This is a genomic window from Citrobacter sp. RHB35-C17 (assembly GCF_013816795.1).
GTDB classification, from domain to species: domain Bacteria; phylum Pseudomonadota; class Gammaproteobacteria; order Enterobacterales; family Enterobacteriaceae; genus Citrobacter_A; species Citrobacter_A amalonaticus.
This window is the reverse complement of record NZ_CP057150.1, coordinates 1153432-1384117: the sequence shown is the minus strand read 5'-3', so window position 1 is coordinate 1384117 and position 230686 is coordinate 1153432. Positions and strand designations below refer to the sequence as shown.

The following is a 230686-nucleotide window of genomic DNA, read 5'->3' as shown; positions in this document are numbered from 1 at the left end:
AAAGAGACCGGCGAACGCCTGTCGATTATTCCGGAGTACACGCTGAACTCAACGCTGAGCTGGCAGGTACATCAGGATGTTTCTCTGCAATCCACCTTTACCTGGTACGGCAAACAGGAGCCGAAGAAATACGATTATCAGGGCAAACCGGTGACCGGTTCAGATAAACAGTCTGTCAGCCCCTACAGCATTGTGGGTCTGAGCGCGACCTGGGACGTGACCAAAAATGTCAGCCTGACCGGCGGCGTGGATAACGTCTTCGACAAACGTTTGTGGCGTGAAGGTAATGCGCAAACGGTGAGTGATACGAAAACGGGCGCCTACATGGCAGGCGCTGGCGCGCACACCTATAACGAACCGGGTCGTACGTGGTACATGAGCGTTAACACCCACTTCTGATACCCACTCCCCTCCTCCATCCATATGGAGGAGGGTTTCTGGTTTTAATGACACGATGCAGACAACGCACTCCTCTCTCATTCTGGCTCACCACACCTTGCATGGTGTGGCGTTTGAACCAGACACCTTCCACGAACACGATCTGCTGTGGCTGCCTCATCATGCGCAACTGGCACGTGCCGGACGTAAACGTAAAGCCGAACACCTGGCCGGTCGTATTGCCGCCGTTCAGGCGCTACGTGAGTGGGGTCATAAAAACGTGCCGGGAATGGGTGAACAACGACAACCGTTATGGCCGGAAGGTCTGTCTGGCAGCATCAGCCACTGCGCCACTACCGCGCTGGCGGTGGTTTCCCACCAGCCAGTGGGAGTTGATATAGAAGCGATATTCACAGCGCAAACGGCGGCTGAGCTGGCAGGTAGTATCGTCACAGAAGCAGAAAAAGTTCGGCTGGCAGGGAGCGGATTACCCTTTGAACAGGCGCTCACGCTGGCATTTTCCGCCAAAGAGAGCGCCTTTAAGGCAACCCCAAAACGCTCGCAGGCAGGCTGCGGATTCATGCATTATCACATTCTCGACGTTCAGCATGACCAGATGAGGTTACAGGCCATCGACCAGATCTGGCATGTGCAGTGGCTCGTAAAAAATAGCCATGTCATTACCGTGGCAACGGGTTAACCCTCACAGCATTTCCCGTGCCTGGGTTGCAATCGACTGGGCATCGAAACCGTGGTGCTGGCGCATCCAGTTGCGATCTGCTGCCGCAGCGTATTCACCATCCGGGATCCCTAAGCGCTTCAGAACCGCCCCTGTGCCGCCTTCCGCCAGGACTTCCGCCACCAGGCTTCCCAGTCCACCGTTGATATTATGTTCTTCAACGGTAATCACCGCTTTACAGTCTTTCACTGCTGCTAACAAAGCTTTGGTATCGCACGGACGAATGGACGGTACACTCACCACCGTCGCCTGAATACCGGAGTCGGCTAACAGCGCGGCCGCATCAACAATTTCGTGGACCGTAGAGCCTGTCGCCACCAGCGCCAACGCGTCGCCTTCACGTAACGTCACCACGGCACCCGGCACAAACTGATAGCTCTCGTCATGCAGTTCCGGGAGCGCCTTTCCGTCCATGCGAATATACACCGGCCCCTGATAGCCAATGGCATAGTCGATAATCTGCCGACATTCTCGTGGTGAAGAGGGGGCGAAAATCTGAATATTGCCAAATCCACGCATAATAGCGATGTCGTCGATCGCGTGGTGCGTACTCGCCAGCGGACCGTAGCTGGCCCCCGCGTTCAGACCAAACAGCTTCACGTTGGTATTGTTGTAGCAAACGTCAACTTTGATTTGCTCATTAGCGCGAGAAATCAGGAAAGGCGCCGCGTTACAGGTGACCGCAACCTTGCCGCCGAGCGCAAGCCCTGCCGCTGTCCCGACCATACTTTGTTCGGCAATCCCCACGTTGACCAGTCTGTCCGGGAACTGCTTAATGAAGGGGCCAATTTTCGCGGTGGAGGTTGAGTCAGCCACAACCGGCACCAGATCAACACCCTTTTCCACCGCATCGATAAACGCCTGAACCATGACGTTCGCGAGATGTTCTGCATTACTCATCTTTCAACTCCTCCAGCGCCAGTTCAATCTCTTCGCCTTTCGGCACCCGGTGGTGCCACTCTGGACGCCCCTGGATAAACGAAATACCCGCGCCTTTTATGGTATTGGCAATCACCACATTAGGTTTCCCTTCCTGTTTCAGTCCTTCCAGCGTACTGACGACCGACGCCATATCATTTCCCTGACATTCGGTTACCTGCATACCGAAGGCACGCCATTTATCCGCGAGCGGATCGGTATTCATGATTTCACGCGTGGGTCCGGCCAACTGGAGATTATTCTTGTCATTAATGATCACAAGGTTATCGAGTCCATAATGCGCAGCCGCGAGCGCAGCCTCCCAGTTGCTGCCTTCCGCCAGTTCACCATCGCCGGTAATTAAAAAGATACGGCGTGCACTGTTGCTTTTCTTCGCGGCCAGCGCCAGTCCCACCGCAACAGGCAAACCGTGGCCCAGCGCGCCGGTGTTCAGTTCAATACCCGGCGTTTTCTGCCGTACCGGGTGGCCCGGAAGATGAGAGTTGGCGTGCTGGTAGGTGCTCAGCCAGTCAACAGGGAAAAAACCGGCCTCAGCCAGAACACAGTAGTAGCAACCTACCGCATGACCTTTGGACTGGATGTAAATGTCCCGTTCCGCATCGTCGATACGATCCGGCGCGACATTCAAAATTCGGAAATAGAGCGCGGTGAGCAATTCAACCTGGGAGAGGTCCGCACCGGTATGCCCTCCTGCAGGGCTGTAGGCGTTTAATTTGACGATGTGACGGCGCACCGCTCGCGCAGTGCGCTCAAGAGTCTGGATATCATAGTGCCAGGGATTCATTTAACACCTCTGAATTTATTTTCAATATGGAATATTTATTCCACCAGGGACTAAAAAAACCAGAAATCCCTTTGCTTCGCATCACACGGCTTACGCCACGGCATCTTACTCAGGAACATTCTGCCTCCTCACCGCGACCACATTGACGTCGGGAACAATCAGTTGACCTGAAATCACCATGAATATATATTCACAAATGATTCTTTATTCAATTATGCAACCACATTCTCGTATTTGTCCATCCCTGTTTTTGAGGATTGACTAAAGTTAGAGCTTTATCACACTTACCTGCCTTTTGTTTTCGCGTATGATAAAAGTCTCTAAGATAATGGCTGTACGTAAATGATTTTCGGGGAAATATATGGCTAAGCAGGACGAACAACGGCTATTGGTTAAAATCGCCACCCTTTACTATCTTGAAGGACGCAAACAGTCCGATATTGCTCAACTTCTCTCGCTTTCTCAGTCGTTTATCTCCCGAGCCATCACCCGCTGTCAGAAAGAAGGGGTGGTAAAAATCAGCGTCGTACAGCCCTCAAATATCTTTCTGAACCTTGAGAAAGGGATCGAAGATCGTTACGGACTCAAACAGGCAATCGTGGTGGATACCGAAGACGATGCTACGGACCACAGCATCAAACGCGCCATTGGTTCCGCCGCCGCCCACTATCTTGAAACCCGCCTGCGGCCCAAAGATCTGGTGGGCGTCTCCTCATGGAGTTCAACCATCCGGGCGATGGTTGACGAAGTGCATACCCAGAATCTGAAAGCGGGTGGCGTGATCCAACTCCTCGGTGGCGTCGGGCCAAACGGCAATGTGCAGGCGACTATTTTAACCCAGACGCTGGCACAACATCTTAACTGCGAGGCCTGGCTGCTCCCTTCACAAAGTATTGAGGGATCGGTTGAGGAGAAAAATAGGCTGATCGCCAGCAAGGATGTCGCCGAGGTGATCTCGCGTTTCGATAATGTCGATATCGCCATTGTGGGGGTGGGAATTCTGGAACCATCCCAGTTGCTTAAGACGTCGGGTAACTACTACCACGAAGATATGCTCCAGGTATTGGCCGATCGCGGTGCCGTGGGAGATATCTGCCTGCACTACTACGACAAAAACGGTGAGCCGGTCTTACAGGATGATGAAGATCCGGTCATTGGCATGGCGCTCGAGAAAGTCAAAAAATGCCCCAACGTCGTGGCGCTGGCGGGGGGAACGGACAAAGTTGCCGCCATCAAAGGGGCGCTTAACGGCGGTTATATCGACGTGTTGATCACGGATTATCCTACCGCGCGCATGCTAGTCACAGCCTGAACTCTCTTCCTCTTCGGTCTTTGCGTAAAACGGACTCAACGCAAAGACCGTGTAAAAATCCCTATATTTCAATAAACTGAAAGGATTCACCTCTGCGTTAATTTCGTACAAACCTGATATTCTTCCCGTTGTGTAAGTGTGATTCCCAGCACAATTGATGATTTTTTCTATAGCCCAACTGAAAGATTCTGGCTAAGGTATTAAATAAATAGTCAGCATCGAATATATATTCAAGACATTAAAAATACACGATGTCACAAACAAGCCTGATTAAGTAAAGACGCGACAGCAAGGGAGTCCCTCTTCCCTTCAACGCCGGGACGCAATGTGACTCAGGAGATAATCAATCTATGTGTGCAGCAACGAAAGAGTTCATCATTGCGCTGGATGAAGGGACTACCAACGCGAAAGCCATAGCACTGGACGCACAGGGTCAGGTGGTCGCCAAATTTTCTCAACCACTGGCCATTCAGACGCCGCGTGAAGGTTGGGTTGAGCAATCCGGCGAGGTATTGATTGATGCATCACTCGATGTGATTGCGAAAGCGATCAATCATGTTGGCGCCGATAACGTCGCGGCTCTGGCAATCAGTAATCAGCGTGAAACCGCCATTGGCTGGTATCGCCAGACGGGCAAACCGCTGAATTCCGCCATCACCTGGCAGTGCACGCGCAGTGCGGCGTACTGTGAAGAACTACGCCACGCCGACAAAGAACACCTGATTAAAACAACGACTGGCCTGCCGATTGCACCGCTTTTTTCCGCCTCTAAAATGCGCTGGCTGCTGGAGTCGGTAGCCGATGGCCCGCGGCTCGCGGCCCAGGGAAAAATCTGTCTGGGGACCATCGACAGTTGGCTGCTGTGGAATTTAACCGGCGGCGAGGCTTTCTGCTGCGACTACTCTAACGCGGCCCGCACCCAGTTGCTCAATCTGCACACCGGGCAGTGGGATGACACCATGCTGGAACTGTTCCACATCCCCCGCGCCGCCTTACCGGAAATTAAACCCTCCAGCGGATTATTTGGCTATACCCGCGGCCTGAACGGTATTGCGGATGGTATCCCGGTGATGTCGATGGTTGGTGACTCGCACGCCGCGCTGTTTGGTCACGCCCTCGGCGAGATGGGGTGTGTCAAAGCCACTTACGGCACCGGATCCTCCGTGATGGCGCCGGTGACCTCAGCCCAGTGCGATAGTGGCGCGCTGGCGACGACCATTGCCTGGCACGATGGTGAGAAGATTATTTACGGCCTGGAAGGCAACATTCCACACACGGGCGATGCGGTGGCGTGGATGGCTGATAGTACCGGGCTGAGCGAACTGTCTGACGCCGAACTGGCTCATGAACTGAATACGCTTCCCGCTTCCGTTGAGTCCACCCTGGGCGTGTACTTTGTCCCGGCATTAACCGGGCTCGGCGCCCCCTGGTGGGATGACAGCGCGCGCGGCGTGATCTGCGGGCTGAGTCGCGGCGTTAAGCGTGCCCATCTGATCCGCGCCGCCCTGGAGTCGATTACCTATCAAATCGCCGATGTCGTGGTCGCCATGCAACAGCATGAGGACTTTAGCGTGTCGGCACTGATGGTCGACGGCGGCCCGACAAAGAATGACTGGTTAATGCAATACCAGGCAGACCTGCTGGGCTGTCCGGTGATGCGCAGCGATGTGCCTGAGTTGTCGGCTATTGGCGCCGCGTTACTGGCACGCAAAGCGCTCCATCCCGGCTCGCTCACTGATTTAAAAGCCTTTTTAACCGTACACAGCGCATTTCAGCCCGACATGGCTCGCCATCATCGCCTGCAAAAAAGATGGCAGGAGTGGCGCAATGCGGTGAACAGAACACGATGGAAACCGGCCCCGTCCGCCTGACGCCTCACCAGGGAAGATGCGTGACACCCCTATTCATTAACAGAAGGAGAACCCCGGACCATTAGCCCTGTTTTACAAGAATTCATGCTTTACGTTGTTTCACCGTACCCGACAATAACAACACAGAGAGAACATTGTCATGAAATTACGTTTAACGCTGTTAACCGCTGCAACCCTGACTGCTTTGTCTTTTTCTGCCCATGCGGCAGAAAAAGGGACAATTATGATTATGGTGAATTCACTGGATAATCCGTATTACGCGTCAGAAGCCAAAGGCGCCAGTGAAAAAGCCCAGGAGTTAGGCTACAAAACCACCATTTTGTCGCACAGTGAAGATGTCAAAAAACAGAATGAATTGATTGATACCGCTATCGGCAAAAAAGTTCAGGGCATCATTCTGGATAATGCGGATTCAACGGCCAGCGTCGCCGCCATTGAAAAAGCGAAAAAAGCCGGTATTCCCGTCATATTAATCAACCGCGAAATTCCCGTAGATGATGTGGCGCTGGTGCAAATTACCCATAATAACTTCCAGGCAGGTTCTGAAGTTGCCAACGTTTTTGTTGAGAAAATGGGGGAAAAAGGGAAATACGCCGAGCTGACTTGTAACCTCGCCGATAATAACTGCGTTACCCGTTCTAAATCTTTCCACCAGGTGATTGACCAGTTCCCGGATATGGTCAGCGTCGCCAGACAAGATGCTAAAGGGACGCTTATCGACGGTAAGCGAATTATGGACAGTATTCTGCAAGCCCACCCGGATGTGAAAGGCGTCATCTGCGGTAACGGTCCTGTTGCGCTGGGTGCTATCGCCGCGTTGAAAGCCGCAAACCGCAATGACGTTGTGGTCGTCGGTATCGATGGTAGCAACGATGAACGCGATGCGGTGAAAGCCGGTACCTTACAGGCTACTGTCATGCTGCAGGCACAGGCGATCGCCGCACAGGGCGTGACCGATCTGGATAACTACCTGCAAAAAGGCGTGAAACCAGAGAAACAACGCGTCATGTTCCGCGGCATTCTCATCACCAAAGATAACGCAGATAAAGTACAGGATTTCAATATCAAGTCCTGATCTCGGGTAGTTGCGCCTCTGCGGAGGCGCAGAGGAGAACATTATGTCTAAAAAAGCCTGGCTGGCGCTGGTGGTATTGACCGTGGGCGGATGCCGCATTGTCTCGCAGCAGGAGCTTGCGGATCTGAAATCTCCGCCAAATCCCCATATGGCCAATATAGACCAGACGTGGCAAAACAAAATTGTGCCGCAAATTGTTGGGCAGGCTCGTCCGGTGGCAGATTTAATGGCTGCGTTACAGGCCGAGAAAGACTTCGATAGCGCCTGTAAAAAACTGGGCTATCGTTCTCAGGAAGAGAACCCCTGCATCTTTTACGTAAAGGTTGAAGGCAATATTGGCACGATCGATACCGCTTCCCGGAGTGGAAAAATGACCATCGCGGACAAAAGCGGCAGCAATATTATTGTTCAGATTGGTCCAACATTACGCGGTACGCAATTACGTGATGCTTATAAGGGCGCGACTTACGGCGATTTTAACGACCAGGTGTTATTTGGCGAGTATGGTCGTGCCATTAACGACCAGGCGATAAAAATGATTCAGACGGCCCAACTTAAAACCGGCGAATCGGCGCAAGTGTATGGTGTATTTTCCGCCTGGGATCTTCCTCAGACGATCCCTGATATTACGCCCGCAAAAATTGAACCTGCAGGAGGACAATAACATGCAACAGCAAGATATCGTCACTCCCCAACCCGTCGAATCGGAAGTCATTATCGAAACCCGCAGCCTGTCTCGTGTCTATCCTGGCGTGGTGGCATTAGATAACGTCAATTATCGGGTATATCGGAATAAAGTGAATGTTCTGATCGGAGAAAATGGTGCGGGTAAATCCACCATGATGAAAATGCTTGCTGGTGTCGAAACTCCATCCTCCGGTGAAATTTTTCTGGATGGTACGCCTGTTTCTATGAATTCGACGCATCAGGCTGAAAAATTGGGTATCAGTATTATTTTTCAGGAGTTGAATTTATTCCCGAATATGAATGTCATGGATAATATTTTCATGGCTAACGAGTTTTTTCAGAAAGGGAAAATTAACGAAAAATACCAGTACGCGTTGGCACAAAGCCTTCTAAAGCGACTGGAACTGGATGTTGATCCATACACGCCCTTAGAAGAACTGGGGATCGGCCACCAGCAACTGGTCGAGATTGCCCGCGCGCTCTCAAAAGATACGCGCGTCTTAATCATGGATGAACCCACCTCTGCGCTGAGTCAGTCTGAAGTCAAAATCCTGTTCAACGTGATTGAGCAACTCAAACGACGCGGCGTCACCATTATCTATATTTCCCATCGGCTGGAAGAGCTCATGGAAATTGGCGACTACATCACCATTTTCCGCGACGGTCGCTTTATCAGCGAGCGTCCGGTCAGTGATGCCAGCATTCCGTGGATCATCGAACAGATGGTGGGCGATAAGAAAAAACACTTCGATTATCAACCGGCTCCGCAAGGCAATACGGTTCTCGACGTGCGAGGGCTGACCGCGCTTCACTCCAGCGGCGGCTATAAGCTCAATGACGTGTCGTTCAGCCTGAATAAAGGCGAGGTGATTGGGATCTACGGTCTGCTGGGTGCCGGACGCACCGAGTTGTTCAAAGGACTGGTAGGTCTGATGCCCTGCCAGAGCGGTAGCATTCAACTCAACGGTGAGTGTATCGATAAAGCCCACTTTCAGTCTCGACTTAAGAAAGGGCTTGCGCTGGTGCCGGAAGATAGACAGGGCGAAGGCGTCGTTCAGATGATGTCGATTCAATCCAATATGACGCTCTCTGACCTCAGTCTGCAGGGTTTTCGTCGGGCCTGGAAATGGCTGAATCCGCATAAAGAGCAGACCAGCGTGAAGGAGATGATTCAGCAACTTGCCATCAAAGTCAGCGATCCTGCATTGCCCATCACCTCACTCAGCGGTGGAAACCAGCAAAAAGTGGTACTGGGTAAAGCATTGATGACACAGCCGCAGGTAGTGTTCCTCGATGAACCGACCCGCGGCATCGACGTAGGGGCGAAAACCGACGTGTATCACCTTATCGGCAAAATGGCGCAACAGGGGCTGGCAGTGATGTTTTCTTCATCAGAGCTGGACGAAGTGATGGCGCTGGCGGACCGTATTCTGGTGATGGCTGATGGCCGGATCACCGCTGATGTCCCCCGTCATGCAGTCACCCGCGAGAAGTTGATCGCGGCTTCTACACCGCAAGATTAATCAGGCTGGAATCCATCATGAACCAGAAATATATGATTTACATGTACCTGCTGAAGGCCAGAACGTTTATCGCGCTGCTGCTGGTCATCGCATTCTTCAGCGTGATGGTACCGAATTTCCTGACCACATCTAACCTGCTGATTATGACCCAGCACGTTGCGATTACCGGCTTACTGGCAATTGGAATGACGCTGGTGATCCTCACCGGGGGCATTGACCTGTCGGTCGGCGCCGTTGCAGGGATCTGCGGCATGGTGGCGGGAGCATTACTCACCAATGGCTTGCCCATCTGGGGCGGTAACATCATCTTCTTCAACGTAGCGGAAGTGATCCTCTGTGTCGCCATCTTCGGCGTTCTCGTCGGGTTCGTAAATGGCGCCGTCATCACCCGCTTTGGTGTGGCTCCTTTCATTTGTACTCTCGGCATGATGTACGTTGCCAGGGGATCTGCCCTGCTGTTTAACGACGGTAGCACCTACCCCAACCTTAACGGTATGGAAGCGCTGGGAAATACCGGTTTTGCTACGCTGGGTTCCGGCACGCTGCTCGGGATTTACCTGCCAATCTGGCTAATGATTGCCTTCCTGGTGTTGGGCTACTGGATCACCACCAAAACCCCGCTTGGCCGCTATATCTACGCGATCGGCGGTAACGAATCCGCAGCGCGTCTGGCCGGTGTGCCGATCGTCAAAGCGAAAATTTTCGTGTACGCCTTCTCCGGGTTGTGCGCTGCCTTTGTTGGGTTGATTGTCGCGTCTCAGCTACAAACAGCGCACCCGATGACCGGCAACATGTTTGAGATGGACGCCATCGGCGCCACCGTCCTGGGCGGAACCGCGCTCGCTGGCGGTCGCGGACGGGTATCCGGTTCTATCATCGGGGCCTTCGTCATCGTCTTTCTGGCCGATGGCATGGTGATGATGGGCGTCAGCGATTTCTGGCAAATGGTCATTAAAGGTGTCGTTATCGTCACCGCCGTGGTTGTCGACCAGTTCCAGCAAAAGCTACAGAACAAAGTCATTCTGATGCGTCGCCATGAAGAAAAACAGACGACAGCACCCTCAGCGAATACCGTATCCAGTTAAGTAGCATCACTCCGCCGGACATCACCTGTCCGGCTTATACAGGGGAAAGAAATATGCAACGTGATTTTCATGGTAAGACGGTCGTCATCACCGGGGCATGCCGGGGAATTGGCGCAGGTATCGCCGAACGTTTCGCCCGGGACGGCGCAAACCTGGTGATGGTCTCCAACGCGGAGCGCGTTCACGAAACGACAGAGCAACTGCGCCAGCGCTACCAGGCTGATATTTTATCTTTGCAGGTTGATGTCACTAACGAAGAGCAGGTACAGGCGCTGTATGAGCAAGCCGCTGCGCGCTTTGGCACGATTGACGTCTCCATCCAGAACGCTGGTGTGATCACCATCGATTACTTTGACCGGATGCCAAAAGCTGATTTTGAAAAAACCCTTGCCGTCAATACCACAGGGGTGTGGCTCTGTTGCCGGGAAGCGGCGAAATATATGGTGAAACAGAACCATGGCTGTCTGATTAACACCTCTTCCGGTCAGGGACGTCAGGGCTTCATTTACACCCCGCACTATGCCGCCAGCAAAATGGGGGTGATTGGTATCACGCAGAGCCTGGCGCATGAACTGGCCCCGTGGAACATCACCGTTAACGCCTTCTGTCCAGGGATCATCGAAAGCGAAATGTGGGATTACAACGACCGCGTATGGGGCGAGATCCTCAGTACCGATGAAAAACGCTATGGCAAAGGTGAACTGATGGCGGAGTGGGTTAAGGGCATCCCCATGAAACGCGCCGGTAAACCCGAGGACGTCGCCGGACTGGTCGCCTTCCTGGCCTCTGACGATGCGCGCTATCTTACCGGACAAACCATCAATATTGATGGTGGCCTGATTATGTCGTAATACCCGCCAGGGTATTGATGAAGAGAGTTATCACTATGATCGCAAAAGATTTTGCTCAACAACTGTTTAACCTGCAAGGACGCGTCGCTTTCGTCACGGGCGCAGGTAGCGGCATCGGTCAAACCATTGCCTGGGCGCTGGCCAGCGCGGGTGCACGGGTCGTCTGTTTTGATCTGCGTGAAGACGGCGGATTGAAAGAGACCGCTAATCATATCGACGCGATGGGGGGGCAGTCGGCACTCTATACGGGAGATGTTCGTCAGCTTAGCGACCTTCGCGCCGCCGTTGCCCTGACCAAAGAACGGTTTGGTCGTCTGGATATCGCGGTGAACGCCGCCGGTATTGCCAACGCTAACCCGGCCCTGGAAATGGAAAGCGAACAGTGGCAGCGCGTTATCGACATCAACCTCACGGGCGTCTGGAACTCCTGCAAAGCGGAAGCGGAACTGATGCTCGAATCCGGCGGCGGATCTATCATCAACATCGCCTCCATGTCCGGGATCATCGTCAACCGAGGCCTTGAACAGGCGCATTACAATAGTTCTAAAGCGGGGGTTATTCACCTCTCGAAGAGCCTGGCAATGGAATGGATTGAAAAAGGCATTCGTGTGAACTCCATCAGCCCGGGATACACCGCCACGCCGATGAACACCCGTCCAGAGATGGTTCATCAGACACGTGAATTTGAAAGTCAGACACCAATACAGCGCATGGCAAAAGTGGAGGAGATGGCAGGTCCGGCGCTGTTCCTCGCCAGCGATGCGGCTTCGTTCTGTACTGGCGTCGATCTCGTTGTGGATGGCGGATTTATCTGCTGGTAGACAGATAATCGCCCGCAGCCAGGACGGACTGCGGGCGAGGTGCTTAAGCGGGTGCCGTCTCATCCAGACCTGACTCGCGGATATGCGGGGATAACTCCCCGCATAACGGCTACTTCTTCGTTTAGCTCGTCCTACATGCCCGGGAACAACACGCCATTTCCTGGCGCTTCGCGATCCAGATGAATGAAGTTCAGATGACGTTCGTACTGGTCGAGGATATCGGTAATCACCTGCTCTTTGCTGTAGTCCATCAGGTCATTGCCCTGGCTGCCTTCCAGCAGGAAGGTCTCCAGCCGGTAATAGGTCGATTTCCCGCTGCGCGCACGGTAGGTGAAACCAGGCACGGCATACTGCTGAGGCCAGATCTGGTAGATAAAGTTACGTTCATCGCCCATATGCACCAGCAGGTCGAGGTGACCAAGATTGTCCCCTTCTTCTGGCGGCATACTTTGCAGTTCCACCCTCGCGCCACGCAACCGCAGCTCCTGCGCGACCTCTTCCATCGCCGGATAACAGACTGTTTTCATCATCTCGCGGGTGTAGCGTGTGCCGGGATAGTTCATCAGGCGTGACAGACGTTTTTTCCAGCTCAACCGATCCTGCACGCCCATGGGGCGCGGCGCGGTATGGCGGCTGGCGCTCTCGCGGCGATAATCTTCTACCTTGAGCGATTTATACAACCCGGTCATCACAAAGAAAATCACAAAGCTGAACGGCAGGCCCATGATCACCGTGGTGTTCTGCAGGGCTGAAATTCCGTTCGTCATCAGCATTCCCAGGGTCAGCAGCCCGATGGCCACCGACCAGAAGATACGGATCCAGTTTGGCGCATCGCTGTTGATATCCTTCAGCTTCGAGGTGAAGTTTCCCAGCACCAGCGCGCCGGAATCGGCTGACGTCACATAAAACAGCAGACCGGTGATGGTAGCGACGGAAGCGCTAAACGTGAATGCCGGATATTGTGCCAGCAGGCTATAGAATCCGCGCTCCGGATGCACCATCGCTTCCTGGGCAAAGCCCGCATCGCCGTGGATAATTTCATACAACGCGCTGTTGCCGAACACCGACAGCCACAGCAGAGTAAAGGTGAACGGAATAATCAACGTACCGAAGACAAACTGACGGATGGTACGCCCACGTGAGATTCGCGCGAGGAACAGACCGACAAACGGCGACCATGCCACCCACCACGCCCAGAAAAATAGCGTCCAGTTATTCATCCACTCAACCGGACGATCAAAGGCAAAGCTGTTGAGCGTCATCCCCATAAAGCGATTCACATAGTCGCCCACATTGAGCACCAGCGCGTTGAGCAGGAACGAGGTGTCGCCCATAAACAGCACAAACAGGATCAGCCCCAACGCCAACAGAACATTAAGCTCTGAAAGTACGCGGATGCCCTTATCTACCCCGGAAGTGACCGAAATCGTGGCGATCACCACCGACAAGACAATCAGCGCTGCTTTCGCCGCCATCGAATCCGGGATATCAAACAACACGCTCAGACCGTAGTTGAGCTGAACCACACCAATACCCAGCGTCGTGGCGATACCAAAAATAGTTCCGATGACAGCGGCGATATCGACACTGTGTCCAATCGGTCCGTTGATGCGTTTACCGAAGATCGGATACAGCGCAGAACGGATGGTCAGCGGCAGGTTATAGCGATAGCTAAAGTAACCCAGCGCCATGCCCATCAGAGCATACATCGACCAGCCGGTCAGGCCGTAGTGGAACAACGTCCAGACCATCGACTGGCGCGCCGCTTCAATGGTCTGCCCTGCCCCTTCTGGTGGCTGCATATATTGCGTCACCGGCTCCGCCACAGAGAAGAACATCAGGTCGATACCAATCCCGGCGGCGAAGAGCATGGCCGCCCAACTGAGCAGACTGAACTCCGGTTTCGACTGCTCCGGGCCGAGCTTTACCGAGCCAAAACGCGAACAGGCAATGAAAACAACAAAGACGATGTACAGCGTGGCCGCCAGCAAATAGTACCAGCCAAAGGTTTGTGAGACCCAGTTCAGGGTCCGGCCAATCCAGACGGCGGAGAAATCACTAAAAAAGAGGGTGGTCAGGGAAAACAACAAAATCAGCCCGGCGGAGGTGTAAAACACCACCGGATTGATTTTGTCCTTTTCTCTGCTCTGCGGAAGGTCTGACATCAATTATCCTCACTTTTCTTGTAACTATTTGAAATCAAATTCGCAACAATTAAGACACATTTATATTGAACGTTCAATCAATAAAAGGTTAAATACATAAACATTACTGATGAATGGAGCCGCAACATGCCCAAACTGGGGATGCAAACCCTTCGGCGCAGACAGCTGATCGACGCTACGCTGGAAGCGATTAATGAAGTCGGGATGCACGATGCAACGATTGCGCAAATCGCCCGTCGTGCCGGTGTTTCAACCGGGATCATTAGCCATTACTTTAAGGATAAGAATGGATTGCTGGAGGCAACGATGCGCGACATCACCAGCCAGCTGCGTCATGCCGTTTTGCATCGACTCCATGCATTACAGGGAGCACGCGCCGAGTTGCGATTGCGCGCCATCGTGGCGGGAAACTTTGACGAGACCCAGATAAGCCACGCCGCAATGAAGGCCTGGCTGGCATTCTGGGCCAGCAGCATGCACCAGCCGATGCTGTATCGCCTGCAACAGGTCGCCAGTAAACGTCTGTTGTCGAACATTGTGTACGAATTTATGCGCGAACTGCCGCGTGAACAGGCGCAGCAGGCAGGCTATGGCCTCGCGGCGCTGATCGACGGGCTGTGGCTACGCGCCGCACTAAGCGGTAAGCCGTTTAATCTCAGTCTTGCGCAGGCGCTGACCACCCATTTCATCAGTCAGCACTTACCCAAAAGCCACTGACTCACCGAGGAGAATGCATGTCCCGAATGGCAGAACAACAACTTTACATTGATGGTGGCTATACCGCCGCCACCAGCGGTCGGACTTTCGAGACGATCAACCCTGCCAGTGGCGAGATTCTGGCCACCGTACAGGCCGCAGGGCGTGAGGATGTCGACCGCGCGGTAAAAAGCGCTCAGCGCGGACAAAAAATCTGGGCGGCGATGACCGCCATGGAACGCTCGCGCATTCTGCGCCGGGCAGTGGAGATTCTGCGCGAACGCAATGATGAACTGGCGAGACTGGAAACGCTGGATACCGGCAAACCGTTCAGCGAAACCGCCAGCGTCGATATCGTCACCGGCGCAGACGTACTGGAATACTACGCCGGGTTGATTCCCGCGCTGGAAGGGAGCCAACTCCCGCTGCGCGAGACCGCGTTCGTCTACACCCGCCGCGAGCCGCTGGGCGTTGTCGCCGGGATTGGCGCATGGAACTACCCGATTCAAATCGCGCTGTGGAAATCCGCACCGGCGCTGGCGGCGGGTAATGCGATGATCTTCAAACCCAGCGAAGTCACCCCGCTGTCTGCCCTGAAGCTGGCAGAAATCTACAGCGAAGCCGGCCTGCCGGACGGCGTCTTTAATGTCCTGCCGGGCGAAGGCGCAGAAACGGGCCACTATCTGACTGACCATCCGGGCATCGCCAAAGTGTCCTTCACCGGCGGCGTCGCCAGCGGTAAAAAAGTGATGGCAAACGCGGCCGCCTCGTCGCTGAAAGCGGTGACGATGGAGCTGGGCGGCAAATCGCCGCTGATCGTTTTCGAGGATGCTAACGTTAATCTCGCCGCAGACATCGCGATGATGGCAAATTTCTATAGCTCCGGTCAGGTCTGCACCAACGGAACCCGCGTGTTCATTCCGGCGCGGATGAAAAGTGCGTTTGAGCAGACCATTTTGTCCCGCGTGGCGCGGATCCGCGCAGGCGATCTGTTTGATCCCACCACCAATTTTGGCCCGCTGGTCAGCTTTGCGCATCGCGAAAACGTCCTGCGCTATATCGAAAGCGGTAAAAAAGAAGGTGCAACGCTGCTGTGCGGCGGAGAGGTACTGACGGGAAACGCGTTCGATGAGGGAGCCTGGGTCGCGCCAACGGTGTTTACCGACTGCCGCGACGACATGACCATCGTGCGCGAGGAAATCTTCGGACCGGTGATGTCCATTCTGACTTACGAGAGTGAAGACGAGGTTATTCGTCGCGCCAACGACACTGATTACGGTCTGGCGGCGGGTGTGGTCACTCAGGATCTCAACCGCGCCCATCGCGTCATCCACCAGCTTGAAGCAGGGATCTGCTGGATCAACACATGGGGGGAATCCCCTGCCGAAATGCCGGTTGGCGGCTACAAACATTCCGGTATTGGCCGCGAAAATGGCCTGATGACGCTTCAAAGCTACACCCAGGTGAAGTCCATCCAGCTCGAGATGGCCCCCTTCCAGTCCGTATTTTAACCAGGAGGTTTCATTGCATTTTGACTACATCATTATTGGTGCCGGCTCTGCCGGTAACGTACTGGCTACACGACTGACAGAAGACAGCAATACCACCCTCCTGCTGCTGGAAGCGGGTGGCCCGGATTACCGTGCGGATTTCCGTACCCAGATGCCGGCGGCACTCGCCTTTCCGCTACAGGGAAAACGCTACAACTGGGCCTACGAAACCGAACCCGAACCGCATATGAACTACCGCCGGATGGAATGCGGACGCGGAAAAGGGCTCGGTGGCTCGTCTTTGATTAACGGCATGTGCTACGTGCGTGGCAATGCGATGGATCTCGACAACTGGGCGCAAGCACCCGGGCTCGAACGCTGGAGTTACCTCAACTGCCTGCCCTATTACCGTAAAGCAGAAGCGCGCGATATTGGTGCCAATGACTATCACGGCGGCGACGGCCCGGTCAGCGTGACCACCTCAAAACCGGGCGTGAATCCGCTCTTTGAAGCGATGATCGAGGCGGGCGTTCAGGCAGGCTATCCGCGGACAGACGACCTGAACGGCTATCAGCAGGAAGGTTTTGGCCCAATGGATCGTACCGTCACGCCTCAGGGACGGCGCGCCAGCACCGCGCGAGGCTACCTGGATCAGGCGAGAAAACGCCCTAACCTCACCATTGTGACCCATGCGCTGACTGACCACATCGTCTTTGACGGCAAAAAAGCCGTCGGCGTGGAGTGGCTGGAAGGCGACAGCACGATCCCGACCCGCGCCAGGGCAAACAAAGAAGTGCTGCTGTGCGCAGGGGCGATTGCTTCGCCGCAGATCCTGCAACGCTCCGGCGTGGGTGATGCTGCGTTACTAAAGGCTTTTGCGATCCCGCTGGTTCACCACCTGCCCGGCGTCGGGGAAAATCTGCAGGATCATCTTGAAATGTACCTGCAATATGAGTGTAAAGAGCCCGTGTCGCTTTACCCCGCTCTGCAATGGTGGAATCAGCCGAAGATTGGCGCTGAATGGCTGTTTGGTGGAACCGGTATCGGCGCGAGTAATCACTTCGAAGCCGGAGGATTCATCCGCAGCCGTGAAGCCTTTGCCTGGCCGAACATTCAGTACCATTTCCTGCCGGTGGCGATCAATTACAACGGTTCTAACGCAGTGAAAGAACATGGTTTCCAGTGCCACGTCGGGTCAATGCGCTCGCCGAGCCGCGGTCACGTCCATCTGAAATCCCGCGACCCACGCGAACATCCGGCAATTCTGTTTAACTACATGTCAACAGAACAAGACTGGCAGGAGTTCCGCGATGCGATTCGTATCACGCGGGAAATCATCAACCAGCCGGCGCTGGATAAATTCCGTGGACGAGAGATCAGTCCCGGCATCGCGTGTCAGACTGACGAACAGCTGGACGCATTTGTGCGCGAACATGCGGAGACGGCGTTTCACCCCTGCGGCACCTGTAAAATGGGCTTTGACGAGATGGCAGTGGTCGACGGTGAAGGGAAAGTGCATGGCGTTGAGAATCTGCGCGTCGTGGATGCGTCGATCATGCCGCAAATTATCACCGGCAATCTGAATGCAACGACCATTATGATTGGCGAGAAAATTGCCGATGCCATTCGCGGACGCGCTCCGCTGGCGAAAAGTACAGCGCGTTATTACATGGCAGGCGACGCGCCGGTACGCAAACCGGCGCGACGGTACGCAAACCGGCGCGACGGTAAGCGTATTACTGTCGACACTGGGCCAGCGTTTTAATCTGCTGGCCCTGCGCGTCAAAATTCTCCGCCGCTAACCAGCGCTGCAATGCGCGGTCACACTCAGGCCACTCGCCATCAATCATCGATAGCCAGTCACTGTCCCGGTTGCGGCCTTTGCGGACAATTTTCTGGCGAAAGCGGCCTTCAAAGACAAATCCCAGGCGCTCTGCCGCGCGACGCGACGCCAGGTTGAGAGAATCACATTTCCACTCCACCCGGCGATATCCCTGTGCGAAGGCGTAGCGCAACAGCAGCCAGACGGCTTCTGTGCCCAGTACGCTATTTTTCATCCGCGGCGACCAGGTGACATGGCCGATTTCAACGCTGCCGTGCTCGCGTTCGATCGCCATAAAGCAGACTAACCCCACCGCACGTTCTGCGCGGATATCCACCACGGTGAAAGGTACCAGCGCGTCATCATTCGCTTTTCCACTGAGCCAGTGGAACGTCGCCGCAACGCTATCGGGTCGACGGCTTGCCAGCCACGTCCAGTCTCGCTCGTCGTCTGCCTGCGCATAAGCGTCGAACAAATCAGCGGCATGACGTTCAGGATCGAGCGGCTCAAGGCGACACCAGCGACCTTCCAGCACGGTCCGTTGCAGAACGGACGCGCCATGCCAGTCCGGTAGCGCATCGCCCACCATCTGGCCGTATTCATTGATTTCCGGCACCGATTACTCCTTACACAAGGATAAAATTTGGTTATAGCAGTTCCCGATGCGCCTTCAAAGCACCGGATTCAGATTTCTTCCACCACGCCGAAACCCGCACTCACTTCTATACTCATCTGACAAATCAAAGGAGAAGCGAACACTATGCCACTACCCGATTTTCACGTCTCTGAACCGTACACCCTCGGCATTGAACTGGAAATGCAAGTGGTTAATCCGCCGGGATATGATCTGAGCCAGGACTCTTCGACGCTGATTGCCGCAGTGAAAGACCGGGTACACGCCGGCGAAGTGAAGCACGATATCACCGAAAGCATGCTGGAGATGGCGACTGACGTTTGCCACAGTATCGATCAGGCGGCGGCGCAGTTTTCCGCGATGCAACAGGTGATCCTGCAAGCGGCGGCTAACCATCACCTCGAAATTTGCGGCGGTGGTACGCATCCGTTTCAGAAATGGCAGCGCCAGGAAGTATGCGATAACGAACGCTATCAACGCACGCTGGAAAACTTTGGCTATCTCATTCAGCAGGCCACCGTATTTGGCCAGCATGTTCACGTCGGCTGCGCCAGCGGAGATGATGCAATTTACCTGCTGCACGGGCTGTCGCACTTTGTCCCGCATTTTATTGCGCTCTCGGCGGCTTCACCTTATATGCAGGGCTCCGATACCCGCTTTGCCTCGTCGCGGTTGAATATCTTCTCTGGTTTCCCGGATAACGGCCCCATGCCGTGGGTGAGCAACTGGCAGGAGTTTGAAGGGTTATTCCGTCGTCTCAGCTATACAAACATGATCGACAGCATTAAAGATTTGCACTGGGATATTCGCCCCAGCCCGCATTTTGGCACGGTCGAAGTGCGGGTGATGGATACGCCGCTCACCCTCAGCCATGCGATCAATATGGCCGGTTTAATTCAGGCTACCGCGCACTGGCTACTGACGGAACGACCGTTTAAACATCAGGAGCGTGACTATCTGCTGTATAAATTCAACCGTTTTCAGGCCTGTCGCTACGGACTGGAGGGGATTCTGACCGACGTGCATACCGGCGACCATCATTCGCTTTCAGAGGACACGCTGCGCCTGCTGGAAAAAGTTGCGCCGTCCGCTGATAAAGTCGGTGCCGCAAGTGCGATTGAAGCCCTGACCCGGCAGGTTAAACAGGGGGCCAGCGAAGCGCAAAAAATGCGTGAGTTTGTCAGCGATGGCGGATCGCTCATCGGGCTGGTGAAAAAACATTGTGAGATTTGGGCCGGGTAAGCGGCGCCGGTTTGCGTTAACGGTGAAGATCCCGGACAATGGCTTTTTTAACTCACGTTTAACATTGCCATGAAACACCCGCTTGAATCACTAATGACCGTCGCCGGTATTCTGCTGATGGCCTTTCTCTCCTGCCTGCTGCTTCCCGCGCCTTCGCTGGGGCTGGTGCTGGCACAAAAGCTGGTTGCGACCTTCCATCTGATGGATCTCAACCAGTTCTACACGCTGCTGTTCTGCCTGTGGTTCTTAGCGCTTGGCGCTGTTGAATATTTCGTGATTCGCTACGTGTGGCGTCGTTGGTTTTCGCTGGCTCACTAAGCCGGTGAACCAACCGGGCGCCACTTCTTTTGGCGCTCACTAACAGGAACCCGAGAGACTCACCACATTACCAATCAGGCGTGATTTGTTAATTTAAATATTAAAACAATAAATATTCTTATCTATGCGCCTTCCACACATTCCATCTTTCCGGCGCAGAGATCATTTACTAATAAACCCGAAAGCAAGATACGCCTGCGGGCACCGTCCTGAAAGCCCATTATCTGACGTTCCCGGAAGTGAGCGCGTATTGTGATAACGGCATGATAATGAGCTGAGCAGTGGGCGATGGTCCCGGCTCTGCCTATACCATGCCGGTATCAAAATGGAATCTCGTCAACGGCAGCGTCACTGTGCTCGCCTGCACCATACCGTCCGGTACTAATCTCGCGTTCCCCATTGGGGATGTGCAGGCCGACCAGTTTACCCAGTTGGGTACCCATTCACAGCAAAGCAGCACGGCTGACCTGAAACGCGACTGTGACGCGAACGCCGATATCAATGTGACGTTAACCGGCGCACAAAACCCTGATACCACGGACGACAGCGTTCCCGAGCTCAGTAACCAGGGTGACGAAAGGGTTGCCGCGGGGATCGGCGTGCAGTTACTGTACAACGATACGCCACTGGAACTGAATAAGATGCTTAATCTTAAACGCTCGGCAGGCGGCCAGGAGTCGTTCCCCATTACCGCCCGATATATACAGACCAAAGATAAAGTACGGGCCGGACAAGCAAATGCGACGGCGACACTCAATCTGACGTATCAATAAAACCCCACAGGCTATATATAGTAAATCGCCCATTATTGGCAAAAATCCTTCATACCCCTCACCTATGTTTTTTAATCCACAGTGAGGAGATGTTTTGCCAAAGAAAGCGTTTTTCCGGGAGATCAGTGTGCCCGACTGTGATTTTCTTTGCGGTAGGCGCCCGGCGGCTGGTTAAACGTGCGGGTGAAAATGCGAGTAAAGGTCTGTTGAGAGTCAAACCCGTAGCGCAGACAAATGTCATACACTTTTTCGTCGGACTCGCGCAGATCCCGCGCCGCGAGCAGCAGTTTACGCTCACGAATATAACGTCCCAGACTCTCCCCTTTGTACTGTAAAAACAGACGCTGCAGATGCCATTTGGAATACCCCGCGTGGCGCGCAATGTCGTCAATGCGCAGCGGCTGATTCAAATTATCATCTATCCACTCGACAATCGTGTCGATAACCTGAGCAGAAATGGTCATTCGGAACTCCTCTCCTGCAAATGTGAGGTCTGCTCCCACCAGATGGTGAACGGCTGCGCCAGATCGTCCAGTTTTACCGGTTCACCCTGCATTGGCGTGAGCAGACGGTACGCTTTATGTCGACTGGCCAGCGCCAGCCGTTTGTAAGGGTCATCCCAGGTATGTTTAGCCAGCACAAAGCGTCCGGCATGACCGGGCAATATCGCTTTTGCCCGCAAATCCTGAGCGGCCTGAGCGGTCTCTTCTGGCATCATATGGATGTACTTCCAGTCCTGGTCATATTGACCGTTCTCCATAATGGCAAGATCGATGCCACCAAACTGCTCGCCGATGGCCCGGAAATGAGGCCCGTAGCCGGAGTCACCGCTGTAATAAATTTTCTGTTCCGGCGTTTCGAACAGAAAACTGGCCCACAGCGTCTGGTTGCGCTTAATGCCGCGGCCAGAAAAATGCCGCGCAGGCAGAACGTGAATCATCAGCGAATCGTCAATTCGCACGGACTGATTCCAGTCGCGCTCTTCAATGATGTCGCTATTCATTCCCCAATAACGCAGATGCGAACCGACACCCAGCGGTGTAAGCACGCGCTTCACTTTGGGCATTAACGCCTTGATGGTGGCGTAGTCCAGATGGTCATAGTGGTCGTGCGAAATGATCAGCAGATCGATCGCCGGCATCGCCTGCGCCGTCCACGGATAATCGCCTGCGAAAGCCTTATTGAGGAAGGAAAACGGCGCGGCATAACTGCTGAGCACAGGGTCAATCAGAATACGTTTGCCGTCCAGTTGCAGATACCACGACGAATGCCCGAGCCAGATTAGGATGTCTTCAGTGACCGGCAGACTGGCAAGATCGGTCGCAACCAACGGCAGGGGCTGATCGGGGCGCGCATTCTCACGCTTCGCGACCAGAAACTCCCACCACGCCGCGAGCATACTTTTGTTTCCGGTATAGCCCGGCGTCGGTATCTGATTATGGAATTGCCCGTCCCGGTAGTTTGCAGATTGTTCAACCTGGCTAAGCTGAGCGCCCTGTGGCGCCTGGCCGAAGCCAGCATTGAGGACAAACGGTAACGTTGCTGCACTGGTAATGAGCATAATAACAACCACGCAAACTGTGAGACGCTTCATATCCTGACCTGAAAACGCGCGCCTGTCCGATGGTTTGCGCGACGCACCCTTGATTATGAGTGAGTAAGCACTCATTATAGAAATCAGACGTTTCTCGTCAAGATGATTTTCAATCTTTGACATTCACCGTTGCGGCGCTGCATACGCCGTGTTTCAATCACATTTTTAGACCACATTAAGGGTAAAGTGTAGTGGCTCGTCCGAAGAGTGAAGACAAAAAAAAGGCATTACTGGAGGCAGCAACCACGGCGATTGCGCAGTCCGGGATCGCGGCGTCAACCGCAGTGATTGCCCGCAATGCTGGCGTGGCGGAAGGGACATTGTTTCGCTATTTCGCGACCAAAGACGAGTTAATCAACGAACTGTATCTTCATCTTAAACAGAGTCTCTGCCAGTCGATGATCGCCAATCTGGATCGTTCACTGACCGATGCCAAAGCGCTGACCTTTTATATCTGGCGCAGCTATATCAGTTGGGGGATAAACCACACGCAGGGGCATCGCGCGATACGCCAACTGGCCGTCAGCGAAAAAATCACCAAAGAGACGGAACAAAAAGCCGACGATATGTTTCCTGAACTGCGCGATCTCTGTCACCGCTCAGTGCTACCGGTCTTTATGTCCGATGAATATCGCGCCTTCGGCGATGCGCTGTTTTTAACGCTGGCAGAAACGACAATGGAATTTGCCGCCCGTGAACCGGCTCGCGCTGAAGAGTTTATTTCTCTGGGTTTTGAAGCCATGTGGCGCGCCCTCACCCGCGAGGAAAAGTAATGGACGAAAAAACGCTGCACGAGTGCGCAAAACGCCTGGCATTAGCCTTCCCCTTTACTGAGCACTGCTGGCCGTTCGGCCCGGAGTACGACGTGTTTAAGGTCGAAGGAAAGATTTTTATGATCGTCACCGAATTTAACCGCCGTGCGGTAATAAACTTGAAAGCCGACCCGGAAAAATCCCTGTTAAATCAGCAGATTTACCCCAGCATAACCCCCGGTTATCACATGAACAAAAAGCACTGGATTTCCGTCGCGCCCGGTGACGATATTACCGAGTCGTTACTGGAAGAGCTGGTGAACGACTCGTGGAATTTAGTGGTCGATGGCCTGCCTAAACGCAGCCAGAAACGAATCCGTCCGGTCTGATTAGTCTCAAATAACGAAAACTGTGTTCGCCATTTCTCTCTTATCATCTCCGGTAGAACCCTGTAACCTGCGAAGATTAAAACCAACCGGGAGTCGTTATGGATATCGTTTCAGTTGCCTTAAAACGTCATTCAACCAAGGCATTCGACCCAGCTAAAAAGCTGACCGCTGAAGAAGCCGAAAAAATCAAAACACTGCTGCAGTTCAGCCCGTCCAGTACTAACTCTCAGCCGTGGCACTTTATCGTCGCCAGCACAGAGGAAGGCAAAGCGCGCGTGGCGAAATCTGCCGCCGGTAACTTTGTCTTCAACGAGCGAAAAATGCTTGATGCCTCGCATGTCGTGGTGTTCTGCGCCAAAACGGCAATGGATGATGCATGGCTGGAACGCGTGGTTGATCAGGAAGAGGCCGATGGGCGTTTTGCTTCCGCGGAGGCGAAAGCCGCTAATCACAAAGGTCGCACGTTTTTTGCCGACATGCACCGTAAGGAGCTGAAAGACGATGCACACTGGATGGCAAAGCAGGTGTATCTGAACGTGGGTAACTTCCTGTTAGGCGTCGCCGCACTGGGTCTGGACGCGGTGCCAATCGAAGGTTTCGACGCCGCCATTCTTGATGCAGAATTTGGCCTGAAAGAAAAGGGCTTCACCAGCGTGGTGGTGGTGCCTGTCGGTCATCACAGCGTGGAAGATTTTAATGCCTCGCTGCCAAAATCTCGCCTGCCGCTGAGCACGATTATTACTGAGTGCTAATGTCTTCAGGCACGTTGCTTCGCGACGTGCCTGTTCTCATTACCCTTCCACTCGTTAAGGTTTTTTCAAGTTTCTTACACATTGTGTAACACCTCAGAAATATCTTGAACAGAAATTATCCATATCATTTATCAATCGATTTTCCCATTTTCGACGACGCCTCTCTTTCATATTAATGAATTACCTAATAAACACATTTTTATAATAAATAATTGCGATATTTTTTTGTGCAATTATCAATGTGTTACTTTTCGCACCCAGCCAACAATTGCTGTTAAAAAAAAACGAATCGTTACAAGTCCTTTTCTGGATTAAAGGGATTGCATGGTTTCATATCCCCCCCATTTTTCACCAATGAAATGGGGAATTTATATTCAAGGAAATACAAGGATCAGTAAATGAAAAGCAAAAATATTAATATCGTGCGCAATAATCGTCAGGTTTTACACGCAAAGCTGGCTCCAACCTGCTTTGCAACGATGCTTGCGCTTGGAATGATTATGCCAGCTCACGCTGCGGTTGTAGCAGGTAATACTAACCAACCGGGTATTCATACCAACGCAAATGGCACTACCGTTGTTGATATTAATAAAGCCAGTGCGGGTGGCGTTTCACATAACGTTTATTCTGAGTTCAACGTAGACAGTAACGGCGTTATTCTGAACAACAGTAGCAGCAATTCGAACACTCAGTTAGCCGGCCAGATTAATGGCAACGCTAATATGGCGAGCGGCAGTGCAAAAGTGATTCTTAACGAAGTGCGCTCCTCCGATCCGAGCCAGCTTAACGGCATGATCGAAGTCGCCGGTCAGTCCGCTCAGGTCATTATTGCTAACCCATCAGGCATTACCTGCGACGGTTGCGGTTTTATTAACACCAACCACGCAACGCTAACCACGGGGACCGCCACCTACGATAATCAGGGCAACGTAACCGGACTGGACGTCAGCAAAGGCCAGGTGTCTATTACCGGTAAAGGTATGGACACCCGCTCCACTCAGTACACCGACATTATCGCTCGCTCCGTGAAGGTCAATGCGAAACTGCAGGCGAATGAGCTGAACATCATTACCGGTAATAACCGTATTGATAAGAATGGTCGCGTACAGAAAAAATATGACGACAGCACCAGCCCGGAAGTCGCGCTGGATGTATCTGCGCTGGGTTCCATGTATGCCAATAAAATTTACATGGAAGGGACAGACAGTGGCGTCGGCGTGCGTATTGATCACGCAGACCTGACCGCGACGGATACCTTGTCTCTCAATGTTGATGGCGTGATTGAAAACAACGGCGGCCATATTAGCGGTAAAAACTCCACTGCTGTAATGGGATCATCTGTTCTGAACCATAATGGCCAGATCACGTCTGATGGGATGGTCTCCGTTTCTGCCGACGAATTACTGGACAACAGCAATGGTCAAATCAAAGGCAATTATGTTGATTTGTCTGGCAAAAACACAGTAAACACCCATGGCAAGATTCAGGGAAACCAGCAGACCACCATCATGGCGGATTCGCTGAATAACACCCAAGGTGAAATCACCAGCGAAGGCGCCCTGAGCATCGCTCGCTCTTCTAACAGCTATAACTCCTGGGGAGCGACCGGCGTCAATAATACAAACGGTCGTATCAATGCTAAAGGCTCGCTGACCGTGGACTCAGCAAATCTGGACAACACGTCTGGCAGCCTGACAAGCAACGGCTCGATGAGTGTTAACGTCGATACGCTGACCAACAATAACGGGGTTATTTCTGCAGGTAATGGCTGGAATATGATTAACGCCTCCATGTTGAATAATGATAACGGCGTTATTCAGACTCAGGGACGTGACAGCCAGTTGCAGGTAAGCGGCAATAACATGCTCTCTAACCATAACGGCACAATTCATAGCGACGGTTCCGTTTCTATCAATGGCGCACTGGATAACATGTCCGGCACGATTTCAGCCGGCAATGATATCTTCATGTATGGTTCGTCTTATTATTCTGATCTTGCCAGCAAGCTGGAAGCGGGTCACAACATTGATATGACGGTGACAAATACTTTCCAGAACGCAGGGACTCTCGCTGCGGGACAGGATATGTCTTTAACCATCGGTTCCAATGGTTGGGGCAGCTACGGTGGCCCAGCCCAGAACAGTGGTTCTATTACCGCCGACGGTAATCTGAATCTGCAGATGAATAGCAGCGTATTTAATAACAGCGGTGCAATCCACGCTAATCAAATGAATCTGCAACTGTCCGATCTTGCTAACAGCGGTACGATCTCCAGTAACAATGACATCAACGTTAACGCCAACAATGTCTATAACCTGATGTATGGCAACATGAATGCTGGCCATAACATCTACATCACAACCTCTTCTCTGATGACTGACGCAGGAAGCGCTATTCAGGCAGGGGAAGATGCTAGCTTGTCTGTGATGAGCAACCTGAACAATACCGGTGATATCCGTGCCGCGCATGATATCAACCTCAATGTGATGGGAAGTTACGGTTATTCACAGAGCACCTCTTATAACAACGGTACCATTGCCGCTGGTAATAAATTGAATGCCCAGATGGATCGCGTAACGTTGATGAATAGCGGTACGCTGAGCGCGGAAAACGGTATTACGCTGACCACTAATTACCTGAACAACAGCGGCAACATCTCCAGCACCGGTGATGTTAAGCTGAATACGTCTAACGGTATGTTCAACGAAAGCACTGGTACGATTACGGGCGATCACGTTTATACCACGGGTTATGTCACTAACATGGGCGTTATTAATGAAACGGGTTCGGCTAATCAGGATGATGGCGCGAATACCCCTGACAACAATAATACCGATAATGGTGGTTCGACCAATAACGATGATAACACCGTGGTACAGCCTAATGGAACACCTGCAGGTAATGGTGTTTGGGAAAATGGCGTCGTTTATAAACCAGGTGACATGTATTACGGCTACGTCGTGGTAGATATCATCTATTATCCTGGCGGTTATGTTATCTGTACTGGGATTTAATATATTTTAGTTCCAAAGCCCCATGAAGTTATGGGGCTTTATTAATTTATTTTAGAAATGCTTCTGAGGTTCAGTACCTACAGGGAAGAGTTAAATATCATGATTGTTTATCGTACCAGCCTCAGTCTCATTCTTTTCTCACTGTTCGCGATACGCCCTGGCATCGTGGAAGCTGAGCCCGTCTCAGGCCAAGGTGCCACCAGTCAACAACAGGATCAGGCAAGGCATAATCAGCTTGCTCCTCAAAGTAAGACATTGCTCACGGCAGAAAATGTACAGGATAGCGATACGCTGATCCTGCCCAAAGAATCCGTCTGCTATGACATGAAACACGTAGTTATCGATAAAACGGTCGCCCTCCCCCACTGGCTGACCTTTAACGATCTTATTCGCCAGGTTGAAAAGCATTGTATCGGAATACAGGGGATCACGGCTCTACATAAAGCCGTCCAGAATCGGTTAATCTCCCATGGATATATTACCAGTCGGGTGTTAGTTCCAGACCAAAATTTAAAAGAGGGAACATTAACCCTGCGAATTTTGCCCGGTCGTATCAGTGAATGGCTGTTACAAAATCAGGAAGGCCGCACCGTTCATCGCTGGAATAACTTCCCGGAAGCTGAAGGCGACGTTCTTGATTTACGCGGTCTGGAACAGGGACTGGAAAATTTGCAGCGTATTCCCGGATCGCAGGCAAGTATTCATCTTGTTCCCGGTGAACATCCTGGCGATACTCGCGTAGAAGTCAGTCGCAGCCAGAATAAAGCATGGCGTCTGGGGACGTGGATGGATGACGCCGGAAGTAAAAAAACGGGGCGTTATGAAGGCGGTCTGGCCTTTTACCTTAATAACCCCACAACGCTGAATGACATTTTTTATGTTGCTTATGGCGGCGGTTTTAAAAATGAGTATGGACGTCGCAACGACAACACTTCCGCCTTCTACTCCGTCCCGTGGGGCTACTGGCTGCTTGAACTCTATGGCAGTAAATATCGCACGGTTCAGACAATCCATAGCGGTGATTACCACTATCAGTACAGCAGCAGTGAAAAATTACTGACTGCAGAAATCAAACGCGTTATCTACCGCAGCGCCAGTCAAAAAACAACGCTGGGTTTTAAAGGCATTAAACGTGATTCACACTATGACCTCAACGATGTTGAAGTGGAAGTACAGCGCCGGGCCACCAGCAGCTGGCAACTCAACCTGGAACATTTAGCTTATCTGCCCTTTGGGCAACTCACCTCCCGACTGAGCTATCAACATGCCGCGCACTGGTTTGGCGAACAAGCCGATGCCGAAGAAATGGTAGGTAGTGCCGATCCCCTGGCACGCATTATTACCCTGAGCGTCGACGGCACATTTCCGTTTAAGGCAGGCGATCTGTCGATGAGCTATGAGCCGCATTTCATGCAGCAAACGTCACCGGATAAACTGACGCAGCCGGATAAATTTACTATCGGTAACCGCTGGACGGTACGTGGCTTCGACGGTGAATCTTCCATTTATGCTGATAAGGGTTGGTATCTGCGTAACGACATTAACCTGAATCTCCCCAGGTGGGGAATGCAGCCCTATCTTGGCTTTGATTACGGGGAAGTCAGCGGTTCGAAAAATGATTACTGGAGCGGCACACGCATCGCCGGTGCGGTTGCCGGTGTGCGAGGTGTTAAAGGCAACGTTGGCTATGATCTTTTCGCCGGTGTTCCGGTGATGAAACCTGATGATATGCAGACCAGTCCGTTTACACTTGGTTTTTCAGTGCAATGGCAATATTAAATCGATGCCTGAATGGATCAGTCTTAGAATGGACAGGACTTAAATAGCGCCATCTTGAGTGGGTAAATACAATATCGATTTACCCACTCAAGAATATTATGCCCGCCCGAATGCTCGCGTTTTGCAAATCTGGGGAAACCTTCACGTCTTCCCGCCTTGTGCAGCTTTTTTTATACTTCCTGCTCAGTTTTTACTGGTTAGTGCTGATTCATATTCCCTGGCCAAACAGCGGCGATTACGGCATGAATTTACCGATGAACCTGCTGTCGTGGGCTGCGATTTTGCTTCAGGCGCTGATCGTCTGGCTATCGCTGCAAGCGGATAAAATACGTCTGACACCCACGTTTTTATGCCTGCTGCTCAGTGCGATAGCATTTACGTTACCCGTCTTCTGGTCGCCTGACCAGGGACTCGCCATCGCTCTTCCTCGACTAACAGGGATCTGGGGAGGCGTGTTTACCTATCTCACCTTACTTCAGTACCCACCGCGTGAAAAAGAAATTGTTGCTCTGAGCTATATGATCGCTGCGGCAGCTTGCATTGAAACCGTTTATTCTCTGATGGGTTTCTGGTGCCCACAATGGCTTCCCTTCCCACTTAACGCACTGGCTGAAAATTATTCCGGTGGCGCACCGGGTATTTTTCAACAGCGTAATGTCACCGCCACATTTCTGGCGACAGGTTTATCTCTTCTGCTGGTGTTGATGGCGGACAGGCAGCGAACGCTTAAATCGTTTCGTGCGGAAACTGCGCGGAGGTTCGCAATCTGTTTTGCAATTATCCTCATCTCTGCGACGCTAGTATTATGTCGTTCCCGAATTGGCTGGCTGGGCGGTCTGTGTGGAATTGCCTGCGCGTCGCTTCTTTTCTGTCAACAATGTTGGCGAGATAGAACCACGGCTTGCCAACGCCTTGCGATTATTTTCTTACCGTTCATCGGTGGTCTGTTGGGTTCGGTTTTGCTCCAGGGTTCCGTATTAAATTCGTTGGCTCATGAAGGGTCAAATCAACAACGACTCCTGACGCTGGAATACACCGTGCGCCTTATCATGACGCATCCCTGGAGAGGGATTGGTTTAGGCATGTTTGAATCGGTGTATCAAAATTTTATGGCCGATCTTCCTTTCGCGAATCCTGGCCGGGAAATGATGCAGCATCCACATAATGAGACGTTATTTATTCAGGCGGAAGGCGGAATTGTCGCCTTCCTGGGCGGGCTGATTCTTTTATGGGGTTGGATTATTTTATTTCGCCGCCCAAAAAGCTTGTGGCAGTGGGTGACGCTGTTAACCACCCTACCGATTTTGTTACACACTCAGGTCGAGTTTCCTCTTTATTACTCAGTTGCGCACTTTTTTCTCATCCTGCTACTGATGAGTGCAACTGAAAGCCGTAAATCCACGTTCACCTTGCCGGTAAAATATCTGCGTCCAGCCCTGGCCGCGACCGCACTGTACGGTATTGTGCTGTCAATGCAGCTCTTTCGCGCCAGTGTGACACTGGGAGAATTCGAAACGGGCCGACTTGAACCACCGGAAAGTATTCGTCAATTATCCGTTCCCTGGCTGATGCAAATACGCTGGCAGCGGGATCTCTCCCGCTTACATCTGATGCATTTTAATCAAAGCGGTAATATTAATGAGCTAGATTTATTTGCTCAGGAGAATGCCGAGTGGATCACAATGCATATGGAAGAAGATGCCTGGAGCGACCAGATTAATATTCTGATGTTTCTGCAAAAGCGGGAAGAGGCACTGGCGCTAAGGCTGCGGGCTCATCGCTTAATGCCATGGGATGAGCGCTTTAATCCGGGTGAGTAAAAATAAAAGAAGCTGGCATCATAGTCGGCTTCCTGCATCATTTCACTGATAAGTCAGGTTTAGCATTGCCGTGGCGTTGGCAGTAGCGGCTTTCACTTTATCTTTAGTCTGAATATCACTGACCGCAACTGTCGCCATCATCGTCGTTGATACAGTTTGATTAAGAGTGACAATCTACGCTGGATTCATACACTGTCAGCGCCTGTCAGATAGGTTGATCGCGCTGTACAATTATCTGGGAGCGTTTATCTGTAACGAAGAATGGAATAAGTGCAGGTTATCGATATGGTCGCATAACAGTTTGTGGCACCCAAAAAGAGCATGTCCAACAGAAGGTTCATTCTTCGCCCCCAAACTGATTTTAAAATTGTGTACACACCGAACCTATCTACACACAGTTTTTATCAGGCATAGTTCACCACAAAGGTCACAGAAACATTTGCCCTTCCTGGCGTCACATCATCAACTACAGACTGATAGCTCGCTGAAAATTTAAGTTCAACGGAGTCCTCACCTCCTTTTAAAGGGATGCCTTCAGAAGGTTTATCGGGGGGGAGTAAATTCCCCTTACTGTCATAAATTGTATTAGCTCAGACCTGATCTGACAGTTACCGGTTATTTATACAGGTATCTGTCAGATTACATCTGGTTTAAGTTTTTCTCAGCCCAGATGCGTTTTCCATCAAGTAATGTTTCCACTGGCGTCCGGCCACAGCACATTTTCCCTGATGAGTTCGCTCATTATTATAGTGAGCCAGCCATTCATCAAGATCCGATTGTAATGAAGCAAGATCACCATATAACTTTTTGCGGAACGTTACCTGATAAAACTCGTTCAGGATCGTTTTATGGAACCGCTCGCAGATACCATTGGTTTGCGGTGACATTGCCTTCGTTTTCGTATGCTCAATGTCATTTATCGCCAGATAAAGCTGGTAATCGTGCTGCTCCACTTTACCGCAGTATTCGGTGCCTCTGTCAGTATCCTCAGCATCGGCAGGCCATGAGACTCATAAAACGGGCAGTACACGATCATTCAGTAAATCAGCCGCTGTAATCGGCGTTTTAGTGACATAGAGCTTGCAGTGGGCCACTTTCGAGTACGTATCAACGGACGTCTGCTTATAGATACGCCCGACGCCTTTCAGATTGCCCACATAGAACGTGTCCTGTGACCCCAAATAACCCGGATGAGCGGTTTCAATCTCACCACAGGCCTCGTCATCGCTGGCTTTACGTTCCAGCGCGGCGATCTGGCTGTCGGTCAGTTCAATACCATGGCGGGCCATTTTCTCTTCCAGCGCATGCAGGCGTTTTTTGAAGTTCTCAAGGTTATGGCGTAACCAGACGGAACGGACACCACTGCCGGAGATAAAACACCCTGTTTACGTAACTCGTTACTGGTCCGGTGCTGACCGTGAGCCAGGAATTCGACAGCATAATCAACAACGCTCGCTCAGTGGCATCATCGGTACGGTTCTTTAGGTTAGGAGCACGACGGCTACGATTTAGCAGTGCATCCACGCCACCTTCATCGGCCAGTTCGCGATAACGGTAAAATGTATCGCGCGAGACGCCCATGATTTTGCAGGCTTTCGACACGTTACTGAGTTCTTCAGCCAGATTGAGCAAACCGGCTTTGTGTTTGATGACGGGATTGGTAGTATGAAGCATGAGAGTTACCTCGTGTTTTGTATCAGGATTCGACACCCATATCAAAACCGGTAACTCTCAACCTTTCAAGGCCATGTGTCAGATCAAGTCGCGACTAATACAACTTACTTTTGTGAGAACTGATACTATTGAGTCAGCGCTGTCGGTTGCTTAACTCTGCAGCATGAATGCTGAGGTCAGTTATTTGCGACCTTTTAGACTCATAATCCGTACGTACAGCACGTACTACGATCTGTGCAACTTTATCAATTTTAATTAGTTTCATGAATTATTCGCAGTCGTAAACTTTAACGCCAAATAAGCTCTTACACTTTCCTCATATAATATTCACCTTATAATATAATATAATCTTCAGATACCTTAATTAGAATTGCTATGCCATTATGAAGCCAGACACTCATGTCATCAATATAATCAATGCCGTTTCCGACACTTCTCGCATTTTGCATGCCCGGGAGCGGCAAATCATATCTCTCGGACACCATGCCGAATCGATGACTTTTGTATTACATAAAGGCACGGTAAGTGTTTACCGTAGCCACGACCAACTACTACTTAAGCATCTTAAAGCACCTATGATTGTTGGCATGAACTCGTTAATGAATACGAATGCTGATTTCTTCTACAAAGCCAACGGGGAAATCCTTTTCGAAATCATTCCGACATTACACGTAATGAGTGTCATTGCGGAGAAAAACCTTTGGCAGGACGCATCCTATACCTATATGTATGCCATAGATAAACTTCTTGAAGCACATCGTACCTCTGCTGGCCTCTCAACCTACGAACTGATCCGCACCAATCTTATTGCATTGTTGGCAGAGAAAGAAGAACTGCGTCTTGCGGTTAACGCGAGTGACTACATCCAGGAAAAAACGCATCTTTCGCGTAGCCGCGTGATGAAGATTTTGAGCGACTTGCGGCTGGGTGGCCATATCGAGATGGCGCGCGGTATTCTTACTAAGATCAATCGTCTTCCCGAACAGTACTGACCTGGCTCATTTGCATAATTTCCTTACAGCAGTCATCATAGGTCACTGTTTTGTAAAGGAGAGGTTATGCAGGAATTAATTACTCAGGTCGAGGATTTAGCGGGTATTGAAATGAATCACACCACCTCGCTGGTGATGATTTTCGGTATTATTTTTCTCACAGCCATCATTGTGCATATTATTTTGCACTGGGTGGTATTGCGCACCTTTGAAAGGCGCGCCGTTGCCAGCTCCCGTCTATGGCTACAAATTATTACGCAGAATAAGTTATTTCACCGTCTGGCATTCACCCTGCAGGGTATTATCGTCAATATTCAGTCCGCACTGTGGTTACAAAAAGGCAGCGAAGCCGCAGAGATTCTTACTGTCTGCGCACAATTGTGGATCATGATATATGCCCTGCTTTCATTATTTTCGTTACTCGATGTCATATTAAATCTGGCGCAAAAGTTCCCCTCTGCCTCTCAGCTTCCTCTCAAGGGGATATTTCAGGGTATAAAACTCATTGGCGCGATTATTGTCGGTATATTAATGATATCGCTATTAATCGGCCAATCGCCCGCGATTCTGATTAGCGGCCTGGGCGCAATGGCCGCCGTGCTGATGTTGGTATTTAAAGACCCGATTCTGGGGCTGGTTGCGGGCATTCAGCTTTCTGCTAACGACATGCTGAAACTGGGTGACTGGCTGGAGATGCCGAAATACGGTGCTGATGGCGCGGTCATTGATATTGGTCTGACGACGGTGAAAGTCCGCAACTGGGACAATACTATCACTACGATTCCGACCTGGTCGCTGGTCTCTGATTCGTTTAAAAACTGGAGCGGCATGTCGGCATCAGGTGGTCGGCGCATTAAACGCAGTATCAATATTGACGCCACCAGTATTCATTTTCTGGATGATGATGAAAAGCAGCAACTGTATAAAGCGCGCCTGCTGAAACCTTATCTGGAGACGCGCCATCAGGAGATAGATGAATGGAATCAACAACTGGATGCGCCGGAATCGGTATTGAACCATCGGCGGATGACCAATATTGGGACTTTTCGCGCCTACCTGAATGAATATCTGCGCAACCATCCACGCATTCGCAAAGATATGACCTTAATGGTACGTCAGCTGGCGCCAGACGATCACGGTCTCCCCCTCGAAATTTATGCTTTTACCAACACCGTCGTCTGGCTGGAATATGAAAGCATTCAGGCCGATATTTTCGACCATATTTTTGCTGTCGTAGACGAGTTTGGATTGCGCATTCACCAGTCACCTACGGGCAACGATATTCGCTCGCTGGCGGGAGTATTTCAACGATAACGCAAAAGCGCCGATCTCATTACGCGAATGAGATCGGCTTCCTCTCAGCGTACTTTGCGAGAAAGTTTAAACGCAACAAACAGGAAGATGACCCATACCGGCAGCAACATGGCTGACAAACGCATGTCGTCGATGGTGCACATCAGCACAAGGATCATCGCCAGGAAGGCGATGCAGATATAGTTTCCTGCCGGGTAGAGCAACGCTTTGAACTGGGTATCACGCCCTTTGCGACGCATCGCGGCACGAAAACGCAGATGCGCCAGACAAATCATGATCCAGTTCAACAGCAGCGTCGCCACCACCAATGCCATCAGCAGACCGAAGGCCTCTTTCGGCAGCAGGTAGTTGATGAGCACCACCAGCGAAGTGATCGCACCAGAGAGCAGTAATGAATTCACCGGAACGCCACGACGGCTGACACGGGTCAGAAACTTCGGTGCATTGCCCTGGACTGATAGACCAAACAGCATACGGCTGTTGGAGTAAACGCCGCTGTTATAAACCGACAAGGATGCCACCAGAATCACGAAGTTCAGCGCTGAAGCCACGACGTTACTGTTCAGATCGTGGAAAATCATCACGAACGGGCTGCTGTCGGATTTCACTTCCACCCACGGGTAGAGCGCCAGCAAAACCACCAGCGAACCGATGTAGAACAGCAGGATACGGTACACCACCTGATTAACCGCTTTCGGAATGCTTTTGTGCGGGTCACGCGCTTCCGCTGCGGTGATGCCGATAAGTTCCAGCCCACCGAAGGAAAACATGATCACCGCCAGCGACAGAATCAGCCCTTTCCAGCCCGTCGCCAGAAAACCACCATGCTGCCACAGGTTATCGATAGTCGCCCGCTCACCGCCGTTCCCCGAGAACAGCAGCCATAAACCAAAGCCGATCATGCCGATGATCGCCAGCACTTTGATGAGCGCAAACCAGAATTCGGTTTCACCGTACAGACGGACGTTCACCAGGTTGACGGCGTTAATGATGATAAAGAAGGACGCGGCCCAGACCCAGGTAGGAACCTCGGGTAACCAGTACTGCATGTAGATACCGGCGGCCGTCAGTTCAGCCATCCCGACCAGCACAAACATGACCCAGTAGTTCCAGCCTGACAGGAAGCCCGCAAACGGTCCCCAGTATTTATAGGCAAAGTGAGCGAAGGAACCCGATACCGGCTCTTCGACAACCATTTCGCCGAGCTGGCGCATGATCAGAAAGGCAATAACCCCGGCGATGCCGTAACCCAGCAGCACCGCTGGACCCGCCATCTGAATCGCGGGCCCGATGCCGAGAAACAGCCCGGTACCAATCGCGCCACCCAGGGCGATTAATTGAATATGTCGATTTTGCAAACCACGTTGCAGCGTCGGACTCTGTTCCGACGACGCTTCAAAACGGCCGTTGTCTGAAGCGGATGACGCGTCTTTCACGCCCTACCCCTGTCTCTTTTTTAGAAGGGGCACGTTTTAACACTTCATGCTGGAGGTAGCAAGTTAAAGGCACTGGAATGGAGGGGGCATCCTTGCCCCTGATTACGAGGTGGAACTCAGAACTCGTAACCAACGGACACTTTAAAGCTCCGCGCTTCCCCCTGGGTGACGTACGTGCCGGAATCATCAACACTGGCCCAGTAGTTTTCGTTGGTAACGTTGTCGATGCCCGCGCGAACGGTCATCTGATTTTGGTTCTGGTTAAGCGCGAAGCGATAGCGCATACCCAGATCCAGAGTAGTGTAGCTGTCGAGCTTTTTGCTATTAGCCAGATCCGCATACTGAGAACCGGAATGGTTCACGCACGCGGTAGCGGTCAGACCCTCAATCGGCTTGATGTCATACTCGGCACCCAGCACGGCGTAAAAATTCGGCACGCCGATCGCATCATTGCCCTGGTTCAAACCGTTGTTGGTTTTGGTCATCTCGGCTTGCAGCCAGGTGGCGCTGGCGTTCAGACGCATGCCCAGCATCGGTTCGCCGAAGATGTTCAGCTCAACGCCACGGTTACGCTGCTCGGCATCCAGACCATAATGTTTGGTTTCACTGTCAAGAATTGCCGATGGCATCTTGATCTCAAACAGCGCCAGCGAGCCGCCAACACGCCCGAAGTCCGCCTTCACGCCCACTTCATTCTGCTTAGAATGGACGATACCGGTGCTCTGACCATAGTTGGTTGCCGTGTTGGGCGCTGCTTTACCCGGCTGTAACGCTTCGGTGTGGTTGGCGTAGAAAGATATCTCTTCCCAAGGCTTGTAGACGACGCCGTAAGTCGGCATCCAGCGGCTACCGTCAAAACCGTCGGCGGCGTTTTCCGCGCCGGTAATTTTGTCATAACCCCGAATCACCACTTTCTGATGGCGTGCCCCGACGGTAAATAGCAGTTTGTCATCCAGCACGCCCAACGTATCGCTTAGCAACCAGCCCTGAGTCCGGGTGCGCCCGCTGGTCAACGGATCGCTGTAGTTACCGCCTTTACCGTTCGAGTTAGTACTGGCCGGCGCGTCAACGCCGCGGTTGTGATAGATGTTGGTATACGGGTTATCCGCCGCTTTAGACATTTTCCACGCGATTTTTTCGTTTTTGCTTTGTGCCGAGTAGCCAACGTTCACCTTGTGCGAGACAAAGCCCGTAGCGAAATTGCCGCGAATTCCCGCCATGCCGCTGACCGTGTCGCTGATACGGTTGGTATCAAGACGACTGGCGGTGGCCGTCCCGCTCTTATCCAGCAGTTTCGGTGCGCTGTAGAGGCCTTCCTCGTGCGCGTGCTGAGCGCCAAGTGCTGTGTAGGCAGTCCAGTTGTCAGTGATGTCGTATTCGCTACGCCACATGCCGAACTCGTTTTCAATGTCGCTATACGCCCATTTCTGCGAGAAGTTACGGTCATTTTTTGGCGGCGCGGGAACGAAATCGACCAGAGAAATGTTGACGCTGGTTGGGCTGCCGTGGAAGGTTTTTTTCTGATAACCCACGTCCAGTGAGGTGCGGAAGTTATCGCCTCTGTAGTCCAGACCGGTGGAGAGCAGCGTAGTACGACGGCGATCGTCCTGAATCCGGGTTTCGCCTTCACGGTGGACCAGATTCACCCGCGCACCAAACTGATCGTTGTCGCCAAAGCGACGACCGGCATCCAGCGTGGTGCCAATCTGTGAATCCGACGTGTAGTCCACGCCGACTTTAGCCTGCGGGATGTCGCCTGCATGTTTCGGTTCAAGGTTGATCATCCCGCCGACGGCAGAACTCGCGGCGCCGTTCATCAGGGCGTTTGCCCCTTTGAAGATTTCGATGCGATCCACCATCTGCGCATCCACCACCTGACGCGGCAGAACACCAGACAGCCCGCCAAAGGTCATATCATCGCCATCAAATTTCAAACCACGAATGCGAAAGCTTTCCGCGCTGTTGCCGTAGCCCTAGACATACTGCACGCCCGCATCGTTTGCCACGACGTCGGCGATGGTTTTCGCCTGTTGATCTTCAACCAGTTTAGAGGTGTAGCTGATGACGTTGAACGGTACGTCCATCGCACTTTGTTGACCGAGCATGCCGAGTCTGCCGCCGTTGGCGACTTGTCCATCAAGAAACGCCGGCAGCGGCGTGTCGCCACCCGGTTTGAAATCATTTTGGGTTGTCGCCTGGACCACAATGGTGTCCTCCGCTTTTTTCGCGGTGTCTACCGCCCAGGCCGAGCCAGAGATTGCGCCCATCGTCAGCGCCAGAATAGTTTTGGTGTTGTTCATGTGAATGCCATCAAAAAGAGTCAATGTGGCGGGGGACAACATCCGTCCCCCGACTGATTTTTATTATTTATTCAGCTCAATACGTACAACGCTGTCCGGCACATCGGTTGAGTGGTCTTTATTAAATTTCTGTTTCACAGTGACATACAGCGTCTGGCCGTCAGCAGAGAGCAACAGGCTGTTTGGATTCGGCGGCAGGTCCCAGCTTTTTTTCACGCTGTAATCGCTCGCGTTGAGACTGAGCAGCTTCCCGGAATCACGCTGGGTGATGTAAATTTCGTTGCGTTTGGCGTTGAATGTCACCGCCAGAGAATCCCCAACGTCCAGTTGCTTCAGCACCTTGCCGGTGTGGATATCGAGCACCAGCGTGGTTTTCGCTTTGGCGTTATCGGTCACGAACAGACGTCCGGTTTGTGGGTCTTCCGCCATATTCAGCAACAGCGCCGGCTTGTCGCCCAGCGGCTTCCAGCGTTTCTCAACGTGCTGATTACGCGGGTTGATTACCAGGATTTCACCACCGCCATTCGCGGCGTAGATGCGCTGGGTCGTTTCGGAGTAGTGCAGACCGGTCATCCATTTGCCCGTATTTTTAATGCGCGTTTTCAGCTTCAGCGTTTCGGCATCAACCACCCAGATCACCGCAGGATCGGCGACCGCGCCGATATACAGCAGGCCGTTATGCAGCAACACCTGACGAGCGCCATACGGGAAACCTTCCGCGTTCCGCTCAGGAAACAGGACGCGATTTTTAACTTTGCCATCCGCAGTGTTCAACGCGCTCAGGCCACCGTCCAGCGAGTTGGTGACGTACACCGTTTTGCCATCAGGCGAAATCGCCATACCAAAGTTTTTCAGATCCGTGTGGCTGCGACCGATCGTCTTAAGGGTTTTGGCATCCAGTTTGTAGATCACTCCGCCCTGAACATCTTTAAAGCCTTCGGCACTGGCGACATACAACGCGTCCCCGGCAGGATTTAATGCCATCTCATACAGGCCATCCGCCAGATCGCGTTTTAACGTATCGGTCGCCACCGCGGGCGTCGCCGCTTTTTCAACGGTATTTGACGGCGTAGTGGTCGCGCAACCGCTTAATGCCGCCGCGATCAGCACGGCCAGCGCCGTAATATTTTTTTTCATCCTGGGTTCCTTACCAAAAAAGACACGCATTAAATAATAAAGAGAATGAGAACTATACTTATTCTCTTTTTCGAAGCAAGTGTATTTCGCGCAAAAAATACCCTTAATGAAACAGAGGTTCGAATTGTGAGAGCTCAAACGAAAATGGCGAGTGAACGATAATTTCTGCGAATTATTCTGGACGAACAGGCCCCGCAGGCCACAGAATGCGATTTGCACTTTTTTTATATTTTTCAAACGAATGACTTAACCTAAATATCGTCATTCATGTGTCGGTCACGCCAGGCAACGGTGTCATGAATAAAATCATCAAACGACTCGAAATCATTAAAAGCGCCATCGAACTTGAGGATGAGGAGATCATCCAGCAGCAGCTTGTGCATCTGCAGCGGGAATCTGGCGATCCTGTAATAACGGCAATTGCCCAGGCTATCGAGACGCGCCGCTTCAGTGATGCAATGCGTGAAATTGCTACCTGGCTACAAAATCAGCGCGCCATAACCAACTGGCAGGATCCGGCGATTGCCGCCAGCAAGCTGGAACTTAAGGCGCTGGAAAATCAGTTGCGTGAGCTGATTGACACCCGTAATACCCGCATTCAGATTCTGGATGAGTTTAACGACCAGTATCATCTGCGCCTCGGGCCATTAATGAGCCGTATTCTCGAGCTCCGTAAACAGCTCGCAGCCAGCGCCCTGCGTCGGCAGGAAGCGGAACGCAGACGCCGCGAGAAAGATTACCTCTCCTGTCAGCAGTACATCTCACTGGCGGTCGATCGGTTAGCCCAGCTTAAACAGCAATGGATGGGCATGGATTCAGCCTCTCGTGCCGCAGTCGACATCCGTCAGCGCATCCAACAGCAAACGGAGCTGATTACCGACCTGCTCGCCGAGATCCGTGAACTGGAAGCAGATTTTTCCCGTCAGGATGACAGCGACACGCGGCAGGCGCAGGAAGAGGCAGCGCATGAATATGAGGAGTATCAGGAACAGCAGCAGGATGCTCAGCACCGTTTCGCACGCGATCAGCGCCTTTCACCGGATGAGCGTAATGAGCTTAAGCGCCTGTGGCGTCAGGCCAGCCGTTTGTGTCACCCGGACGTTGTCGCTGATGAACTGAAAGAGAAAGCGCACCAGATGATGGTGCAGCTCAATCTGGCGCGGCAAAACGCCGATCTGGCGGCCATTCGCGCCCTGCTCACTCAGTTGCAAAGCGGTCTGGAGCCAATGATGGCCAGCGACCGGTTGAACAATCTCGACCATCTGCGGCAGAAAATCCAGCAGTTGCGGATCCAGATTGACGCGCTGATGAAAGAGATCGCCGGGCTGGAAGCAGAAAATGCCTGGCGTCTGGCGACCTCGGTTCGCGATAAAGAAGCGTACTTTGCAGAACAAGAACGCGCGCTGGCTGAGCTTCGCGATACGCTGGAGACCCAGGTTAAACACGTTGAACAGGATCTGCTGGCAGGTTAAGTTTTTTTGTAACAAAAGGGTGGCGAAGGAGTGCTGGCCAGTTGCCCGGTCCACAAACAGCACAAAAAACCAAAAACAACACTTAATCATTTTAATTTAACAAATCATGGAGCTTAGTTCTGCGAAACCATAAATAAACCAGTTTTATTCACTTAAATCACGTTAACATAAAGAGCATTACGCAGAGGGAGTTTTTTTACGGTGACATTACCCAGGAATATTCTTAACTCCCGATTCCGCACATCATCACGTTTATCCCCTACCTCCATACTGCACGCCTTTACCTCCGATTGTCTCCGCTATTTTTTAAGACTTTCCCGCAAACGTTCCATTATTTTCCTACCTGTTTTCATCAATCCATAAGTGAAATCTATCAATCATTCTTCAGAAGGTGAAATAAACGATTTATCTTAAATTTTAACAAAGCGTAATATTTCAATTGAGAATAATCCCAATACAGGTTGTGGATTTAAACAGATTCCCAGGCTGGGAAAGAACCCTTTTTTACAATGTTAAAGAGGGGCAGGACGCTATTGCCGACTCAAGGAGAATTTAATGTCAAAAGCTATTTTTATGGGTGATGATTATTACACCTGGCTTGGCATGAAAAATATTCTGCGCGGCACATCACTCTATTATGGTATGCAATATTATGCAGCCAGTTCACCGCCCTCTTCCCTCCCGATTGTTCAGAATAATGATTACCTCATTATTCATCCCGAAGAGACGGATATTCTGAAATACGCCAGCATCATTCGCCGTCTCTCCTCGCGTGCGTCATTGATGCTTTTTGTGCTGACGAATGCCGAAACCTTTGCGGTATTCCAGACCATTTGCGGCATGCAGATGCACTTTCTTGACCGCACATTGAGCCTTGACGCACTGCACCGCCGGGTGACTCAACTCATTAACTGCAAGAACACAAGTGTGAACCGACCGCTGGATAATGCCATGAGCGTGAATGAATTTAACGTCATGATGATGTATTCCCGTGGCTGGTCACTGTCCAGAATTGCCACTATTGCGCATAAAAGCGAAAAAACTATCGGTACCTATAAAAGCAATATTGCCAAAAAACTGGGGCACAACAATACCCATCTGAAATATATATTCTCCCATTATCGCTAACAACCACTAAGGAAATACAACACGGACGACTGAGCATTAATTAAGACGTTATAAATCACTAAAAATTATTCCGCCCTGCGGAAGGGACTCCTGTTTTCGAAATTTGACAACCCAGGCCAACTCATCGTGAGCCACCCCTAACCACAAACGCAACGTGTCAACCAACTAAAAACAGAAATGCAGACGAGGTTATTATGAATAAGGTTTACAACATCATATGGAATGCGACACTCGGGCTTTGGGTTGTCGCCTCCGAATTATCAAAAGGGAAGAAAAAAAGCAGCTCGCGTAAAACAGGACTGCGTGTTGTTTCCGGTTTAGTTGCTGGCGTTTCTTTCACGGCCGCCGCCATACCGATCGTGACCGATGGCACACGCGATATTACCGTGGATTACCCGAATGTCATCTCCGCCGGCGTTCATCAGGACGTATTCAACTACGGTTTTTTATATGAAAACAAAAACAACGCCAGTGAACTGAATATCACCGGCGCGATCCCCAACATCGCCTACGGACAGACCGGCATTGTGGAATCGTCTACCATCCGGGATCTGTTGGAAAACGGCAAAATTATTATTACCGCGACCAACCTCGACCACGAACCAAAACCTATCACCACAATTGAAGAACTGGCGGAATACCTGAGCCATACACAGTCGTCTACGCCGCAGCAAAGCGTGGAATTTCAGGTGATTGACCCGGCCGATCCCGAAACAACCTCCACACTGAAGGTGTTTGATACCACAAGCCTGGCAAACTTTATTAGCGTTTCGCAGATTGGCGATGCAGTGCTTAACACGTTTGATGCCAATGTGTCGCAAATCTATAAGCAGTTTGGCTTTGCCCTTGCCAAAGATGGCGCAACCGCCAATCTCAATATTGGCGATCATTCACTGAACGTAAGAGAAAATGCTGTTCGTCTGCTGGCAAAAGACTCTTCTCTGCTCAAAGCGCAAGACCTGAACAGCAAGGTTAACTGGCAATCCGATAACTATATCCAGTTTGGTGCTGCACCAGTCGTTCCGAGCAAAACCTTTGCGGGTTCGAAACAGACCACCGTATTTGGCAAAGACATTACCTTAATGACCTACGGCTACGACGAAGAGGGGAATGTCGTTGAAACGGGTAACCGCACCTTTTCCATCAAAAACACGGCGGATCTGGCGAATTTCAACAACTGGCTGATTGGCGCCGGCAGTGAGAGCGCCAAAACACCCGACGGGCAAGATATCAGCCAGATCCAGCTATGGCTGGATTCTGGCGCTATCAGTAAAGTTTCTGACGCACAGACCTACTACGCGAGCCTGATCAACCAACTGCTGACCTCCAGCACCAATGCCGACCTGCTGACCTGGGATTACGATGTCTGGACTGACGGACAGGCGCACACCAATAACACCACAGCGGCCACTGGGGAACTGCATGCCATCTATGCTAACGGACTAGGCACCACCGGTACATTGGTTGCGGGCGCGACTCTGGCTGTCGATGGCAGTATCAATGGGGCAATGAAGGCCGATGGCGGTGGTTCTGTCGTTAATGAAGGCGCCCTGAACGTGCTGCGAACGTCTACCGGACAGGGGCTGGCGATTGGCATGTTGGCCAGTGATGCCAGCGCCATTAACCACGGCACGATCAACTCCGGTTTGTTTATCGATAAGGATGGGAATCGGAAGGTCAACAGTTACGGTGCCTACGGTATGCAGGGGCTGGGAAACAGCACCGTCGTGAACGAAGGGACCATTAACCAGGCCATCACGACCAACAACTACGGTACGGCGGCGGCGGCCGATCCGTGGTCAACGGATAAACCGGACAGTTCTCTGACGCTCGCTATCGGTATGCAGTTGTCCGATCAAACCAGCGGGACCAACAGGGGTGAGATTAACGTCGTGGACGGGCGCAGTAACGGCGGCTCATTTGGTAAGGGAACGGCTTACGGCGTTGAAGTGTCCGGTGAGGCCACCTTCACAAACACCCTTGATGCCGCCATCTCTCTTGGGCGTAACGCTAACGATCTCACACAGGATGTCGATATGGCAGGTGGCGCCAGCCCCAGCGCCGGGATCCTGACCCGAAGTTCAGGCGATGTCACCAATGACGGGACAATCACCCTTGGAACAGGCGTACGTAACGCGGCGGGGATCCTGGTCGGCAACGCCACCGGGAATGTGACCAACACCGGTAAAATCACCCTCAATGGCGACTCGTCATCCGGCACCAGCCATAACTTCGGTATTTCCGTGCGCGACAGCGGCAGCGAAAACGGCCAGCAGATCCGTAACGACGGCGAGATTAACGTCAACGGCCACAACAACATCGGTATCCATCTTACCGCCAGTTCGAAGAACGCGCATGTGACGTCCAGCAATACAGGGGCAATCACGGTCGCGGGCGACGGTGGCACGTCGAACCGTAACTATGCAATCTGGGCAGAAGGGAGTAACACTGCTCAGGCCTCCGTTGACGTGTCTTCTTCGATCACACTCAAAGAAGTCGGCAATATTGGCGTTCATGTCCGCGATAATGCGGTGGCTAACGTTAACAGTACCAGCAGTCCGCTATTCAAAAATAGCGATCAAATTGGCTACTATCTGTACGGCAAAGGTGCGACCGCCAATATCGGCGAAGCCGTGATGAACGATAACGGTCAGGCGCGCACCACGTTGTTCCGCATTGCTAATGGTGCAAACTTTGCCGGCAATACGTTCGACCCGTTGACGCTCCAGCCATCTAAACTCGAGATGACCTTAACGGGCGAAAAATCGATTGGCGTCTTTGCGACCGGTAAAGGCAGCACCGTGGATACGGGTGAAGCGACATTTACGGTAAGCGGCGACGGCGCGGCGGCGCTGCTGCTCGAAGGGGGCGCAGAAGGCACCATCAGCGATAAGACTCTTATTGAACTGACCGGATCAAATACCACCGCCGGGATTGTCGATGGTCAGGCGCACCAGTTGAACGGTAATAAACAGGGCACCCCTGTCGAAACCATTCTTAACTCCAGCGCCATTATTAAATCCCTGGATACCGGGCTGAACGTCATCGCCTATGTGGCGAAGAATCTAGGCAACATTGTTCTGCAACAGGACGCGGTTATCGATCTCGCCAGTAAAGACAGTATCGGTGTCGACGTGCAGGAAGGAGGACGGTTAACCAACAACGCATCCCAGGCATTGCATGTCAGCAATGGGATTGGCGTTCGCGCCTCTGGCAAAGATGCGCAGATCAAAAAGCTGGGCGCCATTGTGGTCGATGACGGTACCGCAGGCGTGCTGCTGACCAATGGCGCAACGCTGAATATCACGACGGGAACCGGTGGAGTAGCCGATACCATTACGACCAACGGCACGGCGGATGGAATTCGCCTTGCCGTTGGTGCGGGGTCGCTGACCGCCAAAGGCGTCACCATCAGCGCATTGGGCAGCGGCGCAGGGATTCAAAACCATGCCGAAAGTTCGGATATCACGCTGAACAACGTCACGATTAACGCCAACGACGGTCCGGGGATCCGCACCAGCGTGGCGCTGAACGTGAAAGACGGCGCCGATAATCTACTCAACGTCACCGGTGCGGGTTCAGGCTTTGCCTTCATGAAAGAGAACGGCGACAACGCGACCGGCGATCTGACTATCGGCACCGGTTATACGGTGCTGGTACACAACGATGCCGGAAACGCCACAGGGAACGGGATTGATGCCCGCACCAACGGCAGACTGACCACCCGCGCCGATATTACCATTCAGGACGCGACGGGCGGTTCAGCGATTCTGGCAAAAGACGTTTCCGCCATCACCAACAGTGGCAAAGTCACCTCCAATAGCGTGAACGGTCCGGTGGTGAATGCCAGTGGCGACAGCAGCAAAACCATCACCAACACCGGGACTGTCCTCGCGGCCACCGACAGGGATGTCGCGATTCAGTCCGGTAACGGCAGTGACACCATCAACATCAGCGGCGGCAATACGCGCGGCGTCATCAATACTGGCGCCGGTAGCGATCGTTTTATCTGGAACAGCGGAACGTTCTCCGGGGAGGTGAACTTCGCCGGGACAACCAACAACAAAGCCAACATCGGCAACGTATCGCTGGCGAACACGCGTCACATCACCACGCTCGCCGGTACGGGTAATGCCCTCACCTTCACAAACACACGGGGTAATATCGGTACGCTGCTGGCGGATGATCTCAGTCTGGGAACCCACATCGGCAGCGGCTGGAATACCTTAACGCTGACGGGCGCACAGGCAGATATGCGCATTGTGGATAGCCTGACGCTGGCTGACGGCACCCTGGCTGTTAACGATGGCGCGACGCTGCGCACAGGCGACCATCGCGATGCCAGTAATACCGGCGCGACCATTGGCAACTACAGCATTACCACCAGCGGTATAGCCAGCAACATCATCTTTGATACGCAGGGCAATGACGCTGACAGCCAGATTTATCAGGGCACCATCAGCGGTAGCGGCAACTTTGTCCGCGCAACGGGTGGCACGACGGTGTTCACCACTGACAATAGCTACAGCGGTTCTACGACGATCAAACAGGGCGGGATTTTACATCTTGGTCAGGGCGGTACAACGGGCGGTATCAACCCGGTTTCGCAGATCATTGATGACGGTATTCTGACCGTGAATCACAGCAATAACGTCCTGCTTAACGGGGTGATTTCCGGTATCGGCGCGCTGGAGCAAATCGGTAAAGGTATTACCCGTTTAACCGGCGCCAACAGTTATAAAGGAGTGACTACCGTCGACAACGGCACACTGCTGGTCAATGGCGATCAGTCTGCCGCGACGGGCATGACAACCGTGAACGGCATTGCAACCCTGGGCGGCACCGGCACCCTCGGCGGTGACGTCGTGATGAATGACGCCACCACTCTTAGCGCAGGCGACGGCGGCGCGGGGACGCTGAAGATCAACGGAAGTCTGCAACTGGGCAGCAAAACCACCTCCGCGTTTGAACTGGGAGAAGCCTTCGTGCCCGGTGGCGCACAAAACGATCTGGTCGATGTCACCGGCAATCTACTGCTCGATGGCACGCTGAACGTCAGCCAAAGCACAGGCGGCACGTTTGGCCCAGGCGTCTACCGTCTCTATAACTACGGCGGCACCCTCGACAACCAGACGCTGGAATTAGGCGACGTTCCGGCGGGTCAGGATAAGCGCAATATTTTCGTCCAGACGGTGCTGGATAAGCAGGTCAACCTGGTTAACGCCAACGGCGTCACGCTGCAGTTCTGGGACGGCGCGCAGACGGGTGAAAACCACGGTAAAACCGGGATTGAAGGCAACGGTAAAATCGATGGTGGCGATGGCAAATGGATGGCTATCGGCAGCCTGGGCGATAACAACTGGACGCAGCAGGACGGTATCGGCAACGCGCCGTGGGCGCAAAAAGCCTTCGCGGTTTTTACCGGCAACGCCGGTACGGTCGAGGTCGATCAGAGCGCAGGCAACGTTCAGTTTTCCGGCGCGCAGTTTGACGCGGACGGCTATGTCATCAAAGGCGATGCGCTGAACGCATGGGAGACCACCGCAGGCAGCAATGAGCTGATGCTCCGCGTCGGTGCTGGTGGCGCAGGCGAAAACTTCACCGCAACGATCGAATCGACGATCCGCGAAGGCGACAGTACGGATAGCCTGACGCTGGTCAAGACTGACCAGGGGCGTCTGATCCTGAGCGGTGATAATACCTATCATGGCGGCACGCGCATAGACGGCGGTACGCTGCAAATCTCGGCGGATAACAACCTGGGCCAGTCCGGAACCGGCGTCACTATCAACAACGGCTCAACGTTCCAGCTGGGCGCGGATTTCACCACTCAGCGCACCCTCACCCTGGGGACGTCTGGCGCGGATGCGGTGTTCGATCTGAATTCGCACCACTTCTCCCCTGTCGGCGATATCACGGGCGCGGGTAACCTGAAAGTCACCAGCAGTACCCATGATGCGGCCAGCACGCTGTCGCTCGATCGGGCAAACCGCTATCAGGGTACGACGCTGATTGAAGGTACCGGACAAGCTCACAACGTTACGGTCAATGCCAGCCAGACGGGAACATTTGGTAGCAATGCCAGCAGCACGGTGAGCGTAACGAAAGGCGCGGCGCTGAACGTCAGCGGCGCGGCAACCAGTCTGCAATCCCTGACGATGGAGATTACCGACAGCCTGTTAACGCTAAAAGACACGGTCACTGCCGCCGACGCGACGCTGAATCTGAACGGCACCGCAAAGGCGCTGATTGCAGGCAATGCAACAGCCGGACAATCCACGATTAACGTTTCAGAAACGAGCACACTGGCGCTGGAAGAGGATGCCAGCGGCGGCAGCGCAACGGTCACCAACAGCGGGCTGATGTCCTTTGCCGATCGCGCACTGGCGGAAATGACCACGGTGAAAAACCTCTCCACCGGTAGAGTGGATATCAGCCATGTCGACAGCGCGACATCCGTCGGTTCGCTGTCCGGCGCGGGTAACGTTGAGCTGGGCGATAAAACCCTCTCCCTCGGTAATCTGGGTCTCAACGACACCATCAGCGGCATCATCAGCGGTGACAGCGGCAATCTGGTGAAAATCGGCGACGGCATACTGACCTTAACCGGTGACAACACCTGGACCGGCACCACATCGGTCGATGAGGGCGTACTGCTGGTCAACGGCAATCAGGCGGCGGCGACCGGTGACGTAACGGTCAAGGCAGGCGCGACGCTGGGTGGCAACGGCATTATTGGCGGCGCGGTAAATGTTGCGGATAACGGCCATATTACCGCCGGTTCCACACTGAACAGCGTCGGCAAACTGACCACCGGCGCTCTGACGCTGAATGACCTGTCGCAACTGGATTATCAGTTTGGCCAGGCATATACCCCGGGCGGTGCCTTCAACGACCTGATTAACGTCAACGGCGATCTGGTACTCGACGGCAAGCTCAACATTGAAACCTCACCCGGCGGCAGCTTTGATGTTGGCGTCTATCGCGTCATTAACTACTCCGGCACGCTGACCAACAACGTGATGGACATTGCCAACGCCCCAACGGCGGCAGACAGTCTGTACGTGCAGACATCGGTTAACAATCAGGTCAATCTGGTGAACCACGGCGGTCTGACCCTGCGCTTCTGGGACGGCACCGGCGGTGAGAATGGTGAACTGAAAAACAACGGCGTGATCAACGGCGGCGATGGTATCTGGCAATCCAGCCACGGCAACGATAACTGGACCACCGATGAATCCACGCCAGAAGGCGCGCTGAACGCCCCGTTCACCGATGCCGCGTTCGCCGTTTTCCAGGGGGTGGCAGGCAATGTCACCGTGGATAACAGTCTGGGCGATGTGATCATCAGCGGCGCGCAGTTTGCCACCGATGGCTACCGCGTAGCGGGCGATGCCATCACCACCAACACCGCCAATACGCTGATTCGCGTCGGCGACGGCACCATCGATGGCGCAGGGTATATCGCCACCATCGACAGTGAGATCCGCGGCTCCGGTGGCGTCAATAAGAGCGACCTCGGCACGCTGATCCTGACCGGCGAGAACAGCTACAGCGGCGGTACAACGATTACGGCAGGGACACTACAGGTTTCCGGCGATAAAAACCTCGGCGCAGCCAATACCGGGATCACCTTTAACGGCGGCACGCTGAAGTATGGCGATGCGTTTAATACCGCCCGCCAGGTGACGCTGGAATCCGGCGGCGGGACCTTCGACACCAACGGCTTCAACGTCGAACTATTGACCGACGTTGAAGGCAGCGGACAGTTAACGAAAACCGGTCAGGGTACGCTCATGCTCACGCTCGACACCTCCTACACTGGCGGCACCCACGTCGTGCAGGGCACGTTGCAGTTGGGTAATGGCGGTGAGATCGGCAGCGTACAGGGCGATATCATCGCTGACGGCATACTGGATGTGAAACGCTGCAACAGCTACACCCTGAGCGGCAATATCAGCGGCGAAGGACAGCTCCACCACACCGGTAGCGGCATCACCACGCTGGAAGGCGCGAACAGCTACAAAGGCGCAACGCTTGTCGCCAACGGGGTTCTGCAGGCCGGTGGCGCCAATACGTTGAGCGCAGCGTCCCATCACATTGTGGCGAGCGAAACCACGCTGAAAACGCAAGGCTACGACCAGACGATCGCCGGATTAACCAACGGCGGCAATGTGTCGCTGACGGGGGCGGCGATCGGTTCCGCGTTGACGGTGAAAGGCGATTACAGCGGCAAAAACGGGACGCTTGAATTAGCCGCAGCGCAGAACAGCGGCGGTCAGGGCATTGCGGACCGACTGGTGATCGATGGCGGTAAGGTCAGCGGTAGCACGCTGCTGAAAGTAGACGGTTCAGGGCTGGGTGCGCCGACGGTGGGAGACGGGATCGAAGTGGTGACGGCGAAAAACGGCGCCACCACCACGGCACAATCCACGCGTGACGGCTTCTATCTGGCGAATAACCGGATGTCTGCCGGGGCGTTTGAATACCAGTTGTATGCCGGCAACGCGAAAGGCCTGGGCGAAAACTGGTACCTGCGCAGTGAATACCGCCCGGAAACCATGCTCTACTCCGGTCTCGCCAGCGTAGTGCGTCAGGGCGACCTGAGCCTGTTAGGCAATATGCACCAGCGAATGGGGGACGACGTACGACCGGGTCTCGATGAAGACCATCGTGCATGGGCGAGAATGATTGGCTACTCCGCTAAAACCAAACTGGACGACATCACCGGCACGCAGACCACCAGCCACACGATGGGGATTCAGGCAGGGGTTGACCTTTACGCGGATACCAGCTGGAAAGCCGGTGTCTACACCAGCATTCTGGATATCGACAGCAGCGTCAAAGGCAGCCACGCGGGTAGCGCGGGTAAAGGCGGTAACATCGATGACAACGCGTTTTACCTGGGCGGTTATGCTACCTGGTTCTCCACCGATGGCATGTATGTGGATAACGTCCTGCAATACGGTAACCATGACGCTCGCCTGTCGGCATCCGGAAACAAGGGTTCCCATACCGTGAAAGGCCATACGCTGACCGCCTCGACGGAGATCGGCAAAGCGTTCCGCTTAGGAGCAAGCGCATGGAGTCTGGAACCCCAGGCACAGCTGATCTATCAGTACAGCGATTTTGATGACAGCACGCTGGGCGGCGCGACGAAGACGAAGGTCAGACTCGATACTGCCGATGCCTTTACCGTCCGTGTCGGGCTGCGACTGAAAGCTGACTATGACACCCGTCACGGTAAGATTCAGCCATATGGTCGCGTCAACCTGTGGCAGGGACTGGGGTCAAAAGACAAAACCCACTTCAGCAATGCGGTTGCCACCACAACGCTGGAATCTTCGCAGCAGTACTCCAGTACCGAAGTGGCCGCAGGTCTGAGCTGGAGCATCGACCGCGATCTGCAGGTGTACGGCGAACTGGGAACGCAGTTCAACAACGGCGGGCATAAATCGCAGGTGGAAGCGCCAGTGAATGCCTCCATTGGCTTTAAAAAGTCATTCTGACAACCGCTGAGGGGATCAGGCCGGGTGAAGGCAATGCCTCACCTGGCCTACGTTGTTCAGGACAGCTGTAGGCCTGATAAGCGAAGCGCCATCAGGCTGATGACAAACTCAGGATAAAAAAGAGAACGGATGGTTGAATCTGACAATCAGTTTATTCAGTTCAGTCGAATGGGCCAGACCCAGCTTCGTGATGATTCGCATTTTATGCGTCTGTATCGTTTTATAGCTCACACTGATCAGATCCGAGATTTCATTTGGTGAATATCCACTCACCAGCAAACTGAGGATTTGCTGTTCACGATCGCTCAGCCGTTTTTGTGAACGGAATAAGCGGGGATTCCAGCACTCCCCCGTCAGGGTCGTCAGTCGGCCAAAATCACGCAGCGGTGATTTATCGGTCAGCACAATCACTTTTTCGACATACAGTAACTCAATGCACAATTTCGCCAGACGGTCATCGGCAATCACCACCACGGCATTATCGTAAACTTTAAAGCGATTCTTATTTAAATAGCTGACAAAATCAGCGTAGGACTGTTCGTGGCTGATGATATTAAAAATCATCATCCGATGGCGATAGCGTGCAGAGTAATCTACCATCACCTGCCAGGGGACATCCGTCACCTCAGCATTTTTACTTTTTAAATACGTTGAGACACTGCTACCGACAAAATCTTCATTTCCACACATCAACATAAAGTTCACCTTCCTTTATAAACTTTTTAATTTATTACTCATCAAAAAATGAATAATGACCTTTTCGACATCCAACGCGTCGCGTGGATGTTTGAATTCGAATTTGCAGGAGATCTGCTGACAGGAATAAAGCTGATTGTTTTCATCAAATTCGTTGATAGCAACAACGTTGACGACCCGGAGATCGCAATGCAAACGACCAAACTGTTCAAAATCCAGAGATGCCCCTTTAATCAGCGCATTTTTATAAAGAAAGCGGGTGTTTATTTTCTGTGAGATCAGCGCGCAACCGCCGCGAGAGATATTCTTAATCTGCAGCAAGTAATTCTCACCATTTTTATAGCGTCCAGAACAGTAGAAATGATACCCCTTTAAAAAGGAGAAACGCTGATGCTGGCGGCGCTGAACCAATAAGATCACTTCAGGTATGCGATACGCCAGTCCGCACTCCAGTTTATCGGTCAGCGACTGACTGAACCGGGCATTGAACCGGATAATGCCGCTGTCGCTGTGCAAGATAAAAGACTGGATAGAAGAGTGTGGGATGTCGCTGTTGTTGGTAATCACGAAGTAGTCGAAGTCAACCTTTTCTAATTGAGTGACCACGCTGGCGTCTTTAAATTTCAGTTCTACCTTCGTTTTTCTGAGAAGCTCTTCGCGAATAATGGCCACGATCTCAAATTTATTGTCCTTTGCCATCCCAAATCCCATAGTAAAATCCTTATTTTATATTTCAGATACTTCTCATTCGTGTTTAATGATAAAAGGCTAAAACTGGCTCCCGCAGATGGTTTTTTGATTACCATAAGGGATTACCTTTCAGATATTTCGCATGATATTAAGTTTTTGACTATTTTTACTGATTAATTGATATGTAAAAACATTCAGTGAAGTGTAAAAGTGGCCCGCATTATGCGTAAAAGAGAATGAACTTAACGAAAACTTGATAACAAAAATGAATAAAATGCGATTAACTGCACGATTCTGAAATATAAAACTGATGTTTACACTATTTGCAACACAAGGATGCGGGCTGTGCTTTTTATGCACAACCCGCTGAGAGGTAACAGCAAAATTAAATATCAGAGGGAACGAATAGCAATAACGGGAGATTCATAAAGGGATAACGCTTATCATCAGAAAAAGCATTTTACAGTATTGCAGAATATGTCAGAAAGAATGAAAAATCACCGTTAAAATGATTTTTCCGGCCCGCTTCATTTCAGCAGGCCGGATGATGAAGATGTTAACGGGATATTTTACGGTGACGATGTATCCACATCAACTTATAAGCCGCAGGGATAATAAACAGTGACAGTAGCGGCGCCGTAATCATACCGCCGATCATGGGCGCAGCAATCCGACTCATCACTTCCGAACCGGCTCCTGTCCCCCACAAAATCGGCAGAAGACCGGCAATGATCACCGCTACGGTCATCGCTTTGGGTCGTACCCGTAGCACCGCCCCGTGATACAACGCGTCATCCAGTTTCTCTGTGCTGAACGTCTGTGAGTTGTCCAGTGAAGGATCGGCCTCAATGGCATGGCGCAGGTACATCAGCATGACCACGCCAAATTCCGCAGCAACCCCCGCCAGAGCGATAAACCCGGTTCCCGTCGCCACCGACAGATGAAATCCCATCCAGTACAGGAACCAAATCCCGCCCACCAGCGCAAACGGCACGCTGGTGATGATCAGCAGCGCTTCTCCGACCCGGCGGAACGCCAGATACAACAGGACGAAGATGATCATCAGCGTCATGGGCACCATCAGCTTCAGCTTATGGTTCGCCCGCTCCAGCAATTCAAACTGACCAGAAAACGCGACGCTGGTACCGGGCTTCAACTGAACGTTATCGGCAATTACCTGTTTCAGATCGTTAACCACAGAGACCATATCCCTGCCGCGCGCATCAATGTAGATCCAACTGGTGGGCCGTGCGTTCTCCGTTTTTAGCATCGAGGGCCCCGGCGTGATGTTGATTGTGGCGACATCCCCCAGCGTAATTTGTTGCTTCATCGGCGTCAGGATTGGTAACTGGCGCAGCGCCTGCGGGCTGTCCCGGAAGCTCTGCGGATAACGCAGATTGATCGGATAACGGGCAATCCCCTCAACGGTCTCCCCAACCATCGCCCCACCGACGGCAGAGGTAATAAACAACTGCACGTCCCCCACCGTCATGCCGTAGCGGGCAGCTTTCTCACGGTTGATATCGATGTTGAGATAGCGACCACCTTGCAGACGCTCAGCGAGCGCTGATGTTACGCCAGGGACGGTGCGGGCAACCTCTTCAATCTGCTCGGCCATCGCGTCGATATCGGCCAGTACGTTACCAGAGACTTTAATCCCAATCGGACTCTTAATCCCGGTAGAGAGCATATCAATACGGTTACGAATCGGCGGCACCCACAGGTTTGCCAGCCCTGGCAGACGAACGGTGTTGTCCAGTTCCTCGATGATTTTTTCCATCGTCATTCCCGGACGCCACTGATCCTGCGGTTTGAGCTGAATCGTGGTTTCCACCATCTCCAGCGGTGCCGAATCCGTGGCGGTTTCCGCTTTCCCGGTTTTGCCAAAGACCCTGGCGACTTCCGGTACGGTCATGATCAGCTTATCGGTTTTCTGTAACATGCTTGCCGCTTCTGCCGCCGAAATTCCCGGCAGCGTGGACGGCATGTACAACAGATCGCCTTCGTTAATCTGCGGTAAGAACTCGCCCCCCACTTTACTCAGCGGCCAGGCCACCGTCAGGATCGAGAGCCCCGCCACCAGCAGCGTGACTTTCGGCCAGTGCAATACTTTCAGCAGTAGCGGATGGTAAATACGGATCAAAAAGCGGTTAAGCGGGTTGCTGCTTTCCGCCGGAATTTTCCCGCGGATCCACAGCCCCATCAGGATCGGGATCACCACGATCGCCAGAAACGCCGCCCCCGCCATCGCATACGTTTTGGTGAACGCCAGCGGCCCGAACAGGCGTCCTTCCTGCCCTTCCAGAGTAAAGATGGGAATAAAAGAGAGCGTGATGATCAGCAAACTGATGAACAGCGCCGGACCAACCTCTACGGAGGCATTGGTGATCACCGTCCAGCGCGTTTCGTTATCCGGCACTTCGCCAGGATGCTGGTGTTCCCACTCTTCCAACCGTTTATGCGCATTTTCGATCATCACAATGGCGGCATCCACCATCGCCCCCACGGCGATAGCGATCCCGCCAAGCGACATAATGTTGGCGTTCAGCCCCTGAAAATGCATCACGATAAAGGCGATACACAATCCCAGCGGCAGCGAGATGATCGCCACCAGTGCGGAACGCACGTGCCAGAGAAACAGTGCGCAGACCAGCGCCACGACGATAAACTCTTCCAGTAGCTTATAGCTGAGGTTATCGATGGCGCGGTCAATCAACTGACTGCGATCGTAGGTGGTCACCACTTCCACGCCTTCCGGCAGACTACTTTTCAGCGTCTCGAGTTTATTTTTAACCGCCGAGATCACCTCACGCGCGTTTTTACCGGAGCGCAAGATAACCACCCCGCCGGCCACTTCTCCCTCGCCGTTAAGTTCGGCAATCCCCCGGCGCATTTCCGGGCCTGTCTGCACTCTCGCCACATCCCGCAGGTACACGGGTACCCCGTTTTCCCCTGACTTCAGAACGATATGATTGAAGTCATCCAGCGTTTGCAGATACCCGCTGGCGCGGACCATGTATTCTGCTTCCGACAGTTCCACCGATGAGCCGCCCGCCTCCTGGTTAGAGGCATCCAGCGCACCTTTCACCTCCGACAGGTTGATGCCGTACTGAGCGAGTTTCATTGGGTCGATCACCACCTGATACTCTTTCACCACACCACCCACGGAGGCCACTTCCGACACATTCGGGATAGTTTTTAACTCATATTTCAGAAACCAGTCCTGCAACGAACGCAGTTCCGCCAGGTCGTGCTTACCGCTGCGATCGACCAACGCATACTCGAAGATCCAGCCCACGCCGGTGGCGTCTGGCCCCATTTCCGCGCTGACGCCCGCCGGGAGCTTACCCTGTACCTGGTTGAGATATTCCAGCACGCGAGAACGCGCCCAGTACGGATCGGTGCCATCTTCAAAAATGACATAGACATACGAGTCGCCAAACTGCGAGAAACCGCGCACAGTTTTTGCGCCGGGTACGGACAGCATGGTGGTGGTCAGCGGATAGGTCACCTGATTCTCGACAATCTGCGGCGCCTGCCCCGGGTAGCTGGTTTTGACGATCACCTGCACGTCGGACAGGTCGGGCAGCGCATCCACCGGCGTGTTAACGATGGTCCAGGTCCCCCAGACGCTGAGAAAGAGCGCGCCAATGATCACCAGAAAACGGTTGGCGACCGAGCGGCGAATAATCCATTCAATCATCTGCGTTCTCCTCAGTGCGCATGGGCCGCAGGATCGGGCATCGCCGACGGTTGCTGCGTGCGCATCCGGTCTAACGCCCCCGAGATGTTGGCTTCTGAATCAATCAGGAACAGGCCGCTGGCAACCACCTTCTCGCCTTCAGCCAGCCCGGAACGGATCGCCGTTACCCCCTGCGAGGCCTGGAAGACAGAAACGGGTTTAGGGACAAAACGCCCTTCACCGTCCACCGTGATCACCCGCTGCTCGCTGCCGGTATCGATCAGCGCTTTAGACGGGATCAGCAACATCGGCTCACTTTCCGTTTTCAGATTAAGATAAGCGTTCATCCCCGGTTTCAGCGCTTCGTCGGGGTTATCGACTTCCAGGCGCAGTTGCAGCGTTCGGGTGGTGGCGTCGGCGCTGGGCAACAGCGTCCACTTGCGAACGGTGAAGGACTTGTCCGGACGCGCCGGAACGGTCAGCGAAAACGGCGACGCGTCTTTAATCAGCCACGCGATGGATTCAGGCACCGCAGCGGTTACCCACACTGGATCCATCCCCTGAATTTTCGCGACCACGTTATCTTTGGCGATGTTCATGCCAGCACGTAAATCAAAGGCGGTAATTACTCCGTCAATGGGTGCAGTAAGGATAAAGCGGGTCTGAATTTTGCGCGTTGCGGTCAAACGTCGAATATCCGTTTCCGGCATTCCGGCCAGGCGCAGCCGCTCCAGAATCCCCTCAACCTGGGTTGCCGTGCCGCCAGTTTCTTTCAGCAGCAGATATTCACTCTGCGCTTCCACCCAGTCAGGGATCGTGAGTTCAAGCAGCGGTGCGCCTTTTTTCACCTTATCACCCACGGTGAGCGGCCAGACTTTCTCGACAAATCCGGCGGCACGCGCCTGCATAATGACAAACTGATACTCGTTATAGCTGACGTTGGCCGGGAACGTCTGGGCAAAAGTGAGGGGTCCGCGACGCACAGCCTCAGTTTTCACACCGAGGTTTTGCGTTTGCGTCGGATCGATACGGACGCCCGGCGCAGTAGCGCTGGCAGACTCTTCATCGGCATATTTCGGCACCAGATCCATATCCATAAAGGGCGATTTGCCGGGTTTATCGAAGCGGGTATTCGGGTACATCGGGTCGTACCAGAACAGCACCTTGCGGGCTTCTTTTTCCGTGACTGGCGGTGTATTCGCCGACGGGTGCGCCGCGGCGAAATACGCGTAGCCGCCCACGGCGATAATGCCGCCCGCCATCATGCTGCCGATAATCAGCGCGATATTTTTCATGAGGTCATGCTCAACGTTAAAATAAGAGAGAATTACTGGCTTTTAATATCCTGCAATAAAGAGAGATTGCCCTGCTGGATAAATGTAAACGCCACGTTGTCACCGGGTTTAATATCGTTGAGCTGCGTTTGCGGTGTGATGGTAAAACGCATGGTCATTGCCGGCCAGTTCAGCGCGGGGATCGGCCCATGTTCAATGGTGACTTTTTTGCTTTGCGTATCAACGCTTTTTACTACGCCAGTGGCGCTGATCGCCGGGCTTTGTTCGGCGGCAGGCATGGCGCTCATCATATCGCCGTGATGGTGTTCATTGGCCTGAGCGTTAATTGCCAGCGTAGAGAAAATGGCGAATACCACCGCTTTACATACTGTGTTCATGTCAATCTCCTGTGATGTGTTTCGGTTTATTCCAGCCAACCACCGCCAAGCGCGGTATAGAGCGTAATTTCGTTAACCTGTCGGGCGTAATTAAGGTCAAGCAGGGTTTGTTGCGTCGCAAATAGCGAACGTTCAGCGTCCAGCACGTTGATATAGCTCACCGCTCCGTTGCGATAGAGCGCTCTCGCACGCTGAAGCGTGATTTGTAGCGAAGTCAGGTATCGCTGCTGACCGCGAATCTGATCGGTAAGGCTCTGGCGTAGCGCCAGCGCGTCGGCAACCTCTTTGAACGCGTTCTGGATCTTCTGCTCATAATTGACCACCGACTGCTGCTGGCGGATCTCAGCCAGATCGAGGTTGGCCTGATTACGTCCGGCATTGAAGATCGGTAACTCCACTTTCGGAATGAAATTCCACATCCCGCTTGCCGTCGAAAACAGACTCGAGAGATCGCTGCTGCTGCCGGAGATCCCGCTGGTCAGCGTGATGGAGGGGAAAAACGCCGCCCGTGCCGCGCCGATATTGGCGTTTGCCGCCATCAGCGCATGTTCGGCTTCCATGATGTCCGGACGCTGCAACAGGATTTGCGATGACAGCGATGGCGGTAACGTCACGCCGTTGATATCGCAGACATTCTGTCGCGCATCGTCCGGCAGCTTAGCGTAGCTCCCCAGTAACAGCTGCAACGCGTTATTCGCCTGCGCCAGTTCCCCCTGACGTTTCGCGATATCACTGCGGGTACTTTCAATCACGCCGCGCGCCTGTTCCAGCGCCAGCACGTTGGTACTGCCGGTGACCAGTTGTTTTTCCACCAGCGCATATGCACGCTCATAATTGCTCAGCGTTTCTTGTGCCACCTGAAGCTGCGCGAAGGCCAGACGCTGATTGAACCAGCTCTGTGCAACGTTGGACACCAACAGGATATGCACCGCACGGCGCGCCTCTTCGCTGGCGAAAAAGGTCTGTCGATCGGCTTCGCTCATGTTTTTCAGCCGACCAAAGAAATCCAGATCAACGCTCAGGTTCAGCCCGGCCTCATATTCACGCGTACTGCGGGTGTCGCCTTTCAGTTTCCCGCTCCAGTTTCCGCTGCTTTCCGCATTCAACTGCGGATAGCGATCGGCATCAGTCACTCGATATTGCGCCCTCGCCTCCTGTACTTTCAGCGTCGCCATACGTAAATCGCGATTGTTACGCAGCGCCTCGTCAATCAGCACTTTCACCTGCGGATCGACAAAAAACTGCCGCCAGCCGCTGTCCTGATAACCTGTCGGTGATGTCACCAGTTGGTTCTGACTGAGAGAAAACTGCTGCGGTACCGGAAGCGCCGGGCGCTGATAGTCCGGGGCGAGTGAACATCCTGCCAGCAGTAACGCCATTGAGAGCGTGAGACGCTTAAAATTACGCATAAGCCTGATTTTCATGTGGGTTGATATCAGCCACTTTACCTGGCGCTCTCTGTTCAACCCGTGACAGCAAAATGACAAAGCTGTCATTTTCCCAGAATGCGATTGCTATCCGATCTGGCTTCTCTAGAATTGAGAGGCCCCATGACCGTCGCGTGGCGAAGGAGAATGTGTTGAAAATTTTGATCGTCGAAGATGAGAACAAAACCGGTGAATACCTGACCAAAGGACTGACGGAAGCGGGCTTTGTTGTCGATCTTGCTGACAACGGTCTGAACGGCTATCACCTGGCGATGACCGGTGATTACGACCTGCTCGTTCTTGATATCATGCTGCCCGACGTCAACGGCTGGGATATCGTCCGGATGCTGCGTGCCGCGAATAAAGGCATGCCGATTCTGCTGCTTACCGCGTTGGGAACCATTGAACATCGGGTAAAAGGGCTGGAATTAGGGGCGGATGATTATCTGGTTAAGCCGTTTGCCTTTGCCGAACTGCTGGCGCGCGTCAGAACCCTGCTACGCCGGGGGGCGGCGGTAATCGTCGAAAGCCAGTTTCAGGTGGCCGATCTGATCGTTGACCTGGTGAGCCGCAAAGTGAGTCGTAGCGGTACCCGCATCACGCTCACCAGCAAAGAATTTACCCTGCTGGAGTTTTTCCTGCGCCACCAGGGAGAAGTATTACCCCGCTCGCTGATTGCCTCTCAGGTGTGGGACATGAATTTTGACAGCGATACCAACGCCATTGACGTGGCCGTGAAGCGCCTGCGCGGCAAAATTGATAACGACTTTGAGCCTAAGCTGATTCAGACCGTGCGTGGCGTGGGATATGTGCTTGAGGTGCCAGATGGTCAGTAAGCGGTTATCCCGCCCTTTTTCGCTGGCGACGCGCCTGACCTTTTTTATCAGCCTCGCGACCATTGCCTCCTTTTTTGCCTTTGCCTGGATCATGATTCAGTCGGTAAAAGTGCATTTTGCCGAACAGGACATCAACGACTTAAGCGAAATCAGCGCCACCCTCGAACGTATCCTTAGCCCCTCCGACGAGCCGGAATCCCGCCGTCTGGAGATTCTGAAAAACGTGGTAGCCGGTTACTCAAACGTCATTATTTCGCTGGAAGATGCTAACCAGCAGGCGCTCTTTCATTCCCCTCATATGCCGGATATCCGCCAGTTTCTTGCCCGCGCCACGGTGGATAAAACCGTTCCGGGCGGCAACGTCTATTTGATTAATGGTCCATCGATGCAGATGGCAAGCCACGGCACCCATTCCAGCTGGCGCATGATCCGCCTGCCGGTCGGACCGCTGATCGACGGAAAACCGGCCTATACCCTGTATCTGGCGCTGTCGATCGATTTTCACCTGCATTACATTAACGATTTGAAAAACAAGCTCATCATGACCGCCTCGATCATCAGCATGTTGATCATTTTTATCGTGCTGTTTGCCGTGTATAAAGGCCACGAACCGATCCGTAGCGTCAGCCGACAGATTCAGAACATCACCTCGAAAGATCTCGACGTCCGACTGGATCCCCGGTCGGTGCCTATTGAACTGGAACGGCTGGTGCTCTCGTTTAATCACATGATCGAGCGTATCGAAGACGTTTTTACCCGCCAGTCCAATTTTTCAGCTGATATTGCCCATGAGATCCGTACCCCTATCACCAACCTGGTGACGCAAACAGAAATTGTCCTCAGCCAGCCCCGTAGCCAGAAGGAGCTGGAAGAGGTGCTCTATTCCAACCTCGAAGAATTTAGCCATATGGCGAAAATGGTCAGCGATATGCTGTTTCTGGCGCAGGCCGATAACAACCAGCTGATCCCGGAGAAAAAAACGATCAATCTGGCGGATGAAGTCAGTAAAGTATTCGACTTTTTTGAGGCGCTGGCGGAAGAACGGGAAGTCGGGTTGCATTTTGAAGGGCGTCCATGCCTGGTATCCGGCGATTCAGGTATGCTGCGCCGGGCGATCAGCAATCTCCTCTCCAACGCGATGCGCTACACGCCATTGGGCCAGAGCATTACCGTCCGGCTGACAGAGGCGGACGAACAGGTGCACATCATCATTGAAAACCCGGGAACACCTATCCCTGCCGAACATTTACCACGGTTGTTTGATCGCTTTTATCGCGTGGATCCATCCCGCCAGCGTAAAGGCGAAGGCAGCGGCATCGGACTGGCGATCGTGAAATCGATTGTGACCGCACACCACGGAAAAGTGTCGGTGACGTCGGATGTAAACGTGACCCGGTTTACGTTGAGTTTACCGAAAGAGTGGGTCTGAGATCCTACCGGATTCGAATACAGGCCATATAACCATTGTTATTAGAGCATTTTTAGCAGTTCGAAAAACGCCGAAGCCCACAATCGTATTTCGCTAAAAACACCCGTGATTTCGAGCCCGGTTATGGTAACGATGAACTATCGCGCTACCAGTATCCCCGGATAATGCTTAGTGAAAATGTCATTCAGTTTTTCAACAAGTTCTGACCGCTTAAAGGTAATGTGCGCAGTCGTCATTCATTCGCGTTGCCCCCGCCAATGCTGTCGGTGAGTGCAAAAATATCACTGAGCTGATGAATAAGGATTTCTGTCAGGCTCAGCGCAGCATTACGTCCGGTGATGATGCGTTCAATGCTGGTGGAGCAAATCACGTCAGTGTAATCGGTTAACAGGGTCTATTCTGAGCTGATGGGATTAAGTGTGGTCACTAACTGTTCGGCGCCTCAGACGAATTGCTGCGGATCTTGTCGGCGTTCCCTTCGATGTCGTCGTGACTTCCGAACAGGCTGATTTTTACAAGCCGCATCCTGAGCCGTATCGTCTGGCGTTGCGTAATACAGGCCTTGTTCCTGTCGAGGCTTATTTGTCGCAGGCTCTGCTTATGACATGCTTGGGACGCAAAAAGTGGGGTTGCCCACGTACTGGCATAACAGGGTTGGGCTGACAGCACCTGCAGGCGTGCCAGAACCTTTCACAGAGCGCGCCACGCTCGACACGCTGTTGCAGGATATTGAATCCCTTGGCCGTTCTTAGGCTTCACCCTTTCTGGTTGCAATAGGGATTATCTCCCTCTCGCGCGGATTCGGACGTGTGCTGCTGGCCTGCAAAGAACGGGATCCGGTGAACCGCACCAGCTTTTTTGTCCGAGGTTTCTGACTTGATGATCCATCCATTTATCTAACGGGATGGAAATGTTCTGTGTTGCAGAGACACGAAACAATGAGAAACGCTTAATACACAAAAAAATGGGCATGGCATAAGTCTAATTTACTGATACGTCCCCCTTTATCAGGTTATTGTTCAGAAAGAAAAATCTGAATTTTATAAAATTTACCCGGTCAGATTACGAATTACGGCTGCCCCCCTCTCGTAACACTGTTTTTTTAACAAATTTTCACATCTAACGAAAAAACAAAAAAAGAATAATACAATCATAAAGTTGTGTTTTTTACATGATATAAAAATTGAGATTATTAATTCATAACAACAACTTAGAAAAATATCATTATATACAATCACTTAAATTAAAATTACAAACCACGACCATTACTTTTTAGCAAATTGTGCTCTCGGGTGACTACTTCCAGCCTCATCTAATGTTTGTAATATTCTTATTGTCAGATGCAAATATCTCAACCCCAAAAGAGCAAGTGAGTGATGTTTCCTGAAAAGACGCCCCTCATTTAAAACGACCACCAGGAATATATATAACAGGTTTATCCAGTAGCATTAATATTACATTTCTAACATTTTAGCTCTTCTTGACTCTCTTTTAGTACAGTGCAAAACTGGAATTGGGGAATTGCAAAGGGACGTTTTTTAAACCATTATTACTTATTCGAGTAATGGTATCATAATCTGTCAGAGAAAATATCTGTCGTATATATTCTTATTGATTCCTTTGTTGTTTTATTTTACAGAGGCCGTAGAAATGTAAACCATTCTTAAAAATGCAGTTTGCAAGCAAATTGCAATACTCAATGAGTAGTTATATTTGCCAGTCAGGCACTCATCAGGTGTCAGCCAGATAAAGTAATATCAATACATTACACCCTCATCAAAATCTTGAGGCTGGTAACAGGTGATATAACTACCCACGCTAAGATTTTTCTTTTCATGCTTCATAAATTATGGGGCTCGGGAGCCTTTTATCGCTCCTACGCAAAAAAGATAACTCACCTGTATAACAAATATAACAAATTAACCACGAGCATAGAGTATGGAACAACCGAAGATTCATAGTTTTAATAATTCTCGGGATCGGATTTTCGTACCTGAGAATTGCACTGGAAGAATTAAAAATCTCATCCGGACAGAAAAAAATACTGCGCCAGTCATGCGTGGGAGTACAGGGAAAGCTCAGGGCAGTGACAGAGCAGATACCTGTGTAGTCAGTTTTGGCACAGTATAAGAGGTGGCTGCAATGAACAAAATTTATCGTGTTATCTGGAACAGCACACTGCGGGTCTTTCAGGTCTGTTCTGAACTGGTGAGTGGAAAACAGCAGGTATCATCCGTAAGCCAGACAGCCCCCACTGTTATTTGTTTAAACAATATCTCCTTTGCCCACCGTCTTCCTTCACGATTCCGTGTGCTGCCTCTACTGGTATTGATGGCCCTGCCTGGTACCTCTTTTGCTGACCTGGTCGTGGACAGCAGTCTGGGTACCCCTACTCTGACCGTCACCCAGGCTAATCCTTATGCAGATGCCGGCAATATTATTGTGGGCAGTACCACTGGAGGGACGGGAGATCTCACCATCAGTAATGGCGGCACAGTCACGGGCGGCACGAGTACGGTTGGTTTTTCAGCCGGAAGCTCGGGAACCCTCACGGTAGACGGCACGGGCTCGGTGCTGAACACGGCGGACATGACAGTGGGAAATGCCGGCGAACTGGTGCATGTAGATGGCAACTCAGCCGGTGACTTTGCGTTAGAGAACGGTACCGTTGAAGCCGGGGCCTATGTCTATACGCTGGCGAAAGGTACCAATGCAACGGCGAAGAACTGGTATCTGACCAGCAAATGGAATGGCGCAGTACCCGCGCAGGAACCGCCGGTAGTCGATCCGACCGCCCCGGACGCGCTGCGCCCGGAAGCAGGTAGCTATATCAGCAACATCGCGGCGGCGAACACCCTGTTTAACCACCGTCTGCACGACCGTCTGGGTGAACCGCAGTACACCAACGCGCTGCGTAACGGTGATGACAGCGTCACCAGCCTGTGGATGCGCCACGTTGGCGGTCACGAACGTTCAAGTGCAGGTGACGGTCAACTGAAAACCCAGAGCAACCGCTATGTGCTGCAACTGGGTGGCGATATCGCGCAGTGGAGTTCTGACGGTCTGGACCGCTGGCACTTGGGCGTGATGGGAGGGTATCCGGTCTCTTTGTTGAACTTAGGCGCGCCATAGTCGTCGGTAGCCTGGGCAATGTGGTAAAGCTCATGCTCTACCAGTGCGCAGAATTCAAGGTCACTGCATTGTGAGCAGTAGTCGGCTGCCAGCGTGATGATGAACTTCGGGATTCGCCCGAACCATTCATACATCTGCTGTTCCATTCTGGCTTTCTGCCAACCACCGGTGCGTAGCATTACCTGCTCGGCCTGACCGAGAACGTAGCGCCCTTTCTTCGCAAATGAGTCAGACGCCCACATGAAGCAGAGGTCAGCCTCTAACAGGTGTTCGTGGTCAGGGTTATGGATGCTGCCGGTATCACTGAGGATTTGGCGATTTATCCACTCATGCACTTCGTTAGCGGGGATCAGCCTGGTGTATGGCTGCCAATTTCCGGAGTCGATGAAGTTAACTGGAGGATATGGTCTGTGCTCATCGTCGTTATCCATATCTTACTCCGTTCATTCGATCGCTATTTAAATGTGATTTGCTCCTCATGATTTACTCAAAATCACTCAATAATTCCTACTTTTAGTCGATTATTGAAGAGTTTTCATAAGGAGGAACTATGGGTATTGAAGAGAACTTGCTCGAAACACTGTTAAAGCATGATGTTTTCCATAATGAAGATGGCAAAGTATCAGGCATTGCTAAGCTTGCTATCGACAAAGGATATGCAACTTTATCGCCGGCACAAAAGAAAGTATTACAACCGTTTATGAGTCATGGTTGTGAGGGTTATACCGATCCTGGTGGACATCACAACGGTTGCGGAAAGGTTCTTGAAGGCGCAGAGCTTAATGAAGCTTATGAGCATACTTGGGAGCATGGCGGCTTAGTCTGCGAAGACTGTCGCGAACAAAGTGATTATGACGATTACCGTCGCGATAAGTTCATGAAAGACTGAGGTTTCGGCCTATCATACGGTAGGCCTTTCGCATTTCCTTCCTTTACTCATTTTCTTCTATGACTGGTTGTCCTGCTCTGCCGGTACTGGCGTGAACTGCACGCGCTTCACATCAGCAGGAGCGAAATACAGCCACTCGCCCGTCTCGGTAGCAAGCGGCACAAAGCCATTAACCAGCTCCGGCTGACTCCTGGTCATCTTTCCTGTGAAGGTTTCGCCTGTTTGGGTCGTGAGGGTGATTTGGTAGATGCCTGGCATGATTACCTCTTTACCTTGTCGCAGCTATTGCCCTGCTTCTCAGAAGTGCTTAGCCACTTACGGCTTACCCGTCAGCAAGATGCAGATCACCGCCTTATTGGGGTTGAGCATTCTTTCCTTGTCGGGAGGATTCGATTTTGCGTATGGCCGCTTTATCAAGATTGCACTGCCCCAGAGCCGTGTAGAGCTGAGCGTTTAACTCCAGACTTGCCTGCCACGTGAACGGGACCGCCATTCCGGGGATCGGTGTGTCTGCGGTCAGGTCAGCGCTTATCGGCGCCACTGGGGCCGGAACGTAAACTGTCTGCGTACTCCCGCAGGCTGTCAGCAGCGGCAGAAGGAACAAGCTGGTTAGCGCACGGATCGCCTTCAAGCGCCTGCCTGATGTAGACAATGCGCGTCTCGCCTTTTTTTGCCAGCTCGTTCTTTGCATTCTGGGTAGCCTGTGAGATGTCACGGATGAGGTTCATTGTGGTGATCACGTTGTTGGTGATCGCCTCCGATGTGTCGGCCCGAACCGTCGCTTTATCGCGCTGGTCCTTATAATCCAATGCGTTCTGTCTATAGTGGCGCACAATTAATGCCATCACAGCTATCAGCGCCACTACTGCTATTTGCACCCAGTAACGCCTTAGCAGCGAGCCAATCACGACAGGAACAGAGCGCGCTCCGCCTCACGCCGACGTGTCAGCCCATTCAATACCTTGCCGCCAGCCTTATTCCAGCGCAGAAACTCATCAGCAGCGCCTTTGATGTCGCCAGCGTTCAGCTTCTTCAACAGCGTGGATGTTGATAGTGCACGCGATCCGATGTTGTAAGCGAACGATACCAGCGCATCAAACTGGCCTTGTGTCAGTTTCACTCTTAGCAGCTTCAGTATGTCGTTTTCATAACTCACCAGCCCCGTTTTTAGCAGTCGGTCAGCAGTGTCCTGGTCAATCGTCATTCCTGGCTTTACTGGTTTGCCGTCTACCGGGTGAGTCCAGCCATAGCCTATCGTCCATGGCGCACCACCCGTCCCCGGGTCTGGATAGGCAGTCAGCCGACAACCTTCGAATTTTTTTATCAGTGCAATGCCGTCAGGACTGGTTTGCATCGTCAACTCCCGCCTTTTTGGCTGCGAATTTTTTAATCAGATTGCCGATCGAATCGGTGCCGATGTATCCAATAAAGACGCTGGCTATGTAGGCGAGGTTGCTGCTCAGGCCGATAAAGTCCAGAAGGTCACGAACGAACCAGGCAATCATCGCGCACATCAGCGCATCAATTAGCGTTTTGGTTACCGCGCCGCCGTTATAGCGACCACGCAGGTACGCCATGATAAAAGCCAGCATTGCGCCAATACCCTGCTCCTTGGCGGCAAGTAGCGCAGCGATGAAATCTTGTTTGTATGGCATTTTCATAGGCCTCACCTCCGTTAATGACGGATGGCGCTGTGTGTTATGAAAGAGTCAGGCCCTCGGGCTGGATTTAACAACGAGGCATGTCGATGATGATTCCCTGGGCCTGAAATAGAAAAAGGCCGCCGAAGCGACCTTAAGGAAGTAAAACTGTTATTGTCAGATGAAGTGGATCAAAGCCGATTAAGCGAAGCTATTGAGACTTTTTGAAGCACTTCTTTTTCTGTATTTGCCTCAATAATTTCTGAGAAGACACAATCCGGGTCATCAATCATATGTTTCGATCTTGCTAATTTCGCCTTATCTCGACATAAAAATTCATCTGACACATTCAAATGCTTACCTGTTGGCATGCTTTTCGGCTTGTATTGGTACACATAGTAGAAGCCCATATTACCCCCTGTAATTTTGGCACTCTACAAATATACCATCTAAATGCAAAAGCCCCGCACGATGGCGAGGCTCTTAATTCTTTGTCGACCTACGAGGCTATGGCGACGATATCAGATTTACATAAAATATATGCGTTTCAGTTCGGTTTTGCAAGACTTACATCTAAATTTGTCGTCTTTTGTTGTGAACGTGATCGCGTTACGGAGATTAGCGCACCACTATCAAGTCGCTTAAAGGTGTCACGCATTGCCAGCCAGTGAGGCAGATACGTTTCCGTCCAGGTCGATTTCGCTACGCCCGCCAGTTCTGCCAGTTTCTGGTATTCGTAGGTATCCCTCCCTGCCAGTTCCGCTTTCACGTCCTGCGCCGCCAGCCATATCAGCTTCTTCAGCCGCTCCATCGTTTTGCCGGACACCTTCTTCGCGCCGAGTTGCTCCCGGAACACTGCCCAGGACCATTGGGTGATCGCCACCTGGTACTCAAAGCGGATATTTTCGCTGTAGTTCCACAGCAGCCATGCTTTCTGGTGCTCATCAAGTGACATCAGGGCCCGGCGCCATGAAGCGGTACAGAACTCAACATGATTGACCAGAGGGATATGGGAGCCCTTTGCGCGTGACTGCTTGCCCGGGATAGGCGGGTTATCCAGGGTAACCATTTCGCCGGTCACCTCATCCATCACGCGCGGCTTTTTGCGCTTAAAGGTCTTTGTATCGAACTGGGCATTTTCCAGCCAGGCCAACAACTGACCTTTGGTGGCACCACTCAGATCGGCAGTTGCCACAATGAGCTGCTCACGGACGTATTGCAGATATTGAGTATTCATTAGGCGGCTTCCTTCTGTGGCTGATTGGTTTCGGTCTGGCTGTGCTTTGCTACTGGCGGCAGGTTTGCGCGCTGAACGCTTTCGACCTGGTATCTGACAATCTGGTCACGGGTCATTGTTGAATCCTCAGAGCGGCTTCTAGGTCAATCTGCGGGATTGCAAGAAGCGTCCTTCGCTGCTCGGCTGTGATGTTACGCGTCCCCATGAAGACAATTCCTGCGGGAGTCTTTACCGCGGCAACATGCTTTGAGCGATACCAGTTGAGTAAAGCGAGAGTGTTATGGGTGCTCATGATGCCTCCTGTCGATGAGCCCGGCGTTTTTCCAGCGAACGAGCTTTACGGGTGAAAATGGATTTGATGCGCTGCAGGTATGGGATGTCGAACCGGCGGACAGAGTTATCGTTGTTTATCGCCTCGACTTTTTCGGCACCGATGCGCTCAATAAGGCCCTGTTCAAATGCCTTTTGCGCGCCGTCCCGATCCCGGTTGCAATAGACACACTGGGCAGCGGTGTTGTGAAGGTTGAAAGCCAGGTGCGCCGCTGCGCCGCGGGTGCGGTAGTGGCCGCAGTCCATGGTTCCGCCAAACTTCTGCTCCGGCAGCCTGCCGCAGCTGATGCACGGCTTACCAGCATCCCTCAGACGGACGTACCGATTGAAAGCCGTCTGCGCTTCAGCTCTCCACTGCGGTTTCGTTTTTAGCGCCACTTTTCTTGCTTTCAGATCCCGGCGCTCCGCGCGCTCTTTCTCTTTACGTTCCTTAATGCGTTTAGCCGCAGCTTTCACCTTCTCCTTTTCGCGCTCCTCCATCGCGAGGATTGCGCCATGCTCCGGGCTGCACCACCGGATCCGGATGTCGTGGAATTTCGGCACGAAGTATTCACCGCATACTTTGCACTTACGGCGGGATGGTTTACGCATGGGCACCACCTTGAACCTGTACCAGCGTGAGATTTCCGCAGAACACGGCACCGGTATCGATGTACATCTGATTTGCATACTTCAGGGACTGGCTCGCTGGGGTGTGTCCGAAGATAAACATATCGGCGCCTTTGATTTCTCTTGCCAGGCCGTCCTGAGAGTCGGAGATGCGCTCGCGGTTCCAGATAACTTGTTGGGGATCAGCTGGCTTGTCGAATTCGTATTCGTCGTGTGGATAGTCGGCATGGCAAATGACGTATTTTTTATCGACTGTCACCAGTTCTATGACCAGCGGCAATTCAGCGGCTATGCGTACCAGAGCTTTAGCCAGCACCTCTTTGTCATAGTCGAGATTGAAGAACCAACCGCCTCCATTGACCAGCCAGTGATTGACGTTTCCGTATTCTGAAAGGCCATCAATCATCATCTGCTCATGGTTTCCGCGCACCGACCGGAACCACGGCATAGTAATCAGATCCAGGCACTCAACGTTTTCCGCACCGCGGTCAACAAGGTCACCCACGGAGATCAGCAAATCACGCGCAGGGTCGAATGATACCTTTTCCAGTTTGTTCATCAGTAGCGTGTAGCAGCCATGCAGATCGCCGACGACGAAGATATTGCGCCAGTCAGCGCCATTAATGCGTTGATACATGCTCATGCAGATTTTCTCCTCGCCGCGAGACGCAGCCATTTCTGATCCACCAGGCGAGATGTGTAGTCTTTGAAAGTGGGTATTTCTGACGGGCTCAGTTCCGGCTTCCGCTTGCTGCGTACCGGTACTTTGTAGATGCCGCCATTCATGACGCGATTGATGAGGTTAGCCATGCTGCTCACCCCACTGTTTCGCCCATTCGATTTCGAGGCGGGATTTCTCGCTGAACTTCACGCCCTGCTGCGTACCAAACCAGTAGATAGCCTCGATGACTTCAACCATCTGCCGAACGGTCATCTTACTTGTACGCTGACCGAACATCACAACGCCGCCGTCAAGACCAGGCGCCATTCTCTGCTCTTGTTTTTTAGCCTTGGCGACCATCGCGGTGATCAGGTCTTTCCAGTCGTCAGAGTCGTACTTGTTGCCGAACCAGGTTACCTGGTCTGAGAGGTCTTTCAGAAGCGGCCACATCTTGCGGTTCTGATCCAGAGTGCGCGTCATCTCATTGATGTCGAGAATCAGTGGGCGCTTCGGATCCACCGGCAACTGGCGGATGTAGTTGATGGCGTTTTGCTTGATGGCATCATTGACGAGGTGAAATTGCTGTTTCATGCGCCACCTCCTGGAGGTAACGCAGAATGCAGAAAATCGCAGGTGCATTTCTGCATCTGTGACTGGAGAAGTGACTTCAGATTTTGTGTGCGCATAAACGTCCCCGTTTAGCGCAACCCCGTCGCCGGGTGTTCAGGCCGACGATGGTTAGATTATGGCTTATTGATTATGGAAAATCAAAGGTGGGAGCTTAGTTACTCTCGTCGGAAAGCTCGTCTTCTTTCTCAGGCTGTTTAAATGCTTCAGGCATGTTTGCATAGCCGCAATCGTCGCACTTCCAGTCGCCTGTGCTTCCATTCGGTCCTGTTTCTCTGCTTTCTTTACCAGAGCCACAGTCTGGGCAAATTCCTCTTCCCATATTGCCTCCTATTTTTTGGCGTTTTGGTCTGCCATTTCAACGTATCTCGGATCATTTGATTTAGGAAGTTGTAAGCTTTTCTCCCGGTAGTACCGGACACGCTCCATGAAATACTCTCTCAGGTGTTCAGGCTGCTCACGAGCCACCTGCTCAGCGATTACGGGCATATTCAGGCGTTCTTTGTACGCGACACCAGAAGCGGCAAGGTCAACATTAACCTTGTCACGATCTTCCTGGCTCTTTGCGGCAATATTGTTACCAGACATTTTATTTCCACTCTGTTTTCATCGTAATGCCATCCATATATCTAACAGGCTCGACCTGATGCATCCCATAAAGCCTTAATTTTGCCTCTAGTTGCTTTTGCGCTTCTTTTCTGTTTTTTGGTTTTCTGTTGGCTAACATCAAATCTTCTGCTCGCTGCTTCGCTTGCCAACTCATCTTTTTCGCCATGAAGTCCACCGCTAGCATAATTTTTACTAAGCATAAAACAAAAGGCTCTGAGGAGCCTTGATCATTGTTGAATATCTTCACTTATGCGCAGCTTTGCGCTCTGCTGGGGATTTAGCCATTGATATTCACCTTAATCGCGAAGACCTTTACCGGTTTGTCGCCGAAGTGCGGATGCGTGATCACCTTGATTTCGTAACCGTCATACGGGACATCGATTCGTCGGCTTGCATCATCACGCTTCGGATACCCGACCTTTGACAACGTGAAGCAACCCCCAACCCGGCGGCAAGTCTTCCAGATTTACGATACCCGGCTCGCTAATCATGAATCGCCAGTCGCCCATACCTTTTTCTGGATTGATGCGGAATGGCTTTTTACGGTCAGCCAGCAGGTCAGACCGCGAGCATTTAGCCTCAATGAGACAGGATGCGCCATTGCGAAAACCTATGGCATCGGCCTGCTCTCCGTATGGTGTCCATGCTCTGAACCGTCAGTTGAGACTTGATCGGTTTTTTCAGGTCACGACGGTAATCGACCCATGACCTCCAGACTGATACTGAAAGCCATTCAGGAAGCTCAACACCAGCCGGATCGAACGAAGCCGGTTTGGGGGATTTAGGGGGGTTATTAATATTGTCTTTATTGTCTTTTGTATGTTTGTCTTTTGTGTTTACCTGATTTGGGTAAGTGTCGTTACCTGATTTGGGTAAACATTTCTTACCTGATTCAGGTAAATTTACCTCTTTCAGGTAAGATTTATTTTTATTGCCTGATTTGGGTAATTTCACCCATTCACTGACCGCTTTGTTAATTCCGACAGATCGCCCGATTTGGGTAAACACTCTGCGCTTAACTAACGTACTTTTCGCGGCAGAGCATTTGTGCGGAAGAATGCCGGTAAGGACAGATAACTGGTCGTTACTGACCCAATCAGTTTTTTTGTTGAAACCATATGTTTTGCGCATTACAGCCATGAAGACCAGCAACTGATGCTGAGACAATCCAGCCCGCATGACAGCCTCCAGTAATTCATTAGCGATGCGCGTAAACCCGTCGTCGAGATCTGCCACGCGCGGCTCCTTAGGTGCCACGTCAGGCACAGGGAAATTGATTACTTCGGCAGTGTTTGCCATAATTGCTCCTGTGAATTGATCCAGTTAATTCCACCTGAAAGTCGGTTCTGTTCGCGCAGACCGGCTTCCGGTATTGTGTTGATACGCAAGTGAATGCATTGCTTTCCCTTTCGTGGTTAGGGCCGCCGTTAAGCGGCATGGTTGTCAGGGTGTGGAAAGATGGACGGCAGGTCTGGGCGGAATTCGTGAGCCTGGATTTCACCACCAACCGCTTTCACCAGTTCAGGAACGTGAACCGGGGAGATGCGTTTCTTTCCGTTAAGCCAGTCACAGATAGTGGACTGGGCTTTGCCGCAGCGTTTTGCCAGTTCTTTCTGGCTGCCAGCGATGGCGATCGCTTTCTCTACTGCGGAGTTCTTCTCTACTGTTGGGGTCTTCATAATCACCTCAGCTATCAGTTTAAAGCGATTATGGTTATCACTTTAGTGAATGTCAATCGCATAGGCGATTTTTTGCTAAATAATCGCTTGAGCGATAGAGTTAAGGGAGTCATTAATAGAGGTGAATATGGGATTCTCGGAGCGCCTGGCGCAGGCAATGAAACATGCTGGATATACACAGGGCCGATTAGCCAAAGATGTCGGCATGGCTCAGTCCAGCGTCAATAAGCTACTCAAGGAAGCTAACGGCTCTCGTAAGACTGTTGAGATTGCCTCTGTTCTGGGTGTGCGGCCGGAGTGGCTGTCTACTGGTGAAGGGGAAATGGCTTCCAGTGGCGCAAGAGAAACGACTGCGCTATACCAGGTTAAGCCGTCACTGAATGGGATTTACCGCGTGGATGTACTCGACGTTAAAGCCAGCGCTGGGCCAGGGACCATTGTCACCAGCGACTTCATTGAAACTATCCGAGCCATCGAATACACGACTGAACAGGCCCGCGCCTTGTTCGGTAACAGGCCAGCTACTCACGTCAAAGTCATCACGGTTAACGGCGACAGCATGGACGGCACCATTTCGCCTGGCGATCAGATCTTCGTTGACACCGGAGTAACGCATTTTGATGGTGATGGGGTATATGTCTTTGTCTTCGGGAAGACTCTGCACGTCAAGCGCCTACAGATGCAGCGTGACCGCCTGGCAGTTATCTCAGATAACCCGATTTACGAAAAATGGTACGTCGAAGCCGGAGACGAGGACTCGTTCTATGTAATGGCAAAGGTCCTACTCAGGCAATCAATAGATTACAAACGCTTCGCATAAACACGTATTATGGTTTTTGCGTCTATTGAATTGAGAGCAACTTATCAGTTTTTTCCATTGCGGATTAGCTATTTCTGGTTAGGATGTTTCATACAATTTTCAAAGTGGATGGCTCTATAATGAAATGGATAAAAATAGTATTTGCAGGCTCTTTACTTGTCTCTACTACGACTTTTTCGGCAGAGTGGATCGCCTCTTACGACAACGATGAAATGCGCGGAACAGCAACAAAATTTCTGCAAACTGACTCCGACAACTCTGTAGAGTTTGATTTCCCTTACAATGGAGGATCTACGATGACTTTAGTTCTTCGGTCCCCAAAAACTGAATTGAAGGGTGACCAAAAAGCAGAAGATCTTAAACCTAATGAAGCAATATTATTGATAAGCAAGGGTCAATTTAGTTGCAACTCTTATAATGGTTGCGAGATTTCAGTTAAGTTCGATAATGACAAAATTCACAAGTATAAAATGAGTCCTGCTGAGAGTGGTCGCTCAGATGTCATTTTCTTTGATCAGTCCAACGGCTTTATCAAAAGCATACCCAACCACAAGAAGCTCATTATCGAGGCTGATTTCTATCAGGCAGGACCAAAACAATTTAAATTCAACCTTGAAGGTTACACGACCCCGAAACAAGGATAACAACAACCCGCTCCGGCGGGTTTTTTATTGCCCCTATGAAGACGCTTTGATTCCCCTCCCATCTCATCAAACACTACCAGCATCACTTTTTTCACTCTCTCCTTAAAAAAATATCGCTTTAACTTTCAATTAATTATCACTTTATCGATGATGAATATCGTTTTGGCGATTGACTCAAATAATCGCTTTAGCTATTGTTAGCTCATCGAAACGAAACATCGACAGCTGAGCGAAGTTAGCCAGCGGCGGACAGCAAGTCGCCTGCTTTTTAACAAATCAGAAATTGCATCCGAGGTTGAGCGAAGAGATTCGCATAACTCAGTTCCCCGGCGATTCCCAGCCCTCATGGGGGTAGGTTCATCAAATGGCACGACGGGCAAGCGGCGGACAATGTCGGATGCAGGTTTACCAGCAGCCCTTTGCGAGGGGCTGGCGGTAAATCAATAAGAGAGGTGAGTATGAAGTTTTATGAATTGCCAGAATCGGTGCAGGTGGTAGCAGCGCAACTGTTGAAAGAAAAAATTGAGAGTGACCTCCTTTGGCAGCAAAAAGAAAAGCGGACAGAAATGGCTACCGAGTATGCCGAAACTACCCTCGATGAAGCATGCGCCCTGCTCGGCATATCCAGACCAACCGCAACAAACTGGATCCGTTCAGGAAGGCTACAAGCTACACGTAAAGACCCATCAAAACCTAAATCCCCTTACCTCACAACCAGGCAGGCCTGCATTGCGGCACTCAGATCGCCGTTGCATACTGTCGCCGTGAGCGCGGGTGATGGCATAACAGAGGAAATACAATGTCACTCTTCCGCAGAGGTGAAATATGGTACGCCTCGTACTCGCTCCCGGGCGGGAAGCGAATTAAGGAATCTCTTGGCACAGCGGACAAACGGCAAGCGCAGGAGTTGCACGACAAGCGAAAAGCCGAACTCTGGCGAGTAGACAGACTCGGTGACTTTCCTGATGTGACTTTTGAGGAAGCATGTTTACGCTGGATTGAAGAGAAATCAGATAAGAAATCGCTCGATACAGATAAAGGCCGGATGGGATTCTGGCTTGAGCAATTTGAAGGAGTGAGACTGAAGGATATTACTGAGGCAAGGATTTACTCAGCAGTCAGTAGGATGCATAACCGGAGTCATCTGGAGATATGGAAGGCAAAGGTGTCAGCAGCCAGGAAGAAAGGAAATCCAGAACCGGAGTATGTCGCTAAGCCTGTCACAACCTCTACCAAAGCCAAACATCTTGCATTGATGAAAGCCATTATGAGAGCGGCAGAACGCGACTGGAAGTGGCTGGAGAAAGCACCTGTCATCAAGATACCGGCAGTGCGAAATAAGCGAGTGAGATGGCTGGAGAAGGATGAAGCAAAAAGGCTGATTGATGAATGCCCGGAGCCGTTAAAGTCTGTCGTTAAGTTTGCGCTGGCAACGGGTTTAAGGCGCTCGAACATCATCAATCTGGAGTGGCAGCAAATAGACATGCAGCGCCGGGTAGCATGGGTTAACCCGGAAGACAGCAAATCAAACAGGGCTATTGGCGTAGCGCTGAATGATACCGCATGTAAGGTTCTGCGAGATCAGATAGGCAATCATCATAAGTTTGTGTTCGTACACACAAAAGTAGGAAGAAGGCCTGATGGTTCTGTCACGCCGGCAGTCAGGAAAATGAGAGTCGATGATGGTCGTGCATGGAAATCGGCATGCAAGAGAGCGGGGATTGAAGATTTCCGGTTCCACGACCTGAGGCATACATGGGCAAGTTGGCTTATTCAGTCAGGTGTACCGTTGTCTGTTCTTCAGGAGATGGGGGGCTGGGAGTCGATAGAAATGGTGCGTCGGTATGCCCACCTCGCGCCTAATCATCTGACCGAACATGCGAAGCAAATTGACTCGATTTTTAACGATGATGTCCCAAATATGTCCCACGAGGGAAATATGGAGGCTAGCGGAAATGGTTAAATCGTTGATTTCTAATGGCGCCCCCTACAGGATTCGAACCTGTGACCGACGGCTTAGAAGGCCGTTGCTCTATCCAGCTGAGCTAAGGGAGCATTGAACAGCAATGCGGGTGATACAAAACTGGTCGGTATTATACGTTCACAACCTTAGCGGTCAATGGCTTTCCTCTCAACTGCTTGAGTTATGAGCATCCCGTCTGTTTGCAGGGCAAATCCCCTTCAGATAACCCTCTAAAACAACGCCAATAGTAAGCGGTAACTGACAACCGCCTTCACTTCTGACAAAATAGCGCCATCCCCTTTGACGTGAAGTAACAGATGGAATCCTCTCTCTGATGGCAGCAAAGATTATTGACGGTAAAACGATTGCGCAGCAGGTGCGCTCTGAGGTTGCTCAAAAAGTTCAGGCGCGTATTGAGGCCGGGCGTCGAGCTCCTGGCCTGGCGGTAGTGCTGGTAGGCAGCAACCCGGCTTCGCAGATTTATGTGGCAAGCAAGCGTAAAGCCTGTGACGAAGTGGGATTCGTCTCCCGCTCGTATGACCTGCCGGAAACCACCAGCGAGGCGGAACTGCTTGAGCTGATTGATACGCTCAACGCCGACAACACTATCGACGGTATTCTGGTGCAGTTGCCACTTCCGGCAGGCATCGATAATGTCAAAGTGCTGGAACGAATTGATCCGGATAAAGACGTGGACGGTTTCCATCCTTACAACGTCGGTCGCCTGTGCCAGCGCGCCCCGCGTTTACGCCCCTGCACGCCGCGCGGGATTGTCACCCTGCTCGAACGTTACAACATCGATCTCTATGGTCTGAATGCGGTCGTGATCGGTGCCTCTAACATCGTGGGTCGTCCCATGAGTATGGAACTGCTACTGGCCGGTTGTACCACTACGGTGACCCACCGTTTCACCAAAAATCTGCGTCATCACGTTGAGCATGCCGATCTGCTGATCGTTGCCGTCGGGAAACCGGGCTTTATTCCAGGTGAGTGGATCAAAGAAGGCGCGATCGTGGTTGATGTCGGCATCAACCGTCTGGAAAATGGCAAAGTCGTCGGCGACGTGGTATTTGAAGACGCTGCCGCACGTGCCTCGTACATTACGCCCGTACCGGGCGGAGTGGGGCCAATGACGGTCGCCACACTTATCGAAAACACGCTACAGGCGTGCGTTGAATATCACGATCCTCAGGACAATTAATATGGCAACCTTTTCTTTAGGCAAGCATCCTCACGTTGAACTGTGCGATTTGCTGAAACTGGAAGGCTGGAGTGAAAGCGGCGCCCAGGCGAAAATGGCGATTGCCGAAGGTCAGGTAAAAGTTGACGGCGCGGTAGAAACCCGCAAGCGCTGTAAAATCGTGGCCGGCCAAACCGTGAGTTTTGCCGGACAGACCATCACCGTAACAGCCTGAGCGCTCTGACACCTCAACCCGATCTCTCCTTCGGAGATGTCGGGTTGAGGCTCCCCTTCTCCTCCCCTGTCACCCTACGACCATAGCGGTTAATTATCGATCAACTTCAAAGAATCGCGATTTCATTTGATGAAGCGTGAAATTTCAGTTGCGCAAAATCCACGCCTTCATCACGATAAGTAGAACGTTCTACTATAACGTTCTACTTACAATAACAGCGTCAATAAAAACGCTACTCGGGGGAATCAGCATGAGTCTGATATCAGGGTTTGTTAAATCGTTGTCTAAATTATCAATGATTGGTCGCGCTTTAATGCTGCCAATTTCACTACTTCCTGCTGCGGGCCTGCTGCTGGCCTTCGGGGATAAATTCCATCTGCCGCTGATGATGAACGCAGGCGGCGTTATCTTTGATAACCTGCCGATGTTGTTTGCTATCGGCTCTGCCGTCGGTCTCGCTTCAGAATCGGGTATTGCCGCGCTGTCGGCGGCGGTCTCCGTGTTTGTCACCAATATCACCATCAGTACGGTGCTGAGCATCACGCCGGAGATGGCCTCCCAGGGCGGCAAATACGCGATGGTGGTCGGAATTCCGACCCTGCAGATGGGCGTCTTTGGCGGTCTGATCTGCGGTATTCTCGCCGCCTGGTGTTACAACCGCTTTCACACCATGCAGTTGCCGGAATTCCTCGGTTTCTTCTCTGGTAAACGTTTTGTGGCCATCGCCACCGCGTTTCTCTCCTTCGTACTCGGTCTGCTGCTGCCCTACGTCTGGCAACATATTCAGTCCGGTATCGATGCGCTCTCGGTGGTGGTTAACGGCGATAATCAGGCGGTCTCAACCTTTATCTTTGGCCTGGTTGAACGCGCGCTGATCCCGCTCGGTTTACATCACATCTGGTATCCCTCTTTCTGGTATTCCTTTGGGGATTACACCACTCAGGCCGGCCAGGTGATCCACGGCGATCAGACCATCTGGTTCAAAATGCTGGAGGAAGGGGTCAAATCCTTCAGTAGCGATACCTATCAAAACGCCGGTAAGTTTATGCAGGGCGAGTTCCCGCTGATGCTGTTCGCGCTGCCTGCGGCATGTCTGGCGATGTATCACGAAGCACACACGAAGAATAAGAAAATTGCCGCCGGTATTCTGTTCTCGGCGGCGCTCACCTGCTTCCTGACAGGGATCACCGAGCCGGTTGAGTTCACCTTTATCTTCGTGGCACCGATTCTGTACGTCTTCAACGCCGTGATGGCGGGTCTGGCCTATATGACCATGTACCTGCTGCATGCGCATATTGCCAAATCGTTCTCCGCCGGTTTCATCGACTACCTGTCGTTTGGCATTCTGCCGTCCTTCAATGGTTATCAGACCAACTTCCTGAACGCCATTATCATCGGTGTGCCGATGGCGCTGATTTACTACTTTACCTTCCGCTTTGTCATTCGCCGTTTCGATATCAAAACGCCAGGTCGAACCGAAGTGACCGCCAATGCCAACGACAAGACGGATACGGAAATTGCCACTGAAATCATCGGCCTGCTGGGCGGTGCGCAAAATATCGACTCCGTCGGCTCCTGCATCACCCGTCTGCGTCTGGAAGTGGCGAAAAGCGACGTGGTCGATAAAGACGGTCTCAACGGCCTCGGCGCGCGCGGCGTGGTCTTTGTCGGCGACAACGGTATCCAGGTGATTTTCGGTGCCAGAGCACAGTTTATCGCCCAGACCATGTCCACGATGATCGGCAAATAATAAGATGTCTGAGTGACACGTCTCCTGTACGCTGGGAGACGTTGTTGTATCAGGCTGATAACCGATAATTTTCAGGGAGCGATTTTGAAGAAAGTCAGCATTATTGATGTGGCAAAGCTGGCGGGCGTTTCGGTCTCAACCGTTTCGCTGGTGCTACGCCAGAAAGGGAAAATCTCAGAGGCAACCATTGAGAAGGTTCATGCCGCCATCAATACGCTTGGCTATGTCCATAACATCGCCGCGGCGAATCTTCGCGCTAACACCTCTAATTTGATCGGCCTGATCCTGCGCGATTTTAGCGACAGCTTTTCCATCAAGGTAATGGCAAGCATTGTTCAGGAACTGGAAAAAAACGGTTTTATGGTTTTTCTCGGCCAACCGCTTAACGATGGCGATCACCTGGAGCGCTGTCTGCTGTCGTTTAAGCAACAGGGCGTCGCCGGGGTGATTTACCTCGCCTCTGATAATCGCGCCTCAACATTGCCAGAGAAAATCCGCCACTGCCCGCTACCGCTGGTGGTGGTGTCTCAGTCGCTGCTGGAAGACAAATGCGATCTGGTGATGCGCGATAATCGCCAGGCCGCGAATCTGGCGACCCGCTACCTCATCGAGCGCGGGCACCGTAATATCGCCTATATCGGCGGTCAGGAAGGCTGCCACATTCGTGAGCAACGACTGCTGGGTTTTCGCAGCGCGATGACGCAGAACGGCCTGGTGTATCGCGAAGAGTCCGCACCAGCCTGTAGTGACGACACTCAGGCGGCGGGGCTCGCCACACGCCAGTTACTGGAAAAAAACAACACCTTCACCGCCCTGCTTTGCCATTCTCCCGCCGCGATGATTGGCTCGTTCTCCGGCATTCATCAGGTTGGGCGCACGGTCGGGAAAGATGTTTTCCTCACGCAACAGGTTGCCCTGATTGGGTTCGAAGACATGCTCCACGTGAATCTGACCTCGCCGTCATTGACCTATGTTTCATCCGCCAGTGAAGAGACCGGACGCCAGGCGGCAGTCCTTATGATGCGCAAACTGAAAGAGCCGGCGCTACAAATCCAGCGCATTACCCTTTCCGGTCAACTGGTCGTGCGCGAATCGGCATAAATTCGGAATTCACCCGCCTCCTCTCCCCGCTTGCCACTGCTATATTGCTATGATTTGCCAGGGATAATGACAATGCCTACCGTTATCACGCACGCCGCCGTCCCGATTTGCCTTGGGCTGGGTCTGGGACTGAAAGTCATTCCTCCACGTTTACTGTTTGCCGGGATCGCGCTGGCAATGCTACCGGATGCCGACGTCCTTTCATTCAAACTCGGCGTGTCCTACGGGAACGTGTTCGGACACCGAGGGTTTACCCATTCGCTACTGTTTGCGTTGGTGGTTCCGCTGCTCTGCGTGTGGATGGGGCGGCGATGGTTTAAAGCCGGGTTAATGCGCTGCTGGTTGTTTTTGACGGTTTCGCTGCTGTCGCACAGTCTGCTGGACGCAATCACTACCGGCGGCAAAGGAGTTGGCTGGCTGTGGCCGTGGTCGGACGAGCGCTTTTTCGCACCATGGCAGGTGATAAAAGTCGCGCCGTTTGCCCTGTCGCGCTACACCACGCCGTACGGGCATCAGGTCATTATTTCCGAGTTACTGTGGGTGTGGTTGCCGGGTGTACTGCTGATGGGGATGCTGTGGTGGTACCGGAAGCATTGAATTGCCGGATACGACGCAAAACGTTTTATCCGGCACGGCTCAGGTATGTTGTCGACCGGATAAGGCGTTAGCCGCCATCCGGCAAGAACGTTACTTACGACGCCAGGTCGTCCCCTGCGGGCCATCTTCAAGCACGATGCCCATTTCGTTCAGACGGTCACGCGCCGCATCCGCCGCCGCCCAGTCTTTGGCTTTACGGGCATCCAGGCGCTGTTGAATCAGCGCTTCAATTTCCGCGACTTCACCGTCATCCGCCTGCGCACCGCTTTGCAGAAACGCTTCCGGATCCTGCTCCAGCAGTCCCAGCACGCCAGAAATCTTACGCAGATGAGAGGCCATCGCGTTCGCGGCGGCCATGTCTTCGCCTTTCAGACGATTCACTTCGCGCGCCATGTCGAACAGTACGGAGTAGGCTTCCGGGGTGTTGAAATCGTCATTCATCGCCTCAACAAAGCGCGCTTCAAACGCCTCGCCACCGGCTGGCGCGACCGACGTATCCGTCCCGCGCAGCGCGGTGTACAAGCGCTCCAGCGCAGAACGCGCCTGCTTCAGGTTCTCTTCACTGTAGTTCAACTGGCTGCGATAGTGGCCGGACATCAGGAAGTAGCGCACGGTTTCCGCGTCGTAATACTTCAGCACGTCGCGTACGGTAAAGAAGTTACCCAGCGATTTGGACATCTTTTCGCGGTCAACCATCACCATCCCGGAGTGCATCCAGTAATTCACGTACTCACCGTCATGCGCACAGGTGGACTGGGCAATTTCGTTTTCGTGGTGCGGGAACATCAGATCAGAACCGCCGCCGTGGATATCAAAGTGATTACCCAGCTGTTTGCAATTCATCGCGGAACATTCAATATGCCAGCCAGGACGGCCTGCGCCCCACGGTGACGGCCAGCTCGGCTCGCCCTCTTTGGACATTTTCCACAGCACGAAGTCCATCGGGTTACGTTTCACATCGACCACATCCACGCGCGCGCCGGCCTGCAGTTGATCCAGATCCTGGCGCGACAATTGACCGTAGTTTGGGTCGGTCGGGACATCGAACATCACGTCGCCATTGTCCGCCACATAGGCGTGACCTTTGGCAATCAGCTGTTCAGTGATTTCAATGATTTCAGCGATATGGTGAGTCGCGCGCGGCTCCAGGTCCGGACGCAGAATATTTAGCGCATCAAAGTCGTTGTGCATTTCGGCGATCATACGATCCACCAGCGCGACAAAGCTTTCGCCGTTTTCATTTGCGCGTTTAATGATTTTATCGTCGATATCGGTGATGTTACGCACGTACTTCAGCTTGTAGCCCAGAAAGCGCAGATAGCGCGCCACCACGTCAAACGCCACAAACGTACGGCCATGACCAATATGACAGAGATCGTAAACGGTAATACCACACACGTACATGCCGACTTCCCCGGCATGAATGGGTTTGAATTCCTCTTTTTGGCGCGTCAGTGTATTAAAGATTTTTAACATCGAAGATTCCGTGTAAGACGTGTGTGGATAACAAAGTCTGTATAATACCCATAATTCGGACGGGAAGCAGCACACTTTGCGAGGTGATCGCAGCGTGCGGTTATGCTATAACACCTCCCTAACTCTGACCCTTAGTTGGGTTAAAGCACTACTATATCGGAACAGGATGCAAAAATGGTTACTTTCCACACTAATCACGGCGATATCGTAATCAAAACGTTTGATGATAAAGCGCCTGAAACAGTTAAAAACTTCCTGGACTACTGCCGCGAAGGTTTTTACAACAACACCATTTTCCACCGTGTGATCAATGGTTTTATGATTCAGGGCGGCGGTTTTGAGCCTGGCATGAAACAGAAAGCCACCAAAGACGCTATCAAAAACGAAGCCAACAACGGTCTGAAAAACACCCGTGGTACGCTGGCAATGGCGCGTACTCAGGCTCCGCACTCCGCAACGGCGCAGTTCTTCATCAACGTTGCCGACAACGACTTCCTGAACTTCTCCGCCGAAAGCATGCAGGGCTGGGGCTACTGTGTCTTTGCGGAAGTGGTTGAAGGGATGGACGTGGTTGACAAAATCAAGGGTGTTTCTACCGGTCGCAGCGGCATGCACCAGGACGTCCCGAAAGAAGACGTCATTATCGAAAACGTGACCGTCAGCGAGTAATCGTGACGACACTGTTTATTGCAGATCTTCATCTCTGCACGGAAGAACCGGCGATCACCGCCGGTTTTCTGCGTTTTTTAGCGGGTGAAGCCCGTCAGGCTGACGCCCTGTATATCCTGGGCGACCTGTTCGAAGCGTGGATTGGCGATGACGATCCCAACCCGTTACATCGTGAAATCGCCACCGCCATTAAAGCGGTTGTTGATTCCGGCGTCCCCTGTTTCTTCATCCACGGTAATCGTGACTTCCTGATTGGCAAACGCTTCGCCTGCGAAAGCGGCATGACGTTGCTCCCCGAGGAAAAAGTACTCAATCTGTACGGTCGCCGGGTGCTTATCCTGCACGGCGATACGCTGTGCACCGATGACGCGGGTTATCAGGCATTTCGCGCAAAAGTCCATCAACGCTGGCTGCAAACGCTGTTCCTCGCCCTGCCGTTGTGTATTCGCAAACGCGTGGCTGCCCGAATGCGTGCCGACAGTAAAGCCGCTAACCGCAGCAAATCGCTGGAAATCATGGACGTCAACCCACATGCGGTGATCGCAGAGATGGAAAAACATCATGTCCAGTGGCTGATTCACGGCCATACTCACCGTCCTGATGTCCACCCGCTCACGGCTAATGGCGAACCCGCCTTTCGCGTCGTGTTAGGTGCCTGGCATACGGAAGGATCGATGGTTAAAGTCACGCCGGACGATGTGGAACTGATCGCTTTCCCGTTTTGAGAAAAACATTCTCATTATAAAATCATGATTCAGATCATTACTCTCTAAGTTTGGTTGGTTATGCTAAAACAAATTTAAAAAGTAAGGGCAATGATGAATATCGATCAAGATTTTATTCGTACAACTGTGCTTAGTTTTCATCGGAGCTTAATGAGGAATGGTTTTTTATGTGACCATTCCGAATTTTTACCTTTGAATGATAACTATGATGACGAAGTCTACCAAAAAATATATGCGTTAAAATACCTTCCCGCCTACTATTTTGAATATTGTATTTTAGCCAATTTGCTTCTGAAAAGGCTAAATAACAATAACGTAACCGACATAAACATTGCCTCTATGGGGTGTGGTTTATACCCCGATTACTTTGCCCTCCTTCATAATCTTACGGGCATCAACTTTAACTATTATGGTTACGATGTATGTCACTGGAAAACAAGACAACTGCTTCCACAAGGAAAAGACAACTTATATCTGACATCACGTGCTGTTAACCAAATCAGCTCGAAGACTCTGGGCAAATTTGATGTGTTTATTTTTCCCAAATCACTTAAAGACATTGAACAGTCATCAGATATTCAACAACTTGCCCATGATATTGTAAAAACCAAGAAAAACAAACTCTACTTTCTCAACTCTTATATAAATACTTCTTTTGAGCAGTCAAGTACACATGTAGCTATTTTCAAAATCATTCATGATGCATTAATAAATAATGGTTTTTCAACAATTGACAAGCATAATGTTACTCAATATATGGGGAACGCTGGCCAGGGCCTGAAAGCGCTAGACATTCATTTTGAATATCCACAGGAATGCCTGATGCTGTGCCTTGAAAAAGACGATAGCTGTAAGTGTAAAATAACTGATAACCCTATATTAACTAATAGATATCTTGACTACCAAATACTGGAATACTCGCGATGATCATTAGTGCCAGCCGTCGCACCGATATACCCGCTTTCTACAGCGAGTGGTTAATGAACCGCATTCGCGAGGGTTTTTTGCTGACCCGCAACCCCTTTAACTATCACCAGATCTCTCGGGTGTCATTGCGGCCTGAAGATGTTGATGCGATCGTATTCTGGACACGCAACCCGACGAAACTGCTTCCCTATATCGATGAGCTCACTGACATCGGTCACCGTTTTTATTTCCAGTTTACCCTCACCGGGTACCCGCGCTTGATTGAGTCTAAAACCTTAAATCCGCATAAAGCACTCGACGTATTCAAACGACTGTCAGCAAAAGTTGGCGCTGAAAAAGTCATCTGGCGCTATGACCCTATTTTGTTTTCAAATCTCCTTCCGTTTGACGAACATATCCGCCTGTTCAGTAAAATCGCCACCGAATTAGAAGGCTATACCCGGCGCGTCGTGATTAGCTTCGCTGATTTCTATCAAAAAACAGAAAAAAACCTGAAGGCGATTGATTCGCTCATTTACAGCGATATCACACAGAACCAGCCACTCTGCTTAGCGCTGTCGCAAAAATTGGCGGATATTGCCCGGCAACATGGGCTGGATATTTACTCCTGTGCAGAAGAAGTCAATCTTACCGGGCAGGGTATTCAGCACGGTAAGTGTATTGATGAGGCGCTCATTAATGACTTGTTTGGCTTATTAATACCCAACAGCAAAGATACAGGTCAACGTGAGGCCTGTGGATGTGTCAAAAGTATAGACATCGGTGCCTACAACACCTGCCTGCATGGATGTCAATATTGCTACGCGACTTACAATCAACATCAAGCCAACAGCAATTTCAAAAAGCATGATCCACAGAGTCCCTTTTTGTCAGGGGGCACAGAGGGGGTTGATCCGCTTCTGTTAGAACCGGTACGTTTCCAGCGAACTCTCTTTTGACATCGCAGGAAGCCTTAAAATCCAGCTACGCAACCGTTTTCCTTGGCGTTGTATCGTGCTATTCTCTGTGGCCTCAAAAGCAGCGTGTCCCGCACCACAGGAGTTTTCAGACGCATGTCTTCCCGCAATAATCCGGCGCGTGTCGCCATCGTGATGGGGTCCAAAAGCGACTGGGCTACCATGCAGTTCGCCGCCGAAATCTTTGAAATCCTGGATGTCCCACATCACGTAGAAGTGGTTTCTGCCCACCGCACCCCCGATAAACTGTTCAGCTTTGCCGAAAGCGCCGAAGAGAACGGCTATCAGGTAATTATTGCTGGCGCAGGTGGCGCTGCCCATCTTCCAGGTATGATTGCGGCGAAAACGCTGGTGCCGGTATTGGGCGTTCCGGTACAAAGCGCGGCGCTGAGCGGCGTTGATAGCCTGTACTCAATCGTGCAGATGCCGCGCGGTATTCCGGTCGGTACACTGGCAATTGGTAAAGCGGGCGCGGCTAACGCGGCGCTGCTGGCGGCGCAGATTCTGGCGACGCATGATAAGGCATTGCATCAGCGCCTGAACGACTGGCGCAAGGCGCAAACGGATGAGGTGTTGGAGAATCCGGATCCGCGAGGTGCGGCATGAAACAGGTTTGCGTACTGGGCAACGGGCAGTTAGGCCGGATGCTCCGTCAGGCCGGTGAACCGCTGGGTATCGCCGTCTGGCCGGTGGGGCTGGATGCGGAACCGGCTGCCGTGCCTTTTCAGCAAAGCGTGATTACCGCAGAAATCGAGCGCTGGCCGGAAACCGCGTTAACACGTGAACTGGCGCGTCATCCGGCTTTCGTTAACCGTGATGTATTCCCAATTATTGCTGATCGCCTGACGCAAAAACAGCTTTTCGATAAGCTCGGCCTGGCGACCGCGCCATGGCAATTGCTGGCCGACAAAAGCGAATGGCCTGCTGTCTTTCACCGTTTAGGCGAACTGGCGATCGTGAAACGTCGTGTCGGTGGTTATGACGGTCGTGGTCAGTGGCGTTTACGCGCCAGTGAAACCGATCAACTGCCTGACGACAACTACGGCGAATGCATCGTTGAGCAAGGCATTAATTTCTCGGGTGAAGTGTCGCTCGTTGGCGCACGCGCGCATGACGGCAGCACGGTGTTCTACCCGCTGACGCGTAACCTGCATCAGGACGGTATTCTGCGCACCAGCGTCGCCTTCCCTCGAGCCGACGCGAAGCAACAAGCGCAGGCCGAAGCCATGCTTTCGGCCATCATGCAGGAACTGGGTTACGTTGGCGTGATGGCGATGGAGTGCTTTGTTACGCCGGAAGGTCTGCTGATCAACGAACTGGCCCCGCGCGTGCACAACAGCGGTCACTGGACGCAAAACGGTGCCAGCATCAGCCAGTTTGAGCTGCATTTGCGGGCGATTACCGGCCTGCCGCTGCCGTCACCGGTGGTGGACAGTCCGTCGGTAATGGTGAATCTGATTGGCAGCGATCTGAACTACGACTGGCTGAAACTGCCGTTAGTGCATCTGCACTGGTACGACAAAGAGGTGCGTCCGGGGCGTAAAGTGGGTCATCTGAATCTGACCGACAGCGATACCGCGCGCCTGAGCGCCACGTTGGAAGCCCTCGCGCCGTTGCTGCCGCCGGAATACGCCAGCGGTATCTTCTGGGCGCAAACTCAGATCAAGTAAGCCTAAAATGCGGGGAAGTTTAACTTATACTTCCCCGCCCTCTCGTTCCGCGCGTAAAATCCCGTCCATTGCTGTTTGTCTTCTTCAGGATTTCTCATGAACGATGGAACGGACTATCGCGCGATCCTTACCGCCGATACGCCCTTAATCGATGTCCGCGCGCCGGTTGAATTTCAGCAGGGTGCCATACCGGGCGCGATAAATTTACCCTTAATGAATGATGACGAGCGTGCCGCCGTGGGTACCTGCTATAAACGCCAGGGGCCAGAAGCTGCACTTGAGCTCGGCCATCAACTGGTCAGCGGCGAGATTCGCCAGCAGCGTCTGGCTGCCTGGCGCAAAGCCTGCCAGCAACACCCGCAGGGCTATCTCTGCTGCGCCCGGGGCGGTCAGCGTTCGCACATTGTCCAGCAGTGGCTACGTGAATCCGGCGTGGATTACCCGTTGATCAACGGTGGCTACAAAGCGCTACGCCAGGCCGCGATTGCCGCCACGGAAGAACAGGTCCAAAAACCGATCGTGCTGATTGGCGGCTGTACCGGCAATGGCAAAACGCAACTGGTGCAAAAGCAGGAAAACGGGGTAGATCTTGAGGGATTAGCCCACCATCGCGGCTCCTCTTTTGGGCGCACGCTGGAACCCCAGCTCAGTCAGGCCAGTTTTGAAAATCTGCTGGCGGTGACGCTGCTCAAAAAGCAGGCCACGCGCTGGGTGCTGGAAGATGAAGGCCGTATGATCGGCGCTAACCATCTGCCGGAATGCCTGCGCGAACGCATGACGCAGGCCGCTATCGCCGTGATTGACGATCCGTTCGGGCGCCGTCTTGAGCGCCTGCGGGAAGAGTATTTCGTGCGGATGCATCATGATTTCACCCATGCGTATGGCGAAGAGCCGGGATGGCAGGAATACAGCAATTATCTGCATCATGGGCTTTCTGCAATTCAACGGCGTCTGGGTTTGCAGCGGTTTAATGAGTTAACCGCCAGGCTGGACGTGGCGCTGGAGGCACAGCGTCAGACCGGCAGCACCGAAGTGCATTTCAGTTGGTTAGTGCCGCTGCTGGAAGAATATTACGATCCGATGTATCGCTATCAACTGGAAAAGAAAGCCGGACAGATTGTCTTTCGTGGAACATTTGAAGAGGTTGAGGCGTGGTTGCGCGGTTGAAAAACGCCGGAGGGTGATGATTTGTAGGCCCGGTAAGCGTTAGCGTCACCGGGCACAGCATCAGACTCAGAAGTCGTAACGCAGACGCACCAGGTTCATATCACCCAGGTTATCGGTGCTGGAGGTAAAGACGTGTTCGTAATCAACACGGAAACCATAATCCAGCTGGAAGCTGATACCCACGCCGTTGTCGGTACGCAGGTAGTTGCGACCATTCACGTATTCAATACGGTCACCCATGAAGTACGGCTGAACGGATTTCAACGCATACTGGTTGATTGGGAATGTATAGCCCGCAAAGTATTCCAGACCCCACGCATCACCGGCAAAGTAGTCGTTAACAGACACTTTTTTGGTGGTCATAAAGTTCTGGTACCAGCCGCCGCCCAGTGAGAAGGTCCAGTTATCCGGGGTCCAGCTCAGGGCAGTACCCACGATGTTCTGATCGTACGTTTTGCTGCCGTTACCGCGCATTTCCGCACGGGTGTAGTTCCACGCCGTACCCCAGCTCAGATCGTCAGTAATGTGATAATCCGCACCCAGTGAACCACCGCCTTTACGCTTGTAGTTCAGGCCATTATTCGGGTTGTAGTCGTCGCTGAACAGATAAGATGCGTAGAGATCAACATCACCAACCGTTTTCTTATATTTCAGCATTTTGCGGGAACGGTAAGAACCATCATAGTCGCCGTTAATCCCGTTACCCGGTGCCTGACCAATCATGTCGTAGTCCCAGATATCGGTTTTCGCACCGACCACATCGTAGTAGATGCTGTTCTGTTGACCGAAGGTCAGCGTACCCCAGGTATCGCTCTTCAGACCGGTGTACAGCATACGACGCGTGGTGTCATGCGCGCCGTCAGCATAGTGATTGTCCCAGTTGAACTGCGCCGGAATGTTAACGCCCAGCTCGTAGAAGCTGATCCAACTGATGTCATCAAACAGATAGTAATCTGCCGCGAAGCGGAAACGGGTACCGCCGTCGAAGCCATTACGTTTATAGCCATTTGCGCCGTCATCGCCCGTCATGTTCTGGAACTGAGGACGAATACTCCCGCCAACGGTAAAGTTGAGACGGCTCAGCGGATTACCCGCCTGCGGATCTTGTTTCAGAACGGTGATTTCCGCCTGAGAGGCGAAAGACGTCAATGCCACTGCTGCGCCGATCGATGCCGCCAGCGCTGTTGTTTTTATAGTCATTATTTTTCCTTGATAGATTTCCTGCTAATTATTCAGCGCTTGAATATTAACTGGTATTAACACTGACGTGTTGGCGGGTTTTTAATGATTTGTGCCGTTAAATAGCGAGGGGTTATCAATTTATGCTACTAAGAAAGTACGCGCCAGCATAAAAACCGGCGCGTCATTATCACGGGATTAAACAGTAAACTGACGGAACAACGCTTTCCCTTTCAGCAGACGGACACCGAGCCAGCCCCCGCAAAGAGAAAGTAAAAGCGCGCCGCAAAGAGGCAGGACAATCCACAAGCGCCAGTCAGGTTCCCACGGGAAGTCAAACACCTGCGTTTGCAGCACCGCCAACGCGGTTTCCGCGCCGATGGACGCCACCAGCCCGGAGACCAGCCCCAGCATGGCAAATTCACACCACAGCGTAGTGCGCAGGAGTTTTTTGCCCGCGCCTAACGTACGCCAGACCACCAGTTCCTGATGGCGCTGGCGCATGCCGACCTGCACCTGCGCCAGTAGCAACAGCATGCCGCAGGCGGTTACCAGCACAACCATGACCTCCAGCGCCCGGCTAACCTGCTCCAGCACCTGCCCTACCTGCTTAAGGATCGCGCCGATGTCTAACAGGCTAATCGTCGGGAACTCACGATTAAGTTGCGTCAGCATGCCGTTGCCGTTTTCCCAGCGGAAGCTGGTCAGCCAGCTTTGCGGCTGACCATCCAGCGCGCCGGACGGAAAGATAAAGAAAAAGTTAGGGCGCAGGCTTTCCCAGTCGACCCGGCGCAAACTGGTCACCTTCGCACTGAACGCCTGAGTGTCACCCATAAAAGTGACGCTGTCGCCGAGTGAAACGTTCAACCGTTTTGCCAGCCCCTCTTCCATCGATACCTCGCCTTTTCCTGGCGGCCAGTTACCGGCGGTGATGGGGTTGTGATCCGGACGGGTATCCTGCCAGGTCAGATTCAGCTCACGATTCAGAGACTCATCTTGTCCCCCTTCTGTCGGCGTGTTGTTTATCGCCGTCAACCGCGCCCGCACGATCGGGTAGAACGCTTCCGGGATCACCTGATGCTCGGAGAGAAATGCCTTCACCTGCGGCACCTGCTCCGGGGCAATGTTGATCAGAAAATAATTGGGACTTTCCGGCGGAAGCTGCTGCTGCCAGCGATCCAGCAGATCACCGCGTAAAACCAGCAGCAGTGCCAGTAGCATAAACGACAGCGAAAACGCTGACAGCTGGCTCAGCGTCGACCACGGCTGACGTAACAGACGACTGACCGCGAGGCGCAGCGGCAACGACGACAGCGTCATCCCACGCAGAACGTTCAGCAGCATCCAGCCCAACACGCCGCACAGCAGCGCCAGCACGACCGCCCCCGCCAGCACCGCCCACAGCAACGGACTGCTGCCCATTAACCCGGCCAGTAACACCACCACCACCACGGTCACGATCGGCAAATAGAATTTCAGCGGCCAGACGTTGGCCACCACGTCACGACGCAAGACGCGCAGCGGCTGGGTAGCTAATAACAAGCGATAGGGACACAAACCGACCAGCAGCGAGATCACCGTCATGGTGCCCAACGCCCAGATCCACGGCCAGAAACTGGCAGGCGGCAGCGCGGCGGGCAGCACCGGTTTAAGCAGTACCATTAGCATCTTTTCGAATAACAGGCCGATCGCCCCGCCCGTCACGGCGGAAAGCGCCAGTACCATCAGCCACTGCCCAACAATCAGTTTTCGCAGTTGTGGCCTGCCCGCACCGAGCGTTTTCAGAATCGCCACCAGATCATAACGACTGCGACAGTAGTGATTCATCGCCACCGCCACGGCAGCGACGGCCAGCAGCAGTGTTAACAGTGCCGAAAGAAGAAGAAATTGTTGCGAACGCTCCAGGGATTTGCCCAGCGCGCCGTCGTCCTGTTCAAGTCCGTACCAGCGATGTTCCGGCTTCAGCTGCGGTAGTAGCCACTTTTCATAGCCGTCAAGCTGTTGCGGCGTGCCACCAAATTTATAGCGCCACGTGACGCGACTGCCGGGCTGCACGGCACCGGTTTTCGCAACATCCGCTGTATTCATTAACAGACGCGGCGCCATCTGGAAGGGGTTAAAGCCGGAGTCTGGCTCCTGCACCACTTCCCCAGCAATGCGCAGCGTGGCGTCGCCGACATCAATAGTGTCGCCGATTTTCAGGTTCAGCAACGCCATCAGTCGCGGCGCCAACAGTACCGTTCCCTGCTGCGGCTTGAGCCCCGGCGGATTGGTTTCCAGCTCGCCGTACATCGGATAGATGTCATCGACCGCTTTGACGTTCGCCAGCTGTGGCGTATCGCCGGCAAAGGTCATGGTGGCAAAGGTCAGTTGTTCTCCGACCTTCAGACCGCGCTGACGCGCATCGTCAATCCACGCCTGCGGCACCTCGCGTGAGCTGCGCAGTGCCCGGTCGCCCGCCATGAACTCGCGGCTTTGCTGACTTAACCCTTTTTCCATCCGGTCGCTGATGTTGCCCAGCGCCAACACGCAGGCCACCGCCAGACTCAGCGCCAGCCAGACAATCAACAGCGACGGCGAGCGCCATTCGCGCCAGAACCAGCGTGCGATCATGCCTCCTCCTGCAACTGTCCATTCACCAGGCGCAGTCGTCGGTTGCAGCGCGCCGCCAGTTGCGGATCGTGAGTCACCAGAATCAGCGTGGTGCCGTGTTCACGGTTAAGCGAAAAGAGCAGATCGGCAATTTTCTCACCGGTCTGCCGGTCGAGGTTCCCCGTTGGTTCATCGGCAAACAGGACGTCCGGGCGACCATTAAAAGCGCGCGCCAACGCCACGCGCTGCTGCTCACCACCGGAAAGCTGCGCCGGAAGATGGTCCAGACGCTTGCCCAGACCCAGTTGTTCCAGCAGGGCTTTCGCTCCCGCTTTACTTTGTCCGCTGTTTTCGCCGCGCAGTAGTGCGGGAAGTTCGACGTTTTCCAGTGCATTCAGCGTGGGAATCAACATAAATGACTGAAAGACAAAACCGACATGCTGTGCACGCAGTTGAGCCCGGTCCTCTTCATCCATCTGATGCAACGGTTTCCCCACCAGATTGACGGCGCCGTCGGTGCCATCGTCCAGTCCGGCGAGGATCGCCAGTAGCGTAGATTTCCCTGAACCCGACTCGCCAATCAGCGCAATGGTCTCGGCGCGTTTGACAACCAGGTCAACTCCGGTAAGGATGGAAAGCTCGTGCTCCTCCTGACCGACGGACTTCTTAAGATGATGAACTTCAACAATGTTTTCCGCTGGCATTTGCCTTTCCTGTTCCTGATCCTGTTTACCTGTCGGGCCGCTGCGGCTGACACGTTGTTAATCCTCGGCGACAGCCTGAGCGCCGGGTACCGAATGTCCGCCAGTGCCGCCTGGCCTGCACTGCTCAACGACAAATGGCAGAGCAAAACCACCGTGGTGAACGCCAGCATCAGCGGCGACACCTCCCAGCAAGCGCTGGCACGCCTGCCTGCGCTACTCAAACAGCATCAACCGCGCTGGGTGCTGGTTGAGCTGGGCGGCAACGACGGGCTACGCGGCTTTGCGCCGCAACAGACCGAACAAACGCTGCGTACCATCGTGCAGGACGTGAAGGCGGCGAACGCCGAGCCGTTGCTGATGCAAATTCGCCTGCCCGCAAACTATGGCCGTCGGTATAATGAAACCTTTAGCGCGCTCTATCCAAAGCTCGCCAAAGAATTTGATATTCCTCTGTTACCCTTTTTTATGGAAGAGGTCTATCTAAAACCGCAGTGGATGCAGGATGATGGTATTCACCCTAACCGCGATGCCCAGCCGTTTATCGCTGACTGGATGGCGAAGCAGCTGAGTCCTTTAGTAAAACACGAGTCTTAATTCAACGGAGATCCTGACAGGTAAAGTTATGCAAAAATCGGTCTTAATAACAGGATGTTCCAGCGGTATCGGCCTGGAAAGCGCGCTTGAGCTGAAGCGTCAGGGTTTTCAGGTTCTCGCCGGCTGCCGCAAACCCGACGATGTCACGCGCATGAATAATATGGGATTCACCGGCGTATTGATCGACCTCGACTCGCCTGAGAGCGTGGATCGCGCCGCTGACGAGGTGATCGCCCTGACCGATAACTGCTTATACGGGATCTTTAACAATGCCGGATACGGCGTCTACGGTCCGCTGCCCACCATCAGCCGCGCGCAGATGGAGCAGCAATTTTCCGCCAATTTCTTTGGCGCTCATCAGCTCACGATGCGTCTGTTACCGGCCATGCTGCCGCATGGCGAAGGTCGGATCGTGATGACCTCCTCGGTGATGGGGCTTATCTCTACACCCGGACGCGGCGCCTACGCGGCCAGTAAATACGCGCTGGAAGCCTGGTCAGATGCGTTACGCATGGAGCTACGTCACAGCGGAATTAAGGTCAGCCTGATTGAACCCGGCCCTATTCGCACGCGCTTTACGGAAAACGTTAACCAGACCCAGAACGACAAACCGGTGGAAAACCCCGGTATTGCCGCACGTTTTACGCTCGATCCTGAAGCCGTCGTCGCCAAAGTGCGCCATGCTTTTATCAGCGATAAACCCAAACTCCGCTATCCCGTCACGCTGGTAACCTGGGCCGTCATGCTGCTCAAACGTCTGCTGCCGGGACGCCTGATGGACAAAATTTTGCACGGATGAGTTGAAGCGCACGCGTCAGCCCCCATGTAAAAAAGAAATCGACACAAGAGAGCGACTCCATGTCCACACAGAATATTGTCAACATTAACGAAGCGAACCTGCAGCAGACCTTAGAACTGTCGATGACCACGCCGGTCCTGTTCTACTTCTGGTCTGAACGCAGCCAGCACTGCCTGCAACTGACGCCGGTGCTGGAAAGCCTTGCCGCACAGTACAACGGTCAGTTCATTCTGGCGAAGCTCGACTGCGATGCCGAGCAGATGATTGCCTCTCAGTTCGGTCTGCGCGCTATTCCAACCGTCTATTTGTTCCAGAACGGTCAGCCGGTTGACGGCTTCCAGGGACCGCAGCCTGAAGAGGTGATTCGCGCCCTGCTCGACAAAGTGCTGCCGCGTGAAGAAGAGCTAAAAGCGCAACAGGCCATGCAGCTGATGCAGGAAGACAACTACATTGAAGCGCTGCCGCTGTTGAAAGACGCCTGGCAGCTATCTAACCAGAGCAGTGAAATCGGCCTGCTACTGGCGGAAACGCAGATTGCCCTCAACCGCTCTGAAGATGCAGAAGCCGTGCTGAAAACCATTCCGCTTCAGGATCAGGACACCCGTTATCAGGGGCTGGTCGCGCAAATTGAACTGTTGAAACAGGCGGCGGATACGCCAGAGATTCAGCTACTGCAACAACAGGTGGCGGAAAATCCGCAGGACGCCGGACTGGCCGCACAGCTGGCGCTGCAACTGCATCAGGTGGGACGCAACGAAGAAGCACTGGAACTGCTGTTCAGTCATCTGAAAAAAGATCTTGCCGCCGCAGACGGTCAGGCGCGTAAAACGTTCCAGGAAATTCTTGCCGCGCTGGGTACCGGCGACGCGCTGGCGTCGAAATATCGTCGTCAGCTCTACGCGCTGTTGTACTGATTTACGTTGCCCGATGGCGCTACGCTTATCGGGCCTACGCCAGTCGCTGGTTACGATTTCTTCAAACGCGTCACCACCAGTTGGTGGCGCGAGTTGTAAAACTTCCGATAGGTTAAATAGCAAGCAATGATGGTCGACAGGCTCGCCGTTGAGAGCAACATAAAGGTCACCATAATCTGATATTTAATCGCTTTGACCGGATCGATACCGGCAAAGATCAGCCCTGACATCATCCCCGGCAAACTCACCAGTCCGACCGTTTTCGCGGAGTCGATCGTTGGGATCAGCGAGGCGCGAATACTGTCGCGGATCAAGCCCGCAGACGCCATTTTCGGCGTGGCGCCAAGACTGAGTTTTTCCTGAATCTGCTGTTGTTCGCTGCTGAAACGCTGACCGAGATTGTTGTAGCACAATCCGACGGCCACCATCGCATTACCAGCGATCATCCCAGAAATGGGGATCACCTGCATCGGGATAAATTCAATCGACCCCGACAGCACCAGCACCGCCAGCGTTAACCCTGCCCCCGTCGTGATGGCAATAAACGAGGAAACAAACGCTTTATCAATATATTTACTGCGCTTCTGCGCGTTATACGCGGCGTTAAAACAGATGAATAACACCATCACTAACGTCAGGACAGCATGATTGACCGCGAAGATATATTTCAGGACATAGCCGACGATAATAAGTTGAACCACGGCGCGAGCGACGCTCCAGAGAATATCTTTCTCCAGCGCCAGTTTCTCTTTATGGCTTATCAGCATCGCCACCACCACCAGCATCATCGCTAATGCCAGTGACTCGTTAGTAATATTATGTTCATTCATTACGCGCTTCCTGCATTTCTCCGGCATGCGGCATCAGAGTGATTATTTCATCCGCATGATTAATTTCGTCTTTATCGTGAGTCACCCACAACACCCCTATCTGCTTATCACGAGCATAGTGATGAATAATCTCATTCACATTGCGCTTATTGCTTTCATCCAGTGCGCTGGTGATTTCATCAAGCAATAAAACCTGCGGTAAAAACTGTAAATTGCGGATCAGGGAAATGCGCTGCTTCTCGCCGCCGGAGAGCGCATTGATATTTTTCGCCAGAATCGACTCCGGCAGTTGAAAGCGGGCAAGGTCCGCCAGAAAAGCCCCAGGATCAGGACGCTGGTTACGGATTTGCCAGGGGAAGATCAGATTATCGTAGACCGTATCGCCAAACAGCGCGGGCGTCTGGGCGCAATACGAAACCTGTTGACGATAATGTTCCGGGTTGAGAGTAGCGATATCCTCTCCACCAAAGCGGATCTCACCGCTATTCGGACTGAGCAACGACGCAATAATCTTCAGTAAGGTACTTTTTCCACAGCCAGAAGGGCCGGTGATTAATTTAAATTCACCAGGACGTAAGTCAAAACTGATGTTATTCAGAATTTTGATGGTCCCGACCTGGTAACCCACATTGTTTACCTGCAACAACCTGCTATTTTCACGCATTATCTATCCTGTTTTCGCGTTTTATCGCAAAATAGTGTATCCCTCTAATTAACAGGAGGGGAACTCTCTTTAATGAATCAGGTATAATTTCAAGAGTAACATCGCCAATCTCGACATCATGGACAGTTCAACAGGAGGTTTTTCAATGCTTATTGTTATTCCTATTCTCATTTTTGTCGCGCTGGTCATCGTCGGCGCCGGCGTGAAAATTGTTCCCCAGGGGTATCAGTGGACGGTAGAGCGATTTGGCCGCTATACCAAAACGCTGCAACCGGGCTTAAGCATCGTTGTGCCGTTCATGGACCGGATTGGACGCAAAATCAATATGATGGAGCAGGTGCTGGATATTCCCTCGCAGGAAGTGATCTCGAAAGATAACGCCAACGTCACCATTGATGCCGTCTGCTTTATTCAGGTGATTGACGCGCCACGTGCGGCCTATGAGGTCAGCAATCTGGAACTGGCGATCATCAACCTCACTATGACCAACATCCGTACCGTTCTGGGGTCGATGGAGCTTGATGAAATGCTCTCCCAGCGTGACAGCATCAATACCCGACTGCTGCATATCGTCGATGAGGCCACCAATCCCTGGGGCATTAAAGTCACGCGTATCGAGATTCGTGATGTCCGCCCACCGGCTGAACTGATCTCCTCCATGAACGCCCAGATGAAAGCGGAACGTACTAAACGTGCGTATATTCTGGAAGCCGAAGGGGTGCGCCAGGCAGAAATCCTTAAGGCCGAAGGGGAAAAACAGTCGCAGATCCTGAAAGCTGAAGGGGAACGTCAATCCGCCTTCTTACAGGCAGAAGCCCGCGAACGTTCCGCTGAAGCGGAAGCCCGCGCGACCAAAATGGTGTCTGAAGCGATCGCCTCCGGTGATATTCAGGCGGTGAATTACTTTGTGGCGCAGAAATATACCGAAGCGCTACAGCAAATCGGCTCGTCCAGTAACAGTAAAGTGGTGATGATGCCACTGGATGCCAGCAGCCTGATGGGTTCCATTGCCGGGATCACTGAACTGATCAAGGACAGCGCCAGCGAACGGAATAAATAATGATCGAGATGATTGTGGGGCATCCCCATATTTTCTGGCTCAGCCTTGGCGGTCTGCTTCTGGCCGCTGAGATGTTGGGCGGCAACGGTTATCTGTTGTGGAGCGGCGTCGCGGCGGTCATTACCGGCATTCTGGTCTGGCTGTTGCCCGTCGACTGGGAATGGCAGGGTGTTATCTTTGCCGTCTTAACGCTGCTTGCCGCCTGGTTCTGGTGGAAGTGGATGGCGAAACGCGTTCGTGAACAAAAACCGGTAGACAGTCAGCTCAACCAGCGCGGCCAGCAACTGGTCGGCCGTCGGTTTGTCCTGGAGTCGTCTCTGGTCAATGGTCGTGGACACATGCGTGTTGGCGACAGTTCATGGCCGGTCAACGCCAGCGACGATCTGCCCGCCGGCACGCACGTTGAAGTGATTGCCGTTGAAGGCATCACGCTCTATATCAGACCCCTTACCCGATAAAATCGATGACAGGAATCGCATGATGGTCAGGAAGACGCCTCTGGCATTTAGCTTTTGTGCATTACTGGCGAGCGCCGCCCCTCAGGCATTCGCCTCGTTTGATATCGCAGACTGCACCTGGAGCGACGCGCGCTGTCTGCTAAAAGGTGCCCCTATTCTGACGCCCGATAATGATTCACGCGATAACCTGTTGCGTCTGCTGAGTGAGGCAAAGTCGTTTGCTGTGCCCGTTCAGTCGATGCCTGCGGATATCACCCGCTCACGCGATTTCTATTTTGCTTATCACCCGCAGTGGGATGACGATGATGTCCGCACGGACTCGCCTGCACAAACGCAGAATGCACCCAATACACTCGCCCAGCAGATGGCAACGCTGCAGGTAGCGGCGGTTGAATTCAACCACGACGGTGAGCAGGAAAACCGTTTTGTCTCCAATACTGCCGACAGCGTCAGTCAGTTTTTTGCCGCGCTACTGAGCGATGCTACGCTGACAGCAGAACAAAAGCAGGCGCTGGCGCAGGCACGTCTGGGACTCTATTCCGGGGCCAGCGCAGAGCAAATCACGGCCTCTCTCACTACGCTCCCGGCGGACTCACCTGCCCTGGCGTATAAAACCTATCTGAACGCCGCAGCCCATTTTTACGCGGGTGAATACGAAAGCGCGGCGCAGGTCTTCACGTCGCTGCTTAAGAGCGATCGCCCGTGGCTGGCGGAAACCGCGCAATATATGCTAATGCGCACGGCGCTGAACAAAAGCAGCCAGAACAGCGTCGGCGAATATGGCGATTTTGATATCGCGCGAATAAATCGTGAAGACGCCTTACGCGCGAAAAAAGAGGCGCAGACCTATCTTCAGCGCTGGCCTGAAGGCCGCTATGCCGATTCCGCACACGGCATGCTGCGTCGCATCCACTGGTATTTGCAGGACTGGGCGTCGCTTGCAGGATTGTATGAGCAGGCATTCCGGCAGGCCGCCGATGCGCAGACGCTGCGAAACCGGGTGATTGAATACGATAATGTCTATGGCAGGCAGTTTTACGATCAATCGGTACAGGAGGCGTTCGCCGATGCCCCTCTCGTCAGCTATACCGAGATGCTACGCGCCCTTCGTCTGAACAGCGACCAGAAGCCAACCCTGACGCAGGCTAACCTGGATGCCAGCAAACCGGTTTTTGAAAAAAGCGGAAAACTGCCGCTGTGGCGCGATCTGCAACTCAACCTGTGGCTGGCGACAGAAAACAATGCTGCGATTCTTCAGGTGGTTACCCCGGCAAAACAACTTCCGGCTCACGATATCCTCGCTTTCAGCGAACAGGTTCTCTACGGTAACGCGCTGATGGGTCAAAAGCAGTGGTCAGAAGCGCGTGATTTCTGGTCGACATTGCTGAAGCTGAGCCAGGATAACGAACAGCAGCAGTATGTGCAGGCAAAACTGGCGGCCACGCTGGTGTACAGTGGCGATACGGAGGCGGTTTTTGCCCCGGACAGCGCGGTCACCAACCTGCGTTATCGTTCCCGGGTACTGAAAACCGTGGCGACGCCTGAACAGTTGCGTCAGCAGGTCAGCCAGGGACCGAATAACGAAGAACGCACTATCGCGCTGCATACGCTGCTGGTGCGCGATCTCACAGAAGACCGCTTTAGCGACTGGCTGCAGGACCGCAAACTCGCCAGCGCCATCACACAGCCGGTGATAGGCGAAGCATTCGACGACGTCAATCTGAGCACGTTTGACTGGAACGGTGACGCCGCTGAAGTCGGTTACGTGTGCCGCAGCCTCAATGAGACCGTCGGCACGCTGAGCAAAAATCCCGATGATGCCCATGCGCTGAACTGTCTGGGTGAGTTCTTCCGCACGTCACAAACCCATGTCGATTTGTGGAAAGACAGCGCAGGGAATGGCGTGCTGGAGACCGCTATCGACCGCAAGCGTCCGGTTGGGCAGTATGATCGCCAGAGTTACTACCAGCAGGTCATCACCTCGCCAAAAGCCGAGCACGAAGACAGAAGTTACGCACTGTATCGCGCCATCATGTGTTACGCCCCGTCCGGCACGAATGAGTGTGGCGGAGAAGAGGTGGACAAACAGCAGCGCAAAGGCTGGTTCACGCAGTTGAAAACCCAGTATCCGGGCAGTCCGTGGGCGCAAAAACTCAAATACTACTGGTAATCGCGCTACTGGCGGGACAGGCGCAGGCGGATGAGACGATTATCACCCGCGAACATCCCGCCTTCTGGCTCTGGTCAGGGGTGAAAGCCAGCGATGAACTGAGAGGTGCCCAAACGGTCTATCTGCATCAGGGGGAAGTATTGATGCGGGCAAAGGGCGCGGAGTTTCAGCGTCTGGGGCTTCCCGTCAGCCGCCTGACGTTTCCGTCCATCTGGCTTACCGTGCGCTTTACCACGCTCGACGTTCCGGACGCGATTCCGGCACGCATCGTGCGGCTGATGCAGCGCTGGCAGGGGGCGGGAAATCAGGTGGTAGGGCTACAGGTCGATTTTGACGCCGCGACGCATCAACTCGCCGACTACGCCCGCTTTCTGCGGGTATTGCGCCAACAACTGCCACCCGATTTTGCTCTTGGGGTAACCGGATTGCTGGACTGGGCGAAAACCGGTGACATTGCAACGCTGAACGCGCTGCCAATCGATGAACTGGTAGTGCAGAGCTATCAGGGACGGCATACGGTGACGAATTATCAGGACTACCTGCCCGCCCTCTCCCGCTTGCGAATTCCCTTTAAGCTTGGTCTGGTACAGCACGGTAAGCGGGACAGCCAGGCGGAAGCGCAGTTACGCACATCCCCGTGGTATCGCGGCACGGTGGTCTTTATGCTTAATCCCGACGCGCGTTAAGCCTGCGCCTTGTGGTGGCAACAGCCAGAAAGGTTATCAATAATAGGGCATTCCGCGCTGTCATCGCCCGGACACGACTCCGCCAGCGCCAGCAACTGTACGCGCATTGACTGTAATTCGCTGATATGGCGCTCAATTTCAGCCACTTTCTCCAGCGTCCGCTTTTTGACATCCGCGCTGTGACGCCCCGGATCGTTGAACAGATTTACCAGTTCACCGCACTCTTCAAGGTTGAATCCGACCTGGCGTGCCTGGCGCAGCAGCGTCAGTTCATTGAGATGCTGTTGCCCGTAGGTGCGATAACCGTTTTCACCACGCAGCGGCGGCGTGACCAGCCCTTTTTCTTCATAAAAGCGGATCGCTTTACTGGTTAAACCGGTTTTTTTTGCTACATCGCTGATATTCACACGTCCTCCGCACCTTAAGCTGTGGCATGGTGTCATTATAACGTACTTGTGGCTGACACCACACACCCCATCCTATAGATGCCAGTAACCTCCTGTCACTTCACAGGTCGCGGCGTTACCACTGCCACTTTCACATTTCCGGAACCGTCGAACGTTCGTACTTCATAAACAGTGAAGAACATCGAAGCAGGCGTACCTTTTTCTGTAACAATTGCCTGTTATAAGTGATCGCTTTCGCAATTTTAACTCTTTTACTTGATCATTCTACGCGGGTAGATTTATTAATCTCCGGTAAAAATATAATATCTACGCGAGTAGAACGTGAAGAGCACAAGCCTGCGACGTATGTCGACAGATAACTTCAAGGAGTTCTTATGAACACGCATTCATCCTCTGTTCCCCTGACGGATAACCAACAAGCCGCTCAGGAGCGGCTGGAAACCCCCGAAGGACGCCGCGAATTTTGGCGAGCGACATTTTCCTGCTGGTTAGGCACCACGATGGAGTATGCCGATTTTGCCCTGTACGGTCTTGCCGCAGGCATTATCTTTGGCGATGTCTTTTTTCCGGAAGCGACACCTGTCATGGCGTTACTTTCCAGCTTTGCCGCCTATTCCGTTGGGTTTATTGCTCGCCCCATCGGTGCGCTTCTGTTTGGCTGGATAGGCGATAAACATGGTCGGAAGATTGTCATGGTTATCACGATTGGATTGATGGGCTTGTCGACCATGTTAATAGGTTTGATCCCCAGCTACGCCCAGATTGGCGTCTGGGCGCCGGTATGCCTGGTTATCCTTCGATTTTCTCAGGGCCTGGGGGCCGGAGCGGAACTTTCAGGGGGTACCGTGATGCTCGGTGAATATGCTCCCGTTAAACGCCGTGGGCTGGTTTCCTCGATTATCGCGCTGGGCTCAAACAGCGGAACATTACTGGCTTCGTTGGTTTGGCTCATCGTCCTGCAAATGGACAAAGATGACTTATTAAGCTGGGGATGGCGTATTCCTTTTCTTTGCAGCATTCTTATCGCCGCTGCTGCGCTATTCATTCGTCGCCATATGCGTGAAACGCCCGTTTTTGAACGTCAAAAGGCCCTCCTGCAGGCCGAGCGAGAAAAAGTTCTTCGCGAGGGAAAAGCGCAGCAACAGCATGATACACGTAGCTTCTGGAAACGGACCCGTGCGTTCTGGACCATGGTCGGCTTACGCATTGGCGAGAATGGCCCCTCCTACCTGGCACAGGGATTTATCATTGGCTATGTCGCTAAAGTGCTGATGGTGGATAAATCAGTGCCGACCGTGGCGGTGTTTATCGCATCGGTTCTGGGATTTGCCATTATTCCTCTGGCGGGCTGGCTTTCCGATCGATTCGGCAGACGGATCGTCTATCGTTGGTTCTGCTTGTTACTGATCCTGTATGCTTTTCCGGCATTCATGCTGCTGGATTCTCGTGAGCCATGGATTGTCATCCCAACGATCATTACCGGGATGGGAATCGCGTCACTGGGTATTTTTGGTGTTCAGGCTGCATGGGGCGTTGAGCTTTTCGGTGTCAAGAATCGTTATACCAAAATGGCATTTGCAAAAGAGCTCGGTTCGATTATGTCTGGCGGGACAGCGCCACTTATCGCCTCGGCATTGCTCTCGTTTTATGGGCACTGGTGGCCAATCGCTCTCTATTTCGCTCTGATGGCCACAATTGGACTGGTAACCACGTTCTTTGCACCAGAAACCCGTGGACGGGATCTTAACTTACCCGAGGATGCAATTTGAGGCCAGAGAACGTGAGATGCGCGTTCTTTACCAAAGATTTTTGGGTCATAACGCCTTATGCTGTCTGGAAAAAATCACTCTGAACGCAATCAGGTAGGTGCCTCGTGACTCAATCACATTCGCAACGCGTAACACGTTCTGACGTGGCAAAAGAAGCGGGAACGTCCGTCGCTGTCGTTAGTTACGTTATTAATAATGGTCCACGTCCCGTTGCCGAAGCGACCCGGCAACGTGTACTACAGGCTATTAAGAAAACCGGCTATCGACCCAATGGCATCGCGCGTGCGCTGGCTTCAGGGAGTACACAAACTTATGGGCTTGTCGCACCGGATATCTCGAACCCGTTTATCGCCTCTATGGCTCATGCTCTGCAACACGAAGCATTTGCTGATGGCAAAGTACTCCTGCTGGGTGATGCGGGCGACAGCAGCTGCCGTGAACGTGAACTGATTAATAATATGTTGCACCGCCAGGTTGACGGGCTGATCTACACCAGTGTGGATCGTCATCCTTATATCAATTTGATTCAGGAGAGCGGTACGCCCTGCGTTATGCTCGATCGCGTGGATCCTGGACTTAACGTCAGCGTTATCCAGGTTGATGAACAACAGGCGGCGATGCAGGTAACCCAACATCTGATTGATCACGGATATCGCGACATCGGCATCATCTGTGGTCCGCGTGAAATGCTGAATACTCAGGATCGTATCCGGGGCTGGCAGCAGGCGCTGGAAGCCTCATCGCTAATGGTCAATCCTTCATGGATTTTTTCGACCAACTATACCCGCGCCGGAGGTTACGAGGCGACAAAACGTATGCTGCAACGCCAGCCACCGCGCGCGTTGTTCGCGACGAATGAACAGCAGGCACTGGGTTGCTTACGCGCCCTGGCGGAACATGGGCTGCGCGTCCCTGAAGATGTTGCACTGGTCTGTTTTAACGCAACACATGAATCGGCTTACAACGTCCCTTCTTTGACCGCCGTTCTGCAACCGGTCGATAAGATGGCCCGTGCGGCAATTGACATGCTGAAAAATTGGGATGGAGAGGTTCGCCGCGTTGAATTTGAGTTTTATTTACGAACAGGAGAATCGTGTGGCTGCCAGGGACATGAAGTACAACCCGAGACAACGTGAAAATACATCGATGCGTATCATAATTGACTGCGATCCAGGCAATGGCATTCCCGGCGCGAATATTGATGACGGCCTGGCGCTAGCGCTGGCGATTGCCGCTCCGCAAATCACTCTGGAAATGATCACTACTGTCGCAGGAAATACGCCAGCAGATGTGGGATATGCCGTCGCTAAAGATCTCATTGCGCAATTGGCTATTCCCGTTTCTGTTTACCGTGGAGCCTCGCGTGCGCTCCGGGAAGATCCGCTTCCCTGGCGTGAAAAACTGGATCAGGGTGTCGATCAGTTTGGCTTACGGCAACTCTGGTCGGAAGTTCCTGCCCCGGCATTGTGCCAGCAGGTGCCCCCCCATGCACCCGAGGCGATAGGTGAACTCATCTGTAATAACCCTGGTGAAATCACGTTGGTTGCTACCGGTCCACTCACCAATGTGGCCATTGCCCTGCAGCTTTACCCGCAGATTGTTCACGCGGTCAAAAATATCGTTGTTATGGGCGGCGTATTCAATGTGCCGGGCTACCTGAAAGATACCAATTTTGGTCTGGATCCTGAGGCGGCTCATGCGGTGCTTACCAGCGGCGCGCCCGTCACGCTGGTCCCGATGGATGTGACAACGAAAACTCAAATGCTTCACGCCGATTTGGATCGTCTGGCAAAAACAGAAAACGGGCTTAGCCGTTATCTGGCGCAAACCATTCGTCCGTGGATCACCTACTCTATGCAAACCCGCCATCTGCCCGGATGTTGGATCCATGATGCGTTAACCGTTGCCTGGTTACTGGATCCCTCTCTGGCAACAATGGAGGAAGATTACCTGGATGTCTCTCTGGAAGGCATCACGCGCGGTATGACCTGTCGCTATGGACGTGACACGTTGCGTCTCAATGTAGGGATCCCTGAACCAAAAGGTGCGCGGGTAAAAATTCTGCAGAGCATCGATAACCGGCGACTTCTTTCGCTGATTGAGCACTATATCCATACCTACCGCGCCTAGCGTTACGGGTCAGAAAGGAGACCTTTTTACGCTGTTTGAGGTGAGTTTTCCGGAGGAAATATGAATACGTTATCCTTCCTCTTATTCGGTGAAGGAGAATCTCTGTTAATTACGCTGGGCAAAATTTGCGTCGCTTTTATCCTCGGCGGGATCATCGGTCTTGAAAGGGAATCGAAAGGAAAGCCTGTCGGATTTAAAACGTGCGTCATTATTTCCGTAGCCAGTTGCGTTCTGACCATCGTCTCTATTCAGTCAGCAGAGTATTACGCGGAAATCTCGATGAATATACGTAGCGATCCGATGCGCCTGGCCGCACAAATTATCAGCGGCGTAGGCTTTCTCGGTGCAGGTGTTATCCTTCATCGCCATGATGACGCCATCTCCGGACTGACAACCGCAGCCATTGTATGGGCTTCTGCGGGAGTGGGAATTACCAGTGGCGCCGGTTTTTATATGCATGCGCTTCTTGCCACAGGCTTGTTCCTGCTGGCCATAAAGCTCAGCTATTTTGTCATCTTTTTACAAACTAAAAATCAATTGCCCGGTAAAGTTAAGATTCGCATTATTCTTGACGAAAAATCAGGACTACAAACGCTGGTGGAAAGTATTAATCAGCAAAAAAACATTATTGAAGCTATCACCATCCGCGATGTCAAAAAGGGGAAAATAGAGGTTAATCTTAAAGTCGTGATTAGAAAAAAAATGACCTTACCGGAACTTTACAACAACCTTTCCACCCTCGAACATGTCTGCGCCATCGCACTGGAACATTAAAAAAACAGGGTGAAAACAAATCCCTTGACCTTCCCCTTGCTGGAAGGTTTAACCTTTATCACAGTCAGTTAATCCCTGTAATAAAGGAGTGAAGAGATGTCTCACACTATCAACCTGACCCTGGACGGCCTGTCCTGCGGTCACTGCGTCAAACGCGTAAAAGAGAGTCTTGAACAACGCCCGGATGTTGAACAGGCTGAGGTTACCGTGACTGAAGCGCTCGTCACCGGTACCGCCAGCGCCGAAGCGCTTATCGACACCATCAAACAAGCCGGTTACGGCGCAGAGTTAAGCCACCCAAAGGCTAAACCGCTGGCGGAGTCATCAATCCCGTCGGAAGCACTGGCAGCGGTCCCTCCTGAGCTTCCGGCAGCGACGGCTGAAGATGAGAGCCAACAGCTGCTGTTAAGCGGCATGAGCTGCGCCAGCTGTGTTTCCCGGGTACAAAATGCGCTGCAAAGCGTTCCCGGGGTCACGCAGGCACGGGTAAACCTCGCGGAACGTACTGCGCTGGTGATGGGCAGTGCGTCCGCCGCCGATTTAGTCCAGGCGGTGGAAAAAGCCGGCTATGGCGCGGAGGCGATTGAAGACGATCTCAAACGCCGTGAGCGCCAGCAGGAAACCGCCGTCGCGACAATGAAACGCTTCCGTTGGCAGGCGATTGTCGCCCTGCTGGTGGGTGTGCCGGTGATGGTCTGGGGGATGATGGGCGATAACATGATGGTGACCGCCGACAACCGCAGCCTGTGGCTGGCGATAGGTCTGGCGACGCTCGCCGTGATGGTTTTTGCCGGCGGCCATTTTTATCGCAGCGCGTGGAAGAGCCTGATGAACGGCACCGCCACGATGGACACCCTGGTGGCGCTGGGCACCGGCGTAGCCTGGTTGTACTCGATGAGCGTCAACCTGTGGCCGCAGTGGTTCCCGATGGAAGCGCGTCATCTTTATTATGAAGCCAGCGCGATGATCATTGGTCTGATTAACCTCGGACACATGCTGGAAGCCCGCGCGCGTCAGCGCTCGTCTAAGGCGCTGGAAAAATTACTCGATCTCACGCCGCCAACGGCGCGAGTGGTGACAGAAGACGGTGAAAAGAGCGTACCGCTAGCAGAGGTTCAACCGGGAATGCTGTTGCGTCTGACCACCGGCGACCGCGTACCGGTTGACGGTGAAATCACCCAGGGCGAAGCCTGGCTGGATGAGGCGATGCTTACCGGCGAACCTATCCCACAGCAAAAAGGGGAAGGCGACAGTGTGCATGCCGGTACCGTTGTGCAGGATGGCAGCGTGTTGTTCCGCGCCAGCGCAGTCGGCAGCCATACTACGCTGTCGCGCATTATCCGTATGGTGCGCCAGGCCCAGAGCAGTAAGCCGGAAATCGGTCAGATGGCCGATAAGATTTCCGCCGTGTTTGTTCCGGTTGTGGTCGTGATTGCGCTGGTCAGCGCGGGTATCTGGTACTTCTTTGGCCCGGCGCCGCAAATTGTCTACACCCTGGTGATTGCAACCACAGTACTGATTATTGCCTGTCCGTGTGCGCTGGGTCTGGCAACTCCAATGTCTATTATTTCCGGCGTGGGTCGTGCGGCTGAGTTTGGCGTACTGGTGCGTGATGCCGATGCGCTGCAGCGCGCCAGCACTCTGGATACCGTGGTCTTCGACAAAACCGGGACACTGACCGAAGGCAAACCCCAGGTGGTGGCGATTAAAACTGTAGGCGAGACTGATGAGGCGCAGGTGCTGCGTCTGGCGGCGGCGCTTGAGCAAGGCTCCAGCCACCCGCTGGCACGAGCGATTCTCGACAAAGCCGGTGATGGTGCACTGCCGCAGGTCAACGGTTTCCGCACCCTGCGTGGATTAGGCGTTAGCGGTGAAGCCGAAGGGCATACGCTGTTGTTGGGCAACCAGGCCCTGCTGAACGAGCAGCAGGTTGACACTCGCGAACTGGAAACCGAGATATCGGCCCAGGCTTCTCAGGGTGCTACGCCGGTGCTGCTGGCGATTGATGGTAAAGCGGCAGCGCTGCTGGCCGTGCGCGATCCGTTGCGTAGCGACAGCGTGGCCGCCCTTCAGCGACTGCACCGCGCCGGCTATCGTCTGGTGATGTTAACCGGCGATAACCCGACGACGGCTAACGCCATCGCCAAAGAGGCGGGAATTGATGAGGTGATTGCCGGCGTTCTGCCGGACGGTAAAGCAGATGCCATTAAACGTCTGCAAAGCCAGGGGCGTCAGGTGGCGATGGTCGGTGACGGCATCAATGATGCACCGGCGCTGGCGCAAGCCGATGTCGGGATCGCAATGGGCGGCGGCAGCGATGTGGCTATCGAAACCGCTGCAATTACCCTGATGCGTCATAGCCTGATGGGCGTGGCAGATGCACTGTCTATCTCCCGCGCAACGCTTCGAAACATGAAGCAAAACCTGCTTGGCGCATTCATCTACAACAGCATCGGTATTCCTGTTGCAGCCGGTATTCTGTGGCCGTTTACCGGTACGTTGCTGAACCCGGTGGTTGCCGGTGCGGCGATGGCGCTCTCGTCCATTACCGTGGTGAGCAACGCGAACCGACTGCTGCGCTTTAAACCGAAAGAGTAAGCGATGCCGGATGGCGTTTTAGCGCCGCCATCCGGCAATTCACACATTGCACACCCCTGGGCCACGCGTTAGCATGGGCTTCTGATTAGGGAGGTCGCATGGATCTGTTTTACCGGGTAAAAACATTCTTCGCTACGCTATCCGGCAATCGCTATACCTGGCCCGCCATTGATGTTTCGTTGCCCGGCAACCGCCATTTCCACCTGATTGGCAGTATTCATATGGGCAGTCGCGATATGTCCCCTCTCCCTGCCAGACTGCTCAAAAAGCTTAACAGCGCCGATGCACTAATTGTTGAGGCCGACGTCTCCGGCAATGACAGCCCTTTTGCCGATCTACCCGAATTTGCCGCACTGGAAGAGCGCATCAGCGAGGAGCAGTTGCGCAATCTGCATCGCGCGACCGATGAATTGGGGATCTCTCCGACGCTGTTTTCCACACAACCGCTGTGGCAAATCGCGATGGTGTTGCAGGCCACCCAGGCGCAACAGTTGGGATTACGCCCGGAATACGGTATTGATTATCAGCTGTTGCAGGCCGCCAAAAAGGCAGAAAAACCGGTGATTGAACTGGAAGGTGCCGCCAGCCAGATTGCACTGTTGTGTGAACTGCCAGACAACGGCCTGGCACTGCTGGAGGACACACTAACGCACTGGCACACCAACGCCCGGTTACTGCAACAGATGATGAGCTGGTGGCTTGACTCCCCGCCGCAGGACAATCACCTGACGCTTCCCAACACCTTCAGTCAGTCGCTGTACGATGTGCTGATGCATCAACGCAATATCGCCTGGCGGGATCGTCTGGCGGCACTGCCTGCGGGTCGCTATGTGGTGGCCGTCGGCGCGCTGCACCTTTATGGAGAGGGAAATCTGCCGGAGCTGATGCGATAAAAAAAGTGGCCAATATTTCTATTGGCCCGTCAAAGAGGAATTTCATCATTATTATTATGCCGCCGCTTAATGCGACGGTGTATGTCGATTGTCGCTCAAACTCTGCATCCTGCCAACATAATTGCGCAAGATGGTACTATATTTCGAACATTCGTTAGAGATATGCTTGACTCGTCATTTGGTTTAGCCAGGAAAAATAGCTATGACACCCGCCGTTAAATTACTCGAAAAAAACAAAATTACGTTCAGGATCCATACCTACGACCACGATCCCGCCGAGACCAACTTCGGCGATGAGGTGGTGCGCAAGTTAGGGCTGAATGCCGATCAGGTGTACAAAACGCTGCTGGTGGCGGTGAATGGCGATATGAAACATCTGGCGGTTGCAGTCACGCCGGTGGCCGGACAACTGGATCTGAAAAAAGTCGCCAAAGCGCTCGGCGCGAAAAAAGTCGATATGGCCGATCCGCTGGTTGCGCAACGCACGACCGGGTATCTGGTCGGCGGCATTAGCCCACTGGGACAAAAAAAACGTCTACCGACGCTGATTGATGCGCCAGCCCGGACGTTTGACACCATTTTTGTCTCTGGCGGCAAACGCGGGCTGGATATTGAACTGGCGGCGGTTGATTTAGCCGCGATTCTGGAGGCTGAATTCGCCGATATCGCCCGCCGGGATTAAGTGATTATAGAATGATGGCCTGATAGCGCGACGCTTATCAGGCCAGGAAACTGCACTAACCTGTAGGCCGGATAAGGTGCCCGCACCGCCATCCGGCACTCCGCCCTGTTACTGCCAGCTAACTTCCCCCTTCGGCTCATACGCACTGGCATCCAGCGGTGAGTTTTTCTGAATGTATTCCTTCAGCACTTCCGCATCAATAAACCCGGTGTTGACGTACCCCGGTTTGTTATCAATACGCGGATAGCCGTCGCCGCCGGTCGCGTTAAAGCTGAGCGTCGCCATACGGTAGGTTTTTGCCGGGTCAACCGGCTCGCCGTTGATTTTCAAATCGTTGAGCTTGCCCTCTTTTGCCACAAAGCTAACCCTGGCAAACTGCGGATAGGCGCCGGAGTCCGGTTTCATTTGCGCCACGGCCGTCAGATAATCCGTCACATCCTTACCGTTCATGTCGGCATATACGACAACGTTGCCGAATGGCTGAACCTTCAGCACGCTTTTATAGGTGATATCCCCGCCGTCAATCGAGTCACGAATGCCGCCGCCGCTCATAACGCCAAAATCGGCACCGGTGCGCGCCATTTGCGCAGCCAGAATCAAATGCCCCATGTTGGTTTGTACAAAACGGACCTTGCTGCGATCGCCTTCCAGTCGGTCATTCACCGCACCAATTTTCACATCCAGTTGCGCTTTTCCTTTATTCTGGAACGGTGACAACAGCGAGAGCATCTGCGCATTCTCCGCGATTTCCGGGGTGTAAAGTACGTGCTCACTTTTCCCGTCTTCCCAGGTCACTTTCTTCTTCAGGTTCACCGGAATCAGCTGATAGTTGACCATTTTCATCTCGCCGTTACGGAACTCAAAGTCCGCGCGACCCACGTATTTCCCCCACTCATGGGCCTGCACGATCCAGATCCCGTTCTGTTTGTCCGGTGCACACGGCGTACCGGGAACGTAATCCACCTGTTTCTTATTTTCCGCGGCCATGCACACCGGGTCCTGTGAGTGACCACCCACAATCATCGCCAGCGCGCCCTCTGGCAGACTGCGCGCCATTTCAACGTCGCCCGGCGCGTTCGATCCGTGGTTGCCGTTGTCGTAATGCCCCATATGAGTGGTGGCAATCATGACGTCCGGCTTTTCATTCATCTGCAATTCCTGAATCACCACCTTTGCCTCTTCCGCTGGTTTGCGAAATTCAATATCGGTGAAGAACTCAGGGTTACCGATTTTCGCCGTGTCGTCGGTGGTCAAACCGATCACCGCGATTTTCAAATCCTGGCGTTTAAAAATGGCCCAGGGTTTAAACAGGCGCTCGCCGGTACTTTTCTGGTAAATATTGGCTGAGAGAAACGGGAACTTCGCCCACTTCTCCTGCTGACGCAGGACGGTGAGCGGATTATCAAATTCGTGGTTACCGACCGCCATCGCGTCATAACCAATCAGGTTCATCCCGCGAAAGTCGGGCTCAGCATCCTGTAGATCCGATTCGGGTACGCCGGTGTTGATGTCACCGCCGGACAGCAGCAGGACGCTGCCCCCTTCGGCAGCCACCTCGCGACGAATCCCGTCCACCAGCGTTTTTTGCGCTGAGAGACCGTACTCGCCGTATTCGCTGCGCCAGAAATGGCCATGGTGATCGTTGGTATGCAGAATGGTGATTTTATAGGTTTTATCTTTTTCATAAGCCTGAGCAGGCTGACTTGCCAGCGTGAATGCAGCGAACAGTGCCAGCGCCACACCCCGTTTTAAAAATTTCATGTTTCTCTCCCTGATTCCTTCACTCGGCTGAAATTACAATTATCTGAAATAATAGTCGAATAAGTTTTCAGAATTGAGACTTCCTTCAAACCTCGTCCGCAGGTATGTTAGTCAGGTAATAATCACAATGACGATATTCCCCTGTGCGCAACATCATTCACGTTGCATCCGGGTAGCGTGAAGGATAAAGCGCATACATCGCAAATCAGACAGAAGTGACTTTCTATGGCAATGAGTGAACAAACCCAGCCAGCACCTGGTGCGTCCGCGCCAGTCGCTAAGGCACGCACGTCGTTCGGCATTTTAGGCGCGATCAGCCTTTCACATCTGCTTAACGATATGATTCAGTCGTTAATTCTGGCGATCTATCCGCTATTACAGTCCGAATTTTCACTGACCTTTATGCAGATAGGGATGATCACCCTGACCTTCCAGTTGGCCTCTTCGCTACTACAACCGGTGGTTGGCTACTGGACCGATAAGTACCCGATGCCGTGGTCGCTGCCGATTGGCATGTGCTTTACGCTAAGCGGTCTGGTGCTGTTGGCAATGGCCGGCAGTTTTGGCACCGTGCTGTTGGCTGCCGCGCTGGTCGGCACCGGTTCTTCGGTATTCCACCCGGAATCGTCCCGTGTGGCGCGTATGGCCTCAGGAGGACGCCACGGTCTTGCCCAGTCCATCTTCCAGGTGGGCGGTAACTTTGGTAGCTCCCTCGGTCCGTTGTTGGCGGCAGTGATTATCGCCCCTTACGGCAAAGGTAATGTGGCCTGGTTCGTTCTTGCGGCGCTGCTGGCCATTGTCGTGCTGGCGCAAATCAGCCGCTGGTATGCCGCGCAGCATCGAATGAGCAAGGGGAAACCAAAAGCAACGATTATCAATCCACTGCCGCGCAATAAGGTGGTGCTTGCGGTCAGCGTCCTGCTGATCCTGATTTTCTCGAAATACTTCTATATGGCGAGCATCAGCAGCTATTACACCTTTTATCTGATGCAAAAATTCGGATTATCGGTACAAAACGCGCAATTTCACCTCTTTGCTTTCCTGTTTGCGGTTGCTGCAGGAACGGTAATTGGCGGGCCTTTAGGCGATAAGATTGGCAGAAAATATGTCATTTGGGGCTCTATCCTCGGCGTCGCGCCGTTTACGTTGATTTTACCTTATGCCACCCTGCACTGGACCGGCATTTTAACGGTGATCATTGGTTTTATTCTCGCCTCGGCGTTTTCCGCCATTCTGGTGTATGCCCAGGAACTACTGCCGGGTCGTATCGGCATGGTTTCTGGTCTGTTTTTTGGTTTTGCCTTTGGGATGGGTGGCCTGGGAGCCGCGGTGTTAGGTCTGCTCGCTGACCATACCAGCATCGAGTTAGTCTATAAAATCTGTGCTTTCCTGCCACTTCTGGGGATCTTGACCATATTCCTACCTGATAACCGGCATAAAGCCTGAGTTTTTGCGGCTAAAGCTAAACTTTAGCCGCCCTCTCAGCCTGCTGCCATAAGCCTTTTCTCTGTCTACAACCCATTCGTTTTCCGATCCGTGCTTTTTTCAGCTCAAATTGCAGTTTTCTTCAAAATTCAATAATTATTCATAAACATAATAGTCAAAATTGTCATAAACTATTACCTGGAATTTTGGAAATCAGCTACCAAAGGAGACGGAATGCATCACGCCACCCCGCTTATCACCACCATTGTTGGCGGCCTTGTGCTCGCTTTTATACTCGGCATGCTTGCCAATAAACTGCGTATTTCTCCTCTGGTGGGATATCTGTTAGCGGGCGTTCTGGCCGGTCCTTTTACGCCAGGCTTTGTGGCTGATACCAAACTTGCGCCGGAGCTCGCTGAGCTTGGCGTTATTCTGCTGATGTTCGGCGTCGGTTTGCACTTTTCACTGAAGGATTTGATGGCGGTAAAGTCGATAGCCATTCCCGGCGCGATCGCCCAGATAGCCGTGGCGACGCTGTTGGGTATGGCCCTTTCCGCCATGCTGGGTTGGTCGCTGATGACCGGTATCGTCTTTGGTTTATGTCTTTCAACCGCCAGTACCGTGGTGCTGCTGCGCGCGCTTGAAGAACGACAACTGGTCGACAGTCAGCGAGGGCAGATTGCCATCGGCTGGCTGATTGTTGAAGATCTGGTAATGGTACTGACGCTGGTTCTGCTGCCAGCCGTCGCCGGAATGGTGGAAAAAGGTAACGTCGGCTTCGCCTCGCTGGCCGTCGACATGGGCATTACCATCGGTAAAGTTATCGCCTTTATCGCCATTATGATGCTGGTTGGCCGCCGTCTGGTACCGTGGATTATGGCGCGCAGCGCGGCAACCGGCTCCCGCGAACTGTTTACCCTTTCCGTACTGGCGCTGGCATTAGGTATCGCTTTCGGCGCGGTGGAACTGTTTGATGTCTCCTTCGCGCTGGGCGCGTTCTTTGCCGGGATGGTACTGAATGAATCGGAACTGAGCCACCGCGCGGCCCACGATACCCTGCCGCTGCGCGACGCGTTTGCCGTCCTGTTCTTTGTCTCCGTCGGTATGCTGTTTGATCCGCTGATTCTGATCCAACAACCGCTGGCCGTGCTGGCAACGCTTGCCATCATTATCTTTGGTAAGTCGGTCGCCGCCTTTTTCCTGGTGCGTCTGTTTGGCCACTCGCCGCGCACCGCACTGACCATCGCCGCCAGCCTGGCGCAGATTGGTGAATTCGCCTTTATTCTCGCCGGTCTGGGGATGGCGCTGAACCTGCTGCCGCAGGAAGGGCAAAATCTGGTGCTGGCAGGGGCGATTCTGTCGATTATGCTCAACCCGGTGCTGTTTGCTCTGCTGGAAAAATATCTGGCAAAAACCGAGACGCTGGAAGAACAAACGCTGGAAGAGGCTATCGAGGAAGAGAAGCAAATTCCGGTGGATATCTGCAACCACGCGCTGCTGGTCGGTTTTGGCCGTGTCGGCAGTCTGCTCGGTGAAAAACTGATGGCGGCCGGGATGCCGTTAGTGGTTATCGAAACGTCGCGGACACGAGTGGATGAACTACGCGAGCGCGGGATCCGCGCGGTGCTGGGGAATGCCGCCAATGAAGAGATTATGAATCTGGCGCATCTGGACTGCGCCCGCTGGCTGATCCTCACCATCCCGAACGGCTATGAGGCCGGTGAAATTGTTGCGTCTGCCCGCGAGAAGTGCCCGAATATTGAGATTATTGCTCGTGCGCATTATGACGATGAGGTCGAGTACATTACCGAACGCGGCGCTAATCAGGTCGTGATGGGCGAGCGTGAAATCGCCCGTACGATGCTGGAATTGCTGGAAACACCCCCTGCGGGTGAAATCGTGACCGGGTGATCGTCGTGGCATCGGCTCGTTTGCCTGATGGCGCTTCGCTTATCAGGCCTACATGATGACACAGATAATGGTAACGCCAGGCCGGATAGGACGTTTACGTCGCCATCCGGCATAATGACTTAACGATCCCAGTACGACTCTTCGAGGCTATCCTCACGCTCCGGCAGTCCACGCGTCAGACGCGGAGAGTGCTGGTTCAGTACCTGATAACTCACACGATTGGCATATTTACACACCTGAGCTAATGACGAATAGGTCAGCCAGGTGAACTTGTGCTTACTGGAATTCGGCACGTTCGAACGGTGATAGCTGTTGGCGGTAATATCGTGCAGCAGCGCCGCCAGCGCGCCGTCACCTGCGCCATTGGTGTTCATGATCTTTTCCGGACCGCCCATATACGGCGCGATATGGGAATAGACGCGCAGCGGATTGCGACAGTCTTTATGGCGCATCGCGCGGCTGAACTCATATTGGTTAAATTCGGCAATCGCCCCAGGCAACAACGGGTGTTGAGTTTTGCGTTTGGCTTCCTCTTCGGTAAAGCCCGCCATGTACAGCCCTACCGGTCCGGCGGTACACAACACCAGATCGACCCAGTCCAGCGCTTTATCAGATGCCAGCAGCGGATCGTTTTCACCGGTCAGCGCTTCGGCCTCTTCTTCATTCATTGCCAGGATTGAGACGTTCTCTTTCAGGAAACCCTGCCACCATTGCGGGTTATCGGCGATCACGAATTTGGTCCCAAGCGTCAGCACCACGGGCACATTGTGCTTTTTAGCGTACTCAATGGCCTTCATGGTGGCTTCCGGCATCGGCTCGCCTGGCTTGCAGCGTACCAGATAGGAGGTCAGCACCAGCGCCGATGCCCCGGCAATCACCGGTTCCGGAATGCTTTCCGCGCGCAACTGGTTCATGTGCCCTGGGCTGATGGCGAAGGTACGCTCACCGGATTCGCCTATCAGGGTAAAGCAGCGGCCAATCGGCCCGTCAACGCCCTGCAGATAGTTGAGGTCGGTCCGACTGGAGGTGTTGCACAAATAGCGGTAGGCGTAGCTGCCAATTTCGATGTTGCTGCACATCACGCCCAGCAACACCGAACGGTCATCGGCCAGCACGGAGTAGTTGTGCATGGTGTTACCAATCGTGCCACCGGCAAACTGATGGGTGATCAGATTGTCACGCACCAGTTCCTGATACAACGCTTCGGCCACATCGTCTTCAATCACCAGTGAATGCCCGGCACTCAGTCCATAACGTTGTACAAACGCGTCATCCACTTTCGCTTCAATATCGACCAGCGTTTGATCGATCCCCACCACCCATGCGGCGCTGGTTTCATTTTCAGGCTGGATTTGTTGCAGCAGTGGATCGCGTGCGTTGACAGGGAAATAGTGTTTGGATTTGCGTTTACCGGGAAATTTCATAGCTGTTTTTACAGGTGGATAACTGAGCGGTGCATGGTAGCACATTCCCCTCTGGACGACAGAGTTTCAATAACAGACGAACGGATCGCAGTTTCCACGACGGAAGCTTTTACAATGGGTCGATTTCACAAGGAGCGTTTTATGAAACCAGAGAATAAACTTCCCGTACTGGCAAGCATTTCAGACGAGATGCGCGCAGTGCTGAATATCCGGCAGGACGATTTACCTCCCTGGCCTGCCGCCGATGATGTGCCAGCGATGCGCCAACACTACATTCTTGAACGACGCTTCTGGAATGCGGATGCACCGCAAATGCCAACGCGGGAATATGCCCTCCCTACGCGCTGGGGAGAGGTGACAACGCGCCTGTACAGCCCAACGCCAGACAGTCAGGCCACGCTGTTTTACCTGCACGGTGGCGGTTGTATTCTCGGGAATCTGGATACCCATGACCGAATCATGCGTCTGCTGGCAAGCTATACCCAGTGCACGGTAATCGGCGTCGACTATTCACTCTCACCTGAGGCGCGCTTTCCGCAGGCCATTGAAGAGACCATTGCCGCCTGTCAGTTCTTTTATCAGCAGGCGGACGACTATCAGTTGAATATGACGCACATTGGCTTTGCCGGTGATTCCGCTGGCGCGATGCTGTCGCTCGCCAGCGCGCTGTGGCTGCGCGATAAGCACATATTTTGTGGAAAGGTGGCGGGCGTGCTGTTGTGGTATGGACTGTACGGCTTACAGGACTCAGCAAGTCGACGACTGATGGGCGGCGACTGGGACGGTCTCAGCCGTCAGGATTTGGAAATGTACGAAAAAATGTATCTGCGTGATGCCGACGATCGCGAGTCGCCGTACTATTGCCTGTTCAACAACGACCTGACGCGCGACGTGCCGCCCTGCTTTATCGCCGGTGCGGAGTTTGACCCGCTGATCGACGACAGCCGTCTGCTCTTCGAGACGCTTCAGGCGCACCAGCAGCCCTGCGAATACAAAATGTATCCCGGCACGCTGCACGCCTTTCTGCACTACTCACGCATGATGAAATCTGCCGATGACGCCTTACGCGATGGTGCGCGTTTCTTCACTCAGCAGATTAACGCTGCACGTTAGCGGTACGGGGCTGTCAGTTTCAGCATCATATCGATATGTTCCGGCGCGGCATTTAGCGCCGGAATATATTCATACTTTTTACCGCCCGCTTCGAGGAAGATCTCTTTATTCTGCACCGCAATTTCTTCCAGCGTCTCCAGACAATCCGCCGCGAAGCCCGGACACATCACCTGAATATGGCCCGTTCCCTTCTCGCCTAACATCTTCAGCGTTTCATCAGTGTAGGGCGTCAGCCACGGTTCACGACCAAAACGCGACTGGAAGGTCATCATTACTTTTTCTGGCGGCAGACCGAGCGCAGAAACCAGCTCACGGGTGGTGTCACGACAGCGCTGCGGATAGTCGTCACCTTCATCAGCAAAACGCTGCGGAATGCCGTGGTAGGACAACAGCAGCAAATCCGGTTCGCCGTGTTCGGCGAACGAAGCCCGCGCACTGTTCGCCAGCGCGTCAATATAAGCGCGATCGTCGGCGTAATCGCGAATAAACGAAATGCCGGGAATACGACGTTTACGCGCCAGAATGCGCGCCAGCTCATCCCAGACCGCAGCAACCGTTGAGCAGGAATATTGCGGGTACAGCGGCAGCACGACGATATGATCCACGTGGTTCGCCAGCAGCTCGTCCACCGCGCTTTCCAGTGACGGCGAGCCATAGCTCATACCCAGCGCGACGGGCGTGTCCGCCAGGCGCGCAGCAAGCGCCTGCTGCTGTTGACGGCTGTAGACCATTAGCGGAGAGCCGCCTTCCATCCAGACAGACTGATAAAGCTTTGCCACACGCGGGGCGCGAAGCGGCAAAATCACGCCGCGCAGCAGCGGCCACCACAATACACGGGGCGTATCGACAACACGTGTATCGCTTAAGAATTGCCGGAGATAGCGTGTTACTGCCGCCGGAGTGGGGGCATCGGGAGTGCCAAGATTTGCCAGCAGGATACCAGTTTTCGTCTGACGCATTACCGCCTCTTATCGATTCAAATTGTTGATAATTGTAGCGGAAAAGTGAGTAAGAAGAACTAATTGCTGTGAGAGGTAAAACGAGAATTTGCCTGATGGCGCTACGCTTATCAGGCCTACGCGATAATGGCAGGCCTGATAAAAGGTTCACTACGCGAAAAACTTAACCGAGGATTTTTTCCAGCGCGGTGCGCACGTCAGCAACGGCCTGAGTCCCGTCAACTTTCGCGTATTGCGTGTTACCTGCTGCCGCTTCTTTCTGGTAGTAACCAATCAGCGGCGCCGTCATCTGATGGTATTCCACCAGACGCTTACGCACGGTCTCTTCCTGGTCGTCTTTACGGGTGGTCAGCTCTTCGCCGGTCACGTCGTCTTTACCTTCAACCTTAGGCGGGTTGAATTTGATGTGGTAAACGCGGCCAGACGCAGCGTGTACGCGACGACCAACGATACGGTCAACGATCAGCTCATCCGGTACGTCGAATTCGAGAACATAATCTACCACGATACCGGCTTCTTTCATGGCGTCAGCCTGCGGAATCGTGCGCGGGAAACCATCTAACAGAAAACCGTTACGGCAATCTTCCTGCGCGATACGCTCTTTTACCAGCGCGATCACCAGCTCATCCGTCACCAGCTTACCGGCGTCCATGATGTCTTTCGCTTGTTTGCCCAGCTCGGAGCCAGATTTCACGGCGGCACGCAGCATATCACCGGTGGAGATTTGCGGAATACCATACTTCTCCATGATGAACTGAGCCTGAGTTCCTTTACCCGCGCCCGGAGCGCCAAGCAGAATGATACGCATTACGAAAATCCCCTTAAAGGTTGTCGATATTTTTAAAAAAGCGCTAAACGATACCACCATCACGCATTTGTCTCAAGGAAGGTGCCAGCGCTGAAACGGTTAATGAGGGAAAATTTAGAAAAGAGAGGCGATTAAAAGAAATGCCGGATTGCAATCACGCTTATCCGGCATTCACATCGCAGTTATCAGGAAACCAGCAGTTGGTTCATGCGGCGGATGAACTGGTTTGGATCTTCGAGCGTGCCGCGCTCAGCAAACAACGCCTGATCCAGCAGAAGTTCAACCCACTCGTTGAATTGCCCTTCATCCTGGGTATCTGCCGTGCGTTTCACCAGCACGTGGTCCGGATTGAGTTCAAAGATGTATTTCACTTCCGGTACGTTCTGACCCGCTGCGGCAAACAGTTTCGCCATCTGGGTGCTCATTTCGTCCGCGTCGGTGGTGACAATCGCCGGCGTATCGGTCAGACGGTGCGTCAGACGTACGTCTTTCACCCGGTCGCCCAGCAGATTTTTCACGCGCTCAACAAACGGTGTCAGCGCTTTTTCCGCTTCTTTCGCGCTTTCATCAACCTCATCGGCCAGCTTGTCGATAGACTCGTCCGCTTTGGCGACGGACTGGAACGCCTTACCGTCAAACTCGGTGAGGTAGTTCATCATCCACTCGTCAATGCGATCGGAGAGCAACAGCACTTCGATGCCTTTCTTACGCAGCAGTTCCAGGTGCGGGCTGCTCTTCGCTGCCGCATAGCTGTCAGCGGTAATGTAGTAAATCTTCTCCTGCCCTTCTTTCATGCGAGAGACGTAGTCTTCCAGAGAGACGGTCTGCGCAGAAGAGTCGGTATGCGTCGACGCGAAACGCATCAGTTTGGCGATGGTTTCCTGGTTAGCATGATCTTCCGCCGGCCCTTCTTTCATCACCAGACCAAACTGCTGCCAGAACGTCTGGTATTTTTCCACATCATCTTTCGCCAGTTTTTCCAGCATCTGCAGAACACGCTTAGTCAGCGCGCTACGCAGGTTGCGGGTGACGGTGCTGTCCTGCAGGATCTCACGAGAAACGTTCAGCGGCAGATCGTTGGAATCAATAAGCCCTCGCACGAAGCGCAAATAGTTCGGCATGAACTGCTCGGCGTCGTCCATGATAAAGACGCGCTGGACGTACAGCTTCAGGCCATGTTTGTGATCGCGGTTCCACATGTCCCACGGTGCCCGCGACGGGATGTACAGCAGACTGGTGTACTCCTGCTTCCCTTCTACGCGGTTGTGGCTCCAGGTCAGTGGATCGGTAAAATCGTGCGCGATATGCTTGTAAAACTCGTTGTACTCGTCATCTTTGATTTCCGACTTGTTACGGGTCCACAGCGCCTGCGCCTTGTTGATTTTCTCCCAGGTAACGACGGTTTCACCGTCTTTCTCTTCCTGTTTTTCTATCTCAACCGGCAGGGCGATATGGTCGGAATATTTGCTGATGATGGAACGTACGCGCCAGTCATCGAGGAACTCGTCTTCGCCTTCACGCAGATGCAGCGTGATTTCCGTTCCGCGATCGTCTTTGGTGATATCGGCAACGGTGTATTCACCTTCGCCCGCTGATTCCCAGAACACGCCGTTCTCCGGCTTGTCGCCTGCGGCACGAGTGCGGACCGTGACTTTATCCGCGACAATAAAGGCCGAATAGAAGCCTACGCCAAACTGACCAATCAGTTGGCTGTCTTTCGCCTGATCGGAGCCCATGGATTCAAGGAAGGATTTGGTCCCGGACTTCGCGATGGTCCCCAGATGATCGATCACGTCATCACGGTTCATCCCCACGCCGTTATCGGCGATGGTCAACGTACGCTTATCTTTATCGAAGGAGACGCGTACACGCAGTTCACCGTCGCCTTCATAGAGGTCCGGGTTCGACAGCGCGCGAAAACGCAGCTTGTCTGCCGCATCGGAGGCGTTAGAGATAAGCTCACGCAGGAAGATTTCTTTATTGGAATACAGAGAATGGATCATCAGATGCAGAAGCTGTTTTACTTCTGACTGAAAACCACGAGTTTCTTGTCCTTTCATGTAGATCTACCTCAACAATGCCATTTTCAATGGTAAAAACACGTTGAGGGTGAAATGGGGACAACCGGGGGGGATTTCAAGCGGAGGCCGCGAGCACAGCCTCCGTTTGTTCAGAATTTAATCTTGTGGCGTCCTGCCAGAGAATGCGACAGCGTGGTGCCGTCCACCATCTCCAGTTCACCGCCGACCGGCACGCCGTGTGCGATACGGCTGGCGTCAACGCCATATTGCGCGCAGAGTTCAGCAATGTAGTTCGCCGTGGCTTCCCCTTCGACCGTCGGGTTGGTCGCGAGGATCACTTCACTGAGTTGCTCGCAGGACAGGCGCTGCTCAAGTCTGTCGAGACCGATATCATCTGGCCCGATGCCGTCGAGCGGCGACAAATGCCCCATCAGCACGAAGTAGCGCCCGGAAAACTGCCCGGTCTGTTCAATCGCATAGATATCCGCAGGACTCTCGACCACGCAAATCTGGCCGTTTTCCTGACGACGCGGATTTGAACAGATATTGCAAACCTCTTGCTCGGTGAAAGTGCGGCAATCGGCGCAGTGACCGATTTCCGACATCGCCCGGGTGAGCGCTTGCGCCAGACGCATCCCGCCGCTGCGGTCACGCTGAAGCAGCGTAAACGCCATGCGCTGCGCCGACTTCGGGCCAACGCCCGGCAGGCAACGCAGTGCTTCCATAAGCTGAGTTAACAGCGGGCTGGTTTGCATCAGAACGGCATCTTAAAGCCTGGCGGCAGTTGCATACCGGAGGAGACAGAGGCCATTTTTTCTTTCTGGGTCTCTTCAATGCGACGGGCAGCATCGTTAAACGCAGCAGCAACCAGATCTTCCAGCATCTCTTTGTCATCTTCGAGCAGGCTTGGGTCGATCTCCACGCGACGGCAGTTATGCGCGCCATTGATGGTGACTTTCACCAGACCCGCGCCGGATTCACCGGTCACTTCCAGCTTCGCGATTTCTTCCTGCATCTGCTGCATTTTTTCCTGCATCTGCTGGGCCTGCTTCATCAGGTTACCCAGACCGCCTTTACCAAACATAGGCTTCTCTCTCAATCACGTTAAGGGATGACAATCATAAGCGTCGCTTACGATCAAATGGGGCGGATACTCTCTTCATCCAGATCCGCATCGAAGAACCGACGCAGGGTCTGGATGTTGTTATCCGCAACTATCGACTCACGCGCCTGCGCAAGTTTCTCTTCATAAATCGCCTGACGCCACTCCAGCGGCGTTCGCACCGCCGGATTATCATCTTCTACGATGGTCAGTTCAACCGTTGAGCCCGCAAGCTGACTCAGTGCTTCCGCCAGCTTTTGTTGTGCACCGTTGGAATTCAGGTGACGCTGGCTGGAACGCAAATGCAGACAGACCGCATTATCGTTCTCTTCTTTCCAGGCGTTGAGCGCGACCTGCTCAACCAGTTTTGGCAGCGAAAGCTGGCTGACCTGTGCCGCCCATGGATCGCGTTCAATCGCTTCTGCGGCAAGCTTAGCTGCCAGTTCCGGCGTTTTCTCATGCTCCAGCGCTTTTTTCAGCGCCTTTGGTGTCGCCACCACTTCTTTCACTTCAGCAACCGGCGTGGTCGCCTTCCAGCGATAGGCTTCTTTCTTCGCCGGCGCCTGTTCGAGCGCAGACGGTGCAGGACGAGCCTGCACGCGTTCTGATACCGAAGCCAGTCTTTCCAGCGCAGCGTTATTCACCGGCCGCGCGCGGGGTGCGGCTGCCGGTTCACTCTTTTTTGCTTTGGTTGCTCCCTGCGCACGTTGCAGTTGGTTGCGCGCCGCCAGCACCTGGCTGGTGGATTCCGGTAGCGGTGCTGCCGGGGCCGGTTGCGCGGGTGCAGACTGCTGCGGCACCTGGGTCGGCGTCATTACCGCCGTTGGCGCGACAGGGGCAAATGATTGTCGCGGAACCTCGGGTTCTGGTAGCGGCATACGCGGATGAAACGCCAGCGCCCGCAGTAAGGTCATTTCAACGCCCATGCGTCTGTCTGGCGCGTACGGCAATTCTTTACGGCCAATCAACAACGTCTGGTAATAAAGCTGAACGTCCGCCGGCGGCACGGTGCGCGCCAGTTCACGAATGCGCACTTCGATCGTCGCCATGTCGCCGCCGAGTGCGGCAGGAGACAACTGGACCAACGCAATACGGTGCAGCAGACCAAGCATTTCGACCAGCAGTGCTTCCCATTCGATTCCTCGCGCTGCGGCCTCGTTGACCAGCGTCATCACCCGTTCACCGTCGGCAGCGATTACCGCCTCCACCAGCGACAGCGCCTGATCGTCATCCAGCGTGCCGAGCATCGCGCTCACCGCCTGGGTGGAAACCTGGCCATCACCGCTGGCTATCGCCTGATCGGTCAGACTCAGCGCGTCACGCAGACTGCCATCGGCCGCACGGGAAAGCAGTTGCAGTGCGCGCGGCTCGTGGGCTATCTGCTCTTCGTTAAGAATGTGTTCAAGCTGATGGCGGATCTGGTCGACATCCAGCGCCTTAAGATGGAACTGCAGGCAGCGGGACAGAATGGTCACCGGCAGCTTCTGCGGATCGGTTGTCGCCAGCAGGAATTTGACGTGCGACGGCGGCTCTTCAAGCGTTTTGAGCAGCGCGTTAAAACTGTGGCGAGACAGCATATGCACTTCGTCGATCAGATAAACTTTGAATCGACCGCGCGCCGGGGCGTACTGGACGTTATCCAGCAGATCCCGGGTGTCTTCAACTTTAGTGCGCGAGGCAGCATCGATCTCAATCAGATCGACAAATCGCCCCTGTTCGATTTCACGGCAGTTATCACACACGCCGCACGGCGTGGCGGTAATGCCGGTTTCGCAATTCAGTCCCTTTGCCAGCAGACGGGCAATGGAGGTTTTACCGACACCCCGGGTACCGGAAAAAAGATATGCATGGTGAATACGCCCTAACGACAAGCCGTTCGCCAGTGCGGTCAGCACATGTTCCTGGCCGACGACGTCAGCAAAGGTTTGTGGGCGCCATTTTCGGGCTAAAACCTGATAACTCATTGGCTGGCTCTGAAACGCTGGAAGGTGGATTCATAGGGGGGAATGCTAACACAACCTCACTAATTCAGCGAGGTCATGTCTTCAGCTAATACGTCAGGTGCTGTTGAGCCGATTAGTGCCCCGGGAAAGGAACCAGGCTATAACAGTTGATGCCCTGCTGCGCCAGACGCTGTTCGCCGCCGAGGTCAAACAGGTTGATGATGAACGCCGCATCGGTCACTTCGCCGCCCAGACGACGGATCAGTTTCACGGTCGCTTCAATCGTACCGCCGGTTGCCAGCAGATCGTCAACCACCAGCACTTTATCACCGGCGTGGATCGCATCAAGGTGGATTTCCAGTTGATCGGTGCCGTATTCCAGTTCGTAGCTTTCAGCGATCGTTTCACGCGGCAGCTTGCGCGGTTTACGCACCGGCACAAAGCCAACGCCCAGACCCAACGCTACCGGCGCGCCAAACAGAAAGCCGCGAGCTTCGGTACCGACAACTTTGGTGATGCCTGCATTTTTGTAACGCTCAACCAGCAATTCGATGCTGAGTGCGTAAGCTTTCGGATCTTCCAGTAAGCTGGTGACATCACGGAAAAGAATGCCCGGTTTCGGGTAGTCCTGAATGCTTTTAATGCTATTTTTGAGAAACTCAAGCTGCTGTGCAGTTGCGGTCATAAGTTTGTGCCTGATTAATACGGTGTTACTTCACGGCGCACTATACACTTCATCCTTCAAGCGGCCTCTTTATTGGCTGCATTAATTTGACCCAGTGCGCCTGTGCTCGAAAACGGTCGAATTTACTGGCTACCGCTCGCAATTGCAACCGCGATTATTATGCTTCAGTGCTTTTGTTGCTTTTCGTCAATCACAGGTATTCGCCACATAAATACCAGAAGGCAAGCCAGGATCACCAGCAGCAGGATCCGCACCCACCACATCGGGGTCAACCACAGCGATACGGCGAAGGTGATGAGGATCATTACGATCGCACGGGGCTTAACGCCCGGCGGCATAGCCTTATATTTCTGCCAGAATCGCAAATAGCTGCCAAACCACGAGCGGTAGAGTAACCAGTTATGGAAACGCGGCGATGAGCGGGCAAAGCACCAGGCAGCCAGCAGGATAAACGGTGTCGTCGGCAATACAGGCAACACGACGCCCAGCGTCCCCAATACAACCGCCAGCCAACCCGTGATGATTAAAAGGATTCGTTGCATAATAAAGGCATATCGCAAACCAGAACGCTACTTTAGCATAACAGTTATCATTTTCATCGGAGTGTTACAGTGAAAACCGCCATGCTGCTGCAAAAGCTGGAAGATCAGCTCGCTCTCCTGCGCCAACGCTGTGCGCCGGTGGCGCAGCATGCCACGATCAGCGCCCGTTTCGATCGCCATCTTTTTCAGACGCGTAGCACCCTGCTCCAGGCCTGTCTGGATGAAGCTGAAGGCCACCTTCAGGCGCTACGTCAGGCGGTTGAACAGCAGCAACTGCCGCAAGTGGCCTGGCTGGCGGAACATCTGGCGTCGCAACTGGAAGCAATCTCCCGCGAAACCGCCAGCTGGTCGCTGCGGGAGTGGGACAGCGCCTCGCCGGGTCTGGCACACTGGCAACGCAGACGCATCCAGCATCAGGAATTTGAGCGACGTTTGCAGGAAATGACCGCGCAGCGCAAAGCGCGGCTGGCTCAGGTCACCCGTCTGGACGAACAACAAACGCTGCAACGCGAAGTGGAAATCTATGAAGGTCGTCTGGCGCGCTGTCGTAAGGCGCTGGACAATATTGAACGTGTCCTGGCGCGTTTAACTCGCTAATCCCTGGAGACGCTATGTCACTTGAAAACGCCCCGGATGAGGTCAAACTGGCCGTCGATTTGATTGTATTGCTGGAAGAAAACCATGTCGCCCCGGATACCGTCTTGAAAGCGCTGGAAATGGTTAAACGGGACTATGAAAAAAAAGTGGCTCAAACTGCTGACAAACTTGATTGATTTTTGCCGGATGGCGCTGCGCTTATCAGGCCTACATTTCTGAGCGGGTATTGGAATTTACCCTGCGTTGTAGGCCGGATTAAGACGCAAGTGACGCCATCAGGCATGCGATCGTTTGATTAAACCGCAGGCGTCGGATCGTCGCCTTTGATCTCGCGTTTCACCTCTGTGACCTCATCGCCCTTCTCGTTGCGCAGATGCACTTCAAGCTGGTTAAAGGCGATATCAATGTTGTTTTCACGGCACAGACGATCGATTGATCGGTTCAGTTCATCAACCGTGTGGCTACGATCGCGAAGTTCACGCACGTACAGACGCAGTTCATGATCCAGGGTACTGGCGCCGAAGGTAGTGAAGAACACCGCCGGCTCAGGATCGTGCATCACCTTCGGATGCTCCATCGCGGCCTGAAGCAGGACTTTCTTCACTTTATCCAGATCCGAACCGTACGCCACGCCAATGCGGATCACCAGACGGGTGGTGGTATCAGACAACGACCAGTTGATCAGGCGCTCGGTTACAAACGCCTTGTTCGGGATGATCACCTCTTTGCGATCGAAATCGGTAATGGTGGTTGCGCGGATACGGATCTTGCTGACGGTACCAGAGAATGTGCCGATCGTCACCGTATCGCCAATCCGCACCGGACGTTCGAACAAAATGATCAAACCCGAGACAAAGTTACCGAAAATCTCCTGCAAGCCGAAACCGAGACCGACCGATAAGGCCGCCGCCAGCCATTGCAGTTTATCCCACGACACGCCGAGCGAACCGAAGACCGTCATCGCCCCGACGGCAATGATGATGTAGTTCAGGATCGTGGTGATGGCGTACGAGGCGCCCTGGCGCATTTTAAGACGCGACAGCACCAGCACTTCCAGCAGACCCGGCAGGTTACGGATCAACGCCCAGGCGACCATCGACGCGATAATGGCAAACAGCAGGCTGCCCATCGTCACGCTTTTCACTACCGCTGCGCCCGCTTCGGTGCCGTTGTAGTGCCAGAGCGTAATGCTGTCGAGATAGCTGAACACGGTGATCAGATCGGACCAAATCGCCCAGAACACCACCGCAAACAGTGAAATCATCAGCAGCATCGTAATGCGTAACGTTTGCTGGTTCACCTGCTCCAGCGCGATGGTGGGTTCTTCCTGTGGTTCCGCTCCTTCGGCCCCCTCTTTCACCAGATTCTGCCGACGCGCCAGTGCACGACGCCAGGCGATACGCCGCGCCGCGACGCTTAAACCGCGCAGCACCGTCTGGTAGAGCAGGTTCCAGATGATGACCAGATAAACGGTTTCAATCCAGCGGCCCGACAGGCGCAGCGTGGTGTAAAAGTAGCCGGTTGCCGTCAGCACCATCAGCGCAATCGGGATGATTGACAGGATGGTGATCGTCACCAGGCGCAGGCCATGTGACTCTTTATCACGCCAGCTTTCGCGGCACATCGGCCAGACCAGAAACGCGATCAGCAGCAGGTTGAGGAAAATCATCGCCTGCCCCAGCACATCGTCCATCAGATGCAAGGGAGAAAGCTCTGCCACGACTGACCAGAAATGCAGCGGCAGTAGCGCCAGGCTGATGCGCACAATCTGGCGACGCCAGTGGCTGGTCAGTTGCGCAGGCATACCGAAATGGCGAATCGCCACCCCGTCTTTTTCGAGCACTTTCCAGCACAGCCCGAAAACCAGCCAGAAGATTGCCAGTTTTTTACTGAATGCCCACAGCAGATCGCTGATGTTTAACTGCATGGTCAGCAAAATCAGGCCGACCGCCAGAATCAGCAGACATACCGGCAGCGCACGAATCAGATCGATCAGAATCGCTTTCGGTGTGTTTAGCTGACTGTCATTGCGCAGCGATCCCACCGCGGCGGCGAGTTGCTGCTGCCAGGCTTTCAGCCACTTCAGACGCCAGCGAATCAAGCCGGCAATGAGCAGTAGTGGCAACCCAGCCAGGAAGGCGATAAACACCGCCGGCCACGCTTTTTCCCAGTTCACCGTGATTTTCATCGACTTGAACTGATCTTTCAGCGACTGCGGGAAGGCTTTGATCCAGTCCCAGTCCATTGGCCGGTTGCTGTTTACCCAGAAGATTTGCTGGGTCAGGATCTCTTTCAGGCTTTTCGAGACGCTCATTAACTGCTGCTGATTAATTTGCAGATTAATGGCCATCATGAGCTGATTACCCAGTTGCTTGTTCAACTGGTCCAGCAGTTCACGGCGCATATCGACAACCTGTAACAGCGCATCGTGGACTTCGTCATTCACTTCATTACTGTGGCCTTCTTCCAGCTTAGCCACGAACGCATCGTTCTGGAACAACGCGTCACGCTGCTGGTTGATTTCGAACTGCTCCAGACGCAGGTCCGCAATGCGGTTGGTCATGTCCGAGAGTTCATCCGCCGACGGCAGCGTTTGCTGCTGTTGATAGAGAATACGCGACAGCAGCAGACTGCCCTTCAGCACTGCGATTTGTTCTTTGATATTGCGTTCAGATTGCAGTGCGCGGTCCAGCCAGTTTTTGACCCTGATGTTTTGCTGCATCAGCGAGTTGCCATTTTCCGTCGCGGTGATCAGGCGCTGGCTGAGCTGATGGTTGATTTCCAGCTCCTGTTTCACCAGTGGGTTGGCCTGGATCCGCGCGGTTTCATCCGGGGAAATGGCCTCCTGCGCCGTTTTTTCCGTTAAGGTCAGGCGCTTGCTGTTGACCGCTTCCTGCAGTAGCTGTAACTGGTGCTCGAGCCGGTTGCTGTTTGCCGTAATATAGTCACGCTGCTTTTGCAGGGTGTCCTGCAACACCGTATTGCCTTCCAGGCTTTTACGTTGTTGATCGATCTGGGCGTTCAGTAACGTCTGCTGGGCCTGTAAAAGCACCTGCTGAGTCGGTCGTAACGCCGCTTCGCCCACGCTAGTGCCGTCCAGCCGGTTGCGAATCTGCTGAAGCTGCTGAGAAGCCGTATACATCGCATTTTGTACACGCTCGGGCTGCGTTTGCAGGGAAACGAGCTGGCTGTTATAGGTGGCGAGATCGTTTTGCGCGTTCTGCAAATCATCCAGAACCTGCGCCACGCGCAGTTCTAACTGGCGTAATGAAAGCGTACTGAGCGTCTTACGCGTTTCATCATCATTATCCACATCGCTGAGCGCACTCAGCGCCTCTGTCGCCTGACGCATTTTTTCTGGTGCCTGCGCCACGCGCTGACGGAGCTGGGTCGTCTCGTCTTTCACCCGCTCGATTTTCTCAAGCGTTGCAATGGTCTCGACGAGATCCTGCTGAACCAGTTTATCCTGCGCGGAGAGGTCTTTTTGCTTATTGAGCGTATCCAGTTGGCTTTGCACATCCGCCTTCGAGGGCAGATCGCTGTTTGACGATGCGCGAGCAAGCGCCAGAGACTGGCAGGACAGCATTAAGATGAAAACAGCCACCGTGATAAAAACTCGGTGCTGAGCACGTTTATAGAGCGGCAACATAGTCATGTGAATGAAGGTTTCTGAACCGAAAAGACGACCGAAAATAGTCAACGCGCAAGAATATCACGGCTCTGTCAGACAGAATAGCGGCAGCGAAACCGACCAGGATTATTCCTGGAGTAGCGTCAGGATACGGCGTCAGGCCCCGTCGACTGTAAGGTGGGACAAAATGTTAACATTTCCAGCAAAACGGCGACGTAATCCCGCGCTTCTTTTTTGAGATCAAACGATTGGGGGGCAAAAAGCCAGTTTTCCATCAGACCTGAAATCATGGCGCGCATCATCACCGCCGCCCGCCGCGTAATCAAATTTGCAGGCAACATTTTTGAATGAATACAATGATCTAAAGTTTGTTCAATCCGATCATAGCTTTCGAGACAGATGTTTCTTTGCGCCTGCTGAACTATAGTCATTTCTCCCACAAATTCACATTTGTGGAATATAATCTCCATCAATAAACGTCGCCGTTCTTCTGTCACGGTAGATTCAAGGAGATGAACGAGTATTTCTCTTAACACTGATAGTGGATCGTCGGGGAATTTTGCCTGATACTCAGTCTCAAGCTCACCAATACTGGATTCTGATAGTTCCCAGATTTCACTAAATAAATCCGACTTGTTTTTGAAATGCCAATAGATTGCACCGCGAGTCACGCCAGCGGCTTTTGCAATCTCCGCCAGCGAGGTGGAAGATACCCCTTGTTGCGAGAACAACCGTAGCGCTACATCCAGGATGTGTTGTCGTGTTTCCTGCGCTTGTTGTTTGGTTTTTCGTGCCATATGTCGGTGAATTTACAGGTGTTAGATTTACATACATTTATGGATGTATGTACCATAGCACGACGATAATATAAACGCAGCAATGGGTTTGTGGACTTTTGACCATTGATCAATTTGAAATCGGACACTCGAGGTTTACATATGAACAAAAACAGAGGGTTTACGCCTCTGGCGGTCGTTCTGATGCTCTCAGGCAGCTTAGCGCTTACAGGATGTGACGACAAACAGGCCCAACAAGGGGGCCAGCAGATGCCAGAAGTTGGGGTTGTGACGCTCAAAACCGAACCTCTACAGATCACAACTGAACTGCCGGGTCGCACCAGTGCTTTCCGTATTGCGGAAGTTCGTCCTCAGGTAAGCGGGATTATCCTGAAGCGTAATTTCGAGGAAGGTAGTGATATCGAAGCAGGAGTGTCTCTCTATCAGATTGATCCTGCGACGTATCAAGCCACTTATGAAAGCGCGAAAGGCGATCTGGCGAAAGCCCAGGCCGCTGCCAGCATCGCTCAGGTAACGGTTAACCGTTATAAAAAGCTGCTCGGCACGCAGTACATCAGTCAACAAGATTACGATCAGGCGCTGGCCGATGCGCAACAGGCGAATGCCGCTGTCGTTGCCGCGAAAGCCGCCGTTGAAACCGCGCGCATTAACCTGGCGTACACCAAAGTGACCTCTCCGATTAGCGGCCGTATTGGTAAATCTGCCGTGACGGAAGGCGCGCTGGTGCAAAACGGTCAGGCGACAGCGCTGGCAACCGTGCAGCAGCTCGATCCTATCTATGTTGACGTGACGCAGTCGAGCAACGACTTCCTGCGTCTGAAACAAGAACTGGCTAACGGAACGCTGAAGCAGGAAAACGGCAAGGCGAAAGTCGAGCTGGTGACCAGCGACGGCATCAAATTCCCGCAGACCGGTACGCTTGAGTTTTCAGACGTGACCGTCGATCAGACCACCGGTTCTATCACCATTCGCGCCGTCTTCCCTAACCCGGATCACACCTTATTGCCGGGAATGTTTGTTCGCGCGCGTCTGGAAGAAGGAACCAACCCTACTGCGTTACTGGTGCCGCAACAAGGCGTGACCCGTACGCCGCGCGGCGATGCTACCGTGCTGGTTGTGGGTGCGGATGACAAAGTGGAAAACCGTCAAATCGTGGCCAGTCAGGCGATTGGCGACAAATGGCTGGTGACCAGTGGTCTGAAAGCAGGCGAACGCGTCATTATCAGTGGGCTGCAGAAAGTGCGTCCTGGTGCGCAGGTGAAAGCACAAGAGATTACCGCAGAGAACAACCAGCAAGCCGCTAGCGGTAGCCAGCCTGAGCAGTCTAAGTCTTAACTTAAACAGGAGCCGTTAAGACATGCCTAATTTCTTTATCGATCGCCCTATATTTGCATGGGTGATCGCCATCATCATCATGTTGGCAGGGGGGCTTGCGATCCTCAAGCTGCCGGTTGCGCAATATCCGACGATTGCGCCGCCCGCAGTGACGATCTCCGCAACCTACCCTGGCGCTGATGCCAAAACCGTGCAGGATACGGTCACGCAGGTTATCGAACAGAATATGAACGGTATCGATAACCTGATGTACATGTCCTCAAACAGTGACTCCACGGGTACCGTGCAGATCACCCTGACGTTTGAATCCGGTACGGATGCAGATATCGCGCAGGTTCAGGTGCAGAACAAACTGCAGTTGGCGATGCCGTTGCTGCCGCAGGAAGTACAACAACAGGGTGTGAGCGTTGAGAAGTCGTCCAGTAGCTTCCTGATGGTTGTCGGGGTTATCAATACCGACGGCACTATGACGCAGGAAGATATTTCGGATTACGTCGCCGCCAACATGAAAGACACCATCAGCCGTACTTCCGGCGTGGGTGACGTTCAGCTGTTTGGTTCGCAGTATGCGATGCGTATCTGGATGGACCCGACCGAACTCAACAAGTATCAGTTGACCCCGGTCGATGTCATTGCGGCTATCAAAGCGCAGAACGCCCAGGTAGCCGCCGGTCAGTTAGGCGGTACGCCGCCGGTGAAAGGCCAGCAGCTTAACGCATCGATTATTGCCCAGACCCGTCTGACGTCAACCGACGAGTTCGGCAAAATCCTGCTGAAAGTGAACCAGGACGGCTCTCAGGTTCGCCTGCGTGACGTCGCGAAAATTGAACTGGGCGGCGAGAACTACGACATCATCGCGAAGTTCAACGGTAAACCGGCCTCCGGTCTGGGGATCAAACTGGCGACCGGCGCGAACGCGCTTGATACCGCCGCGGCGATCCGTGCCGAACTGGTGAAGATGGAACCTTTCTTCCCGTCAGGCCTGAAAATCGTTTACCCGTATGACACCACCCCGTTCGTGAAAATCTCTATTCACGAAGTGGTGAAAACGCTGGCGGAAGCGATCATCCTCGTGTTCCTCGTGATGTATCTGTTCCTGCAGAACTTCCGCGCGACGCTGATCCCGACTATTGCAGTACCGGTCGTTCTGTTGGGGACCTTTGCGGTACTTGCCGCTTTTGGCTTCTCGATAAACACCCTGACGATGTTCGGGATGGTGCTCGCCATCGGCCTGTTGGTGGATGACGCCATCGTGGTGGTCGAGAACGTCGAACGTGTCATGTCCGAAGAGGGGCTACCGCCGAAAGAAGCCACGCGTAAATCCATGGGGCAGATTCAGGGTGCACTGGTGGGTATCGCAATGGTGCTGTCTGCGGTATTTATCCCGATGGCTTTCTTTGGCGGATCTACCGGTGCGATTTATCGTCAGTTCTCCATCACCATTGTGTCCGCAATGGCGCTGTCCGTACTGGTTGCGTTGATCCTGACGCCGGCGCTGTGCGCCACCATGCTTAAACCGGTTGCCAAAGGCGACCACGGTGAAGGCAAGAAAGGTTTCTTCGGCTGGTTTAACCGCATGTTCGATAAGAGCACGCACCATTACACCGACAGCGTGGGTAATATTCTGCGCAGCACCGGTCGTTATCTGCTGCTGTATCTAATCATCGTCGTCGGCATGGCGTTCCTGTTCGTCCGTCTGCCAAGCTCCTTCCTGCCGGACGAAGACCAGGGCGTATTCCTGAGCATGGCCCAGTTGCCTGCGGGGGCGACCCAGGAACGGACGCAGAAAGTGCTTGATGAGATGACCGACTACTTCCTTACCAAAGAGAAGAACAACGTTGAATCGGTGTTTGCGGTTAACGGCTTCGGCTTTGCCGGTCGTGGTCAGAACACCGGTATCGCGTTCGTCTCATTGAAAGACTGGGCTGACCGTCCGGGTGAAGAGAACAAGGTTGAAGCCATTACCCAACGCGCTTCTGCCGCCTTCTCGCAGATTAAAGACGCCATGGTATTCGCCTTTAACCTGCCCGCGATTGTGGAACTTGGAACCGCGACTGGTTTTGACTTCCAGTTGATTGACCAGGCGGGACTCGGTCACGAAAAACTGACCCAGGCGCGTAACCAGTTGTTCGGCGAAGTGGCAAAACATCCGGATCTGCTGGTCGGCGTTCGTCCGAACGGTCTGGAAGATACGCCGCAGTTCAAGATTGATATCGACCAGGAAAAAGCACAGGCGCTGGGTGTTTCCATTAGCGACATTAATACCACGCTGGGTGCCGCATGGGGCGGAAGCTATGTGAACGACTTTATCGACCGCGGTCGTGTGAAGAAAGTTTACGTCATGTCCGAAGCCAAATACCGTATGTTGCCGGAAGATATCGGTAACTGGTATGTGCGCGGCAGCGATGGTCAAATGGTGCCGTTCTCAGCCTTCTCGTCTTCACGCTGGGAATACGGTTCACCGCGTCTGGAACGCTATAACGGTCTGCCTTCTATGGAGATCTTAGGTCAGGCGGCACCGGGTAAGAGTACCGGTGAAGCGATGGCAATGATGGAGCAGTTGGCCAGTAAGCTGCCATCCGGTATCGGCTACGACTGGACGGGGATGTCCTACCAGGAACGTCTGTCCGGTAACCAGGCCCCTGCCCTGTATGCCATCTCACTGATTGTCGTCTTCCTGTGTCTGGCGGCGTTGTATGAGAGCTGGTCGATTCCGTTCTCCGTTATGCTGGTGGTTCCGCTGGGGGTAATTGGTGCGCTGTTAGCGGCCACTTTCCGCGGTCTGACCAACGACGTTTACTTCCAGGTGGGCCTGCTCACCACCATTGGGTTGTCGGCGAAGAACGCGATACTGATCGTCGAATTCGCCAAAGATCTGATGGATAAAGAGGGCAAAGGCCTGATTGAAGCGACGCTGGATGCGGTTCGTATGCGTTTACGTCCGATCCTGATGACCTCTCTGGCGTTCATTCTGGGCGTTATGCCACTGGTTATCAGCTCCGGTGCCGGTTCCGGCGCGCAGAACGCCGTAGGTACCGGCGTTATGGGCGGGATGGTTACCGCAACGGTTCTGGCTATCTTCTTCGTCCCGGTCTTCTTTGTGGTGGTACGCCGCCGCTTCAGCCGGAAAAGTGAAGATATTGAACACAGCCATTCCGTAGAACATCGCTGATGCTCATCTGATAAAAGGCCGCGCAAGCGGCCTTTTTTTCGAATGAAATCAGCAAAAGGGCTTATTGATACCTTGTTGACTTTTGGTTGTAGATAATAAAGGTTATAATCCACAAGAGGATGAAGGCTATTTCTGGCCATTTGGCTTATGGCTTATTCCCTGCTTAACCACTCATTATTAAGACAATTCCTGGGGGGTATCCGTTTCTGGTTTCGTGCCGGAGGTAAGCGACGAGGATGGAAAGAGAGGATAATCTGATGAATTTCAAAATAATCACGTAATTATCTCATTTCGGTATGGGTTGGCGACATGCTATAATGAGAAAAATCCACAAACCTTCACTTTCTCTCATATTACATTAATTGTAATTTTTCGTAATATAACGATGAAATCTTTTTTAGAGTAGATTATAGTTAAATCATCAAGCGTAGAAGGCAAGTACCAGGTCAGTTAGTTGTACCCATCCCGAAAGGTGTTCGGTTAGTTCAAGCCACTAAGAAGGGGATGCGTTATGGATGAATACTCACCCAAAAGACATGATATAGCGCAACTTAAATTTCTTTGTGAAACGCTTTATCACGACTGTCTTGCAAACCTTGAAGAAAGCAATCATGGCTGGGTAAACGACCCAACCTCGGCGATCAACCTTCAACTCAACGAACTGATAGAGCATATTGCAACCTTCGCACTTAATTATAAAATTAAGTATAATGAGGACAATAAGCTGATTGAGCAGATTGATGAATATCTGGACGACACATTTATGTTGTTCAGCAGTTATGGCATTAATGCGCAGGATCTGCAGAAATGGCGGAAATCAGGTAATCGCTTGTTCCGCTGCTTTGTGAATGCCACCAGAGCTAACCCTGTTAGTTTGTCTTGTTAAAAATTATTACAATCATAGGTAAGATTTATGTCCGATAAACCATTAACTAAAACTGATTATTTGATGCGCTTGCGACGCTGTCAGACAATTGACACACTTGAACGCGTGATTGAGAAAAATAAATATGAATTATCTGACAATGAATTGGCTGTATTTTACTCAGCCGCCGATCACCGTCTTGCAGAATTGACGATGAATAAACTTTACGACAAGATCCCCTCCTCCGTCTGGAAATTCATTCGTTAATTTGATTACTGAATATCAGGAAATACGGATGTTTTCCTGGGGAACATTTATCTTATTTGCAATAACAATAGCATGGCTATTGTGACTTCTGTCACGGTATAGTTCAGGGATCGTTCCCTGATTAACGCAGACCCTCTACTGTATTGCCTCACCAGTGAACAGGCAGAGAGCGCAGAATGAGTGAAGATAAGCGTAAAATGATAGCGGGTGAACGGTATCACCCGGCAGATGAGACTCTGCGCCATGACCGATTGCAGGCGCGTCGGTTCGTTCACCGCTACAATCACACCGCCCCGGATGAAAAGGTCGAACGCCTGGCTATTCTCCACGCCCTGTTAGGTCAGTGCGACCGCCCCTACATCGAGCCGTCATTTCGCTGTGACTACGGTTACAATATCTTCCTGGGTAAAGACTTTTACGCCAACTTCGACTGCGTCATGCTCGACGTCTGTCCCATTATTATTGGTGATAACTGCATGCTGGCTCCCGGCGTTCATATCTATACCGCCACGCATCCGCTGGATGCGACAGAACGCAATAGCGGACTGGAGTTCGGCAAACCCGTCACGATTGGCAATAATGTCTGGATTGGTGGGCGTGCGGTCATTAATCCCGGCGTCAGCATTGGTGACAATGTGGTGGTTGCCTCCGGCGCCGTAGTGACCAAAAGCGTACCCGCCAACGTCGTGGTGGGGGGTAATCCAGCACGGATTATTAAAACACTGTAAATAGAATTGTAACTGTTATGCTAAATTGTGGTTAATCTGTTACTTTTTTCAGGCTAATCGCCCACTTAAAATAGGGCGTTCCCCTGTAAGTTGCGAAATCACGAAGGCAAAAAATGACAGAAATACAACGCCTGCTCACTGAAACCATCGACGATCTAAATGTGCGTGAGAAGCGCGATAATAAGCCCCGCTTTAGCATCAGCTTTATTCGTAAACATCCAGGCCTGTTTATCGGGATGTATGTTGCGTGGTTTGCCACGCTGGCGGTCATGCTGCAATCAGAAACGCTGGTTGACTCCGTCTGGCTGCTGGTGGTGCTGTTTGTCATCCTCAACGGTTTTTTCTTTTTTGATGTCGCCCCGCGCTATCGCTATGAAGATATCGACGTACTGGATTTAAGGGTGTGTTACAACGGCGAGTGGTACAACACCCGCTTTGTGCCTCCTACACTGATTAGCACCATCCTTCACTCCCCGGACGTTGACGATGAACGCAAAGCGCAATTACAGAAGATGCTGACGCGTAAAGGCGAACTGTCGTTTTACGATATCTTCACTCTTGCCCGCGCAGAAGCCGCACCATAGCCAATTGGTATTGCCGGATAGACTTTTCCTCTATCCGGCCCTCTTCTCTCTAACGCCGTTTTTTCCTTCCCTGTACCGCTTTAAAACGCGGGTTGCTCTTACAAATCACATATAAACGCCCTTTCCGCTTTACGATCTGACAGTCGGGATGGCGCTGCTTTGCGCTACGTAATGAATTCAAGACCTGCATGATATCCTCATCAGCGTTGATATTATGTTATAGTATAACATTACTTTATCGCTGAACGCATGACAGTTCAATCCTTTCCGCATTAACGCGCGTTCTTTTGCATTGAAGACGGCGAAAAGTCGGACTCCCCACAAAAAATTCTGCAGATTAACGACATCATTTACAGGGCTTTTTTCCCGATCGGATATACTTTCTCTACAATGCGTTATTAAGGATATTTGCGTGAGAACACGACATCTGGTCAGTCTGGTAACAGGAGTGCTTATCCTCGCCGTATTGGTTCCGGTCGGTTTGAGTGTCTGGCTCGCTCATCGCCAGGTCGAAAAGAAATTCATCGAGGAGCTGGATACCTACTCATCGCGCGTCTCTGAACGTACTGAACGCGTGGTGGCCCAGGCAAAACAGGCATTACAGCAGATTAACGCCGTGAACAGCGCACCGTGCTCGCGTGAACACTTACTGGCGATGCGGAGACTTTCCTTCAGCTATCGCTATGTCCAGGAAGTACTGTATCTGCGAAACAACATACCACGCTGTTCCTCTCTGGAGCAGGAAAGTTATACGTCGGCCTTCCCGCCGCCCATGAAAATCACTAACGATGGCTACCGCGCCTGGTTTACCACGCATAACGATCTGGGGATCGAGCGTTACATGGCAGCACTGGGCTATGGCGACTATATCGTGATGATTGATCCCGCCTCTTTTATCGACGTGGTTCCTTTTGGCGCCTGGCAGATCGATGTCGCGATTATTGGCGTAAAACGCAATACCGTCATTGCCAGCAGCAGCGCGCTCGCACCGAATATTCTGCAATTTACTCAGGAAACCACGCCTCGCCACATGGAAAGTCATGGCATTATTTATGAGATTCGCCCTTTCCCGGAGATGGGCATTACCATTGTCAGTTGGGCGTCGACCCTCCCACTACAAAAAATCTGGTACCGGCAGGCGCTGATCTGGGTTCCCGCCGGCACTCTGATCGGTCTGCTGGCCGCCGCCTTTATTTTGCGCATTCTGCGCCGTCTCCAGTCACCCCATCACCGATTGCAGGATGCCATCAATAACCGCGATATTAAGGTCCATTATCAGCCTATTGTGTCACTCAGCACCGGCAAAATCGTAGGGGCGGAAGCGCTGGCGCGCTGGCCGCAAACTGACGGCAGCTACCTGTCGCCCGACATTTTCATCACTCTGGCCGAAGAGACTGGTCTTACCGAACCTCTCACCCGCTTAATCATTGAAACGGTATTTGAGGATATGGGGAAATGGCTGAAGCAGCATCCCGAACAGCATATTTCCATAAATGTTGAAGCGGCGGATCTCGCCTCTGAAAAGCTCCCGACGTTGCTCAGTAAACGGCTTAACCGGTATCAGCTTGCCCCCTCACAGATTGCGCTGGAACTGACGGAACGGGGATTTGCCGATCCGAAAACCAGTTCACCCATTGTCGCCCGCTATCGTAAGGCGGGGCATGCTATCTATATTGATGATTTTGGCACCGGCTATTCCAGTCTTAGTTATTTGCAGAATCTGGACGTAGATATCCTGAAAATCGACAAATCGTTTGTCGATGCGCTCGAATATAAAAACGTGACGCCGCATATCATCGAAATGGCCAAAACGCTGAAGCTGAAAATGGTGGCGGAAGGAATTGAAACGGCTAATCAGGAAGACTGGTTGCGCCAGCACGGCGTCCATTATGGGCAGGGCTGGCTTTACAGCAAAGCACTGCCCAAAGAAGCATTTATTCTGTGGGCGGAAAAACGCTTATAACGCAAAGATGGCTGGCGGCACGCCGCACAGCCAGTCACGCTAGTCGTCGATAATGGGGGAGAATCCGCCGTAAATCATACGTTTACCATCAAACGGCATCGACTCACTGAACGCTTTCATGCGCGGATCGTTCATCATCTTCTGATTCGCCGCATCCCGCACTTCTTTCGACGGGTATTCAATCCAACTGAATACCACTTCTTCGTGCTCCTCGGCTTTCACCGCCATACGAAAATCGGTGAGTTTGCCATCGGGCACATCCTCAGCCCAGCATTCCACAATGCGGAGCGCGCCAAATTCCTTGAACAGCGGTGCTGCTTTTGCCGCCATCGCCTTATAAGCCTCCTTGTTTTCGGCAGGTACGGCAAGGACAAATCCATCCACGTACTTCATGAGAAAAACCTCCGAAGTCCACCGCACGGCAAGCCTATTCCAGCCGCGTCAGTCGTGAATAAGTGTAGTCGCCCTCTCCTGTCTACGCCGTCTGAATCCGCGCCCTGGGTTTGTAGCGAAACCACGGCAGGCAGATCTGGATCAGCGGCCCAATCGCCAGCGCATACAGCACGGTTCCGACGCCAAGCGTACCGCCGAGCAGCCAACCGCTCAGTAAAACAGAAACTTCAATCGCCGTTCGGATCGTACGCACCGACCATCCCGTGCGGGCGTGAATACCGGTCATCAGACCGTCTCTCGGCCCGGCGCCAAACCCCGCGCCAATGTACATCCCCGTCGCCAGGGCGTTCACTACCACGGCCGCCACCAGCATAAGGCTACGCACCGCGAGAGAGGAAAACGTTGGTATCATCGCCAGCGCGGCATCGGCGGCAAGCCCGATCACAATCACGTTACTGAGCGTCCCCAATCCTGGGCGCTGACGCAGGGGGATCCACAGCAGGAGTACCAGCGCGCCGGCAATAATCATCACCACGCCAATCTTCATCGACAACAGATTCGCCAGCCCCAGATGGAACACGTTCCACGGATCGGCACCTAAATCCGCGCGCACAAACATCGCGGTTGATACCCCATACAGAGCCAGCCCAAAATAAAGTTGAACCAGACGACGCCCCATTTTCACCCTCCCCGTTCAGATAGTCTTCATCATCGCTGTAATTGGCACTATGATTAATGACCAGTTTTGAAAAAGTGGACTGCAATGTCATCACGTCGTTATGGAAGTCAATCTCTCCAGCGCCTGATTGGTCACTGGCAGGACAGCGCCGCAAGAACTCCGCTCTGGCGGCAACTGGCAGAAGCGTTGCGTCTGCTGATCCTCGACGGGCGTCTGGCACTCGACAGCCGTTTGCCCGGAGAACGCGAACTGGCTGCGGTACTCGACATCAGCCGGACCACCGTGGCCAGCGCGCTGGCGCAATTGCGGGAAGAGGGATATCTGGAGAGTCGGCACGGCAGTGGGTCGCGTGTGGTTCTGCCAGGTCATATCCGCGAAGTGCCGACGCGAACCGGTACCACGATGGCATTGGATCTCTCCACCGCCGCCCTCAGTGCGGGGCCTGAAATCCATCAGGCTTATCAACAGGCGCTGGTTGCGATGCCACCGCATTTGCTGACGTCGGGCTATCAACCGCAGGGATTACTCTGCTTGCGTGAATCGCTCGCCCGTCATTACTGTGCGCGAGGCCTGCCGACAACGGCGGATGAAATCATGGTGGTCAACGGCGCGGTCAGTGGTCTGGCGCTGATCCTGCGCTTATTGACTGGCCCCGGCGATCGGGTAGTGGTCGATCATCCGACGTACCCGCTGGCAATTGCGGCCATTCAGGGCGCCTCCTGTCGACCGGTGGGCGTGTCATTACCCGAACAGGGTTGGGATACGGATGGACTGGCCGCAACCATCGCCCAGACCTCACCGAGAATGGCCTATCTGATGCCGGATTTCCATAATCCCACCGGGCGGTGTATGGATGATGGGACGCGGCACGTCATCGCGGATATCGCTGCCCGTACGCGTACAACGCTAGTGATTGACGAAACGATGGTGAACCTCTGGTACGACGCCCCACCGCCCCCGCCACTGGCGGCGTATCACCGCGACGCCCCGGTAATTATGCTGGGTTCAGCAGGCAAGAGTTTCTGGGGAGGACTGCGTCTGGGCTGGGTGCGTGCGCCATCACGTACCATCGCCGCGCTGGTGCAAACGCGGGATACGGTCGATTTGGGCTCGCCGGTCATCGAACAACTTGCCACCACGTGGCTCCTGGATAATGCTGATTCATTTTTGCCGCAGCGCAGACAACAGCTCGCCGCGCGGCGCGCACTCTGCAACACCCTGATGCGCAAACACTTTCCCGAGTGGCGCTATCAGCAACCACAGGGCGGATTATCCTTCTGGGTAGAACTGCCGGATACGCTGGCAACGCTTTTCGCCACGCGGGCGGAAAGCGTCGGGATCCAACTCGGAACAGGCACCCGTTTTGGGCTCGCGGGCGCGTTTGATCGTTTCTTACGTATGCCGTTTGCCTTACCGGAAGAGCCTCTGCGCGCGGCGTTTAACACCCTGGAACCGATCTGGGAAACACTGCGTCTGCAGTCCGGCAACGCTAAGGTGCGTAAGATTATTTAATGCTGACGAGGAACCGGAAACCCCTTGAGGGAAATCACAAAATTATCGCCCTCTTTCTTTATTTTGGCACCGGCATCGCACCAGTCAGAGGCTATACGGAAAAATTCATCACTACCGACGTTCCAGCTCAGGCAAACATGCTTAACATAACCCGAGCGGAGCAGTTCACAGGCTTCGCCATAGTTACTGGCGATGGAGAGCGTTTGCTGTTTCATTTTTTCTTCTTCAGTAGTCTTCGCAATGCTTTGATTTCTTTAGGAGTCAGTGGCTCAACAAACGACTCTTCCGTGTGTTGGCTATCGATATCGCCAGCCGAGACCCCCGCCTCTGCCGCAACGTCGAAGGCAATCAGCAGCAGTTTTTCTGTCGTGACGCTTAAATTCTCATTATTCAGTTCAGCGTAATGACGAAGTTTTTCTTTTAACGTCTCATCAATTTTGACATTCAGTACTGCAGTAGCCATCGTAAGAATCCTTGTGGACAGGCAAAAGCACGGTTCCGGCGACGACAGGATCGCCATGGCGTGATAAGCGAATTGAGCGCCAGGATTTAACATCCCAAAAACACTTTGCCAGCATTTGATGACAAAAAAATGACAAAACTATGACAACAACAAGAAGAAAAACGAAGATGTGATGCCAGATGGCACAAATGGGTGGGGGCCCTGCCAGCTACATCCCGGCACACGCGTCATCTGCCTTGGCTGCTTCCTTCCGGACCTGACCTGGTAAACAGAGTAGCGTTGCGGGAGAACCAACAGAGCCCCCATTGAGAGCGTTGTTAACCAACGCGCAGGCGCATTATCACTGCTGCCCCCTGTAATTGCAAGCCATCGGCAGTCAGATGCTGGTTTCTTGCGCAATGGAACTTCCCGCGCCCGCCATTCCAGATTATGCTGAAGGATTACCGCAGGAAGAGACCATGGACAGACAAGACACTTTCCCTCAGCGCGTCTGGCAAATTGTTGCCTCCATTCCCGAAGGCTGTGTCACCACTTATGGCGACATCGCATTGCTCGCAGGTTCTCCGCGCGCGGCCAGACAGGTCGGCGGCGTACTCAAACGTTTACCCGAAGGCAGCACCCTGCCCTGGCATCGGGTGGTGAATCGGCACGGCGCGATTTCACTCACCGGTCCCGATCTACAGCGACAACGGCAGGCATTACTGGCGGAAGGTATTGTGGTATCAGGGAGCGGGCTGATTGATTTGCAACGGTATCGCTGGAATTATTGACCCTCTCCGGATGGAGAGGGTCAGACAGGCCTTAGTACTGTGTCGGAGCAGGCACCGCTGAAGACGGGTTGACCTGCGTTGGCGAAGTTGAAGGCACCGTTGTCGCTGCCCCACCGCTTGCCTGTACAGGCACTTCCGTTTGCTGGACCGGCACCAGAGTCAGATCGGCTTTCGTGCCGCCCTGGTTGATGACCGGCTGAACGGTATCGGTAATGAACACCAGTTTGTCATTCACCGTAATTGCCGCACTCAGCAGAATGCGGGCATTCGGCTGCACGTCAGCCGGGTTAAACGGCAGAACGAAGCTAAATGGCGCCTGTTTCCCTTCGGTACGAACCGCTTTCTGGGACAACACTTTCGACGGGGCGTCGGCGAGCGACGCATCCGACAGGGTCACGGTAAGCACGGCGTCAGGCGGCAATGCCACTTTCTGACGGATCCATACGGTACCCGAGACATTAGGTTGCTGAATAGCAGGCTGTGTGGCCGTTGCTGAAGTGTTTGGGTTTGGCGCTGGCGTCTGGATATCCGCGCTTTTATCCGCGCAGGCGGCCAGAGCAACCGCAACCGCTAAACCACTTACCATGTGCATGAGCTTCATTAAATTCTCCTTATCATCTCTGCACCAGCGGGTTTTCCTCCCGCCGGAAGAGTGGTTAACAAAAATGTAACGTAGCTAAGTGTGGCACATATCACTTATTTTTGCCTGGAATTGGCCAGTTTTTCAGACTATTGCACCCATCGGACCACTTCTAAAATTGCGTTATACTCTGCCTATCTCGCTTCGGCGTCGTTGTTACCTGGAGAGCATGTATGAGTCAGGCACTGAACAATTTGCTGACATTGTTGAATCTGGAAAAAATTGAGGAAGGACTCTTTCGGGGCCAAAGTGAAGACTTAGGGCTGCGCCAGGTATTTGGTGGACAGGTCGTCGGTCAGGCGCTGTATGCAGCGAAAGAAACGGTACCAGAAGAACGCCTGGTCCACTCGTTTCATAGCTATTTTTTACGCCCTGGTGATAGCCAGCGACCGATTATTTATGACGTGGAAGTTCTGCGCGACGGCAACAGCTTCAGCGCCCGCCGCGTTGCCGCTATTCAGAACGGAAAGCCTATTTTTTATATGACCGCTTCATTCCAGGCGCCAGAGCCCGGTTTAGAACATCAAAAAACCATGCCGCACGCCCCCGCGCCGGAAGGATTGACATCAGAGACCGACATTGCCCGGTCAGTCGCGCATCAGTTGCCGCCGATTTTAAAAGATAAATTTCTCTGCGATCGCCCGCTGGAAGTGCGTCCCGTTGAGTTTCATAACCCGTTAAAAGGCCATGTGGCAGAACCCACGCGCCAGGTGTGGATCCGCGCGAACGGTACGTTACCCAACGACATTCGCGTCCATCAGTATCTGTTGGGCTACGCCTCCGATCTCAATTTCCTGCCGGTTGCCTTGCAGCCTCACGGCATTGGTTTCCTGGAAAAAGGGATTCAGATTGCCACGATCGACCATTCCATGTGGTTCCACCGTCCGTTTGATTTGAATGAATGGCTGCTGTACAGCGTGGAAAGCACGTCGGCCTCCAGCGCGCGCGGATTTGTTCGCGGCGAGTTCTACACGCAGGATGGCAAACTGGTGGCCTCGACCGTGCAGGAAGGGGTAATGCGTAATCACAACGAATAAAAAACCGGATGGCATTGCTGCGCATCCGGCGATATCCCGCGTTGCCCGGTTAAGTTCACCGGGCATTTTTCTGTTATGCGTTGTAGGCATTCTCGCCGTGACTGTTCACATCCAGCCCTTCGCGCTCTTGCTCTTCCGGGACGCGCAGACCAACGGTCATATCCGCCAGCTTGTAGCCGATGAAGGCCACGACGCCAGACCAGACGATCGTGATGGCGATGCTCTCAAGCTGAACCAGCAGCTGATGCCCCATCGTCACCCCTTCAGCAAAGCCCACACCGCCCAGTGCGCTTGAGGCAAAGACCCCGGTAAGAATACAACCGACAATCCCGCAGACACCGTGAACGCCAAACACATCACACGGGTCATCAACGCGCAGCAGACGTTTGAGCATTGTCACGCCCCACAGCCCGGCCACGCCAGCCACCACGCCAATGATTAACGCGCCACCGACACCGATGTAACCACAGGCAGGCGTCACGCCGACCAGACCGGCAATCGCCCCTGAGCATGCCCCCAGCAGAGACGGTTTACCGCGCAACGCCCACTCGCCGAAGATCCAGCCGAGGATCGCGGCGGCCGTGGCAACAACGGTGTTCACAAAGGCCAGCGCAGCAATTTCGTTCGCCGTCCCTGCGGAACCGGCGTTAAAGCCGAACCAACCGATATAGAGGATCGCCGTACCGGTAAAGACCATCGGCAGGTTATGCGGTTTGAACGCCTCTTTGCCGAAGCCCACACGTTTGCCAATCAGGTAAGCCCCCACCAGGCCAGCGATGGCGGCGTTGATATGCACGACGGTACCGCCGGCAAAGTCCAGCGCACCGTGCGATCCCAACAGGCCGCCGCCCCACACCATATGAGCAATCGGAATGTAGGAGAGGGTCAGCCAGACCACCACGAAGATCAGGACGGCCGAGAAACGGATGCGTTCCGCCAGCGAACCGACGATCAGGCCGACAGTAATACAGGCAAACGATCCCTGGAAAGCAACGTGAATATACTGGTAGATACTGCCCATTACGGCGGTCAGTTCAATGTTTTTCAGCATCACCCAGTTGAAGTTACCGAAGAAGCTGTTCCCTTCGCCGAATGCCAGTGAATAACCAAACACCACCCATATGATGCACACCAGCGCAAAGGTGACGGTGACCTGCGTCAGCATCGACAGGACGTTCTTCCCGCGGATCAAACCGCCGTAAAACAGGGCGATACCCGGTATGGTCATAAACAGCACCAGCGCGGTACAAATCATCATAAAGGCGTTATCGGCTTTATCCGCCACTGCCGGAGCAGCCATCGCGAGACCTGGCAGCAGCGCCAGCGAAGCAAGGCCCGTTTTCATCGTTGCTATCTTCATTTTGTCGTTTCCCGTTACTGTGTGCCAGGCTTTACAGCGCCGCTTCGTCAGCTTCGCCGGTGCGAATACGAATGACGCGTTGCAGCTCCGCGACGAAAATTTTGCCGTCGCCAATTTTTCCGGTGTAGGCCGCCTTGCTGATGACATCGATCACTTCATCCAGTTGGTCGTCGGCAATGGCCACATCAATCTTCACTTTAGGCAGGAAGTTGACGCTGTACTCTGCACCCCGATATAACTCGGCATGACCCTTCTGACGTCCGAACCCTTTCACTTCGGTGACGGTCAGCCCTTGAATACCAATAGAAGAGAGCGCTTCGCGAACGTCTTCCAGTTTGAACGGTTTGATTACCACGGTAACCAGCTTCATAGATCCCCTCCAGTCAGAATTCGGCATATGGTGCGACTACACGACTGAGGTATTGCAAGGGGTATGCCAGAATTGAAAAAGCGGGGCCGATGTCTGTTCTACAGGCCGTCTGACGGGCGATTCAGAATGGAAAACGGAACGGGAAAAGAAAAACGCACCATGGCAGTGCATGATGCGTTACATTTTTGCACCACCGCCGAAGCGACCCGGCAGTGGCGGTGCATCAGGCGGGAAGCGACTCCTCGCGAACGCTGGCGGCAAGCTCTTCGCCAGCGAGCTGGAGCTGATACATCTGCCAGTAGCGCCCTTGCGCCGCAAGCAGTTGCTGATGAGTACCACGCTCTACCGCCTGTCCACGATGAAGCACCAGAATGGTGTCCGCCTCAACAATGGTCGACAGTCGGTGCGCAATCACCACCAGCGTGGTGTGTTCGCGCACGGCGGCCAGCGCATGTTGAATGGCCTGCTCAGTACCGGAATCGATACTGGCAGTCGCTTCGTCGAGGATCAAAATTTGCGGCGTTGCCACCAGTACCCGCGCCAGCGCCAGCAGCTGTTTCTGCCCGACGGAGAGATTGTTCCCCTGCTCACCAAGTTGGGTATGAATGCCTTCGCTCATCCCGCGAGCCAGTTCCGCCAGTTGCACCGTCTCCAGGGCTTGCCACACTTGTTCTTCAGAGATATCCCGCCCCAGCGTCACGTTTGCCAGGAATGAATCCGCCATGACCACCGGATCCTGTTGCACCATCGCGACGCCCTGACGCAACGCGCTGTGACTCAGTGAACGTAATGGACGCCCGTCAAGGCGAATCTCCCCCTGACTCAGTGGGTAATAGCCCATCAGCAGACTGGCAAGCGTACTTTTACCGCTGCCGGTATGCCCAACCAGTGCAACAAAACTGCGGGACGGTACGGAAAGGCTGACATTTTGCAGCACCAGATTATCATCGCGGTAGGCGAACGACACATCCTCAACGTCAATCTGCCCGGACGCCAGCGGTCGCGGGTCCTGCCCGTAACGCTGGCGCGGCCCGTCCATCAGTTCAAACACGCGCTCCCCGGCCACCACGGCCTGTTGCAGCATCGACTGCTGAGTGGTCAGTTCGATCAGCGGTTCATTCAGGCGTCCCAGATAACTGATAAAGGCGTAGAGCACCCCGACTTCTATTGTTCCTGCCGACGTAAAACTGAACAACATCAACAGACCGCAGAGAATGAGCGCGGAAAACAGGCTCAGCAGAGGCCGTAATAAGAAGCCATCTAAACGCAACGTCTGCATACGCGCCAGATAATGCGAGCGGCTGGCTTCGCCCATCCTCTCACCAAAGCGCGCCTGCTGGCGAAACTGCTGGATCACGCTCATGCCGTTAATCACTTCGTTGAAGCCATCATTGATATCGGCGAGATAAGCCCGCACACGACGGACTATCGGCGTGCTGTAACGCTGATAGATAATCATCACCACCAGCACCGCCGGGAAAATCAGGATCGCCACCAGCGCCATGCGCCAGTCGAGACTGAACATTGCCACCAGCATCGCGCCAATCAGCGCCGCGCTGCGCAGAACTGTCGCGACTACCGTGACATACAGATCGCGGATCACTTCGGTATCGTTGGTGACGCGCGAAATGAGCTGTCCGACGGGCTGCGTGTCAAATTCACTCAACGGCTGGCGCAGCGCGGCATCCATCACGTCGGTACGCAATTGCTGCACCACGCCGACCGCAGCGCGGTTAAACAACAGCGACTGAGCATAGTGCAGACTGGCGGCGAGAATCTGTAGCCCAAGATAGGCGGCAATGAGTCCGGTCACCCTCCCCAGCGGCAGGTTATTTTTAGCCACCATGTTGTCGATGAAGTAGCTTATCAGTAGCGGCCCGCTGACTTCTGCTGCCGCCGCGACCCACAGCATAATCACTGCAACGCCTAATGGTTTTCGCCATGGCGATCCATAGGCCAGCAGGCGTTTGAGGGTCGGCCATAACTGCCCAAAACTACGCATTTGCCGCCTCCTCGTTATTTTCCGGCGCATCATCAAGCGCCGCTTCCAGTTGCTGATAACGGTACATATCGCGATACCAGCCCGCCTGCTGCACCAGTGCCTCGTGATCGCCGCGCTGCGCGATATGCCCATGCTGCATCACGATGATTTCGCTCGCTTCAGTCAGCGCCGAGAGGCGGTGCGCGCTGATAATCACCGTTCGCCCTTCTCCCCACTGGCGCAGATTGTGCAAGATCTGATGCTCCGTTCGCCCGTCCACCGCCGACAGGGCATCATCCAGGATCAGGATTTCGGCATTCAGCAACAGCGCCCGCGCAATGGAGATACGCTGTTTCTGTCCGCCGGAAAGCATCACGCCGCGCTCACCGACTTCAGTGTCGTAACCCTGCGGCAGACGGAGAATATCCTCATGCACACTGGCTAAACGCGCGACATGTTCAATATCCTGCTGCGTGGCGCCGGGGCAGCCCAGCGCAATGTTATTGGCTACCGTATCCGAAAACAGGAATGGCGTCTGACTGACCACCGCCAGCCGACTGCGCCAGCTGTCCAGTTGCAGACGTGGCAGAGGGATATCATGAAAACGGATATCTCCCTGGGTGACATCGAAATGGCGCTGAATCAGCGACAACACGGTACTTTTACCCGCACCAGTCGGCCCGCAGATGCCGAGCATCTGCCCAGGCTTAAGCTGAAAATTGACATTTTCCAGCGTCGGGTGCGTGGTTTGCGGATAGCAGAACGCACGGATCGCCACCGCCAGTTCGCCCCGCCCTTCCGGCACCGGTTCGCTGCCATCATTGACCACCGGCGCTTCGGCCAGCATTGCGCGAATACGACCGTAAGCGGCGCTGCCGCGCTCCACGATGTTAAACATCCACGCCAGCGCCAGCATCGGCCAAATCATCAGCCCGAGGTACATCATGAAGCTGGTCAGTTGTCCCAGCGTCAGCGAACCTTGTACGACCATCCAACTGCCGCCGCCGATAGCCAGCAGGTTCGCCGTGCCGATGGCGATATAAATCGTCGGATCAAAACGGGCATCAATACGCGCCACGCGCATGTTTTTCTTCCCGGTATCTTCCGCATCAGCCGCAAACAGTGCGGACTGCCGATCCTCCAGACCAAAGGCTTTGATCATACGAATACTGGTCAGGCTCTCCTGGGTACGGTCATTGAGACTGGAGAACGCCGCCTGTGCCAGTCTGAAACGATCATGCAGACGATCGCCGTAGCGTTTGATCATCAGCGCCATTACCGGCATCGGCAGTAGAGCAAACAGCGTAAGCTGCCAGCTGATCTGCGTGGACATCACAATCAGCACCGCACAGCCCATCACCAGCGAATCCACCAGCGTCAGAACCCCTTCCCCGGCGGCAAAGACCACGCGGTCGACATCATTGGTGGCGCGCGCCATGAGATCACCAGTGCGGTGGCGCAGATAAAATTCAGGATGCTGGCGGCTGAGTTGGCGGTAATAATCTTCGCGTAGCTCCACCGCCAGTTGGTAAGACGCACCAAACAGCAGCACGCGCCAGACGTAGCGCAGCAGATAGACCACCACGGCAATCAGGGCGATGGTGCCAATCCACAGCATGATCTGTTGCGGCGTAAAGCGTTGTGTAGATACGCCATCCACCACAATACCGACCACTTTTGGTGGAATGAGTTGCAGAATAGCGATGAGGATAAGCAAGGCAACCGCCCCGAGGTAGCGACGCCACTCCCGGCGAAAATACCAGCTTAATTGAGCAAATAATCGCACGTATTATGTCCTGACCTGATTTTCCGGCAAATCGTGCCGGGAGAGTTATTCGATTGGCAGCGCAGTGGTGTATTTAATCTGTTCCATGGCAAAGCTCGACGTGACGTCCGACAGACCGGGAACGCTATTGACCAGACGTTTATAGAAGTCGTCATAGCGCTTCATGTCGGCCACCTGAACCCGCATCAGGTAATCGTACTCCCCGGCCATGCGCCAGAAGCCCAACACCTCCGGCATCTCACTGACCACCGTCACGAAGCGGCAATACCAGTCACTGCTGTGATGCTGGGTTTTAATGAGCACAAAGGCGGTTAATCCCAGCCCCAGTTTTTCCGGATCCAGCAGTGCGACTTTACCGACCAGAATACCCTCATCTTCCAGTCGTTTGAGGCGTTTCCAGCAGGGTGTGGTGGTCAGATTAACGGCATCCGCCAGCGCCTGCAAAGAGAGGGTGCAGTCCTGTTGCAACAATGCAAGCAGCTTACGGTCAATTTTATCTAACATACCGGCACCTCAGAGAAGAATTTTCTCCTTACATTCTATTTTAAAGGCTAAATGGCAACAATTTTTTCCGTGCTTTTCGCTACTCTTGGCACAAAATGACAAATGGATACTAATGATGAACAGCACCTGGGTTAAAAATGCCATCAATGAGATTAACGCGGATTATCAGCGCTCGGCGGATACCCATCTTATCCGCCTGCCATTACCGGCATTTCCGGATATCCAGCTCTATCTGAAAGATGAAAGCACCCACCCGACCGGTAGCCTGAAGCACCGGCTGGCGCGTTCGCTGTTCCTCTATGGGTTGTGCAATGGCTGGATTAAGGAAGGCACAACTATTATCGAATCCTCTTCCGGTTCAACGGCAGTCTCCGAAGCCTATTTCGCGCGCCTGCTGGGGCTGCCGTTTATCGCCGTCATGCCCGCCTGCACGGCCAAACGGAAAATCGAACAGATTGAATTTTACGGTGGTCGCTGTCATTTCGTGGACAGCGCCTGCGAGATTTATGCGGCGTCAGAACAACTGGCGCATGAGTTGAACGGCCATTATATGGATCAGTTCACCTATGCCGAACGCGCCACCGACTGGCGCGGTAACAACAATATCGCCGACAGCATCTTCCGCCAGATGCAGTGTGAACCGCATCCCATACCGAAACACATTGTGATGAGCGCCGGAACCGGCGGGACCTCCGCGACCATTGGCCGCTACATCCGCTGCCAGGGTTACGATACAAAATTGATGGTGGTGGACCCGGAAAACTCCGTCTTCCTGCCTTTCTGGCAGTCGCGTGATGCTACGCTGCGCAGCCCTGTCGGCAGCAAAATTGAAGGAATTGGACGCCCGCGCGTCGAACCGTCATTCATTGCCGACGTGGTCGATGAGATGCTGCGCGTACCGGATGCCGCCAGCGTGGCGACCGCGCACTGGCTGGAAACGCAACTGGGCCGCAAAGTCGGCGCCTCTACGGGCACCAATATGTGGGGTATGCTGCAACTGGCCGCCCGCATGCGCGAAGCCGGAGAAACCGGTTCGCTGGTGACGCTACTGTGCGACAGCGGCGAACGCTATCTGGACACCTACTACCATGCTGAATGGGTGAGCGCTCATATTGGCGATCTTCGCGCGGCGAAAGCAGAGCTGGCGGGGTTGCTGAATACCCATTAAATCAAAAAAAACCGGGCTGAACGCCCGGTGCTGGTAGGGTCTCTCATTCGGGGGAATAAGGAAGATTTGGATAGTCCAGCCAATGTGTCAAAAAGTGTGATACCGCCTGGTTGCGACAATGACCAATCACCGGTAAATGGGGAAGTTCGGCAATAAGCTGCGGCATGGCATTGCCCATGATCAGGCCACGGCCGACGCTGCCAAGCATTTCGCGATCGTTCATCGCGTCACCAAACGCCATACATTCCGCCAGCGACAGCCCCAGATGTCCGCTCAGGACCTCCAGTGCAGAACCTTTGTTACAGCCTACCGGCAGCACTTCCAGGCAATCGATCGCCGAGTAACAAAGATGGGCTCGTACGCCCAGCACCTCTTCAAGCTGAATTTTCAGCCTCGTCAAATCGTCATGATCGCCACAGAAGCAAACTTTAGTCACCCGATCTGCCGGAATACGCGCGACATCCACAATCTGATAGCGAAAACCGCTATAGACGTGGGCGTGCAGCATCTCGGGGATCTCTTGTCCGGTAAACCAGCCGTTATCGTTGAAGACATGCATACTCGCCTGTGTGTCCCAGTGCTGATGCAGGACGATCTCAGCAACAGCCGGATCCAGATCCTGACGGTGCAGCACTTCGCCTTCCAGCGAGTGAATGCGTGTCCCGTTACCGGTGATCAGAAAAGCATCGAGTGAAAAGGTGCCGAGAATATGGCGCATTTCCAGTACATGGCGTCCGGTGGCAAACGTCAGGGTAATGTCACGTTCACGCAGACGCGCCAGAGTAGAGAGCGTTTCATCACCCAAAAGGTGATTTGGCATCAACAGGGTGCCATCCATATCAAATGCAGCCAGGCGTGCCATCTCTTTCTCCACTCGGTGACGGATTAACTTGTGATTCAGTATTACCTGAGATATACGGAAGTAATAGTGAATAGATAAAAGAAATTGTTCCGGGTTTATATGCGACTTCTCAATCGGCTTAATCAGTACCAGCGACTCTGGCAGCCTTCTAACGGCGAACCGCAGCACGTGACCGTCGGGGAACTGGCTGAACGCTGCTTCTGTAGTGAGCGGCACGTCCGCACGTTGTTGCGCCAGGCGCAGGAATCAGGTTGGCTGGTCTGGGAGGCGCAGTCCGGACGCGGTAAGCGCGGGCAACTGCGTTTTCTGGTGGCCCCGGAATCATTGCGCACGGCGATGATGGAACAGGCGCTGGAGAAGGGCCAACAGCTTAGCGTACTGGAGCTGGCGCAACTGGCACCCGGTGAACTGCGGGCCATGCTGCAGCCCTTTATGGGGGGTCAATGGCAAAACGACACGCCCACGCTGCGTATTCCCTATTACCGTCAGCTTGAACCGCTGCATTCTGGTTTTCTTCCCGGTCGCGCCGAGCAACATCTCGCAGGGCAGATTTTCTCCGGACTGACCCGTTTTGACAGCCAGACGCAGCGGCCCTGCGGGGATTTAGCCCACCACTGGGATATTTCCGCCGACGGGTTGCGCTGGGACTTCTATATCCGCTCGACGCTGTTCTGGCACAACGGTGACGCGGTAGAGACCACACAGCTTCATCAGCGACTGCTGATGTTGCGCAAACTCCCGGCACTGAACCGGCTGTTTATCAGCGTAAAGCACATTGAAGTGACGCATCCACAGTGCCTGACGTTTATCCTGCACCGCCCAGATTTCTGGCTGGCACACCGGCTGGCAAGCTACGGCAGCCTGCTGGCACATCCGGAACACCCCGTCATCGGAACGGGACCTTTTCGTCTGACGCTGTTTACGCCCGAACTGGTACGTCTGGAAAGCCATGACCATTACCATCTCGTACATCCACTGCTCAAAGCCATTGAATACTGGATCACCCCTCAGCTTTTTGAGCAAGATCTCGGCACCAGTTGTCGCCATCCGGTGCAGATAACCATTGGCAAACCCGAAGAGCTCGCCACGGTGAGCCCGGTAAGTACCGGCATCAGTCTCGGCTTTTGCTATCTCGCGCTGAAAAAAAGCGCCCACCTGACGCCACTGCAGGCTCGTCGGCTGGTCAGCCTTATTCATCGTTCTTCACTGCTGCAAACGCTGGATGTGAGAGAAAACCTGATTACGCCCTGCAACGAATTGTTGCCTGGCTGGGCCATTCCGCAGTGGGAGGGGCTGGAATCGGTTGAACTACCGAAAAAAATGACGCTGGTTTATCACCTGCCGGTGGAACTGCATACTATGGCAGAACACCTGCGCCACACGCTGGCCGCCCTCGGCTGCGAACTGACGCTGATTTTTCATAACGCGAAAACCTGGGACGGCTGCCAACGGCTTGCCGAAGCGGATCTGCTGATGGGAGACCGCCTGATTGGCGAAGCGCCCGAATATACACTCGAACAGTGGCTACGCTGTGATTCACTTTGGCCGCACGTGCTTGATGCACCAACATTCTCACATCTTCAGGCCACGCTGGATGCGCTGCAAATCAGACCGGAAGAGGATCATCGCTATGCCGCGCTGCGGCAAGTTTTCGCCAGCCTGATGGATGACGCGACGCTGACGCCGCTGTTTAACTATCACTATCGCATCAGCGCACCACCTGGTGTGAACGGGGTGCGGTTGAATCCGCGCGGCTGGTTTGAGTTCACCGAAGCCTGGCTACCGCCACCCGCGTCGTGAAGAAGCTGGTCGCCAGGCAACTCTGGCGCTACCATAGCGGCTTTATACACGTCATTCTTCAAACTGCCTCTTTGTCGGCTACGTCTGTTCACCCCTGTCATTTACTTATGTAAACTCCAGGAGATTCTCAGACTTTTCGTCTCGATGCAATTTGAATGGCTTTGTGTACAGTAACTTATCAGGATTAACCATGAAACGTGCCGTCGTAGTATTCAGTGGAGGCCAGGACTCCACCACCTGTCTGGTGCAGGCGCTGCATCAGTATGATGAAGTGCATTGCGTGACCTTTGATTATGGTCAGCGCCATCGCGCGGAGATTGATGTTGCACGTGATCTGGCCCTGAAACTGGGTGCACGTGCACACAAAGTACTGGACGTGACGCTGCTGAGTGAACTGGCAGTCAGCAGCCTGACCCGTGACAACATCCCGGTTCCGGATTATGAACCGGATGCCGATGGGATCCCGAATACCTTTGTCCCTGGACGTAATATTCTGTTTCTGACCCTGGCGGCGATTTATGCTTATCAGGTAAAAGCAGAAGCGGTGATTACCGGCGTCTGCGAGACCGATTTCTCTGGTTACCCTGACTGCCGCAATGATTTTGTCGAGGCGTTGAATCACGCCATTAAACTGGGGATGGCGAAAGATATCCGCTTTGAAACGCCGCTGATGTGGATTGATAAAGCCGAAACCTGGGCGCTGGCAGATTATTGGGGTAAGCTGGATCTGGTACGTGAAGAAACGCTGACCTGCTATAACGGCATCAAGGGCGACGGTTGCGGCCACTGCGCAGCCTGTAATCTACGCGCAAATGGCCTGAATCATTACCTGGCAGATAAACCGGTCATAATGGCGGCAATGAAGCAGAAGACCGGTTTGAAATAATTGCGGGTTTCGCCGGATGGCGGTGCCAGGCACCTTATCCGGCCAACAGTTGGATCATCCCCCCCTACTTCACCATCTGCTCCAGCTTTTCGCGTAACTCCCCTTCCAGCGGCAGCGCTTTTTGCGATTTCAGATCAATACAGACGAACGTAATAAGCGCATCAGCCACCACCTGTCCTTCCGGTTCCAGCGTAATCACCTGGCTTAGAATACCGCTTTTCCCGTTTAACTGTTGCACCTGACTGGTGACGGTTAGCAGATCACTCAGAACCGCCGGACGGCGATAGTTAATATTGATGTTGACCACCACGAAAGCGATATTGTGGGCAGTCATCCATTGAAAGCTATCGCTGCTCTCCAGGCCATCCCAGCGGGCTTCCTCCAGAAACTCAAGATAGCGGGCATTATTCACGTGCTGATAGACATCAAGATGATAACCACGAACCTTAATCTGTGTTTGCATAGCGCAGAGACCTTACGTTTTTGTTATAGAGAGACAAGAGTAGAGAGATCATAACTGGTATGACCTCTCTCAGTCTGGCAAATATTTGCCAGTGCGCAAGTGATTAAAGTGTTAAAGCAGACAGATTGCGCTCCACTAACGCGTTGCCCATCCCCGGTACTTGTTTGAGATCTTCCACCGTTTTAAACGGACCGTACTCATCACGATAGCTGACGATCGCCTGTGCTTTCTTCAGGCCAACACCGTTCATCGCGCGCGCCAGCTCTTCTGCCGATGCGGTATTGATGCTGACCCTGGTGCCCTCTTCGGTGCTGGCTTTCGCCGGAACCGCGGATTTGTTTTGCCCTGCAACCGGTGCTTGTGCGCTGGTCTCCACCGCTGGGCTTTTCGCTGCCGCTGTCGATGACGCCGCCAGCGCGCTTTGCGTCATACCCGCGCAGGCGAAGGAAAGGGTGATAAGTAACGCTTTGATTCCATGTTTCATACTGTTTTCTCCTTGTTAGTGAACAGTGGAATCACGATAACGAGGTTAAAACCAACGAACAAATGGCAAATGTCAGAAATGGAAAAGGCCGCGAAAGCGGCCTTCAGGTGTTACAACGGTTGTGCAATGATTTGCGAGACGTCTCGACGATTACGGCTGTTGATCCATCGCATCGCCGATTTTGATTTTCGCCGATTTACGCAGGTTACTCATCAATGCCTCAAAGACAATCTGCGCATTGTTCTGGGTGATCCCCTGAACCATCGCTTTCTTCTGATCTTCCGGCATGGAGCCCGCTTTCACGTCGTCCAGAGCCAGCAAAACCACATTGCCCTGCATATCGTTGGCAATGCCATAGCTCGGCTTATCTTTCGCCGGCAGGCTCAGACCAAACGCCGCCTGGCTAACCGGATCCTGGCCCGTACGGCTCAGCGTTTTAGACTCTCCAAAGCTCAGACCAGCGGCTTTCATCGCTTCTGCGCCTTTACCCGCCTTCAGCTCAACCAGCAGTTTTTCCGCATCCAGTTTAGCCTGCTGCTCTGCTTTGTTGTGCTTAACCAGCGCCGTTACCTGATCTTTCACCTCAGACAGCGGCTTCACGGCCTCTGCCTTGTGATCGCTGATACGCAGAACAAACGCGCGATCGCCATCGACGGTGATGATATCGGAGTTTCTGCCCGGCGCGCCGTTTTCACCCACCAGAGCACCATCAAAAATGGCGTCTGATACCGGTTTGAAATTCAGCTCTTCCGGCAGGTTCTCGTGACTGAACCAGCCCGTCTGTACCGCTTTCGCGCCAGCTGCCTGTTCGGCACCCGCCAGAGATTCCGTATCATTGTTCGCCGCATCGCTCACTTTCTGCTGTAAAGCAAAGTAAGCATCCAGCGCTTTTTCCTGTTTCACTTTCGCTGCGATGTCATCACGGACTTCGTTCAGCGGCTTCACAACCGCCGGCTGAATGTCGTCCAGACGCACAACCAGAAAGCCAACAGAGGATTTAATCACGCCAGAAAGCTGGCCCTTCTCTTTCAGCCCGGCATTTTTCAGCTCTTCCGGCGTGGTGGCGTCTTCCAGCCAACCCATATCGCCGCCGTTGCGGGCAGAGATGATGTCGGCCGATTTCTCTTTCGCCAGCGCAGCAAAGTCACCACCTTTGTTCAGCGCGTCGAGTACCGCTTTCGCTTCATCTTCCGTTTTAGTCTGGATGATGCTGTAACGGCTACGCTGTGCCTGGGTGAACTGATCCTGGTGCTGATCGTAATAAGACTGGATATCTTCATCGCTGACCGGCTTTTGCATCGAGGCGGCGTCCAGCTTGATGTAGCTGACGCGGAACTGTTCCGGGGTCATGAAGCTGTTTTTGTGCTGCTCGTAGTAGCTGGCCACTTCCTGATCCGTCACCGACTGCTTCGCTGCAAGAGCATTGACGTCAATCGTGGCTTCACGGACGACACGCTGCTGTGCAACCAGCGCCGCCAGCTCATCAGTCTCACCCTTGAGCATAAAATCGGTGCCCGCGACGCCGCTGATAAGCTGCTGTGTAGTCAGTTGGTTACGCAAGGCTTGCGCATACTGGTCAGCGGTCATCCCCATCTGATTAACAATCGCGTTATAGCGGTTGTTATCAAATTTGCCATCGACCTGGAATGCCGGCGTGGAGAAAATCGCCTGCTTCACCTGCTCGTCGCTGATGCCCAGTTTGAGTTCGCGGGCATACTGATCAAGCAACGCTTCATCAATCAGACGATTGAGCGTCTGCTGGCGCAGGGTTTTCATGTAACCTTCGTTTGCCGCAAGCTCAGAGTACTGATCGCCCAACTGTTGCTGCATGCGATTACGTTCGCTGTTGAACGCATTCTCAAACTGCCCACGGCTGATTTCCTGGTCATTCACTTTAGCGGCGTAGTTGTTGCCTCCGCCAATCAGGTAACCACTCACGCCGGTCAGAATGAACGACACGATAATGATTCCGAAAATAATCTTGAGCACGAGACTGTTAGCAGCCGTGCGTAAGCTGTCCATCATGGTGTAACCACACTCCGCTGTAGGTGACTATACACGGCATCTTTCACGCGGCCTCGTCGTTAACTGCCCCGATGAAACGTGAATGCCTTGTGTATATACGCGTTACGCAGCATAGCGTTTCCTGAACGCTGCGCATAAAGGCCTATTGTGACAAGAAACAGGGGCGATTGTCAGCCCACAACATGTAGAAAATCGCTGCAAAAACAAAAAAGGCACATCAATTGATGCGCCCTTGTACTGAGTTCTGTCCCCGGAAGGGGATCACGCTTAGTTTACTGCGTCTTTCAGTGCTTTACCTGCACGGAAACCAGGTACTTTGGCGGCAGCAATGGCGATCTCTTTACCTGTTTGCGGGTTGCGGCCAGTACGGGCAGCACGCTCTTTAACAGCAAAAGTACCAAAACCTACCAGCGCAACGTCATCCCCTTCTTTCAGAGATTCGGTAACAGAAGCAATAATTGCGTCTAACGCACGCCCTGCCGCAGCTTTGGAGATATCAGCCCCTGCAGCAATTTTGTCGATCAGTTGAGATTTATTCACTCTTCTCTTCCTCATTATAATTTATATCGCACCAGAATCCTTCAAAGTGCGACCGCGCAGCAGTTATATCAGGCCTGCCATGCCCTTACAACACCCGATAATGATGGCAAGCCCAATCCGTCATCTAAATTAGCTATACAAAAAAAGGCTGGCAAGTACGAAATGGCCTGCCAGCCCTGTTTTTATTAGTGCTCTTTGCGCGAGGTCACTATTTTGCCGTCACAACCTGCATTCCAGAGGGTTCATTTTGCAATGCGAGCGTCAGAACCTCTTCAATGCGTTTCACCGGATGGATGTCCAAATCGGCAATAACATTGTCCGGAATCTCTTCCAGGTCGCGTTTGTTTTCATCCGGAATTAAGACCGTTTTAATACCACCACGGTGCGCAGCCAGAAGTTTTTCTTTTAACCCACCGATCGGCAGTACCTGACCACGCAGGGTGATCTCACCGGTCATCGCCACATCGGCACGCACCGGGTTACCGGTCAGGCAGGAAACCAGTGCGGTACACATCGCAATACCGGCGCTCGGACCGTCTTTCGGCGTCGCCCCTTCCGGAACGTGAACGTGAATGTCGCGTTTTTCGTAAAAGTCCGGATTAATACCCAGTTTTTCCGCACGCGCGCGCACCACGGTCAATGCAGCCTGAATGGACTCCTGCATCACTTCACCCAGCGAACCGGTGTAGGTCAGCTTGCCTTTGCCCGGCACGCAGGCGGTTTCGATGGTCAGCAGATCGCCGCCCACTTCCGTCCACGCCAGACCGGTCACCTGGCCTACGCGGTTTTCATTGTCCGCGCGACCATAGTCAAAGCGCTGTACACCCAGGTAGTCGTGCAGGTTATCGCCATTGATCACAATGTGTTTCAGTGACTTATCCAGCAGCAATTGCTTAACCGCTTTCCGGCACAGTTTGGAAATTTCACGTTCCAGACTACGCACGCCAGCCTCACGAGTGTAGTAACGAATAATGCCGATAATGGCGCTGTCGTCGACCGTCAGCTCGCCTTTCTTCAGCGCGTTACGCTCAATCTGCTTCGGCAACAGGTGCTGTTTGGCAATGTTCAGCTTCTCGTCTTCGGTATACCCGGACAGACGGATCACTTCCATACGATCCAGCAGCGGCGCTGGAATGTTCATGGAGTTGGAGGTCGCGACAAACATCACGTCGCTGAGATCGTAGTCCACTTCCAGGTAGTGATCGCTGAACGCCACGTTCTGCTCAGGATCCAGAACTTCAAGCAGTGCGGATGCCGGATCGCCACGCATGTCGGAAGACATTTTGTCGATCTCATCGAGCAGGAAGAGCGGGTTTTTCACGCCCACTTTCGCCATTTTCTGGATCAGTTTACCCGGCATTGAACCGATGTACGTCCGACGGTGGCCACGAATTTCCGCTTCATCACGCACGCCGCCCAGCGCCATACGGATGTATTTACGCCCGGTCGCTTTGGCGATGGACTGACCCAGAGAGGTTTTACCTACCCCCGGCGGTCCCACCAGGCACAGGATCGGCCCCTTGATTTTGTTCACACGGCTTTGTACCGCGAGATACTCAAGGATGCGGTCTTTCACACGCTCCAGACCATAATGGTCGGTATCAAGGATTTCCTGCGCCTGACGCAGGTCTTTTTTAACCTTGCTACGCGCATTCCACGGCACCTGAACCATCCAGTCGATGTAACCACGCACGACGGTCGCTTCCGCTGACATCGGCGACATCATTTTCAGCTTCTGCAGTTCAGCTTCGGCTTTCTCTTTCGCCTCTTTCGGCATTTTTGCCGCGTCGATCTTCCGCTTCAGCGCTTCGTTTTCGTCCGGCGCATCGTCCATTTCGCCGAGTTCTTTCTGAATCGCCTTCATCTGCTCATTCAGATAGTACTCACGCTGAGATTTCTCCATCTGCTTTTTCACGCGGTTGCGAATGCGCTTCTCAACCTGCAGCAGATCGATTTCAGACTCCATCATCGCCATCAGATACTCCAGACGCTCGTTCACGTCTGACATCTCCAGTACGGACTGCTTATCCGCCAGCTTCAGCGGCATATGGGCAGCGATGGTGTCCGCCAGACGCGCCGGATCGTCAATGCTATTGAGCGACGTCAGTACTTCTGGTGGGATTTTCTTGTTCAGCTTGATGTAGCCTTCGAACTGGCTGATCGCCGTGCGTACCAGCACTTCCTGTTCGCGCTCGTCAATAGCAGGCGAATCAAGGTATTCCGCTTTCGCAGAGAAGTGCTCGCCGTTATCAGACAGCGCAGAAATACGCGCACGCTGTAACCCTTCGACCAGCACTTTGACGGTGCCGTCAGGCAGTTTCAGCATCTGCAAAATAGAGGCCACGGTCCCGACGGTGAAAAGATCGTTTACACCCGGCTCATCCGTTGATGCTTCCTTCTGGGCGACCAGCATGATTTTTTTATCATGGTCCATAGCCGCTTCCAGACAACGGATAGATTTTTCCCGCCCTACAAACAAGGGTATGACCATGTGCGGATAAACCACCACATCGCGCAACGGCAATACGGGGATTTCAATGCGTTCAGAACGCTCAGGATTCATAGAGCTCTCTCTTAGTTTAGTGTCCGCCAGGTAATCAGATGGCATAGCTGTGCTTCATGCCACCTTTAACATGTATGTCAGTATATGGGGATGTTTCCCACACATTCAACGCCATGATTACGGAAAAAGTAAAGGGGAGATAAAATCCCCCCTTTTTGATTAACTGATTGTATGGATTGGCTAATTATTCACCAGATGCCTGCTGGGCTTCCGGCTTGCCGTAAATCAGTAATGGCTTGCTCTGACCGCCGATCACCGACTCATCAATCACCACTTTTTCGACGTCTTCCATCGAAGGCAGATCATACATGGTATCCAGCAGCGCGGCTTCTACGATGGAACGCAGACCACGGGCACCGGTTTTACGCGCCATGGCTTTGCGGGCAATCGCATCCAGCGCTTCGTCGCGGAACTCCAGGTCAACGCCTTCCAGATTGAACAGCGCCTGATACTGCTTGGTCAGCGCGTTTTTCGGCTCTTTCAGGATCTGGATCAGCGCTTCTTCGCTCAGTTCGCTCAGCGTTGCCACAACCGGCAGACGACCAATAAACTCAGGAATCAGACCAAACTTGATCAAATCTTCCGGCTCAACCTGCGAGAGCAGTTCGCCTTCGCTGGCCTTGTCGGATTTCGCTTTCACCGTTGCACCAAAACCAATGCCGGAGCCGGTTTCAACGCGGTTGGCGATCACTTTATCCAGGCCGGCAAACGCACCGCCACAGATGAACAGGATCTTAGAGGTATCCACCTGCAAGAATTCCTGCTGCGGATGTTTACGTCCACCCTGCGGCGGAACGGCAGCAACCGTCCCTTCGATCAGTTTCAGCAGCGCCTGCTGTACGCCTTCACCGGAAACGTCACGGGTGATCGACGGGTTGTCAGACTTACGGGAAATCTTGTCAATTTCATCGATATAGACAATACCACGCTGCGCTTTCTGCACATCGTAGTCGCACTTCTGCAACAGTTTCTGGATGATGTTCTCAACGTCCTCACCCACGTAACCCGCTTCGGTCAGCGTGGTGGCATCCGCCATCGTGAACGGAACATCCAGCAGGCGCGCCAGCGTTTCCGCCAACAGCGTTTTACCGGAGCCGGTCGGACCGATCAGCAGAATATTACTTTTGCCCAACTCGACGCCATTACTGGTGTCGCCGTTGCGCAGACGTTTGTAGTGGTTGTATACCGCGACCGCCAGCACTTTCTTGGCCTGTTCCTGACCGATGACGTAATCGTCAAGATGGTTACGAATTTCGTGTGGCGTCGGCAGCGCACTGCGTTCACGATGCGGTGCTACTTCCTTAATCTCTTCGCGAATGATGTCGTTACACAGATCGACACATTCATCGCAGATATACACGGATGGACCGGCGATGAGCTTACGCACTTCATGCTGGCTTTTGCCGCAAAAAGAGCAGTACAACAATTTGCCCGAGCCATCTTTGCGTTTATCTGTCATGAGTCAAAACCTCTTCTTTGTTCTTTGTGCCGCACACGACGACGCAAAATGCCATTCTCAGGCGCAACTCGCTTTGTCGCGTTGTGCCGCCCCTGGTAAGTATAGCGGCAGAGTTGCGCCCCGGGCATCAATTACGATGGGTCAAAATCGAGTCGACTAAGCCATACTCAACTGCCTCAGCGGCAGAGAGGAAGCGATCGCGCTCAGTATCACGCTCAATCTGCTCAAGAGATTGACCCGTATGGTGTGCCATAAGTTCGTTCATGCGCCCTTTAACTTTCAGGATTTCACGGGCGTGAATTTCAATATCCGTTGCCTGGCCCTGGTAACCGCCCAACGGCTGATGGATCATTACGCGGGAGTTCGGCAGGCAGAAACGTTTACCTTTCGCCCCGGCTGTCAGCAAGAACGCGCCCATTGAGGCCGCCTGGCCCATACAAATGGTGCTGACGTCTGGCTTAATAAACTGCATGGTGTCATAAATCGACATGCCTGCGGTAATTACGCCGCCCGGAGAGTTAATGTACAGGTAGATATCTTTTTCCGGGTTTTCGGCTTCCAGGAACAGCATCTGCGCCACAATCAGGTTAGCCATATGATCTTCGACCTGGCCGGTCAGAAAAATGACACGTTCCTTAAGTAGACGAGAGTAGATATCAAAAGAGCGCTCACCACGTGAGGTCTGTTCAATGACCATCGGCACCAGCGCCATATGGGGTGCAAAGTTATCTCGTTCGCCGCTGTATGACATTTCCGTCTCCTGGATAAAAAATGAAAAAACCTGCTGTACCGATTGTAACCTTATGGACGGATTATCAGCTAGTCCCTCTGTTATGGGTACGGCATCGCCATAATTCAAGCATAACAATCTTTTGCCTGAACGCTAACACCGAAAAGGGCTTTTTCGCACGCTTCCATGCAAAAGTCATGACAAAAAAAAGGCCCGCCACCTGACGGTGACGGGCCTTTGAGCGAAATTCGCGCGTTTAAGCGGAATTACGCCTGCTGGTTCATCAGCTCATTGAAGGTCGTGGCTTTTTCAGTCACTTTGGCTTTCGCCAGAACCGCTTCAACCGCCTGCTCTTCCAGAGCGACGTTACGCATGTTGTCCATCAGCTCTTTATTTTTGCTGTAGAACTCGATCACTTCTTTCGGATCTTCGTAAGCAGAAGCCATCTCTTCGATCAGGCCCTTCACGCGATCTTCATCCGCTTTCAGTTCATTGGTACGAATCACTTCGCCCAGCAGCAGACCCACAACTACGCGACGCTTAGCCTGTTCTTCGAACAGTTCACGCGGCAGTTCCAGCGCTTGTTTCTCGTTACCACCGAAACGCTGAGCAGCCTGACGACGCAGAACGTCGATTTCGCTGTCAATCAGTGCAGCAGGAACGTCGATGTCGTTCGCTTTCACCAGACCGTCGATTGCCTGAGATTTAACACGGTTACGCACCGCGCCTTTCAGCTCGCGTTCCATGTTTTTACGGACTTCAGTACGCAGACCGGCAACGGAACCATCTTCAACGCCAAAACGTTTGATGAATTCTTCAGTCAGTTCCGGCAGCTCACGCTCTTCCACTTTCTTCAGGTTGATGGCGAATTTCGCCGCTTTACCTTTCAGGTTTTCAGCGTGGTAGTCTTCCGGGAAAGTCACGTCGATGGTGAACTCTTCGCCCGCTTTGTGACCTTTGATACCGTCTTCAAAGCCCGGGATCATACGACCCTGGCCCATCGCCAGTACGAAATCAGACGCTTTACCGCCTTCGAACTCTTCGCCGTCTACAGAACCGGTGAAGTCGAGGGTGACGCGGTCTTCTGCATCCGCAGCGCCGTCTTTATCTTTCCAGGTCGCCTGCTGTTTGCGCAGGGTATCCAGCATCACGTCAACATCCGCATCGGTGACTTCAACAACCGGTTTTTCAACTTCGATTGTGTCCAGGCCGGTCAGTTCAACTTCCGGATAGACTTCGAATTCTACCGCGTAGGTGAAATCTTCACCCAGTTTGTATTCGCCCGGAACGTAGTTCGGTGCGCCAGCCGGATTGATTTTTTCTTTGATGATGGCATCAACGAAGTTGCGGCTCATCAGGTCACCCAGAACGTCCTGGCGAACGGACGCGCCATAACGCTGAGCAACAACATTCATCGGTACTTTGCCTTTACGGAAGCCGTCAATACGCACTTTCTTCGCTACGTTGACCAGCTCGCTTTTAACAGCGGTCTCGATGCTGTCAGCAGCGATAGTAATCGTTACACGGCGGCCAAGGCCTTGAGTGGTTTCAACTGAAACTTGCATCTTGTTACCTCAAAAAATCACAGTGCTCGGTCAACTCTACTCCGCAAGCACAGATTATTAGCTTCGCGGAACCGGGATGTTCTCTTAATCAATCACATTCCCTGTCGTCAGAATCATCCCGAAGACATTCAAATAAGACGCGGCATTATAGCGGCATCACTTTTATGAGTCGAGAACGGTTATTACGCGTTGCTGCGGCATTTTTCACAATTCCCGGCTATTCTTGCCCTGAAAAGGGTTTGACTCGTGCAAAATTCAGACAAAACAAAACGGCCCGCAGGCCGTTTTCACATAATCTTTAGCAACATACTGGAAAAACGCCAGCAGTTGCAAATGCGTTTTTACGCGATGCTTCCCGCACCACGACAGGGAGGTGACGCAAAGATCGTATCCTGCAACCCTTCCCACTCTTTGATGGTATAAGTATGCAGAGCCAGCGCGTGAACCGTCGTAGACAGTTCTGCGGTTAATGTACCGTAGATCATCCGATGACGATTCAAAAAACGCTCGCCGGTAAAGCGATCGCTAACCAGAACGACCTTAAAGTGGCTTTCTGAGCCAGCCGGGACATTATGACGATAGCTTTCATCCACGACCTCGAGGAACACGGGTTGGAACGCTGCCCTTAATTTTTCTTCTATTTGCTCACGTATCATCATGATATATCTCCTCAAACGGCGCTGAGATGTCACCCATCCCTTTAAATATTAGCCGCTTTTACCGGTTCCATTGCGCCATTACAACAAAAATTTAGCCTTCGTCTGATTTTCGCCATCAACGCGATGAAGTTTACTGATTCAACCCGTTGGGGGATGGCATAAATGCCCAATTTGGTCTCTATAACTTCATTATTCCGACAACATGATGAATTTACATGCGTTACCCACTTCCCCTCGCCGTTGGCGATGTTATGATGGCGGGAATTTTTCTCTATCCATATGATTAAGAGTTACTGAGAGCACGAACATGTTAAAAAAAATCCTCTTCCCGTTAATCGCGCTTTTCATGCTGGCGGGCTGTGCGACACCACCAACCACGATTGACGTTTCGCCTAAAATCACGCTCCCGCAACAGGATCCTAGCCTGATGGGCGTGACCGTTAGCATCAACGGCGCCGATCAGCGTCCGGACCAGGCGCTGGCGAAAGTGACCCGCGACAATCAGTTGGTGACACTGACGGCCTCCCGCGATCTGCGCTTCCTGTTACAAGAAGTGCTGGAAAAACAGATGACCTCGCGCGGTTATATGGTTGGCCCGAACGGTGCGGTGAACCTGCAGATCATTGTTAACCAGCTATACGCGGATGTGTCTCAGGGCAACGTGCGTTATAACATTGCCACCAAGGCCGATATCGCGATCATCGCGACGGCGGCCAACGGCAACAAGATGACCAAAAACTACCGCGCCAGCTACTCCGTTGAAGGCGCGTTCCAGGCGACCAACAAGAATATCGCCAACGCGGTTAACAGCGTGCTGACCGATACGATTACTGATATGTCTCAGGACACTAGCGTCCACGACTTCATCAAACAGAACGCTCGTTAATTTCTGCCCCCTGACCCGGCTCCGCGCCGGGTCAGCTTTATATGCCCATGCCTAGTCACTACTTACGCATTTTTCAACAACCGAAATCAGCCATTTTGCTGATGTTAGGTTTTGCCTCCGGCCTGCCGCTCGCGTTGACCTCCGGTACGCTTCAGGCATGGATGACCGTCGAGAATATCGACCTGAAAACCATCGGTTTCTTTTCGCTGGTCGGTCAGGCTTACGTCTTTAAATTTCTCTGGTCTCCGGTCATGGACCGCTACACACCGCCCTTTTTAGGTCGTCGTCGTGGCTGGTTGCTGACGACGCAATGTTTGTTGCTGGTCTCCATCGCTGCGATGGGTTTTCTGGAGCCCGGTAGCCAGTTGCGATGGATGGCGGCGCTGGCGGTAGTGATCGCCTTTTGTTCAGCGTCGCAAGATATTGTGTTTGACGCCTGGAAAACGGACGTCTTAGCCGCAGAAGAGCGCGGAACCGGTGCGGCAATCAGCGTGCTCGGCTATCGCCTCGGCATGCTGGTGTCCGGTGGACTGGCGCTGTGGATGGCCGACCGCTGGCTCGGCTGGCAAGGCATGTACTGGCTGATGGCAGCATTACTGATCCCTTGTATTATTTCCACTCTGCTCGCCCCCGAACCGACCGACAGCATTCCGGTGCCAAAAACGCTGGAGCAGGCAGTCGCAGCCCCGCTACGCGATTTCTTCGGACGTAACAACGCCTGGCTGATTTTGCTGCTCATCATCCTTTATAAGCTGGGTGATGCCTTCGCCATGAGCCTGACCACCACCTTTTTGATTCGTGGTGTGGGCTTTGACGCCGGAGAAGTGGGCGTCGTCAATAAAACGCTGGGGCTTATCGCCACGATTATTGGCGCGCTGTACGGCGGGGTGTTGATGCAACGGCTGACGCTGTTTCGCGCTTTACTGATTTTCGGCATTCTGCAGGGCGTCTCTAACGCCGGATACTGGCTCCTGTCGGTGACCGACAAGCACATGTTCAGCATGGCTGCGGCGGTGTTTTTCGAGAACCTGTGCGGGGGAATGGGGACGTCAGCGTTCGTCGCGCTACTGATGACGCTGTGTAATAAGTCATTTTCCGCCACCCAGTTTGCCCTGCTGTCAGCGCTTTCTGCCGTGGGGCGCGTCTATGTTGGCCCGGTTGCCGGTTGGTTTGTCGAGGCGCATGGCTGGTCGACGTTTTATCTTTTCTCCGTCGTGGCCGCCGTTCCGGGCCTGATATTGCTGCTGGTGTGTCGGCAAACGCTGGAGTACACGCGACAGAGCGAAAGTTTCCTGCCGCGAACAGAATTCCGTTCGGCCTACCGTCTGGCGTTATGGATTTTGATGGCGGGATGCGTGTTGCTTGCCGTCTGGCTGCTGTTGCTGTCGCTGAACGCGCTGGCGTTCACTAACTTCTCCTTCCTCGCCGGACTGCTGGAAGTCGCAGTGACTATCGCCATTTTCGGCATCGTGTTTGGCGGCTTGCTCGACTATCTGGCGCTACGCAAAACGCGGCTGGTGTAAGCGCCCCTTTATTTAGCCGTTGTAATCACCTTGCGTAATTATATCGGCTAAATAAACAACAACTGAAAAAATTAATATTTGTTGTTTTGTGCGCAATAGAATCTGGAAATTATTGACGCCTTTTATAGGTTTTATTTTCCTTACTCGATTCAGCCGAAACACATTTATTTTTTGTATTTTATTTGTCTCTTTGTTGATAATCACTTGTTAACCAATTGTTTTATTTTTACATTGGTTATACCAATTACCCTCGCGTCGCCTCCCTGAAGTCCCCTTTCGTTATAACGTGATGTTGCAACAGGTTCTTAATGCTGAAACGACATATCTTGCAACATATGTGACACGTGCGGCAGAACCCGGTAACACAGATCCAATGATGTTTACAGTAATGTAACCTTCCCGTAAAATGCCCACACACTTTAAACGCCACCCGGTCCCGTGGAATTGAGGTCGTTAAATGAGACTCAGGAAATACAATAAAAGTTTGGGATGGTTGTCATTAATTGCAGGCACTGCATTACTCAGTGGCTGTAATTCTGCGCTGTTAGATCCCAAAGGACAGATTGGACTGGAGCAACGTTCGCTGATACTGACGGCATTTGGCCTGATGTTGATCGTCGTTATTCCTGCAATCTTGATGGCTGTAGGTTTTGCCTGGAAGTACCGTGCAAGCAATAAAGATGCGAAGTATAGCCCGAACTGGTCACACTCCAATAAAGTGGAAGCGGTGGTCTGGACGGTTCCTATCTTAATCATCATTTTCCTTGCCGTGCTGACCTGGAAAACCACTCACGCTCTTGAGCCAAGCAAGCCGCTGGCGCATGACGAGAAGCCCATTACCATCGAAGTGGTTTCCATGGACTGGAAATGGTTCTTCATCTACCCGGAACAGGGCATTGCTACCGTGAATGAAATCGCCTTCCCGGCGAACACTCCGGTGTACTTCAAAGTGACCTCTAACTCCGTGATGAACTCCTTCTTCATCCCACGTCTGGGCAGCCAGATTTATGCCATGGCCGGTATGCAGACTCGCCTGCATCTGATCGCCAATGAAGCCGGTACCTATGACGGTATCTCCGCAAGCTATAGCGGACCTGGCTTCTCCGGTATGAAGTTCAAGGCTATCGCAACAGAGGACCGCGCCGCATTCGACCAATGGGTTGCTAAAGCGAAACAGTCACCGAACACCATGAGCGACATGGCTGCGTTCGAGAAAGTGGCTGTGCCAAGCGAATACAACCAGGTGGAATACTTCTCCAACGTGAAACCCGATTTGTTTAAAGACGTGATTAACAAATTTATGGCTCACGGTCAGAGCATGGACATGACCCAACCGGAAGGTGAGCACAGCTCGCACGAAGGAATGGAAGGCATGGACATGAGCCACGCGGAAGCCGCCAACTCAAGGGGCTGAGGAAGAATACGATGTTCGGAAAATTGACACTGGATGCAGTTCCGTTCCATGAACCCATCGTCATGGTTACGATCGCTGCTATTATCATCGGTGGTGCGGCTTTACTTGGCCTGATTACTTACTTTGGTAAGTGGACCTACCTGTGGAAAGAGTGGCTAACTTCGGTTGACCACAAACGCCTTGGCATCATGTATGTCATCGTCGCTATCGTCATGTTGGTTCGTGGCTTTGCTGACGCCATCATGATGCGTAGTCAGCAAGCGCTGGCGTCTGCAGGTGAAGCGGGCTTCCTGCCGCCTCACCACTACGATCAGATATTCACGGCTCACGGCGTGATCATGATCTTCTTCGTGGCAATGCCATTTGTTATCGGTCTGATGAACCTGGTGGTTCCACTGCAGATTGGTGCGCGTGACGTTGCGTTCCCGTTCCTGAACAACCTGAGCTTCTGGTTCACCGTTGTCGGCGTTATCCTGGTTAACCTGTCTCTGGGTGTGGGTGAATTCGCGCAGACCGGTTGGCTGGCGTACCCGCCGCTCTCGGGAATTGAGTACAGTCCAAGCGTCGGGGTCGACTATTGGATATGGGCAGTCCAGTTGTCCGGTATTGGTACAACCCTGACCGGTATCAACTTCTTTGTGACTATCATTAAGATGCGCGCGCCAGGCATGACCATGTTCAAGATGCCGGTCTTTACCTGGGCATCGCTATGCGCAAACATCCTGATTATCGCCTCCTTCCCGATTCTGACGGTTACCGTCGCGTTGCTTACCCTGGATCGTTATCTGGGCACCCATTTCTTTACCAACGATATGGGCGGCAACATGATGATGTACATCAACCTGATTTGGGCCTGGGGCCATCCGGAAGTGTACATTCTGATTCTGCCGGTATTCGGGGTGTTCTCGGAAATCGCCGCGACCTTCTCACGTAAACGTCTGTTTGGTTACACCTCGCTGGTGTGGGCAACCGTGTGTATTACCGTATTGTCGTTCATCGTCTGGCTGCACCACTTCTTTACCATGGGTGCCGGTGCGAACGTTAACGCCTTCTTCGGTATTACCACCATGATTATCGCCATCCCGACCGGGGTGAAGATCTTCAACTGGCTGTTCACCATGTATCAGGGCCGTATCGTATTCCACTCAGCAATGCTGTGGACGATTGGCTTTATCGTGACCTTCTCAGTCGGCGGGATGACCGGCGTACTGCTGGCGGTCCCGGGCGCGGACTTTGTACTGCACAACAGTCTGTTCCTGATTGCGCACTTCCATAACGTTATTATCGGCGGCGTCGTATTTGGTTGCTTCGCGGGTATGACCTACTGGTGGCCAAAAGCGTTTGGCTTCACGCTGAACGAAACCTGGGGTAAACGCGCATTCTGGTTCTGGATCATCGGCTTCTTCGTTGCTTTCATGCCGCTGTATGTGCTGGGCTTTATGGGGATGACTCGTCGTCTCAGCCAGCAGATTGACCCTCAGTTCCATCCGATGCTGGTTGTTGCTGCCTGTGGCGCCGCGCTGATTGCAGTGGGTATCCTGTGCCAGTTCATTCAGATGTATGTTTCTATTCGCGACCGCGAACAGAATCGTGATCTGACCGGTGACCCATGGGGTGGCCGTACGCTGGAATGGGCAACGTCTTCTCCGCCTCCGTTCTATAACTTTGCCGTTGTGCCGCACGTTCATGAGCGTGATGCCTTCTGGGAAATGAAAGAAAAAGGTGAAGCGTACAAGCAGCCTGCGCACTATGAAGAGATTCATATGCCGAAGAATAGCGGTGCCGGTATCGTCATTACCGCCTTCGCGACGCTGTTTGGTTTCGCCATGATCTGGCATATCTGGTGGCTGGCTATTGCAAGCTTCGCAGGCATGATCATCAGCTGGATTGTGAAAAGCTTTGATGAAGATGTGGACTACTACGTGCCGGTCCCGGAAATCGAAAAACTGGAAAACCAGCATTTCGATGAGATTACTAAGGCAGGGCTGAAAAATGGCAACTGATACTTTAGCGCACGCGACTGCCCACGCGCACGAACACGGGCACCACGATGCAGGCCAGAACAAAATCTTCGGATTTTGGATCTACCTGATGAGCGACTGCATTCTGTTCTCTATTCTGTTTGCTACCTATGCCGTTCTGGTGAACGGCACCGCAGGTGGCCCGACAGGTAAGGACATTTTCGAACTGCCGTTCGTTCTGGTTGAAACTTTCTTGCTGTTGTTCAGCTCCATTACCTATGGCATGGCGGCGATCGCCATGCACAAGAACAACAAGAGCCAGGTGGTTTCCTGGCTGGCGTTGACCTTCTTGTTTGGTGCCGGCTTCATCGGGATGGAAATCTATGAATTCCATCATCTGATTGTTAACGGTATGGGCCCGGATCGCAGCGGCTTCCTCTCTGCGTTCTTCGCGCTGGTCGGCACCCACGGTCTGCACGTGACGTCCGGTCTTATCTGGATGGCCGTGCTGATGGTACAGATCGCCCGTCGCGGCCTGACCAGCACCAACCGCACCCGCATCATGTGCCTGAGCCTGTTCTGGCACTTCCTGGACGTGGTGTGGATCTGTGTGTTCACTGTTGTTTATCTGATGGGGGCGATGTAATGAGTCATTCTAACGTGAACAGCGGCGCGTCCCATGGCAGCGTAAAAACCTACATGACAGGATTTATCCTGTCGGTCATCCTGACGGTCATTCCGTTCTGGATGGTAATGACAGGTGCTGCCTCTCCGGCCGTAATTCTGGGGACTATCCTGGCAATGGCAGTGGTGCAGATTCTGGTGCATCTGGTGTGCTTCCTGCACATGAACACCAAATCTGATGAAGGCTGGAACATGACGGCTTTTGTCTTTACCGTGCTGATCATCGCCATCCTGGTTGTCGGTTCCATCTGGATCATGTGGAACCTCAACTACAATATGATGATGCACTAAGAGCGGCGGTTATGATGTTTAAGCAATACCTGCAAGTAACGAAACCAGGCATCATCTTTGGCAACCTGATCTCGGTGATCGGGGGGTTCCTGCTGGCCTCCAAGGGCAGCATCGACTATCCTCTGTTCATCTACACGTTGGTCGGAGTGTCACTGGTTGTGGCGTCGGGTTGTGTATTTAACAACTACATCGACAGGGATATCGACAGAAAGATGGAAAGGACCAAGAATCGGGTGCTGGTAAGAGGCCTGATCTCTCCTAAAGTCTCGCTGGTGTACGCCACCCTGCTGGGTATTGCTGGCTTCATGCTGCTGTGGTTTGGCGCGAACCCTCTGGCCTGCTGGCTGGGGGTGATGGGCTTTGTGGTTTATGTGGGCGTTTACAGCCTGTATATGAAACGCCACTCGGTCTACGGGACGCTGATCGGCTCTCTCTCCGGTGCGGCGCCGCCGGTGATCGGCTACTGCGCAGTCACCGGAGAGTTCGACAGCGGCGCGCTGATTCTGCTGGCGATTTTCAGCCTGTGGCAGATGCCGCACTCTTATGCCATCGCGATTTTCCGCTTTAAGGATTATCAGGCGGCTAACATCCCGGTTCTGCCGGTGGTGAAAGGCATCTCTGTCGCCAAAAACCATATCACGCTGTACATCATCGCATTTGCCATCGCGACGCTGATGCTCTCTCTGGGCGGTTATGCCGGATATAAATATCTGGTGGTGGCGGCAGCGGTGAGCGTCTGGTGGTTAGGCATGGCGCTGCGCGGTTACAAAGTGGAAGATGACAGAGTCTGGGCGCGCAAGCTGTTCGGTTTCTCCATCATCGCCATTACCGCGCTCTCCGTGATGATGTCCGTCGACTTTATGGTGCCGGATTCACACAATCTGCTGACCTACGTCTGGTAAGCCAGATAACGGTATTAAAAGGGTGCTTCGGCACCCTTTTCTATTTCTGTCACAAATCTCTCTTCCGGTAATATTTACTCAATAACCTCATGTTTACCCCGCCTGCTTAGCGCTTTACACTAGGCGCGAAATTGAGACAGAGGTGGGAATGAACGATTATAAAATGACGCCGGGTGAGTTGCGCGCCACCTGGGGTTTAGGGACCGTATTTTCGCTGCGCATGCTTGGCATGTTTATGGTCCTGCCGGTTCTGACCACATACGGTATGGCGCTACAGGGCGCCAGTGAAGCCTTGATTGGACTCGCCATCGGCATCTATGGTCTGACGCAGGCTATTTTTCAGATCCCCTTCGGACTGCTTTCCGACCGTATCGGTCGTAAGCCGCTGATTGTCGGCGGGTTAGCGGTGTTTATTCTCGGCAGTATTATCGCCGCGCTGTCAGACTCCATCTGGGGCATTATTCTTGGCCGCGCGTTACAAGGTTCGGGCGCGATTGCCGCCGCGGTGATGGCGCTGCTGTCAGATTTAACCCGCGAGCAAAACCGCACGAAAGCGATGGCGTTTATTGGCGTAAGCTTTGGCATCACCTTCGCGATCGCCATGGTGCTTGGGCCAATCATCACCCACGCCCTGGGTCTCAACGCCCTCTTCTGGATGATCGCCGTCCTGGCGACGCTTGGGATCGTCCTGACGCTGTGGGTGGTGCCAGACAGTGACAACCACGTGCTTAATCGCGAATCAGGAATGGTGAAAGGCAGCTTCAGCAAAGTGCTGGCGGAACCGAAACTGCTGAAACTCAACTTTGGCATCATGTGTCTGCACATTCTGCTGATGTCCACCTTCGTTGCCCTACCCGGCCAGTTGGCTGATGCCGGGCTACCCGCAGCGGAACACTGGAAAGTGTATCTGGTGACGATGCTGATTTCGTTTGGCTCGGTCGTCCCGTTTATTATCTACGCCGAAGTGAAGCGGCGGATGAAACGGGTGTTCCTGTTTTGCGTCGCGCTGATTGTGATTGCCGAGATTGTTCTCTGGGGCGCGGGCAGCCATTTCTGGGAACTGATTATCGGTGTGCAATTGTTCTTCCTCGCCTTCAATCTGATGGAAGCCCTCCTCCCTTCGCTCATCAGCAAAGAGTCTCCGGCGGGCTATAAAGGCACGGCGATGGGCGTGTATTCCACCAGCCAGTTCCTCGGCGTCGCGCTGGGCGGTTCACTGGGCGGTTGGGTCGACGGGATGTTTGACGGTCAGACGGTTTTCCTTGCCGGGGCGTTTTTAGCCGTTGTCTGGCTTGCCGTCGCCAGCACCATGAAAGAGCCGCCGTATGTCAGCAGCCTGCGGGTGGTCATTCCACCGGAGATTGCAGCCGATGACGTGCTGAAGCAGCGTTTACTGGCAACAGAAGGCGTCAGTGAAGTGTTGATTGCACAGCAGGAACATTCCGCCTATGTGAAGATCGACAGCAAAGTGACCAACCGCTTTGAGGTTGAACAGGCCATCAGCCAGGCGTAAAAAAGAAAACGGTCCGGAAAGCCGGACCGTTAAAGATTAATCGCGGAAGTTTTTAAACTGGAACGGCTGTCCCAAATCGCCGCCGCGCACCAGCGCCATCACGGACTGGAGGTCATCGCGGGATTTCCCGGTCACGCGAATCTCTTCGCCCTGAATCTGCGCCTGCACCTTCAGCTTGCTGTCTTTAATCAGCTTAACGATCTTCTTCTGCACGGCGCTCTCGATGCCCTGCTTCAGCTTCGCTTCGACAAACCAGGTTTTCCCGCTGTGTACGAACTCTTCCGGTACATCAAGCGATGCCCCTTCAATGCCGCGCTTAAGCAACTTGGCACGCAGAATATCCAGCAACTGGTTGACCTGGAAATCGGATTCGCTCAGCACCTTGATGGTTTTATTGGCATCATTGAGCTCAATGGTCGCTTCAACGCCGCGAAAATCAAAACGTGACTCAACTTCCCGAATGGCGTTATCTACGCCGTTACGAGCTTCCTGAAGATCAACTTCAGACACAATATCGAAAGATGGCATCTTTTCCTCTCCCTTCATTTTTGATGCGAAGCATAATACCTGCAAAGTGACTCAACAGACAGCGCTATACTATGTTAGCAAACACCTGGTGCTGTTGCGGGTGAGGAGGAAGAATGAAAATTACCGTACTGGGATGCGGAGCCTTAGGACAGTTATGGCTTTCGGCGCTGTGCAAACAGGGACATGAAGTACAAGGTTGGCTGCGCGTTCCGCAGCCCTATTGCAGCGTGAATGTGATTGAGACGGACGGGTCGATATTTAACGAATCCCTGACGGCAAACGATCCGGAGTTTTTAGCCACCAGCGATTTGCTATTGGTGACGCTCAAAGCGTGGCAGGTCTCCGACGCGGTCAAAGCGCTGGCGTCAACGCTGTCGGAAATGACGCCCATTCTGTTGATCCATAACGGCATGGGAACGATTGAAGAATTGCACGCTATCCACCAACCCTTGCTGATGGGAACGACCACCCACGCTGCACGTCGCGATGGCAACGTCATTATCCACGTCGCGAACGGCACCACGCGTATCGGTCCGGCGCGCGAGCAGGATGGCGATTTCAGCTATCTTGCCGATTTGCTGCAATGCGTGCTGCCCGACGTCGCCTGGCATAATAATATTCGTGCTGAGATGTGGCGCAAGCTGGCGGTGAACTGTGTGATCAATCCCCTGACCGCGCTGTGGAACTGCCCGAATGGCGAACTGCGCAACCATCCTGAAGAGGTCAATCTGATCTGCCAGGAAGTCGCGGCGGTCATTGAGCGCGAAGGTCACCATACCTCGGTGGACGATTTACGCTATTATGTCGAGCAAGTTATTGACAGTACAGCAGAAAATATCTCGTCTATGCTGCAGGATATCCGGGCCATGCGTCATACCGAGATAGACTACATTACCGGCTATCTGTTGAAACGCGCCCGTGCCCACGGGATTGCGGTGCCGGAAAACAGCCGCCTGTTTGAGTTAGTAAAACGTAAGGAGAGTGAGTATGAGCGCATCGGCACTGGTATGCCTCGCCCCTGGTAGTGAAGAAACCGAAGCGGTTACCACTATCGACCTGCTGGTTCGTGGTGGAATCAACGTCACCATCGCGAGCGTCGCCAGCGATGGCAGTCTGACCATTGTTTGTTCTCGCGGCGTAAAACTGCTGGCGGATGCGCCGCTGGTTGAAGTCGCCGACGGCGACTACGACATCATCGTCCTGCCGGGCGGCATTAAAGGTGCCGAGTGTTTTCGCGACAGCACGTTGCTGGTCGAAACCGTCAAGCAGTTTCACCGTTCCGGACGGATTGTCGCCGCCATTTGCGCGGCAGCCGCTACCGTACTCGTTCCGCATGACATTTTTCCCATCGGCAATATGACCGGTTTCCCGGCGCTGAAAGATAAAATACCCGCAGAACAATGGCAGGATAAACGCGTGGTGTGGGACCCGCGGGTGAAATTACTGACCAGCCAGGCCCCGGGGACCTCAATCGATTTTGGCTTAAAGATTATCGACCTGCTGGTTGGGCGTGAGAAAGCCCATGAAGTGGCGTCACAACTGGTGATGGCGGCAGGCATTTATAATTACTACGAGTAAGATGACGCCACACATGTCAGTCTCCAGGCCGGATAAGACGCTTTAGCGTCGCCATCCGGCCTGGAGACCAATCATTCAAAACCAGGGCGCGGAACTCATGACATTGCTGTAAAACAGCATTCTACCGGCCAGTTCTCCCGTGATGATGAGTGCCACCCATAGCCAACTGCGCATCCCGCTGTTCAGACGTGATACTCCCCACACTGCGACGCACACGCTGGCGAACAGCTGCCACCAGAGCAGAGGGCTGGATGCATCGGCACCCGGAACCTGATAGCGAAGGCCCAGTGCGCCTGCACTCAGTACAATGCCCGCCACAATCCCCGCATTACAGACCGTAGAAGGTGAAAGGTGCCAGTACGCTCTGGCAATGGCGACACTCATAAACCCCGTCAGCAACGCCGTTCCCAGGAAAGCGGCAGGCGTCGCAGCGTTGTGCCAGAGCGGGTGTAACGGCATCTGGTAATAGACCTGCGACGTCACCAGAATAGTGCCCAATCCCACCAGTGCCGTCACACCGCCCAGCAGCGTCATTCCGCGCGGCGCAGGCCTGAACCAGCACAGCAGTAGCCAGCAAAACATCACGCCATTGAGCACAATAAACACGGCCACTTCCCGGCTGAGCCAGGAGCTCCCCAGTCCAGTCAGAGATCGGTAAGCACCTTCAGGCGCTCCCAGATGCGCCAGCGACGCACAGGACCCCAGCACGGTAATGATCCAGAACCGAAGCGCCAGCGTACGACACTGCATTGCGCTGAATTTCTGTGCGCTGAAAACCTGGCATAGCGTCAGCGCCAGTACCCCGCCAGCCCCCCACTGAGCAAAGACGGTGAAGAAGACCAACGGCAATTCATACTGTTCCATGTTGTTCTCCTTAATCCCGCGGCGGAATAATGACAATGTTAGGCTGGCTAATCGTGTGATCGGGCAGGTTGTAGCGTTTTTCCAGCACCGTCCATGGCGTCGTATGCTCCTTACGCAGCTCTGCGATCTCGCCAAAACGTAATACGCCTGCAGGACAGGATTCTACGCAGCGCGGCTGCAATCCTTCATCGAGACGTTCAGCACACAGATTGCACTTACTGGTTTTCCCTTCTGCGGGATCGTACACCGGCGCACTCCACGGACAGGCCATGATGCACATCCGGCAGCCAATGCAGCGATCGTGATCCTGCACGACAATGCCGTCGGCGCGTTTGCTGTACGTCCCCGCCGGGCAGACTTTCATGCATTGCGGGTCATCGCAGTGGTTGCACGACATACTGATGAAGGCTTGCGTATTGGGTTCATCCGTATGGCGTTCACGAACCCGACGCCAGAGAACGCCCATCGGCGTCATGTTTTCTGATTTGCAGGCCATGCTACAGGTTTTACAACCGTAGCAATTTTGCATATCAATAAGAAATCCATACTGTTTCATGCAATTAAGCCTCCCTTCTCACATCGACGAGCGTACTGTTGCAACAGTGTCCATTGCCCAACACTTCCACCTGATCGTTAGTCACATGGCTACTGCTTCCGCCCTGCTGCTCCCACCAGCCGTTATCCAGACTCACCACTCCGCGTTTGATATGGGTGGTCACGTCAGCAATCGCCCGATGCTGACCGCGGTGATTGAACACCACGACCCACTCTCCGGGCTGAATCTTTCGCTGACGGGCATCTTCCGGATGGATCATCACATTCGGGCGGTTACGCTGAACCTCCAGGATCCACTCATTCATCCCGTGGCTGGAGTGCACGCTGCGCGCCAGTTTGCGCTGCACCGCCATTAGCGGGTAGGTTTGAGCCAGTTCAGGCGATCCTTTAACCGATTCTTTCACCTGCTTCCAGGTCACCACCGGCAGGAAATCTTTCTTCGCCCACTCCTCAATGTACAGATGCGCTTTGCCGGTCGAGGTGAGGAACTGGCCGTCTTTAAACGGGATCCAGTCATCTTCGACGGGACATACCGGCCCCTTTTTCAGCATGTCGCGGGTAATGCCCGAGCCTTTCAGGCAGGTGTCGATATAGTGCTCAATAGGCTGGTTAAAAACCTCGCCAAAACCAAAGCGTTCGGCCAGCCGGGCAAAAATCCAGTAATCGGGTTTGGCTTCTCCCGGCGGCTCCACGGCCTTCTCCATCAGTTGCACATAGTGACTGCGCACGCCCGCCATAAGGCTGACATCCTCAAAAATGGTCGTGACGGGGAGCACCAGATCGGCGTACAGCGCAGACGAACTCATCAGATTGTCGGCTACCACCACAAACGGTACCTTTTTAAAGGCCTCTCTGACCTGGTTGGTGTTGGGTAACTGGGTCATCGCACCCAGCGTCATATTCCACCAGAACTTAATCGCATGCGGTTTTTCATTAACGACCCAGTCACCAATTTTAGGAATAGGAATGGCGGGAATTTTGGCCGCATTTGGCGCCGGAGGAACGATGGGCGAGAATTTTGCCATCTGTCTGACGCCACCCGCATCGCAGACCCCCGCCCCGGCTTTGCCGATATTGCCGGTGATCAACGCCAGATAGAACTGGCTGGCAGCGACGTAAGTCCCAAACTCGGTTCTCTGTGCCCCCGACATGTTCTGAACAATCATCGCCGGTTGCGTTGCAGCGTAATCTCGTGCCAGACGGAGCACCGTCTGCGCGGGCACGTCAGTCTCCTCCTCCACTCTCTGCGCTGTCCAGGGTTTTGCCTGCGCCCAGACGTTATCCAGCACGGTGGTGAATTCACTGTTGGCAGGTAATTCCTCGCTGAGCAATGCGGGTATTACGCCGGGCGCATCATGGCGTTTCAGGGTCTGACTCTGGGTATCAAACACCAGATAGCTGTCCGCGTCATTTGGGTCGGCACGCATCAGTTGCTGCTGCGGATCCACCAGATAAACCGCACCGGTATGCGCGCGCAGGAAATCCGCGTCATAGCGTTTCTCCTGCATGATGATGTTAATCATCCCTAATGCCAGGGCGATATCCGTACCCGGCACGATCGGCACCCATTCGTCGGCTTTGGCCGCCGTTTCGTTAAATCGCGGATCGATCACTACCAACCGTGCGCCGTTTCTCTGCGCCTGTGAGTAGTTTTTAAAATAGGCATGCATGGTGACCGCCGGGTTATTCCCCCAACACAAAATGTAGCGGCTGTCTGCAATGGTATCGCGGGTATCGGCATAGCGCAGGCCAACCATCGGCATCATCGCCGCAGTGACCGCCGCGCAACAGAGCGACCCCGCGGTTTTGGTACTGCCACCAAGATAATCGAAAAAGGCTTTGGCCATATCGTTCTTGATGGAGTCCATGTTCCCGGAAGCGGCAGTGAGCAGTAACCCTTTATTGCCCTCAGTGGCAATGGTCTCCCGGATGTTCTTTTCAATGAGATCCAGCGCGGCGTCCCAGGTGATCGGTTTAAATTTCCCCTCGCCTTTTTCTCCCGTCCGCAACAATGGCTGCGTCAGCCGTAATGGGTGATAGACCCATTTGGTACGGCTAATTCCCCGTAAACAGCACTTCACATTGAAGCCTTTCGTCGCTTCAATTTTCATTAACCGGTCTTTCCAGACGTACGCCGTCAGGTTGCAGTGCAAACATTCCATCGCACAGGTCGAGCGGAACGTCTGGTAGTCCGATTGCTTAAGACGAAATCGGGGTAAAGGCGCACCGTTAGCCTGACGTAGCGTCAGAAACGTCGGTGCTAATGAAGATAACCCCACCACACCGAACCCTTTTAACAGGGTTCTTCTTTTTAAGCGGATATTGCTCAATGCGTCCATGTTCTTGCCTCTAAAATAGTTCATTATTAGTTAACCCAGGTTCACCAGTAATTAACCTGACCCAGGTCAACATCTAACCATTTAGGCGTAGTGCGCTTTTTAAATTGCGAAGGCAGTACTGATTTCAGCCGCGATGGTATACTCGCGAAGAATCAAAAAAGAGAACGCATATGGCTGAAACATCGCAAGGGGTCAATTCGGTTGATATCGCCGTCAATATTCTGGCGTTTGTTGCCAGTCAAAACGGCCAGACACGGGCCATCGATATCGCCACGGGATGCAATTTGTCGAAAAGTCGTTTACACAAGTATCTGGTCTCACTCTGTCGAACCGGTATGCTGGGGCAAAACGAAAAAGGACTTTACTGCCTGGGGTCAACCCTTCTTCAGATGGCGGGGAATCCAACAGCAGCACGCGATCCGGTGAGTGAACTCAATACGGCGCTGATCGCGTTTCGCGATACCTATAACCACTCTACCGGCGTGGTGGTTGAGACGGACGGCGGATTAGTGCTGAAGCACTACAATCGCAGCTTCCGTAATGTAGATATCGATTTTCTACCCAACACGCCCGTTCCGCTTCACGCCAGTTCAGCGGGTCAGGTATTCATGAGTTATTCCACTTATCAGCCGCAAAACCAGGCGCAGGCACAACTGATCGAGCAGATACGCTCTCGGGGCTACGCGGTGCGTCACCATCCGACACAGGGGATCCCTGGCGCACAGTCGATTGCCTGTCCGCTACGGAATGAAAAGGGAGAGCTGGTGGCGATTGCCGTGACGATGGGGTTCTTCAGTGCAGACGACATGCCGCAGATTGCCGGGCAGTTAGTGAGAAGCGTCGAAGCGCTTCATCTGCAGGAGTAAGATTCCCCCGGCGCGGATGGCCGGGGAAAATCGCGATTACGGGCGATACACCTTCACATTCTCAAAGCCCTGTTCGCGCAGATACAGCGCCTGCAGACGACTCATCACGCCGCGCTCGCACCACAACAGCCAGGTTTTATTCTGGTCGAGATCGCCGAATTGAGTGCTCAGCTTGTAGAACGGCAGTGAAACCACATCGACACCTTCTACCTTCAGCGGCTTATCGTCCTGCTCGTCGATGGAGCGGATATCCAGAATCACGTCGTTCGGGCCAAAACCGCTGACGGTTTCAACTTCCACCACGTCCTGCTGGGTCTGCTGCGCGATGTCGCGAATATCGATATTACTGGCTTCTTCGACCACTTTGTCGAGGATGCTGAAGTCAAAGTTCTGTTCTTCCGCTTCAATCTTCGCCTTGATGGCTTTCACCGTTGGGCTTTTTGAAATCACGCCGCAGTATTCCGGCATGGTGCGGGCAAAATCTTCAGTCCCAATCTGGCGCGCCAGATTGATGATGTGCTCTTTATCGTAAGAGATCAGCGGACGCAGAATCAGCGTATCGGAGACGTTATCGATCAGACGCAGGTTGGTCAGCGTCTGGCTGGAGACCTGTCCCAGCGCTTCGCCGGTGACCAGCGCCTGCACGCCATAGCGCTCCGCCACTTTCGACGCCGCACGAACCATCATACGTTTCAGTACCACGCCCATCTGGCCGTCATCCACTTTCTCGAGGATCTCGCCGACCACCGGTTCAAAGTTGATGGCGACAAAACGCACGCGATGCGAACTGCCGAAGCGGTTCCACAGATAGTGCGCCACCTGACGAACGCCGATTTCATGGGCCGCGCCGCCGAGGTTAAAGAAACAGTAGTGAACGCGGCAGCCACGACGCATCAGCATATAGCTGGAAACGCCGGAGTCGAAGCCGCCGGAGATCAGCGACAGTACGTCTTCCTGGGTCCCGATCGGGAAACCGCCGATCCCTTCGTAACGGCCTTTGATCAGCAACAGACGATCATCTTCCACTTCCAGATGCACAGTAACGTCTGGATTGGTCAGCTTCACGCGCGCCGATTCAATATGCTGATTTAAACCGCCGCCTACGTAACGTTCCACGTCAATAGAGCTAAACTCGTGTTTACCGCGACGTTTAACGCGCACGCAGAAGGTTTTGCCTTCCAGTTGATCGCGGTACTGCACCAGCGCCTTCTCGAAAATATCGTGCATATCGGTAAACGGCACGTCTTCAACTTCGAGAATGTGGTGAATCCCCGGGATACGGGTCAGCGCGTCGCGGATCGCCAGACGCTGGTTTTCATCTTTCGCGCGAACTTCGATGTTATCCCAGTGACGGACCACGGCGAGGGTCTCATCATAGTGCTTTAAAACGTTACGAATGTTCCCGGTCAGCATTTTTATAAAGCGCAAACGCACAGATTGGCTTTTGATGGTGATTTCCGGGAACAATTTAATGATAAACTTCATGGCGGCAATGGTTCTTTAGCAAGCCAGTTACGGCTTGTCGTGGAGAAATAGTACAGCAACCCCGTTAAGCGGCTGCATCCAGGCGCGGAAGTATACCACTATCACGCGATTCCTGTGCACATTGCGCGTTATACCCTCAATAATTCAAGTTGCAGGCGGGCGGCAAAGGGGAATATCCCCTGGCGCTAAACACGTAAGCGGCTGGAGTGAGCGAATGCGGCCAACGTACATGCAGCCTGAAGTTGGGTGGGTAAATTTGATAATTGCTCTGAGTCCGTTACCATATCAGGGCTGAAAATACTGAGAGTCCGACATTTATTATGGCGAAGAAAAATGAGGCGCCGGTCAGCTTTGAAACGTCGCTGAACGAGCTGGAGCAAATTGTAACGCGTCTGGAAAGTGGCGATCTGCCGCTGGAAGAGGCGCTGAACGAATTCGAACGTGGCGTGCAGCTGGCACGTCAGGGTCAGGTGAAATTGCAACAGGCTGAACAGCGTGTGCAAATTCTGCTGTCTGACAATGAAGACGCATCCCCTACGCCTTTTACAGCGGATAACGAGTAAATGGATTTTTCGCAGCAGCTTCAGGCCTGCGTCGAGCAGGCCAACCAGGCGCTGAGCCGTTTTATTGCCCCACTGCCCTTTCAGAACACTCCCGTGGTCGAAACCATGCAGTATGGCGCATTATTAGGCGGTAAACGTCTGCGTCCGTTTCTGGTGTATGCCACCGGTCAGATGTTTGGTATCAGCCTGAACACGCTGGATGCCCCGGCAGCCGCCGTTGAGTGCATTCATGCTTACTCGCTGATCCATGACGATCTGCCTGCAATGGACGATGACGATCTGCGTCGCGGCCTGCCGACCTGTCACGTCAAGTTTGGCGAGGCCAATGCGATTCTGGCGGGTGATGCCCTGCAAACGCTGGCATTCTCGATTATCAGCGACGCCCCGATGCCGGAAGTTGCTGACCGCGATCGAATCGCAATGATTTCCGAGCTGGCGAGCGCCAGTGGCATCGCCGGAATGTGCGGTGGTCAGGCGCTGGATCTCGACGCCGAAGGTAAACAGGTGCCGCTGGAGGCGCTGGAGAAAATCCATCGTCATAAGACGGGCGCGTTGATTCGCGCCGCGGTTCGCCTGGGGGCGTTAAGTGCCGGAGAAAAAGGCAGAAATGCACTGCCAATACTCGACAAATACGCAGAAAGTATCGGTCTGGCATTCCAGGTTCAGGATGACATTCTGGATGTGGTGGGCGATACTGCAACGTTGGGTAAACGTCAGGGCGCCGATCAGCAGCTTGGCAAAAGTACCTATCCTGCACTTCTGGGCCTTGAGCAAGCCCGGAATAAAGCCCGGGATTTAATCGCAGAGGCTCGCCAGTCGCTAAACCAACTGGCCGCACAGTCACTCGATACCTCGGCACTGGAAGCGCTAGCGGACTACATAATCCAGCGTAATAAATAAACACTCTGTCTTACTTAAAGGCCTCTGATGAGTTTTGATATCGCCAAATACCCTACCCTGGCACTGGTCGACTCCACCCAGGAGTTACGACTGCTACCAAAAGAGAGTCTGCCGAAACTCTGCGACGAACTGCGCCGCTATTTACTCGACAGCGTCAGTCGTTCCAGCGGACACTTCGCCTCCGGGCTGGGCACGGTCGAGCTGACTGTGGCGCTACACTATGTCTATAACACCCCGTTTGACCAGCTCATCTGGGACGTGGGTCATCAGGCTTATCCGCACAAGATTTTGACCGGTCGTCGCGATAAAATTGGCACTATCCGCCAGAAAGGCGGCCTGCACCCGTTCCCGTGGCGCGGTGAAAGTGAATACGACGTCCTGAGCGTGGGTCACTCCTCCACCTCGATCAGCGCAGGCATCGGCGTGGCGGTTGCTGCGGAAAAAGAGGGTAAAGATCGCCGTACCGTCTGCGTGATTGGCGACGGGGCGATTACCGCCGGGATGGCATTCGAGGCGATGAACCATGCGGGCGATATCAAACCCGACATGCTGGTCATCCTCAACGATAACGAAATGTCGATATCTGAGAACGTCGGCGCGCTGAACAATCACCTCGCGCAGTTGCTCTCCGGTAAACTTTACTCTTCCCTGCGCGAAGGCGGAAAAAAAGTATTCTCTGGCGTACCGCCGATTAAAGAACTGCTCAAACGCACCGAAGAACATATTAAAGGCATGGTCGTGCCCGGCACGCTGTTTGAAGAACTGGGCTTTAACTACATCGGCCCGGTCGACGGTCACGATGTCCTGGGACTTATCACCACGCTGAAAAACATGCGCGACCTGAAAGGTCCGCAGTTCCTGCATATCATGACCAAGAAAGGTCGGGGTTATGAGCCGGCGGAAAAAGACCCCATTACTTTCCACGCCGTACCGAAATTCGATCCGTCCAGCGGTTGTCTGCCGAAAAGCAGCGGCGGTCTGCCGAGCTATTCGAAAATCTTCGGCGACTGGTTGTGCGAAACGGCGGCCAAAGACAGTAAGCTGATGGCGATCACCCCAGCCATGCGCGAAGGATCCGGCATGGTCGAATTCTCGCGTAAATTCCCGGACCGCTACTTTGACGTGGCGATTGCCGAGCAGCACGCGGTGACCTTCGCTGCCGGACTGGCGATTGGCGGTTACAAGCCGGTTGTCGCTATCTACTCAACGTTCCTGCAACGCGCATACGATCAGGTGATTCATGATGTGGCGATCCAAAAGCTACCGGTCATGTTTGCGATTGATCGTGCGGGGATTGTCGGGGCTGACGGACAAACGCACCAGGGGGCGTTCGATCTCTCCTATCTGCGCTGCATCCCGGACATGGTCATCATGACCCCGAGCGATGAAAACGAATGCCGCCAGATGCTGTTTACCGGTTATCACTACAGCGATGGCCCAACGGCGGTGCGCTATCCACGCGGAAATGCCGTCGGCGTTGAGCTGACACCGCTGGAAAAACTACCGATCGGAAAAGGCGTGGTGAAGCGTCGCGGCGAAAAGCTGGCGATCCTCAACTTCGGTACGCTGATGCCAGATGCGGCGAAAGTCGCGGAATCCCTCAACGCCACACTGGTCGACATGCGCTTTGTGAAACCGCTGGATGAAGCCCTGATCCTTGAAATGGCAGCGTGTCATGAGGTGCTGGTGACGCTGGAAGAAAACGCCATTATGGGCGGGGCCGGTAGCGGCGTGAACGAAGTGCTGATGGCGCACCGCAAACCGGTTCCTGTCCTGAATATTGGCCTGCCGGACTTCTTCATTCCGCAAGGAACTCAGGATGAAGCCCGTGCCGGGTTGGGTCTGGATGCCGCAGGCATTGAGGCGAAAATCAAGGCCTGGTTGGCATAATCACCACTTCGCTCCTGCTATGCTTACTGAATAACGAGCATAACAGGAGCGAAATAATGCAATACAACATCTTAGGAAAAACGGACCTCCGGGTTTCCCGCCTTTGTCTGGGCTGCATGACGTTCGGCGAGCCGAATCGTGGAAACCACGCCTGGACGCTTCCCGAAGAGAGCAGTCGCCCTATCATCCAGCGCGCCCTTGAGGGCGGCATCAACTTTTTCGATACCTCGAACAACTATTCAGCCGGCAGCAGTGAAGAGATTGTCGGTCGCGCACTGCGCGATTTCGCCCGTCGTGATGAGGTGGTGGTCGCCACTAAAGTGTTTAATCGGGTGGATGACCTGCCGGAAGGATTATCCCGCGCGCAAATCCTGCGTTCTATTGATGACAGTCTGAGACGGTTGGGGATGGACTACGTCGATATCCTGCAAATTCACCGTTGGGATTACAACACGCCGATTGAAGAGACGCTGGAAGCGTTAAACGATGTGGTCAAGGCCGGTAAAGCGCGTTATATCGGCGCGTCATCAATGCATGCGTCGCAGTTTGCCCAGGCGCTGGCGCTGCAAAAACAGCACGGCTGGGCGCAGTTTGTCAGTATGCAGGACCACTACAACCTCATCTACCGCGAGGAAGAACGCGAAATGCTGCCGCTGTGCTATCAGGAAGGTGTGGCGGTGATCCCGTGGAGCCCGCTGGCCCGCGGGCGTCTGACGCGTCCGTGGGGCGAAACCACGGCGCGCCTGGTTTCTGACGAAGTGGGGAAAAAGCTGTATAGCGAAAGCGACGAAAATGATGCGCAAATTGCCGCCCGGCTGGCCGGCGTGAGCGAAGAGCTTGGCGCAACGCGTGCCCAGGTGGCGCTGGCGTGGCTGTTAAGCAAACCAGGGATTGCCGCGCCGATTATCGGCTCATCGCGGGAAGAACAGCTCGATGAGTTGTTGAACGCCGTGGATCTCACGCTGAAACCCGAGCACATCGCCGAGCTGGAAACACCGTATAAACCGCATCCGATCGCCGGATTTAAATAGCCTCACATTGCCCGATGGCGCTTTGCTTATCGGGCCTACGCACACGATCCCTGGCCGGATAAGGCGTTAACGCCGTCATCCGGCACCGGCATCACCCGTCAAATAATCCCGATCGGCCAGTGATGTCCGATGAAATAGAGGATCCCCGCGGAAATCACTCCGGCGACAATATCGTCCACCATGATCCCCATCCCGCCATGTACATTGCGATCGAACCAACGGATCGGCCACGGCTTCCACATATCCAGAATACGGAAAATCACAAACCCGGCGGCGACCCACCGCCAGTCGAGGGTCGGCAGCGCCATCAGCGTGATCCACATTCCGATGAATTCATCCCAGACGATACTGCCGTGATCGTGCACGCCCATGTCTTTTGCCGTCTGATGGCAAAGATAGACGCCGATACAGATGCCCAGCATCACCACCAGTGAATAGAGTTGCCACGGCAGAAAGGTCATCAGATACCAGAAGGGAATCGCCGCCAGCGATCCCATCGTACCTGGAACAATCGGACTGAGGCCGCTACCAAACCCGGTCGCCAGTAAATGCCACGGGTTAAGCAGATTCAGGCGGCTTTTGGCGACATCTTTATGGCGTGGCAAAATGGTCATATCCTTTCCAGTCAAAAGTCACAGACGTTCCGTCACGCATGAAATGAATCCCTTCCACATCCGCGCTCATCTGCCCAATGCAGGTAAAGGCAACGCCAAGCTGTCCCATAGCCACCTCCAGCGCGCCGCGGTTCAGTTCCGGTACCGTAAAGCATAACTCATAGTCTTCACCACCGGACAACGCCCAGCGCAGCGCCTGTTCGGGCTCGACGTGACGCGTCATCGCGCCTGACCACGGCAGCGCATCGAGATCGACGCGCGCGCCACAGGCGCTGGCTTTAACAATATGCCCAAGATCGGAAATCAGTCCGTCAGAGAGATCAATCGCTGAACTGGCCAGATCGCGCAGCGCCTGGCCCTGCAAAATACGCGGCGTCGGACGCAGGTGACGTTTGAGCAAATATTCGCGGTCACCCTCATCGGCAACCTGCAAACGGTTCTGCAAAATCGCCAGACCTGCGGCGCTATCACCCGGCGTGCCGGTCACGTAAATCCAGTCGCCCGGTTTCGCCCCAGAGCGTTTCAGTGCGCGCCCGGCAGGAACAAAGCCGTGGATACCCAATGTCATCGACAGCGGCCCCCGCGTGGTGTCGCCGCCAATCAGTTGCATATCGTAATAATTCAGGAGATCAAACAGACTGTCGCTGAAGGTTTCCAGCCAGCGTTCGTCCACCTCAGGCAGGGTGATCGCCAGCGTCAGCCACGCCGGATCGGCCCCCATTGCCGCCAGATCGCTTAAGTTCACCGCCAGCGCTTTGTACGCCAGATCGGCAGGATCAATGTCGGTCAGGAAGTGGTTGCCCGCCACCAGCGTATCGGTGCTGATTGCCAGCGTCTGTTTATCAGGGATGTTCAGAAGTGCACAGTCGTCGCCAATACCGGTTTCGACGTCAAGACGAGAGCTTCTGACACGGTCAAAATAACGGGCAATCAGGGAAAATTCGCCGCATGCCATACGTTATGCCTCAGCAGAAAAAAAGAAAAAGCCGCCAGGGGAGAGGAATCGCTTCCACTTCACTGACGGCCTGGAGATTACTTTTTGTTGGGGCGAATCGCAGGCGCTGCTTTATCCAGAACGCCATTGACGAACTTGTGGCTGTCTTCCGCGCCGAACGTTTTTGCCAGTTCAATCGCTTCGTTGATGGCCACTTTATATGGCACATCACTGCGTTTTGACAGCTCGAACAGCGCAATACGCAGTACGGCTTTTTCCACCTGACCCAGCTCTTCCAGCAGACGAGACAGGTAAGGCTTCATCAGGCCATCCAGGTACGCGCTGTTAGTCGCCACCCCGGACAGCAGTTCACGGAAGTACATGACGTCAACATCTTTCACGTCCTGTTCTGCCAGGAACTGGTATTCAACATCAGCGATGTCGTTCTGGGACAACTGCCAGGAGTAGAGCGCCTGAACGGCACACTCACGAGCGCGGCGACGAGCAGCAGGTTTCACGGATTTCCCCTTACAAAAATCAGGCCTTGATGGCTTTCAATACATTAATCATTTCAAGCGCGGTCAGTGCAGCTTCCGCGCCCTTGTTGCCAGCTTTGGTGCCAGCACGTTCGATAGCTTGTTCAATGCTTTCGGTGGTCAGGACGCCAAAGGCGACCGGAATTTCGCTGTCCTGAGCGACATGCGCCAGGCCGTTGCTTGCACCGCCAGCGACATATTCGAAGTGAGCTGTGCCGCCACGAATAACCGTACCCAGTGCAATCACCGCGTCATATTTACCGGTTTTCGCCAGCGCGCCTGCTGCCAGCGGCAGTTCGTAGGCACCTGGAACCCAAACGACGGTAATGTTTTCATCTTTGACCTGACCAATACGTTTCAGGGCGTCAATCGCACCTTCCAGCAGGCTGTCATTGATAAAGTTGTTGAAACGCGCAATGGTGATGGCGACGCGAGCGTCCGGAGTAGCAACGTTAGCTTCAATAATGTTCATATTCTTCCTTCGGGTTCGATATGGCCCCGTAAGGGGGGCGGATTTTATCATAATATTCTGTGCGCTGCTTCCAATAATTCGATAATTCGAAAGCCTCACGCAGGGGTTAAATGCAGGCAAACGTCCGGGCCCACCTGGCGTATCTCATTGAATTTGAAATGGGGGGCGTCAGCCAGTTTCTCAAGCCCTGGCAACACACATAATCCCCTGGCGTCACTGCCTAACAGTTTAGGCGCAAGATAGACGATAAGCTCGTCAACCACTCCGGCCTGCAAGAGCGCACCGGCGAGCGTCGGCCCGGCCTCCACCCACAGACTGTTAATTTGCTGTTTGCCGAGCAACATCATCAGCACCACCAGATCCAGATGCCCGTTATGCTCCGGCACCAAAATCGTGCGAACCGAATCGGGCCAGACGCGTGCGTCTTCTTTGGTGCGCGCAATCCAGGTTTCTCCTGGCTGCTGTACCAGGCGGTGCTCCGGCGCTACGCGGTTCTGACTGTCTATCACAATTCGCACCGGCTGACGCACGGCATCCTGCGGATAAAGAGCTTGTGTCGCCTCGCCGAGTTCTGACCAGCGCACGGTGAGCTGCGGATCGTCCGCCAGCACCGTCGCGCTGCTGGTTAAAATGGCATGGCTTTGCGCGCGTAGACGCTGAACATCACGTCGCGCCTCGGGAGAGGTAATCCACTGACTTTCGCCGCTGGCCATCGCTGTACGGCCGTCCAGCGAAGCGCCGAGTTTCAGTTGCACATACGGAAACCCGGTGCGCATCCGTTTGAGAAAACCTTTATTTAACGCTTCGACTTCACTCATCATCAGCCCGTGGCTGACGTCAATGCCCGCCTGCTGCAAACGGTATAATCCGCGTCCCGCCACTTGTGGATTCGGGTCCTGCATCGCCGCCACCACGCGAGAAACGCCCGCGGCGATCAGCGCGTCGCAGCACGGCGGCGTGCGGCCATGATGACTACAGGGCTCAAGCGTGACGTACGCAGTGGCCCCTTTGGCCTTTTCGCCCGCCATGCGCAAGGCATGCACTTCCGCATGCGGTTCGCCCGCACGATGGTGATAACCTTCACCGACAATCTCGCCGTTATTGACGATCACGCAGCCGACGTTAGGGTTGGGATGGGTGGTAAACCGCCCGCGCTGCGCCAGCTTCAGCGCTCGCGCCATGTATAACTCATCCTGCATGGCTTAATCCTGTAGGCGAGCGATCTCTTCGCCAAATTCTTTAATATCTTCGAAGCTGCGGTAAACCGAGGCAAAGCGGATATAGGCGACTTTATCGAGTTTTTTCAATTGTTCCATCACCAGATTGCCAATCATCTTACTGGGGACTTCACGTTCGCCGGTGGCGCGCAGTTGCGACTTAATATGATTCAACGCCATTTCGACGTCATCGGAACTCACCGGACGCTTTTCCAGCGCGCGTTGCATTCCACTGCGCAGCTTTTCTTCATTAAACGGTTCGCGCACGTCGTTGCTTTTCACAACGCGTGGCATTACCAGTTCTGCCACTTCAAAGGTAGTGAAACGTTCATTACAAACCAGACACTGCCGACGGCGGCGTACAGAAGAGCCCTCGCCCACAAGACGAGAGTCAATTACCTTAGTGTCTACGGCGAAACAGAATGGGCAATGCATACGGCGTCCTGACCAGGTGGTTAACAGAAATCTATTTTAACCTGAACTGACGTGACAACAAAGGCGCAACGCTTTTGAGACAATGGATCGATGTCTTTGATCATATTACGAACTACCATTATGGTATCGCGACTATTCAGGAAATAAGAGAGATGACAAGACGTTACCTAAGAATTCTCCTGGTGGGAAGTCTCTTTAGTCTGAGCGCCTGCGCGCAACAAAGCGAAGTGCGCCAGATGCATCAAAGCGTTTCAACGCTGAATAAAGAGATGAATCAGCTTAATCAGGAAACCGTGAAGATTACTCAGCAAAACAGTCTGAACGTTAAATCCACCCGTGGTGTTTACCTGCTACCGGGCTCCAATACGCCCGCACGGCTGAACAGTCAGATAGGCACACTGCGCATGTCGCTTATCAACATTGCGCCGAATGCCGCTGGCACCCGGGTGACGCTGCGCATTCAGGGGGAATCCAACGATCCGCTGCCGGCCTTTAGCGGCACCGTTGAATATGGGCAAATTCAGGGAACTACTGACAATTATCAGGAAGTGAATGTGCAGAATCAGTTGATCAATGCCCCGGCCAGCGTGCTGGCACCGAGCGATGTGGACATCCCGCTGCAACTGAATAACCTCACCCCAGACCAGTTAGGATTTGTGCGTATCCACGACATCCAGCCTGTTACGCAATAAACCTCCTTGCGGAACGTTTTGTGCGTTCCGCAACATCCCTCCGCCTCTTTTTGTGACTCCACTGACATCCACGTCAGTTTTTGTCAACGTTGGCAATCAGCATGAAAGTCAGTACAATCGCCGCGCTAAAATACGCAAACGTGAACGCAATCGATTACGTGAATGATAGAACTGTGAAACAAGACATATTTTTGTGAGCAATGATTTCTATAATAGGCTCCCAGAAACATGAATTATTCAGAAACGCTATTTGCGCCTTTTTCACTCCCGTCAGGGATTTCAAACAGTGGCATACAATATGAAAAAAACATTACTTGCAGCCGGTGCCGTGCTCGCGCTCTCCTCGACATTCACCGCAAATGCTGCGGAAAATGACAAACCGCAGTATCTTTCAGACTGGTGGCACCAGAGCGTCAACGTCGTCGGTAGCTATCACACCCGTTTCGGACCGCAGCTCCGTAACGATACCTACCTGGAATATGAAGCTTTCGCGAAGAAAGACTGGTTTGACTTCTATGGCTACATGGATGCGCCGGTTTTCTTCGGGGGTAACACCGACGCGAAAGGGATCTGGAATCACGGTTCTCCGCTGTTTATGGAAATCGAACCGCGTTTCTCCATCGACAAACTGACTGGCACTGACCTGAGCTTCGGTCCGTTTAAAGAGTGGTACTTCGCCAATAACTACATCTACGACATGGGTCGTAACAAAGATGGCCGTCAGAGCACCTGGTACATGGGTCTGGGTACCGATATTGATACTGGCCTGCCGATGAGTTTGTCTCTGAACGTATATGCGAAATATCAGTGGCAGAACTATGGCGCCGCTAACGAAAACGAGTGGGACGGCTACCGTTTCAAAGTGAAATACTTTGTTCCGATTACCGAACTGTGGGGCGGTAACCTGAGCTATATCGGTTTCACCAACTTTGACTGGGGTTCCGATCTGGGCGACAACGACTTCTCCGATCTGAACGGCAACAAAGCGCGTACCAACGACTCCATCGCCTCCAGCCATATTCTGGCGCTGAACTACGACCACTGGCACTATTCGGTCGTAGCGCGTTACTGGCACAACGGGGGTCAGTGGAACGACGACGCAGAGCTGAACTTCGGCAAAGGTAACTTCAACGTGAAATCTACCGGCTGGGGTGGCTATCTGGTTGTCGGCTACAACTTCTGATAACATTCCTTTCCTGCAAAAGCCAGCCAGAGCGCTGGCTTTTTTATGCGTGCGTTTCGTCGCGGATCTTACGTAAAAAATCACTCAGCGATCGATCGGCACACTCGCTAAATCGCCTGTCGAGCGGCGTGATGCTTAAACAGCGATCGACACGAAAACAGCGATAGTCCTCGCGCCGTTCGCACCAGGCTACCAGCAGCCAGAACTCTCCCTGGAAAAAAATGCCTAACGGCTGCACATCCCGCCAGGTGAGCTGCCCCGCCTCATCACGATAATGTAACGCCAGCACCTGTTGCGTGCTCACCGCCCGGTGGATCATATCGAACGCGCTACGTGAATGCTGTAGCCTGCCAAAATCCGGCGCGAAAATACGTGCCTGCTCGGCTTTACGTCGGCTTTCTTCCGGTAATATCGCCAGCACCTTTTCCTGCGCCGACTCCAGTTCTCTGGAGAGCAGATCACCGCCCCAGGTGTGCAGCAGACGAATGGCGGCAATCAGCGCTTCCGATTCCCGGTGCGTTAGCATCAGCGGCGGGAGATCAAACCCCGCCATCAGCCGATAGCCGCTTCCCGCCTCCCCTTCGACCGGCACGCCGGAGAGCGAAAGGTCACGGATATCACGATAGATCGTCCGCTCTGACACCTCAAGCCGCTCCGCCAGCAGCGCTGCCGTTGTCAGCCGCCTGCCACGCAGGATCTGGACTATCTGAAATAAACGGTCAGCGCGACGGGTCATAGTTGCTCTCTGTGATTAAGCCGGTTGATGTAACCCCACACGATTGCCTTCGCTGTCAGTAAACAGCGCGATGGTACCAATCTCTTTACCGAGATCGAGCGGACCAAAAACGCAGTTGCCACCGGCACTGGCGACGCGATCCAGCGTGGCGCTGAGATCGTCCGTATGCAGATAAATAATGGCGCCCTGTAATGAAGGCGCGATGCCATCAAACTTCGCCAACGCCCCACCGGCGGCCGGTTCGTCATACGGGAAAACCGCCAGATCGGCAAAATCCATTTTTTCACGACGCAGCGACAGCCCCATGACCGGCTCATAAAACGCAATCGCGCGTTCCATATCCGTTACGGGAATTTCAAACCAGTTAATAATGCTTTTCATCGTTCCTCCTGCCTGTGTGGGTAAGTTCAGGAAGAGGATAAAACAGGGCTCCTGACAGCATAGTGTCAGGAGTGATTGCAGGACAAGAGAAAGGAAGAAAAGAAAAATCCCGATCGAATGACCGGGATTTCTGAGCGTGAACTGAAAATCGGGTTACGGCAGAATTGACGGCTGATCCGCCCCTTCTTTCTCGACTTTCTGTTGCAGCATATGCTCGCGCTTCATACCAAGTTTCAACGCCAGCGCCGATGCCACGTAAATGGACGATGCCGTACCGATGGACACCCCGATAAGCATAGTCAGCGAGAAGCCTTCCAGCACCGGACCACCAAACAGGAACAGCATCAGGATAACCATTAACGTCGTACCGGAGGTAATCAACGTACGGTGCAGCGTCTGGGTCAGTGACACGTTAAAGATTTCGTAAGGCGTCCCGCGACGAATTTTGCGGAAGTTTTCACGAATACGGTCAGACACCACGATGCTGTCGTTAAGCGAGTAACCGATAACGGACATCAGCGATGCCACGATAGTCAGGTCGATCTCGATATGGAATAACGACAGGATCCCCAGCGTAATGATGACGTCGTGCGCCAGCGCGATAACCACGCCCGCCGCCAGTCGCCATTCGAAACGGATACCAACGTAAACCAGGATGGAGATCAGCGCTGCCAGCAGCGCCATCGCACCGGTTTGCGCCAGATCGGCACCTACGCTCGGTCCGACGAATTCAATACGCTTCACCGCTGCGTTCTGGTTGGTGGATTCATTAATCACACTCAACACTTTGCTGCCCAGCACCTGGCCGCCGTTGGCCCCTTCGGTCGGCGGCATACGGACCATGATGTCGTGACTGCTGCCGAAGTTCTGTAAAAGCGGATCAACAAAGCCCGCTTTTTCCAGCGCGTCGCGCATCACGTCCATCTCAGCCGGTTTTTCCAGCGTGATTTCAATCACCGTACCACCGGTGAAATCGAGACCCCAGTTAAAGCCGCGCACACCCATCACGATGATGGCCAATACCAGCAACAGGCCTGAGATGCCGAAAGCCCAGTAGTCCCAGCGCATAAAGTCCCAGACTTTACGGCCGTGGTTCAATTGTTCAACAGTATATTCCTGTGCCACTTCGCACTCCTCAGATTGACAGCTTTTTGACGCGCTTGCCGCCATACAACAGGTTTACGATGGCACGAGTACCGACGATCGCGGTAAACATCGACGTCGCCACACCGATACCGGTAGTAATCGCGAACCCTTTAATTGCCCCGGTGCCGACAGCGTACAGGATAATGACCTTAATCAGCGTCGTAATGTTCGCATCAAAGATGGAACTGAAGGCGCCCGCATACCCTTCGTTGATCGCCTGCTGCACCGAACGTCCGTTACTCAACTCTTCTTTGATACGTTCGTTGATCAGGACGTTCGCATCGACGGCGACGGCAAGGGTTAAGACGATCCCCGCAATCCCCGGCATACTCAGCGTTGCCCCCGGCAACAGCGACATAATGCCAACAATCAGTACCAGGTTAGCAATCAACGCGCTGGTCGCAATCAGACCAAATTTCTTGTAGAACAGAATCATGAACAGGATGGACACCGCCAGACCGGCCAGACACGCTTCCAGGCCCTGCTTGATGTTCTGCATCCCCAGCGTTGGACCGATGGTCCGCTCTTCAACAATCTGAATCGGCGCAATCAGCGCACCGGCACGTAGCAGCAGAGAAAGCTGACGCGCTTCGTTCGGGTTGTTGATCCCGGTAATACGGAAGCTATTACCCAGACGAGACTGGATGTTGGCGATGTTAATCACCTCTTCCTGTTTCACCAGCACCGCGCGTCCGTTAGCGTCTTTTTTACCGCTGTCTTTGTACTCCACAAACAGGGTCGCCATCGGTTTACCGATATTGTCCTTGGTGAAGTTAGACATGATGTTGCCACCTGCGCTATCCAGCGAGATGTTTACCTGCGGTTGGTTGTATTCGTCCTGGCTTGAAGTGGAGTCAGTGATATGGTCACCGGTCAGGATAACGCGTTTGTACAGCACAACCGGCTGACCTTCACGCGTCTGTTTCACTTCGGAATCACCTGGAACACGCCCGGATGCCGCCGCAGACTGATCAACGTTGGTGTTGACCAGACGGAATTCCAGCGTCGCTGTCGCGCCAAGAATCTCTTTCGCACGCGCCGTGTCCTGAATACCCGGCAGCTCGACCACGATACGATCCGCGCCCTGGCGCTGTACCACCGGTTCGGCGACGCCCAACTGGTTCACACGGTTACGCAGGATATTGATGTTCTGTTGTACCGCGTATTCACGCGCTTCGCTCAGACGTGCATCGGTCATCACCGCGCGCAGCGCATTGCTGCCCTGACTTGAGATAACCAAATCCGGGTGACGCTTGCTGAGGTAAGCAATCGCTTTATCACGTGCGTCAGCATCACGGAAGTTGATGCTCAGGCCGTAATTGTCTTCTTTACGAACGGTAGTATACGGGATGCCTTCTGTACGCAGATCGCTGCGCAGGCTATCGATATTTTGTTCCTGCAGTTTACCCAGCGCGGTATCCATATCCACTTCCATCAGGAAGTGAACGCCGCCACGCAGGTCAAGACCGAGTTTCATCGGTTCTGCTTTGATGGCCGCCAACCAGCGCGGAGTTGCCGGAGCAAGGTTAAGCGCCACGACGTATTTATCACCCAGCACGTCCACCAGCGCTTCACGTGCACGCAGTTGGGTGTCGGTGGTGTCGAAGCGCGCAAGAATCGCGCCCTCTTCCAGTGCCACAGACTTAGCGGTAATTTTTTCTTTTTGTAACGTATTCTGGACCTGGATCAGCGTTTGCTCACTGGCGGCGACACCGCGCGCGCCAGTGATTTGAACGGCCGGATCCTCACCATACAGGTTGGGAAGCGCATACAGCAGGCCGACGACAATGACGACGATCAGCATGATGTACTTCCACAAAGGATAACGGTTTAACACGGCAGTTCCCTTAGGGAAAAGTTACTATTACAGCGCCTTCATGGTGCCTTTCGGCAGAACGGCAGCTACGAAATCACGTTTGATAACCACTTCAGTGGTATCGTTCAGTGCGATAGCGATGTAACCAGATTCTGCAACTTTGGTCACTCGGCCTACCAGGCCACCGTTAGTCAGGACTTCATCACCTTTCGCGATGGAGGCCATCAGGTTTTTATGCTCTTTAGTGCGCTTCTGCTGTGGACGCAGGATCATGAAATAGAAAATCAGACCAAACACCACCAGCATCAGAATCAGAGACATCGGGCTGCCCTGCGCCGGAGCACCTGTTGCCGCTACCGCATCAGAAATAAAAAAGCTCATTCAAATTCCCTCATTATTAAAATTAATCAACGTTCAAAGGTGGAACCGGTCGACCCTGACGTTGGTAAAAATCGGTCACGAAGCTCTCTAATTTACCCTCTTCAATAGCCTTGCGTAAACCCGCCATCAAACGCTGGTAGTAACGCAGGTTATGAATCGTATTGAGTCGCGCGCCCAATATTTCGTTGCAACGATCAAGATGATGCAAGTAGGCACGTGAATAATTGCGACAGGTGTAGCAATCACACTCAGCATCGAGTGGGCTGGTATCGCTCTTATGCTTCGCATTGCGAATTTTCACCACGCCATCGGTCACGAACAGGTGACCATTACGCGCATTGCGGGTTGGCATCACGCAGTCAAACATATCGATACCGCGACGCACGCCTTCAACCAGATCTTCAGGTTTACCGACGCCCATCAGGTACCGCGGTTTATCTGCCGGAATTTGCGGGCAAACATGCTCAAGGATGCGATGCATATCTTCCTTCGGCTCACCCACAGCCAGACCGCCGACAGCGTAGCCATCAAAGCCAATCTCTACCAGACCTTTCACAGAGATATCACGTAAATCTTCGTAAACACTGCCCTGAATGATGCCAAAAAGCGCATTTTTGTTGCCCAGACCATCAAAACGGTCGCGGCTACGCTTCGCCCAACGCAGTGACATCTCCATCGATCGTTTAGCATAGTCCCAGTCCGCCGGGTACGGCGTGCATTCGTCAAAAATCATGACAATATCGGAACCGAGATCGTACTGAATCTCCATCGACTTTTCTGGATCAAGGAAAATCGGATCGCCGTTGATCGGATTGCGGAAGTGTACGCCCTGTTCGGTGATCTTACGGATATCACCCAGGCTGAAAACCTGGAAACCGCCGGAGTCCGTCAGAATCGGGCCTTTCCACTGCATGAAATCATGCAGGTCGCCATGCAGCTTCATGATCTCCTGGCCTGGACGCAGCCAGAGATGGAAGGTATTACCAAGGATAATCTGCGCGCCAGTGGCTTCAACTTCTTCCGGCGTCATGCCTTTAACAGTGCCGTAGGTCCCCACCGGCATAAAAGCAGGCGTTTCCACAACGCCACGATCAAACACCAGGCGGCCACGGCGGGCGCGTCCGTCGGTGGTATCCAGTTCGAATTTCATTTTTTCTCCAGTACGTCAGAAAAACAGTCCAACGTGTCAACCTGCGCCGCGGATTTACTCCCCGACGCGCTCAGAAATAGCCTGCGGATTGTACGTGATAAACATCGCGTCCCCGTAGCTAAAAAAGCGATAATGTTGTTCTACCGCAGCCTTGTATGCATTCATCGTGTGCTGATAACCGGCAAATGCCGAGACCAGCATAATCAATGTCGATTCAGGCAGATGGAAGTTAGTCACCAGCGCATCAATCACTTTGTATTGATAACCTGGATAGATGAAAATTTGTGTGTCGCCAAAGAACGGTTCAATAAGCGCGTTCTTCGCCGCCTGCGCCGCGCTCTCCAGAGAACGCACTGAGGTCGTGCCAACCGCAATCACCCGGTTGCCGCGCGTTTTCGCCGCCAGCACCGCGTCCACCACCTCTTGCGGCACTTCCGCATATTCGGAGTGCATGATGTGATCTTCAATGGTGTCCACACGCACCGGCTGGAATGTCCCCGCGCCGACGTGCAGCGTTACAAACGCCATCTCGACACCTTTCTCGCGCAGTTTTTCCAGCAGCGGTTCGTCAAAGTGCAGCCCCGCGGTCGGCGCGGCAACGGCACCGGGCTTTTCGCTGTATACCGTCTGGTAAAGCTCGCGATCGGCTTCTTCATCCGGGCGCTCAATGTACGGCGGCAGCGGCATATGGCCGATGGCGTTCAGGATATCGAGCACCGTGCGCGCGTCATCAAACTCCACCTCGAACAGCGCGTCGTGGCGCGCGGTCATGGTCGCTTTGATGCTCTCATCATCGCCCAGCAGCAGCTCCGCACCCGGTTTCGGCGCCTTAGAAGCGCGAATATGTGCCAGAATACGTTTATCATCGAGCATACGTTCGACCAGCACTTCAATCTTACCGCCGCTGGCTTTACGGCCAAACAGACGCGCCGGGATCACGCGGGTATTATTAAACACCAGCAGATCGCCTGGGTTGAGCTTGTCGAGCAAATCGGTGAACGTGCCGTGCGTCAGCTCGCCCGTTGGCCCATCCAGTGACAGTAAGCGACAGCTGCTGCGCTCAGGCATGGGATAGTGAGCAATCAGGGATTCAGGTAGTTCAAAGGAGAAATCGGCGACGCGCATGACGTATACTCGTGACTTAAAAACAGGCGGCATAGTCTAGTGCTCACACCCTCTTGCTGCAACAACTAGCCGCTTCTGGAAAAATAAAACGCATGAATTTTCTCGCTCATCTGCATCTCGCTCATCTCGCTGACAGCTCTCTTTCCGGCAATTTGCTGGCCGATTTTGTGCGCGGCAACCCCGCAGAGGACTATTGCCCGGAGGTTGTCGACGGTATTTTTATGCATCGCCGCATCGATGTGCTAACCGATAACCTGCCCGAGGTAACGGAGGCCAAAACGTGGTTTCGCCCAGAAACGCGCCGTGTTGCGCCGATCACGCTCGACGTGATGTGGGATCATTTCCTGTCGCGCCACTGGTCACAGCTGTCCCCGGACATGCCGCTACCGGTGTTCGTGCGCTATGCCCATCAGCAGGTGTCGGTTATTCTGCCCGATTCGCCGCCGCGTTTTGTCAATCTGAACAACTATCTGTGGTCGGAAAAGTGGCTGGAGCGTTATCGCGATATGGATTTTATTCAGAATGTGTTGAACGGAATGGCGAGTCGCCGACCGCGTCTGGATGCGCTTCGCGATTCCTGGTATGACCTGGACAACCATTATGATGCCCTGGAAGCGCGCTTCTGGCGGTTTTATCCGCGCATGATGGAACAAGCCAGGCAGAAAACGCTCTGATACCCGTAGTTCAGTCGACCGGATAAAGCAAAGCCGCCTCCAGGCGATTTGCCCGGTGGCGCTTTCGCTTACCGGACCCCCTGAGAATATTGATAGGTAAAAGCTCACTGAACGATTGCCAGTGCCTCTTTGTCTTATTCGCCTTCACCTTCTATACTGGCCCGCGTTGCGTTCCAAAAACCCTTAACTTTGCAGGAGAATAATATGGTACTGGTGACTCGTCAGGCTCCGGATTTCACAGCAGCTGCGGTACTCGGTAGCGGTGAGATTGTTGAGAACTTCAATTTCAAACAGCACACCAACGGCAAAACGACCGTTCTGTTCTTCTGGCCAATGGATTTCACCTTCGTTTGCCCGTCTGAACTGATCGCGTTCGACAAACGTTATGAAGAATTCCAGAAGCGCGGCGTTGAAGTGGTTGGCGTTTCTTTTGACTCTGAATTCGTCCACAACGCATGGCGTAACACCCCTGTCGACAAAGGCGGCATCGGTGCAGTGAAATACGCAATGGTTGCTGACGTTAAGCGTGAAATCCAGAAAGCCTATGGCATCGAACATCCGGAAGCGGGCGTTGCGCTGCGTGGTTCTTTCCTGATCGACGCAAATGGCGTGGTTCGCCACCAGGTGGTTAACGACCTGCCGCTGGGTCGTAACATCGACGAAATGCTGCGTATGGTTGACGCGCTGCAGTTCCACGAAGAGCACGGTGAAGTTTGCCCGGCACAGTGGGAAAAAGGCAAAGAAGGTATGAACGCCTCTCCGGACGGTGTTGCAAAATACCTGACCGAAAACGTCTCCAGCCTGTAATCGGCATGAATTAACGAAAAGGCTCGCCACGGCGAGCCTTTTTTGTTTCTGACCGCCTGACCCTACCATCACGCAACACCTTTTTAACGCATCGCCATACAAATATTGATGTCATCAATGAGTAGGATCGCCCTCGAGCCTGATTTTTGCCAACTCGTTCAAACTTTGTGAAAAAAACGCCCCATTATTTGTGATAAAAATCGCATTTCTTCATTTTAAATTCAGACATTTGACTGCTTATCTTTCCTTTCCATTTCTTCCACGCCAAAAAGGTAAACTCTAACGCATTGATATAAAACAAAATAAAAAATAAAACGTTTGTCGACAAAATAACGCCAACATTCCCCTGATGTGATCGGCTTCAACATTTAAAAATCCATATGTGATCTGTCCCATAATTTTTGTTGCTATATTTGGCCATGATCATGTTCAGGAATATGAACGCATTAAGGATCGGATGATGGACATTATTTTTAACCCTGGACTGATTACGCTTAAGCAGAATATTTCCAGCCCCGAGCAGGCTATCGAACTGGCTGGCTCGTTACTGGTCCGACAAAATATTTGTCGCCCGGAATATGTCAGTGAAATGGTTAAGGTCTACCGGGATTTCGGCTCCGCTATTGTTATCGACTATGGCCTGGCGATGCCCCATGCCCGGCCAGAAAAAGGCGCATTGCTGACCGGATTTTCTTTAGTCACCAGTCAACAACCAATTGCCTTTGGCCATGAGGAATTTGATCCGGTTAACGTCATCATCGCCATTGCAGGCGCGGATGCCGATAGTCATATAAAAATGATCCAGCTGATCGCCTCATTGATTGAGTCCGATATCGTGACCTTTCTTCAGCAGGAAAATGACATTCATTCAGTATTACATTTCATCCAAAAACAAATGGAGTAGTCATTATGTTAGTTATCAGAACGGTTTGTGGTAACGGTATTGGCAGTTCATTAATGGCTGCGAATAATGTCAAAAAAATATGTGATGAATTAGGCATCAAAGCCGACGTTGCTTCCGTTGATTTCGCTAACGCTGTAGGAGAAAAAGCCGATCTTTATGTCACGATTAAAGAGCTGGCAAACCAGTTTCCTGCGCATTGTAACGTCGCCATTATTCGCAGCTACGTGCATAAAGCGAAAATTGCTGAAGATATTACCGAAGCACTTACCAAAATTGCTGCAACTCACTCTTAATCATTATTGAGGGAACGATCATGCAGGCTATTCTTAGTTTCTTATCAGAAATATTTAGCCAACCCGCATTCCTGATGGGGATTATCGCCTTTGTCGGTTTAGTGGCGCTGCGCTCTCCTGGGAATAAATTGCTCACCGGTACCTTAAAACCTATTTTAGGGTATTTAATGTTAAGCGCAGGTGCTGGCGTTATCGTTGCCAACCTGAACCCGCTTGGTGGAATTATCGAAGCCGGATTTAATATTCGCGGCGTAATCCCTAACAACGAGGCCATTGTTTCCGTCGCACAGAAGGTGCTGGGTGTGGAAACCATGAGTATTTTGCTGTTAGGTTTTATTTTTAACCTCATTATTGCTCGCTGTACCAAGTACAAATATATCTTTCTGACCGGCCACCACTCGTTCTTTCTGGCGTGCCTGTTTTCGGCGGTTCTCCAGGCCGCGGAATTCCGCGGCTGGATGTTGGTTTTAATTGGCGGATTCTTGCTCGGCTCATGGTCGGCCATTTCTCCGGCAATCGGCCAGCGTTATACCAAACAGGTGACCGAAGACGGCGGTATCGCGATGGGACACTTTGGCTCCCTGGGCTATTACATCTCAGCCTGGATCGCCACCAAAACCGGTAACCCGGCAAATTCATTCGCCGATACTGAAATCTCAGAAAAGTGGGGTTTTCTGCGCGATACCACGGTCACAACCGGGATTGTGATGTTCATTATCTACTTTGTATGCAGCGCCGTCGCTGGCACTGAATATCTCCGTACGATAACGGATCAGAACATGTTGATCTTCTCTATTCTTACCGGTCTGCAGTTTGCGGTTGGCGTCGCCATCGTCTACAACGGCGTGCGGCTGATCCTCGGCGATCTGGTTCCGGCATTCCAGGGGATTAGCCAGAAGCTGATTCCTGACTCGATCCCTGCTGTTGACTGCGCGGTCTTCTTCACCTTCAGCCCAACGGCAGTCGTCGTAGGCTTTATCAGCTCATTTGTTGGCGGTCTGGTCGGTATGCTCATGTTGGGCGGACTGGGAATGGCGCTGATTATTCCGGGCATGGTACCGCACTTCTTCTGTGGCGGGACTTCCGGGGTATTCGCCGACAAGCTTGGCGGTAAACGCGGCTGCATCATCGCCTCCTTTATCGGCGGCATATTCCTTGCTTTCCTGCCAGCCATGCTGCTTCCGGCATTGGGGAACCTGGGCTTTGAAAACAGCACCTTCGCTGACTTCGATTTCGCAGTGTGGGGAATTATTATCGGTAACGCCTTCACCCAGTTTGGTCAGATCACTATCTATCTGATTTGTCTGGCGCTTATCGTCGCGCTGCTGGTGCCATTCTGCTTCCGGTCGGTTCGCGTAGTCGGTGACACGCTCAGCTATGAGGAGCTCACTGCGGATAAGAAAAATGAATAAGCCGTTTCATTTTTCCCTGCGGGAAGGGATGTCTTCCCGCAGCTGACAAAATAATCAGGAGTTGTTATGGCTATCTTGTCCATCGGGTTTTCATGTTTTGATCAGTTTTTCTTTTTGAACGAATGGCCGCAGGAAAATACCAAAAATTTCTGCCATGACTTTATTGAAAGTGGCGGCGGCCCGGCAGCAAATGCGGCGTGGTTACTGGGATTATGGGGTGAAGATGTTTATTACATTGGCCATCTGAACCAGGACCTTTACGGTCAGCGTATTATTGATGAGTTTGCCCAAGCGGGTGTCGATACCAGTCAGGTCGTGTTCTCTGATGAAATGATCACACCGCTGGCATCGGTGCTGGTAAACCGCTTAACGGGGTCGCGGACGATAATTACCCGTAAAATGCAAACGCCACCTTCGCTGACTTATGACCAGAAGCTCAAGCTTGATGATTTGGCTGAACGGTTGATTGCGTCAGACGAGCCCGTAACGCTATTAATTGATGGTCATGAAGCCGAAATCAGTGAATATTTAATTAAGAAACTGCCATCGGCACGGGTGGTCATGGACGGCGGTTCATTACGTGACAGTAATATTAAACTAGCGGCCTGGACCGATTATTTTGTGGTCAGCGAGCATTTTGCCCGTGACTATATGGGATATCGTGCCCTGAGTACCGAGGCGGAAATTAAAGCAGCGTTAATTGAGTTAAATAAAATTTGCCGTGGGGAAGCCTTTATTACCCTTGGGGAAAAAGGCTGCGCGCTATTAAAAAATGGTATGCTGCAAATTGTGCCTGCCTGGCTGTGCAATGCCGTTGATACCACCGGCGCAGGAGATGTATTCCACGGCGCCTTTACTTACGGCGTTCATTACTCATGGCATATTGATAATATCATTTTATTTGCCAGCCTGACTGCCGCCATTTCCATAGAGAAAAAAGGTGTCCGCGAATCTATGCCGGACCTTGCCGTTGTCCACAACTCGTTAAATAGCTACGAAAGAAACTTAAAGCAATATTTTGGCGAGTAATTGCTTTTAATGAATATCAAGAGGTGATTATGTTAGTTTCTATGAAGGACATGCTTCGGCATGCCCTACGGGACGGTTATGCCGTAGGACAATTCAATATCAATAATCTGGAATGGGTCGGTGCGGTATTAAGCACCGGACAACTGCTACGCTCTCCGGTTATTTTAGGCGTTTCCGGCGGTACGGTTAAACATATGCTGGGATTAAAATGTATTCATGACATTGTGGTGAATGCGATGGATTATTTAAGCATTGATATTCCGGTCGCACTGCACCTGGATCATGGGACCACCCGTGAAGCCTGCGAAGCGGCTATCGACGCCGGATTCAGTTCTATTATGTTTGATGGTTCGCACCTGCCGTTTAACGAGAACCTGGCCATTACCCGTCATCTGGTTGAACTGGCCCACAGCAAAGGCATTTCGGTTGAGGCTGAGCTGGGCACCATCGCCGGCAGTGAAGATGGTATTGTCAATTCCGAGGTTATCTACGCGGACCCACAGGAGTGCTATACCCTGGTCAAAGAAACCCAGGTCGATTGCCTGGCGGCAGCGCTGGGTTCAACCCATGGACTGTATAAAGGCAAAGCTAAACTAGGGTTTACGGAGATGAAAACCATTTCCGAGCTGGTGAAAGTCCCCCTGGTATTGCACGGCGGCACCGGTATTGCAGACGATGACATGCGTAAAGCCATTGCCTGCGGGACGGCAAAAATTAACGTCAATACCGAAAACATGTACGCCTGGTGCCAGGAAGTGAAAGCGATATTTGCTGCCGATACCGGTCACGACGTCAATGACCCGCGGAAAGTGATCAATCAGGGGCTAAAACCGGTACGCGAGATGATTGCGCGGCGCATCGAACTGTTTGGCTCGCAAAACCGCTATTAGAAACGTTTGGCCTCATCGTGTGATGCCATCTCAGGGAAAACCCGCCGCCGGTCAACGCCGGGGCGGGCGATATCGTGCTGACGGCGAGCCTTTTTATCGCTTACTGCGTCCCATCCTTTTTGACTTCCCGCCAGATACGCCAGGCCATTAGCGCCAGAATGGCAACACCCAGTATCAGCGCCGCCCACACCAGCACCGTTTTCCACTGGCTTTGTTGCTCAGCGGCTGATGTTGCCGTTAATCGCGCCTCGCCACCGAGAACGACGTCTTCCTGAGGTGTGGCCCTCGGCAAAGCGTCTATCTCCTGTGTTTTACGTAGCGACACTGGAATCAACAGATCAAGACCGATATCCGCTTTTTGCGCCGCCCGGTTGCCCCAGGCCAGCATGTAAGGCCCTTTCCCCTGGGTATTAAATACCAGTTGATAGCTGTCGCGCGCGCCGCTCAACGCAGGCAGTCTCTCCGGCAGGCGAGCGTTGATGGTCGTCATCCGAACGGCGTCAACCAGCCCACCGGAAAGACGAATATCCTCCGAACGCTGGCCGTTCAGGCGATAAAGCACGGTTTTCGTCAGTGGCTGCCAGGGCGCTTTTTCAGCGCTACGCCACGCCAGCTCTACCGGTAAAACGCCTTCATCATCCAGAACGATGCTGAGCGAAGTCAGCGGCTGCGGCTGTGTCCAGCGCCAGATCGCTTCGTCATCAGACACCTTCTCCTCTTGCGCGCCGATATCGATTCGTGCGGATTCCGGCGCGCTGTTTTCGGCAATGGCGGTCACGCTGTTTAACGTCAGCGCCGGGCTTTGCGAATCGAGGATCACCAACAGATAACGATTCCCATCGGCAGAAAGTCTCAGACTGGCGCTGATGGTATCCATTTTCAGCCGATCGTTATCACGCGTCAGCGCCAGCAGCGGCGCCTCTTCCTGTACGGACCGCCAGTAGCGTAAATCACGACTGGCATAGACCGACGCTTTCCCCTGCCAGTTGCCCGTCGGGGTCTCCCAGTTCAGACGCAGTTGCTCCAGGAAAAAGTCGTCTTTCATCTCCTCCGGCAGCATCAGTAAATAGCTCTGCCCGACCGTTTTAACGTCATCACTTTCCAGATGAATTTCAATGCCGGTCTTCGAGCGTAAGACAAAAGATTCCCCGCTACGTCTCCCCTCCTCACGCGGCGGGACGGGCGACATATCCAGCGGGAAGAGTCTCAGCGTGACCGTTTGCGGCGTAACGGGTTGGGTTTTCTGCGCCACCAGCGTAAACGGCACCGTCTCCCCCGCATGATTAAAAACGCGGACGTCGCGCAAATCTGGCCAGGCGGTCCCCATGTACACCTCCTGCGGGAGCGACACGCGATACCACGGCGATGTGCCGAGCGTTTCCAGCATAACGCCCGTCGCGTAATCCCTCGGTGACTCCTTCACGTCATCACTGCCGGTGGCGGTTCCTGCCACGCCCAGTAGCACACTACATAATACCGCTTTCATCCATTTCATTTTTCTTCTCCAGCTTTGGGCGGTAACGGTGAAAAATACCCGACAATGAGCACCAGTATAGCCACACCGATAAACGCAACCGCACGCGCCAGGCCGCCGCCACGCGCGCTGTCCACCAACATCAGTTTCACAATCACAATCCCTAACAATGCCGCCCCGCACAGCCATTCCCGGCGTGAACGATAGCGAGTCGCGCGCAGCATCACCACCAGCGCCACCAGCATCCAGAACAGCGCAAAACAGGTCTGAATCAGCCGAGAATGCCACAGCGCTTCCATGTTCCACGCCACGTCGCCATACCAGGCCAACGCGCGCAACAGCATACCGTTCAGCCACCAGAAGCCAAGTGCGGCCAGGGCAACCACTGGCCACGGACGACATACCGACACCTGCACCGGGAAAAAGCGCAGGCAGGCGCGATAAAACACGATCAATCCCAGTAATGCAAAAGCCGCCCCTTCTTCCAGCGGATTGAGCAGCGGTAGCCAGGTCTGACGGTAGACTACGCCGTCCTGCAAATTGGTCAGCACTAACAGTCCGACCAATGCCGCCGCGACGGGAATCAGCGCCTGACAGGCATACAGCGCGGGCCAGACCCGAAACGGCCAGAACTGACGACGAACGGCCATTGCGACGAGGAAAATCAGCGCACCGCCTGCCGCCATTGCCACACCGCTGCTCCAGGCCGCCATGCCCCACGGCAGGTCGCGGGCAAACCAGAACAGTTCCGCCGCCAGCGCCAACAGAATCATCCAGAAGAATGAGAGATGCGCCAGCCTGGAAAGACGCGGCGGCAACGCCTCAGCATCACGCCAGAGCAACGCCACCGCCGCCGGCAATGCCAGACACCAGGCCAGATTCTGCCAGCCTGCGGCAAAAATCTGCTGCTGAGAAATCTGAAACAGCAGCGCCACCAGCATCATCGGCCACAGCAACCATTTGCAGGTATCCAGCGCCTGCCACGTCAGGCGTGCGGCGGCAAATCGCCAGCCCCAGACCGACACGGCCATCAGCGCCAGCACGCCCGCCATCACCTGCGAATCGGAGGTCAACAGCCACTGCGCCGCGCCCGCGAGCGCCACAATCCAGAATATCCCCCCGCCCGCCAGCAGTCCCATGCTGCCGCGCAGATGAATCTTGCGCCACAGCCACGCCCCTGCCAGCCAGCAAACGCTAAGGACGGCAAAGATCAGCATCAGCGAAAGCGCAGTAGTGCCGTTCGCCTGCGCCCACAGCGCGCTGCCGAGCGCCAGCACCAGCAGTGCGGTACCGCTGTAACTCATGCGTCGCTGCTGCTGTTGTACTCCCAGCCACAGGATCCCCACCCCTTCCAGCGCCCAGGCCATGGCCGTCCACTGCGCCGACAGCGCCAGCGGTATCGCAAGAGTGGTAAACGCGCCGCCCAGCGCCAGTGCCGCCAGCACCAGCGGTCGGCCCAACGACGGGTAGCGACGTAATGCCAGCCAGGCCAGCACCAGATAAAAACCGCCGTAGCCCAACGCGCTGAGCGCCGGACCATATTCCCAGTGGCGGATAATGGCGTACTGCATGCCAAAACCGATCAGCGGCGGCGCAAACAACAAAACGCCATCAATAATCTGCTTGCCCTTCGTCTGCGCTCGCAGCGACAGCGCCACGCTCAGCACGCCAAAAAGCAGAATGTTGGCTATCAGGAACAATTGGCAGTTCAGGTAATACGCTGGCTGATAGTCATCCAGCCCCCAGAGGCCGCCAACGCCAAAGGTAAAAAGCAGCCCGAGCAGATTAAGCTCGCGCCAGTGTTGCCAGGCGCTGATCGCCAGAATGCCGACCGAAAGCAGCAAATAGAAAGAGAACAGCGCGACATAGTTACCGCTTCCTGTCGAAAGCAGCAGTGGGGCAAGATAGCCACCGAGGCTTGCCAGCATCGCCAGACTGAGCGCTTTTTGCAGAATCGCCAGTCCTACGCTTGCTGCGCAGATAACCACCAGCAGCACAAAGGCCAGCGTCATCGGCAGCATTTGCCAGAGGCGAAACGCGCCAAAGACGGTGAGATAGAGCGCACCTGTCGCCCCACCCTGCAAAATGAGAGCATAGATCGGCTGTTTATGCCGCAGACGCCAGCCTATCGCCAGCAGGACAATCGCAAACAGCGCCGCCGCAACCAGACGCAGCTCAAGCGGGAACAGGGAGTGCTCGACCGTATAGCGCAACAGGAAAGAGAGACCGAGGAAGAGAAGCAGGATCCCCAGCTTAGCCAGCGGATTGCCCTGCATAAACCAGCGCACCAGCGATGACATCACGCCGCCAAAAGCGGAGGGTTGCGCGGCGGCAACAGGGACGTCTCTTTCGACGATTTTCTCGGCGCTTGCCGTGTTCTGCGGCGTATACGAGCGCCAGGGGTTGACGTGAGCCGGTTTGGGTTCAGGTTCAGGTTCTGGCGCCGCCACCGGAATCGGGTCTGGGTCGCGCTCCATAACCGTCTCCGCAGGCTGAACCGGTGCCGCTGGTGTTATCGCAGGGGCAACAACGCCACGTTGTTCAAGCTCCTCTACCCGACGGCGTAAGCGGGCAAGCTCATCACGCGTCGTTGAACTTCGGCTGATGGCGACAATCGCCAGAACAGGCACCACGACCAGTGCGAAGAACAAAATGATGCAGCCGAGGATTAAAAGGTCGTCCATGTATTCACCTTCACTGTACGGGATCAACTAAGATTGACACAAATTGTTGCATTCGCGCTATCTCTGAAGGTGAAAATGCCGGATATGCCGTTAACGACACATCCGGCTGGCGCGTTAAAATGCGAAGCACGAACAGCCGAGCGCGCCCCAGAAGGCCCGATCGTCAGACACCGGGATCCCCGACTGGCGGGCAATATCATGCTGATGACCGTGTACGCCGCAGCTCCCGCAGCACTGGTGCATCTGCACCACGGCGCCTGCTTTCGCGGCGGCTGGCGGCGCCGCGCGATAGTGCCCCGGCACTTTCACCACCGGAGACCAGTCCGGGACGACCGGGATCGCTGGCGGCGCGAGCGGAGTAAACGGTCCGGCGGCATACACCACTTTGCCATCGACAATCGTCATCACCGACTCAATACCTTTGATCTCCTCTTCCGTGACGCTGAAGTAGTCTTTTGACAGCACTACCAGGTCGGCCAGTTGATCTTTGACAATGCGCCCTTTTTTGCCTTGCTCGCTGGAAAACCACGCGCTCCCTGCCGTCCACAGTTCCAGCGCCACGTCGCGCGGTAAACGGTTGTTGTCGTCATACATCGCCGTACCGCCGACCGTGCGCCCGGAAACCAGCCAGTACAGCGCCGTCCATGGGTTATAGCTGGCGACGCGGGTGGCATCCGTTCCGAGCCCCACCGGCACCTCGGCGGCCAGCATTTTCGCCACTGGCGGCGTCTGTTTCACCGCTTCTTTCCCGTAGCGGTCGATAAAGTATTCGCCCTGGAAGGCCATACGATGCTGTACCGCAATGCCGCCGCCCAGTGCTTTCACGCGATCGATATTGCGCTCGCTGATGGTCTCGGCGTGGTCGAAGAACCAGTGCAGGCCATTGAACGGAATATCACGGTTCACTTTCTCGAACACATCCAGCATCCGGCTGATCGATTCATCGTAAGTGGCATGCAGACGGAACGGCCAGCGGTGCTCCACCAGGTGGCGCACCACGCGCTCCAGTTCATCCTCCATGCCTTGCGGTAAATCCGGGCGCGGTTGCAGGAAGTCTTCGAAATCCGCTGCGGAGAAGACCAGCATCTCCCCGGCTCCGTTCGCACGGTAGAAATCGGTCCCCTGGCCCGGCTTGAGCATATCGGTCCAGCGCTCAAAGTCTTCCAGTTCCTGCTTCGGTCGCTGCGTAAACAGGTTATAGGCAATGCGCACCGTCATCTGATTGTTGGCATGCAGTTGCTCGATGATCTCGTAATCTTCCGGGTAGTTCTGAAAACCGCCACCAGCGTCGATGGCGCTGGTCAGTCCGAGACGGTTCAGTTCACGCATAAACTGGCGGGTGGAGTTCACCTGCATCTCCAGCGGCAGTTTTGGCCCTTTCGCCAACGTCGAGTAAAGGATCATGGCGTTAGGTTTGGCGATAAGCATCCCGGTAGGGTTACCGTTACCATCACGGACGATCTCGCCGCCTGCCGGATCGGGTGTCGCTTTGGTGTATCCCACTGCTTTCAGCGCCGCGCGGTTTAACAGTGCACGATCGTACAGATGCAGCACGAAAACGGGAGTATCCGGCGCGGCGTCGTTAAGCTCTTCCAGCGTCGGCATCCGGCGTTCGGCAAACTGAAATTCACTCCAGCCGCCCACCACGCGAACCCACTGTGGCGAAGGCGTTCGGTCGGCCTGTTCTTTCAGCATACGCAGCGCATCGGCCAGCGAGGGTACTCCTTCCCAGCGCAGCTCCAGATTGTAATTCAGCCCACCGCGGATCAGATGCAGGTGGGAATCATTAAGCCCCGGAATCACAGTGTGACCTTTCAGATCAACCACCTGTGTACCGTCTGCGGCAAAACGCATCACCTGGTCGTGCGTTCCCGTGGCGAGAATTTTTCCGTCCTTGATCGCCACGGCTTCCGCCTGCGGGCTATGGCTGTCGAGGGTATGTATTTTTCCGTGGGTCAGAATCAATGAGGCAGTTTGAGACATAACGTTCTCCTGATAAGCCGATCAGGCTTTTTTTAGCCAGCCGGCAAACAGACGGGTTACGATGGGCATCCACAACCAGACCACCAGCGCAACCACACAGGCATCGTTAATCAGATGCAGTAACAGCGTTCCCTTCAGCGACGGCAATAGCATGCCGGTCAGCCACGGCACCAGATTAGTGCTGGGAAAAATAACCAGCAGAGTGATCAGGAACTGCTTCCAGCGCAGCGGTTGACGGACGTGTGGCGCGGGGGGCGTAAACCAGAATGCCGCTTCGGTGTGGATCTCGGTTTTATCGCCTTCCGCCAACAGCGGAGCGATCTCTTCGACCAGGAGCCGTCGCGTATCTGATTGCGTCCAGTTATAGAGATGCTCGAGCGTGTCGAAACGAATGATGATGCTCCACAGATTGTGCCCGTCCGTCGGGCGAATGACGTTCGCGCCAAGGTGTCCGGGAAATTCCGCCGCAACCGGCATAATTTTCCCCAGTCATTGTTCATATCGCGCCGCCTGATTGGGCTGCAAAGTATGCGTAATCACCAGCGTCACAGGTTTATTCTGCGCCATGTCGGGTTCCTTGCTGAAGGTTAATGGCGGGTTACCCCGCCATCAGACTGCTGACAAAGAAGGAAAAAGGTGGTTTTCCCTTCTTTGTGGTTATCAGCCGAGAATCAATGAATTGATTTTCCTGGTTTTTAATTCAGAATCAGGCCTTACGTTCCGGTGCGCCATGCACCATCGTGTAGGCATAATCCACGCCCATGCCGTAAGCGCCGCTGTGTTCACGAACCAGATCCATCACCGCGTCATAGGTCTCTTTGCGCGACCAGTCACGCTGGTACTCCAGCAGAACCTGCTGCCAGGTCACCGGTACGGCACCGGCCTGCACCATGCGATCAATCGCGCGCTCATGCGCATCAACAGAGGTACCGCCGGAGGTATCCGTCACCACATACACTTCGTAACCGGCTTCCAGCGCCATCAGTGCCGGGAAGGTCAGGCACACTTCAGTCCATAGCGCAGAGATAATCAGCTTTTTACGCCCGGTCGCCGCCACGGCTTTCACAAAGGCCGCGTCTTCCCAGGAGTTCATGGAAGTACGTTCGATAGGTTTCACATCCGGATGCACCGCCAGTAACTCAGGCCAGATGTAACCACTAAAACTTTTTGTTTCGACTGAAGTATAAATGACCGGCACATTAAATATTTTGCCTGCTTTCGCCAGTGCGACGGTATTATTTTTCAGCGTCTGGCGATCAATATTCGCAACCCCAAATGCCATTTGCGGCTGATGGTCAATAAAAATGAGCGTCGAGTTAGAGGGATTAATCAGTTCCCGAATAGACATAATATACTTCCTTAATCAATGAGTTAGAAATTGACGTCTGGTATCCGCCGTCAGCCATCAAATCCTGAATCAGAAAGCCTGTTTAGTATAGTTGGAAATTTCTAACGACTTATTAAAGAAAACTTACCAGCGTATGAAATAAGCCTTTTCCGGCGATATAGTCTGGCACCTTCAAAAAAATGCGGATCTTCCGTCTAATTTATTCACTGGTTTTGTTTATCGCTATTCGGTACAACAGTGAGGTTTACTTTCAGGGATATATTCAGCCTATGCGCATTAATCTGGACGTTCTGCTTATCCTGGACGCTATCGACAAATACGGTACTTTTGCCGCCGCTGCCGAATCGTTGTTTAAGACGCCCGCGGCGCTCAGCTATATGATTCAGAAGCTGGAAAAAGACCTGAACATCGAGCTGCTTGACCGCTCCGGGCATCGGGCCAAATTCACCGACACCGGACTGATGATGCTGGAAAAGGGGCGTTTGTTGCTCAGTGCGGCAAAAGATCTGGAAAAGCAGGCGCTGCAACTGAGCTCCGGTTGGGAAAAAGAGCTGGTCATTGCGCTGGATGTTTCCTTCCCCTTTGAGGTGGTGTTACCTCTCATCGACGCCTTCCACGCGCTGAACAAACAAACGCTGCTTAAATTTTCGTATCACACGCTGGCAGGGTCATGGGAAGAGCTCACGCATAATGGCGCGGATATCATTCTTGGCGCGATTAACGAACCACCGACCTCTGCCGCGTGGTCCTACAAAATGTTAGGGACTCTGGATAATGTTTTTGTGGTGGCGCCCAATCATCCGCTGGCCGCACTCTCTGACAGACTGACGAATGAACAACTCTGCCTGCACCGCGCCATTGTCATCAGCGACAGCGCGCGTTTTTGCCATCCGCTGCAAACCAACCTGATGGAAGAACAGCCGCAAATCCATGTTGACGATTTTCACAGTAAAGTGGCGCTGCTGCGCGCCGGGATGGGCTGCGGTTTTCTCCCGCGGCATATCGCCAGCCCGTGGCTTGCCACGGGCGAACTGGTCGAAAAAAGCGTCATCTCTTTTCGCGAAAAAGATGTCGCCTATATGGCATGGCGCGATGGTAGCCACGGGCTGGCGCAGCAGTGGTGGCGGGAAACGCTGCTTGCCAGCCGCGACATCGCGCAGTTGTATCAGTGATTCAGCCAGAGGGTGGCGGAAATCGTCGGCAGCGACAGGACGTCCTCAACCAGCTGCCCTTTTCCTTCTTTACAACGCCATTCTGTTACGTTCAGCAGCGGTGACGCCGGGAGCACCACCTCACACGCCTCGCCGCGGTTAATGGCTACCAGCACGCGCTGCTGCTGGTAGACGCGCAAAAATACCACTACGTTGTCTTCCGCATAGACCACCTGGCACCCACCGTAGCGTAACGCCGGGATACTATGCCTCAGTTTCGCCATCCGCTGGTACAGGGCAAGCAATGTGACATCCTGTTTTTCCGCCTGCCAGGGAAACGTCTTGCGGCAGAACGGATCGTTATCGCCATCCAGTCCCACCTCATCGCCATAATAGATACAGGGCACGCCGGGCCAACTAAACAGCCAGACTACCGCCAGCGGCAGGCGGGCGACATCGTTGCCCAATAGCGACTTGAAACGGGCGGTATCATGACTGTCGAGCTGGTTGAACATCCTCAGTTGCTGCTGATGAGAGAGCCCGGCGCGATAGTTATCCATCCACGCCATACAGGTCTGCGCATCAATCTGCTGAGGATCGTAAGAGATATCGGTATTGGCAAGAAACCCCCACAGCGGAAAGGTGAAGCCACGATAGTTCATCGCAGCATCTTCTGCATCCGCCTGCAGCCACTGTCGCGCGTCACCAAAGTGTTCGCCAAAGACGTAGGCTTCTGGTTGCGTTTCCTTCGCCGCCTGAACGATCCCGGCGACATGCTTAAGGTTGTTACGCGCTCCGCCCGCTTCACCCAGCATATGCACGACATCGAGCCGCCAGCCGTCCATGTTCCACGGCGCTTTCAGCCAGTGACGAACGATGCTGTCTTCGCCGCGATATATTTCGTTGACCAGACTTTCGGACTGATAATCCAGCTTCGGCAGACTGGCGTATCCCAGCCAGTCCAGCGCAACGCCGTCTGACGAAAAGCTGTACCAGTCACGCCAGGGGGATTCTGGGTTATGGCACGCGCCGCCGGAGCCGCGCTGATAACGATCGAACCATGTATGAGAGTCGCCGCTGTGGTTAAACACGCCGTCCAGCACCAGCCGCATTCCCTGCTGCTGCGTTTTCTGCCGCAGACGCATTAACGCCTGATCGCCGCCAAACTGCGGATCAACATGACGATAATCTTCGGTGTCGTACTTATGCACGCTCGGCGCAGTAAACACAGGGTTCAGGTACAGCGCGGTGACGCCCAGTTTTTTCAGGTACGGCAGCTTTTCGCTGATACCGTCGAGGTCGCCGCCATAAAACGTGGAGCCGCCAGCCTGCGCGGTCACCGGTTCATCCCAGTCACGTAGCACAATCTCCTGCCCGGCGGCGTGATGGTAATAAACCTTATCCTGCTCTGCGTCGCGTGACGAACTGCGGGCAAAACGGTCAGGAAAGATTTGGTAGAAAACCTGATCGGCCACCCACTGCGGCCCGCTGTCCGGTGCATCTACGGCAAATTGCTCCAGACGAGCAGGCGGAAAACGGCTGAACCCAAGCGGTGTAAACCACAACTGGCGATCGATCCAGAGCAGTTTGAAGCTGTAGCGCCGACGCGGCTGCCCGCTGCGAAGATCAATCGCCGCACGCCAGGCGGTCACGCCCGGGAACGGCTGCGTGCGTAATTTATGCATCGCCAGCGCAATTTCTTCGTTGTCATTCTCCGCACGCAGCGTGACGCGCTGCGGCAGGTTCTCCCCCGTCAGCCAGAGCGTAATGGCCAGTTGGTCTTTGTTTTGCTTAACAAATGGGGCAACCGGTAGGTGCCAGGCGTTCAACATCACGTATCCCCTTTGATGAAAATGAGCACACCTTGCCATAGCGATTTACAGGATAACTCATCATCTGAAGGTTTATTGGGGGAGGAGTTCGGGGGAGGAGAAATGACCGGATGGCATTCACGCCACCCGGTACAATCTTACTGCGCTTGCGCCATCTGGCGATCGTGGCGACGCTTGAACATCCAGCCAATCATCAGCAGAACAATCCAGCCACAGCCCACGTACAGCGAGATGCGGGTGTCGGGATGATAGCCAATCAGTCCGATGATAAAGACGAGGAAAATCAGGCCTACAATGGTTGTTGCCACGCCGCCCGGCACTTTAAACTTCAGCGCTTTCACCTCTTCCGGCGGCAGACGACGACGGAACGCGATTTGCGACAGCAGGATCATAATCCACACCCAGACCGTCGCGAAGGTCGCCAGCGACGCAATCACCAGGAAAACATTCTCCGGCATGATGTAGTTCAGATACACCGCAAACAGCAGAGCGATAGTCATCACCATCACCGTGACCCACGGGATCCCCCGACGCGAGGTTTTGGCGAACACTTTTGGCGCACTGCCCTGCTCCGCCATCCCGTGCAGCATACGACCGACGCCAAAGACGTCAGAGTTGATCGCCGACAGTGACGCCGTCAGCACCACAAAGTTAAGAATGCTGGCGGCAAAGGTAATACCGAGATGCTGGAAGGTCAGCACAAACGGGCTGCCATCGGTTCCCACCTGGTTCCACGGGTAGATAGACATAATGACAAACAGCGTCCCCACGTAGAACACCAGAATACGCATCGGCACCGAGTTAATCGCGCGCGGAATGGATTTCTCCGGGTCTTTCGCTTCGCCGGCAGTGATACCAATAATTTCAATACCGCCGTAGGCAAACATCACCATCTGCAACGACATCACCATCCCCAGCCAGCCGTTGCTGAAGAAGCCGCCGTTGCTCCACAGGTTATGGATCCCGGTCGGTTGTCCACCGTTGCCAATCCCCCAGATGATGATACCGAAACCAGCCACGATCATGATGATGATGGTGGCGACTTTAAAGAAGGAGAACCAGAATTCCAGTTCACCAAACACTTTCACGCTCATCAGGTTGATGGCACAGATGATCAGCACCACGCTGAGCACCCAGATCCAGTGCGGCACCGTCGGAAACCAGACGCCCATATAAATGCCGAACGCGGTCACGTCGGCAATGGCGACAATCAGGATTTCAAAACAGTAGGTCCAGCCGGTAATGTAACCGGCGAGCGGGCCGAGGTTTTCCTGCGCATAGCGCGAAAAGGAGCTGGCAGAAGGGTTGTGTACCGACATTTCACCCAACGCACGCATAATGATATAGGCCGCCACCCCGCCAATAATGTAGGCCAGCAGCACGCTTGGCCCGGCCATTTTAATGGCATCCGCAGAGCCATAAAACAGCCCGGTGCCAATGGCTGAGCCCAGGGCCATAAAGCGAATGTGTCGGGTGCTTAGCCCACGCTTCAGCTTGTTATTACTTTCCATCGATTCCTAACCCATCAACACAATAAAAAACCACGGGGCCAGTAATAGCCCCGTGGTTAAAACACTTTTCCGCAATCTTAGTGTGCGCTGGAGGTCACCTGTCGACCTGCTGCGCGATCCCAGACAACCGCCAGGACCACCATCACGACAGTGGGCATTAACCACGCCAGACCTTGTTCCGCCAGCGGTAAGCGCTGGGTCCAGGCTGGTAACACGTCGCCGATTGCCGATGCTTTAATACCATCAAGGATACCAAAAATCAGGCTGATAAACATTGCCGGAGCAATGACGCGGGTCGAATTATGCCACCATGAGCGGGTAAAACTTAATACAACCAGTGCGATACACGGCGGGTAGATTGCCGTCAGCACCGGAATAGAGATCTGAATCAGATGGCTGAGCCCCAGGTTGGATACCACCATTGAGAAGCCGCCAAGAATAAACACCAGCGTGCGGTAGGAGAGCGGCACATACTGAGCGAAGAATTCCGCACAAGCGCAGGTCAGGCCGACCGCCGTTACCAGACAGGCGATAAAGATCAGTGCCGCCAGCAGCAGGCTGCCCGCACCGCCAAAGGTATGCTGAACATAGGCATGCAGGATCGCCGCGCCGTTCGCCGACTGATCGACCAGCGTAGCGCTGTCAGATCCGAGACGGAACAGTGCGAGGTACAGCAGCGTTAATCCGACACCCGCCATCAGGCCAGCCCAGACGGTGTAACGGGTCAGCAAACGCGCTTCGGTTACGCCGCGAGAACGCGCGGCGTTAACAATAACGATACCAAAGACCATCGCGCCCAGCGTGTCCATCGTCAGGTAGCCATTAACGAAACCATTGGAGAACGCGGCGGTCTGGTACGCTTCCATCGCATGGCTGATCGGACCGGCAGGCCAGATGATGGCCGCAACGGAGAGCACAATCAGCGCCAGAATCTTCAGCGGCGCCAGGAAGTTACCCACGGTATCCAGCAGTTTGCCCGGATAGAGCGAGACCAGAATGACAATGGAAAAATAGACCACGCTGTAGATAAGCAGCGGCATGGCCGAATCGCCGGTCAGCGGGGCGATCCCCACTTCAAAAGAGACCGTCGCGGTGCGCGGCGTGGCGAATAACGGCCCGACGGCCAGATAGCAGACAGTCGCCAACAAAACGCCAGCGACTTTACCGATAGGGGTACTCAGACTATCAACACCACCACCGACTTTCGCCAGCGCGATAACGGTCAACACCGGTAGCCCAACAGCGGTGATCAGAAAACCGAATGCCGCCATCCAGACGTTTTCGCCTGCCTGCAAACCAACCATTGGAGGAAAGATGATGTTCCCTGCGCCGACGAACAGCGCAAAAGTCATAAAGCCCAGCGCAATAATATCGCGCGATTTTAACTGATGGGTCATAAAGCTTACGGCCTGTGGATGTGGTGTTGATTAAATTAACGTAGTGTCTTTCCCAGCGGGAAGAAACAGCGGTTTTTTTAAGCTATTCCAGAGGGATATCTCCCATAACCTGGAAAGCAGAGAATAGTTTTTCGATTTACCGCCTGAATACAGTCAGTCTGACAGCATCTGGGGCGCAATTTAAACGCTTATAACGTTTTAAAGCAAGGAGGGATCCAAAAACCGGAAGATTATAGTGATATCAAATCTCATACCAGTGTAAAACACCATACTACAGAAAAAGTCATGGCTTATCATGCGAACAAAAAACAACCAGACGTTAATAAATTCAGCAGACTTATCTTAGCCGCAAAGAAAATAAGCCAGCATTGGCTGGCTTATGGAAAGAAAACCTTACGATTGCACTTTAAGCACTTTTTTTGGCAATTAATCGTTCCGGCAGCACAAAACTAAAGCGCGTCCCTTTACCCAGTTGACTGTCGATCATCAGGCGACTTTCATGATGATTCACCGCGTGTTTGACGATAGCCAGCCCCAGTCCACTGCCGCCCGTTTGCCGCGAACGCGCTTTATCAACGCGATAAAATCGCTCCGTTAACCGCGGGATATGTTCCGGCGCAATGCCCGGTCCGTTATCCTCCACGCTAAACTCCGCGCCGTGCGGTACCGTCTGCCAGCGGACGGTGATATGGGTTCCCGCTGGCGTATGGTTCACCGCGTTATACACCAGGTTGGACATCGCGCTACGCAGTTGTTCTTCATTCCCCAGCACTTTCAGCTGGTTATCCACCTCAAAGCTAAAAGTGTGCTTCTGCTGACTGAGCGTCTGCGCCTCGCGTTCGACCATGCGCAATATCATCGGCACATCGACCTGTTCATTGAGCAAAAGCGTCGGTGCGGCTTCAATTTTCGACAGCGTGAGCAACTGTTTTACCAGTCCTTCCATGCGCGAGGTCTGGTCGCGCATCGTTAACAGCGCTTTTTCGCGCGTTGCCCCTTCCAGCGTCTGCTCGTGCATCATTTCAAGATAGCCCTGCAACACCGTAAGTGGGGTACGCAGCTCGTGGCTCACGTTGGCGAAGAAATTACGTCTTGCACCTTCGAGCTGGTGCATCTGGGTCATGTCGCGCGCCACCATCAGCAGTTGCTTATCGGTATACGGCATAACGCGAATTTCCAGATGTCGCCCAGTATTAAGCACCAGATTCAGCGGCCGACTGAAGTCCCGCTGCTTGAGGTACTGCGTAAACTCCGGGTAGCGCAGCAGGTTAAGGATGTTCTGTCCGCTATCGTCCGGCCAGCGTAAGCCCAGCACCTGTTGCGCCAGACCGTTACACCAGAAGATCCCCCCCTCTTCGGTGGTCAATACCACCGCGTCGGGCAGCGACTCCGCCCCGCTGCGAAAGCGTTTAATCAGATTGCCCAGCTCGCGACGACGCTTTTTATTGCGCAGTTGCATCTGATGCAAACCGTACAGCAGCGGTTCCCAACTGCCTCGTCCCGGCGGCGGCGTCATGCTTCTGTCGACCCACAGCCACCATGAGAGACGTAATAAATTCCAGAAATGCCAGATAAGCAGTCCTGTTACCGATGCCAGTAAAAACCACGGCAGGTAACCAAAAAATGCACTTAGGATGAAGGCCGGGATACAGCAAAGTATCAGCTCCAGCACCAACCTTTTCCATGACAGCCGTTCCAGCACGGGTCACTCTCCCTTCAGAGCCAGGCTCTTGTTCTTGCCTTTCAGAAACGGGTCGAAAAACGATACCCTGTCCCGCGAACCGTCTGCACCATCCGATCGTGGCCGCTGGCTTCCAGCGCCTTACGCAGACGGCGAATATGCACATCAACCGTGCGATCCTCAACGTAGACATTGGTGCCCCAGACGTGATTCAGCAGTTGTTCACGGCTGTAAACCCGCTCGGGATGCGTCATAAAGAAATGCAGGAGTTTAAATTCTGTCGGCCCCATGTCGAGTGGGTTGTCGCCGGTCATCACGCGGTGCGATGTGGGATCCAGGCTTAACCCCTGCATCTCGATGACCTCTTCCACCGCCATCGGCGAGATCCTACGCATCACCGCTTTGATACGGGCAACCAGCTCTTTCGGCGAGAACGGTTTGGTAATGTAATCATCCGCGCCAGTTTCCAGGCCGCGTACGCGATCCTCTTCTTCCCCTCTGGCGGTCAACATCATGACCGGAATATCCCGGGTCATCGCTTCACGCTTGAGGTGTTTAATAAACTGTAGACCAGAACCGCCGGGCAACATCCAGTCAAGGAGGATCAAATCCGGCCAGGGTTCATTAAGCTGGTTCACCGCACTGTCATAATCTTCAGCTTCAACGGGTTGAAAGCCATTTTGCTCAAGCACGAAACAGACCATTTCGCGAATTGGAGCTTCATCTTCTACGACCAGAATACGTCTCGCCATGATTTGCCCTGTTATATAAGTTGCTTATCATCATCTGTCTTAATGCGGCGCCATTATGCGTCAGTTTTATGACAGATTTATGAAAATGTATGCTGACGTTAACCTTAGGTTGTTGATTTATGACACCCGAGAAACGAGATATTACAGCTCCCGAATGGTTATAATCCCCTTTATGCTTTTTTGCCATGGAACCGTTATGCGCATCCTTCACACCTCTGACTGGCATCTGGGACAAAATTTCTACAGTAAAAGCCGTGCCGCTGAACATCAGGCTTTTCTTGACTGGCTGCTGGAAACGGCGGTTGAGCAGCAGGTGGACGCGATCATCGTGGCAGGCGATATTTTCGATACCGGCTCACCACCAAGCTATGCCCGCGAGCTCTATAACCGTTTTGTGGTCAACCTACAGCAAACGGGCTGTCATCTGGTGGTATTAGCGGGAAACCATGATTCCGTCGCCACGCTGAATGAATCCCGTGAGATTCTGGCGTTTCTCAATACCACGGTGGTGGCCAGCGCCGGTCACGCGCCACAGCTCCTGCATCGTCGCGACGGTCAGCCCGGTGCGGTGCTGTGCCCGGTGCCGTTTTTACGCCCGCGCGACATTGTCAGCAGTCAGGCGGGACTCTCCGGTCAGGAAAAACAGCAGCATCTGCTGGGTGCCATCACCGACTATTATCAGCAGCAATACGAGGCCGCCTGCGCGTTACGTGGCGATCTCGCCCTGCCGATTATCGCCACCGGCCACCTGACCACCGTTGGCGCCAGCAAAAGTGACGCTGTGCGTGACATTTATATTGGTACGCTGGATGCTTTCCCGGCGCAGAACTTCCCGCCTGCCGATTATATCGCGCTGGGCCACATCCACCGGGCGCAGAAAATTGGCGGTACGGAGCACATCCGCTACTGCGGCTCGCCCATCGCGCTGAGCTTTGACGAATGCGGCAAAAGCAAGTACGTGCATCGGGTGGACTTCCAGGACGGCGCGTTAGCCGGCGTTGAGGAACTCATCGTTCCGGTTACGCAACCGCTGGCAATATTAAAAGGCGATTTCGCCGCCATTACCGAACAGCTGGAGCAGTGGCGTGACAGCCCTCCGGCCCCCCCGGTCTGGCTGGATATCGAAATCACCACCGATGAATACCTGCATGATATGCAGCGGAAAATTCAGACGCTGACGGAAACGCTGCCCGTTGAGGTACTGTTAGTCCGACGCAGTCGGGAGCAGCGCGAACGCATGTTGTGTAACGAACGCCGGGAAACGCTGAGCGAGCTGAGCGTGGATGAGGTATTTACTCGCCGTCTGGCGCTGGAAGAACTTGAGCCGCCGCAGTGCGAACGCCTGACAGCACTTTTTCACCGCACACTACAGACACTGTCCGGGGAGCATGAGGCATGAAGATTCTCAGTCTGCGCCTGAAAAACCTCAATTCGCTGAAAGGGGAATGGAAGGTCGATTTCACGGTGGAGCCCTTTGCCAGCAATGGCCTGTTTGCCATTACCGGGCCTACGGGGGCGGGTAAAACCACTCTGCTCGACGCGATTTGCCTAGCGCTGTACCACGAGACGCCACGCCTGAATACCGTGTCGCAATCGCAGAACGATCTGATGTCCCGTGATACGGCGGAATGTCTGGCGGAAGTGGAGTTTGAAGTCAAAGGCGAAGCGTATCGTGCGTTCTGGAGCCAGAACCGGGCGCGCAACCAGCCCGACGGTAATTTACAGGTTCCGCGCGTTGAACTGGCGCGCTGTGCCGACGGGAAAATCCTTGCCGACAAAGTGAAAGACAAACTGGAGATGACGGCGGAACTGACCGGTCTGGATTATGGTCGATTTACCCGTTCGATGCTGCTCTCGCAGGGGCAGTTCGCCGCCTTCCTCAACGCGAAGCCGAAAGAGCGTGCGGAACTGCTGGAAGAGCTGACCGGCACGGAAATTTACGGCCAGATCTCTGCCCAGGTGTTTGAACAGCACAAAACCGCACGCACCGAACTGGAAAAATTACAGGCGCAAGCCAACGGCGTCGCGCTGTTAGCCCCCGAGGCGTTGCAGACGCTGACAGAAAGTTTGCAGGCACTCACTGACGAAGAAAAACAGCTGGTCGCCCAGCAGCAGACTGGACAGCAGCAGTTGAACTGGCTGACGCGACAGCACGAACTGCAGACCGACGCGAACCAGCGTCAGCAGATGCTGCAGGTTGCCCAGGAAGCGCTGGAAAACGCCCAGCCACAGCTGGCAACGCTCAGCCTCGCACAGCCAGCCAGAGCGTTGCGACCATTGTGGGAGCGCATTCAGGAACAATCCGCTACCGTTTCCCGCACTCGACAGCAGATTAACGAAGTAAATACTCGCTTACAGAGTATATTTACGCTGCGCAACCACATCCGACGCCAGGCAGAGCAACAGTCCACCGCCCTGCTCGCTACGCAACAGACGCTGAGCGAGTGGCTAAACGAACACGATCGCTTTCGCCTATGGAACAACGAGTCAGGAGGATGGCGCGCCCTTTTTGCTCAGCAGGCCAGCGATAACGTTCAGCTGGCAAAATGGCAGCAACAGCAGGTCAACGATAGCCGCAAGCTGGAATCGCTGCCGCCAGTGACGCTCAATCTGACGGCAGAGGAAGTCGCAGCGGCGCTGGTGCAACATGCGCAACAGCGTCCTCTGCGCCAGCAACTGCTTTCGCTCCATGGTCAGATTGTTCCCCGACTGACGCGTTTGAGTCAGCTTCAGGCGACGATAACGCATAACAAACAGGAACTGGCCCGACTCAATACCCTGCTGGAGGCAAAGCGCCAGCAGTATAAAGATAAATATCAGCAGTATCAGGATGTTAAAACACTCTGTGAGCAAGAGGCGCGGATCAAAGATCTGGAAAGCCAGCGTGCGCAGTTGCAGTCCGGCCAGCCCTGCCCGCTTTGCGGTTCCACCACCCATCCTGCTGTCGCGGCATATCAGGCACTCGAACCTGGTGTTAATCAGGCGCGACGCGATGCGCTGGAAAAAGAAGTCAAAATGCTGGCCGACGAAGGCGCCACCCTGCGTGGACAGTCCGAGGCAGTCAACCAGCAGCTACAGCGTGACGAAAGCGAAGCGCAGACGCTGGCTAAAGAAGAGCAAGCGCTCACTCAACAGTGGCAAACAACGATCGCCGCACTGAACCTCACGTTACAGCCGCAGGATGATATTCAGCCCTGGCTGACGGCGCAGGACGAACACGAGCAGCAACTCTACCAGTTGAGCCAGCGCCATGACCTACAGGCGCAAATTACCGCCCATGCACAGCAGGTGGCGCAGTTCCACCAGCAAATCGACCAGCGCCAGGCGACGCTGGCAGCACAGTTAAGCCGCTATACGTTGTCACTTCCTGAGGAAGGCAGCGAGGAGGCATGGTTAGATGCGCGCGCGGCAGAGGCACAAACATGGCAACAGCGGCAGACGGAGTTGACGGCGATACAGGCGCGTATCGCGCAGCTCACCCCGCTACTCGAGACGCTGCCCGCCGTCGATACCCACGCAGAAGATGATGCAAGCGTGACGCTGGAAAACTGGCGTCAGGTTCATGACGAGTGCGTGTCGCTGCGCAGTCAATTGCAGACATTACAGCAGCAGGAGAAACAGGAAACTCAGCGCGCTGCCGATGCGCAGGCGCAGTTCGATGCCGCGCTGTCGCACAGTTTGTTTGCCGATCAGGCAGCATTTCTTGCCGCGCTGCTGGATGACGAGGCGGTCACGCGTCTGGAACAGCTAAAACAGTCGCTGGAAAACCAGGTTCAGCAGGCACAGACGCTCGCCGCACAATCGGCGCAAGCGCTGGAGGCACATCAGCAACAGCCGCCAGCGGGTCTGGATCCCACGCTGTCGATTGAGCATGTTCAGCAAACCGTGGCGCAGCTTAACGATCGGGTACGCGATAACGCTACGCGTCAGGGCGAAATACGCCAACAGCTAAAACAGGACAGCGACAATCGCCAGCAGCAGCAGACGTTGATGCAAAAAATCGACAACGCGATGCAACAGGTTGAGGACTGGGGCTACCTGAATGCGCTAATCGGCTCTAAAGAGGGGGATAAATTCCGCAAATTCGCCCAGGGGCTGACGCTGGATAACCTGGTCTGGCTGGCGAACAACCAGTTGACCCGCCTGCATGGTCGCTATTTACTGCAACGTAAGGCCAGTGAAGCGCTGGAACTGGAGGTGGTCGATACCTGGCAGGCCGACGCCGTACGCGATACCCGTACCCTTTCCGGTGGCGAAAGTTTCCTGGTCAGTCTCGCGCTGGCGCTGGCGCTCTCCGATCTGGTCAGCCACAAAACGCGCATTGACTCGCTGTTCCTTGATGAAGGCTTCGGCACGCTCGACAGTGAAACGCTGGATACCGCCCTTGATGCGCTGGATGCGCTCAACGCCAGCGGCAAAACCATTGGCGTGATTAGCCATGTAGAAGCGATGAAAGAACGGATTCCGGTGCAGATCAAGGTGAAGAAAATCAACGGACTAGGCTACAGCAAACTCGACAGGATGTTTGCCGTAGAATAACAGGTACGACAGGCCGGATAGCGCCGGCCTCTCCTGGCACTATTCCTGCGGCCACAGCCACGCCGCACCGCGCACACCGCTGGAGTCACCATGCAGAGCCTTACGTACCGGCGTTTCACACTCACCACCAAACACAAACTGTTTAATTAGCGGCGGTATCGTTTTGTACAGGCGGTCAATGTTGCTCATTCCGCCGCCGAGAACGAAAACGTCCGGGTCAAGAATATTCACCACATGAGCCAGCGATTTTGCCAGCCGCAGCTCATAGCGGCTGAGCGCCAGTTCGGCCAGCGCATTTTGCTCCTCCACCAGACGGATAATCTCACTGCCTTTTAAGGCGTTACCGCTCAGGCGCTGGTAATCGGTGGCGAACCCGGTACCGGAAATAAACGTCTCAATGCATCCCTGTTTTCCGCAGTAGCAGGGGACTTCTTCACGGTAGCGAAGCTCATCCTCATCCATCCACGGCAAAGGGTTGTGACCCCATTCGCCCGCCGTCCCATTGCCGCCGATGTGCGCCCGACCGTTGAGCGCCACACCTGCGCCGCAGCCGGTACCAATAATCACGGCAAAAACCGTCATTGCCCCGGCAGCCGCCCCATCAACGGCCTCAGAAACGGCCAGACAGTTCGCGTCATTCGCCAGACGAACGTCACGCTGCAGACGGGTGCTGAGGTCTTTATCAAACGGCTGACCGTTCAGCCACGTGGAGTTGGCATTCTTCACCACGCCGGTGTAAGGCGAAATGGAACCCGGGATCCCTATCCCTACCGTCCCCGTTTGTCCGGTGGTCTGCTCCGCCATCGCCACCAGCGTGGCAATGGTTTCGATGGTTTGCTGATAGTCATTTCGCGGCGTCGGCAGACGATGGCGGAACAGTTGTTCACCAGCCTCACTGAGCGCGATCACTTCCGTTTTGGTGCCGCCTAAATCAATACCAATACGCACACGATGTTCCTCTTTTTTTGGGAATATCAACAGAGTAGAGCGAGGTATAGGGAATGGCAATGCAAGCCTGCCGACAATTCGTTACTATACGCGCTGGATTTAACGACAAGGCCGTGGAAATTATCATGCTGTGGTTCAAAAATTTAATGGTTTACCGTCTTAGCCGCGATATTTCATTGCGTGCCGAGGAGATGGAAAAACAGCTAGCCTCGATGACGTTTACCCCTTGCGGTAGCCAGGATATGGCAAAAACGGGCTGGGTGCCGCCAATGGGATCGCACAGCGATGCGTTGACGCATACTAACAACGGCCAGATTTTGATTTGCGCGCGTAAAGAAGAGAAGATCCTGCCCTCTCCGGTGATCAAACAGGCGCTGGAAGCGAAGATCGCCAAACTGGAAGCCGAACAGGCGCGTAAGCTGAAGAAAACCGAGAAAGACTCGCTGAAGGATGAAGTGCTGCATTCGCTGCTGCCGCGCGCCTTCAGCCGCTTTAGTCAGACCATGATGTGGATCGACACCGTGAACGGATTGATCATGGTGGACTGCGCAAGCGCAAA

At 53.5% G+C, this 230686-nt stretch carries 204 protein-coding genes, 1 tRNA gene, 1 other RNA gene, 8 pseudogenes and 1 other annotated feature (2 of these 215 running past the window's edge); of the genes and pseudogenes, 108 read left to right on the top strand and 106 right to left on the bottom strand.

Annotated elements, in window-relative coordinates; all coding sequences use genetic code 11:
* Together HVZ37_RS06485 and entD are read left to right on the top strand one after the other, a co-directional pair.
* A protein-coding gene (locus HVZ37_RS06485; protein ID WP_054176113.1) for a TonB-dependent siderophore receptor crosses the window boundary here: on the top strand, nt 1-399 show its end. It extends 1875 nt beyond the left edge of the window; only the last 399 of its 2274 coding nucleotides appear in the window; its start codon lies off the left edge, out of view; the stop codon is at nt 397-399.
* 55 nt (nt 400-454) lie between these two features.
* The gene (gene entD, locus HVZ37_RS06480; RefSeq protein ID WP_044266430.1) at nt 455-1078 is read left to right on the top strand and encodes an enterobactin synthase subunit EntD; all 624 of its coding nucleotides are present in this window, start codon (nt 455-457) and stop codon (nt 1076-1078) included.
* Nucleotides 1079-1081: 3 nt separating this feature from the next.
* On the opposite strand, the gene HVZ37_RS06475 is transcribed toward entD, so the two are convergent.
* Both HVZ37_RS06475 and HVZ37_RS06470 read right to left on the bottom strand, forming a co-directional pair.
* Nucleotides 1082-2017: a transketolase C-terminal domain-containing protein gene (locus HVZ37_RS06475; RefSeq protein ID WP_181628240.1), complete on the bottom strand. Its 936-nt coding sequence runs from the start codon at nt 2015-2017 to the stop codon at nt 1082-1084.
* Nucleotides 2010-2840 carry a transketolase gene (locus HVZ37_RS06470; RefSeq protein ID WP_043001471.1) on the bottom strand — a complete coding sequence of 277 codons (831 nt, stop codon included), beginning with the start codon at nt 2838-2840 and terminating at the stop codon, nt 2010-2012. The genes HVZ37_RS06475 and HVZ37_RS06470 overlap by 8 nt, the downstream gene beginning before the upstream one ends.
* Nucleotides 2841-3201: 361 nt before the next feature.
* Between HVZ37_RS06470 and HVZ37_RS06465 the strand changes: the two genes are divergently transcribed.
* The 8 genes from HVZ37_RS06465 (at nt 3202) to HVZ37_RS06430 (ending at nt 12065) form a co-directional block, all read left to right on the top strand.
* Complete coding sequence (locus HVZ37_RS06465; protein ID WP_043001472.1) at nt 3202-4152, top strand: sugar-binding transcriptional regulator; 951 nt, start codon at nt 3202-3204, stop codon at nt 4150-4152.
* Nucleotides 4153-4502: 350 nt separating this feature from the next.
* The gene (locus HVZ37_RS06460) at nt 4503-6023 is read left to right on the top strand and encodes an FGGY-family carbohydrate kinase (protein ID WP_181628239.1); all 1521 of its coding nucleotides are present in this window, start codon (nt 4503-4505) and stop codon (nt 6021-6023) included.
* A 139-nt stretch (nt 6024-6162) separates the two neighbouring features.
* Nucleotides 6163-7098 carry a D-ribose ABC transporter substrate-binding protein gene (locus HVZ37_RS06455; RefSeq protein WP_043001474.1) on the top strand — a complete coding sequence of 312 codons (936 nt, stop codon included), beginning with the start codon at nt 6163-6165 and terminating at the stop codon, nt 7096-7098.
* Nucleotides 7099-7141: 43 nt separating this feature from the next.
* Entirely contained in the window at nt 7142-7762 is a 621-nt protein-coding gene (locus HVZ37_RS06450) for a DUF2291 domain-containing protein (protein WP_044266436.1), read from the top strand.
* 1 nt (nt 7763) lies between these two features.
* Nucleotides 7764-9308, top strand: a complete 1545-nt coding sequence (locus HVZ37_RS06445; RefSeq protein WP_043001476.1) for a sugar ABC transporter ATP-binding protein — start codon at nt 7764-7766, stop codon at nt 9306-9308.
* 17 nt (nt 9309-9325) lie between these two features.
* Entirely contained in the window at nt 9326-10393 is a 1068-nt protein-coding gene (locus tag HVZ37_RS06440; protein WP_044256655.1) for an ABC transporter permease, read from the top strand.
* A 53-nt stretch (nt 10394-10446) separates the two neighbouring features.
* Nucleotides 10447-11244 carry an SDR family oxidoreductase gene (locus tag HVZ37_RS06435; protein ID WP_109739983.1) on the top strand — a complete coding sequence of 266 codons (798 nt, stop codon included), beginning with the start codon at nt 10447-10449 and terminating at the stop codon, nt 11242-11244.
* 35 nt (nt 11245-11279) lie between these two features.
* Nucleotides 11280-12065: an SDR family oxidoreductase gene (locus HVZ37_RS06430; protein WP_044266441.1), complete on the top strand. Its 786-nt coding sequence runs from the start codon at nt 11280-11282 to the stop codon at nt 12063-12065.
* Between the two features lie 131 nt (nt 12066-12196).
* On the opposite strand, the gene HVZ37_RS06425 is transcribed toward HVZ37_RS06430, so the two are convergent.
* Nucleotides 12197-14230, bottom strand: a complete 2034-nt coding sequence (locus tag HVZ37_RS06425) for a choline transporter (RefSeq protein WP_181628238.1) — start codon at nt 14228-14230, stop codon at nt 12197-12199.
* Nucleotides 14231-14356: 126 nt separating this feature from the next.
* Between HVZ37_RS06425 and betI the strand changes: the two genes are divergently transcribed.
* The 3 genes from betI to betA are packed head-to-tail and all read left to right on the top strand — an operon-like array spanning nt 14357 to nt 18181.
* Nucleotides 14357-14947 (top strand): transcriptional regulator BetI, encoded by a 591-nt coding sequence (gene betI / locus HVZ37_RS06420; protein ID WP_044256659.1) that lies wholly within the window; start codon nt 14357-14359, stop codon nt 14945-14947.
* 17 nt (nt 14948-14964) lie between these two features.
* Nucleotides 14965-16437 carry a betaine-aldehyde dehydrogenase gene (gene betB / locus HVZ37_RS06415; RefSeq protein WP_181628237.1) on the top strand — a complete coding sequence of 491 codons (1473 nt, stop codon included), beginning with the start codon at nt 14965-14967 and terminating at the stop codon, nt 16435-16437.
* A 13-nt stretch (nt 16438-16450) separates the two neighbouring features.
* Nucleotides 16451-18181 (top strand): choline dehydrogenase, encoded by a 1731-nt coding sequence (gene betA, locus HVZ37_RS06410; protein WP_181628236.1) that lies wholly within the window; start codon nt 16451-16453, stop codon nt 18179-18181.
* Here betA and HVZ37_RS06405 read toward each other — a convergent pair.
* Nucleotides 18153-18854 (bottom strand): GNAT family protein, encoded by a 702-nt coding sequence (locus HVZ37_RS06405; protein ID WP_181628235.1) that lies wholly within the window; start codon nt 18852-18854, stop codon nt 18153-18155. The genes betA and HVZ37_RS06405 overlap by 29 nt on opposite strands.
* Before the next feature lie 144 nt (nt 18855-18998).
* Here HVZ37_RS06405 and HVZ37_RS06400 point away from each other — a divergent pair, with 144 nt between their 5' ends.
* The 3 genes from HVZ37_RS06400 (at nt 18999) to HVZ37_RS06390 (ending at nt 21205) form a co-directional block, all read left to right on the top strand.
* A complete protein-coding gene (locus HVZ37_RS06400) occupies nt 18999-20114 on the top strand; it encodes a YbdK family carboxylate-amine ligase (RefSeq protein ID WP_043001485.1) in 1116 nt (371 codons plus the stop codon).
* Between the two features lie 69 nt (nt 20115-20183).
* The gene (locus tag HVZ37_RS06395; RefSeq protein ID WP_181628234.1) at nt 20184-20432 is read left to right on the top strand and encodes a DUF1158 domain-containing protein; all 249 of its coding nucleotides are present in this window, start codon (nt 20184-20186) and stop codon (nt 20430-20432) included.
* 281 nt (nt 20433-20713) lie between these two features.
* The gene (locus HVZ37_RS06390; RefSeq protein ID WP_181628233.1) at nt 20714-21205 is read left to right on the top strand and encodes a fimbrial protein; all 492 of its coding nucleotides are present in this window, start codon (nt 20714-20716) and stop codon (nt 21203-21205) included.
* Nucleotides 21206-21327: 122 nt separating this feature from the next.
* On the opposite strand, the gene HVZ37_RS06385 is transcribed toward HVZ37_RS06390, so the two are convergent.
* Both HVZ37_RS06385 and HVZ37_RS06380 read right to left on the bottom strand, forming a co-directional pair.
* Nucleotides 21328-21669: a RamA family antibiotic efflux transcriptional regulator gene (locus tag HVZ37_RS06385; protein WP_043001487.1), complete on the bottom strand. Its 342-nt coding sequence runs from the start codon at nt 21667-21669 to the stop codon at nt 21328-21330.
* Entirely contained in the window at nt 21666-22799 is a 1134-nt protein-coding gene (locus HVZ37_RS06380; RefSeq protein ID WP_181628232.1) for an MBL fold metallo-hydrolase, read from the bottom strand. The genes HVZ37_RS06385 and HVZ37_RS06380 overlap by 4 nt, the downstream gene beginning before the upstream one ends.
* Before the next feature lie 191 nt (nt 22800-22990).
* On the opposite strand from HVZ37_RS06380, the gene HVZ37_RS06375 reads away from it, so the two are divergent.
* From HVZ37_RS06375 to HVZ37_RS06350, 6 genes are all read left to right on the top strand, one after another.
* The gene (locus HVZ37_RS06375) at nt 22991-23572 is read left to right on the top strand and encodes a TetR/AcrR family transcriptional regulator (protein WP_043001489.1); all 582 of its coding nucleotides are present in this window, start codon (nt 22991-22993) and stop codon (nt 23570-23572) included.
* Complete coding sequence (locus HVZ37_RS06370; protein WP_044256666.1) at nt 23572-23940, top strand: MmcQ/YjbR family DNA-binding protein; 369 nt, start codon at nt 23572-23574, stop codon at nt 23938-23940. The genes HVZ37_RS06375 and HVZ37_RS06370 overlap by 1 nt, the downstream gene beginning before the upstream one ends.
* A gap of 98 nt (nt 23941-24038) precedes the next feature.
* Entirely contained in the window at nt 24039-24692 is a 654-nt protein-coding gene (gene nfsB / locus HVZ37_RS06365) for an oxygen-insensitive NAD(P)H nitroreductase (RefSeq protein WP_043001491.1), read from the top strand.
* Nucleotides 24693-25090: 398 nt separating this feature from the next.
* Entirely contained in the window at nt 25091-27706 is a 2616-nt protein-coding gene (locus tag HVZ37_RS06360; protein WP_044269035.1) for a filamentous hemagglutinin N-terminal domain-containing protein, read from the top strand.
* A gap of 99 nt (nt 27707-27805) precedes the next feature.
* Complete coding sequence (locus tag HVZ37_RS06355) at nt 27806-29485, top strand: ShlB/FhaC/HecB family hemolysin secretion/activation protein (RefSeq protein ID WP_181628231.1); 1680 nt, start codon at nt 27806-27808, stop codon at nt 29483-29485.
* 158 nt (nt 29486-29643) lie between these two features.
* Nucleotides 29644-31305, top strand: a complete 1662-nt coding sequence (locus tag HVZ37_RS06350; protein WP_181628230.1) for an O-antigen ligase family protein — start codon at nt 29644-29646, stop codon at nt 31303-31305.
* 639 nt (nt 31306-31944) lie between these two features.
* Here the strand turns inward: HVZ37_RS06350 and HVZ37_RS06345 are convergent.
* Nucleotides 31945-32979, bottom strand: a pseudogene (locus HVZ37_RS06345) (IS481 family transposase).
* A 383-nt stretch (nt 32980-33362) separates the two neighbouring features.
* Between HVZ37_RS06345 and HVZ37_RS06340 the strand changes: the two are divergent.
* The gene (locus HVZ37_RS06340; RefSeq protein ID WP_051642354.1) at nt 33363-33971 is read left to right on the top strand and encodes a helix-turn-helix domain-containing protein; all 609 of its coding nucleotides are present in this window, start codon (nt 33363-33365) and stop codon (nt 33969-33971) included.
* 66 nt (nt 33972-34037) lie between these two features.
* Nucleotides 34038-35285: a mechanosensitive ion channel family protein gene (locus tag HVZ37_RS06335; protein ID WP_043001497.1), complete on the top strand. Its 1248-nt coding sequence runs from the start codon at nt 34038-34040 to the stop codon at nt 35283-35285.
* A gap of 44 nt (nt 35286-35329) precedes the next feature.
* Here the strand turns inward: HVZ37_RS06335 and pheP are convergent, their stop codons facing one another.
* The 3 genes and pseudogenes from pheP to HVZ37_RS06320 all read right to left on the bottom strand — a co-directional run bounded on the left by pheP (nt 35330) and on the right by HVZ37_RS06320 (nt 40158).
* Nucleotides 35330-36721, bottom strand: a complete 1392-nt coding sequence (pheP, locus tag HVZ37_RS06330) for a phenylalanine transporter (RefSeq protein ID WP_043001498.1) — start codon at nt 36719-36721, stop codon at nt 35330-35332.
* A gap of 116 nt (nt 36722-36837) precedes the next feature.
* A pseudogene (locus tag HVZ37_RS06325) lies at nt 36838-39021 on the bottom strand (TonB-dependent siderophore receptor).
* Between the two features lie 63 nt (nt 39022-39084).
* Nucleotides 39085-40158 carry a YncE family protein gene (locus HVZ37_RS06320; RefSeq protein WP_181628229.1) on the bottom strand — a complete coding sequence of 358 codons (1074 nt, stop codon included), beginning with the start codon at nt 40156-40158 and terminating at the stop codon, nt 39085-39087.
* Between the two features lie 296 nt (nt 40159-40454).
* Between HVZ37_RS06320 and HVZ37_RS06315 the strand changes: the two genes are divergently transcribed.
* The 3 genes from HVZ37_RS06315 (at nt 40455) to HVZ37_RS06305 (ending at nt 52267) form a co-directional block, all read left to right on the top strand.
* Nucleotides 40455-41630, top strand: a complete 1176-nt coding sequence (locus HVZ37_RS06315) for a DnaJ family molecular chaperone (protein WP_104446122.1) — start codon at nt 40455-40457, stop codon at nt 41628-41630.
* Nucleotides 41631-42185: 555 nt separating this feature from the next.
* Nucleotides 42186-42758, top strand: coding sequence for a LuxR C-terminal-related transcriptional regulator (locus tag HVZ37_RS06310; RefSeq protein ID WP_058587748.1), 573 nt, complete (start codon nt 42186-42188; stop codon nt 42756-42758).
* A 194-nt stretch (nt 42759-42952) separates the two neighbouring features.
* A complete protein-coding gene (locus HVZ37_RS06305; RefSeq protein WP_181628228.1) occupies nt 42953-52267 on the top strand; it encodes an autotransporter outer membrane beta-barrel domain-containing protein in 9315 nt (3104 codons plus the stop codon).
* 108 nt (nt 52268-52375) lie between these two features.
* Here the strand turns inward: HVZ37_RS06305 and HVZ37_RS06300 are convergent, their stop codons facing one another.
* The 6 genes from HVZ37_RS06300 to HVZ37_RS06275 form a co-directional block, all read right to left on the bottom strand.
* Nucleotides 52376-52963, bottom strand: coding sequence for a LuxR family transcriptional regulator (locus tag HVZ37_RS06300; protein ID WP_044269019.1), 588 nt, complete (start codon nt 52961-52963; stop codon nt 52376-52378).
* Nucleotides 52964-52978: 15 nt separating this feature from the next.
* A complete protein-coding gene (locus HVZ37_RS06295) occupies nt 52979-53674 on the bottom strand; it encodes a PilZ domain-containing protein (protein WP_044256689.1) in 696 nt (231 codons plus the stop codon).
* A 535-nt stretch (nt 53675-54209) separates the two neighbouring features.
* A complete protein-coding gene (locus tag HVZ37_RS06290) occupies nt 54210-57356 on the bottom strand; it encodes a CusA/CzcA family heavy metal efflux RND transporter (RefSeq protein ID WP_181628227.1) in 3147 nt (1048 codons plus the stop codon).
* 11 nt (nt 57357-57367) lie between these two features.
* The gene (locus tag HVZ37_RS06285; protein ID WP_044269016.1) at nt 57368-58630 is read right to left on the bottom strand and encodes an efflux RND transporter periplasmic adaptor subunit; all 1263 of its coding nucleotides are present in this window, start codon (nt 58628-58630) and stop codon (nt 57368-57370) included.
* A gap of 32 nt (nt 58631-58662) precedes the next feature.
* The gene (cusF, locus tag HVZ37_RS06280; protein ID WP_044256696.1) at nt 58663-59007 is read right to left on the bottom strand and encodes a cation efflux system protein CusF; all 345 of its coding nucleotides are present in this window, start codon (nt 59005-59007) and stop codon (nt 58663-58665) included.
* 26 nt (nt 59008-59033) lie between these two features.
* Nucleotides 59034-60416 (bottom strand): efflux transporter outer membrane subunit, encoded by a 1383-nt coding sequence (locus tag HVZ37_RS06275; protein ID WP_181628226.1) that lies wholly within the window; start codon nt 60414-60416, stop codon nt 59034-59036.
* A 170-nt stretch (nt 60417-60586) separates the two neighbouring features.
* Between HVZ37_RS06275 and cusR the strand changes: the two genes are divergently transcribed.
* A complete protein-coding gene (gene cusR, locus HVZ37_RS06270; RefSeq protein ID WP_044269013.1) occupies nt 60587-61270 on the top strand; it encodes a copper response regulator transcription factor CusR in 684 nt (227 codons plus the stop codon).
* Complete coding sequence (locus HVZ37_RS06265; protein ID WP_181628225.1) at nt 61260-62699, top strand: Cu(+)/Ag(+) sensor histidine kinase; 1440 nt, start codon at nt 61260-61262, stop codon at nt 62697-62699. The genes cusR and HVZ37_RS06265 overlap by 11 nt, the downstream gene beginning before the upstream one ends.
* Nucleotides 62700-62836: 137 nt before the next feature.
* Here the strand turns inward: HVZ37_RS06265 and HVZ37_RS23265 are convergent, their stop codons facing one another.
* A complete protein-coding gene (locus HVZ37_RS23265) occupies nt 62837-62935 on the bottom strand; it encodes a DUF4942 domain-containing protein (protein ID WP_323135229.1) in 99 nt (32 codons plus the stop codon).
* Nucleotides 62932-63069: a hypothetical protein gene (locus tag HVZ37_RS06260; RefSeq protein ID WP_181628224.1), complete on the bottom strand. Its 138-nt coding sequence runs from the start codon at nt 63067-63069 to the stop codon at nt 62932-62934. Before HVZ37_RS06260 ends, HVZ37_RS23265 begins: the two co-directional genes overlap by 4 nt.
* A gap of 1772 nt (nt 63070-64841) precedes the next feature.
* Here HVZ37_RS06260 and HVZ37_RS23075 point away from each other — a divergent pair.
* A pseudogene (locus HVZ37_RS23075) lies at nt 64842-65264 on the top strand (ESPR domain-containing protein); the annotation flags it as partial.
* A 6-nt stretch (nt 65265-65270) separates the two neighbouring features.
* Nucleotides 65271-65798, top strand: a pseudogene (locus HVZ37_RS23070) (autotransporter outer membrane beta-barrel domain-containing protein); the annotation flags it as partial.
* Here the strand turns inward: HVZ37_RS23070 and HVZ37_RS06250 are convergent.
* A pseudogene (locus tag HVZ37_RS06250) lies at nt 65798-66262 on the bottom strand (putative metallopeptidase); the annotation flags it as partial. The pseudogenes HVZ37_RS23070 and HVZ37_RS06250 sit on opposite strands and share 1 nt — an antisense overlap.
* A gap of 119 nt (nt 66263-66381) precedes the next feature.
* Here HVZ37_RS06250 and HVZ37_RS06245 point away from each other — a divergent pair.
* Complete coding sequence (locus HVZ37_RS06245; RefSeq protein WP_181628222.1) at nt 66382-66720, top strand: hypothetical protein; 339 nt, start codon at nt 66382-66384, stop codon at nt 66718-66720.
* A gap of 57 nt (nt 66721-66777) precedes the next feature.
* Here the strand turns inward: HVZ37_RS06245 and HVZ37_RS06240 are convergent, their stop codons facing one another.
* The 16 genes and pseudogenes from HVZ37_RS06240 to HVZ37_RS06165 all read right to left on the bottom strand — a co-directional run bounded on the left by HVZ37_RS06240 (nt 66778) and on the right by HVZ37_RS06165 (nt 74112).
* Nucleotides 66778-66978 (bottom strand): hypothetical protein, encoded by a 201-nt coding sequence (locus tag HVZ37_RS06240; protein WP_181628221.1) that lies wholly within the window; start codon nt 66976-66978, stop codon nt 66778-66780.
* 263 nt (nt 66979-67241) lie between these two features.
* Nucleotides 67242-67628 carry a DUF2570 domain-containing protein gene (locus HVZ37_RS06235; protein ID WP_181628220.1) on the bottom strand — a complete coding sequence of 129 codons (387 nt, stop codon included), beginning with the start codon at nt 67626-67628 and terminating at the stop codon, nt 67242-67244.
* The gene (locus HVZ37_RS06230) at nt 67625-68074 is read right to left on the bottom strand and encodes a lysozyme (RefSeq protein ID WP_181628219.1); all 450 of its coding nucleotides are present in this window, start codon (nt 68072-68074) and stop codon (nt 67625-67627) included. The genes HVZ37_RS06235 and HVZ37_RS06230 overlap by 4 nt, the downstream gene beginning before the upstream one ends.
* The gene (locus HVZ37_RS06225) at nt 68058-68381 is read right to left on the bottom strand and encodes a phage holin, lambda family (protein WP_090049330.1); all 324 of its coding nucleotides are present in this window, start codon (nt 68379-68381) and stop codon (nt 68058-68060) included. Before HVZ37_RS06225 ends, HVZ37_RS06230 begins: the two co-directional genes overlap by 17 nt.
* 170 nt (nt 68382-68551) lie before the next feature.
* Nucleotides 68552-68770 (bottom strand): hypothetical protein, encoded by a 219-nt coding sequence (locus tag HVZ37_RS06220; RefSeq protein ID WP_181628218.1) that lies wholly within the window; start codon nt 68768-68770, stop codon nt 68552-68554.
* A 137-nt stretch (nt 68771-68907) separates the two neighbouring features.
* Entirely contained in the window at nt 68908-69597 is a 690-nt protein-coding gene (locus HVZ37_RS06215) for a bacteriophage antitermination protein Q (RefSeq protein WP_181628217.1), read from the bottom strand.
* A complete protein-coding gene (locus tag HVZ37_RS06210; RefSeq protein ID WP_181628216.1) occupies nt 69597-69713 on the bottom strand; it encodes a hypothetical protein in 117 nt (38 codons plus the stop codon). The genes HVZ37_RS06215 and HVZ37_RS06210 overlap by 1 nt, the downstream gene beginning before the upstream one ends.
* Nucleotides 69714-69885: 172 nt before the next feature.
* The gene (locus tag HVZ37_RS06205) at nt 69886-70518 is read right to left on the bottom strand and encodes a recombination protein NinG (RefSeq protein ID WP_181628215.1); all 633 of its coding nucleotides are present in this window, start codon (nt 70516-70518) and stop codon (nt 69886-69888) included.
* Nucleotides 70511-71179 (bottom strand): metallophosphoesterase, encoded by a 669-nt coding sequence (locus tag HVZ37_RS06200; RefSeq protein WP_181628214.1) that lies wholly within the window; start codon nt 71177-71179, stop codon nt 70511-70513. Before HVZ37_RS06200 ends, HVZ37_RS06205 begins: the two co-directional genes overlap by 8 nt.
* Nucleotides 71176-71346: a NinE family protein gene (locus HVZ37_RS06195; RefSeq protein WP_181628213.1), complete on the bottom strand. Its 171-nt coding sequence runs from the start codon at nt 71344-71346 to the stop codon at nt 71176-71178. The genes HVZ37_RS06200 and HVZ37_RS06195 overlap by 4 nt, the downstream gene beginning before the upstream one ends.
* Nucleotides 71339-71788, bottom strand: a complete 450-nt coding sequence (locus HVZ37_RS06190; RefSeq protein WP_181628212.1) for a recombination protein NinB — start codon at nt 71786-71788, stop codon at nt 71339-71341. Before HVZ37_RS06190 ends, HVZ37_RS06195 begins: the two co-directional genes overlap by 8 nt.
* A 366-nt stretch (nt 71789-72154) precedes the next feature.
* Entirely contained in the window at nt 72155-72412 is a 258-nt protein-coding gene (locus HVZ37_RS06185) for a DNA polymerase III subunit theta (protein WP_181628211.1), read from the bottom strand.
* 1 nt (nt 72413) lies between these two features.
* Nucleotides 72414-72680, bottom strand: a complete 267-nt coding sequence (locus tag HVZ37_RS06180; RefSeq protein ID WP_220132975.1) for a hypothetical protein — start codon at nt 72678-72680, stop codon at nt 72414-72416.
* A 30-nt stretch (nt 72681-72710) separates the two neighbouring features.
* Nucleotides 72711-72848: pseudogene (locus tag HVZ37_RS06175) on the bottom strand (ASCH domain-containing protein); the annotation flags it as partial.
* Nucleotides 72849-73012: 164 nt separating this feature from the next.
* Nucleotides 73013-73732: a replication protein gene (locus HVZ37_RS06170; RefSeq protein WP_249418380.1), complete on the bottom strand. Its 720-nt coding sequence runs from the start codon at nt 73730-73732 to the stop codon at nt 73013-73015.
* A gap of 128 nt (nt 73733-73860) precedes the next feature.
* Nucleotides 73861-74112, bottom strand: coding sequence for a helix-turn-helix domain-containing protein (locus HVZ37_RS06165; protein ID WP_001514164.1), 252 nt, complete (start codon nt 74110-74112; stop codon nt 73861-73863).
* Nucleotides 74113-74239: 127 nt separating this feature from the next.
* Between HVZ37_RS06165 and HVZ37_RS06160 the strand changes: the two genes are divergently transcribed.
* The 4 genes and pseudogenes from HVZ37_RS06160 to HVZ37_RS06145 all read left to right on the top strand — a co-directional run bounded on the left by HVZ37_RS06160 (nt 74240) and on the right by HVZ37_RS06145 (nt 77539).
* Complete coding sequence (locus HVZ37_RS06160; protein ID WP_046401538.1) at nt 74240-74932, top strand: helix-turn-helix transcriptional regulator; 693 nt, start codon at nt 74240-74242, stop codon at nt 74930-74932.
* 119 nt (nt 74933-75051) lie between these two features.
* On the top strand, nt 75052-75576 hold the full coding sequence (locus tag HVZ37_RS06155) for a hypothetical protein (protein WP_131724057.1): 525 nt from the start codon (nt 75052-75054) through the stop codon (nt 75574-75576).
* Between the two features lie 458 nt (nt 75577-76034).
* Nucleotides 76035-76214, top strand: a pseudogene (locus HVZ37_RS23260) (hypothetical protein); the annotation flags it as partial.
* Nucleotides 76215-76375: 161 nt separating this feature from the next.
* Entirely contained in the window at nt 76376-77539 is a 1164-nt protein-coding gene (locus HVZ37_RS06145; protein ID WP_181628208.1) for a site-specific integrase, read from the top strand.
* Between the two features lie 15 nt (nt 77540-77554).
* Here HVZ37_RS06145 and HVZ37_RS06140 read toward each other — a convergent pair.
* Nucleotides 77555-77631, bottom strand: a tRNA-Arg gene (locus tag HVZ37_RS06140).
* A gap of 242 nt (nt 77632-77873) precedes the next feature.
* Between HVZ37_RS06140 and folD the strand changes: the two genes are divergently transcribed.
* From folD to HVZ37_RS06115, 5 genes are all read left to right on the top strand, one after another.
* Nucleotides 77874-78740 (top strand): bifunctional methylenetetrahydrofolate dehydrogenase/methenyltetrahydrofolate cyclohydrolase FolD, encoded by an 867-nt coding sequence (gene folD, locus HVZ37_RS06135; RefSeq protein ID WP_043001513.1) that lies wholly within the window; start codon nt 77874-77876, stop codon nt 78738-78740.
* Nucleotide 78741: 1 nt separating this feature from the next.
* Nucleotides 78742-78954, top strand: a complete 213-nt coding sequence (ybcJ, locus tag HVZ37_RS06130; RefSeq protein ID WP_043001514.1) for a ribosome-associated protein YbcJ — start codon at nt 78742-78744, stop codon at nt 78952-78954.
* A gap of 250 nt (nt 78955-79204) precedes the next feature.
* Entirely contained in the window at nt 79205-80704 is a 1500-nt protein-coding gene (locus HVZ37_RS06125) for a PTS transporter subunit EIIC (RefSeq protein WP_043001515.1), read from the top strand.
* A gap of 84 nt (nt 80705-80788) precedes the next feature.
* Entirely contained in the window at nt 80789-81805 is a 1017-nt protein-coding gene (gene malI, locus HVZ37_RS06120; protein WP_043001516.1) for a Mal regulon transcriptional regulator MalI, read from the top strand.
* A gap of 72 nt (nt 81806-81877) precedes the next feature.
* Complete coding sequence (locus tag HVZ37_RS06115; protein WP_044256702.1) at nt 81878-82402, top strand: metal-dependent hydrolase; 525 nt, start codon at nt 81878-81880, stop codon at nt 82400-82402.
* Between the two features lie 90 nt (nt 82403-82492).
* Here the strand turns inward: HVZ37_RS06115 and cysS are convergent, their stop codons facing one another.
* Nucleotides 82493-83878 carry a cysteine--tRNA ligase gene (gene cysS / locus HVZ37_RS06110; protein ID WP_043001518.1) on the bottom strand — a complete coding sequence of 462 codons (1386 nt, stop codon included), beginning with the start codon at nt 83876-83878 and terminating at the stop codon, nt 82493-82495.
* 174 nt (nt 83879-84052) lie between these two features.
* Between cysS and ppiB the strand changes: the two genes are divergently transcribed.
* From ppiB to mnmH, 7 genes are all read left to right on the top strand, one after another.
* Nucleotides 84053-84547, top strand: a complete 495-nt coding sequence (gene ppiB, locus HVZ37_RS06105) for a peptidylprolyl isomerase B (protein ID WP_042324369.1) — start codon at nt 84053-84055, stop codon at nt 84545-84547.
* Between the two features lie 2 nt (nt 84548-84549).
* On the top strand, nt 84550-85272 hold the full coding sequence (gene lpxH / locus HVZ37_RS06100; protein ID WP_044328452.1) for a UDP-2,3-diacylglucosamine diphosphatase: 723 nt from the start codon (nt 84550-84552) through the stop codon (nt 85270-85272).
* A 90-nt stretch (nt 85273-85362) separates the two neighbouring features.
* Entirely contained in the window at nt 85363-86199 is an 837-nt protein-coding gene (locus HVZ37_RS06095; RefSeq protein ID WP_181628207.1) for a hypothetical protein, read from the top strand.
* On the top strand, nt 86196-87137 hold the full coding sequence (locus HVZ37_RS06090) for a DUF1848 domain-containing protein (protein WP_181628206.1): 942 nt from the start codon (nt 86196-86198) through the stop codon (nt 87135-87137). The genes HVZ37_RS06095 and HVZ37_RS06090 overlap by 4 nt, the downstream gene beginning before the upstream one ends.
* A gap of 114 nt (nt 87138-87251) precedes the next feature.
* Nucleotides 87252-87761: a 5-(carboxyamino)imidazole ribonucleotide mutase gene (gene purE, locus HVZ37_RS06085; protein ID WP_043001520.1), complete on the top strand. Its 510-nt coding sequence runs from the start codon at nt 87252-87254 to the stop codon at nt 87759-87761.
* The gene (gene purK / locus HVZ37_RS06080; RefSeq protein ID WP_181628205.1) at nt 87758-88825 is read left to right on the top strand and encodes a 5-(carboxyamino)imidazole ribonucleotide synthase; all 1068 of its coding nucleotides are present in this window, start codon (nt 87758-87760) and stop codon (nt 88823-88825) included. Before purE ends, purK begins: the two co-directional genes overlap by 4 nt.
* 96 nt (nt 88826-88921) lie before the next feature.
* Nucleotides 88922-89992, top strand: coding sequence for a tRNA 2-selenouridine(34) synthase MnmH (gene mnmH / locus HVZ37_RS06075; protein WP_181628204.1), 1071 nt, complete (start codon nt 88922-88924; stop codon nt 89990-89992).
* 66 nt (nt 89993-90058) lie between these two features.
* Here mnmH and HVZ37_RS06070 read toward each other — a convergent pair whose 3' ends face one another.
* The 3 genes from HVZ37_RS06070 to ybbA all read right to left on the bottom strand — a co-directional run bounded on the left by HVZ37_RS06070 (nt 90059) and on the right by ybbA (nt 94467).
* Complete coding sequence (locus tag HVZ37_RS06070) at nt 90059-91192, bottom strand: porin (protein ID WP_044258905.1); 1134 nt, start codon at nt 91190-91192, stop codon at nt 90059-90061.
* A gap of 177 nt (nt 91193-91369) precedes the next feature.
* Nucleotides 91370-93784 carry a putative ABC transporter permease subunit YbbP gene (ybbP, locus tag HVZ37_RS06065; protein WP_181628203.1) on the bottom strand — a complete coding sequence of 805 codons (2415 nt, stop codon included), beginning with the start codon at nt 93782-93784 and terminating at the stop codon, nt 91370-91372.
* Complete coding sequence (ybbA, locus tag HVZ37_RS06060; RefSeq protein WP_181628202.1) at nt 93781-94467, bottom strand: putative ABC transporter ATP-binding protein YbbA; 687 nt, start codon at nt 94465-94467, stop codon at nt 93781-93783. The genes ybbP and ybbA overlap by 4 nt, the downstream gene beginning before the upstream one ends.
* Here ybbA and tesA point away from each other — a divergent pair.
* The 3 genes from tesA to HVZ37_RS06045 are packed head-to-tail and all read left to right on the top strand — an operon-like array spanning nt 94435 to nt 96774.
* Nucleotides 94435-95061 carry a multifunctional acyl-CoA thioesterase I/protease I/lysophospholipase L1 gene (gene tesA / locus HVZ37_RS06055; RefSeq protein ID WP_125339513.1) on the top strand — a complete coding sequence of 209 codons (627 nt, stop codon included), beginning with the start codon at nt 94435-94437 and terminating at the stop codon, nt 95059-95061. The genes ybbA and tesA overlap by 33 nt on opposite strands.
* A gap of 28 nt (nt 95062-95089) precedes the next feature.
* On the top strand, nt 95090-95860 hold the full coding sequence (ybbO, locus tag HVZ37_RS06050) for an NADP(+)-dependent aldehyde reductase (RefSeq protein WP_043001525.1): 771 nt from the start codon (nt 95090-95092) through the stop codon (nt 95858-95860).
* A 59-nt stretch (nt 95861-95919) separates the two neighbouring features.
* Nucleotides 95920-96774 (top strand): co-chaperone YbbN, encoded by an 855-nt coding sequence (locus HVZ37_RS06045; protein WP_043001526.1) that lies wholly within the window; start codon nt 95920-95922, stop codon nt 96772-96774.
* 50 nt (nt 96775-96824) lie between these two features.
* Here the strand turns inward: HVZ37_RS06045 and fetB are convergent, their stop codons facing one another.
* Nucleotides 96825-97604: an iron export ABC transporter permease subunit FetB gene (gene fetB, locus HVZ37_RS06040; RefSeq protein WP_043001527.1), complete on the bottom strand. Its 780-nt coding sequence runs from the start codon at nt 97602-97604 to the stop codon at nt 96825-96827.
* Nucleotides 97597-98268, bottom strand: coding sequence for an iron ABC transporter ATP-binding protein FetA (gene fetA / locus HVZ37_RS06035; RefSeq protein ID WP_044258908.1), 672 nt, complete (start codon nt 98266-98268; stop codon nt 97597-97599). Before fetA ends, fetB begins: the two co-directional genes overlap by 8 nt.
* 145 nt (nt 98269-98413) lie before the next feature.
* On the opposite strand from fetA, the gene HVZ37_RS06030 reads away from it, so the two are divergent.
* From HVZ37_RS06030 to HVZ37_RS06015, 4 genes are read left to right on the top strand one after another with little or no spacing between them, the layout of a single operon-like run.
* Nucleotides 98414-99328, top strand: a complete 915-nt coding sequence (locus HVZ37_RS06030) for an SPFH domain-containing protein (protein ID WP_043001529.1) — start codon at nt 98414-98416, stop codon at nt 99326-99328.
* Nucleotides 99328-99786, top strand: coding sequence for an NfeD family protein (locus tag HVZ37_RS06025; protein WP_054176092.1), 459 nt, complete (start codon nt 99328-99330; stop codon nt 99784-99786). The genes HVZ37_RS06030 and HVZ37_RS06025 overlap by 1 nt, the downstream gene beginning before the upstream one ends.
* Nucleotides 99787-99808: 22 nt before the next feature.
* Entirely contained in the window at nt 99809-101956 is a 2148-nt protein-coding gene (locus HVZ37_RS06020) for a hypothetical protein (protein ID WP_181628464.1), read from the top strand.
* Nucleotides 101926-102642, top strand: a complete 717-nt coding sequence (locus tag HVZ37_RS06015; protein ID WP_181628201.1) for a DUF3142 domain-containing protein — start codon at nt 101926-101928, stop codon at nt 102640-102642. The genes HVZ37_RS06020 and HVZ37_RS06015 overlap by 31 nt, the downstream gene beginning before the upstream one ends.
* Here HVZ37_RS06015 and cueR read toward each other — a convergent pair.
* On the bottom strand, nt 102639-103049 hold the full coding sequence (cueR, locus tag HVZ37_RS06010) for a Cu(I)-responsive transcriptional regulator (RefSeq protein WP_044258912.1): 411 nt from the start codon (nt 103047-103049) through the stop codon (nt 102639-102641). The two genes, HVZ37_RS06015 and cueR, sit on opposite strands and share 4 nt — an antisense overlap.
* Before the next feature lie 374 nt (nt 103050-103423).
* Between cueR and HVZ37_RS06005 the strand changes: the two genes are divergently transcribed.
* The 7 genes from HVZ37_RS06005 (at nt 103424) to ybaK (ending at nt 111895) form a co-directional block, all read left to right on the top strand.
* Nucleotides 103424-104818 carry an MFS transporter gene (locus tag HVZ37_RS06005; RefSeq protein ID WP_044258914.1) on the top strand — a complete coding sequence of 465 codons (1395 nt, stop codon included), beginning with the start codon at nt 103424-103426 and terminating at the stop codon, nt 104816-104818.
* A 104-nt stretch (nt 104819-104922) separates the two neighbouring features.
* The gene (locus HVZ37_RS06000) at nt 104923-105954 is read left to right on the top strand and encodes a LacI family DNA-binding transcriptional regulator (RefSeq protein ID WP_043001534.1); all 1032 of its coding nucleotides are present in this window, start codon (nt 104923-104925) and stop codon (nt 105952-105954) included.
* 10 nt (nt 105955-105964) lie between these two features.
* Nucleotides 105965-106948: a nucleoside hydrolase gene (locus tag HVZ37_RS05995; RefSeq protein WP_044265276.1), complete on the top strand. Its 984-nt coding sequence runs from the start codon at nt 105965-105967 to the stop codon at nt 106946-106948.
* 60 nt (nt 106949-107008) lie between these two features.
* On the top strand, nt 107009-107722 hold the full coding sequence (locus HVZ37_RS05990; RefSeq protein WP_043001536.1) for an MgtC/SapB family protein: 714 nt from the start codon (nt 107009-107011) through the stop codon (nt 107720-107722).
* A gap of 96 nt (nt 107723-107818) precedes the next feature.
* Nucleotides 107819-110320 (top strand): copper-exporting P-type ATPase CopA, encoded by a 2502-nt coding sequence (copA, locus tag HVZ37_RS05985; protein WP_044327986.1) that lies wholly within the window; start codon nt 107819-107821, stop codon nt 110318-110320.
* A 98-nt stretch (nt 110321-110418) separates the two neighbouring features.
* Entirely contained in the window at nt 110419-111213 is a 795-nt protein-coding gene (locus HVZ37_RS05980; RefSeq protein ID WP_044258922.1) for a TraB/GumN family protein, read from the top strand.
* 202 nt (nt 111214-111415) lie between these two features.
* On the top strand, nt 111416-111895 hold the full coding sequence (gene ybaK / locus HVZ37_RS05975) for a Cys-tRNA(Pro)/Cys-tRNA(Cys) deacylase YbaK (protein ID WP_043001540.1): 480 nt from the start codon (nt 111416-111418) through the stop codon (nt 111893-111895).
* Between the two features lie 108 nt (nt 111896-112003).
* Here ybaK and ushA read toward each other — a convergent pair whose 3' ends face one another.
* Nucleotides 112004-113656: a bifunctional UDP-sugar hydrolase/5'-nucleotidase UshA gene (ushA, locus tag HVZ37_RS05970; RefSeq protein WP_043001541.1), complete on the bottom strand. Its 1653-nt coding sequence runs from the start codon at nt 113654-113656 to the stop codon at nt 112004-112006.
* Between the two features lie 225 nt (nt 113657-113881).
* Between ushA and fsr the strand changes: the two genes are divergently transcribed.
* Together fsr and ybaL are read left to right on the top strand one after the other, a co-directional pair.
* Nucleotides 113882-115102, top strand: coding sequence for a fosmidomycin MFS transporter (gene fsr, locus HVZ37_RS05965; RefSeq protein ID WP_043001542.1), 1221 nt, complete (start codon nt 113882-113884; stop codon nt 115100-115102).
* 213 nt (nt 115103-115315) lie between these two features.
* Entirely contained in the window at nt 115316-116992 is a 1677-nt protein-coding gene (gene ybaL, locus HVZ37_RS05960) for a YbaL family putative K(+) efflux transporter (protein ID WP_043001543.1), read from the top strand.
* A 119-nt stretch (nt 116993-117111) separates the two neighbouring features.
* Here the strand turns inward: ybaL and gsk are convergent, their stop codons facing one another.
* Nucleotides 117112-118416, bottom strand: coding sequence for an inosine/guanosine kinase (gene gsk / locus HVZ37_RS05955; protein ID WP_061070456.1), 1305 nt, complete (start codon nt 118414-118416; stop codon nt 117112-117114).
* Between the two features lie 141 nt (nt 118417-118557).
* Here gsk and aes point away from each other — a divergent pair, with 141 nt between their 5' ends.
* On the top strand, nt 118558-119529 hold the full coding sequence (gene aes, locus HVZ37_RS05950; RefSeq protein ID WP_044258924.1) for an acetyl esterase: 972 nt from the start codon (nt 118558-118560) through the stop codon (nt 119527-119529).
* On the opposite strand, the gene hemH is transcribed toward aes, so the two are convergent.
* The 8 genes from hemH to HVZ37_RS05910 form a co-directional block, all read right to left on the bottom strand.
* Entirely contained in the window at nt 119526-120488 is a 963-nt protein-coding gene (gene hemH, locus HVZ37_RS05945; protein WP_043001546.1) for a ferrochelatase, read from the bottom strand. The two genes, aes and hemH, sit on opposite strands and share 4 nt — an antisense overlap.
* A gap of 163 nt (nt 120489-120651) precedes the next feature.
* Nucleotides 120652-121296: an adenylate kinase gene (adk, locus tag HVZ37_RS05940; protein ID WP_181628200.1), complete on the bottom strand. Its 645-nt coding sequence runs from the start codon at nt 121294-121296 to the stop codon at nt 120652-120654.
* 185 nt (nt 121297-121481) lie between these two features.
* On the bottom strand, nt 121482-123356 hold the full coding sequence (gene htpG / locus HVZ37_RS05935) for a molecular chaperone HtpG (protein ID WP_181628199.1): 1875 nt from the start codon (nt 123354-123356) through the stop codon (nt 121482-121484).
* Between the two features lie 110 nt (nt 123357-123466).
* A complete protein-coding gene (gene recR / locus HVZ37_RS05930; RefSeq protein ID WP_043001549.1) occupies nt 123467-124072 on the bottom strand; it encodes a recombination mediator RecR in 606 nt (201 codons plus the stop codon).
* Nucleotides 124072-124401, bottom strand: coding sequence for a YbaB/EbfC family nucleoid-associated protein (locus HVZ37_RS05925; protein ID WP_001515903.1), 330 nt, complete (start codon nt 124399-124401; stop codon nt 124072-124074). Before HVZ37_RS05925 ends, recR begins: the two co-directional genes overlap by 1 nt.
* Nucleotides 124402-124454: 53 nt before the next feature.
* Nucleotides 124455-126383, bottom strand: a complete 1929-nt coding sequence (gene dnaX / locus HVZ37_RS05920; RefSeq protein ID WP_181628198.1) for a DNA polymerase III subunit gamma/tau — start codon at nt 126381-126383, stop codon at nt 124455-124457.
* Nucleotides 125058-125122, bottom strand: a sequence feature (DnaX frameshifting element). (Overlaps the previous gene by 65 nt.)
* A gap of 112 nt (nt 126384-126495) precedes the next feature.
* Entirely contained in the window at nt 126496-127047 is a 552-nt protein-coding gene (apt, locus tag HVZ37_RS05915; RefSeq protein WP_043001551.1) for an adenine phosphoribosyltransferase, read from the bottom strand.
* A 164-nt stretch (nt 127048-127211) separates the two neighbouring features.
* Nucleotides 127212-127589, bottom strand: a complete 378-nt coding sequence (locus HVZ37_RS05910) for a DUF454 family protein (protein WP_043001552.1) — start codon at nt 127587-127589, stop codon at nt 127212-127214.
* A gap of 69 nt (nt 127590-127658) precedes the next feature.
* Between HVZ37_RS05910 and priC the strand changes: the two genes are divergently transcribed.
* A complete protein-coding gene (gene priC, locus HVZ37_RS05905; RefSeq protein WP_043001553.1) occupies nt 127659-128186 on the top strand; it encodes a primosomal replication protein N'' in 528 nt (175 codons plus the stop codon).
* A gap of 14 nt (nt 128187-128200) precedes the next feature.
* Nucleotides 128201-128362, top strand: coding sequence for a pleiotropic regulatory protein RsmS (gene rsmS / locus HVZ37_RS05900; protein WP_043001554.1), 162 nt, complete (start codon nt 128201-128203; stop codon nt 128360-128362).
* 119 nt (nt 128363-128481) lie between these two features.
* Here rsmS and mscK read toward each other — a convergent pair whose 3' ends face one another.
* Complete coding sequence (mscK, locus tag HVZ37_RS05895) at nt 128482-131841, bottom strand: mechanosensitive channel MscK (protein ID WP_044258930.1); 3360 nt, start codon at nt 131839-131841, stop codon at nt 128482-128484.
* A gap of 119 nt (nt 131842-131960) precedes the next feature.
* Entirely contained in the window at nt 131961-132614 is a 654-nt protein-coding gene (gene acrR / locus HVZ37_RS05890) for a multidrug efflux transporter transcriptional repressor AcrR (protein WP_044258933.1), read from the bottom strand.
* Between the two features lie 141 nt (nt 132615-132755).
* On the opposite strand from acrR, the gene acrA reads away from it, so the two are divergent.
* From acrA to HVZ37_RS05860, 6 genes are all read left to right on the top strand, one after another.
* Nucleotides 132756-133949 carry a multidrug efflux RND transporter periplasmic adaptor subunit AcrA gene (acrA, locus tag HVZ37_RS05885; RefSeq protein WP_058587723.1) on the top strand — a complete coding sequence of 398 codons (1194 nt, stop codon included), beginning with the start codon at nt 132756-132758 and terminating at the stop codon, nt 133947-133949.
* Nucleotides 133950-133971: 22 nt separating this feature from the next.
* Complete coding sequence (gene acrB / locus HVZ37_RS05880; protein WP_043001557.1) at nt 133972-137121, top strand: efflux RND transporter permease AcrB; 3150 nt, start codon at nt 133972-133974, stop codon at nt 137119-137121.
* 511 nt (nt 137122-137632) lie between these two features.
* Nucleotides 137633-138007 (top strand): Hha toxicity modulator TomB, encoded by a 375-nt coding sequence (tomB, locus tag HVZ37_RS05875; RefSeq protein WP_042324455.1) that lies wholly within the window; start codon nt 137633-137635, stop codon nt 138005-138007.
* Nucleotides 138008-138034: 27 nt separating this feature from the next.
* Complete coding sequence (locus HVZ37_RS05870; RefSeq protein ID WP_001280991.1) at nt 138035-138253, top strand: HHA domain-containing protein; 219 nt, start codon at nt 138035-138037, stop codon at nt 138251-138253.
* A gap of 176 nt (nt 138254-138429) precedes the next feature.
* On the top strand, nt 138430-138981 hold the full coding sequence (gene maa / locus HVZ37_RS05865) for a maltose O-acetyltransferase (RefSeq protein WP_181628197.1): 552 nt from the start codon (nt 138430-138432) through the stop codon (nt 138979-138981).
* 113 nt (nt 138982-139094) lie between these two features.
* The gene (locus HVZ37_RS05860; protein WP_181628196.1) at nt 139095-139565 is read left to right on the top strand and encodes a YlaC family protein; all 471 of its coding nucleotides are present in this window, start codon (nt 139095-139097) and stop codon (nt 139563-139565) included.
* A gap of 49 nt (nt 139566-139614) precedes the next feature.
* On the opposite strand, the gene ykgO is transcribed toward HVZ37_RS05860, so the two are convergent.
* A complete protein-coding gene (gene ykgO, locus HVZ37_RS05855) occupies nt 139615-139755 on the bottom strand; it encodes a type B 50S ribosomal protein L36 (protein WP_003859006.1) in 141 nt (46 codons plus the stop codon).
* 222 nt (nt 139756-139977) lie between these two features.
* On the opposite strand from ykgO, the gene HVZ37_RS05850 reads away from it, so the two are divergent.
* Nucleotides 139978-141528, top strand: a complete 1551-nt coding sequence (locus HVZ37_RS05850) for an EAL domain-containing protein (protein ID WP_181628195.1) — start codon at nt 139978-139980, stop codon at nt 141526-141528.
* Nucleotides 141529-141567: 39 nt separating this feature from the next.
* Here HVZ37_RS05850 and HVZ37_RS05845 read toward each other — a convergent pair whose 3' ends face one another.
* Both HVZ37_RS05845 and HVZ37_RS05840 read right to left on the bottom strand, forming a co-directional pair.
* The gene (locus HVZ37_RS05845; protein ID WP_043001561.1) at nt 141568-141921 is read right to left on the bottom strand and encodes a DUF1428 family protein; all 354 of its coding nucleotides are present in this window, start codon (nt 141919-141921) and stop codon (nt 141568-141570) included.
* An 82-nt stretch (nt 141922-142003) separates the two neighbouring features.
* On the bottom strand, nt 142004-142600 hold the full coding sequence (locus HVZ37_RS05840) for a hypothetical protein (protein ID WP_181628194.1): 597 nt from the start codon (nt 142598-142600) through the stop codon (nt 142004-142006).
* An 84-nt stretch (nt 142601-142684) separates the two neighbouring features.
* Between HVZ37_RS05840 and HVZ37_RS05835 the strand changes: the two genes are divergently transcribed.
* The gene (locus tag HVZ37_RS05835; RefSeq protein ID WP_044327286.1) at nt 142685-144112 is read left to right on the top strand and encodes a PLP-dependent aminotransferase family protein; all 1428 of its coding nucleotides are present in this window, start codon (nt 142685-142687) and stop codon (nt 144110-144112) included.
* Here HVZ37_RS05835 and HVZ37_RS05830 read toward each other — a convergent pair.
* The 3 genes from HVZ37_RS05830 to ffs all read right to left on the bottom strand — a co-directional run bounded on the left by HVZ37_RS05830 (nt 144109) and on the right by ffs (nt 144871).
* Complete coding sequence (locus tag HVZ37_RS05830; RefSeq protein ID WP_043001564.1) at nt 144109-144327, bottom strand: hypothetical protein; 219 nt, start codon at nt 144325-144327, stop codon at nt 144109-144111. The genes HVZ37_RS05835 and HVZ37_RS05830 overlap by 4 nt on opposite strands.
* Nucleotides 144324-144575: a hypothetical protein gene (locus tag HVZ37_RS05825; RefSeq protein ID WP_043001565.1), complete on the bottom strand. Its 252-nt coding sequence runs from the start codon at nt 144573-144575 to the stop codon at nt 144324-144326. Before HVZ37_RS05825 ends, HVZ37_RS05830 begins: the two co-directional genes overlap by 4 nt.
* Before the next feature lie 199 nt (nt 144576-144774).
* Nucleotides 144775-144871, bottom strand: an RNA gene (ffs, locus tag HVZ37_RS05820) — signal recognition particle sRNA small type.
* 162 nt (nt 144872-145033) lie between these two features.
* Here ffs and HVZ37_RS05815 point away from each other — a divergent pair.
* On the top strand, nt 145034-145345 hold the full coding sequence (locus HVZ37_RS05815; protein ID WP_043002001.1) for an MGMT family protein: 312 nt from the start codon (nt 145034-145036) through the stop codon (nt 145343-145345).
* A 31-nt stretch (nt 145346-145376) separates the two neighbouring features.
* Here HVZ37_RS05815 and HVZ37_RS05810 read toward each other — a convergent pair whose 3' ends face one another.
* A complete protein-coding gene (locus HVZ37_RS05810) occupies nt 145377-145946 on the bottom strand; it encodes a YbaY family lipoprotein (protein WP_044267638.1) in 570 nt (189 codons plus the stop codon).
* A gap of 212 nt (nt 145947-146158) precedes the next feature.
* Between HVZ37_RS05810 and tesB the strand changes: the two genes are divergently transcribed.
* Complete coding sequence (gene tesB, locus HVZ37_RS05805; protein WP_181628193.1) at nt 146159-147022, top strand: acyl-CoA thioesterase II; 864 nt, start codon at nt 146159-146161, stop codon at nt 147020-147022.
* A 73-nt stretch (nt 147023-147095) separates the two neighbouring features.
* On the opposite strand, the gene amtB is transcribed toward tesB, so the two are convergent.
* The 5 genes from amtB to decR form a co-directional block, all read right to left on the bottom strand.
* The gene (gene amtB / locus HVZ37_RS05800; RefSeq protein ID WP_043001568.1) at nt 147096-148382 is read right to left on the bottom strand and encodes an ammonium transporter AmtB; all 1287 of its coding nucleotides are present in this window, start codon (nt 148380-148382) and stop codon (nt 147096-147098) included.
* A gap of 31 nt (nt 148383-148413) precedes the next feature.
* Nucleotides 148414-148752: a P-II family nitrogen regulator gene (gene glnK / locus HVZ37_RS05795; RefSeq protein WP_002891893.1), complete on the bottom strand. Its 339-nt coding sequence runs from the start codon at nt 148750-148752 to the stop codon at nt 148414-148416.
* Nucleotides 148753-148975: 223 nt separating this feature from the next.
* Nucleotides 148976-150754, bottom strand: a complete 1779-nt coding sequence (locus HVZ37_RS05790) for a SmdB family multidrug efflux ABC transporter permease/ATP-binding protein (protein ID WP_044258949.1) — start codon at nt 150752-150754, stop codon at nt 148976-148978.
* Entirely contained in the window at nt 150747-152519 is a 1773-nt protein-coding gene (locus HVZ37_RS05785; protein ID WP_181628192.1) for a SmdA family multidrug ABC transporter permease/ATP-binding protein, read from the bottom strand. The genes HVZ37_RS05790 and HVZ37_RS05785 overlap by 8 nt, the downstream gene beginning before the upstream one ends.
* 45 nt (nt 152520-152564) lie before the next feature.
* The gene (decR, locus tag HVZ37_RS05780) at nt 152565-153023 is read right to left on the bottom strand and encodes a DNA-binding transcriptional regulator DecR (protein WP_043001571.1); all 459 of its coding nucleotides are present in this window, start codon (nt 153021-153023) and stop codon (nt 152565-152567) included.
* Between the two features lie 112 nt (nt 153024-153135).
* Between decR and HVZ37_RS05775 the strand changes: the two genes are divergently transcribed.
* Nucleotides 153136-154191, top strand: a complete 1056-nt coding sequence (locus HVZ37_RS05775) for a PLP-dependent cysteine synthase family protein (protein ID WP_181628191.1) — start codon at nt 153136-153138, stop codon at nt 154189-154191.
* 43 nt (nt 154192-154234) lie between these two features.
* On the opposite strand, the gene cof is transcribed toward HVZ37_RS05775, so the two are convergent.
* Complete coding sequence (gene cof / locus HVZ37_RS05770; protein WP_181628190.1) at nt 154235-155053, bottom strand: HMP-PP phosphatase; 819 nt, start codon at nt 155051-155053, stop codon at nt 154235-154237.
* A gap of 99 nt (nt 155054-155152) precedes the next feature.
* Here cof and HVZ37_RS05765 point away from each other — a divergent pair, with 99 nt between their 5' ends.
* Nucleotides 155153-156853 carry an SgrR family transcriptional regulator gene (locus HVZ37_RS05765; RefSeq protein ID WP_044327292.1) on the top strand — a complete coding sequence of 567 codons (1701 nt, stop codon included), beginning with the start codon at nt 155153-155155 and terminating at the stop codon, nt 156851-156853.
* Nucleotides 156854-157043: 190 nt separating this feature from the next.
* Nucleotides 157044-157739, top strand: a complete 696-nt coding sequence (gene queC, locus HVZ37_RS05760) for a 7-cyano-7-deazaguanine synthase QueC (protein ID WP_043001575.1) — start codon at nt 157044-157046, stop codon at nt 157737-157739.
* Nucleotides 157740-157803: 64 nt separating this feature from the next.
* Here queC and fadM read toward each other — a convergent pair whose 3' ends face one another.
* From fadM to bolA, 9 genes are all read right to left on the bottom strand, one after another.
* Nucleotides 157804-158202 carry a long-chain acyl-CoA thioesterase FadM gene (gene fadM / locus HVZ37_RS05755; protein WP_043001576.1) on the bottom strand — a complete coding sequence of 133 codons (399 nt, stop codon included), beginning with the start codon at nt 158200-158202 and terminating at the stop codon, nt 157804-157806.
* Between the two features lie 103 nt (nt 158203-158305).
* Nucleotides 158306-158686 (bottom strand): helix-hairpin-helix domain-containing protein, encoded by a 381-nt coding sequence (locus HVZ37_RS05750; RefSeq protein ID WP_043001577.1) that lies wholly within the window; start codon nt 158684-158686, stop codon nt 158306-158308.
* Between the two features lie 150 nt (nt 158687-158836).
* Nucleotides 158837-160711 (bottom strand): peptidylprolyl isomerase, encoded by a 1875-nt coding sequence (gene ppiD / locus HVZ37_RS05745; protein ID WP_044258959.1) that lies wholly within the window; start codon nt 160709-160711, stop codon nt 158837-158839.
* A 267-nt stretch (nt 160712-160978) separates the two neighbouring features.
* Entirely contained in the window at nt 160979-161251 is a 273-nt protein-coding gene (gene hupB, locus HVZ37_RS05740) for a nucleoid-associated protein HU-beta (protein ID WP_042324500.1), read from the bottom strand.
* Nucleotides 161252-161459: 208 nt separating this feature from the next.
* Entirely contained in the window at nt 161460-163814 is a 2355-nt protein-coding gene (lon, locus tag HVZ37_RS05735; RefSeq protein ID WP_042285905.1) for an endopeptidase La, read from the bottom strand.
* Between the two features lie 184 nt (nt 163815-163998).
* A complete protein-coding gene (gene clpX, locus HVZ37_RS05730) occupies nt 163999-165273 on the bottom strand; it encodes an ATP-dependent protease ATP-binding subunit ClpX (protein ID WP_042324505.1) in 1275 nt (424 codons plus the stop codon).
* Between the two features lie 127 nt (nt 165274-165400).
* Complete coding sequence (clpP, locus tag HVZ37_RS05725) at nt 165401-166024, bottom strand: ATP-dependent Clp endopeptidase proteolytic subunit ClpP (RefSeq protein ID WP_002891804.1); 624 nt, start codon at nt 166022-166024, stop codon at nt 165401-165403.
* 245 nt (nt 166025-166269) lie between these two features.
* Entirely contained in the window at nt 166270-167568 is a 1299-nt protein-coding gene (gene tig, locus HVZ37_RS05720) for a trigger factor (protein WP_043001579.1), read from the bottom strand.
* A 341-nt stretch (nt 167569-167909) separates the two neighbouring features.
* Nucleotides 167910-168227, bottom strand: a complete 318-nt coding sequence (gene bolA, locus HVZ37_RS05715) for a transcriptional regulator BolA (protein WP_042324511.1) — start codon at nt 168225-168227, stop codon at nt 167910-167912.
* 307 nt (nt 168228-168534) lie between these two features.
* Here bolA and HVZ37_RS05710 point away from each other — a divergent pair, with 307 nt between their 5' ends.
* From HVZ37_RS05710 to HVZ37_RS05675, 8 genes are all read left to right on the top strand, one after another.
* On the top strand, nt 168535-169113 hold the full coding sequence (locus tag HVZ37_RS05710; protein ID WP_043001580.1) for a lipoprotein: 579 nt from the start codon (nt 168535-168537) through the stop codon (nt 169111-169113).
* Nucleotides 169114-169160: 47 nt separating this feature from the next.
* Nucleotides 169161-170636, top strand: a complete 1476-nt coding sequence (ampG, locus tag HVZ37_RS05705) for a muropeptide MFS transporter AmpG (RefSeq protein WP_043002002.1) — start codon at nt 169161-169163, stop codon at nt 170634-170636.
* Between the two features lie 457 nt (nt 170637-171093).
* Nucleotides 171094-172050, top strand: a complete 957-nt coding sequence (gene cyoA, locus HVZ37_RS05700) for a cytochrome o ubiquinol oxidase subunit II (RefSeq protein WP_043001581.1) — start codon at nt 171094-171096, stop codon at nt 172048-172050.
* An 11-nt stretch (nt 172051-172061) separates the two neighbouring features.
* Entirely contained in the window at nt 172062-174053 is a 1992-nt protein-coding gene (cyoB, locus tag HVZ37_RS05695; protein WP_043001582.1) for a cytochrome o ubiquinol oxidase subunit I, read from the top strand.
* Nucleotides 174043-174657, top strand: coding sequence for a cytochrome o ubiquinol oxidase subunit III (locus tag HVZ37_RS05690; protein ID WP_043001583.1), 615 nt, complete (start codon nt 174043-174045; stop codon nt 174655-174657). The genes cyoB and HVZ37_RS05690 overlap by 11 nt, the downstream gene beginning before the upstream one ends.
* Nucleotides 174657-174986, top strand: a complete 330-nt coding sequence (locus HVZ37_RS05685) for a cytochrome o ubiquinol oxidase subunit IV (protein WP_043001584.1) — start codon at nt 174657-174659, stop codon at nt 174984-174986. Before HVZ37_RS05690 ends, HVZ37_RS05685 begins: the two co-directional genes overlap by 1 nt.
* 11 nt (nt 174987-174997) lie before the next feature.
* The gene (gene cyoE, locus HVZ37_RS05680; RefSeq protein WP_080343218.1) at nt 174998-175888 is read left to right on the top strand and encodes a heme o synthase; all 891 of its coding nucleotides are present in this window, start codon (nt 174998-175000) and stop codon (nt 175886-175888) included.
* 148 nt (nt 175889-176036) lie between these two features.
* Entirely contained in the window at nt 176037-177401 is a 1365-nt protein-coding gene (locus tag HVZ37_RS05675; RefSeq protein ID WP_181628189.1) for an MFS transporter, read from the top strand.
* A gap of 36 nt (nt 177402-177437) precedes the next feature.
* On the opposite strand, the gene HVZ37_RS05670 is transcribed toward HVZ37_RS05675, so the two are convergent.
* Nucleotides 177438-177929, bottom strand: coding sequence for a YajQ family cyclic di-GMP-binding protein (locus HVZ37_RS05670; RefSeq protein ID WP_043001587.1), 492 nt, complete (start codon nt 177927-177929; stop codon nt 177438-177440).
* Between the two features lie 113 nt (nt 177930-178042).
* Between HVZ37_RS05670 and panE the strand changes: the two genes are divergently transcribed.
* Nucleotides 178043-178954: a 2-dehydropantoate 2-reductase gene (panE, locus tag HVZ37_RS05665; protein ID WP_044258965.1), complete on the top strand. Its 912-nt coding sequence runs from the start codon at nt 178043-178045 to the stop codon at nt 178952-178954.
* Entirely contained in the window at nt 178917-179507 is a 591-nt protein-coding gene (gene yajL, locus HVZ37_RS05660) for a protein deglycase YajL (protein WP_181628188.1), read from the top strand. Before panE ends, yajL begins: the two co-directional genes overlap by 38 nt.
* A gap of 75 nt (nt 179508-179582) precedes the next feature.
* Here the strand turns inward: yajL and HVZ37_RS05655 are convergent, their stop codons facing one another.
* From HVZ37_RS05655 to HVZ37_RS05645, 3 genes are read right to left on the bottom strand one after another with little or no spacing between them, the layout of a single operon-like run.
* Complete coding sequence (locus tag HVZ37_RS05655; RefSeq protein ID WP_181628187.1) at nt 179583-180371, bottom strand: DmsC/YnfH family molybdoenzyme membrane anchor subunit; 789 nt, start codon at nt 180369-180371, stop codon at nt 179583-179585.
* 10 nt (nt 180372-180381) lie between these two features.
* A complete protein-coding gene (locus tag HVZ37_RS05650) occupies nt 180382-180927 on the bottom strand; it encodes a 4Fe-4S dicluster domain-containing protein (protein WP_044258969.1) in 546 nt (181 codons plus the stop codon).
* A gap of 4 nt (nt 180928-180931) precedes the next feature.
* Nucleotides 180932-183265, bottom strand: a complete 2334-nt coding sequence (locus tag HVZ37_RS05645) for a molybdopterin-dependent oxidoreductase (protein ID WP_104446095.1) — start codon at nt 183263-183265, stop codon at nt 180932-180934.
* Nucleotides 183266-183435: 170 nt separating this feature from the next.
* Between HVZ37_RS05645 and HVZ37_RS05640 the strand changes: the two genes are divergently transcribed.
* Nucleotides 183436-184131, top strand: a complete 696-nt coding sequence (locus HVZ37_RS05640) for a helix-turn-helix domain-containing protein (RefSeq protein WP_181628186.1) — start codon at nt 183436-183438, stop codon at nt 184129-184131.
* A 36-nt stretch (nt 184132-184167) separates the two neighbouring features.
* Here HVZ37_RS05640 and thiI read toward each other — a convergent pair whose 3' ends face one another.
* Nucleotides 184168-185616: a tRNA uracil 4-sulfurtransferase ThiI gene (gene thiI, locus HVZ37_RS05635; protein WP_043001593.1), complete on the bottom strand. Its 1449-nt coding sequence runs from the start codon at nt 185614-185616 to the stop codon at nt 184168-184170.
* A 320-nt stretch (nt 185617-185936) separates the two neighbouring features.
* On the opposite strand from thiI, the gene xseB reads away from it, so the two are divergent.
* Genes xseB through HVZ37_RS05615 form a run of 4 tightly spaced genes read left to right on the top strand, consistent with a single transcriptional unit; the run spans nt 185937 to nt 190000 of the window.
* Nucleotides 185937-186179: an exodeoxyribonuclease VII small subunit gene (xseB, locus tag HVZ37_RS05630; RefSeq protein ID WP_042324547.1), complete on the top strand. Its 243-nt coding sequence runs from the start codon at nt 185937-185939 to the stop codon at nt 186177-186179.
* A complete protein-coding gene (gene ispA / locus HVZ37_RS05625; RefSeq protein ID WP_043001594.1) occupies nt 186180-187079 on the top strand; it encodes a (2E,6E)-farnesyl diphosphate synthase in 900 nt (299 codons plus the stop codon).
* 27 nt (nt 187080-187106) lie between these two features.
* Entirely contained in the window at nt 187107-188969 is a 1863-nt protein-coding gene (dxs, locus tag HVZ37_RS05620) for a 1-deoxy-D-xylulose-5-phosphate synthase (protein WP_043001595.1), read from the top strand.
* A gap of 56 nt (nt 188970-189025) precedes the next feature.
* Nucleotides 189026-190000, top strand: coding sequence for an aldo/keto reductase (locus HVZ37_RS05615; protein WP_043001596.1), 975 nt, complete (start codon nt 189026-189028; stop codon nt 189998-190000).
* A 98-nt stretch (nt 190001-190098) separates the two neighbouring features.
* On the opposite strand, the gene pgpA is transcribed toward HVZ37_RS05615, so the two are convergent.
* The 6 genes from pgpA to nrdR all read right to left on the bottom strand — a co-directional run bounded on the left by pgpA (nt 190099) and on the right by nrdR (nt 194208).
* On the bottom strand, nt 190099-190614 hold the full coding sequence (gene pgpA / locus HVZ37_RS05610) for a phosphatidylglycerophosphatase A (RefSeq protein WP_043001597.1): 516 nt from the start codon (nt 190612-190614) through the stop codon (nt 190099-190101).
* Nucleotides 190592-191569, bottom strand: a complete 978-nt coding sequence (gene thiL / locus HVZ37_RS05605; protein WP_043001598.1) for a thiamine-phosphate kinase — start codon at nt 191567-191569, stop codon at nt 190592-190594. Before thiL ends, pgpA begins: the two co-directional genes overlap by 23 nt.
* Nucleotides 191570-191646: 77 nt before the next feature.
* Nucleotides 191647-192066, bottom strand: coding sequence for a transcription antitermination factor NusB (nusB, locus tag HVZ37_RS05600; protein WP_042285962.1), 420 nt, complete (start codon nt 192064-192066; stop codon nt 191647-191649).
* Nucleotides 192067-192085: 19 nt separating this feature from the next.
* Nucleotides 192086-192556, bottom strand: a complete 471-nt coding sequence (gene ribE / locus HVZ37_RS05595) for a 6,7-dimethyl-8-ribityllumazine synthase (RefSeq protein ID WP_001021161.1) — start codon at nt 192554-192556, stop codon at nt 192086-192088.
* A 95-nt stretch (nt 192557-192651) separates the two neighbouring features.
* Complete coding sequence (ribD, locus tag HVZ37_RS05590) at nt 192652-193755, bottom strand: bifunctional diaminohydroxyphosphoribosylaminopyrimidine deaminase/5-amino-6-(5-phosphoribosylamino)uracil reductase RibD (protein WP_043001599.1); 1104 nt, start codon at nt 193753-193755, stop codon at nt 192652-192654.
* Between the two features lie 3 nt (nt 193756-193758).
* Nucleotides 193759-194208 carry a transcriptional regulator NrdR gene (gene nrdR, locus HVZ37_RS05585; protein WP_042324561.1) on the bottom strand — a complete coding sequence of 150 codons (450 nt, stop codon included), beginning with the start codon at nt 194206-194208 and terminating at the stop codon, nt 193759-193761.
* A 152-nt stretch (nt 194209-194360) separates the two neighbouring features.
* Here nrdR and HVZ37_RS05580 point away from each other — a divergent pair, with 152 nt between their 5' ends.
* Both HVZ37_RS05580 and HVZ37_RS05575 read left to right on the top strand, forming a co-directional pair.
* Complete coding sequence (locus HVZ37_RS05580; RefSeq protein WP_043001600.1) at nt 194361-194900, top strand: DUF3251 domain-containing protein; 540 nt, start codon at nt 194361-194363, stop codon at nt 194898-194900.
* A gap of 298 nt (nt 194901-195198) precedes the next feature.
* The gene (locus HVZ37_RS05575; protein WP_044258980.1) at nt 195199-196083 is read left to right on the top strand and encodes a nucleoside-specific channel-forming protein Tsx; all 885 of its coding nucleotides are present in this window, start codon (nt 195199-195201) and stop codon (nt 196081-196083) included.
* A 43-nt stretch (nt 196084-196126) separates the two neighbouring features.
* Here HVZ37_RS05575 and HVZ37_RS05570 read toward each other — a convergent pair whose 3' ends face one another.
* The 7 genes from HVZ37_RS05570 to queA all read right to left on the bottom strand — a co-directional run bounded on the left by HVZ37_RS05570 (nt 196127) and on the right by queA (nt 202818).
* Complete coding sequence (locus HVZ37_RS05570; RefSeq protein WP_125339498.1) at nt 196127-196819, bottom strand: YafY family protein; 693 nt, start codon at nt 196817-196819, stop codon at nt 196127-196129.
* Nucleotides 196820-196834: 15 nt separating this feature from the next.
* The gene (locus HVZ37_RS05565; protein ID WP_044258981.1) at nt 196835-197200 is read right to left on the bottom strand and encodes a VOC family protein; all 366 of its coding nucleotides are present in this window, start codon (nt 197198-197200) and stop codon (nt 196835-196837) included.
* 153 nt (nt 197201-197353) lie between these two features.
* The gene (secF, locus tag HVZ37_RS05560) at nt 197354-198325 is read right to left on the bottom strand and encodes a protein translocase subunit SecF (RefSeq protein WP_043001604.1); all 972 of its coding nucleotides are present in this window, start codon (nt 198323-198325) and stop codon (nt 197354-197356) included.
* A gap of 10 nt (nt 198326-198335) precedes the next feature.
* A complete protein-coding gene (gene secD / locus HVZ37_RS05555) occupies nt 198336-200183 on the bottom strand; it encodes a protein translocase subunit SecD (protein WP_071888433.1) in 1848 nt (615 codons plus the stop codon).
* A 27-nt stretch (nt 200184-200210) separates the two neighbouring features.
* Complete coding sequence (gene yajC / locus HVZ37_RS05550) at nt 200211-200543, bottom strand: preprotein translocase subunit YajC (RefSeq protein WP_042324569.1); 333 nt, start codon at nt 200541-200543, stop codon at nt 200211-200213.
* Nucleotides 200544-200565: 22 nt separating this feature from the next.
* On the bottom strand, nt 200566-201693 hold the full coding sequence (gene tgt, locus HVZ37_RS05545; RefSeq protein ID WP_012133574.1) for a tRNA guanosine(34) transglycosylase Tgt: 1128 nt from the start codon (nt 201691-201693) through the stop codon (nt 200566-200568).
* 54 nt (nt 201694-201747) lie between these two features.
* A complete protein-coding gene (gene queA / locus HVZ37_RS05540; protein ID WP_044258985.1) occupies nt 201748-202818 on the bottom strand; it encodes a tRNA preQ1(34) S-adenosylmethionine ribosyltransferase-isomerase QueA in 1071 nt (356 codons plus the stop codon).
* Nucleotides 202819-202910: 92 nt separating this feature from the next.
* Between queA and acpH the strand changes: the two genes are divergently transcribed.
* The 7 genes from acpH (at nt 202911) to fba (ending at nt 208827) form a co-directional block, all read left to right on the top strand.
* Nucleotides 202911-203492: an ACP phosphodiesterase gene (gene acpH, locus HVZ37_RS05535; protein ID WP_061070472.1), complete on the top strand. Its 582-nt coding sequence runs from the start codon at nt 202911-202913 to the stop codon at nt 203490-203492.
* Between the two features lie 204 nt (nt 203493-203696).
* Nucleotides 203697-204299, top strand: a complete 603-nt coding sequence (locus HVZ37_RS05530; RefSeq protein ID WP_043001608.1) for a peroxiredoxin — start codon at nt 203697-203699, stop codon at nt 204297-204299.
* 460 nt (nt 204300-204759) lie between these two features.
* Nucleotides 204760-205203: a PTS sugar transporter subunit IIA gene (locus HVZ37_RS05525; protein WP_044268241.1), complete on the top strand. Its 444-nt coding sequence runs from the start codon at nt 204760-204762 to the stop codon at nt 205201-205203.
* A gap of 5 nt (nt 205204-205208) precedes the next feature.
* Nucleotides 205209-205496 (top strand): PTS sugar transporter subunit IIB, encoded by a 288-nt coding sequence (locus HVZ37_RS05520; protein ID WP_004099415.1) that lies wholly within the window; start codon nt 205209-205211, stop codon nt 205494-205496.
* 20 nt (nt 205497-205516) lie between these two features.
* Nucleotides 205517-206908 (top strand): PTS ascorbate transporter subunit IIC, encoded by a 1392-nt coding sequence (locus HVZ37_RS05515; RefSeq protein WP_044258993.1) that lies wholly within the window; start codon nt 205517-205519, stop codon nt 206906-206908.
* A 66-nt stretch (nt 206909-206974) separates the two neighbouring features.
* The gene (locus HVZ37_RS05510) at nt 206975-207937 is read left to right on the top strand and encodes a PfkB family carbohydrate kinase (protein ID WP_043001610.1); all 963 of its coding nucleotides are present in this window, start codon (nt 206975-206977) and stop codon (nt 207935-207937) included.
* A gap of 29 nt (nt 207938-207966) precedes the next feature.
* A complete protein-coding gene (gene fba, locus HVZ37_RS05505; RefSeq protein WP_181628185.1) occupies nt 207967-208827 on the top strand; it encodes a class II fructose-1,6-bisphosphate aldolase in 861 nt (286 codons plus the stop codon).
* A gap of 100 nt (nt 208828-208927) precedes the next feature.
* On the opposite strand, the gene HVZ37_RS05500 is transcribed toward fba, so the two are convergent.
* From HVZ37_RS05500 to HVZ37_RS05480, 5 genes and pseudogenes are all read right to left on the bottom strand, one after another.
* Nucleotides 208928-210322: a DUF3999 domain-containing protein gene (locus HVZ37_RS05500; RefSeq protein WP_181628184.1), complete on the bottom strand. Its 1395-nt coding sequence runs from the start codon at nt 210320-210322 to the stop codon at nt 208928-208930.
* A complete protein-coding gene (locus HVZ37_RS05495; RefSeq protein WP_181628183.1) occupies nt 210319-212985 on the bottom strand; it encodes a DUF2339 domain-containing protein in 2667 nt (888 codons plus the stop codon). The genes HVZ37_RS05500 and HVZ37_RS05495 overlap by 4 nt, the downstream gene beginning before the upstream one ends.
* Nucleotides 212986-213099: 114 nt before the next feature.
* The gene (locus HVZ37_RS05490; RefSeq protein ID WP_043001614.1) at nt 213100-214968 is read right to left on the bottom strand and encodes an amidohydrolase; all 1869 of its coding nucleotides are present in this window, start codon (nt 214966-214968) and stop codon (nt 213100-213102) included.
* Between the two features lie 21 nt (nt 214969-214989).
* Nucleotides 214990-215535 (bottom strand): annotated as a pseudogene (locus HVZ37_RS05485) (antibiotic biosynthesis monooxygenase).
* 139 nt (nt 215536-215674) lie between these two features.
* Entirely contained in the window at nt 215675-216316 is a 642-nt protein-coding gene (locus HVZ37_RS05480) for a hydrolase (RefSeq protein ID WP_043001616.1), read from the bottom strand.
* Between the two features lie 269 nt (nt 216317-216585).
* Here HVZ37_RS05480 and HVZ37_RS05475 point away from each other — a divergent pair, with 269 nt between their 5' ends.
* A complete protein-coding gene (locus tag HVZ37_RS05475) occupies nt 216586-217488 on the top strand; it encodes a LysR family transcriptional regulator (RefSeq protein ID WP_044259007.1) in 903 nt (300 codons plus the stop codon).
* Here HVZ37_RS05475 and malZ read toward each other — a convergent pair.
* The 5 genes from malZ to phoB form a co-directional block, all read right to left on the bottom strand.
* Nucleotides 217482-219299, bottom strand: a complete 1818-nt coding sequence (gene malZ / locus HVZ37_RS05470) for a maltodextrin glucosidase (RefSeq protein ID WP_181628182.1) — start codon at nt 219297-219299, stop codon at nt 217482-217484. The genes HVZ37_RS05475 and malZ overlap by 7 nt on opposite strands.
* A gap of 137 nt (nt 219300-219436) precedes the next feature.
* Nucleotides 219437-220810 (bottom strand): proline-specific permease ProY, encoded by a 1374-nt coding sequence (gene proY, locus HVZ37_RS05465; protein ID WP_090048874.1) that lies wholly within the window; start codon nt 220808-220810, stop codon nt 219437-219439.
* 77 nt (nt 220811-220887) lie between these two features.
* A complete protein-coding gene (gene brnQ, locus HVZ37_RS05460) occupies nt 220888-222207 on the bottom strand; it encodes a branched-chain amino acid transporter carrier protein BrnQ (RefSeq protein ID WP_044259012.1) in 1320 nt (439 codons plus the stop codon).
* Nucleotides 222208-222613: 406 nt separating this feature from the next.
* Nucleotides 222614-223909, bottom strand: coding sequence for a phosphate regulon sensor histidine kinase PhoR (phoR, locus tag HVZ37_RS05455; protein WP_043001621.1), 1296 nt, complete (start codon nt 223907-223909; stop codon nt 222614-222616).
* 41 nt (nt 223910-223950) lie between these two features.
* On the bottom strand, nt 223951-224640 hold the full coding sequence (gene phoB / locus HVZ37_RS05450; protein ID WP_043001622.1) for a phosphate response regulator transcription factor PhoB: 690 nt from the start codon (nt 224638-224640) through the stop codon (nt 223951-223953).
* A gap of 196 nt (nt 224641-224836) precedes the next feature.
* On the opposite strand from phoB, the gene sbcD reads away from it, so the two are divergent.
* Together sbcD and sbcC are read left to right on the top strand one after the other, a co-directional pair.
* Nucleotides 224837-226039 (top strand): exonuclease subunit SbcD, encoded by a 1203-nt coding sequence (sbcD, locus tag HVZ37_RS05445; RefSeq protein ID WP_090048877.1) that lies wholly within the window; start codon nt 224837-224839, stop codon nt 226037-226039.
* Nucleotides 226036-229179, top strand: a complete 3144-nt coding sequence (gene sbcC, locus HVZ37_RS05440) for an exonuclease subunit SbcC (protein ID WP_181628181.1) — start codon at nt 226036-226038, stop codon at nt 229177-229179. The genes sbcD and sbcC overlap by 4 nt, the downstream gene beginning before the upstream one ends.
* A gap of 39 nt (nt 229180-229218) precedes the next feature.
* Here the strand turns inward: sbcC and mak are convergent, their stop codons facing one another.
* A complete protein-coding gene (gene mak / locus HVZ37_RS05435) occupies nt 229219-230127 on the bottom strand; it encodes a fructokinase (protein ID WP_043001624.1) in 909 nt (302 codons plus the stop codon).
* Between the two features lie 125 nt (nt 230128-230252).
* On the opposite strand from mak, the gene rdgC reads away from it, so the two are divergent.
* A protein-coding gene (rdgC, locus tag HVZ37_RS05430) for a recombination-associated protein RdgC (RefSeq protein ID WP_044259030.1) crosses the window boundary here: on the top strand, nt 230253-230686 show its start. It continues 478 nt past the right edge of the window; the window shows 434 of its 912 coding nt (coding positions 1-434); its start codon is at nt 230253-230255; its stop codon lies off the right edge, out of view.

Excerpts from the sequence above, each read along its gene's own strand:
- entD (WP_044266430.1), top strand. The coding sequence starts at position 455 with ATGCAGACAACGCACTCCTCTCTCATTCTGGCTCACCACACCTTGCAT.
- mscK (WP_044258930.1), bottom strand. The coding sequence starts at position 131,841 with ATGACTATGTTGCCGCTCTATAAACGTGCTCAGCACCGAGTTTTTATC.
- HVZ37_RS05675 (WP_181628189.1), top strand. The coding sequence starts at position 176,037 with ATGAACGATTATAAAATGACGCCGGGTGAGTTGCGCGCCACCTGGGGT.
- HVZ37_RS06030 (WP_043001529.1), top strand. The coding sequence starts at position 98,414 with ATGCTTATTGTTATTCCTATTCTCATTTTTGTCGCGCTGGTCATCGTC.
- fetA (WP_044258908.1), bottom strand. The coding sequence starts at position 98,268 with ATGCGTGAAAATAGCAGGTTGTTGCAGGTAAACAATGTGGGTTACCAG.
- HVZ37_RS06435 (WP_109739983.1), top strand. The coding sequence starts at position 10,447 with ATGCAACGTGATTTTCATGGTAAGACGGTCGTCATCACCGGGGCATGC.
- lon (WP_042285905.1), bottom strand. The coding sequence starts at position 163,814 with ATGAATCCTGAGCGTTCTGAACGCATTGAAATCCCCGTATTGCCGTTG.
- HVZ37_RS06145 (WP_181628208.1), top strand. The coding sequence starts at position 76,376 with ATGTCACTCTTCCGCAGAGGTGAAATATGGTACGCCTCGTACTCGCTC.
- maa (WP_181628197.1), top strand. The coding sequence starts at position 138,430 with ATGAGTGAAGATAAGCGTAAAATGATAGCGGGTGAACGGTATCACCCG.
- HVZ37_RS06320 (WP_181628229.1), bottom strand. The coding sequence starts at position 40,158 with ATGAAAAAAAATATTACGGCGCTGGCCGTGCTGATCGCGGCGGCATTA.
- HVZ37_RS05845 (WP_043001561.1), bottom strand. The coding sequence starts at position 141,921 with ATGAAGTACGTGGATGGATTTGTCCTTGCCGTACCTGCCGAAAACAAG.
- HVZ37_RS05500 (WP_181628184.1), bottom strand. The coding sequence starts at position 210,322 with ATGAAATGGATGAAAGCGGTATTATGTAGTGTGCTACTGGGCGTGGCA.
- HVZ37_RS06205 (WP_181628215.1), bottom strand. The coding sequence starts at position 70,518 with ATGCGTAAACCATCCCGCCGTAAGTGCAAAGTATGCGGTGAATACTTC.
- HVZ37_RS06295 (WP_044256689.1), bottom strand. The coding sequence starts at position 53,674 with ATGGGATTTGGGATGGCAAAGGACAATAAATTTGAGATCGTGGCCATT.
- queA (WP_044258985.1), bottom strand. The coding sequence starts at position 202,818 with ATGCGCGTCGCCGATTTCTCCTTTGAACTACCTGAATCCCTGATTGCT.
- HVZ37_RS06160 (WP_046401538.1), top strand. The coding sequence starts at position 74,240 with ATGGGATTCTCGGAGCGCCTGGCGCAGGCAATGAAACATGCTGGATAT.
- tomB (WP_042324455.1), top strand. The coding sequence starts at position 137,633 with ATGGATGAATACTCACCCAAAAGACATGATATAGCGCAACTTAAATTT.
- HVZ37_RS06440 (WP_044256655.1), top strand. The coding sequence starts at position 9,326 with ATGAACCAGAAATATATGATTTACATGTACCTGCTGAAGGCCAGAACG.
- HVZ37_RS06355 (WP_181628231.1), top strand. The coding sequence starts at position 27,806 with ATGATTGTTTATCGTACCAGCCTCAGTCTCATTCTTTTCTCACTGTTC.
- HVZ37_RS06335 (WP_043001497.1), top strand. The coding sequence starts at position 34,038 with ATGCAGGAATTAATTACTCAGGTCGAGGATTTAGCGGGTATTGAAATG.
- HVZ37_RS05480 (WP_043001616.1), bottom strand. The coding sequence starts at position 216,316 with ATGTCTATTCGGGAACTGATTAATCCCTCTAACTCGACGCTCATTTTT.
- HVZ37_RS05750 (WP_043001577.1), bottom strand. The coding sequence starts at position 158,686 with ATGAAACATGGAATCAAAGCGTTACTTATCACCCTTTCCTTCGCCTGC.
- adk (WP_181628200.1), bottom strand. The coding sequence starts at position 121,296 with ATGCGTATCATTCTGCTTGGCGCTCCGGGCGCGGGTAAAGGAACTCAG.
- aes (WP_044258924.1), top strand. The coding sequence starts at position 118,558 with ATGAAACCAGAGAATAAACTTCCCGTACTGGCAAGCATTTCAGACGAG.
- phoB (WP_043001622.1), bottom strand. The coding sequence starts at position 224,640 with ATGGCGAGACGTATTCTGGTCGTAGAAGATGAAGCTCCAATTCGCGAA.
- HVZ37_RS06210 (WP_181628216.1), bottom strand. The coding sequence starts at position 69,713 with ATGACCCGTGACCAGATTGTCAGATACCAGGTCGAAAGCGTTCAGCGC.
- HVZ37_RS06425 (WP_181628238.1), bottom strand. The coding sequence starts at position 14,230 with ATGTCAGACCTTCCGCAGAGCAGAGAAAAGGACAAAATCAATCCGGTG.
- HVZ37_RS06450 (WP_044266436.1), top strand. The coding sequence starts at position 7,142 with ATGTCTAAAAAAGCCTGGCTGGCGCTGGTGGTATTGACCGTGGGCGGA.
- bolA (WP_042324511.1), bottom strand. The coding sequence starts at position 168,227 with ATGATGATACGTGAGCAAATAGAAGAAAAATTAAGGGCAGCGTTCCAA.
- HVZ37_RS05580 (WP_043001600.1), top strand. The coding sequence starts at position 194,361 with ATGACAAGACGTTACCTAAGAATTCTCCTGGTGGGAAGTCTCTTTAGT.
- cusF (WP_044256696.1), bottom strand. The coding sequence starts at position 59,007 with ATGAACACAGTATGTAAAGCGGTGGTATTCGCCATTTTCTCTACGCTG.
- clpP (WP_002891804.1), bottom strand. The coding sequence starts at position 166,024 with ATGTCATACAGCGGCGAACGAGATAACTTTGCACCCCATATGGCGCTG.
- brnQ (WP_044259012.1), bottom strand. The coding sequence starts at position 222,207 with ATGACCCATCAGTTAAAATCGCGCGATATTATTGCGCTGGGCTTTATG.
- ushA (WP_043001541.1), bottom strand. The coding sequence starts at position 113,656 with ATGAAATTTTTAAAACGGGGTGTGGCGCTGGCACTGTTCGCTGCATTC.
- panE (WP_044258965.1), top strand. The coding sequence starts at position 178,043 with ATGAAAATTACCGTACTGGGATGCGGAGCCTTAGGACAGTTATGGCTT.
- acrR (WP_044258933.1), bottom strand. The coding sequence starts at position 132,614 with ATGGCACGAAAAACCAAACAACAAGCGCAGGAAACACGACAACACATC.
- HVZ37_RS06380 (WP_181628232.1), bottom strand. The coding sequence starts at position 22,799 with ATGAAGCGTCTCACAGTTTGCGTGGTTGTTATTATGCTCATTACCAGT.
- ampG (WP_043002002.1), top strand. The coding sequence starts at position 169,161 with ATGCCTAGTCACTACTTACGCATTTTTCAACAACCGAAATCAGCCATT.
- ribD (WP_043001599.1), bottom strand. The coding sequence starts at position 193,755 with ATGCAGGATGAGTTATACATGGCGCGAGCGCTGAAGCTGGCGCAGCGC.
- HVZ37_RS05495 (WP_181628183.1), bottom strand. The coding sequence starts at position 212,985 with ATGGACGACCTTTTAATCCTCGGCTGCATCATTTTGTTCTTCGCACTG.
- HVZ37_RS06360 (WP_044269035.1), top strand. The coding sequence starts at position 25,091 with ATGAAAAGCAAAAATATTAATATCGTGCGCAATAATCGTCAGGTTTTA.
- fetB (WP_043001527.1), bottom strand. The coding sequence starts at position 97,604 with ATGAATGAACATAATATTACTAACGAGTCACTGGCATTAGCGATGATG.
- HVZ37_RS06385 (WP_043001487.1), bottom strand. The coding sequence starts at position 21,669 with ATGACCATTTCTGCTCAGGTTATCGACACGATTGTCGAGTGGATAGAT.
- fsr (WP_043001542.1), top strand. The coding sequence starts at position 113,882 with ATGGCAATGAGTGAACAAACCCAGCCAGCACCTGGTGCGTCCGCGCCA.
- htpG (WP_181628199.1), bottom strand. The coding sequence starts at position 123,356 with ATGAAAGGACAAGAAACTCGTGGTTTTCAGTCAGAAGTAAAACAGCTT.
- ybbO (WP_043001525.1), top strand. The coding sequence starts at position 95,090 with ATGCAAAAATCGGTCTTAATAACAGGATGTTCCAGCGGTATCGGCCTG.
- fba (WP_181628185.1), top strand. The coding sequence starts at position 207,967 with ATGTTAGTTTCTATGAAGGACATGCTTCGGCATGCCCTACGGGACGGT.
- HVZ37_RS06220 (WP_181628218.1), bottom strand. The coding sequence starts at position 68,770 with ATGGGCTTCTACTATGTGTACCAATACAAGCCGAAAAGCATGCCAACA.
- cof (WP_181628190.1), bottom strand. The coding sequence starts at position 155,053 with ATGGCACGCCTGGCTGCATTTGATATGGATGGCACCCTGTTGATGCCA.
- HVZ37_RS05995 (WP_044265276.1), top strand. The coding sequence starts at position 105,965 with ATGCGTATCATAATTGACTGCGATCCAGGCAATGGCATTCCCGGCGCG.
- HVZ37_RS05575 (WP_044258980.1), top strand. The coding sequence starts at position 195,199 with ATGAAAAAAACATTACTTGCAGCCGGTGCCGTGCTCGCGCTCTCCTCG.
- HVZ37_RS05835 (WP_044327286.1), top strand. The coding sequence starts at position 142,685 with ATGTCATCACGTCGTTATGGAAGTCAATCTCTCCAGCGCCTGATTGGT.
- HVZ37_RS06025 (WP_054176092.1), top strand. The coding sequence starts at position 99,328 with ATGATCGAGATGATTGTGGGGCATCCCCATATTTTCTGGCTCAGCCTT.
- HVZ37_RS05830 (WP_043001564.1), bottom strand. The coding sequence starts at position 144,327 with ATGAAACAGCAAACGCTCTCCATCGCCAGTAACTATGGCGAAGCCTGT.
- HVZ37_RS06455 (WP_043001474.1), top strand. The coding sequence starts at position 6,163 with ATGAAATTACGTTTAACGCTGTTAACCGCTGCAACCCTGACTGCTTTG.
- ppiD (WP_044258959.1), bottom strand. The coding sequence starts at position 160,711 with ATGATGGACAGCTTACGCACGGCTGCTAACAGTCTCGTGCTCAAGATT.
- copA (WP_044327986.1), top strand. The coding sequence starts at position 107,819 with ATGTCTCACACTATCAACCTGACCCTGGACGGCCTGTCCTGCGGTCAC.
- ykgO (WP_003859006.1), bottom strand. The coding sequence starts at position 139,755 with ATGCAGGTCTTGAATTCATTACGTAGCGCAAAGCAGCGCCATCCCGAC.
- ribE (WP_001021161.1), bottom strand. The coding sequence starts at position 192,556 with ATGAACATTATTGAAGCTAACGTTGCTACTCCGGACGCTCGCGTCGCC.
- pgpA (WP_043001597.1), bottom strand. The coding sequence starts at position 190,614 with ATGACCATTTTGCCACGCCATAAAGATGTCGCCAAAAGCCGCCTGAAT.
- HVZ37_RS06310 (WP_058587748.1), top strand. The coding sequence starts at position 42,186 with ATGTCAAAAGCTATTTTTATGGGTGATGATTATTACACCTGGCTTGGC.
- HVZ37_RS06095 (WP_181628207.1), top strand. The coding sequence starts at position 85,363 with ATGATGAATATCGATCAAGATTTTATTCGTACAACTGTGCTTAGTTTT.
- queC (WP_043001575.1), top strand. The coding sequence starts at position 157,044 with ATGAAACGTGCCGTCGTAGTATTCAGTGGAGGCCAGGACTCCACCACC.
- HVZ37_RS06275 (WP_181628226.1), bottom strand. The coding sequence starts at position 60,416 with ATGCGTAATTTTAAGCGTCTCACGCTCTCAATGGCGTTACTGCTGGCA.
- HVZ37_RS05910 (WP_043001552.1), bottom strand. The coding sequence starts at position 127,589 with ATGCAACGAATCCTTTTAATCATCACGGGTTGGCTGGCGGTTGTATTG.
- HVZ37_RS06230 (WP_181628219.1), bottom strand. The coding sequence starts at position 68,074 with ATGCAAACCAGTCCTGACGGCATTGCACTGATAAAAAAATTCGAAGGT.
- HVZ37_RS05655 (WP_181628187.1), bottom strand. The coding sequence starts at position 180,371 with ATGGAACAGTATGAATTGCCGTTGGTCTTCTTCACCGTCTTTGCTCAG.
- xseB (WP_042324547.1), top strand. The coding sequence starts at position 185,937 with ATGGCGAAGAAAAATGAGGCGCCGGTCAGCTTTGAAACGTCGCTGAAC.
- HVZ37_RS05980 (WP_044258922.1), top strand. The coding sequence starts at position 110,419 with ATGGATCTGTTTTACCGGGTAAAAACATTCTTCGCTACGCTATCCGGC.
- HVZ37_RS06300 (WP_044269019.1), bottom strand. The coding sequence starts at position 52,963 with ATGTTGATGTGTGGAAATGAAGATTTTGTCGGTAGCAGTGTCTCAACG.
- clpX (WP_042324505.1), bottom strand. The coding sequence starts at position 165,273 with ATGACAGATAAACGCAAAGATGGCTCGGGCAAATTGTTGTACTGCTCT.
- malZ (WP_181628182.1), bottom strand. The coding sequence starts at position 219,299 with ATGTTGAACGCCTGGCACCTACCGGTTGCCCCATTTGTTAAGCAAAAC.
- HVZ37_RS05515 (WP_044258993.1), top strand. The coding sequence starts at position 205,517 with ATGCAGGCTATTCTTAGTTTCTTATCAGAAATATTTAGCCAACCCGCA.
- acpH (WP_061070472.1), top strand. The coding sequence starts at position 202,911 with ATGAATTTTCTCGCTCATCTGCATCTCGCTCATCTCGCTGACAGCTCT.
- HVZ37_RS05615 (WP_043001596.1), top strand. The coding sequence starts at position 189,026 with ATGCAATACAACATCTTAGGAAAAACGGACCTCCGGGTTTCCCGCCTT.
- HVZ37_RS06165 (WP_001514164.1), bottom strand. The coding sequence starts at position 74,112 with ATGAAGACCCCAACAGTAGAGAAGAACTCCGCAGTAGAGAAAGCGATC.
- HVZ37_RS06070 (WP_044258905.1), bottom strand. The coding sequence starts at position 91,192 with ATGACTATAAAAACAACAGCGCTGGCGGCATCGATCGGCGCAGCAGTG.
- sbcD (WP_090048877.1), top strand. The coding sequence starts at position 224,837 with ATGCGCATCCTTCACACCTCTGACTGGCATCTGGGACAAAATTTCTAC.
- rsmS (WP_043001554.1), top strand. The coding sequence starts at position 128,201 with ATGTCACTTGAAAACGCCCCGGATGAGGTCAAACTGGCCGTCGATTTG.
- HVZ37_RS05840 (WP_181628194.1), bottom strand. The coding sequence starts at position 142,600 with ATGGGGCGTCGTCTGGTTCAACTTTATTTTGGGCTGGCTCTGTATGGG.
- HVZ37_RS06245 (WP_181628222.1), top strand. The coding sequence starts at position 66,382 with ATGGGTATTGAAGAGAACTTGCTCGAAACACTGTTAAAGCATGATGTT.
- betB (WP_181628237.1), top strand. The coding sequence starts at position 14,965 with ATGTCCCGAATGGCAGAACAACAACTTTACATTGATGGTGGCTATACC.
- cyoB (WP_043001582.1), top strand. The coding sequence starts at position 172,062 with ATGTTCGGAAAATTGACACTGGATGCAGTTCCGTTCCATGAACCCATC.
- HVZ37_RS06470 (WP_043001471.1), bottom strand. The coding sequence starts at position 2,840 with ATGAATCCCTGGCACTATGATATCCAGACTCTTGAGCGCACTGCGCGA.
- ybaK (WP_043001540.1), top strand. The coding sequence starts at position 111,416 with ATGACACCCGCCGTTAAATTACTCGAAAAAAACAAAATTACGTTCAGG.
- ybaL (WP_043001543.1), top strand. The coding sequence starts at position 115,316 with ATGCATCACGCCACCCCGCTTATCACCACCATTGTTGGCGGCCTTGTG.
- amtB (WP_043001568.1), bottom strand. The coding sequence starts at position 148,382 with ATGAAGATAGCAACGATGAAAACGGGCCTTGCTTCGCTGGCGCTGCTG.
- cyoE (WP_080343218.1), top strand. The coding sequence starts at position 174,998 with ATGATGTTTAAGCAATACCTGCAAGTAACGAAACCAGGCATCATCTTT.
- fadM (WP_043001576.1), bottom strand. The coding sequence starts at position 158,202 with ATGCAAACACAGATTAAGGTTCGTGGTTATCATCTTGATGTCTATCAG.
- HVZ37_RS06190 (WP_181628212.1), bottom strand. The coding sequence starts at position 71,788 with ATGAAACAGCAATTTCACCTCGTCAATGATGCCATCAAGCAAAACGCC.
- tesB (WP_181628193.1), top strand. The coding sequence starts at position 146,159 with ATGAGTCAGGCACTGAACAATTTGCTGACATTGTTGAATCTGGAAAAA.
- HVZ37_RS06115 (WP_044256702.1), top strand. The coding sequence starts at position 81,878 with ATGCCTACCGTTATCACGCACGCCGCCGTCCCGATTTGCCTTGGGCTG.
- HVZ37_RS06215 (WP_181628217.1), bottom strand. The coding sequence starts at position 69,597 with ATGAATACTCAATATCTGCAATACGTCCGTGAGCAGCTCATTGTGGCA.
- HVZ37_RS06285 (WP_044269016.1), bottom strand. The coding sequence starts at position 58,630 with ATGAAAAATATCGCGCTGATTATCGGCAGCATGATGGCGGGCGGCATT.
- HVZ37_RS06400 (WP_043001485.1), top strand. The coding sequence starts at position 18,999 with ATGCCACTACCCGATTTTCACGTCTCTGAACCGTACACCCTCGGCATT.
- HVZ37_RS05825 (WP_043001565.1), bottom strand. The coding sequence starts at position 144,575 with ATGGCTACTGCAGTACTGAATGTCAAAATTGATGAGACGTTAAAAGAA.
- tig (WP_043001579.1), bottom strand. The coding sequence starts at position 167,568 with ATGCAAGTTTCAGTTGAAACCACTCAAGGCCTTGGCCGCCGTGTAACG.
- decR (WP_043001571.1), bottom strand. The coding sequence starts at position 153,023 with ATGTTAGATAAAATTGACCGTAAGCTGCTTGCATTGTTGCAACAGGAC.
- HVZ37_RS05685 (WP_043001584.1), top strand. The coding sequence starts at position 174,657 with ATGAGTCATTCTAACGTGAACAGCGGCGCGTCCCATGGCAGCGTAAAA.
- HVZ37_RS05860 (WP_181628196.1), top strand. The coding sequence starts at position 139,095 with ATGACAGAAATACAACGCCTGCTCACTGAAACCATCGACGATCTAAAT.
- thiI (WP_043001593.1), bottom strand. The coding sequence starts at position 185,616 with ATGAAGTTTATCATTAAATTGTTCCCGGAAATCACCATCAAAAGCCAA.
- sbcC (WP_181628181.1), top strand. The coding sequence starts at position 226,036 with ATGAAGATTCTCAGTCTGCGCCTGAAAAACCTCAATTCGCTGAAAGGG.
- thiL (WP_043001598.1), bottom strand. The coding sequence starts at position 191,569 with ATGGCATGCGGCGAATTTTCCCTGATTGCCCGTTATTTTGACCGTGTC.
- folD (WP_043001513.1), top strand. The coding sequence starts at position 77,874 with ATGGCAGCAAAGATTATTGACGGTAAAACGATTGCGCAGCAGGTGCGC.
- nrdR (WP_042324561.1), bottom strand. The coding sequence starts at position 194,208 with ATGCATTGCCCATTCTGTTTCGCCGTAGACACTAAGGTAATTGACTCT.
- HVZ37_RS06155 (WP_131724057.1), top strand. The coding sequence starts at position 75,052 with ATGAAATGGATAAAAATAGTATTTGCAGGCTCTTTACTTGTCTCTACT.
- HVZ37_RS06430 (WP_044266441.1), top strand. The coding sequence starts at position 11,280 with ATGATCGCAAAAGATTTTGCTCAACAACTGTTTAACCTGCAAGGACGC.
- HVZ37_RS06090 (WP_181628206.1), top strand. The coding sequence starts at position 86,196 with ATGATCATTAGTGCCAGCCGTCGCACCGATATACCCGCTTTCTACAGC.
- hemH (WP_043001546.1), bottom strand. The coding sequence starts at position 120,488 with ATGCGTCAGACGAAAACTGGTATCCTGCTGGCAAATCTTGGCACTCCC.
- HVZ37_RS06395 (WP_181628234.1), top strand. The coding sequence starts at position 20,184 with ATGAAACACCCGCTTGAATCACTAATGACCGTCGCCGGTATTCTGCTG.
- HVZ37_RS05525 (WP_044268241.1), top strand. The coding sequence starts at position 204,760 with ATGGACATTATTTTTAACCCTGGACTGATTACGCTTAAGCAGAATATT.
- recR (WP_043001549.1), bottom strand. The coding sequence starts at position 124,072 with ATGCAAACCAGCCCGCTGTTAACTCAGCTTATGGAAGCACTGCGTTGC.
- HVZ37_RS06370 (WP_044256666.1), top strand. The coding sequence starts at position 23,572 with ATGGACGAAAAAACGCTGCACGAGTGCGCAAAACGCCTGGCATTAGCC.
- HVZ37_RS05570 (WP_125339498.1), bottom strand. The coding sequence starts at position 196,819 with ATGACCCGTCGCGCTGACCGTTTATTTCAGATAGTCCAGATCCTGCGT.
- HVZ37_RS05565 (WP_044258981.1), bottom strand. The coding sequence starts at position 197,200 with ATGAAAAGCATTATTAACTGGTTTGAAATTCCCGTAACGGATATGGAA.
- proY (WP_090048874.1), bottom strand. The coding sequence starts at position 220,810 with ATGGAAAGTAATAACAAGCTGAAGCGTGGGCTAAGCACCCGACACATT.
- mnmH (WP_181628204.1), top strand. The coding sequence starts at position 88,922 with ATGAACGATGGAACGGACTATCGCGCGATCCTTACCGCCGATACGCCC.
- glnK (WP_002891893.1), bottom strand. The coding sequence starts at position 148,752 with ATGAAGCTGGTTACCGTGGTAATCAAACCGTTCAAACTGGAAGACGTT.
- ybbP (WP_181628203.1), bottom strand. The coding sequence starts at position 93,784 with ATGATCGCACGCTGGTTCTGGCGCGAATGGCGCTCGCCGTCGCTGTTG.
- HVZ37_RS05990 (WP_043001536.1), top strand. The coding sequence starts at position 107,009 with ATGAATACGTTATCCTTCCTCTTATTCGGTGAAGGAGAATCTCTGTTA.
- HVZ37_RS06225 (WP_090049330.1), bottom strand. The coding sequence starts at position 68,381 with ATGAAAATGCCATACAAACAAGATTTCATCGCTGCGCTACTTGCCGCC.
- HVZ37_RS06240 (WP_181628221.1), bottom strand. The coding sequence starts at position 66,978 with ATGCCAGGCATCTACCAAATCACCCTCACGACCCAAACAGGCGAAACC.
- HVZ37_RS05645 (WP_104446095.1), bottom strand. The coding sequence starts at position 183,265 with ATGGACGCATTGAGCAATATCCGCTTAAAAAGAAGAACCCTGTTAAAA.
- HVZ37_RS05775 (WP_181628191.1), top strand. The coding sequence starts at position 153,136 with ATGATGAACAGCACCTGGGTTAAAAATGCCATCAATGAGATTAACGCG.
- HVZ37_RS06315 (WP_104446122.1), top strand. The coding sequence starts at position 40,455 with ATGAATAAAATCATCAAACGACTCGAAATCATTAAAAGCGCCATCGAA.
- purE (WP_043001520.1), top strand. The coding sequence starts at position 87,252 with ATGTCTTCCCGCAATAATCCGGCGCGTGTCGCCATCGTGATGGGGTCC.
- betI (WP_044256659.1), top strand. The coding sequence starts at position 14,357 with ATGCCCAAACTGGGGATGCAAACCCTTCGGCGCAGACAGCTGATCGAC.
- HVZ37_RS05870 (WP_001280991.1), top strand. The coding sequence starts at position 138,035 with ATGTCCGATAAACCATTAACTAAAACTGATTATTTGATGCGCTTGCGA.
- HVZ37_RS06045 (WP_043001526.1), top strand. The coding sequence starts at position 95,920 with ATGTCCACACAGAATATTGTCAACATTAACGAAGCGAACCTGCAGCAG.
- gsk (WP_061070456.1), bottom strand. The coding sequence starts at position 118,416 with ATGAAATTTCCCGGTAAACGCAAATCCAAACACTATTTCCCTGTCAAC.
- HVZ37_RS06185 (WP_181628211.1), bottom strand. The coding sequence starts at position 72,412 with ATGTCTGGTAACAATATTGCCGCAAAGAGCCAGGAAGATCGTGACAAG.
- HVZ37_RS05765 (WP_044327292.1), top strand. The coding sequence starts at position 155,153 with ATGCGACTTCTCAATCGGCTTAATCAGTACCAGCGACTCTGGCAGCCT.
- apt (WP_043001551.1), bottom strand. The coding sequence starts at position 127,047 with ATGACCGCAACTGCACAGCAGCTTGAGTTTCTCAAAAATAGCATTAAA.
- HVZ37_RS06020 (WP_181628464.1), top strand. The coding sequence starts at position 99,809 with ATGGTCAGGAAGACGCCTCTGGCATTTAGCTTTTGTGCATTACTGGCG.
- HVZ37_RS06005 (WP_044258914.1), top strand. The coding sequence starts at position 103,424 with ATGAACACGCATTCATCCTCTGTTCCCCTGACGGATAACCAACAAGCC.
- cysS (WP_043001518.1), bottom strand. The coding sequence starts at position 83,878 with ATGTTAAAAATCTTTAATACACTGACGCGCCAAAAAGAGGAATTCAAA.
- HVZ37_RS05690 (WP_043001583.1), top strand. The coding sequence starts at position 174,043 with ATGGCAACTGATACTTTAGCGCACGCGACTGCCCACGCGCACGAACAC.
- ispA (WP_043001594.1), top strand. The coding sequence starts at position 186,180 with ATGGATTTTTCGCAGCAGCTTCAGGCCTGCGTCGAGCAGGCCAACCAG.
- ybbA (WP_181628202.1), bottom strand. The coding sequence starts at position 94,467 with ATGCCAGCGGAAAACATTGTTGAAGTTCATCATCTTAAGAAGTCCGTC.
- HVZ37_RS05475 (WP_044259007.1), top strand. The coding sequence starts at position 216,586 with ATGCGCATTAATCTGGACGTTCTGCTTATCCTGGACGCTATCGACAAA.
- cyoA (WP_043001581.1), top strand. The coding sequence starts at position 171,094 with ATGAGACTCAGGAAATACAATAAAAGTTTGGGATGGTTGTCATTAATT.
- HVZ37_RS06475 (WP_181628240.1), bottom strand. The coding sequence starts at position 2,017 with ATGAGTAATGCAGAACATCTCGCGAACGTCATGGTTCAGGCGTTTATC.
- HVZ37_RS06170 (WP_249418380.1), bottom strand. The coding sequence starts at position 73,732 with ATGGCAAACACTGCCGAAGTAATCAATTTCCCTGTGCCTGACGTGGCA.
- HVZ37_RS05810 (WP_044267638.1), bottom strand. The coding sequence starts at position 145,946 with ATGAAGCTCATGCACATGGTAAGTGGTTTAGCGGTTGCGGTTGCTCTG.
- HVZ37_RS06305 (WP_181628228.1), top strand. The coding sequence starts at position 42,953 with ATGAATAAGGTTTACAACATCATATGGAATGCGACACTCGGGCTTTGG.
- ppiB (WP_042324369.1), top strand. The coding sequence starts at position 84,053 with ATGGTTACTTTCCACACTAATCACGGCGATATCGTAATCAAAACGTTT.
- yajC (WP_042324569.1), bottom strand. The coding sequence starts at position 200,543 with ATGAGCTTTTTTATTTCTGATGCGGTAGCGGCAACAGGTGCTCCGGCG.
- tesA (WP_125339513.1), top strand. The coding sequence starts at position 94,435 with ATGATGAACTTCAACAATGTTTTCCGCTGGCATTTGCCTTTCCTGTTC.
- purK (WP_181628205.1), top strand. The coding sequence starts at position 87,758 with ATGAAACAGGTTTGCGTACTGGGCAACGGGCAGTTAGGCCGGATGCTC.
- HVZ37_RS05530 (WP_043001608.1), top strand. The coding sequence starts at position 203,697 with ATGGTACTGGTGACTCGTCAGGCTCCGGATTTCACAGCAGCTGCGGTA.
- HVZ37_RS06460 (WP_181628239.1), top strand. The coding sequence starts at position 4,503 with ATGTGTGCAGCAACGAAAGAGTTCATCATTGCGCTGGATGAAGGGACT.
- HVZ37_RS05520 (WP_004099415.1), top strand. The coding sequence starts at position 205,209 with ATGTTAGTTATCAGAACGGTTTGTGGTAACGGTATTGGCAGTTCATTA.
- HVZ37_RS05640 (WP_181628186.1), top strand. The coding sequence starts at position 183,436 with ATGGCTGAAACATCGCAAGGGGTCAATTCGGTTGATATCGCCGTCAAT.
- dnaX (WP_181628198.1), bottom strand. The coding sequence starts at position 126,383 with ATGAGTTATCAGGTTTTAGCCCGAAAATGGCGCCCACAAACCTTTGCT.
- HVZ37_RS05650 (WP_044258969.1), bottom strand. The coding sequence starts at position 180,927 with ATGAAACAGTATGGATTTCTTATTGATATGCAAAATTGCTACGGTTGT.
- HVZ37_RS06465 (WP_043001472.1), top strand. The coding sequence starts at position 3,202 with ATGGCTAAGCAGGACGAACAACGGCTATTGGTTAAAATCGCCACCCTT.
- HVZ37_RS23265 (WP_323135229.1), bottom strand. The coding sequence starts at position 62,935 with ATGACGACTGCGCACATTACCTTTAAGCGGTCAGAACTTGTTGAAAAA.
- dxs (WP_043001595.1), top strand. The coding sequence starts at position 187,107 with ATGAGTTTTGATATCGCCAAATACCCTACCCTGGCACTGGTCGACTCC.
- HVZ37_RS05510 (WP_043001610.1), top strand. The coding sequence starts at position 206,975 with ATGGCTATCTTGTCCATCGGGTTTTCATGTTTTGATCAGTTTTTCTTT.
- HVZ37_RS05490 (WP_043001614.1), bottom strand. The coding sequence starts at position 214,968 with ATGTCTCAAACTGCCTCATTGATTCTGACCCACGGAAAAATACATACC.
- HVZ37_RS05815 (WP_043002001.1), top strand. The coding sequence starts at position 145,034 with ATGGACAGACAAGACACTTTCCCTCAGCGCGTCTGGCAAATTGTTGCC.
- HVZ37_RS05925 (WP_001515903.1), bottom strand. The coding sequence starts at position 124,401 with ATGTTTGGTAAAGGCGGTCTGGGTAACCTGATGAAGCAGGCCCAGCAG.
- HVZ37_RS06200 (WP_181628214.1), bottom strand. The coding sequence starts at position 71,179 with ATGAGCATGTATCAACGCATTAATGGCGCTGACTGGCGCAATATCTTC.
- HVZ37_RS06265 (WP_181628225.1), top strand. The coding sequence starts at position 61,260 with ATGGTCAGTAAGCGGTTATCCCGCCCTTTTTCGCTGGCGACGCGCCTG.
- tgt (WP_012133574.1), bottom strand. The coding sequence starts at position 201,693 with ATGAAATTCGAACTGGATACCACCGACGGACGCGCCCGCCGTGGCCGC.
- HVZ37_RS06340 (WP_051642354.1), top strand. The coding sequence starts at position 33,363 with ATGAAGCCAGACACTCATGTCATCAATATAATCAATGCCGTTTCCGAC.
- HVZ37_RS05710 (WP_043001580.1), top strand. The coding sequence starts at position 168,535 with ATGTTAAAAAAAATCCTCTTCCCGTTAATCGCGCTTTTCATGCTGGCG.
- HVZ37_RS05790 (WP_044258949.1), bottom strand. The coding sequence starts at position 150,754 with ATGCGTAGTTTTGGGCAGTTATGGCCGACCCTCAAACGCCTGCTGGCC.
- yajL (WP_181628188.1), top strand. The coding sequence starts at position 178,917 with ATGAGCGCATCGGCACTGGTATGCCTCGCCCCTGGTAGTGAAGAAACC.
- HVZ37_RS06195 (WP_181628213.1), bottom strand. The coding sequence starts at position 71,346 with ATGGCTAACCTCATCAATCGCGTCATGAATGGCGGCATCTACAAAGTA.
- HVZ37_RS05670 (WP_043001587.1), bottom strand. The coding sequence starts at position 177,929 with ATGCCATCTTTCGATATTGTGTCTGAAGTTGATCTTCAGGAAGCTCGT.
- HVZ37_RS06125 (WP_043001515.1), top strand. The coding sequence starts at position 79,205 with ATGAGTCTGATATCAGGGTTTGTTAAATCGTTGTCTAAATTATCAATG.
- acrA (WP_058587723.1), top strand. The coding sequence starts at position 132,756 with ATGAACAAAAACAGAGGGTTTACGCCTCTGGCGGTCGTTCTGATGCTC.
- nfsB (WP_043001491.1), top strand. The coding sequence starts at position 24,039 with ATGGATATCGTTTCAGTTGCCTTAAAACGTCATTCAACCAAGGCATTC.
- ybcJ (WP_043001514.1), top strand. The coding sequence starts at position 78,742 with ATGGCAACCTTTTCTTTAGGCAAGCATCCTCACGTTGAACTGTGCGAT.
- HVZ37_RS06445 (WP_043001476.1), top strand. The coding sequence starts at position 7,764 with ATGCAACAGCAAGATATCGTCACTCCCCAACCCGTCGAATCGGAAGTC.
- acrB (WP_043001557.1), top strand. The coding sequence starts at position 133,972 with ATGCCTAATTTCTTTATCGATCGCCCTATATTTGCATGGGTGATCGCC.
- HVZ37_RS06290 (WP_181628227.1), bottom strand. The coding sequence starts at position 57,356 with ATGATTGAATGGATTATTCGCCGCTCGGTCGCCAACCGTTTTCTGGTG.